This window comes from Streptomyces sp. TAA204, from assembly GCF_000424965.1.
The window spans coordinates 1-187,031 of sequence record NZ_KE384283.1; the positions used below are offsets into that span (position 1 = coordinate 1).

The following is a 187,031-nucleotide window of genomic DNA, read 5'->3' on the forward strand; positions in this document are numbered from 1 at the left end:
GGACCCGGGCGCAGGCATTCTTCACCGTCTGCGGGATCACCGTCGAACGCGTGCTCACCGATAACGGCGCCTGCTACAAGTCCCGTCTGTGGCGCGACACGCTGGCCGCGGCCGGGATCACGCACAAGCGCACTCGCGCCTACCGGCCCCAGACGAACGGCAAGGTCGAACGTCTCAACCGCACCCTGCTGGAGGAGTGGGCCTACGCCCGGCCTTACCGCTCCGAGACCCAACGACGCGACGCCTTCCCCAACTGGCTGCACACCTACAATCACCACCGCGCACACACCGCGCTCGGCGGCCAACCACCCGCCAGCCGCGTCCCCAACCTCACGAGGCAATACATCTAGGCCGCCGCGCCGAAGGAGGAGCGCCGCACCTTCACGCGCCGGTCAGCCGAAGCGGGGCCGGGTCGGCCGCGTGAGGATGCGCTGCGCTTGCGCCTCTGCGTACCTTCTGTCACCGGCGCGGTGATCGTCACGGGGATGCCGGAGGGGGCCTGGGCGCCGGTGATCCGGCTGAGTGCCTCCTCACCGGAGCGGACCTGGGTGGTCTGGGGCGAGATGCCGGCGGCCGCCATGAGGCGGCTCATGGTGCGGCGCTGGTCGGGGGTGACCAGGGTGACGACGCTGCCGGATTCACCGGCTCGTGCGGTGCGTCCGCCGCGGTGGAGGTAGTCCTTGTGGTCGGTCGGCGGGTCGACGTTGACGACAAGGTCGAGGCTGTCGATGTGGATGCCGCGCGCTGCGACGTTGGTCGCCACGAGCACGGTGACGTTCCCGGCCTTGAATTGGTCCAGGGTTCGGGTGCGCTGCGGCTGCGACTTCCCGCCGTGCAGGGCGGCTGCCCGTACCCCGCTGTACAGCAGGTCCTTCGTCAGCCGGTCGACGGCGTGCTTGGTGTCGAGGAACATGATCACCCTGCCTTCGCGCGCCGCGATCTGCGTCGTCGTCCGGTGCTTGTCGGCTCCGTGGACGTGCAGCACGTGATGCTCCATCGTGGTGACCGCACCTGCGGACGGGTCGACGGAGTGCACGACCGGGTCGGTGAGGTAGCGGCGGACCAGGAGATCGACGTTGCGGTCGAGGGTCGCGGAGAACAACATCCGCTGGCCCTCGGGGCGGACCTGATCCAGGAGCGCGGTGACCTGGGGCATGAAACCCATGTCGGCCATCTGGTCCGCCTCGTCCAGGACGGTGACCGCTACCTGGTTCAGCCGGCAGTCGCCGCGGTCGATGAGGTCCTTGAGGCGGCCCGGCGTCGCGACGACGACCTCGGCGCCACCGCGCAGCGCACTGACCTGCCTGCCGATCGACATTCCACCGACGACGGTGGCAAGGCGCAGCTTCACCGAGCGGGCGTAGGGGGTCAGGGCATCGGTCACCTGCTGCGCCAGCTCACGCGTCGGTACGAGGATCAGAGCCAGCGGCTGGCGGGGCTCCGCGCGCTGGCCGGCGGTGCGGGCCAGCAGGGCCAGGCCGAAGGCGAGGGTCTTGCCGGAGCCGGTGCGCCCGCGTCCGAGGACGTCGCGGCCGGCGAGGGTGTTGGGCAGGGTCGCACCCTGGATGGGGAACGGCACGCTCACGCCTTGCGCGGTCAGCGCGGCCAGCAGCCGCTCGGTCATGTCGAGGTCGGCGAATGCCTCCACGGCCGGCAGCGCGGGAGTGGTCATCTTCGGCAGGGCGAACTCGCCCTGCACCGCTGCGGGCCGCCGGCCGTGGCCGCCTGAGCGGCGCCGGCCGGCAGAACGGCTCGGGGCGGGCACACCGAAGCGGCCGCCCCGGCCCGTACCGGCGCTGCCGGAGCCGAAAGCGGGACCGCCGGTGCGCCTGCGGGAAGAGCGGTCGTTCGTACGTGCGGGGTTCATTCAGAACCTTTCCTTGATACGGCACGTATCAAGGAATTCCCGCAGCGGAAGAGCAGCGCGGGGGATCTCAAGAACGGGCCGAATGGAATGTGGACCTGGCCCCGCAGCGAATCCGGTGCGGGTCCAGGGGATGAAATCAGGGACGTCATGTGGACGTGTGATCCAGGACGTCGGCGTGTGCAGATGAGGAGGGGTCCGAAGGCTGCGGTTCGTCCCACAGGCGAAACCACTGCGGAATATTCCCGCAGCTGGCCCCGCCCGGCGAGCCACGCCGGCTACAAGGTGTGCGAAGCGTCAGGCGGGAACGATGTTCTCGGCCGTCGGGCCCTTCTGGCTCTGCGCGATGTCGAAGGTGACCTTCTGACCTTCGAGCAGCTCACGGAAGCCCTGGGCGGCGATGTTCGAGAAGTGGGCGAACACGTCAGGACCGCCACCGTCCTGCTCGATGAAGCCGAACCCTTTGGCGGCGTTGAACCACTTCACGGTGCCAGATGTCATGCGATATCTCCCTTTGGGGCAGTACGCCGGGCCCGCAACGCACGGGTACCGGGTCGTCGCGATGATGCCCCGACCGGGAAATACCCGGAAATACAAAAACGCCTCCGGTGGAGGAAAGACACCACCGGGAGCGTTGGAAGTTTTGGGAACACAAGACTGCAACTGACATCGACAGTAGCACGCGATCGCGGCCTGCAGACGTCAGATAAGTCCACTCTGTTCGTTGCGGCAAAAACACTCCCAGCCCGACGGATCAAACCCTCACCCCGCGGGGATAGATATTGATCCACCCGGAACGCCGAAGTTCTTGGGCCATCCGACTGCCCGGCGAGGGCGACCGGGAGAGCCCCTGATCCGGTGAGCGCTGCCGGTACCTCTGCCCCGGGGCTGCCGGGCGAGGGACGCTTACGGTCGCCCTCGCCGGGCGTCCGGGTGATGGCCGCGGTGGCGCGGGCGGGGAGGGGCGGCCGTGGGCCGGCCGAGTCCTCCGGTGCCACTCCGTTCAGATCGCGAGGCATGCATGCGCTGGGACCTGCGGACTGCGGTCATGCAGGGGCCGGTCATGCAGGGCGTCGGTGACGTGCTCCGAAACCATCAGGACCACCGCCTCAGGGGCCCCGGCTGCGATCGCGGGCCGCTCGAGGCCGATTACCTCACCGTCGGACTTCCAAAAATCTATGTCGGCCGGAGTAGACATGGGGTGCTGGCGTGGTTAAGGTTTCTCCCGTAGCCCAGAGAGACAGCAGGGCCTGGCAGAGACGAACTGCCGGCAAGCAGTACCCGTAGTTCGCAGGACGGTGCGGTTGTGGAGTTCCGAAGCCACAGTTGTTGCAGGACGGCGACGGACTGACGACCGGACCGGGTGGCCGCAGCATCAGGGGCCGCCATGAGCAGGACCGCAGTACCCAGCAGTGAAGTCAGTGAGCAGTACCTCGGTGAAGGCGTCGGCTGCGGACGCGCGCACCGGGAAGTCGGCAGTGGGATTCCAAGCCAGAGCAGACGCAGGACAGGCGACGGGGCCGGCTGCCGAAGGGGCGGCGCTGTTACAGGCCGCCAGCAGTTCGCATCACCAGCAGTAGGTAAGTGATCGATCCCAGAGGAAGAAGCGGAGGAGCCAGGCGCCATCAGGATCGCCCGGGCGGATTTTTGAGCCCGGGTACCGCAGGACATCGATAGTGAGGTGGTCTCCGGTCAAGCAACCGCGATCCCCGCACCCTCGACAGCATCTCGGTCGGGTTTGCGGAAACAGGAAGCCGACGCAGTATCAAGGTCGGCAGATGGTGTAGCAGTTCCTTCGGGGTCCTGGTGCCGTACGGCACCAGGACCCCTCCATGCGTCCACAGAGAGGTGCGATGACAGCAGACGACTCGTTCAGCCGTATCGACGACGACGATTACCCCGCCTACACGATGGGCCGGGCCGCCGAGATGCTCGGCACCACCCAGGGCTTCCTCCGCGCCATCGGAGAAGCCCGCCTCATCACGCCGCTCCGATCAGAGGGCGGCCACCGCCGCTACTCGCGCTACCAGTTGCGCATCGCCGCCCGGGCCCGGGAGCTCGTCGACCAGGGGACCCCCATCGAGGCAGCCTGCCGCATCATCATCCTCGAGGACCAACTCGAAGAAGCCCAGCGCATAAACGCCGAATACCACCGCGCCGCAGAATCAGCGAACCCGACAACCGCGGCCTGAGACGACTGAGACGTGCAACTCTCCCCGCGACTGCCCGCCCACCCATGCTGCGCGGGACGCAAGCGTCCCGCGCACCTTGAGCCACGTCGGTCTGACCCGGCCGCCTGGAGGCCCCACCGGTCACGTCGACGGCCTGCCGGCAGGCCAGCAGCGACCGGCATCAACACCGAGGCCCCGAACTTGGTTTGCTTTGCCGGCCCTCGGGCTCGTGTGGGGGGTTGCAATCCCATTGACGGCGGCACCTGACTGCTCGACAGCCCGTCCGACACCCGGTGCACTTCCGGGCACATGAGGGCGGGAAAGACGATGACCCGCGGAAGGCGCTCGCAGGGGCGCTTCCGCGGGTCATCAATTCCCGTACCGCGAAGACCGGTTCGCCCGGCCCCGGTCTCAGATGCCGAAGTAGAGCACAGAAACCCATGTGACCTGCATATAAGCGGATGTTCCGATGGCCCGGTGCACATCGGGTGCACACAAGTGCACCGGGACAGCCTTCCGCCTGCCGCGGTCCCGTCGAGGTCATGGACGACCTGCTGAGCGTGCCCCGACTATTCCGTTGCTTGTGATCCACGGGAGATTCCGGCACGAGTCCACCACCACGGTCGACAGACACAGATCTCGTCGACCGCCTTGACGACGGAAGCGCCCAGGTAGTCGTTTCTACCGATCGTGAAGTTCGCTACGTGGCTCGCGTTGCCTTCGCCAGGGAAGCATGGCGCCAGCCCATAGCCCGCTGAAGCGACGCCTTGTAGCCGCCGGAGCTGCCGCCGCGTTGATTGCAGACATGGCAAAGAAGAGCTGGGAAAGCATGCGCCCCAGAGCAACTGCCGCGGCGTGGCTACGTCGGTCTCACCTGACACCGGATGTCGGTCTCGTTCGACACCAGCATCGATGGGGCGTGCCCGGTGTCGACGTGCGTCGACACCGGAGGTAACGCGGCAATACCAGCCCTTGCTTATATAAGTGCGAGCTGGCATGCTTCTAATTCGTGCACGCATTCGACATCCTCGGCGACCCGGTGCGTCGGCGCATTCTGGAGCTTCTCGCCGACGGTGAGCAGACCTCCGGCGCGATCACAGACGTGATCCGGGCGGAGTTCACACTGTCCCAGCCGGCTGTTTCGCAGCATCTGCGCGTTCTGCGTGAGAACGGGTTCGCGTCGGTTCGGGCTGAGGGGGCTCGCCGGTTCTACGCCGTCGAACCCACGTCGCTGAGCGAGGTTGATGTGTGGTTGGACCGGTTTCGCGGGTTCTGGGATCAGAGGCTCGATGCCCTGGGCACTGAGCTGGCCCGCGGCAGGCGTGCATCCCGGACCCCAGGTGTTGGCAAGGCCGATCCGCCAGCGAAAGGAACATGACATGAAGGACGTACTGGACGAACTGGCCGCTGCGCGCCGGACGATGGGAACAGCGACCCTGCCCGCCGGCGACGCGTACACGATGGAGTTGCGGCGTCGCTACGACGCGCCGGTCGACGACATGTGGAACGCCATCACCGACCCTGAGCGGCTGGGCCGTTGGTTGAAGTCGGTCACCGGAGACCTGCGGCTCGGCGGGTCGTTCGAGTTGGACGGCGGTGAGCACGGGGAGATCCTCCGGTGCGAGCCGCCGCGTCTGCTGCGGGTGTCCTGGCTCTTCGGGCCGGACGCCGACGAGTGGCCAGGCACGAGCGAGGTCGAGGTGCGCCTGTCCCCGGGCCCTGCCGGGGACACCGAGCTTGAACTGGTCCATGCAGCGGCCGTCGGGGAGCCCATGTTCCCGACCTACGGCCCCGGTGCCGGCGGTGTGGGCTGGGACCTGCATCTCCTCACCCTGGCCCGGTTCCTGGCAGACGGCGAGACCCTCGATCACGAGGAGTTCCAGGCCTCGCCCACGGGGCGCGAGTTCGTGCGGCGCAGCGCTGCGGCATGGGGCGAAGCTCACCTGGCCGCCGGTGGCGATCCGGATCACGTGGCGGCCGCCGTCAAGGCCACCACCGTGTTCTACGCCCCCGGAGGGAACGCTTGATGAAGTACACCACCTCGATCGAGATCGCCCTGCCGCGGGAGAAGGTGCTCCAGATGCTCGCGGACCCGGCGCACATGCCGAAGTGGCTGCGGGGCCTGGTACTGCACGAGCCGGTGGACGGAGCGCACGGCCAGCTCGGCACCACCTCGCGAGTCGTGTTTCAAATGGGGAAGCAGAGGATGGAGGCCACCGAGACCATCACGCGCCTGGAACCTGAAGACCTGCACGCCATCCCCAGTTCTGTCGTCGTGCACTACGACCGCGAGATCGCCGGCGAGGGCATGTGGCAGGCCCAGCGCGACCGGCTGATCGCAGCCGGTCCGGACACCACGCAGTGGGAGAGCGAGAGCGAATTCCGGTTCGACGGATTGCTGGTGCGGCTGGTGGGGCTTGTGATGCCTGGCTCTTTCCGCAAGCAGTCGCAGCAGCACATGGAGGACTTCAAGGCGTTCGCCGAGCACGGGACGGACGTCCGCCAAGGGACAAACTGATCTGCCACTGGGTTGGGTCTGAGCGTCATGGCGCGCGCACCCACCTCACGCGTCGACCTGTACGCCGCGATCCGACGCGACGCCAAGGCGGGGTTGTCCAAGCGCGCTCTGCAGCGCAAGCACGGTATCGGGTACCGCACCGTCGCTGCCGCGTTGGAGTCGGCGTGGCCCAAACAGCCGAAGCCACCACCGAAGAGAGGGTCCCGGCTTGACCGTTACCGGGATGTCATCGACGGCTGGCTGCGAGACGGTTTGGACGCACCGAGGAAGCAGCGGCACACCGCGAAGAGAATCTTCGATCGGCTGCTGGACGAGCACGACGCTGCCGGGGTCGTGTCGTACGGGGTGGTGCGCGACTACGTCGCCACCCGACAGCGTGAGATCCGCATCGGTCGGGAGCCGGCGAACACGTTCATCCCGCAGACCCATCTGCCTGGGCGTGAGGCGGAGGTCGACTTCGGCGAGGTCGTCGTCCGACTTCGCGGCGAGCTGGTGACCTGCGCCCTGTTCAGCCTGCGCCTGTCGTACTCCGGCAAGTCCGTCCACCGGATCAGCGCCTCAGCGGGTCAGGAGGCATTCTTCGAGGGCCACGCCACGCCTTCCGTATCCTCGGTGGCGTCCCCACAGGCAAGGTCAGGTACGACAACCTCAAGGCCGCGGTCGCCAGCGTGATCGGCCTCTCCCGCCAGCGCGTGGAAGCGGACCGGTGGACCGCGTTCCGGTCCCACTACGGCATCGAGGCGTTCTACTGTCAGCCCGGCGTGCAAGGTGCGCATGAGAAGGGCGGTGTCGAGGGCGACATCGGCTGGTTCCGCCGCAACCACCTCGTCCCCATCCCCGAAGCCGACTCCATCGACGACCTCAACGCCATGGTCGACGCTTGGGATCTCGCGGACGACACGCGACCGAGAGGGAGGAGAAGGCCTCGGTCGCGATCGCCTCCAACGAGTCCTTCTCCGGCTGGACCAAGACCTTCACCGACCCACGCTTGTGCGCCGCCATCGTCGACCGACTCACCTTCGGCGGCACCATCATCGAAACGGGCTCCGACTCCTACCGACTCGCCCACATCACTCGACAACTCGCCGAGCGGCCGTAGTAAGGGATCCGAAAGTGGTGTCCGACGAAGCCGACATTCCTGCCTCGTTAGGCGCCCATGTGGTGTCGAACGAGACCGACAAACGGTGTCAGACGAAACTGACATAGCCAGCGGCGGGAGCGGTCAAGGCGATGGTCACCGAGAAGACCGCGACCAGTTGTCCTGCCTGCCCCTCGGGGACTCCGAGGTCACGGGCAAGTTCTGTTAGCAAACCGGCGATCACGTAGTCGTGGGTGTAGACGGCGAATGCGGCCACGAACAACGCCAACAGCCATCGTGGCGGGACGGTTCAGTAACGTCGCAATCGGCCGCCCGGCCAGTAGTCATCGAGCCATGGCCACCGTGGCGGGGTCGGTCGATGCGCGCGTCCGCACGGTGCGGTTGAGTCTGGCCAGTGCGGCGATCGTGCCGACGATCATGGCCGGACCAGCGGTGTACGCGAGGGTGTTCGTCAGCTGGTCGGCGGGATGCAGGATCGTGGCGATCACGATGAACAGGGTGTGCCCGACGAGGCTGCCACCGATGAGCCAGATCCGATGCGTGTCGGTCCATCCAGAACCTGAATTCCAGTGGCGGATCAGGAGCAGTGCTCCGATCGCCAGACCGCCGGCCACGACCATGGCCGGGTAGACCCACCAGCCGTCGCCGGCTGCTGGGCGCTGCTCCTGAGTGTCCAGGGGCATCAAGAGACCGATGAAGGCCAGCGTCGATACGAATGCGCCGATGCCCGCGATCGCTGGGCTCGGCACGCGATTGGCGTGCTGGCCGGCAGCAGTCGGGGAGGTGACCGAGAGTCGACGCGGAATGATTCGCAGTGCGACGACACACAGCACGGCGATGATCACCACCACTGTGGCGACGAACGGCCACGGGGCTTGGTGCCCGGGATCCTGGGTCCCCGCGAACAGGACGCGTACGATCACGACGCCGACGACGGCACTGAGGGCGGTGATGATCACCCCGCGCCGTCTGAGATAGGGCTTCGATCGAAAGTCGGGGAAGATCAGGTCGGTGACCACGATGGGGATCAGCACGCTGAACACGATGTGATAGCCGATCTGGACTTCCCAGTATGCCGTGTTGATGCCGAAGATGCGCGGACCCCAGTGGGCCGCGTTGTACAGGACCTCGCTGGTCAGGGCTTGCAGGCCAAAGACGTCCTCGACCAGTTCGTAGACCACGCCCATGACGATCAGGCTTGGCCAGCCACCGCCGGTGCGGACGACCAGTTCGCGGATCAGCAGCACGCCGGCCCCGTACATCGGGAACAGCAGCGGGAATATGAGCCACATCGCCGGTAACGCCACCGCCAGGAAGGTCAGTTCTGCGCTGATCAGGGTGAGCGCCATGAGCGTCCACGCGGCGCGCTGATTGCTCCTGCGGGGCGGTTCCTTGCGAGTCCTCTGATGTTCCATGGCACTTCCCTCTGCTATGTTTTACTCAGCTAAGTAAGACCCTAGGTGGAGCGACCTATGACAGCAAGCCGGCCACGAGCGTTGAACCGAGCAACGTCGAAGACGGGAGGCCGGTCGCCGTCGGCGCCCCGGCAGAAGCAGATCATCGAAGCCACGATCGAAACGGTCGCGGAACTGGGGTTCGCCCGGACGACGTTCGCTCGGATCGCCCAGCAAGGCAGGTTGAGCAGCACTCGATTGATCTCGTACCACTTCTCCAGCAAGTCGGACCTGATGCAGGCGGTGATCTCAGACATCTATTCCTCGATCAACGAGTTCCTGATCGAGCGGATGGAGGTCGACACGGCCACGCGCCCGATCCTTCCTCCGGCAGATTGGCCGTATCCGCCGCCGGAGGCAGCGGGAGCAGAGTTGAGCGCCTACATCACCGGCGTCGTCTGCTACGTCGATAGCCACCGGTCGCGACTGCGAGCACTGCAATCGATCTTCGCCGCCGTACACGACGAGGCCGAGAATCCCGCTGCGGCTCAGGCCGATCCGCACGGCGGCGTGATGAGCTACCTGCTCGGTGTCCTTGAGCGGGGACAGTCCACTGGGGAGTTTCGCCGGTTCGACCCGCTGGTGATCGCGGCGATGATCCAACGCCCGCTGGAAGCGCTGCCGTTACTACTGCGAAGCCAGCCCGAACTCGACATGGCCCACTACGCCGCCGAACTCGTCACCGCCACCAGGCTTGCCACCCTTCACGACGATCAGCGATGAGGCGGCTGCCGGTCCACGCGCCGGATGTGCCAACGCACAGTCGTGCACCGAATCTTGCGCGGCTCGAATGGCTGAGGCAGCCGCGGTCCCCCGGGCCGGGGCCAATTCGCGCGGCACTGCGGCCCGGCCTCCTCTCTGACGCCAAGGTCCGCGGAAGGTCCGCGGAACGGACAGTCGCGACAGCAGAAACCACGCCGAAAGGACACGACATGACCAGCTCTCTCCAACCGCTGCTCCGGTGGGCCGTCGACGATGCCGGATCCCCAGGCATCGTCACTGAGATCCGCAGCCGAGAACAGGTGTGGTTCGGTGCCGCGGGGATGGCCGACATGGCAACCGGCCGCCGCCGTGAACCGGGTGAGCGCTTCCGCATCGGAAGCCTCGGCAAGGCCTTCACCGCAACGGTGGTGCTCAAGCTCGAAGCCGAGGGGCGGCTGAGCCTGGATGACACCGTCGAGAAGTGGTTGCCCGGTGCCGTCAAAGGCAACGGCCACGACGGCAGCAAGATCACCATCCGGCAACTGCTCAACCAGACCAGCGGAATCGCCAACATCGGCAACTCGGAACAAGAGTTACGACGACTCCACACGCCGGCATTTCGCGACCACCGTTTCGACATCGTCACCGCAGAGGAGATGGTGCGCCGAACGATGGAGATGCCACCGGCTTTCGAACCCGGCAGCGGATTCGGCTACTCGAACACAAACTTCCTTCTCGCCGGGATGATCATCGAGACCGTGACCGGCCGGTCCTACGCCGACGAGTTGGAGCGAGTGGTGATCATGCCGCTTGAGCTATCCGGCACCTATCTTCCGAGAGCCGACGAACGAAGGCTGAGAGGGCCGCATCCACATCCACGGCAGTACTCCCGGTGGATGAACCCGCCGATCGGCGAGGTGTGGGACGCGACCGAGATGACGACCGGTTGGGGTGGCGCGGCCGGCGCTCACGTATCGACCACCGCCGACATATGCAGGTTCACCGGCGCATTGGCTTCCGGCGCGCTGCTGCCAGCTGCGCAGCACCAGGCCATGTGGACAACCGTTTCAACGGAGGGCTCGGGATGGATCCCCGAGTTCGGTCTTCGGTACGGACTCGGCGTCTTCGAGCACGAACTGTCCAATGGTGTCGTTCTGCGCGGCGGTGGCGGTGGCATCCATGGCTCCTTCACCTGGGCGATGGCATCGACCACCGGTGATCAGGTCCTGGTCGCCAACGTCAACAACGACTGGGTGACCCTGGAGATCTTCAACGCCCTGGTCGAAACACAGTTCGGCACGACTGATCAGCCGATGGCAGAAGGCCGGCCATGACACCGAAGCCGGTGGCGTCTCCCACGCGGCGCGCACGCGCCATTCTGTTGCGGGCGATCGTCTTCGTCGGGATTGCCGCACTGCTGGTTGGTGCGGGAACGGTTGGACTGTCGGTAAACACGGCCGGCCGCAGCGGCAGCGGCCCGGCGACCGCCGTGGATATGGTCGAACAGTCCCTTCGAGGGCAGGGCACTCCGGATGCGGTGATCGCCACCTTCGAGAAGGGAGAGATCGCTGAGTCTCGTGCGCTCGGCAATGAGGATTACGGACCCGACACCCCATTCTTCATCGGGTCTGCGAGCAAGTCGTTGACAGCGATGACGGTGGCGCGGTTGGTGCAGCAGGACAGGCTGGACTTCGATGACCGGGTTGTCTCGCACCTACCGTGGTTCCGAGTTCAAGGGGCGTACGCCGATATCACAGTCCGGCACCTACTCAATCAGACCAGCGGACTTCCGCAATGGGCGGGCCAGGTGGATCTCTTCCAACCGGAACTCAAGGTGGAGGAGAGAGTCCGGGAGCTCGCGACCGTGCAGATGACGGCCGAACCGGGAGAGAAGTTTCAGTACTGCAACAAGAACTACGCCGTCCTCGGCATGATCATCGAGGCGGTGACAGGGCGTCCGTATGCCGATGTGCTGAAGTCAGAGGTGCTCGATCCGCTCGGAATGTCGCACACCTACACCTCAACCGATGAGGTGGATGACGGCGAACTTCCCGGCGGGAACCTGGTGATGTTCGGAGCCCACGTGCCTTGGCCAACGCCGGACTTCCCGGCTGCGCTGGCCGATGGATACATGATCTCCACAGCCCGGGATCTGGCGGCCTTCGCCGACACGTTGTCCACGGGCGAGCACGACGGTCGTCAGTTCCTGTCGCCGGCGGTGCTCGGGTCGGTGCAGACCCCGCCAGACGGTGTTGCCTCAGACCCCGCCTACGGGAGCACCTACGGAATGGGCCTGCGGATCTCCGATATTCGAGGCAGACAGGTGTTGTGGCACGAAGGCGAGCTAGCGACGTTTCACGCCAACTTCGGGGTGTTCGCCGATGACCGCTCGGGTGTCTTGGTGCTGATCGCCCAGAATCACCAGGTGATCGACGGTGACAGCCCCTTCATGTCTGGACTGAACGTCACCGCAGGTGGTGACGCACGCAGTGACGACGGCGGCTATCGATCGACGATGCTCTCCCTGATCGTCGTCGCCGCACTGCTCGTCACGGCGATGATCGCCGACATCTCCCGCTTGCCCAGAAAACTGCACCGACGAAGAGCGCGACGACTGGTTCGGCACGTGGTCCCCCGAACGATCGTTGGCGTCCTGCTGACTTCCGTCACCTTTATCGGACTGGGGCTTGGGCAGGGGTTGCCCGGCCCCATGCCATTGGAGATGGCATGGACCGGAGCGCCGGACGTCACGGTACTCGTGCTCGGTACCAGCGCGTACCTGCTCATCTCCGCAGCGGTGCTCGCCTTCTCCAAAGAGGTCGGTCACGATGACGTTATGAGCAGGAAGCGCTCCAGGACGTATTCGAGCATCAGCTGGTCTCTTGGGTACCCGGTGCGGCGGGCGAGGTTGCGCAGGTCGTTGTAGATACGCCCGGCGGCTGTGTCGCGGGTGGGGTTGGGCATCAGGCGAGCACCGCTTCGATGGCTGGGCGGATGGTGGACAGGGCACCGAGTGTCCGAGCGGCTTCCTGAAGGTCGGCGACACCGCCCTGACCGTGCCGGCGCAGGTAGCGGTTGAGGGCGCTGAGCGCGAGGGGTCTACCTGCGGCCCCGCCGAGGCGCATGGCATCCACGACGGAACGTGCGGGGCTGAAGACGGGGATGGTCTCGCCTGAAGCAGCTTCGAACCGGTCGATCGCGTAGCCGAAGGTATCCGCAGCATATTGAGAAGTCCGGGTCGCGGGATAGGCGATCGCCGGGCGGTGTGTGCCCCGTGGTACCGCGATGTGCACCTCGTACGGGATGTCGTCGATCAGTTCGTGCAGCGCCAGTGCGGACTCCCCGGATACGACCGCGTGCGGCGCCCGGGTGCAGACCGCGAGGACGTCGACGTGGGCTGTCGGTGCCGCGTCGGCCCGACGGTAGACACCTCGGGAGATCTGCTCGATTTCATCGGCGGAGGCCAAGGTGGCCAGATCTCGTGGGGGTAGCCCAGCAGCGCGGCCCCGGCGCGAGGTGAAGGTCGGAGGCAAGCCCGCCAGGCGTTGCATGAGGCGGTCGGTAACCTTGGGTATGTATCAAGTCCTACCCAGATCACCTGAGATGGGAAGGATTTGATACATGCGCCGGTGCACACCAGGGCGGATCGAGGGGGACCCCGGCGCTGATACGAAACCGTCGGTGCAGGTCAGCGAGCCGCTGACCTGCACCGACGACAAGAGTCAGAACTGAGCTGTTCTGGGTTTCGTAGCGGCCGGGATTGCTGGTTCTGAGACTCGACAGGGGGTTGTTGGGCTGCATTTGAGTCAACTCCTGTCATCTCGAGGGCGCTTCTGAGACCCTCCTCGCGTGGTCGCATCTCAGAACGGCAGTGATCTCGACGATGAAGCGGGCGCAGGTGCGCTGACGCGAGTGGCTCTGTTCCGTACGGAAGTTGAGAACCTGCGCGTGGAGGCGGTTCGCCAGGTACGCATCGCCCATCGCAGAGCGCAGCTTTGGGCTTACATGGATGTTGCCCTGGGCTTTCCGGCCGCTCTCCTGGCCGGTGTGTCCGGAGCCGCTGGGCTGGCGACAGAGGATGCACGGGTAGCCGCGGCAGTGCTGGCGCTAGTGGCAGCGGGGTTCTCGGCAGGCTCCGGGTTTCTGCGGAGCAATGCGCGGATGGTCGCCAACAAGCGCGCGCGGCAGGCCTGGGCGGCGCTGGAGGCAGAGACCCGCATCATGCTGGCGCGTGATGCGCACGAGAACGAACTCGACCCCCACGTCGCCCAAGAATCACTCCGTTCCCTGTTCACACACCGTCAGACCGCGTTAGCGGCCTACGAAGGGGAAGATGCGGAGGGGTAAGCCTAGGTGGCTCTCTGGAAGAGCGCTCCGGAGCGGCGGTGTCCTAGGTCGACAGTCCTGACGAAGTCAAAACCGTGATCGCGGTAGTAGCGGTGCAGCCCTGCGTTGTTGGACGCCGGTGAGAGCGTCAAGGCTCTGGCCGAGTACCTGGGGCATGGGGACCCGGTTTCACGCTGAGGACGTACACGCACCTCATGCCGAACAGCCAGGCACGCACACGGCGGGCCGTCGACAAGGCGCTCAATGGCGCAGCCGCCGACCGAAACGAGCCGCCGGCCACGTAGCTCAACGCGCCTCGCAGAAACGGCCGTGGGCCGCACCTCCCAGAGCGGGAAGTGCGGCCCACGGCCCGTGTACGGCCCAGGAGAGCGAATGAATGCTCGGACCTGCGCCGTTTCTAGATGTCGAAGTACAGCTCGAACTCGTGCGGGTGCGGCCGCAGCTGCATCGGTGCGATCTCGTTCTCGCGCTTGTACTCGATCCAGGTGTCGATCAGGTCCGCGGTGAAGACGCCGCCCGCCTGCAGGTACTCGTTGTCCGCCTCCAGTGCGTCGAGGACCGCGGGCAGGGACGTGGGGACCTGCGGAACGCCCGCGTGCTCCTCGGGGGCGAGCTCGTAGAGGTCCTTGTCGATCGGTTCGGCCGGCTCGATCTTGTTCTTGACGCCGTCGAGGCCCGCCATCAGCAGCGCCGAGAAGGCCAGGTACGGGTTCGAGGACGGGTCCGGGGCGCGGAACTCGACGCGCTTGGCCTTGGGGTTGGAGCCCGTGATCGGGATGCGCATCGCGGCGGAGCGGTTGCGCTGGGAGTAGACCAGGTTGACCGGGGCCTCGAAGCCGGGCACCAGGCGGTGGTAGGAGTTCACCGTCGGGTTGGTGAAGGCCAGCAGCGACGGGGCGTGCTTGAGGATGCCGCCGATGTAGTAGCGGGCGGTGTCGGAGAGGCCGGCGTAGCCCTGCTCGTCGTAGAAGAGCGGGGAGCCCTCGTTCCACAGCGACTGGTGCACGTGCATGCCGGAGCCGTTGTCGCCGAAGATCGGCTTGGGCATGAACGTGGCGGTCTTGCCGTTGCGCCAGGCGGTGTTCTTCACGATGTACTTGAAGAGCATCAGATCGTCGGCGGCGGCGAGCAGCGTGTTGAACTTGTAGTTGATCTCGGCCTGTCCGGCGGTGCCCACCTCGTGGTGCTGACGCTCGACCTGCAGGCCGGCCTTGCCCAACTCCAGGCTGATCTCGGCGCGCAGGTCGGCGAAGTGGTCGACGGGCGGGGCCGGGAAGTAGCCGCCCTTGTAGCGGACCTTGTAGCCGCGGTTGCCGCCGTTCTCGATGGTGCCGGTGTTCCAGGCGCCGGCCTCGGAGTCGATGTGGTAGTAGCCCGCGTTGGCCTTGGTCTCGAAGCGGACGTCGTCGAAGACGTAGAACTCCGCCTCCGGGCCGAAGAACGCCGTGTCGGCGAAGCCGGAGGAGGCGAGGTATGCCTCGGCCTTCTTCGCCACGTTCCGCGGGTCACGGCTGTACTGCTCACCGGTGATCGGGTCGTGGATGAAGAAGTTGATGTTGAGGTGCTTCTCCGTGCGGAACGCGTCCACACGTGCCGTGCTCAGGTCCGGGACGAGCGCCATGTCGGACTCGTGGATGGCCTGGAAGCCGCGGATCGACGATCCGTCGAACATCAGGTTCTCGTCCGGGTCGAAGGACTCGGCCGGAACCGTGAAGTGCTGCATGATGCCCGGCAGATCGCAGAATCGGACGTCGATGAACTTCACATCGTTGTCCGCGATGTACTTCTTGGCCTCGGCGGCGTTCTGGAACATCCAACTCCTCCTAATCCCGCCGCGGAGGGACGGGAATTGCTCGGGACGCAGGCCAGTGCGGTGGCGCACGCTGGGGCCGACGATAAACAGGGGCGATTTCTCAAGCGTGACCCGGCTGTTTCACCGATGTTAACCAGACATCCGCCCGACCCCGGTGACCTGCGGACAAGGTCATTTCCCCGGCGCGCTACCGTTGTCGCGTGAACAACAGGGATGCAATCGGCTCGTGGCTCTCGGGCCCCCGCGCCGCGGCGGAGGACATGGGCGCGGATTTCGGCTACCGCGGCGAGCGGCTGGGTCTGCCGCCGGACGGCCCCGGTTCCGTCGCGTCTCTCGGACGCCGCGTGGCCGCCCTCTTCATCGACTGGGCGATCGCCGTGCTGATCTCGTACGGGCTGCTCTCGGACGGTGAGCCGGGGACCGCCAACAACTGGGCGCTGGCCGTCTTCCTCACGATGAGCCTGCTGACCGTCGGCACGGTCGGCAGCACGCCCGGCAAGCGGCTGCTGCGGATCCGTGTGGTCGCGGTGGACGGCCTGGGCAGGCTGGTGCTGTGGCGGGTGGCCGTACGGACGCTCCTGCTCGGGGCGGCCGTCCCCGCGCTGGTGTGGGACCGCGACGGGCGCGGTCTGCACGACAGGCTCTCGGGAGCGGTCCAGGTCCGGGTGTAGCCGGCCGGTGCCGCCCTGCGGCGGGTCCGGCCACTGGGCCGGACCGGGTTCCGCGGCGCCGGGCCGGGTTCCGCGGCGGAGTCGGGACAGCCGCCCGGCAGCCCGCTCGAAGCGTCGCCGCCGGGCCGCAGGTGTCCCGTGTGCGTTCCCCGCGCGGGCCGCGCCCTGTGCGAGCGGCGGGCGGAATCACCCGCCGCCCCGCACGTCCGTCCATCTGTCCGTGAGGCGAGCCTCGCGCCGTACGTTCCCACCCGCGGGCGGGCTCGTACGGCGCTCCGCGAACGGTGCTGCATCAGTCCTGCTGCCCGAGCAGTGCTGCTCTCAGCGTCCGCCCTGGCCCCGCGGCATCCGCATGCCCTTGGGCATCGGGCCCTTGGGGACGGGCATGTTGCTCATCAGGTCGCCCATCGCGCGCAGCCGGTCGTTGACCTGCGTGACCTGCCCGCCCGCCAGCACTCGCGGCAGCTTCAGCAGCGTGGTGCGCAGCTTCTTCAGGCTCACCTGGCCGGCGTCGTCGCCCACGATGAAGTCGTGCACCGGCACGTCCGAGACGACGCGCGCCATGCGCTTCTTCTCGGACGCCAGCAGGGAACGCAGCCGGTTCGGATTCCCTTCGCCGACCAGGACGATGCCCGGCCTGCCGACGGCACGGTGAACAACGTCCTGGCTGCGGTTCATCGCGACGGCCGGATTGACCGTCCAGCCGCGGCCGATGTTCTCCAGCACGGCCGCCGCCGCGCCGGGCTGGCCTTCCATCTGACCGAACGCCGCCTTCTCGGCACGCCGTCCGAAGACGATCGCCATCGCCAGCAGGCCCAGGACCGCGCCCAGGATGCCCGCGTAGACGGGGTGCCCGATCAGAAAGCCGATGGCGAGGAGTACACCCAAGGTGACAAGCCCCACGCCGGCCAGAATCCAGCCGATGGCCCGGTCAGCACGCCGGGTCATCTTGTACGTCAGGGCAATCTGCTTGAGCCGCCCCGGGTTCTCGGAGTCTTCCTTCCTCGCCATGCGGGGAAGTTTACGTGGCGGTGGGCCTGCGGGTCGCCGCGGCCTCCAGTACGCGCTGTGCCTCGGTCCGGGCGACCGCACGGCGGCGGTCCTCGAGGACCGCTGTCCAGGCGTTACGGCGCGCGGTCTGCTGGCCCCTGCCGAACAGCAGGCTCTCGAAACTCTCCAACGCGCGCAGCGTAGTCTGCAAGGCTCTTCCCTCCGTCATCTCGCGTGGCATGCATGAACGGTGTGTGCAGCCATCGTCACCGTTAGGTGTTACCAGCGGATGACCAGCGGGTCAAAGGCTGCGAACGCTGGTGCGGCCAACGTCACGTCACGGGCGGCGAAAAGCACGCCGCCGCGTGCCGCGGCGTGTGTCGTGGCTCACGCCGCCCGTGCGTCGCGGGCCTCGACGGCCTGCTTGTAGAGACGCCCGGCGCGGTAGGAGGAGCGCACCAGAGGACCGGACATGACGCCTGTGAATCCGATCTCCTCGGCCTCCTGCTGCAGCTCGACGAACTCGTGCGGCTTCACCCAGCGCTCCACCGGGTGGTGCCGCGGCGTCGGGCGCAAGTACTGGGTGATCGTGATCAGTTCGCAGCCCGCACCGTGCAGGTCGCGCAGCGCCTCGCTGACCTCTTCGCGCGTCTCGCCCATTCCGAGGATCAGGTTGGACTTGGTGACCAGGCCGTCCTCACGTGCACGGGTGATCACCTCCAGCGAGCGCTCGTAGCGGAAGGCGGGGCGGATGCGCTTGAAGATGCGGGGCACCGTCTCGACGTTGTGCGCCAGCACCTGGGGACGGGAGGAGAAGACCTCGGCAAGCTGCTCGGGGACGGCGTTGAAGTCCGGGATCAGCAGTTCGACGCCGGTGTCGGGCATCGCCCGGTGGATCTGGCGGACGGTCTCGGCGTAGAGCCAGGCGCCGCCGTCCTCCAGGTCGTCGCGGGCGACGCCGGTGATCGTGGCGTAGCGCAGCTCCATCTGCTGCACGGACTCCGCCACGCGCCGGGGCTCGTCACGGTCCAGCTCGGCGGGCCTGCCGGTGTCGATCTGGCAGAAGTCGCAGCGGCGGGTGCACTGTTCGCCGCCGATGAGGAAGGTGGCCTCGCGGTCCTCCCAGCATTCGAAGATGTTGGGGCAGCCGGCCTCCTGGCAGACCGTGTGCAGCCCTTCGCGCTTGACCAGGTCCTGAAGAGCGTTGTACTCGGGGCCCATCTTCGCCCGGGTCTTGATCCACTCCGGCTTGCGTTCGATGGGGGTCTGGCTGTTGCGGACTTCAAGGCGGAGCAATCGCCGGCCATCAGGCTTCGGCATTGACTGCCCGTCGGGTGCGACAGCGGACACGTCCGGCTCCCTACGTACTTTCGATTCCTCGGCGAATATCAGGGTACGCCCATCGCTCCATCTGTCATCCACCGCCGGTGGCCTCACAGAGACAGGCAGGGGACGGGTGGCGGCCCTCACACGGCGCGGGGCAGCGGCTCCGTCGACTCCAGGACCTCCCGCAGGTGCTTCTCCACCACGGGCAGCACCTCGGAGACCGCTGCGGGGCGGCCCAGTTCGTTCGAGAGCGAGGTGACGCCCGCGTCGCGGATGCCGCAGGGGACGATCCGGTCGAAGCAGGTGTTGTCCGGGTCGCAGTTCAGCGCGAAGCCGTGCATGGTGACGCCCTTGGCGACGCGGACACCGATGGCACCGATCTTGCGGTCCTCGCCGCGCTGGCCCGCGTTGGAGGGCGCGTACTCCGGGCCCGCCAGCCGCGGGTCGAACTCCTCGTCCGCGGGCCGTGGGTCGAAGTCGAGGGAGAGCCCGCCCAGGGGCGGCCGCTTCTCGACGGGGTCGCCGAGCACCCAGGCGCCGCTGCGGCCCTCGATGCGGGTGGTCTCCAGGCCGAAGTCGGCGCAGGCGCGGATCATGACCTCCTCGAGGCGCCTCACGTGCGCGATGACGTCCACGGGGCGGGGCAGTTTCAGGATGGGGTAGCCGACGAGCTGCCCGGGGCCGTGCCAGGTGATCTTGCCGCCGCGGTCGACGTCCACGACGGGGGTGCCGTCGACCGGGCGCTCCGCCGGCTCGGTGCGGCGGCCGGCGGTGAAGACGGGTGTGTGCTCCAGCAGCAGACACGTGTCGGGGATCTCGTCGGCGAACCGGTCCGCGTGCACCCGGCGCTGTTCCTGCCACGCCTGCTCGTACTCCACGGCTTCGGCGCCGAACCCCAGATGGACAAAGCGCAGCTCGCTCACGACTCCTCCAAAGTCGACTCGGCGCGCTTCCGGTGTCCCGTGCGGTGTCGCTGTGCGGTGTGCTTCCGGCCCGCGCCCTGTGGCAACTGTACGGCTGGCCGGCCCCGCTCCGGCAGCCGGTCACCTCCTCACACGTACGGATGAAAGCGTGGCGAACCGGGCGAGCCTGACATGAGAGATCGCTACATTCGCGCCGTTCCGCAGGGCGCCCCGGCGTCTGCCGCAAGCCGTAGGGCAGGAGACCGTAAAGCTGATGACGATGGAACGAACTGGGGACTCCTCCGCCCAGTCCTCCCCGCAGCGCATCCCCAACCGCCAGCTCGCCGCGCTCATCGCCGAGGCCGGCTTCTCCAACGCCGGGCTGGCCCGGCGCGTCGACCAGTTGGGCCTGGAACACGGACTCGACCTGCGCTACGACAAGACGTCCGTGACGCGCTGGCTGCGGGGCCAGCAGCCGCGCGGCACGACGCCCGCGCTGATCGCCGAGGTCTTCACGCGCCGTCTCGGCAGGAGGCTGACCGCGCAGGATCTGGGCCTGGACGCGTGCGCGCCCGTCTACGCCGGCCTCGAGTTCGCCTCCACGCCGGTTGAGGCGGTGGACATCGTCAGCGGGCTGTGGCGCAAGGACTCCGGCAGCCACGCGGAGCTGCGGAAGATCGCCTTCACCCCGGCGGGCCTGGTGGTGCCCAGCCGCGACTGGCTGATCGGCCGTCCCGACGAGCGGGTGGGGCGGGGCGTCGACGCGGAGCCGGGCCAGTCGGTGCCGGCAGGCGCGGGTACGGGCGGCGGGGCGGGGCTGCGTCCGCCCGGCGGCGGAGGCGCAGCGGCCGGTGCGGGCGGTTCGCCGGTCAGGGCGGTCAGGCAGGGGCCGGGCGGCGGGCCCGGCGGTCTCCGCGTCCCCTCGCAGGTGCGCGGCCAGGGGCACGTACCGGGCGGGCCCGGTCCGCACCCGCCGCCGGCGGCTCCGGGCGCCGGCCCCGCCCTGCGGGCGGCATCCGGTGCGGCACGTGCCGAGCGCGAGCGGCCGGACCGTACGGAGCGCGGCCCCGGCCAGCGGGTCACCGCGGGGGACGTCAACGCGCTGCGCTCCGTCGGCGAACTCTTCCGCGCCCTCGACCACGCCTACGGGGGCGGCCACGCCCGGCAGGCGCTGGTGCGGTACCTGGAGCACGAGGCGGAGCCGATGCTGCGCGGCGTGTACGGGGAGCAGCTCGGGCGGCGCCTGTTCGGCGCGACGGCCGACCTCACACGGCTTGCGGGCTGGACGTCGTTCGACATCGCGGCGCACGGGCTCGCCCAGCGCTACTTCGTGCAGGCGCTGCGTCTGGCGCAGGCGGCCGGCGACCGGGCGTACGGCAGCTACGTGCTGGTGACGATGAGCCGGCAGGCGGTCTACCTGGGGCACGGCCGGGAGGCCGTGCAGCTCGCCCGGGTGGCGCAGCAGGGCGTGGGCGGCGCGGCACCGCCGGTGGTGCAGGCGCTGCTGCACACCGCCGAGGCCCGCGGGCACGGCGTACTGGGCGAGGTCCGGGCGTGCACGTCCTCCCTGGCCCGTGCGGAACGGGCGCTGGAGGCGGCGAAGACGGGAGAGGACGTCCCGCCGTGGGCCCGGTTCTTCGACGAGGCGCAGTTCGCCGACGAGACGGGGCACTGCCACCGTGACCTGCAGCAGTACCGGGCGGCGGCCCTGCACGCGGAGCGCTCGCTGCAACTGCGCGGTGCGGGTTTCGCGCGCAGCCGTCTCTTCTGCCGTGTGGTCCTTGCGACGGCACGGCTGGGGCTGGGTGAGGTCGAGCAGGCGTGCACGCTGGCGGCGGAGGCGGCGCAGCAGGCGGCGGAGATGCGCTCGGTGCGGGCGCACGAGTACGTACGGGACTTCGAGCGGAGGCTGGAGCCGTACCGGGACGCCGCGCCGGTGCGCGGCTACCGGGAGCGGGTGGCGGCGCTGAGCTGAGCGGCGGCGCGGCCCGGGGCGCGGTTCCTGCGCCGCGCCCTCGCCGGCCCCTTCACCGGACTTCCGCGCCGCCCCTCGCCGCGCTCCCGCCCGCCCCGTTGCCGGGCGGAGGTCCCGCGGCTCCGGCTCACTCGCCGGTGCGTCCGTCGATGTGCTCCCGTATCAGGTCGGCGTGGCCGTTGTGCCGGGCGTACTCCTCGGTGAGGTTCAGGAACAGCCAGCGCAGATCGGCGAGTTCCCCGTGGGGGCGCCGGAAGGTCTCGTCCGGGGAGCGTCCCTCGGTCGCGGCCCGGGCGGCGGCGACCTCCCGGTGGTAGATCTCGAAGTCGCCGGGGGCGCTCTCGGGGGTGCCGTCCTCGAAGTCCCCTTCCAGGTTGTCCCTGGTGTAGAAGATCCACGGCAGGTCCTTCTCGCCGCCGAAGTGGGTGCGGAACCACCAGCGTTCGACATCGGCCAGGTGCCGTGCGAGGCCGAGCAGGGAGAGCGTGGAGCGGCCGAGGGGGCGCAGCGCGAGCTGCTCGCCGGTCAGTCCGCCGCACTTGTGCAGGAAGGTGGCCCGCTGGAAGTCGAGGGCGGCCTCCAGCGCCGTCCTCTCGCCGGCGACGGTGTCGCGCTCGGGGCGGCGCACTTCGGGAGTCGTCCATGTCATGCCGCTCACGCTACCCACGACCGCCGACAGCGGGAGAGGCGCGAACCCGCCCCGGCCCCGGGCGTTCAGCCCAGCCACCGCAGCCCGGCCGCCGTGGGCCGGAAGCCGCACCGGGCGTAGAAGGCCGTCAGATGCTGCTCGTGGTCGACGTGCAGCCATCGGGCCCCCGCCCGCCGTGCCTCGTCGGCGGCGCACCGTACGAGCCGCTCCCCCACACCCTGACGCCGCTCGTCGGGACGGACGGTCGTGTCCAGCACGAAGGCGTGGATGCCGCCGTCGCCGACGACGTTGACGTAGCCGACGAGTCCGTCACCGCGGAAGGCGGCGGCCCACACGAGGCTGCGCGCGAGACGGGGAGCGAATTCGGTGCGGCGGTGATCGGGCCAGGACGCGGCGAAGAGGGCGTTGAGGTCGCCGTCGCCCAGCGGCGGACGCACCTCGATGCGCAGCGGTCCGGGGCCGGGTGTCATCGCCGCGAGATCATCTCGCAGGGGACTTCCATGGTCACCATCGTCGGCCCTCCGGGCGGGCTGCTGACGGCGAGGATGCCGTCGAACTGGCCCAGGCGCCGCTCGATGCCGGCCATGCCCGATCCCTTCTCCAGGTCGGCGCCGCCCCGTCCGTCGTCGGTGACCGCGATGCGGAGCATGCCGCCGGCCGATTCGCTGTAGTGGATGTCCAGCCAGACGTGCTCGGCGCGTGCGTGCTTGGCGGCGTTGGTGAGGACCTCGCTGATGGCGAAGTACGCGGCGGACTCGACGGGTTCGGTGAAGCGGCCCGGCAGGTCGACGTCCGCCTCGACGGGCACCTGCACGCGCAGGGCGAGGGCCTTCGCGGCGTCACCGAGGCCGCGTTCGGCGAGGACGGGCGGGTGGATGCCGCGTACGAGGTCCCGCAGTTCGGTCAGCGCCTCGGCGGAGTTCTCCCGCGCCTGTGCGATGAGCTTCTTCGCCTGTGCCGGGTCCTTCTCGATGAGCGCCTCGATGGTGCCCAGGCTCATGCCCATGGAGACCAGCCGGGCCTGCGCGCCGTCGTGGAGGTCGCGTTCGATGCGGCGCAGTTCGGCGGCGGAGGAGTCGACGGCGTCGTGCCGCGTCTCGTAGAGCCGCTCGACCCGCTGTTCGAGCTGCTCGCCGCGGCTGGGCGAGATCATGCTCTTGACGATGTGGAAGTGGCCCTGGATGAAGTGGGGGTTGACCCACAGCGAGAGCGTGAGCAGGGCGGCGCCGAGCACGGCGCACAGCAGTGCCGTTCCGAAGCCCTCGACGGGGATGAAGCCGTACCAGTAGTTGTGCTGCACGGCCCGCCAGAGTCCCGCGAGGATGACGAGGCCCTCGATGCCGTAGGCGATCAGCGCGGGCGGGAAGAGGGCGGAGACGAAGCCGCCGACCGCGTCGGTCAGCAGCCAGAGCAGGTCGCGCCACGTCGCTGGTTCCCTCAGCAGCCGTACGGTCTGCTTGGCCAGGCCGCCCGCGCCTCGGGCCGGCGGGAGGGGACGGTAGGGAACGGGGACGGTGATGCCCGCCCAGTCGCTCGCGAGACCGCGCCGCTGGTTGGCGTGCATGCGGATCAGGTGCGTGACCGCGGGCGTGGTGAAGAGGCCGACGCCGAGCAGGACGAAAGCGATCGACAGGACGCCCGCGATGAACAGGGCGAGCGAGACGCCGAGCGACAGCAGGCACAGCGCGAGCCCGCGCACCGCCGCCAGCAGCGCCCCGCGAGTACGCCCGCGCAGCCGGGGACCGCTCACGGCCCACTCCACTTCCGCTTGCTGGGACACCTCACGCGCTCCTTCTGCCCGTACCCGCACACCGTCCGCCGTTGTCCGCGGGTGCTGCTCCAGTCTGCGCCGTGCGGACAGCCGGCGGGAGGGGGACCGGCACCCGAAGCGGGTGTACCTGGCTACACCCCCGGGGGCCGCCCTTCGTCACCGGGAGAGGGGGCTTCGGCGGCTGGGGAGGCGACGGGAGCGTTCCTAGCGTCGTGGCCACACCCGATCCGGCCCACACGAGGGGGAACTCAGCGATGCGCGACAGGACGGGCCCGAACAGGCCCAGCAGGCGCTACAGGCCGAACAGACCGCACAGTCCCGGCACAGCGGACGCGCCGGACCGGCGGGCCCGTCCCGGCGGCACGCCGGAAGGGCCGGGGCGCGGCGGTCTGGCCGGGCGGCTCGGCGGGTGGAGCACGCGCCACCGCCGGGCGGCGGTCCTCGGCTGGCTGCTGTTCGTGGTGCTGGCCGCCACCGCCGGCGGCGTGACGGGCGTGGCCGAGCCCGGCGACTCCGAGGACGGGGTGGGCGACTCCGCCCGCGCCGCCCGCATCCTGGAGGACGCCGGGATCGAGGAGCCCGCGGGCGAGATGGTGATGGTGACCAGCACCACGCCCGGCGGCTGGCGGGAGGCCGCCGCCGATGTGGCCGCGGCCGTCGAGGACACCGGCCGGACGGGGCAGGCCCAGGAACCGGTGCCCTCCGAGGACGGCACCGCCGCCCTGGTGCACTTCAGCGTCGAGGGCGACCCGGAGACCGCGGGCGACCGTGTGCAGCCGGTCATGGACGCGGTGGAGAAGGTGGCGGCGGCCCACCACGGCCAGGGCGTCACGGTCCACCAGTACGGGCAGGCCAGCGCCGACAAGTGGCTCGGCGAGATGCTCAGCGAGGACTTCGCGAGGGCCGAGTGGACGGCCGTACCACTGGCCCTGGGCATCCTGCTGGTCGCGTTCGGCGCGCTGGTCGCCGCGCTGCTGCCGGTGGGGCTCGCCGTCACGGCGTTCATCGCGGCCAACGGGCTGCTGGCTCTGGTCTCGCACCGGATGCACATCTTCGAGACCACCAACTCCGTGATGCTGCTGATGGGTCTGGCCGTCGGTGTCGACTACTGCCTGTTCTACCTGCGCCGGGAACGTGACGAGCGTGCGGCCGGACGGGACGCCGAGACGGCGCTGCGGGTGGCGGCGGCCACCAGCGGACGCGCGGTCCTGGTCTCGGGGCTGACGGTGATGGTGGCGATGGCGGGCATGTTCCTTTCCGGGCTGCTGCTGTTCAAGGGCTTCGCCGTGGCCACCATCCTGGTCGTCCTGATCGCGATGCTCGGTTCGGTGACGGTCCTGCCCGCGCTGCTGTCCTGGCTGGGCGACCGCGTCGAGCGCGGCAGGCTCCCCCTCGCGGGCCGCCGCAGACGGGAGGGCGGGGCGGGCCGACGCCGGGAGAGCGGCTGGATCTCGGCGACGGTGCTGCGTCCCGTGCTGGCGGCGCCGGGGGTCTTCGCCGTGCTCGCCACGGTGGTGATGCTCGTACTGTCCGCGCCGGCGCTCGGCATGAAGACCGAACAGCTCTCCCTCGACAAGCAGATGCCCGCGGACTCGCCCCTGCGGATCAGCGCGGAAGCGATCCGCGAGACCTTCCCCGGCGATCCCGCACCCGCCCGCGTCGTGGTCAGGACCGAGGACGTGGACGCACCGGAAGTACGCGCGGCGCTGGCCGGCTTCACCGACCGTACGCGCGGCGGCGAGCACTTCGACGGGAAGGCCGTCACGACTGTTCACCGCGCCGCCGGAGTCGTGGAGATCTCCGTCCCCCTGGCCGGGGACGGCACCGGCGCCACATCCAAGGCCGCGCTCGAGGAGCTGCGCGGGACCCTCGTTCCGCGGATGCTGGAGCCGGTGGCGGAGGACGGACAGGCGTATGTGGGCGGCGAGCTGGCCAACTCCGTGGACTTCAACGGTCAGCTCCGCGACGGCATCGTGCCCGTGTTCGTCTTCATCACCGCCGTGACGTTCCTGCTCATGCTGGTCTGTTTCCGCTCGCTGCCCGTCGCGCTCGCCTCGGTCGTGCTCAACCTGCTGTCGGTGTCGGCGGCGTACGGCGTGATGACGGCTGTCTTCCAGCACGGCTGGGGCGCGGAGCTGCTGGGCACCGAGGCGGTCGGGGCGATCGAGGCGTGGATGCCGCTGTTCGTGCTCGTGGTGCTGTTCGGGCTGTCGATGGACTACCACGTCTTCGTGGTCTCCCGTATCCGCGAGGCCCGTCAGCGGGGTGTTCCCACGCGCGAGGCGATCCGCGAGGGCGTACGTGCCACGGCGGGGGCGGTCACCGGCGCCGCCGTGATCATGGTGGCGGTCTTCGCGGTGTTCGGAACGCTGTCCATGCAGGACATGCAGCAGATGGGCGTGGGCCTGGCCGTGGCCGTGCTGCTGGACGCGACGGTCGTACGGATGGTGCTGCTGCCCGCGGTGATGTCGCTGCTCGGCGAGCGCAACTGGTACCTGCCGCGGTGGCTGCGCGGGCTGCCCGGAGCGGGGCATGCCACTCCCTCCGGCACGGGCCCCGCCTCCTTCCCGGAGGGTCACGCCTCCTCCCCGGAGCCGCACGCCGGCACGAGTCCCGCACCACCGCAGCCGTCCGGTCACGCCGAGAGCGGCGGGGACGGGCACTCCGGACGCCAGGACGCTCCGCACGTGCCGGCAGGAGGTCACTGATCCGTCCCCGCGCGCACGGTACGCGGGCGTCGTGCACGTGGTGCGCAAGCGCCGTGCACGTGCGCGGCGCGCGGCGTGACGCACGTGCAGGACACGTCGGCGCTGCCCGTCACCGTGGCCACCGGGCCGCTGGTGACGGGCAGCGCGCGATGCTCGGTTTGCGCAGCTCAGAGCAGTGACCGGTCGCCGCTCCACAGGCGTCCCGCGGGAGGGGAACGGCCCGGCGAGCTTCTCCCGCGGGGCGCCGCGCCACCCCGTACGCTGCCCCCATGCCGCACATCACCGTCGACTATTCCGATGCGCTCGCCGACACCTTCGACCGCCGCGGCTTCGGGCTCGCCCTGCATCCGCTGCTGGCGCGCACCGTCGAGGGTTCCGTGACGGGCTGCAAGACCCGGTTCCGGCAGATCGAGGAGTGCGTGATCGCGGACGGCACGCAGGACGTCGCCATGCTCCACGTCGAGGTCGCGCTGCTGTCCGGCCGCACGCCCGAGGCGAAGGCGGAGCTGTCGCGCGCGGTGCTCGGTCTGGCCCGCGACCATGTCAAGCCGATGCCCGGCGTCACCCTGCATACTTCTGTGGACGTGTGCGAGCTCGCCCGCGGCAGCTACGCAAGCCACACCGAGGAGGAACACCCTTGAAGTTCGGACTGCTGGGCACGGGACCGTGGGCGGCCGGTACGCACGGTCCCGCCCTCGCCGCGCACAAGGACGTGGAGCTGGCCGGTGTGTGGGGCCGCCGTCCCGAGGCGGCCGGAGAGCTCGCGGCCGCTCTGCAGACCCGTACGTACGACGACGTCGACGCGCTGCTGACCGACTGCGACGCGGTGGCGATCGCCCTTCCCCCCGATGTGCAGGCCCCGTTGGCCGTACGGGCGGCAGAGGCGGGCTGCCATCTGCTGCTGGACAAGCCTGTCGCGACCACTCCGGGCGCAGCGCGCCAGGTCAGCGAGGCGGTGAGAGCCGCCGGCGTCGCCTCCGTGGTCTTCTTCACCCTCCGCTTCAGCCCGTCGACGGCCGGCTGGATCGACGAGCAGGCCCGTACGGAGGGCTGGTTGACGGGCCGCGCGGACTGGCTCTCCCCGGTCTTCGCCGGAGGCGACTCCCCTTACGCGGCGTCGCCGTGGAGACGCGAGAGGGGCGCCCTGTGGGACATCGGACCGCACGCGCTTTCCGCCCTGCTGCCGGTGCTGGGCGATGTGACCGACCCGTCGGCGGTGCGCGCGGTGCGCGGCGCGGGCGACACGGTGCACATGATCCTGCGGCATGCGGGGGGCGCATCCAGCACGTGCACGGTCAGCCACTCCGTACCGCCCGCCGCCGCGGGGGTCGCCGCCGAGGTCAGGGGCACGGCGGGAGCGGAATCGATGCCCGAGCGGCACGAGTCACCCGTGGACGCCTTCTCGCATGCCGTGGACGCGCTGTGCGAGGCCGCGCGTACGGGCCGTCCGCACGCCTGCGATGTGCGCTTCGCGGAGCGGGTGACGCAGATCCTCGCGCGGGCGGAATCCGAGCTGGACTGACGACGGGCACGGGCTTCGCGCCGTCAGCAGCCGGGGTCCTCGGTTGTGCCCGCAGGTGACCGCGTCCGGCCGGTAGATTCATGGGGCGTCCCCCGCCCGCCGGCCACCGTGGAGAATCCGTGCGCGTCGTCATCGCCGAAGACCTGTTCCTGCTGAGGGACGGTCTGGTCCGCATGCTGGAGGCGTTCGACTTCGAGATCGCCGCCGCCGTCGACAACGGGCCGGAGCTGAGCCGCGCGCTGGAGCAGCTCGAACCGGACGTCGCCGTCGTGGACGTCCGTCTGCCGCCCTCCTTCAGCGACGAGGGGCTGCAGTGCGCGCTGAACGCCCGCCGCAAGCGCCCCGGGCTGCCCGTGCTCGTCCTCTCCCAGCACGTGGAGCAGCTCTACGCGCGGGAGCTGCTCGCCGACGGCACGGGCGGCGTCGGCTATCTGCTCAAGGACCGGGTCTTCGACGCGGACCAGTTCATCGACGCGGTGCGCCGCGTCGCCGGGGGCGGCACCGCGATGGACCCGCAGGTGATCCAGCAGCTCCTCTCCCGGCGCGCGCAGGACAAGCCCATGGGGAGACTCACAGCCCGCGAGCGGGAGGTGATGGAGCTGATGGCGCAGGGCCGTTCCAACGCGGCAATCGCGACGCAGCTCTTCGTCACCGAGCGGGCCGTCGCCAAGCACACGTCCAACATCTTCGGCAAGCTCGGCCTTCCGCCGTCCGACGACGACAACCGGCGGGTGCTCGCCGTCCTCACATATCTGGACGGGGCCGACCGGGGCTGACCGGCCACAGCCTGCCGCGCCTCTCGTATAAGCACACCGCACTCCATTAGCGTGCGCAGCACACAGCGGTGAAAGCGATTGCTTGAGAAGTGGAGCACGCCTTGGAGGACATCAACAGACGCACACTTCTGGGTACGGCCGGCGCGATCGGTGCGAGTGCGGCGCTCGGCGGCAGCGCGGCCCCGGCAGCAGCCGGTACGGACACCGTCGCGGCCGCCGCCCCCGACATGGCGCACGCACAGGCCGCGGCACGAAGGCTGCTCCCCGACCACAGCGGGCAGATCAAGTTCACCGCCCTGCCGGACGGCGGGGAGAGATTCCGCGTCTCCGGCAGCGAGGGCAGCATCGAGGTCGCCGGCACCTCCCCCGCCGTCACCCTGACCGGTCTGCACTGGTACCTCAAGTACACCTGCCGGGCCCACATCTCCTGGGCGGGCAGCCAGCTGGAGCTTCCCGCTCAGCTGCCCGCACCTCAGAGCCCGCACGAGCGCGAGGCCACCGTCCCCCACCGCTTCATGCTCAACGACACCCACGACGGCTACACCGCCCCGTACGCCGACTGGGAGCACTGGGAGCGCTTCATCGACGTGATGGCGCTGCACGGCTGCAACGAAGTGCTCGTGACGGCCGGTTCGGAAGCCGTCTACCACCGGCTGCTGAAGGACTTCGGCTACTCCGACGCCGAGGCACGCCGCTGGATCCCCGCACCCTCGCACCAGCCGTGGTGGATGCTGCAGAACCTCTCCGAGTACGGCGGTCCCATCACCTCCGGCATGCTCCAGCGCCGTACTGACCTGGCCCGCCGCATCGTGGACCGGCTGCGCGAGCTGGGCATGCACCCCGTGCTGCCGGGCTATTTCGGCACCGTCCCCGGGGACTTCTCCAAGCGGAACCCCGGCGGGACGACCGTCCCCCAGGGCGACTGGAACGGACTGCCACGGCCTGCCTGGCTGGATCCGCGCACCGCCGTCTTCCGCAGGGTCGCCGCCGCCTACTACGCACACCAGAAGGAGCTCTTCGGCCAGATCCGGCACGTCAAGATGGACCTGCTCCACGAAGGCGGCAAGGCCGGGAACGTGCCCGTGCCGGACGCGGCCCGAGCCGTGGAGAAGGCACTGCAGACGGCCCTGCCCGGCGCGACATGGATGATCCTCGGCTGGCAGCACAACCCCCGGCGCGAGCTGCTGGACGCCCTCACCCAGAAGAGCCGCGCACTCGTCGTCGACGGCCTCTCCGACCTGGAGCGGATCACCGACCGCGAGTCGGACTGGGGCGAGATCCCCTATGCCTTCGGCACCATCCCCAACTTCGGCGGGCGCACGACGATCGGCGCCAAGACCCACATGTGGACCGAGCGGTTCACCGCCTGGCGCGACAAGACGGGCAGCAAGCTCGCCGGCACCGCGTACATGCCGGAGTCCAGCCACCGCGACCCGGCGGCCTTCGAGCTGTTCAGCGAGCTGGCCTGGCGTAAGGAGCCGGTGGAGCGCGACCAGTGGTTCGCCGACTACGCGCGGCTGCGCTACGGCGGCGACGACGCCGAGGCGCGCAGCGCCTTCGCGACGCTGCGCGCGACCGCGTACGAAATCAGCAGCACCGACGGACGTCCCCACGACAGCATCTTCGCCGCCCGCCCCAGCCTCACGGCCCGCTCCGGCGCCCACTACGCGACGCACAGCCCGGCCTTCGACCTCGCCGAGTTCGACCCGGCACTCACCGCGCTGCTGAAGGTCGGCGAATCGCTGCGCACCAGCGACGCCTACCGCTACGACCTGGCCGACACGGCTCGCCAGGCGCTCGCCAACCGCTCGTGGCTGCTGATCGGCCAGCTCAAATCCGCCTACGACCGCAAGGACCTGGCCGGTTTCCGCAAGATCAGCACCCTGTGGCTTTCGCTGATGAGCCTGAGCGAGGAAGTGGCCGGAACGCACCGCTCGTTCCTGCTGGGGCCGTGGCTCGCGGACGCGCGCCGCCTCGCCGGCGGCGAGACGGCCGACCAGGACCACTCGGAGCACACCGCCCGCAGGCTGCTCACCACATGGGCGGACCGGCCCGCCGCCGACAAGGGCCGCCTCGCGAACTACGCCAACCGCGACTGGCAGGGCCTCATCGGCGACTTCCACCTCCCGCAGTGGCGTACCTATCTGGAGGCGCTGGAGGACGCCCTGGCGCAGGGCAGGGCACCCAAGGCCTTCGACTGGTACGAGATCGAGGAGAAGTGGACACGCGAGACCAAGGAGTACGCGCAGCGGCCGACCGCTGACGCCCACACCGTCGCCAAGCGTGTGGAGACCGCGCTGGCCAAGGCGCCCTACCAGGGCAGCGTCTCGGTCAAGTCCGAACCGGCCACGCTCAGTCCGGGCGGCCGGGGCGAGTTCAGCGCCGAGTTCCGCAACGAGAGCGGCCTGCGCCCCACCGGCACCGTCGACTTCTCCCTGACCGGTCTGCAGAACGCCGAGCCGCAGGGCTCCACGTCCGTCCTCCAGGTCGAGCAGGGCGAACGGGCCACCGTCCGCTGGCGGGTGCGGGCACCCGAGGACGAGCTGAAGACGCCCCTCGTGCCGATGAGTTACGAACTGGCCGTGGAGTTCGGGCCGGAGGGCGAGCGCCGCGTGCGCATGCCGCAGCAGGGCAGGCTCTTCGTCGCGGGGCCGCTGGACGACGGGCTGTCCACCGTCAGCACCAACGACGCCGTCTTCGGCCAGCTCGGTGACCGCTTCGCCGTCGACGGCGCGGGTGACGACATGTGGCGGGGCACCAGCCACTTCGGTGCCGTCTACCGCGAAGGAGCCCTGCGCGACGGCGGTTCCGTCACCCTGCGCGTCACCTCGCAGGAGACGACCGGTCCTTGGGCACGGGCGGGCATCATCGTCCGCAACGACCTGCCGGGTGCGGCCTCGCCCGGCTTCGTCAACCTGGCGGTGACGCCCGCCAACGGCGTGGTTCTCTCCTACGACTCCGACGGCGACGGCGCTCTGGACACCTACCGGCGTGTCATCGGCGTCAAGGCTCCGGTGCTGCTGCGCCTCCACCGCGAAGGCCACTCCTTCCGCGGCGAACTCTCCACGGACGACGGCGCGAACTGGCGCAAGGTGGGGACGGTCGCGGTCTCCGGCGTCGGCGCCCGGCAGGACGCGGGCCTGTTCATGTCCGCGACCAACGGCGGCAACGGGGCGCGCGGGACTGTGGAGTTCACCGACTGGGACATGAGCTGAGCGCACCGGTCCCCCAGGCGGATGGCGAGGGGCCACGACCGGCCGGTCGTGGCCCCTCGCCATGCCCGGCCCGCACGTCCCCCGGGTCCGGTGCCGCGCCGCACGGGGGTGGCGCGTCAGGTGACCAACGACGCGATCGTTCGTTCTCGTGAACGTGGCCTTTTCGCAGACGACTTCGCAGCAGCAGCCCCGGAGACCGGCACATCCGCCCGTCGTGGGGTCCCTCGATGTCGAGCGCGCCGAGGCCGCGCTCGTGGAGCACTATCCGCGGCTGGTGCGGCTGGCCTATCTGGTGCTGCCGCCGTCGACGCCCAGGCACCGGCGGGTACTGAAGGCGCACTCTCTCGTACAGCGGGCGCTGCCGCGGGGACGCGGTTCCGGCGGGCAGGCGGGGGCGAGGCGGTCGTCGTTCCCCGGGCAGCGGCGCAGTGCCGCCTACCGGCCGCCCGGAGACAGGCGGCGGGGCGGCAGCGACCGCGCGGCCGGAGAGGCGTACGCGCACCTCTCGGCCCGAGTACTGAGGGCGGCACTCGCAGCGGAGCGCCCCCGCCGCATCGGCCCGTGGAAGCTGCGGCCGCTCCCGCCGCGCCCCGGTCTCTTCCCGCGTGTGTTCGGGCTGCGTCTCTTCCCGCGCTCCGGAGGCGCCGACGAACTCGCCCTCGACCAGGCGATGTCGAGAGTCCCGGGTGCCGCGCGGGCGGCGTATGCGCTGCGCGGCCTGGAGGGTATGACGGACGCCGAGGTGCGTCGCATGCTCACCGCGGCCGGAGTGCGGGACCCGCTCGCGGCGCTGTCCGACGCGGACACGGTACGCGGGCCGCAGGGCAACAGGGCCCGTGCCCTGTTGAGTTCGGCGGAGTTCGACCCGTGCTCACTGCAGGCCGGGCCCACCGATCTGATGCGGCGGCGCCAGCACGGGCGGGCGGCTCTCGCGGCAGTGGTGGCGGTCGTGATCTGCGGCGGGCTGCTCGGGCTGCCCGACGGGTCGTGGGGACCGGACGGTGCGGCCGCGCCGTCGTACGCCCGTAACCCGTCGGCCGAGAAAGCCCTGGACCCGCAGGAGTTGGTCCGGGTCTCCCCCAGCGCTTGGAAACGCTCCTCCCGCACGGACTTCTCCTCCTGGCCCGTGCGCGGCGATCTCACCGGCGACAGCGGACTGCTGCGCCGGGCTCTGGCCGTATGGGCGCGGCCCGGCCGGCAGGTGACGGTGTCGGCGACCCGGGGCACCCCCGCCGGGCCTCCCGCGGGCCCGCCGCATCTGCTGTACGCGGGCCGGGTGGACGGCGCGAGTGTCGTCGTGCTCCACGACGGGCTGCGGGTGGCGCGCTACGCGGAGCCCGAGGGCGCCGACGAGGGCGGTGCCGTGCTGGACCTGGCCCGCACGGACGGGGCGGAGGCGTCGTCCGCCGCGGCGCTGGTGATCTCCCGCAGCGACACCAACGTCCGCTATCTCACCGCCCCTTGGGTGGCCCGTGCGGCGGAGGCCGATCTGCTGCGGCCCGAGGACCACGGCCGTGCCCTCAAGCGCGATGAGGACGGGGTGACCGCGTCGGTGACGGGCCCGGACACCCGTTCGCGTGCCTGCACGCGCTGGCCGGGGCTGCTGCTGACGGACCGGTCTGCGGGCGGGGCGGACGACCCGGCTCCCCGTCTCTACACGGATCTGGGCGAGTTGACGGCCGTGCGGCTCACCAGCGGCTCACCGGGCGGACAGCCCTCCGAGGCGACGGGCAGCACGGCGAGGGCCGTTCTCGCCCGAACCGCGTGCGGGCTGCGGACGATGGTGGGCGGCGGCGTACGGTCGGTCAACACCTGGCAGTTCGCACGGCAGTTGCTGCCGGACGGTGGCGGCGTCGCGTCCTGGTCGTGCACCCGCGGTGAGACATGGCGAGGGCAGGGAGCCACCGTGGTCGGGGGATTCCTTCCGCCCTCGGAGGAGCCGGACGAACCGGCGCTGATCTCCGCACGCGCCTCGGACACCATCGCGTGCGGACCGCGCCGGCCTCATGCGGTCAGTGGTGTCCCGTGGAAGTCGTCCACCGGGGACCGGTACGTACTGGCTGCCGGGAGCCGTCACGTCACCGGTATCAGCGCGGCGGGCGGAGACGGGCCGTACGGTTCCTCCTCCGGCCGCACGCTGACGCTGCCCGCCGAGAAGGGGTCGGGGGCGAAGATCAGCGCACGGCTCGCGGACGGACGGACGCTGCGCGAGCCCCGCTGACACCCCTCCCGGGCGGGCGAAGGGCGGGGTGCCTGCTCGGCGAACCGCCGTCCGTTCGGGGTTCCCTCAGCGTGATGACCGGCCCGACCGGCCGGGCGCGTGCGGTCCGCCGTACGGGCGGAACCACCGGCCGGCCGGACCGGAGAGCAACGGCACGGGACGGGGCGTGAAGTGACAGCCGTGCGGATCGGGACGGCGGCCGGGAACCGGGGCGGTCCCGGCCAGTCCCCGTGCCCGGACCGGGCTGTCACGTCACCTTCGTGCCCTGTCCGTGCCCGGGGGAGGGCGCACCTCCCGTGGACCCCCGTACCACCAGCTCGGGCTGGAAGACGAACTCCGTCTGCGGGACAGGGTTCTCACGGATCTCCTCCAGCAGCGTGTGGACGGCCGCGTTGGCCATGGCCCGTACGGGCTGGCGGACCGTCGTCAGCGGCGGATCGGTGAAGGCGTTCAGCTCGGAGTCGTCGTAGCCGACGACCGAGACGTCGCGCGGCACGTCGAGTCCGCGCCTGCGGGCGGCTCTGACCGCGCCCAGCGCCATCAGGTCGCTGCCGCACACGATGCCCGTGCAGCCCTCGTCCAGCAGGTCCTGGGCAGCGGCGTGCCCGCCCTCCACCGTGAAGAGGGTGTGCCGCACGCGGGCCGCCGCGTCCTGCCCGTCCCCGCCGAGTGCGGCGAGGAAGCCCTCCGCCTTGCGTCGGGCGGGCACGAACCTGTCGGGTCCGACGGCCAGTCCGATCCGCTCGTGGCCCAGTTCCCTCAGGTGCCGTACGGCGATCTGGGCCGCCATCCGGTCGTCCGGGGAGACGAACGGCGCGGCGATGTGCTCGTTGTAGCCGTTGACGAGGACGAACGGCACGCCGCGCCCTGCCAGTCGGGCGTAGCGGTCCGTGCCGGCGGTGAGGTCGGCGTGCAGGCCGGAGAGGAAGATGATGCCGGTGACGGCGCGTTCGACGAACTGGTCGACGAGTTCGTCCTCGGTCGCTCCGCCGGGCATCTGGGTGCCGAGCACGGGCGTGTAGCCGTACCCGCTCAGTGCCTGCTCGATGACCTGGGCGAACGCGGGGAAGATGGGGTTGGTCAGCTCCGGGATGACGAGTCCGACCAGTCCGGCGCTGCGCTGCCGTATGCGTACGGGCCGTTCGTATCCGAGCACGTCGAGAGCGGCAAGCACCCGCTGCCTGGTGGAAGCGGCCACTCCCGACTTGCCGTTGAGCACCCGGCTGACGGTCGCCTCGCTGACCTGTGCCTGTCCGGCGATGTCGGCGAGGCGGGTGGCGGGCAGCACCGCGGTCATGCGGCGGGCTCCTTGGTCCACCAGACGGTGGTGTCCGCGGGAAGGAGCGCACCGCCGTCGTACGGCCCGCTGGCGAGCAGCAACTCCCCTGGCAGGGCCGGGAGTTCGACGGGGTCCGAAGTGGTGTTGACCGTGCACACGAAGCTGCCGCGCCGGAAGGCCAGGACGCCGGCGGGCGCGGGCAGCCACTCCACCGACCCGCCCGCGCCGAGGCCGTCCTGCTCGCGGCGCAGACGCAGCGCGGCGCGGTACAGCTCCAGCGTGGAGCCCGCGTCGCCCGTCTGTGCGGCCACGGACAACTCGCCCCATCCTTCCGGCTGCGGCAGCCAGCTTCCGCCCGTCCCGAATCCGCAGGAGGCCCCCTCCCTCTCCCAGGGCAGCGGGACGCGGCAGCCGTCGCGGAGGCCGTCCTGACCGGTCTCGCGGAAGAAGGAGGGGTCCTGGCGGGCCTCGTCGGGCAGGTCGGTGACCTCGGGCAGCCCGAGTTCCTCCCCCTGGTAGATGTAGGCGGAGCCGGGCAGCGCCAGCATCAGCAGCGAGGCGGCACGCGCGCGGGGCAGGCCGCCGCCCAGACGGGTTCGGTGGCGTACGACGTCGTGGTTGGAGAGCACCCACGTCGCGGGGGCGCCGACGGGGCTCATCGCGCCGAGCGATTCGGTGATGACCTCACGCAGCGCTTCGGCGTCCCAGCCGGTCTGCAGGTAGTGGAAGTTGAACGCCTGGTGCAGCTCGTCCGCGCGCACGTAGAGGGAGGTGCGCTGCGCGCTGGGCGCCCATGCCTCGGCCACTCCGATCCGCTCTCCGGGGTACTCCTCGAAGACGTGCCGCCAGTCGCGGTAGATCTCGTGCACGCCGTCCTGGTCGAAGAAGGGCAGCTGATGGTTGCCCAGCAGGCGCAGTTGGCCGGGCCGGCCCATGTCGGGGAGTCCGGGGGCCTTGACCATGCCGTGTGCGACGTCGACCCGGAAGCCGTCGACGCCCATGTCGAGCCAGAAGCGCAGTACGGTGCGGAACTCGTCGCGGACGGCGGGGTGTTCCCAGTTGAAGTCGGGCTGCTCGGGGGCGAAGAGGTGGAGGTACCAGTCGCCCTGGCTCCCGTCGGGGTTCTTCACCCGTGTCCAGGCGGGGCCGCCGAAGACCGACTCCCAGTCGTTGGGGGGCACTTCGCCCCGCTCGCCCTTGCCGGGCCGGAAGTGGTAGCGCTCGCGGGAGGGTGAACCGGGGCCTTCGGCCATGGCGCGCCGGAACCACTCGTGCTGGTCGGAGGAATGGTTGGGCACGATGTCGACGATCACGCGGAGGCCGAGGCCGTGCGCGTCCTCGATGAGGGCCGCGGCGTCGCGGAGGTCGCCGAAGCGGGGGTCGACGGCACGGTAGTCGGTGACGTCGTACCCGCCGTCGGCCTGCGGCGAGGAGTAGAAGGGGCTGAGCCACACCGCGTCCACGCCCAGACCGGCGAGATAGGGCAACCGGGCCCGTACGCCCGCGAGATCGCCCATGCCGTCGCCGTCACCGTCGGCGAACGAACGCGGATAGACCTGGTAGATCACCGCCTCCCGCCACCAGTCCGTACGGTCGCCCGCGGGCGTGCGAAGGGCGCGGTCAGCCGTGGGGGGCGGGCCTGCGGCGTGATGCTCGGTCATGTCATCCCTGGAGTAGAGGTGGGTGCGGCGGTCGGGACGCGCCGGCGGCGCGGGGGTCAGGACTTGGTCGCACCTGCGGTCAGTCCAGCGACCAGATGGCGCTGTGCGAAACCGAAGACGAGCGCGGCGGGGACGGCGATGATGACGGCGGCGGCGGTCATCGAACCCCAGTCGGAGCCGTAGCGGTTGACGAATGTCTGCAGGCCGCCGGCGAGAGTGAGGTTCTCCTCGCCGGTCATGAAGGCCGTGGCGTAGGCGACTTCGGCCCAGGCGGTGACGAAGGTGTAGAAGCCGGTGACGGCCAGTCCGGGCCGTGCCAGGGGCAGGATGAGCCGCCAGAACGTGCCGAAGGGGTTGAGGCCGTCGACACGTCCGGACTCGTCGATGTCGACGGGGATGCTGTCGAAGAAGCCCTTCATCATCCAGGCGCAGAAGGGCACCGCGATGGTGAGGTAGGTGATGATCAGTCCGACGGGCTGGTTCAGCAGCCCGAGATTCGCCATCGTGTTGTAGAGGGGCACGATCAGCACCGCCATCGGGAACATCTGCGTGATCAGCAGCACCCACATCAGCGGACGCATCCCGGGGAACCGGAAGCGGCTGATGGCGTAGCCGGTGGTGGCGGAGATGAAGACGCCGATGAGGGTCGTCCCCAGCACCACCAGCAGCGAGTTGCCGAACCATGTCAGGAAGCGGGTGTCGGCGACCACGTGTGTGTAGTTCTCGACGGTGAAGTTCTTGACCAGGGCGGCCGAGAACGACTCGCTCTCGGGCTTGAAGGAGGTCACCAGCAGCCACAGGGGCGGGAAGAGCGCGACGGCGGTCGCGGCGAGCAGCCCGGCGTGCAGTCCGAGGGAGGCGAGCGGGCCCCGTTCGCCCCTTCTCCTGGGTGCGCCGGCCGCCGTGGCGGAGGTCACCGGGGCGGAGGTTCCCGGCGCGGAGGTCTTGCCCACCGCGGTCCTCTGCGCGGAGTTCTCCGGGGCCGGCGACCCGAGTGCGGAGCCCATGGTCACCACACCTCTCCCTGGCGGCGCAGCGTCCGCCTGTAGACGATCGTGAAGAGCGAGAGCAGGAGCAGGATGAGTACGCCCCATGCGGCCGAAGTGGCGAAGTCCCGGGGGCTGTTGATGAAGGAGAGCCGGAAGGCGTAGGTCACCAGGATCTCCGTGGAGTCCTCCGGGCCTCCCCTGGTGAGCAGGTAGATCACCGGGAACATGTTGAACGTCCAGATGGTGCTGAGCAGGATCACCGTGCTGCTGACCGAACGCACGCCCGGCAGTGTGATGTTGCGGAACCGCTGCCAGGGGCCGGCGCCGTCCATCTCGGCTGCCTCGTACAGCTCCCCGGGGATGCCCTGCAGGGCACCCAGCATCGCGACGATCATGAAGGGGACGCCGAGCCAGACGTTGACGGCGATGACCGCGACCTTGGCCCAGGTGGGATCGCCGAGCCAGGGGACGGCGTCGATGCCGCCGCCGTCGAGCACCTTGTTGAGCAGGCCGTTCTTCTCGTTGTAGAGCATCTTCCAGGCGAAGACGGAGACGAACGCCGGGATGCCCCAGGGCACGATCATCGCGACGCGGTAGAAGGAGCGGCCCGCCACCGCGCGGTTGAGCATGACGGCCAGCGTCAGGCCGAGTGAGAAGGTCAGACCGACGCAGCCGACCGTCCATGCCACCGTCCAGCCGAGCCTGTCCCAGAAGACGCTGTCGCCGAGGATCGCGGCGTAGTTCTCGAGCCCGGTGAACTCGTAGGTGGCCGGTATGTGGTTGACGCCGATGGTCCGTTCGACGTTCGCCTCGTCGGCGTTCGTGAGTGAGAGATACATTCCGCGCACCAGCGGATAGCCGATGATGACGCCGATGACGAGAACGACCGGGGCCACCATGGCCCAGGCGTACCAGTGCCGGGACAGCGCCCTGCGCACCCGTCCGGTGCCGTCGGTCCTCTTCGCCCTTCCGGGCCCGGGGACGCGGGCGGCTTCACTCTCGCCGCCCGCGGTCCCGGACGCCGGGCGGCTGGTGGTGGTCTCCACAGCCATGCCCTCCGGCCCGTCCCCTCTTACTTGTAGTCCTTGAGCAGCTTGCGATATTCGTCGCCCACCTTGTCTGCGGCGTCCTCGGGGCTGCGGCTGCCGGTGAGTACGGCGTCCATCTGGCCCCGGACCGGCTCGAAGAGGGAATTGCCCTCGGCGATCCAGGGACGCTGGACGGCCTTGTCCACGGCGGGCTTGAAGAACTCGACCATGGTGTTCTCACGCACGGACGGCTTGTCGTAGACGGATTCGCGGGTCGGCAGCAGGCTCAGCTCCTCGGTGGTGCGCTGCTGCACCTCGGCGGAGCTCATGTACTTGGCGAACTCCTGCGCCGTGCGCAAGTTCTTGCTGCCCGCGTACACGGAGAGGTTCCAGCCGCCCTGCGGCGACCCGCTGCGCTTGCTGCCGGCCGGTACGGGCGCCACTCCGAGGTTGTCCTTGTCGTCCTTGAACTGCTTGCCCTCCAGGGCGCCCGCGATGTCCCAGGGACCGTCGATGATCATGGCGACGTCGCCGTTCTGGAAGGCCTTGAGGCCGTTCTCCTGGCCGTCGCTGCTGTCGGTGACGGCGGCCCCGGAGTCGACGAGGTCCTTCATGGTGGCGAACGCCTCGGCACCCGGCCCGTCGTCGACGGTGATCTTCTTGTCGGTGGCGTCGACGAGGTCGCCGCCCTCGCCGTAGAGGTAGGGCAGGAACCAGTACGGGTCGTCACCGCGCAGGTACAGCCCCGTCTTTCCGGTCTCGCTCTTGATCTCCTTGCCGGCCTTCTTCAGTTCGGCGAAGGACTCGGGCACCTCGACTCCCGCGTCCTCGAGCATCTTCTTGTTGTAGAAGAGGCCGAGGGTGTCGGTGACCTGCGGCACGGCGTACGTCTCGCCCTTGAAGCGGGTGCTGCCCGCCGCCGCCTTGAGGTAGTCGGAGGGCTTGTCGATCGCCGGGGTGCCGTCGAGCGGCGCGAGGTAGCCGAGGTTGGCGAAGTCGGCGACCCAGGCGACCTCGGTGCGCATCACGTCCGGGGCACCGGAGTTGCCGCCCGCGGCGTTCTTGAACTTCTGGTTCGCGTCGCCGAAGTTGACGTGCACGTACTTCACATCGACCTTCGGGTGCTTCTTCTCGAAGTCCTCGGCGATCTTCTTGTACGTGCCCTTCTCGGCGTCGTTCGAGGTGTCCCAGTAGGTGACGGTGCCGGCTATCTCGCCGTTCGCACCGTTGTCGCCGCTGTCGCTGTCCCCGCCGCACGCCGTCGCCGTCAGTGCCAGCACCGCAGCCGCCGCGGTGACTCCTGTGCCACGCCGCATGTCCATTCCTCCCACGAGTGCGCCCCCTCGGCCTCCGGCCTGGGGAGACCCCGGCGCCTTGGACGGCGCCCGGCTGCGGAGGAACGTAACAGCGGAACGAATATTGCGAAAGAGTTTGCGGCAAGTTGCAGCAAGGTGATTTGCGGATCTTGGGCCAGGGCACGGTGGGCAGCGGGGAGGACGGCCGGTACAGTCCACCCCTGTGACCGCACGGCTAGCTGACATCGCAGCGCAGGCGGGGGTCAGCGAAGCGACGGTCAGCCGCGTGCTCAACGGCAAGCTGGGCGTCGCCGCGGCCACCCGCGAATCCGTCCTCGCCGCTCTCGACGTGCTCGGATACGAGCGTCCCGTCAAGCTGCGCCGGCGCAGTGCCGGCCTGGTGGGCCTGATCATCCCCGAGCTGGAGAACCCGATCTTCCCCGCCTTCGCGCAGGTGATCGCCCAGGGCCTGACCCGGCAGGGATACACACCGGTGCTGGCCACGCAGACACCCGGCGGGTCGACGGAGGACGAGCTGACGGAGATGCTGGTCGACCGCGGCGTCGCCGGCATCATCTTCGTCTCGGGACTGCACGCCGACACCACGGCCGACATGCACCGCTACGAACGCCTGCGCGGGCAGGGCGTGCCCTTCGTGCTCGTGGGCGGCTTCGCCGCCAAGGTGCGCGCACCGTTCGTCTCCCCCGACGACCGCGCGGCGATGCGGCTGGCCGTCACACACCTGGCGTCCCTGGGCCACCGCCGCATCGGACTTGCTCTGGGACCGGAGCGTTTCGTGCCCGTACAGCGCAAGATCGAGGGCTTCGTGCGCACGGTGCACGACCAGCTCGGTCTCACGGCAGAGCAGGCGCGGGAGTTCGTGCAGCACTCCCTGTTCACCCTGGAGGGCGGACAGGCGGCGGCCACCGAGCTGTTGGAGCGCGACTGCACGGCCGTCGTGTGTGCCAGCGACATGATGGCGCTCGGCGCGATCCGCGCGGCCCGGCAGCGGGGGCTGGAAGTGCCCGGCGACATCTCGGTGATCGGCTTCGACGACTCACCGCTCATCGCGTTCACCGATCCGCCGCTCACCACGATCCGTCAGCCGGTCACAGCCATGGGGCAGGCGGCGGTACGCGCGCTGCTGGAGGAGATCGGCGGTACACCCGCACCGCACAGCGAGTTCGTCTTCCTCCCGGAGTTGGTCGTACGCGGTTCAACTGCGTCTTTCCCCTCGGCCGCAGGGAGGACGGAAACGGCCGGATCCCCGACCGCAGGATGATCGCCGCTCTGCCGCCTTCTGGCAGACTGTCCCCCCATGGGGGCACCGACGACGAGGACCACGGACGTACGCCGGACGGCCGGCGCGAGCCCGCAGGCGGGCGAGCACGGGGCCGGCCCGGGCGAAGTCGCTGACGAGGGCGGCAGAACGGCTGCGGCGAGGCGACCGCGGGCCGCGCGGCGGCCCACCATCTGGTTCGAGATCGTCCTCATCGCGGTCAGCTACGCGGTCTACTCCTTCATCCGCAACGCCGTACCCGAACAGCGCTCCCAGGCGCTCGACAACGCCGACTGGGTCTGGCGAGCGGAGCAGATCCTCGGCATCGCCGTGGAGGATTCGGTCAACCACGCGGCCAACGGCGTCACCTGGCTCATCCTGAGCATGAACTACTACTACGCCACGCTGCACTTCGTCGTGACCATCGGCGTCCTGGTGTGGCTCTACCGCCGCCACCCCGGCCGTTACGCCGCGACACGCCTGGTCATCTTCGCCACCACGGGGATCGCCCTCCTCGGCTACTACCTCTTCCCGCTGGCGCCGCCCCGCCTGATGCGCGGCGACAGCTTCATCGACACCGTCCAGGTCCACCAGACTTGGGGATCGATGGCGTCCGGCAACCTCGCGGACATGTCGAACCAGTACGCCGCCATGCCGTCCATGCACATCGGCTGGTCGGTGTGGTGCGGCATCACCGTCGCCGCGCTCGCCGGGCCGCTGTGGGTGCGTGCGCTGGGTGTGCTCTACCCGGCCCTCACCCTGGTCGTGATCGTGTGCACCGCCAACCACTTCTGGCTCGACGCGGTGGGCGGCGTGATCTGCCTGGGCTTCGGATTCGCCCTCTCCTACGGCTGGTACGGACGCCTGTCGTACCGGCTGCCGAGACGGGTCGGTACGGAGGGCGCCGCGTCCGCGGAGCGGGAACGGCCGGCGGAGCGGGAACGGCCGGCGGGCCGGGAACAGCCGGCGGACGAGCCCGGACAGCCCTCGAAGGCGTCCGCGCGGCCGCCCTCGCAGCCGGTCCGTCAGGGCCCGCCGGTCCGTTAGGCCCCGCCGGTCCCGTGGTCGTGGCCGGTCCCGTCCGGACCGTTCCCGGCCGCCGTGCGCGGCCCGGTGTTCGCCGCTCGTGTACGCCGCTCGCACTCGGCCCTCGCCCTCGGCCCTCGCCCTCGGCCCTCGCGGTCAGCCCTCGTAGAAGAGCCGCTCCACGACGCTGCGGGCCCGCCGCGTCACACGGCGGTAGTCGTCCAGCATCTCGCCGCTGCCCGCGGCTTCGGCCGTCCGCGGCCCGGGGCCTGCCGACTCGTAGCCGAGGTAGCGCCCGACGGCCCCCAACTCCCGTGCGTCCGAAGGGAAGGTGTCGCCCGCCCGTCCGCGTACCAGCATCACCGCGTTGCGCACCCGCGTCGCCAGCAGCCACGCCTCGTCCAGGATGCGGGCGTCCTCCTCGTCCAGCAGCCCGGCCTCACGGGCGGCCGCCAGGGCGGGACGGGTACGGGTCGTGCGCAGTCCCGGCTCCCTCGCCCCGTGCCGGAGCTGGAGAAGCTGCACCGTCCACTCCACGTCCGCGAGGCCGCCGCGGCCGAGCTTCGCGTGCGTGGTCGAGTCGGCGCCGCGCGGCATGCGCTCGGCCTCCATCCGTGCCTTCAGCCGCCGGATCTCCAGCAGCGCCTCGTCGCTGAGGCCGTCGGCCGGGTAGCGCAGAGGGTCGACGAGTTCGATGAAGCGGCGGCCCAGTTCCCCGTCGCCGGCGACGGGGTCGGCGCGCAGCAGCGCCTGGCTCTCCCAGGCCGAGGACCAGCGGCGGTAGTAGGAGGCGTAGGAGTCCAGGGAGCGCACCAGCGGCCCGGACTTGCCCTCGGGGCGCAGATCGGCGTCCACGAGCAGCGGCGGGTCGCTGGAGGGGAGCTGGAGCAGACGGCGCATCTCGGTGGCGACGGCCAGGGCGGCCTTGTTCGCCTCCTCCTCGCTCACGCCGTCACGGGCCTCGTGGACGAAGAGGACGTCGGCGTCCGAGCCGTAGCTCAGCTCGTGCCCGCCGAAGCGCCCCATGCCGATCACCGCGAACCTGGTGGGCAGTTCGTCGCCCCACTGGCCGCGCACGGCGGCGCGCAGCGCGCCCGCGACGGTGGCGGAGTTGATGTCGGTGAGGGCCGATCCGATACGGTCCACGGCCTCCGCGGGGTCCTCCGTGGGCAGCTCCTCGGTGCCGTACGCGCCGATGAGGTCGCCCGCGGCCGTACGGAACAGCTCCCGGCGCCGCACCCCGCGCGCCGCCGCGACCGCCGACCCGGCGTCCCCGGCGCGGCCGACGGCGGCAAGCACCTCCTGGGTCAGCGCCGAACGCGAGCGCGGCAGCAGCCCGCCCTCGTGGCCGAGCACCGCCACCGCTTCGGGCGCCCGCAGCAGCAGGTCGGGGGCGAGGCGGCCCGCGGACAGGACGCGGGCGAGGTTCTCCGCGGCGGCTCCCTCGTCCCGCAGCAGCCGCAGGTACCAGGGAGTGGTGCCGAGGGCGTCGGAGACCTTGCGGAAGCCGAGGAGCCCGGCGTCGGGGTCGGCCGAGTCGGCGAACCAGCCCAACAGCACCGGCAGCAGGGTGCGTTGGATGGCGGACTTTCTGCTGACCCCGCTGGCCAGCGCCTCCAGATGGCGCAGCGCCCCTGCCGGGTCGGCGTAGCCCAGTGCCTCCAGACGCTGCCGGGCGGCGCTCGGCGAGAGCCGGGCCTCGCCGACGTCCAGCTGCGCCACGGCGTCCAGCAGCGGCCGGTAGAAGAGTTTCTCGTGCAGGCGGCGTACGGCCGCGGCGTGCCGGCGCCACGACTTGTGGAGTTCGCTGACGGGCTCGCTGCGGTGGCCGAGCGAACGCCCCAGCCGGCGCTGGTCCGCCTCCGACTCGGGCATGAGGTGGGTGCGGCGCATGCGGTGCAGCTGGATGCGGTGCTCCATCGTGCGCAGGAAGCGGTAGGCCGCCTCCAGAGCGGCGGCGTCCTGCCTTCCGACGTAGCCGCCGACGGCGAGCGCCTCCAGCGCGGAGAGCGTGGAGGGGCTGCGCAGCGTCGTGTCGGAGCGTCCGTGCACCAACTGGAGGAGCTGGACGGCGAATTCGACGTCCCGCAGACCGCCGGGGCCCAGCTTCAGCTCCCGTTCGATGTGGGCCTTGGGGATGGCGTCGACGACGCGGCGGCGCATCTGCTGCACGTCGGGGACGAAGTTCTCACGCTCGGCGGCCTGCCACACCAGCGGAGCGACGGCCTCCTGGTACGCCTCGCCGAGCGCCGTGTCGCCGGCGACGGGCCGCGCCTTGAGAAGGGCCTGGAACTCCCAGGTCTTGGCCCACCGGTTGAGGTAGGCGAGGTGGGAGTAGAGGGTGCGCACCAGCGGGCCGTTGCGGCCCTCGGGGCGCAGGTTGGCGTCCACGGGCCAGATCGTGCCCTCGGCCGTGGTGTCGGAGCAGATGCGCATCATGCGCGCCGCGAGACGGCCCGCTGCCTGCAGCGCCGGGGACTCCTCCGCGGACTCGGCGGGCTCCGCGACGAAGATGACGTCCACGTCGGAGACGTAGTTCAGCTCGCGGCCGCCGCACTTGCCCATGCCGATCACGGCGAGCCGGCACGCCCTGGCGTCCTCGGGCGCCTCACTCCGGGCGAGGGCGAGGGCGGCGCGCAGCGTGGCGGTGGCCAGGTCGGCCAGCTCCGCGGCGCTCCGGGCCAGATCGCTCGTGCCGCACACGTCGCGTGCGGCGATGGCCAGCAGGCAGCGCCGGTAGCGGTGCCGCAGGTCGTCGGGGTCGGCGGCGACCCCGACGACGGCCTCGAACTCCTCGACGCCGGGATGCAGGTCGGCCGACTCGTAGCTGACGAGGTCGTGCCAGTCCTGGGGGTGCCCGGCGAGATGGTCGCCGAGCGCCTCCGAGACGCCGAGCACACCCAGCAGCCGGTCACGCAGCGGCTTGCTGGTCAGCAGCGTGTCCAGCAGCGGCTGCGGATCGGGCTGCGCCTCGACGAGCCGTACGAGCCCGATCAGCGCGAGGTCGGGGTCGGCGGTCGCGCCGAAGGCGTCCAGCAGCCCGGTGTCCGTGCGGACGGCGGCCAGCGGCGGGGAGGCCAGCAGCCGCTCCGCCGTGGCCGGCTCGGTGAATCCGCGCCGTACCAGCTGTCCGTACCGGCTGTCCCGCCGACCGCCCTGCACGCTGACTTTCCTCCGTCTCTCGCACTCCGCGTGGTCCGCTCGTCCGCCGCCCGGCGGCCACGGGGGGCCGTGTGCCCGGTGGCCGCGCCGGCGACCCGCGTTTCACACGCGTCTCACCGCGCGCTCACAGCACCGGCAGACTCTTGCGCAGTTCGAAGGCGGTGACCTCGCTGCGGTACTCCTCCCACTCCTGCTTCTTGTTGCGCAGGAAGAAGTCGTAGACGTGCTCGCCCAGCGTCTCGGCGACCAGTTCGCTGCGCTCCATCAGCGTGATGGCCTCGCCCAGGTTCTGCGGGAGCGGCTCGATGCCCATGGCGCGGCGTTCGGCGTCGGACAGGGCCCATACGTCGTCGTCGGCGCCCGGCGGGAGTTCGTACCCCTCGTCGATGCCCTTCAGGCCCGCGGCCAGCAAGGTCGCGTACGCGAGGTAGGGGTTGGCGCCCGAGTCCAGCGAACGTACCTCGATCCGGGTGGAGCCCATCTTGCCGGGCTTGTACATCGGCACGCGGATCAGCGCGCTGCGGTTGTTGTGGCCCCAGCAGATGTAGGAGGGGGACTCGCCGCCCTCGCCCGCGGTGCGGTTGGCGCCGCCCCAGATGCGCTTGTAGGAGTTGACCCACTGGTTGGTGACGGCGGAGATCTCGCCCGCGTGGGTGAGGAGCCCGGCGATGAAGGAGCGGCCGACCTTGGAGAGCTGGTACTCCGAGCCCGACTCGTAGAAGGCGTTGCGGTCGCCCTCGAACAGCGACAGGTGGGTGTGCATGCCGGAGCCCGGGTGCTCGGAGAACGGCTTGGGCATGAACGTCGCCTGTACGCCCTGCTCCAGCGCGACCTGCTTCATCACCAGCCGGAAGGTCATGATGTTGTCGGCCGTGGAGAGGGCGTCCGCGTAGCGCAGGTCGATCTCCTGCTGGCCGGGGGCGCCCTCGTGGTGGGAGAACTCCACCGAGATGCCCATCGACTCCAGCATCGTGATCGCCTGCCGGCGGAAGTCCATGCCGACGTGCTGCGGGGTGTGGTCGAAGTACCCGGAGGTGTCCGCCGGCATCGGCCGGGACCCGTCCACGGGGCGGTCCTTGAGCAGGAAGAACTCGATCTCGGGATGGGTGTAGAAGGTGAAGCCGAGGTCGGATGCCTTGGCGAGGCTGCGCTTGAGGACGTAGCGCGGGTCCGCGTAGGAGGGGGAACCGTCCGGCATGAGGATGTCGCAGAACATCCGTGCCGTGCCGGGCGCCTCGGCGCGCCAGGGCAGGATCTGGAAGGTGCCGGGGTCCGGTTTCGCGATCATGTCCGACTCGTAGACCCGGGCGAAGCCCTCGATCGCCGATCCGTCGAAGCCCATTCCCTCGTCGAAGGCCTGCTCGAGCTCGGCGGGGGCGACGGCGACGGACTTGAGGAAGCCGAGAACATCGGTGAACCACAGCCGGACGAACCGGATGTCGCGCTCCTCGAGCGTGCGGAGCACGAATTCCTGCTGCTTATCCATAGTCACCTATCCTCGCTGGTCAGGATGCGCGGTCGCACCCGGTGGAACACTCCCCGCCGGGCCTGTGCAGCCCGGACGGGAACCTCCAGGGAGCCTGGGTGGCCCCGGGGGACCCCAGGGCGGCTCCGAGCATCCCACCACACGGTTTCCGGAGCGTTGCCTGCGCACATCCGGGCTCGCCGCGCCGTTCCCAGTACACCACGGGAGAGGGCAGGTCCACGCAGGCGAACGGGCGGCTGTGCGCGCCGCGCTGCCCTGCGCCCCGGGCGGTCCCCTGCTCACCCGGACGCACCCCGGAGGCGCCCCCGGACGCACCCCCGTCCCACCGGCGGACCTGCCGGCCGGCCTGCCGCGTCGCGGGCATACGAGGGTGCGGCGGGCCACCGGAGAACACGGGGCGGCGCACGCCCGAGAAGACGGCGGGGGAAGAGAGCCGGCAGCTGCACGGGCGGGCTCCGCGCGGCTGCGGACGGACGAAAGCCGCGGCCCGGTAGTGGGGGATACCGGACCGCGGCTGTTGTTGCATGGCCGGGGCGGTCAGAGGGGCCCGGGCCGTGTGGTCTTCGTCGGTGAGCCGCCTTGTCGCGACGACCTCACGCACCGAAGTTCTCACACTGGCGAGTAACAGAACAAGGATTCCCCTCCGGTGGACGAAGCAACACCTCAGTGAGCATTCTTCGCACCTCGGACACCCTCCTCCGCCCCCGGACCGGCCGCGAGCTCACCCGCGGCTCCGGCGGCGATGCGCACACCCTCTTCCGGGGGCTGCGAGACCCAGCCGAGACTCGCGGCGCGCATGCCCAGCTGGAAGCGGGTGCCGGCGCCGAGGCGCTCCATCAGCCCGCTCAGCCGGCGCTGGAACGTGCGGTAGCTGACGCCGAGTTGGCGCGCCATCACCTGATCCGTCAGCCCGGTCGTCAGCAGGGCCAGCAGCCGCGCCTCGTCCGGGCTCGGGGCGTCACCGGCGCCGTGCGGACGGCCCGCCAGGTACGCGGAGAGCGGCAGGGCACGCGCCCAGAGCACCTCGAAGAACTCGCACAGCGCGTCCAGCAGCCCGGAGGGATGCACCACCACGCTGCTGGCCATCTCGTGCGGCGCGGAGCGCAGCGGTATCAGAGCGACCCGGTCGTCCGCGACCAGCAGCTTCGTCGGCGTATCGGCCATCACCCGCGCCTCCTCGCCCAGTTCGGCACAGGCCTCGATGTCCGTGTCGATGCGGTGGAAGGTCTCCAGGCCGTGGGTGTCGTAGATGACGCGGTAGCCGATGCCCCGCCGCATCGTCTTCGCCTGCACCGGCATCATCCCGGTCTTGGGGTCGAGGCGGTCCGGGTCGCTGTTGGCGTACGGGGGCCGGTCGATGCCGCGAATCTGGTGCCGCGCGCTGTGCTGGAGCTGGTCGACCTGCTGGATCACGGCGGCACGGCCGGTCACGATCTCCACCAGGTCGACGGGGTCGCGGGCGGTGGCGTTGGCGCGGAAGCGGGTGGCCAGCAGCTGGATGTGGCGGCGGGTGCGGTGGATGGCCTCCTCGCGGGCCAGCAGCAGCGACTCGAATGCGACCTCGGGGGCGACCGGCAGGAACCTCTCCTCGCCCCGCCTCTCTCCGGGATAGCGGCCCACCAGGCTCAGCTTCTCCAGCGCGACGAGGGTCTCCCGCACTCTGGCGGCGCTCAGCCCCAGCTCCGTACGGAGCTGGGAGACGGTGACCGCACCGTCCACGAGCGCCTCGTAGGTCTGCTGTTGGACGGGTTCGAGACCGAGGGCCTCCAGCATGCACATCCCCTTGAGCGATGGCGAGTTCACGTCACTGACCGATGCCCGCCAGGGGGGCATCGAATCCAGTACAGCAGGTATCGAAATGCTGCGGATACCCTCGCGTAGGGGTGGCTGGGTACTGGATACGGTTGTGATGGCGATGTGAACACCTCGTGACCGGTTCCCTCGCGCCCATTTCGGAGCCGCACGATCTGCTTTGACAGTTGCCGTCCGGACCTTCTCGGGCACCCGCTCCTCATCGCGTCAGAGAGACGATTACAGTGGGGAACGTGGCTCAACTACGTCTCGCTCTGAATCAGATCGACTCCACCGTGGGCGACCTGGAAGGCAACGCCGAGTCGGTCGTCCACTGGACCCGGCACTCGGTCGAACAGGGAGCCCACCTCGTGGCGTTCCCCGAGATGATGCTGACCGGCTATCCGGTGGAGGACCTGGCGCTGCGCGGCTCGTTCGTGAGCGCGAGCCGCGCGGCCGTGCGCGCTCTCGCGCGGCGGCTGGCGGACGAGGGCTTCGGCGAGGTCCCCGTCGTCGTGGGGTACCTCGACCGCGCCGAGGACGCACGCGCCGTACTGGGCAGCCCGGCGGGCGCGCCGCAGAACGCGGCAGCCGTCCTGCACGGCGGCGAGGTGGCGCTGACGTTCGCCAAGCACCATCTGCCCAACTACGGCGTCTTCGACGAGTTCCGCTACTTCGTCCCCGGCCAGACCCTCCCCGTCATCCGGGTGCACGGGATCGACGTCGCCCTCGCCATCTGCGAGGACCTGTGGCAGGAGGGCGGCCGGGTCCCCGCCGCCCGTGCCGCCGGCGCCGGGCTGCTGCTGTCGGTGAACGCCTCCCCCTACGAGCGCGACAAGGACGACACCCGCCTGGAACTGGTCCGCAAGCGCGCCCAGGAAGCCGGCTGCACCACGGCCTACCTCGCGATGATCGGCGGCCAGGACGAGCTGGTCTTCGACGGCGACTCGATCATCGTCGACCGTGACGGCGAAGTGCTCGCGCGCGCACCGCAGTTCGAACAGGGCTGCGTCGTGGTCGATCTGGACCTGCCCGCCGCTCCGGCGGCCCCGCCCTCCGGAGCCGTCGACGACGGACTGCGGGTGGAGCACGTCGTGCTCTCCGCCGACCCGCTGCCCGCCTACGAGCCGGAGGTCACCGGCAGCGAGGCGCCGCGCATGGAGGACGACGAGGAGATCTACACCGCTCTCGTGGTCGGCCTGCGCGCGTACGCGGCCAAGAACGGCTTCCGCTCGGTGCTGATCGGACTCTCCGGCGGCATCGACTCCGCCCTCGTCGCCGCCATCGCCTGCGACGCGCTCGGCCCCGAGAACGTGCACGGCGTCTCGATGCCCTCCCGCTACTCCTCCCAGCACTCCGAGGACGACGCCGCCGAACTGGCCCACCGCACCGGGCTCAACTACCGCACGGTGCCCATCCATCCGATGTTCGACGCCGTCATGGGCTCGGTCGGCCTCACCGGGGTGGCCGAGGAGAACCTCCAGTCACGGCTGCGCGGGGTGACGCTGATGGGGCTGTCCAACCAGGAGGGCCACATCGTGCTCGCGCCGGGCAACAAGTCCGAGCTGGCATGCGGCTATTCGACGCTCTACGGCGACTCCGTCGGGGCGTACGGGCCGATCAAGGACGTCTACAAGACGAACGTCTTCCGGCTGGCGAGATGGCGCAACCGCGACGCGGCCGAACGCGGCGGGACTCCGCCCGTCCCGGAGAACAGCATCGCCAAGCCGCCCAGCGCCGAACTGCGCCCGGGCCAGGTCGACACGGACTCCCTCCCCGACTACGACGTGCTGGACCGCATCCTCAAGCTGTACGTGGACGGCGACGTGGGCCGCGAGGACATCATCGCCCGCGGCTTCGACGCGGAGGTCGTCACGCGGGTGCTGCGGATGACGGACGCGGCGGAGTACAAGCGCCGCCAGTACCCGCCGGGTACGAAGATCTCCGCCAAGGGCTTCGGCAAGGACCGCCGTCTGCCGATCACGAACCACTGGCGTGAGACGGGTGCCACCGGCGCCGTGTGAACGCGCGGGCGGTACGGGCCCGTTGCCCCGCAGCTGAACGCCCGGGGGCCGCGCCGCGGCGCGGCCCCCGGGCCTGGAAAGACGGCGTCACCCCGAGACGCTCTCCGCGGGCTGTGCGCGCCGCAGGCGGGGCACGCCGCGCGCGACGATCCGCGAACGCGAGACCGTGGCGTCCCGGTCCATCACTCCCGCGAGCACGGCGATGCCGAGACCGCACAGCGACAGCACGACACCCACCAGCATCGGCGAGGTCCAGCCCCAGCCCGCCGCGATGGCGGCGCCGCCCAGCCACGCGCCGCCCGCGTTGGCGAGGTTGAACGCCGACTGGTTGCCGGCGGAGGCCAAGGTGGGGGCGTGGCGCGCGTTCTGCATGATGATCATCTGCAGGGGGGTCGTGGTCATGAACCCGACGCCGCCCAGCACCACGACCATCACCATCGCCGCCCACCTGATGTCGGCGACCGCGTGGAAGACGAGCATCGCCACGGCGAGCGTGGCCAGCCCCCCGTAGAGCGTGGGCCGCGGCGCCCGGTCCGTCAGCGGGCCCGCGACCAGGGCGCCCAGCGTCATGCCGATGCCGAAGAGCGCGAGGACGAGGGTGAGGGAGGACTCGGCGAGACCGGTCACCTCGGTCATGATCGAGGCGAGGTAGCTGTAGACGGCGAAGACACCGCCGAAGCCGAAGACCGCTGTCAGCAGGCCGAGCACCACCTGGCGGTGCCCGAGCGCGCGGACCTCGTGGCCGAGGCCGCGCTGGTGCTCCATCGGCACGGCGGGGACCAGTGCGGACAGCGCCGCCATGGAGATCACGCCGATGAGGCTGACGATGAGGAAGGTCGCCCTCCAGCCCAGCGCCTGGCCGATCGCGGTGCCGGCGGGTACGCCGATGATGTTGGCGACCGTGAGCCCGAGGAACATGGTGGCCACGGCGCGGGCACGGCGGTCCCGTGTCACCAGCCGCGCGGCGACGACGGCGCCGACGCCGAAGAAAGCCCCGTGCGGCAGTCCGGCCAGCACGCGGCTCGCCAGCAGCGTCCCGTATCCGGGCGCGAGGGCGGAGGCAAGGTTGCCGACCGTGAAGACACCCATGAGCAGCACCAGCATCCGCTTGCGCGGTACGCGGGTTCCGAGAGCGGTGAGCAGCGGGGCGCCGACGACGACGCCGATGGCATAGGCCGAGACGAGGTGTCCGGCCGCGGGCACGGACGTTCCCATGTCGTCCGCGACGTTGGGCAGCAGGCCCATCATCACGAACTCGGTCGTGCCTATTCCGAAGGCGCTGATCGCGAGGGCGAGCAAGGCCAGAGGCATGGGGCAAAAACCTTTCAGGGCAGGGTGGAGCAAGGTCGTCGGCAATGGAGGCCGCTGGGGCCGGTAGGTATGAGGAGATGCGTGTCCGGCGTGCGCGACGTCATCGTCGGGGCACGGGCACAGCTGATTATGTTCTCACGCGGAACAAATTCTTGCAGACACCTTTTCGCCGAGGCCGCCCTGCATGTTTCAGGACAGCAACAACTGCTCCGCGGGCACGTGATTCACGACACGGGGGCGCAGGACGCAGGGCGAAGGACGCAGCCGCAGGGCGGCGGGGCCCTGCGGCTGCGTAGGGAGCCGAGGAAGGAGCAGCGAGGGGGAAGGGACGCGCGCTGGTCCCTGTCAGAAGCTGATCGAGGCGGCCACGGGCAGATGGTCGCTGCCGGTCGGGGACAGTGCCCAGGACGAGACGGGCTCCATGCCCTTCACCATGATCTGGTCGATGCGCGTCGTCGGGAACGAGGCGGGCCAGCTGAACCCGGGCCCGTCCCCGGCCGCCCCCTGCGTGGAGCGCATCTGCGAGGTGACGGGCGCGAGGGCGCGGTCGTTCATGGTGCCGTTGAGGTCGCCGAGCAGCACGGCACGCTCGAGCGGGTCGTCCGCTATGGCGTTGCCGAGCGCCGAGGCGCTGTCGTCCCGCTGCCCCGCCGTGAATCCGGACGCGAACTGCAGCCGCACCGACGGCAGATGAGCGGCGTAGACCGCGAGGTCACCCTTCGGCGTGGTGACGGTCGTACGCATCGCACGCGGCCATCCCATCTTGATGTCGACCGTCGAGGTGTCGCGCATCGGGTACTTGCTCCAGATGCCGACCGTGCCCACGCGCTTGTGGTGGCGGTACGCGTCCGCCAGACCCTTCTCGTACTGGGCGGCCTGACCTCCGGCCACCTCCTCCAGCGCCACGATGTCCGCGCCCGAGCCCGCCAGTTCGCGTGCGGTGCGGGCCGGGTCCGGATTGCCGGCGTTGACGTTGTGCGTGACGACGGTGAGATCGCCGCCCGTACCCGCCTTGTCGGTGAACTGGCCCCCGAACAGGTTCACCCAGACCAGCGTCGGCAGCAGCAGCGTGATCGTCGCGGTCGGGGAACGGCGCAGCAGCGCCATCAGCGCCAGTACGGGCACGAGCACCCCGCCCCAGGGCAGGAAGGTCTCCCACAACGAGCCGAGGTTGCCGATGGCGTTGGGCACCTCGGCGTGCAGGAACAGCGCCAGCGCCAGCAGGACGTTGACGGCGGCCAGCACCCAGCCGCGCCGCCAGGCCGCCCCGTTCCACCAGCCGGCCGGTCCCGGGCGCACGGTGCGGCCGTCCTCGCGGGCCCGGGAGAGGAATCCGCGCCTCTCGCCCGAAGTCTGCTCGGCCTCCGCCATGTACGCACGTGCCATCCGCTGTCCTCACTTGCCTTGCCGGTGCTTGTCGAACGATAGGCGATCACTCGGTACGTCCCGCTCAGCGAAGGTCGCGCGGCAGTCCGCCCGTGCGGCCGTCTCGCGCGCCCCTCCCTGTGCCATGCAGGACGAACCCCGCAGCGGATCGGGTTCCGGTTCCTGCGCGCTTCCTCCGCGCTGTGACGGAAGCCGCACACACCGCGCCGCACCGGCCCGCCGCACGGTGCGGCCGCGCCGTCCGGTTCCCCTTCCGCCGGGTGGCGGCGCGTGCCAGCATGGACGTGTATCCGGGGACGCCGTCAGGGCGCCTCGAGACGACATACAGGAGCCTTCAGCCATGCCTGATGCGCAGAAGCAGGACGGGCCCTCGACCAAGCAGCCCGCGACCCTCTACGGCGGCGTACGCAACCGCCGCGTGACCGTCCGCGACCTGGGCGCCGCCAAGGAGCGCGGAGAGCGCTGGCCCATGCTCACCGCCTACGACGCGATGACCGCCTCCGTCTTCGACGAGTCCGGCATCCCCGTCATGCTCGTCGGCGACTCCATGGGCAACTGCCACCTCGGCTACGAGACCACCGTCCCGGTCACCCTGGACGAGATGACGATGCTGACGGCCGCGGTCGTACGCGGCACCGAGCGCGCCCTCGTCGTCGCCGACCTGCCCTTCGGCTCGTACCAGGAAGGCCCCGTACAGGCGCTGCGCAGCGCCACCCGGCTGATCAAGGAGGCCGGGGCGGGAGCCGTGAAGCTGGAGGGCGGCGAGCGCTCCGCGCACCAGATCGAGCTGATGGTGCAGTCCGGCATCCCCGTCATGGCGCACGTGGGCCTCACCCCGCAGTCCGTGCACGCCATGGGCTACCGCGTGCAGGGCCGCGGCGAGGAGGCCGCGCAGCAGCTCCTGCGCGACGCCAAGTCCGTGCAGGACGCGGGTGCCTTCGCGGTGGTGCTGGAGGCGGTGCCGGCGGAGCTGGCCGCCGAGGTGACCCGCTCGCTGCATGTCCCGACCATCGGCATCGGCGCCGGGGCGGAGACCGACGCCCAGGTCCTGGTGTGGACGGACATGGCGGGGCTCACCGCCGGCAGGGTGCCCAGCTTCGTGAAGCAGTACGCGCAGCTTCGGCAGGTGCTCGGCGACGCGGCGAGATCCTTCGCCCAGGACGTGATCTCGGGAGACTTCCCCGAGGCCCGGCACAGCTTCTCCTGACGGCGCCCGGGACGTCCGGGCCACCCCCGGGCGTCCCCGGCTCCGGCGCTTCCCCCGCGCACCGCCCGGCCGGGCGGCGCCGACGGCAGGGTGTCAGGACGGGAGCTCCGCCGGACGCACGCAACTTCCTTGCGTTCGAGGCCAGTTGACCGGCGGCTTCCGGATGCCGGTACGGTCTGACCCCATGACCGGCACCTCTCCCCATCCGGACCACTACCGCATCAGCCCCGTCTTCCTCGGACTCACCGCCGTCATGGGGCTCTCCGGGTGGGCTGTCTGGTCGGGCCTGGCGGTCGTCACGGGCGTGGCGGTCTTCTTCTTCGTCGTCTCGGGCTGGATCGTCTCGCTCTGTCTGCACGAGTACGCACACGCCCGTACGGCACTGCGCGGCGGCGACGTGTCGGTCGCCGCGAAGGGCTATCTCACCCTCAACCCGCTCAAGTACACGCACGCCATGCTGAGCATCGTGCTGCCCGTGATCTTCGTCGTCCTGGGCGGCATCGGCCTGCCGGGCGGCGCCGTCTACATCGAACGCGGGCGCATCCGGGGCCGCTGGAAGCACAGCCTCATCTCGGCCGCGGGCCCGCTCACGAACGCGCTGTTCGCCGCACTGCTGACCGCGCCGTTCTGGCTGGGCGCGATGGGTCAGGTGCCCTTCGCCTTCCGGTACGCGCTGGCGTTCCTGGCGATGCTCCAGGTGACCGCCGCCGTGCTGAACCTGCTGCCCGTCCCCGGACTGGACGGCTACGGCGTGCTGGAGCCGTGGCTGTCCCCCGCGGCTCGGCGGCAGGCCGAACCCTTCGCGCCGTTCGGCCTGCTGGTCGTCTTCGGCTGCCTGTGGATTCCGGCGGTCAACGGGGTCTTCTGGGAGGGGATCGGCGAGGTGATGCGGCTCCTGGACGTGTCGGAACTCGATGTCGCCTACGGCTACGACTACTTCCGCTTCTGGCAGGGCGAGCCGGAGCTCTCCGTCACTCCGCAGCCGTAGAACTCCCCGGACCCGCCCCCTCGCCGCTGTCCGGGCCGCCGCCCATGCCGCCGTCGGCGGCGGCGCGCGCCCGGCGTGCCCTGCGCGCGTAGTACCAGGCCATGTTGGAGGACAGCCCCGCCAGCAGCACCCACACGACGCCGAACCAGCTGCCCTTGACGAACGAGAGGACGGCCGCGACCACGGCGAGCACGCACAGGACGGTGGCGTACCGGGCGATCCCCCGGGGTGTGCGGGAGGAGACTGCGGGGGCGGACATGCTGGAGACTCCACTCGGGACGGTGCGGCCGGGCCGTCGGCCTGTCGGGCGGCCGGGGCGGCCCGGCCTGACGTGCCGCACCGCCCCGTCATTCTCCCCCATCGTGCGCGACGGGCCCCGGCCGCTCCCCTCCCCCGGCACGCACCCGTCACATGTCGGTGAGCCGGATACCCGCGTGCACCTTGTAACGCCTGTTGACCGAGACGATGTTGGCGACCAGCGACTCGACCTGGTGGGCGTTGCGCAGCCGGCCCGCGAAGACTCCGCGCATGCCGGGGACGCGCCCCGCGAGTGCCTGCACGATCGCGCAGTCCTCCCGTACCTCGCCGAGCACCATCACATCGGTGTCGATCTTCTCGACCTCCGCGTCGCAGAGCAGCACGGCGGAGAGGTGGTGGAAGGCCGCGGTGACGCGGGAGTCCGGCAGCAGTGCCGCCGCCTGCTGGGCGGCGCTGCCCTCCTCCGGACGGATGGCGTACGCGCCCTTCTTGTCGAAGCCGAGCGGGTTGACGCAGTCCACGACGAGCTTTCCCCTCAGCTCCTCCCGCAGCGACTCCAGGGTGCGCGCGTGGCCGTCCCAGGGAACCGCGACGATCACCACGTCGGAGCGGCGCGCGCACTCGGCGTTGTCCGCGCCCTGGACGCCCATGCCCAGCTCGTCCGCGGCCTGCTGGGCCCTTTCGGCCGCGCGCGATCCGATGACGACGGACTGGCCCGCCCTGGCCAGCCGGTAGGCCAGGCCGCGTCCCTGGTCTCCCGTACCGCCGAGCACACCGACGGTCAGCCCGGAGACGTCGGGGAGGTCCCAGGGGTCCTTCTTCGGGGCGGGGGCGGAGGATGCAGAGGAAGAGGAAGTCATGTGGAGATCCTGCCACCCGGCCCCGCCGCCGCGCCGCACTCCACGTGGTGAAGGTGATCACGTACGGGAGGGCGGCGCCGGGAAGACGGAGCCGGGGAGACGGCGTGCGCCACTGCCGCCCGCGATCCCGTCCGTACGGGTGACCACAGCCGATTCGCCCCTCGCGCAGGGCAGTTTGAGGCATCATGCCGGGCCATGGATGCCGTACGCGTCGCACATCTGAGGGAAGTGCTCGCCGGAACCGAGTGGGTGCGCTCCGCACGCCGGTTCGCCGGATCGCTCCGCGCCTCTGCCGGCCCGAACAAGGGCGGCCTGCTGCTGGTGGGGACGGAGTCGTACGAGCCGTGGCACCTGGCCGCGCACCTGGACGACGAGGCCGCCTGGTCGGGGCTGCCGGAGCTGTCCCCCACGCTCGTACGGCACCGCGTACCGCCCTCCGCGCCGGCCCATCTGTCGGCCGGGCTGGGCCGGATCGAGGCGGCCGGACGCAGGGAGACCGTGCTGGTGGTCACGCCGGAACAGCCGGGCGCGGGCCTGCTGGAGAGAGTGCAGGACGCGCGCCGGGCGGGCGCGACCGTGCTGTCGCTGGACGACCGTACGGCGGGCGACCTGCGCGAACTGCACGGCATCGCGCACGACGTGCTGACCGCGGACGCGGCCGAGGTCGACCTGGACACCGTCCAGCACCTCGTCAGCGCGGCTGCCGGGGAGAGTTTCCACGGACCGGGCGGTCCGGGCGGCGTACCGGGCCTGCCCGGCGGCCGTACGCGCCGGCGGCCCTTCCGCGACCGCCTCTCACGCCTGGCCGACCAGCTCTCGGCGCCTCCGCCCTCCCGCTGGTGAACCCTCCGCCCTCCCACCGCTGAACCACCCTTCCGCCGCCCGGAGCCCGGCCCGGCGGGACGGGCGGTCGCTATGCTGCTGCCGGAACGGTCGAACGAACACGGCAGAACGAACACGGCAAGGGGCCCGCATGCGGGAGCCGGTGGAGCGCAGGCGCCAGCGCATACTCGACGTCGTGCGCTCACGCGGGACGGCGCGGGTGACCGACCTCGCCGCGGAGCTGGAGGTCTCCGTCGTCACCGTGCGGCGCGACGTCGAAGAGCTGGCGCGCGGCGGGGAGTTGCGGCGTGGCCACGGCGTCGCACGGTCGACGGCTCCCCTCGCAGGTGACGGCTCGCCCGCGTCCGTCACGGCAGGCCCCGGCACGCGGCGGGCGGGCGGCGCGCACGGGACGGGCGGGCCGGAGGGCGGGCCGGTCGGCCTGGTGGTGCCCGAGCGCCACGCGTACCTCTTCGAGGCCGTGCACGGGGCGCGAGCGGTGGTGGAAGCGGCCGGGATGCGCGTGGCCATGCACATCGCACCGCACACGGCGGGTTCCGAACGGGCCATGGCGGCACGCGCCCTGGAGGGAGGTGCGCGAGGGCTGCTGATCGCACCGCGCTGGCGCAGCGCCGCGGCGGAACGCGACGACCACGACTGGCTCACCGCCCTGAACGTGCCCGTCGTACTGATGGAGCGGCGCCCCTGTGACGGCGGCCCGCTGCACTCCACGGACTCCGTGCGCTCGGACCACTGGTACGGCGTGCACCTCGCGGTGGAGCACCTGACGGGGCTGGGCCACCGCAGGATCGTCCTGGCGGCGCGGGACGACAGCCCGACGGCGCGCACCGTACGCGCCGCCTTCGCCTCGATCGCGGGGCGTCACCAGGGGATCGACCGGTGGGCGGTGGTCCTCAGCTCGCCGGACGCCGCAGCGGAGGCGGACCCGGAGGCAGGCCCGGAGGCGGACCCGCCGGTCGCCGCCGCGCCCCCGCCGGATCTGGCGGCGGTGCTCGGCGAGCACGGTGCGACGGCGGCCGTGCTCCACGGGGACGTCGACGCGCTGATGCTGGTGCAGCAGTTGGAGCAGGCGGGCATCGGAGTGCCGCACGACTGCTCGGTGGTCGCCTACGACGACGTGGTGGCCGCGCTGGGCAGCACGCCGCTGACGGCGGTCGCCCCGCCGAAGGAGGAAATCGGCCGTGCCGCAGCCGAGTTGCTGCTGCGGCGGCTGCAGCGTCCGCGGGAGGCACGTCCCGAAGCGGTACGCAGGCTGGAGTTGCTGCCCGAGCTGAAGGTGCGCGGATCGACGGTGACGGCACCCGCCCGCCGCACCACAACGATCGTTTGACCGTTTATGGTCTTTCTCTGGTCGATTTCTGATCGCTCCATTGACCCTTTCCGTCACGGCGCTCAGGATGCCGGTGATCCCCTCGCCCCGCGGGAGGCACCGTGCGCAGTCCCCTGCCCCCTCGACCGTCCCCGCTCCGCAGGCCACGCGCGGCTCTCGCGATGAGCCCCGGGGCCGTCCGAAGCGTCCTGGGCCCCGAGTCCCTGGACGCACTGGCCCGGCACACCGAACCCGCTCCGCTGCCCGCCCTCGACGACCTCGGCACGGACGAAGCCCGGCGCGTACTGGCACAGACCGAACTGCTCATCACCGGCTGGGGCTGCCCGCCCCTGGACGAGTCCGTACTCGCCGCGGCCCCCCGCCTGCGTGCCGTCGCCCACACCGCCGGCAGCGTACGCGGGCACATCACCGAAGCCTGCTGGGACAGGGGCATCGAGGTCTCCTCCGCCGCCGCGGCCAACGCGCTCCCGGTCGCCGAGTACACGCTGGCGATGATCCTCCTCAGCGGCAAACGCGTCCTGGAGTCCGCCCGCGCCTACTCCGCGGAACGTGCACGGACCGACTGGCTGCACCCCGACCCCGGAAGGGGCAACTACCGCCGCACCGTGGGCATCTGCAGCGCCTCCCTGACCGGACGCCGGGTGATCGAACTGCTGCGCCCGCACGACCTGCGGGTGCTGCTGTACGACCCGTACGTCACACCGGAGGAGGCCGGCGCCCTCGGCGTCCTGCCCGTGACACTGCACGAACTCTTCGCCTCCAGCGACGTGGTGAGCATCCACACACCGCTGCTGCCCGCCACCCGCGGTCTGGTCAGCCGTGAACTCCTCGCCGCTCTCCGCCCGGACGCCACCCTCGTCAACACCGCACGGGGCGCCGTCCTCGACCAGGACGCACTCACCGAGGCCGTGCTCGGCGGCCGCATCCGGGCGGTCCTGGACGTCACCGAACCGGAGGTGCTGCCGCGCGAACACCCCCTGTGGGACTGCGAGAACGCGCTCATCACCCCGCACGTCGCAGGCTCCCAGGGCAACGAACTGCGGCGGCTCGCCGACCTCACCGTCGGCGAAGTCGCCCGCTGGGCCCGTGGAGAGGGCTTCGCCCATCCCGTACGGCGCGAAAGGCTGGCGTTCCTGGCATGACGGTCACCTCCTCCGCCCGCAACGGCGGCCTCCCGCCGCTGCCCTTCGAACTCCCCCCTCCCGACTGGGAGTCGTCCCCCCGGACCGGCTGGACCCGGAGCCACTGGGAGGCCACCGCCGACGGCCTGCTCACAGCGACCCGGCGCTTCGCCACCCCGCAGGGCGCGCTGATCGACCTCCCGGGCCGCCCCTCCGGCAGCGGGGTGCGCTCGGACGGGCTGGAGGGGTACGCCCGTACGTTCCTCGCAGCCGCGTTCCGCGTCGCAGGGGCGGGAGGCGCGGACCCGCACGGCCTGCTGGAGCAGTACGCCGCGGGGCTGGACGCCGGCACCCGCACCCCCGGCCGCGACGACGCCGAATCCTGGCCTCCCGTCATCGACCACATCGTCGGGGGGCAGCCGATGGTCGAGTCGGCCTCCGTCGCCCTCGGGCTGCGGCTGACCCGCGAATGGCTGTGGGACCGGCTGGAGCCCCGTGTGCAGGACCGCGCCGAGGCATGGCTGCGGGGTGCCCTGCGCCACGTGCCCGCGCCCAACAACTGGTACCTCTTCCCGCTGACCGTCGCCGGGTTCCTGGAGTCGGTGGGACGCGGCGACCGGGAGACCTGGCTGGCCACCGAGCGCGGGCTGGAGCTGCTGGAGAGCTGGTACGCGGGCGAGGGCTGGTACTCCGACGGCGACGGCCGGGCCTTCGACCACTACAACGGCTGGGCCCTGCACCTGTATCCGCTGCTGCACGCCCATCTCGCGGGGGACGCCGCCCAGTCGGCGCACCTCGGCGCCCGGCTGCGCACACACCTGGAAAGCTTCAGCCTGCTCTTCGACGGCAACGGCGCGCCGCTCCACTTCGGCCGCTCGCTGACCTACCGCTTCGCCGCGAACGCCGCCGTGGCCCTGGGCGCGCTGACGGGGCACACACCGCTGGCTCCCGGCGTCTCCCGCCGTCTGCTGAGCGGTTCCGTGCGCTACTTCCTGCAGCGGGGCGCACTCGGCCAGGACGGGCTGCTGACCCTGGGCTGGCACGGACCGCACGAGGCGACGCTTCAGGGCTACTCCGGTCCCGCCTCCCCGTACTGGGCGTCGAAGGGCCTGCTGCCGCTTCTGATCCCCGAGGACGACCCGCTGTGGACCGCCCGTGAGGAGCCAGCGCCCAGCGAGGGCCCCGACCGCGCCCTCGCGCTGCCCTCGGCCGGGCTGCTGATCCAGACGACGGGCGGCGACGGGCTGGTGCGTCTGCACAACCACGGCAGCGATCACGTACCCGCGCACGAGGGGGAGAGCGCCCATGCCGCCGACCCGCTCTACGAACGCCTCGCCTACTCCACCCGCACCGGCCCGACCGCGAACCGCAACGTCCCCGACAACCACTTCGCCGTCGAGGTGCCCACCCCGGACGGCAGCGCCTTCACCGCCGCCCGGCGTCTGCGCGTCCGCCCCCTGGGCGCCGCCACCGGCCCGGACGGGACGTGGGGCTGGGCGGCGTCCTGGCACACACCGGTCTTCCCCGACGGTGCACCGATGCTGCCGGGGCTGCGGGTGCAGAGCCTGACATTCGTACGGGGCCCCTACGAACTGCGCGCGCACCGCGTGCTCGGTGCTCCCGAGGGCACACGCGTACGGCTGACGGGCTGGGCATGCGGGCCCCGGCCCGGCGATCCGCACGGCCCGGAAGTGGAAGAGGTGCCGGGACAGCCACCGGAAGAGGTGACAGCTGAGCTGCACGGTCTGCACGGCTGGAGGGAGAACGGGGCGGCGGCGCTGCGTGCGCCGCAGGGCACGGCCTTCACCCGCTGGGCGCTGGTGCCCTCACTGGACGGCCGCGCGGGCGGGGACTCGCTCTTCGTCGCTCTCGCCGCGCTCACCGCCGGGGCGGGCGGCACGGCAACCCCGCTCGGGCTGCACGAGGCGGCCGTACTGCTCTCGGCCGACGAGACGTCCGCGGAGGTCCGGTGGGCCTCGGACGGCGCCCGCACCCGCGTCGCGTTCGCAGCGGAAACCGTGGAGGTCGACGTCCGGGCCGGGTCCGGGCGGTGAACGGTCCCATGTGAGCGGTCGCCCGTGAACGCCGCCCTGAACGCCCGCCCTGAACGCCCGCCGTGAACGCCGGCCGCCGTGCGCGCGGCGGGGAGTCAGCCGCCCTTCCGGCCGCCGCCCCCGTCGCCCGTGCCTCCGCCGTCGCCCCGCGAGGCCGGGTCCTGCCAGCGCGGGTCGTTCTCCCACTCGGCGTTGCGCTCCTGGGCCGTCTCCATGGCGCGGGCGGCCTCGGCGGGGGTGCCGTAGGGGCCCATGCGGTTCTTGGCCGGGCACTCCGGTCCCTCCTCGACCTTGCCGTGCTGGAGGCAGTAGTACCACTCACCGGGTTTCCCGGCCGTCCTGCGCTTGAAGAGAGCCATACCGTCATGCTCCCCCCTGAGCCCGCCCGGTGCCACAGTTAGACTCGCGCACATGTCTGGCCAGTCTTTGCTCTCTCCCGGTGAACTCTCCCCGCACCGCGCCGTCCCCGCCTCCGTCCCGCGCCCCGAGTACGTCGGCAAGGACGCGCCCACGCCCTACACCGGGCCGGAGGTGCAGGACGAGGAGACCGTCGAGAGGATGCGGACGGCCGGCCGCGTCGCCGCGCGGGCCATGGAGGAGGCCGCCCGGTACATCGCTCCGGGTGTGACCACCGACAAGCTGGACGAGGTCGCCCACACCTACATGTGCGACCACGGGGCCTACCCCTCCACCCTCGGCTACCGGCGGTTCCCGAAGTCGCTGTGCACCTCGGTCAACGAGGTCATCTGCCACGGCATCCCGGACTCCACCGTTCTGCGCGACGGCGACATCGTGAACCTGGACGTGACCGCCTACCTCGACGGCGTGCACGGCGACAACAACGCCACCTACCTGTGCGGCGACGTCGACGAGGAGTCCCGGCTGCTCGTCGAGCGCACCCGCGAGGCGCTCGCCCGCGCGATCAAGGCCGTACGGCCGGGCCGCCGGCTGAACATCATCGGCCGCGTCATCGAGTCCTACGCCAAGCGCTTCGGCTACGGGGTCGTGCGTGACTTCACCGGTCACGGCATCAACACCTCGTTCCACTCCGGCCTGATCGTCCCGCACTTCGACGACGAGAGGGCGACCACCGTGATGCGGCCGGGCATGACCTTCACCATCGAGCCGATGCTGACGCTGGGCACCCACGAGTGGGACATGTGGGAGGACGGCTGGACGGTCGTCACCAAGGACCGCAAGCGCACCGCCCAGTTCGAGCACACGCTGGTGGTCACGGAGAGCGGCGCCGACATCCTCACACTGCCCTGAGAACGGCCGCCGGGGCCCGGCGCATCGTCCAGGCGGGGAGGCCCGGCGCGCCGGTCCGGGAGGGGCTCGCCCGACAGTCGCGCACACCCGCCCGCACGCCCGTGTTTTCCCGACATGCCGTCGGTAAAGAATGAGGCCATGACCTCACAGCTGCCGGCACACCCCTTCTCCGCCTTCATCCGTGACGCGTCGAAGGCTCAGCACACGGAGGCGGAGAACGCGTCGTTCATGAGCGACCTGCTCGGCGGCCGGCTCGGGAAGGCGGCATACGTCCGCTACACCGAGCAGCTGTGGTTCGTCTACCGGGCCCTGGAGGAAGCCGGGGCGAAGCTCGCCGACGATCCGGTGGCCGGGCCGTTCGTACGGCGGGAGCTGTTCCGCCTCCCCTCCCTGGAGCGCGACCTCGACCATCTGCACGGCGGCGGCGGATGGCGCGGCAGGCTCGCTCCGCTCCCCGCCACGGCCCGGTACGCGGAGCGTATCGCCGAGGTGGCCCTCGAGTGGCCGGGCGGCTACGTCGCCCATCACTACACCCGGTATCTCGGGGATCTCTCGGGCGGCCAGGTCGTGCGGTCGGCCGCGGAGAAGGTCTGGGGCTTCACACACAAGGGCGACGGGGTCCGGTTCTATGTCTTCGAGGACATCCCGAACCCCGCCGCCTTCAAGCGCGGGTACCGCGAACTACTGGACGCCGTACCCGCCGACGACCAGGAGAAGCACAGGATCGTCGGGGAATGCAGACACGCTTTCGCGCTGAACACGGCCGTCTTCGGGGAGCTGGGGGCGCCCGAGCCGGCCGGCCGCTGACACTTCACGGAAGGTCAGCGGCGTGCCCGCGGCGTCAGCCCATCGCGTTCTGCGACCTCTCGGTGTCGGTCATCGTCGAGGGGAAGCGGTCCTTGCACAGCTTCACGTGGCCGACGTTGTGCACGTAGCGGGCGCTCACCCAGTAGTTGCTGTTGCGCAGCTTGTACCAGTACGGGTTGTGGTCGATGACCTGGGCGCGGATCTTGCAGTCCAGGCCGCGCTTGGCCTTGTACGGCAGTACGTACTTCACGGAGGAGTCCGTGCTGGGGTACTGGCGGACATTCAGACCCGACTTGGCGGTCACGACGCCGTAGGGCTTGTGCGGGTCGGCGGTGACGGTGGCCTCTGCGGCGCTCGCCCCGAGAAGCGACCCGCCCAGGAGCACCGCGGACGCCGTGGCGGCGATCCGGAAACGACGAGCAGTAGTGGCAGCCATGCAGCTGCCTCCTTTCCGTAAGCCGTGAGCGGGTGCGGCGCCACGAACGACGTCGGAGGACGTTCGCTTCGTCATAGGCCGCACGCCGGGGTCACGGGTGTCTGGAGGTTCTGCCCGATTTTATGCGGGTGTGCACAGCTACAGGCGCATTCACACGCCCGACGGAGCCTTGTGAATTTTGCCGGATTTTTCTGCTGCGGGAACTACGCGATCTGACAGACAACCGTGGACGGCTTCGCCCGAACTTTCGCAGAAAATATGGATGAACAGCGATGGAAGCTCCACGCTTCGCCTAAAGTCAGCTTGTCTGCACGGTGCACGAGGGGAAGTGCCCGTGCATCACTGGGGGTTCCGCGTAACTGGGGGGTTCATGCGGCGCGATCCCGCGTCTGTCGCAAGCGCGAGCGCATCTGTCCTTAATACATCCGTTCACCCCGTGCCTCCGGCGCGGCAGCACAGGCTCAGGGAGAAGGCCCGCTGGTACGCGCCGGCCGCGGTGGCGGTCGACGTCCTCGGCGCCGGCATACCCGTCTTCCTCGTCTTCACCGCCGGGGGGCAACCGCACCCGCTGGCCGCGGGCATGACCGCCTCGGTGGCCTGGCCGGGCGTCCGGGCCGTGCATCTCCGCTACACCCAGCGTCTGTTGGGCGAGTCCCGGGGGGTGCTCTCCACCCTGCACGACTGGCTGACCCTGGCCGGGCTGCTGGCAGTCGTCCAGGTCGTCAGCGGCGTGAGCCCGGCGCCTGCGTACGCACTGGCCGCGATCGCCTCCGCGCCCGTGCTCACCGCGGTCCACCGGGCCCTGATGCACCGGGATCTGACCGCCCGGCGGCGCGCGGCGCAGGCGGTGCGCCGCGTGCTGGTGATCGGTGAGTCCGGCCCGGCCGACCAGGTGGTCGAGCAGCTGGCCGGCCGTACGGACCACGCGTACGTCGTGATAGGCGCGGTGCCGGTGGGCACGGGGTCACTGAGCAGCGGCGTCCCCGAAGCCGGGCGGCTGGAGGAGGCCCCCCGGGAGCCGTCGGCGGACGGGGCCGCCGTTCTGGAGGCGGCACACCGCTGCCGGGCCGAGCTGGTGCTGATCGTGCCCGGCGCCCTGCTGACCGGGGAACGGCTGCGCCGGCTGTCGTGGGCGACGCAGGACGCGGAGCTGCCGCTGATCGTCGCCTCCGGACTGACCGAGGTGGCCGTGCGCCGGCTGCGGCCGGCGAGCGCCGCCGGACTGAACCTGCTGCACATCGCCTCGCCCGTGCGCCGAGGGCCGCAGCAGGCGGTCAAGGGCGTACTGGACCGGGCGGGGGCGGCGCTGGGGCTGCTGCTGCTGGCACCGCTGATGGCGCTGGTGGCCGCGGCCGTACGGGTCGGGTCGGCAGGACCCGCCCTGTACCGGCAGACACGGATCGGACACCACGGTGCGCCGTTCACGATGTGGAAGTTCCGCTCCATGGTCCAGGAGGCGGACGTGCTGCGGCCTTCGCTGGAGTCCGCCGACGAGCAGGACGGGCCCATGTTCAAGATCCGCCGCGACCCACGGGTGACCCGGGTGGGACGGCTGCTGCGCCGCACCTCACTGGACGAGCTTCCGCAGCTGATGAACGTGCTGCGCGGAGAGATGTCACTGGTCGGTCCCCGCCCGCCGCTGCCCGACGAGGTGGCGTCCTACGACACCACCGCGCTGCGGAGGCTGCGGGTCAAACCGGGGCTCACCGGCCCCTGGCAGGTCGGCGGGCGCTCGGAGCTGTCCTGGGACGAGAGCCTCGCGCTGGATCTCGACTACGCGGACAACTGGTCGCTCACCACCGACCTGGACCTGCTCACCCGGACCGTACGCGCCGTCGTCGACGGCCGCGGCGCGTACTAGGGACATTCAGGGAACCGGGGAGATCTGATGCGAAGACACGGACCCGCCGTGCGAACCGCGCAGCCACCACTCGTATGTCTCCCGGATGCCGTCGGCGAGGGCGATCCGGGGGCGGAAGCCGAGCGCGGCGAGCCGGGAGACGTCCAGCAGCTTGCGCGGCGTGCCGTCGGGCTTGGAGGTGTCGAAGGTGACCCGGCCGCCGAAGCCGACCACCTTCCCCACGGTAGCGGCGAGTTCGGCGATGGTCAGATCCTCGCCGCAGCCGACGTTGACCGGCGATTCGCCGTCGTACTCGCGCAGCAGCAGTGTGCAGGCGCGCGCGAGGTCGTCCACGTGCAGGAACTCCCGCCGCGGGGTGCCGCTTCCCCACAGCACGACCTCCTCCCGCCCGTCGCGCTTCGCCTCGTGGAAGCGGCGGACGAGGGCGGGCAGCACGTGCGAGGTGGCCAGGTCGAAATTGTCGCCGGGGCCGTAGAGGTTGGTGGGCATCGCGGAGATGAACGACGCGCCGAACTGCTGCCGGTAGGCCCGCACCTGCGCGACCCCGGCGATCTTGGCGAGGGCGTAGGGCTCGTTGGTCGGCTCCAGCGGGCCCGTCAGCAGGGCCTCTTCGGTGATCGGCTGGGGCGCGTGCTTCGGGTAGATGCAGGACGAGCCCAGGAAGAGCAGCCGGGCCGTACCGGCGGCGTGCGCACCGGCGACGACGCTCAGCTGGATGCGCAGGTTGTCCTCCAGAAAGGGCACCGGCCGGGTGCTGTTGGCCATGATGCCGCCCACCTTCGCCGCGGCGAGCACGACGGCGTCGGGGCGGGCCTCCCGCAGGAAGGCCGCTGTGCGGTCGGCGTCACGCAGGTCCAGGGCCGTCCGGTCACGGGTGATCACCTCATGCCCCTCGGCGAGGAGGCGGCGGGTGACGGCGGAGCCGACCAGGCCCCGGTGCCCCGCGACGAAGACCCGCGCGGAGCGCGGCAGCAGCGAAGCGGAGCTCTCACGGGCGGGGGTGGTGTCACCGCTGGACTCGCCGGTGGAGCGCCCGCCGTCCTTCCCCTGGATTCCCATCATTTCAGTCATAAGGCTGAACTCTGCCAGATCCGGCACCACTTGAGACCGGAATCCGTCCGGGTTCCGACAGGAGGACACCACGCATGACAAGACCCACGGGCCGGCCCCCGCGCGTCTCCCCCGGGCGGACGGAGGGACGGAGCGCACTGATCACCGGCATCACCGGCCAGGACGGCTCGTACCTGACGGAGCTGCTGCTGTCCAAGAGCTACACGGTGCACGGGCTGGTGCGCCGCTCCTCGTCCTTCAACACCGGCCGCATCGACCATCTCTACCAGGACCCGCACGAGGAGGGCCGCTCCCTCGTGCTGCACCACGCGGACATCAGCGACGGCGTGGCACTGGTGAACCTGCTGCGCGATCTGCGCCCCGACGAGGTCTACAACCTCGGTGCCCAGTCCCATGTGCGGGTCTCCTTCGACTCCCCGCTCTACACGGGCGACGTCACGGGCATGGGAACGCTGCGGCTGCTGGAGGCGATCAGGGCCAGCGGCATCGACACCCGCATCTACCAGGCCTCGTCCTCGGAGATGTTCGGGGCGACACCGCCTCCGCAGAACGAACGCACGCCCTTCCACCCCCGCAGCCCCTACGGGTGCGCCAAGGTCTTCGGCTACTGGGCGACGGTCAACTACCGCGAGGCGTACGACCTGTTCGCGGTGAACGGCATCCTCTTCAACCACGAGTCGCCGCGCCGCGGCGAGACCTTCGTGACGCGCAAGATCAGCCGTGCCGTCGCCCGCATCCACGCCGGGCTCCAGAACAGGCTCTACCTCGGCAACCTGGACGCCGTGCGGGACTGGGGCTACGCACCCGAGTACGTCGAGGCGATGTGGCGGATGCTCCAGCACGACACCCCGGACGACTACGTCGTCGCCACCGGTGAGGCGGGCACGGTCCGTCAGTTCCTGGCGGCGGCCTTCGCGGTGGTGGGGCTGGACTGGTCCGATCACGTGGAGTTCGACGCGAAGTACGAACGTCCCAGCGAGGTGGACGCCCTCATCGGCGACGCCGGCAAGGCGGAGACGGAACTGGGCTGGAAGCCGACCGTGCTCTGGCCCGACCTGGCGCGGCTGATGGTGGAGGCCGACATCAGCGCGCTGGAGGCGGAGCTGGCGGGGACGACCGTACGCATCGACCGGTGAGAGCCGGCCCGACAACTGAAGACCCGGACAAGGGGAGCACATGAACAGACGCAGGAAGTCCTCAAGGCCACGCCGGACAGCGGCGGTCGGCGCGGCGGTCACGCTGATGACCGCGCCGCTGGCACTGCACACGGCCACCGGTGCCCAGGACGCGGCGGCGCTCACACCGCCCGTCGCCGTCACCGCCGACGAACTGCCGACCTGGCAGACGAACGGCATCGTGTGGGCGGCGGCGGAGTCGGACGGGGTCGTCTTCGCCGGCGGCACCTTCTCCGCCGTGCGCCCGCCGGGCTCCCCCGCCGGCAGCGACGAGCAACAGGCCCTGAACTTCGCCGCGTTCGACGCCGCGACCGGGGCCCCCACGGACTGCCGGCTCAACTTCACCATCGGATCGGGTACGGCGAAGGTGGCCGCCCTCGTCGTCTCGCCCGACGGGGAGACCCTCTACGCCGGGGGGTCGTTCGGCGCGGTGAACGGCACAGGCGTCAGTTCGCTCGCCGCCGTCGACATCGGCACCTGCACCGTCAAGGGCGGCTTCCGTCCGTCGGTACCCGCGCCCGTACACGCCCTGGACCTCTCCCCCGACGGCGAAACCCTCTATCTCGGCGGCGACTTCACCAACATCGGCGGCCAGGCGCGCGGGCGCTTCGCGGCGGTGAGGACCGGCAACGGTTCGCTGCTGCCGTGGAACCCGTCCGCCGACAGGCCCGGCCGTGCCGTGGAGGTGCTGCCCTCGTCGGGCGGTGCGGGCCGGGTGGCCGTCGGAGGGGACTTCGACAGGGTCCGCGGCACCGGCTCCCACGCCCTGGCCGTCGTCGACGACACCACGGGCGGACTCGTGCGCGCCTATCCCGGATTCATCGAACGGCGCTCCGTCGTCAAGGACATCACCTCCGACGCCACCGGCTTCTACACCGGCAACGAAGGCACCGGCGGCGGCGTCTTCGACGGGCGCATCGCCCTGGACCTGGACGACCTCGGGCAGCGCTGGCGCGACACCTGCCTGGGCGCCACCCAGACGGTCACCGTCCACCGCTCCGTCCTCTACAGCGGCTCGCACGCCCACGACTGCTCCTCGATGGGCGAGTTCCCGGACGGCAGACGACGCCATCTGCTGGCGCAGCGGGTCGACGACCCCAAGCTGCTCGGCTGGCTCCCGGACACCAACGACGGTCTGGTCGAGGCGATCGGACCGCGCGCGATGACGGTCTCCTCCTCCGGCGGACACGACTACATGTGGGTCGGCGGCACCTTCACCACCGTCAACGGCAAGGCACAGCAAGGGCTCACACGGTTCGCCGACGGCCCCGACACCCGCCTGCCCTGGGTGCCGGACCAGGTCAGCGGCTCGGCCACCTGGTCGGGAGACGTACGGCTGAACTGGCGCTCCAGCCTGGATCTCGACGACAGCGAACTGACGTACCGCGTCTACCGGGACAACTCCTCCACTCCCCTGCACACCACCTCCGGTGAGTCGATGCCGTGGCGCCGTCCGCAACTGACCTTCACCGACACCTCGGTGAACCCGGGGTCGACCCACGGCTACCGCATCACCGCAAGCGACGCGGCCGGCAACACCAGCGGCCTGTCCGCCCGGGTGACCGTCACCGTGCCGGGATCACCGTGAGGGGCGGGCACGCCGTGGGGGGCGTACGGACGCTGCTGCTCGCGGCGTTCGCGGGAGCACTGCTGCTGACGACGGGCTGCGGCGCGTCCTCGTCCGAGGGTGAACGGACCGGCAGGACGGACAGTCAGGCGGCCGGACGGACCACCGGACCCAGCTCCCCGGCGGGTACCGGACAGGGCGCCGACAAGCAGGACAGCAAGGAGTCCCGCAAGGAGGCCGGAGCGTCCGGGGAAGCCGGCCCCTCCGGCAGCCCCGCAAGCACGCCAACCGTGCCGAAGGCCGAACTGACCCCGGCCACGGGCTCGTTCACGAAGAAGCAGAAACGGTATCTGGAGGGCCGGGTGCCCACGGGCATCGATCCGGCAGCAGTGGTGGCGGGTGGGGAGGAGATCTGCGAGCGCATCACCCGCACCGCTCGGGTCGACCGCTCCGCCGTCGTCGACGCCATCAGGTCGAAGGAGATCCGCGGCGCCAGGGGCGCGGTCCTCCATCTGTGCCCGCAGCACAAGGACTTGCTCCCCGCGACGGGGCGCTGAGCGGAGAGCGAGGGCGGAGAGCGAGGGCGGAGAGCGAGGGCGGAGAGCGAACCGCTGAACGGGCCCGGGAGCCGGGCCCGTTCAGCGGCCGGTGCAGTCGGTGAAACGCACCTGGGCGCCGTCGCCGGAGCCGGTGCCCCGGATCTGTGCGAAGTCCTCCTGCGGATGGCTGCGGAACGCGCACATGTCGTAGCGGGCCAGGGGCGGGGCCTTCTCGCCGCGCTTCCCCGTCTCGAACAGGTGGTGACCGACGAGACGGCACAGGTCGTAGCGGATCAACGGGCCCTTGCCGCCGGTGCGGTAGCGGTGCGGCGAGATGCCGGCGGAGAAGCTCTTGAACGCGTTCGAGGTGTCGTCGCAGTCGTTGAAGTGGACGGTGCCCTCGTCCCAGGCGCAGTCGATGATCCGCACCCCCGGGTCGCGTACCTCGAAGCGGATGTCCTCGGCGTGGAAGCGCTGCACCGAGTCCGCGTGCGCGGCGCGCGGGAAGCGGAAGAAGGTGCTGACGCGATCGTCACCACTGCCGCCGGGGCGGCGGCCGGTGATGATGTACGAGCCCCCGCGGCAGGTGATGGAGCCGCCGTAGGGGAACTCCAGGAAGTTGCCCCACTCGTACTCGACCTTCATGTCGTTGAACCAGTAGTTGAGGAACTGGTCCTGCTGGCTCGGCTTCTTGGAGCGGCGCGAGAGCCCCGAGTAAAGGAACGCCTTGCGGTAGGCGCCGCCGACGCGGCACGCGTCCCAGCGCATCTCGGAGTTGGTGTTGGTGCCGTCCAGGGCGAGCCCGTACGTCCACTCGCCGGTCCACTCGCACTCGCTGAACCGGTAGTCCTGCGCCTGCCCTTCGGAGTAGGAGGAGAAGAAGGACGCACCGGGCGTGGCCGAACGGAAGCGCATCTGCTCGAACTTGAGGTTGGCCCACATGTTGTCGTTGCGGCAGAGGAAGGCGTCGGCGGCGTCCTTCTCCTCCGGCTGGAAGACGATCTCCGTGATGCGCTTGCCCGCACCCCGGAAACGCAGCCCGTTGGCCTTGCGCTGGGGATCGCCGCCGTCGAGCAGCGCGTGCGGGCGCCGGATCAGGTAGGCACCGGGCGGTACGTCCACGACCGTGCGGCCGATGCCGCCCCGCACGCGGGAGACCGCGTGCCGGTAAGCCTTCTCGAACGCTTCGCTGTCGTCGCTGCGCCCGTCGCCGCGGGCTCCGAAGTCGGCGACGACGTCCACCACCGCCTTGCCGGGCGGTCTGCCGTCAGCGGCCCCGTGCCGGGGGGTGCCGGGCTTCGCGTCGTCCGGCGTGCCGGAGCCGCCCGTACAGCCGGTCACCCCCAGGGACGCCGCGGCGGCCGCGCCGCCCGAGGTGAGCAGTGTCCTGCGGGTGACGGGCGGCCTGGCTGCCATGCGTGTCCCTGTGCTGTAGGCGGTGCGGATACCGTCGCCGCGCCGGCCGCTGCGGCCGCGGCCGCCATGACGGTGAGGTCACGGCGGTCGCGGCCGGTGCGGCGGCTCAGCGCGCGGTAACGTACACGGGTCCGTTGCGGCCCGAGACGTTGTCCCCGTCGGTGACTTCGAGCGAATACCGGTGGGTGGACCCGGGCTCGACCGTCTCGGTGAAACCGAGCGGAGGACGGTCCCAGTAACGCGAGTCGGCGGTGAGGGACCTGTGGTAGGTGCCGTCGCGGAAGATCCGGTAGGTGAGGGTGCCGTCGTCGCGGTCCCAGGCGGCCTTCCACGTGAGCCGCACCTTGCCCTTCGCCGTACTCTCCCCGCTGAGCACCGGCACCTGCGGCGCGCCGGTGTCCGGGGCGGCGGGGAAGCGGGTCAGCGACTGCTGCGGCTTGCTGTTGACGGTGGTGAACTCGCCGCCGGTCCACAGGATGTCACCGGCCATGACCATGGCGCGCGGGCCGAGCTGCTCCCCGAGACCGCCGTTGGTCTGGGGGAACCAGGTCTGGATCGAGCCGTCGGCGACCGAGTTGGCCAGCAGGTGCTGCCGGATGTTGATGTCCGGGAAACCACCGGGCGTGTCCTCGCAGTTGTGCGCGTGCGAGCCGCTGTAGAGGACGCCGTCGTAGGGCACGACGGCCTGTGTCGCGCCGTAGCAGGTGTCGGTCCACTCGCGCTCGCCGGTGGCGAGCGAGGCGGCGATCCTGCCGTCGAAGACCTTGTGCCCGGTGCCCTCGGCGCCGAGGTAGAAGCTGTCCTCGTCACGGTTGAGCGCCTTGACGACGGACTTCTGCTCGATCCAGCCGGGGAAGGTCTTGTTGGTGGCACCGGTGTCGGGGTCGAGTGAGGCGAGGGCGTGCACCTTCTCACCGTTGAGCGTGTCGAAGTCGCCGCCGATGACGACCTTGCCGTGCTCGGGGGCGGCGGTGACGGCCCGTACGGTCGCGTCCACGGTGGCTTTGAAGGGCAGCAGCTCACCGTCCGGACTGACGGCGGCGACCCGCTGCCGGGTCTCACCGTCGACCTTGCCGAAGTCGCCGCCGAGATGGACCGCTTCGGAGGTGGCGTCCAGAGCCCGGACGGTGGCGGTGACGCCCGGGCGGAAGTCGCCGCGCAGTGCGCACCCGCCGGTGTCGAAGGCGACGGCGTTGCTCACTCCGGTCGCTTTGCCGTTCAGCGTCACCGTTCCGAACGAGCCGCCCACGTAGAGCACTTCTCCGTCCGGTGAGGGCTTCATCGCCCGTACGGAACCCGATCCGCCGGTGAAGGACGGCGCGCAGGGCAGCAGTTCGCCGGTCTCCGCGTCGAAGGCCGCGAAGTTCTTCCGGGGGACCTGCTCCTCACCGGGCCCGGCGCCGGGAGGACGCACGTTGCTGAAGACGCCGCCCGCGTAGACGACGCCCTTGGCGTGGGCGACGCTCCAGACGATGCCGTCGGTCTGCCAGGTCGGCATGGGGTCGGCGGTGAGGGTCTCCCCGGCCGGCTCCTTCTCCGCTCCGGCGGCGGCCGCCGTGACGGTGCCGAACAGCCCCAGGGCCGCGACGAGACAGCCCACGGCTCTCAGTCTCCGCATGTTTCCCCTCTGCGATGAGCGACAACTCCACGCGAGGGAACGGACATCGGCCCGGCCGAACGCCCCTGCCCCCCGTCCCCCTCGGGCACACCATATCCGTACCGAACACTCACGCACAGCGGAATGAGGATCAAAAGGGTGAGCGGTCCCATACTCGCCATCAACGATCCCCGCAGCAGGATGAGCTGGAAGAACGCCAGCCCGGGTACGAGCACCACGGCGAGGCTGCCCCGCCGGCCCCGCAGCCGGTCCCGCACGTCGTCGATCCGCCGTGAGAGCGCCCCGTACAGCCCGAACACGAGGGCCACCGCGGGGAATCCCGCCCACAGGTACGTCTCCGCCCACAGCGGCGCCGAGAGGTTCTCGAAGGTGTAGCCCGCGTACCTGGCGAGCCGGGTGCCGGTGTCCTCCGGCTTGTCCGGCCACACGGCGCGCGGCACGAAGAAAAGCGGCGGCCCGACGGCGGTCTCGGGAGCGTATCCGCCGGCGTCACGCAGACTGATGCCCGTCTGCAGCTGCTGGTAGGCGTCGTAGTCGCCGTTGGTGGTGAACTGCGCGCTCGGCGACAGCAGTCGGACGGACTCGCGCTCGTCGTTGCGGAAGTGGTCGCCGTAGGGGAAGACGATCAGCACGACGGCGACCATCGTGGCTGCGGCCACCCGGAAGCCCCGCGGGCGGCGCAGCACCGGAACACTGAACAGCAGCGTCAGCACCACCGTCCCCGCCCAGAAACGCGGCTGGCTCACAGGGTTGTTGACCACGGCGTTCAGTGCAAGAAGCGGCGGCAGCAACGCCCAGCGCAGCCCGCGCAGCAACTGGTCGGCGCCGCGTCTGCGGTGTACGTGCAGCAGGGCGAGCAGCGCCCAGAAGGCGGGGGCGGAAAGGGCCCACGCGGCCAGCGCGCGACTCGCGGTGTCCCCGCCGCTCGCTGCCGCCGACGTCTCGTTGACCGCCTGCCTGCTGGCGAAGAATGCCCCGATGCCGCCCTGTTGGGGAATGAGGAGGGCCGCCAGCGCCAGGGCGGCCACGCCGAGCAGGAGGACGCGCGGAGGTGAAAGCCGGCGCGAAAGCAGCGGTTCGAGTACGGCCGAGGACGGGGTGCGGCGGTGTGCCGCGGCGGCGGAGCCCGCCGTGTAGGCCAGCAGGCCGGTCTCCACGACGGCGCAGGCAGTGGCTGCCGTGTCCTGGCCGACGACGAAGCCCAGCGGGTACGTGCCGGTGGCGAGCATGGCGAGGGGCGCGAGCCCGAGCCAGATGTAGCCGAAGAGCCAGAAGCCGAAGGCCATCAGCCGTACGGAGCTGCCGGCGAGCACCCAGGCGAGCGCGCAGCCGGTGTGCACCACGACCACGCACTGGATCACCAGCGCCGGGCCGGGCGTGGTGACCGTGTCCCCGGAGAGGAGCACCGCGCCGGGTATCACCAGGACGGCCAGCAGCGCCCAGGCGAGTACGGCGGCGGGACCGACTCCCCTGACAGTCTCACGCACCGCGGTACAGCTCCTCCAGCCGGCCGGCGACCGCCCCGGCGGAGTAGAGCTCGTCCACGGCACGCACTCCCGCACCGGCCAACTCCACCGCCTTCGCCGGGTCTTGAAGGATCTCCAGTACTGCCTCGGCGAGCTCCCGCGGTGTTCCGCCGGTCACGACGCTCGCGCCCCGCGCGGCGAGTTCGTCCGCGATGCCGCACCCCACGGTGCAGACGGTGGGGGTGCCCGCAGCGAGCGCCTCCAGGAGGCTGACGGGGAAGACCTCGCGGCTGCTGGGCAGCACGTACACGGACGCTTCGGCGATGCGGCGCAGGGCTTCCACATGGCTGACGGCGCCTCCGTACCGCACTGTTCGGGCGAGGCCGTACTCCTCGATCAGGCTCTCGACCTGCCCCAGCGAGCCCTCGTCGGCGCCGTGCAGGGTGAAGCAGACGCCGGGACGACGGGCGGCCACGAGCGCGGCGGCCTCCACGAACGCCTCCGGGCGCTTGACGGGGTGCAACCGTGCCAGGAACAGCACCTCCTCGGCGGGCGGTTCACCCGACGTGGTCCGGGAGGGGGACGTGGTCCGGTAGGGGGACGTGGTCCGCCCGGCGTGCACCGGAGGGCGGACCACACCGTTGCGTATCCGGTGCAGTGGCGGCCGTCTGCCGGTGCCCAGCACCCGTTCCAGCCCTGCCTGTTCCTCCCCGGTCAGGACCAGGCATGCGCGCGCCCGCCGCAGCAGCGGCACGTACAGCGCGTCGAAGACGCGGGCCACTGCGCCGTGCCGTGGCTGCACCATGCCGTGCGTCTGCACGACGAGCGGGAGGCGGCGCACAGCGGCCACCGCGAGCGCACAGAGCGAGACCAGGTCGCGTGCGGCGTGCACGTGCACGATGTCCGCGCGGCCGAGGTGCCGCCACAGAGCGGCCACGAGGCGGGGGTTGAGCAGCCCGAGGAAGCCGGTGCCCGGTACCAGGGTGCGGGCGCGCTGCGCTTCGAGCGGCACGCCGTCCCAGTGGCCGGGGGCGCGTGTACGTCCGCGCCACAGGGCGAGCAGCACCGTCTCATGGCCGCGGGAGGCCAGTTCGCCGAGCTGAGCGGTCGCGACGCTCACCGGGCCTCCGTACGCGCCGCCTTCGCTGACGAGCGTGACGACGTGGGCGATCCTCACGGCGCACCGCCGGGAGCTGTACGCCCGGCACGCGCGGCGCCGCCCGTGTCCGTACCGGCCGCCGCGCCCGTGTCCGTACCGGCTCCCGCGCCGGTGGGCGTGCCGCCGCCCGCGCCCGTACCCGCAGTGAGCACCTCGTCCGCCGCCAGGTCCCGGTGCGCCACGGCACCCGCACCGACCACCGCGCCCTCGCCGACGGTCACGCCGCGCAGCACCATCGCGCGGGCGGCCACCCACGACCCCGGGCGCAGACGTATCGGCCCGTTGTCGAACTCGAAGGTGGGCGAGCGGCGTTGGTGACTGCCGGTGCACAGCACCGCGCCCTGTGAGACGCACACGTCGGAATCGACGGTGATGGGTTCGAGGTTGATGAACCAGGCGTCCTCACCGATCCACACGTCGTCACCGACCGTGAGCTTCCAGGGCCACTGCACGCGCACGCCGTGCCGGACGATCACGCGGGAGCCGATGCGCGCGCCGAAGGCCCGCAGGAGCGCCGGCCGCAGACGGGGCGGGAACCACCAGGCGCGGAAGGCCAGATGGAGCACGGCGAACCACAGGACCTGCACGGGCAGCGGGCGTCCCTTGTCGTAGCCCTCGCCGGTGAAGCCCCGCAGATTGCGGTCGGTCATGGACGCTCTCCCCCTGGTCGTCGCGGTCTTCCGGTCTTCTGGTCGTCACGGTCTTCCCGGAAGCCCGGGTCCGGCGGGTCCCTGTGGCCCTGGCGTCTCTCCCCGTACTGCCGGCTCTCCCCGTACCTCCGGGGCCTGTTCTCCACGGCCGCACGCCGTCTCCGTCCCGCTCCCGCCCGAGCCGCCCCCGAGTGAGGCGACACGCAGCCACAGGGCGGCGGCCTTGCACGCCGAACCGAGGCACAGCCCCCAGGCCGCCCCCGGAGCACCCCCCAGGAGGAACCCGCCGGCCAGGAAGAGGACCGAGGCGAGGGAGAAGATAACCTGGACCGGCAGCGTCGCCCTGGGCCGCAGCACACGCAGGGCGAGCAGCGCGCTGGTGGCGAGCGCGATGCCCACGTACTGGCCGCCGGTCGCCGGAAGCAGCCGGGAGGCCACCGCCCAGGTGTCACCGAGGAGTTGGCGCCCGGCACGGTCGGGCAGCGCGGCCAGCAGCAGCGCCCACCCCGCCGCGGTGACGGCGAGCACGGCGGCGAGCACCACGGTCGTGCGGACGGTGCGGCCGGTGTCGTGGGCGCGCCGCAGAAGCGGCGGGCCGAAGGCCGTGGCCGAGTTGCACAGTACGTTCAGGGGGCCGAAGAGGGCGGCGGCTCCGCGCAGGGCGCCGACGGTCAACGGGCCGGTCAGCAGCCCCAGTCCGATGACGGCGAGCTGGCTCGACCCGTTGCCGACCGCGAACTCCACGGCGAAGCGGCGCCCCAGGTGCCCGCGTCCGAGCAGTTCCCGGGCCCGGCCCCGGGCGCCGCGCAGCTTCGGGGCGAGCATGGCGCCCCCGAGAGCGAAGGCGGGCAGCGCTGCCAGTCCCCACACGGCCATCAGACGGGCGGGGCCGCTGCCGGAGGGCTGGAGCGCGAGCGCGGGAATCGTCACGGCGAGCCGCAACAGGTCCGCGGCCAGGGCCCGCCCCGGCAGCCGCAGCGTCGAGAAGCAGTAGCGCAGGCCGTCCTGTCCCGTCACGAGGGGCAGTACCACTCCGAGCACGGCGAGGGCGCGCGCCGTGTCACCGGGCAGCAGGGCCAGCACCAGCGCGGCGGTGAAGCCGACGGCGCTGGAGGCGCAGGCGGTGAAGGTGACAGCGCTGCGGCAGGCATCGCGCGCGGCCTGGCCGTCCCGGAGGACGAGTGCCTGCCCGACGTAGCTCGCGGCCAGCCCCGTCAGCACCGTGGCGACCATGTACACGAGGGAGAAGACCGCGAAGTCGCGGATTCCGGACAGGCGCGCGGCGACGACGAGCACCGCGATGTTGGTGACGGCTGCGACGCCCTGATCGGCGACGGAACACAGGACGGCGGCACGCGTGCGCTCCCCGCGCGGCGCGGACTCCCGCATCACCGCCCGGTGACCCGGCCGGCGGGGCGTTCCGGTCCCGACTCCGGTTCCGGCCCGGCGCACGGTTCGACGACGTACCGGTCGACGTCCCCGTCCCGCTCCCGGCCCGGGGTGAGGCCGCCGGCAGCGCCCGTACCGCCGGGGCGCGCGGTCCTCGGCGCGTCGGCTTCCCACCCGGGCCGCTGATCCGGACCGGCGGGCTGGTGGGGCGGGACGTGCGGCTGAACCGAGCTCCCGCCCTTCCGTCCTCCCCGCCCGCCGCCGGAGCCGTCACGCTGTGCGTGCAGCAGCGCGCCCAGTACGGTGCCGCCCGTACCCGTCACCAGCTCACGAACACGTTCGAGGTCGTCCCGGCGCACCTCGCCGGGGTTGCACACGACGACCACACCGCCGACCCGGTCGGCGAGGGCGATGGCGTCGGCCCACGTCAGTACGGCGGGCGCGTGGACGACCAGCGTCGTGCCCGGTTCCTCGGCCTCGGCGAGCAGCCTGCGGGCGGGCGCTGCGCCGAGGGCGCGGGCCGCGTTGCGTACCCGCGCTCCGGGCACGAGTTCGAAGGCGCCCGACTCCCCGGCGTCCATGGGGATCTGGAGCCCGGTGGGCCAGCCGCCGTCGCCCCGCGCGGGTCTGCGGGCCCAGCCGGGGCGAACGCTCTCGGCGTCGCGCAGGCGCTCCGTGAGGGACGGTGTGCGCAGGTCGGCCTCCACCAGCAGCACGTCGTGGTCCATCTCCACGAAGGAGGCGGCGAGATTGACGGACGCGGCGGCCGCGGTCTCACTGCTTCCGCGGGGCGCCACGACGAGCACCGACCGCGGACGGTCCACGAGACGCGCGTCGCAGGCGAGCCGCAGGGCCACCGAGCGGTACTCCTCCGCCGCCCTGCCGGACGCCAGCAGCGGGGCTGACCTGCGCTGCCGCGGCAGGGTGCCCAGAACGGGCGCGCCCAGGGCCCTCGCGGCGCCCTCCTCGGTACGGACGAGCGGGTCGGTCACAGCCCGCACCCATGCGGCGAGCAGCCCCAGCAGCAGGCCCGTGGCCGCTCCGAGGCCCAGCAGCAGGGGCAGGCCGGGGCCGGCGGGCGAGGTGGGAGGCAGGGCCGTACGCACCACCGTGCCCGGTGTGGTGTCCAGGGCCGCCAGATCGGCGATCTTGCTGTCGACGACGGCGAGTTGGGCGTCGACGGAGTCGCTGCTGCCGCGCTGCGGCAGCAGCGGCCGGCGCTGGTCCCGGTAGCGGTCGAGCATCTTCTCGACCTGTGCCTCGGTTGCCTTCTCCCTGTGGTCGAGGAAGGCACGGGCGAAGGCGTTGGCTCGCTCTGCACTGCCACGGGGCGAGTCCGCGGAGTAGGTGAAGCGGAGTATGAGCGTGTCCGGCGGGTTGGTGACCTGCAGCCCCGACTGCAGCCGGGCGCCCTGCCGGCGCCCGCCGTCACCGCTGTCACCGTCGTCACCGCCGGCGTCCCGGGCCTGACGGCCGAGGCGTTCGGCGGCGAGGCGCGCGACCGCGCTGCCCATGGCCGTCTGGCGCTCCGATTCGATACTGATTCCCGCGTCGGCCGGCTTCCCGCCGGCCGCGAAGGGATCGACGGTGGGCTGGCGCAGCGTCACCTCGCTGGAGGCGGAGTAGTCGTCGCTGCCCTCGACGCCCAGCCATCCGCCGCCGAGCAACCCGAGCAGCAGGCCGAGCACCACCAGTGCGCGGTAGCGCAGAAGCTGTGCCAACTGGTCCCGCAACTGGTCCGCTTCACCGTGCTGTGCTGCGCTCCCGCGTGCCGCCGCCCCTCCGGCGGGCGGCTCCTGTCCCATCTGCACGAAGTCCCCCTACCCCTGTGCGGTGTTCAAGTCGCGTACGGCGTCCGGGAATCGAGACCGGGTCCCGGGGAGGCGCTCTTGCGGGCCCGTTGACGTTCCCGCGTCCGCCTCGCCGCCCGTGCCTGTCACAGAGTCCCCGGACGGGTGCGCGTCCGTGCCACTGTCCCCGCCGGGAGCGGCCCGCGTGCCCGTACGCCGCCCGGTGCGCTCCAGCGCTTCGTCGAGGAGGGACGTCATCCGGGCCAGCCCGGCCTCCCTGCTCAGATGCGCCTCCACGTACCGCGGGCCCCGCGCACCCAGGCGCCCGGCGGCCTCGGGGTCGGCGGCCAGCGCCGTCACGGCCTCCGCCAGCGCCCCGGGGTCCTCGGGCGGGACCAGCACGGCGGCTCCGGACCGCCGCAGTTCCCCGGCGGTGCCGCCGCTCTCCGCGACCGAGCCGACGACGGGCCGCCCGGTGGTGAAGTAGGAGGTCAGCTTGGAGGGCACGCTCATGTCCTGCACGGACGCGCGCTGGGTGACGGCGAGCACGTCGGCGGCGGCCAGTACGTCCGTGAAGTCGGCCTCCTGGGCGGGGGGCAGGAAGCCGACGTTGGGCAGCCCCGCGGCGAGCTCACACAGCCGCTGACGCTGGTTGCCCTCACCCATCAGCACGACCCGGATGCGGGGCTCCCGCCGGGCGGCCTCGATGAGCACCTCCAGCCCCTGCTTGAGGCCCATGTTGCCCGAGTGCACCACCACGGTGCTCTCCGCCGGCCAGCCCAGCCTCGCCCTGGTGCGGGCACGGTCCCCCGAAGGGCGGGCCACATGTGACCAGTTGGGCACCACGCGAATGCGCTCGCGGGGTACGCCCATGGCCGCGACGCGTTCGGCGAAGCTGTCGTGGATGACACCGACGAGGGTCGCCTGCCGCAGCACCCACCGCTCGACGGCCGAGGCGGCCGAGGCGGCCCTGTCACCGCCGCGTATGCCACTCTGCGCGGCGGCCGCCCCCATGAGGTCCTGCACGACGGGCACGAAGGGGACTTCGTACCGCCGCGCCGTGCGCGCCGCCAGCACGCCGCCCGCCAGGCTGGGCAGTTGAGCCAGCACGGCGTCCGGCGGACCGCCGGTGCGCGGCGGTGCGATCAGACCGTGCGCCACGATGGACGCCTCGTACAGCGCCCTTCGCGCGGCGGTCTGCCTCGGCGGAACACTGTGACGCCGGCGGTGCACGTGCACTCCGGAGCGCCGCTCCACCGTCCGCCACACGCCCCGGTAGGCCGGGTCCGTGCGCCAGGCCGGGTAGTGCGGCATGCCGGCGAGCACATGGACCTCCAACTCCGGTCGCTGCGCCCAGTGTTCGGCGATCTGTGCGGCGTAGGGGCCGATCCCGGCCTGCTCCGGCGCGTAGTTGGTCGATATCAGCAGCAGCCGCCTGTGCGGCAGCGCCTCAGCATGTTCCGGCAAGACCCGGCCCCTCCCCCACGCTTCCCTCCCGATCCCCAACCGCACCCTAACGGCAATTACCTGACTCTTCCCTACAACCTCCACATCCCGTCCTCATGTTGTGATTGGATCGGCACAGTCGGCGGGCACTGGGGGGTGCTCCGCCGCATTCGTGACTGGGGGGTTCGGATGAGACATACGGTGGGCTACGCACCGGGCGCGTACGACCTGTTCCACGTGGGACATCTCAATCTGCTGCGGCACGCCCGCAGCCGCTGCGACTATCTCGTCGCCGGTGTCGTCTCCGACGAGATGGCCGAGCTGGCCAAGGGCCGGGCTCCGGTCGTCCCGCTGGTGGAGCGGCTGGAGATCGTGCGCAGCATCCGCTTCGTGGACGCCGCGTTCGTCGAGACCGTCCCCGACAAGCTCGTGACATGGCAACAGGTGCGGTTCGACGTGCTGTTCAAGGGCGACGACTGGCGGGGCACGCCGAAGGGCGAACGTCTGGAGGCCGCGTTCGCCACGGTCGGGGTCGAGGTCGTCTACTTCCCGTACACCATGCACACCTCCAGCACCCAGCTGCGCCGTGCCCTGGACGCCCTCGCCGCGCCCGCCCGGGTCACCTCCGGACCGCGGACAGCTCCCGGAACCACTTGACCAGGAACGCAGCCAGGAGCAGCACATGGGCGGCGAAGAAGAACGCGTAGCCGCCGAGGAAGGCGTCTTCGCTGCCCAGCAGCAGAAAGACCGCGCAGAAGACGCCGTAGTCGACGGGCAGCAGGGCCACCGCGCGCAGCCGCGACGGCGGCACGGGGGCGGCAGGGCCCCTGCCTCCCGAGGGGAGCGGGGGCGGCAGCAGCTTGGCGGTGAGCAGCCCGCCGAAGAAGATGAGCACGGCCGCCAGCTGGAAGGCCAGGGGCACCAGCAGCCAGGCGTCGGAGGGCAGTTCGAAGAACCGGTAGAGCGAGACGAGCACGGCCGCGTGCAGAGCGGTGATCTTGGCGCAGTCGACGACGTGGTCCAGCCACTCCCCCGCCGCGCTGCTCTCCTCGCGCAGCCGGGCGAGCTGCCCGTCGGCGGAGTCGAAGGCGAAACCCACGGCAAGCGCCGCGTAGACGGCGACGGCCAGCGGCCAGGAAGGCTCCAGCAGCGCGAGCGCCGCGATGCCCGCCGCACTGAACGCCGCGCTGACGAGAGTGACTTGATTCGGGCTCAGACCGGCCGCGTGGGCCGCCGCCGCGAGTACTCGCCCGGCCGGCCGGTTCACGTACCGCGAGTAGAGCGAGACCCCCTTCGCCGTCTTCTGCGCCCCCCTCAACTCGCCGATCGCCCTGCCGAACCTGCCACGGTGCTCCACCAGGCCCCCCTGAGATCCACCCCGATTGCCGCGCATGATGTCATACGGGACCCGCACCTCGGACACGAAGGCCGTGGGCAGGGCGATAGTGTGCGTTACCGCATGGCGGGCGGGGAGGACACGAGGATGCAGGCGCGACAGGTGCGAGGAGCGCGACGGGTGCGACGGGCACGGCTGCTGGGGGCAGGGGCTTCCGCGACGGCACTGACGGTGATGCTGTCGGGATGCGTGACGGTGCACGGCGAGACGGCGGTCGTTCCGGCGGTCTCCAAGTCCGAGGCCCGGAAGGTCCTGAAGAAGTTCAACAAGACCAGCAACAAGGCCAACGAGACCTACGACGCCTCACTGAACGCCACGATCGAGACCGGCGCACTCGGCGCCATCGACCAGGCGGGCCTGAGGTCGCGCAAGTCGGTGCAGCCCGGAGGGAATCCGAAGTACCAGCCGCTGCGGCTGTCCGACCCCCGCTTCCTGATCCCCGAACAGGCGGGATGGCCCAAGTTCTTCGTCGCCGACACCCGGAGCAACCGCACGCAGAACGGCCGCTGGCTGTTCGTCTTCCAGCGGGCGAGCGCCAAGTCGAACTGGAAGGCGTCGTATCTGTCGGTGCTGGAGAACTCCGAGATGCCGCAGTTCGCCACCGGCAAGGACGGGCGTGTGAAGGCCGTGCCGAACACGGACGGGGGCGGGCTCCTCCTCTCCCCGGACGAGCTGAGCGACGCCTACGTGAGCTATCTGCGCGAAGGCGGCGGGGAGTTCGAGGCGGGTGAGCACACCAGCAAGCGCCGCGACCAGCGCGAGGGGTCGGAGAACCAGCCCGGCAAGCGCACCGAGTTCGCCGACCAGGCCGCGGAACCGCCGCAGTACGCCCCGTTCGGGCTGCGCACCAAGGACGGGGGCGCGCTGGTCTTCTTCGCCTCGCACCACCACACCAAGGAGACCTACGCCGAGGGCTACAAGCCGCCGGTGAAGGACCCGCTGGTGAAGGCGCTGATGACCGGTGAGCCCCGTCAGGCGGTGACCTACATCCGTGTCTCCGAACAGGCCGTCACCGTGCCCCCGAAGGAGGACGGGGAGAAGGTCACCTTCCTCAACCGGATCGACGGACTGGTCTCGGCCAAGGGGGAGTGAGCCGGTCCGGGTGCCGCTCGTGCCGCTCTCCCAACCGCCGTGCGGCGAAGACGTCCGCTCTCCCGCCGTTCGATCCGCAGGGGCCCCGCCGGCAGCCGGCCAGGTCCCGTCAGAGTTCCGTCGCGCTCACCGGACCGGCCAGGATGCCGTCTCCTCGCCCTGGTACGCCGCACAGGCGTCGGTGAGGGCCTCCAGCAGCGTCAACGGCTCGGGCAGCGCGTCGGTCGCCCCGGCCTCCGCCTGCGGTGCCCGCACCCACCGCAGCCCTTCGCGCGCACCCTCCCCCGGCAGCACGGCCGGAGGCACGAGCACATAGCTGCCGCGGCAGTGCCATCGCAGACCCGGGTGCTCATCCATCGTCTCGGGGTGGCAGTCCAGTTCGCAGGGCCACCACTCGTCCTCGTCGTCCGGGGTGCGGGTGGCGGTGAAGAAGAGCATCCGGTCGCCGCCCGAGAGCGCCACCGGACCCAGCGGCACCTCTTCCCTCTCCAGCCGCTCCAGCGCGGCCCGCCCCGCCTCGGCGGGCACGTCGAGCACGTCGTGGTTCCGTCCGGTGGCGGTGACGAAGTTCGCCTCCGGCTGGCTGTCGGCCCAGCGCCCGACCTGTTCGGTGTCGGTGGTGGCCTGGGTCTGCCACGCGAAGGAGACGGGGTGGCGCCCGGGGGTGGGGCAGCCGATGCGTACGCACGAGCAGCCGTAGCCGGAGGGATGAGCGGCGGGCGCGAGCGGGAAGCCCGCCTCTGCGGCGGTCAGCAGGAGCTCCCTGCGGGCCCTGGCCGCGGCGGCCTGCGCGTCGGCGCCCTTGGCACTCGCCTTGTGACCGGACCGCGTGAGCTGACGCAGCCACCGGTCGAACCTTCTCCCGCTTTCCATCTACCGCCTCACTCCGCGCGCGACGACACCGTCGTTCTCCGAGGGTACGCAGCACGGAGCACCCACCGGCGGCGAATCCGCGGATCGTGGCTGACGCGGCGTCATCCCGGCGGCCTCCGCCGTACACCTGATCAAGCACCGCACGGCTTCGTGCACGGCCCCGCGTGCGCTGCCGGAACAGGTGTTGCCCTGTATGCCACGTATCGCCCTCTCCGAGCGGCATGCCCGCTTGTGCCCGCCTAGCTTGTGACCCATGGCCATGGTCACGCTCGGGCACCCCCAGGCGCCCCGCCTGAGGGCCTCCCTCTTCCCCCTCCTCGCCCTGCTGCCGCTCGTGCTCGTCCCCGGCTGCGCCCCCGCCCGTATCCACGCCGACGACGGGCCCCGGGTGGACGGGCTGCCCGGTACGGTCTACGCCGCGCACCGCGGCGGCGCGCTGGAGGTGCCGGAGAACAGCATGGCCGGGCTGCTGGCGACGCACCGGCAGGGCTCCGCCGACGTGCTCGACGTCGACGTGCGGACCCTCCGCGACGGAACGCCCGTCGCCATGCACGACCGGACCCTGGACCGTACGACGGACCACAGCGGCCCGGTGTCCGCGCTCACCCCCGCGGACTGGCGCCGGGTACGGCTCCTGCCCTCCCGTGCACTGCCCGGCAGCTGGTCCCCGGAGCACCCGCCGACGGTTGCGGCGGTGCTCGACCGGCTCGGCGGGCGCACGGTGCTGAACATCGAGATCAAGGACGAGGGGTGCTTGGAGCGCCTGGCCCGTATGGTGCGGGAGCGCGGGCTGACGGACTCGGTGTTCGTGCAGTCCCACAGCCTCTCCCTGGCGTCACGGGTACACCGCGCGGGCCTGCTGACCTCGGTGTGGCGTTCGGCCCGCCAGGCGCGTACGGACCGCCCGGCCAGGTGGCGCGGGACGGTCGACATGCTCAGCGTCGACCACCGTGCGCGCGCCTCCGACATCCGCCGGGCCGTACGCTCCGGCATCCGGCGGGTGTGGTCGCACACGATCACGACGCCGGCGGCGCGGGACAGGGTGCTGAAGCTGGGCTGCGACGGCGTCCTGACGGACGTGCCGCGGCTGCTGGCACGCACAGCCGGCCGCGTGGCCGGCGGGGAGCCCGGGGAGAGGGCTGCGCCGGACGGTACGCGGTGAGCCCGCGTCCGGGGCTTTGCGCACGGACACGGCACATGCCGTCGCGGCGGTCACGCCCGCCGACCGCCTACGGCCTGCCGCCTGCCCGCCTGCCCGCCAGAAGGCGAACGGCATGAGCGAGGGACGTTCCGGACGGATGCCCGGTGTCGTCGGCCCCCGCTCGCACCCGAACCGCGGACGGCTTCCCGGCGGACGAGGCGCGCAGGGGCGGCCCGGCACGACGGGCCGAACCGGCCCCCGTACCCAGAAGCGCGAACTCCCGCGCAAACTGCGGGAATCCAGGGAGAACGGGCCGGAAAGGCAATGCGGGAGAGCCGATCGGGGGCCTGAAAGCACCCGGTGAGAAGCCATTCCGGGCACATCGCGGCGCGAGGGGCTCCTCACACCGCACCATGGGCGAAGCGCAGTGCGCGTCGACCCGTGAAGGAGACTTCGTTGTACGGACCCGGCTACGCCCCCCGCCGCTTCCTGATGTGCCCACCGGCACACTTCCGCGTCACGTACTCCATCAACCCCTGGATGGATCCGGACAAGCCCGTGGACATCCCGCTGGCCATCACCCAGTGGGAGGTCCTGAGGGACCGTTACCGCTCCCTCGGTCACACCGTCGAGGAGCTGGAACCGGTCCCCGGGCTGCCCGACATGGTCTACGCGGCCAACGGCGCCACCGTCGTCGACGGCCGCGTGCTCGGCGCCCGCTTCGCACACCGCGAGCGGGCCGGCGAGGCGGCGGCCCACCGGGCCTGGTACAGCGCGAACGGCTTCACGGACGTCCACGAGCCGGAGCACATCAACGAGGGCGAGGGCGACTTCGCCGTGACCGACACCTGGCTGCTGGCCGGCCGCGGCTTCCGCAGCAGTCCCCTCTCGCACGGCGAGGTGCAGGAGTTCTTCGGGCGGCCGGTGATCGGCCTCGACCTGATCGACCCGCGCTACTACCACCTGGACACCGCACTGTGCGTGCTGGGCGGCGACGACGTCATGTACCACCCGCCCGCCTTCTCGCCCGGCAGCAGGGCCGTCCTCGCCCGCCTCTTCCCGGACGCTCTCATCGCCACGGACGCGGATGCCGAGGCGTTCGGCCTGAACTCGGTCAGCGACGGACACCACGTGCTGCTGCCGCAGGCCGCCGCCGGACTCCTCGGCCCGCTGCGGGACCGCGGCTACGAACCGGTCCCGGTCGACCTGACGGAGCTGCTCAAGGGCGGCGGCAGCGTCAAGTGCGTGACGGCTGAGCTGCGGCCGGCGGCCTGACGCCCTGCCGCAGCGCCCGCGGGGGCCCGTCGTCGGCGGTCCCCCGCGCCCCGGGCCGCGGGCGGGGAGCGTCATTCCGGCGCGTGCCGTGCGCCCTCCGCGTTCCCCGGTACGTCCTGCGCGCCCCGGGGGGCCGGCCCGTCACGGGCGTCGCGGGCGTCCTCGGCTTCGGTGACGTCCTGGGCGTGTGGCGGCCAGATGCCGCCCCAGGCCGCGTCGCGGGCACGGCGGTAGTCGGTGCCGTGCCTCTTCGTGACCGTCGTACGCCGCAGACCGTCCCCGGCGGTGCACAGGTCCAGCAGCACCTGGCCCTTGCGCTTCTGCGGCCTGCGCACGACACGGCCCCCGGCGGGAGCGCCCGCGAGCTCCGGGCGGACGGCCGCGACATAGCTGAACTTCTCGTCCTCGTAGGGCAGCGAGCCGCCCTTGAGCTGCCGGTGCAGGGAAGAGCGGTTCACGCGGGCGGCGAAGTGGCACCAGTCCTCGCCGGGGACCATCGGGCACGGTGCGCTGTGCGGGCACGGCGCCAGGACGCGCAGCCCGGCCGCGGTCAGCATCTCGCGCGCGGCGACGATCCGGGCGTAGCCGTCGGGCGTCCCCGGCTCGGTCAGCACGACGGCCGGAGCGGCTCGGAGCGCCGCCTCGACCAGCATGCGCCGGTCCTGCTCCGACAGTTCGCCGAGCACGTAGGAGACGGTCACGAGGTCGGCGGCGGGCAGCCTCTCCTGGGCGGGCCCGCCCAGCGAGTGCCGGCGCCACTCGGTTCCGCGCAGTGCCGCGGTGGCGCCGGGCGCGCCCGCCAGCTCATTTCCCAGCGCGAGCGCCGCCTCGGAGCGGTCGAGCACCGTCGTGCGGCGCGGGTCGCCGTCCGGGCCGTCCTCGCCCCATACGGCCGCCGCGGCCCACACGGCGGCACCGGTGCCGCCCCCGATGTCGAGATGGTCGGCGGGCCGCCATCCGCCCGTACGGTCCGCGAAGTCCCCCAGCGCCGCCGAGACGGCCGCGAAGGTGGCGGGCATCCGGTACGCGGCGTAGGCGGCGACGTCCGCGCGGTCCCGCAGTTCGGGGGCGCCCGCGGCACGGCCGCGGTAGCCGTCCATCAGACGCTCGACGGCCCCGGCCGCCTGCCTGGGCGGCAGCCCGTCGAGCAGCCCGGCCAGGGCGCGGCGCAGTACTTCCTCGATCACCACAGCAGTCTAGAGCCGCGACCGGCAAGGTTCGCCCGGCGAGGAGGGACGGCCGGTACGTGTGCCCGCGAGGCGGCCGGACGTCCCTGCCGCGCTGCTGCCGGCGCGTTCGGCCAACGCGCCGCCCGTGCCCCGCTCAGCCGCCCGTACCGGTCAGTTCCGCACCCGCCACGGACGGCACAGAGCCAGGAACGCGAGCCCGGCGAGCACCAGCGCGCTGAGCTGGACCACCGCCATCGGCACGGCGGTCCGCTCGCCCGCCACACCCACCAGCGGGGAGGCGACGGCGCCGATGAGGAACTGCGCGGTGCCCAGCAGCGCGGAGGCCGATCCGGCAGCGTGCGGGGCGCGCATGAGGCCCTGGGAGTTGGCGTTCGGCATGACGAAGCCCATCCCGGACATCAGGACGCACAGCCCGGCCGCCACCGGCACCAGGCCGACGTTCCCGAACACGCCGCTCGTCATCAGCAGCAGCGCGACCGCGGCGGCACCGGTCATGCACAGTCCGAACGCGAGGACGCGGTCCAGGGAGACCCGGCCGACCAGCAGCTTGCCGTTGATCTGGCCGGCGGCGACCAGACCGATCGAGTTGATCATGAACAGCAGGCTGAACGTCTGCGGTGAGGCGCCGTAGATCTCCTGGACGACGAACGGCGAGGCCGCCACGTACGCGAAGAGCGCCGCGAAGGCGAGCGACCCGGCGAGCAGATACCCGGTGAAGGCCCTGTCGGCGAAGAGGCCGCGCATCGTGCGCAGGGCCTGCGGGACACCGCCCTTGTGCCGCCGCTCGGGTGGGAGCGTCTCCGGCAGCCAGCGCGCCGCCACGAGAGTGAGCAGTACGCCGATGCCGGTGAGGATGAGGAAGACCCCCCGCCAGTCGGTGAACCGGAGGATCTGGCCGCCCAGTACGGGCGCGAGGATCGGGGCGAGGCCGGCTATCAGCATCAGCGTGGAGAAGAACCGGGCCATGGCGAGGCCGTCGTACAGGTCACGCACGACGGCCCTGGCTATGACGATGCCCGCGGCCCCCGCCAGGCCCTGCACCAGCCGGAAGACGATCAGCGTCTCGATGCTCGGCGCGAGCGCGCAGGCCGCTCCTGCGAGGACGTAGCCGGACATGCCGATCAGCAGCGGCCGGCGGCGTCCGAACTGGTCGCTCATCGGGCCGACGACCAGCTGCCCCACGGCGAGCCCCAGCAGACACCCGGTGAGCGTGAGCTGCACGGTGGCGGCGGGGGCGTGCAGGGTGCCGCTCACCTCGGGCAGCGCCGGGAGGTACATGTCCATCGACAGCGCGGGCAGCGCCGTCATGCTGCCGAGGATCAGGGTCATCAGCAGCCCCGCGCGCCGGCGGCCGGTCATGCCGGGCAGGCCGCCGGACGGAGGGGAGGGCCGTCCGGACGCCGCGGCTGCGGTGCCGGTTGCGGAACCCGTGCCGGAGTCCGCGTCCGGACCGGTGACGGTCCGGACGTCCGAACCGGTCGCCGGACCGGCGGCGCTGCGGGAGCCGGCGGCGGGTTCGCCGGCGCAGGCGGGGTCGGAGACGGGAACAGTGGCGGGGACGGTGGCGGAGGTTGCGGCCTGTCTGACAGGGCCGGGGTCGGACATGCACCTCTCCAAGGAGATTGTTGACGGCAGACACATTCTCCCAGAGCTCTCCGTCCCCGGCCCACCGGTTTCCCGTGCGGAGGGCGCCGCACGGGAAGGTCCGGACCGTGGCCGGCCGGCTGTCAGGCCGTCGTCAGGCCGGGCTCGCCGGCGCGCGAGACGAACGAGGCAGCCGTCACGAGGGGCGCCCCGGGCTTGGTGACCACCTCCACCGCGCGGTAGTCGGCACGCAGTTCCCGCTGGTCAAGGGTGAGCAGGATGTATCCACGCCGCCCGTCGTAGAACTTCATGTGCGGATTGGCGTCCAGCAGGGTCCGCCAGTTGCCCGGCCTGGCCACGCCGTCGCCGCCGCTGGCCACGGAGGTGGTGACCAGTTCCACACCGACCGTACGGGAGGCGGAGTCGTCGAAGTCCTCCTTGATGTCCATGGCGTAGTGCACGTGCACGTCGCCGGTGAGCACGACGAGGTTGTCCACGCCGGCCGCGCGCAGCGCCTCCAGGAAGCGCCGGCGCGCGGCCGGATAGCCGTCCCAGGCGTCCATCGACAGCGGGTAGGGCCCCGCTGTCCTGTCGCGGCGGCGGGAGAGGACGCACTGCTGCGGCACGAGATTCCACACCGCCCGCGACTCCTTCCAGCCGTCGGCCAGCCAGCGCTCCTGTGCGGCGCCGAGCATCGTGCGGTCGGGACGTTCGGTCTCGGCCGTGGGCACCTGCCAGCCGTCGCCGTTCGACTGATCGTCACGGTGCTGCCGGCCGTCGAGGATGTCGAGCTGCGCCAGCCGTCCGAAGTGCAGCCTCCGGTAGAGCTGGAGGTCGGGGCCGGACGGCTGCTGGGGCGGGCGCAGCGGCAGGTTCTCGTAGTAGGCGCGGTAGGCGGCGGCACGGCGGGCGAGGAAGACCTCGTCCGGTGAGCCGTCGGGGACCTCGTCCGCGTAGTTGTTCTCCACCTCGTGGTCGTCCCAGGTGACGATCCAGGGGTGCGCCGCGTGTGCGGCCTGCAGGTCGGGGTCGGAGTGGTAGAGCGAGTAGCGCAGCCGGTAGTCCTCCAGCGTCGTCGTCTCCTTGTTGAAGCTGTCGGGGAGCCGCAGTTCCGGGTCGGCACGGTCGCCGCCGTGGGTGTCGACGGCGTACTCGTAGAGGTAGTCGCCGAGGTGCAGGACGGCGTCGATGTCCTCCTCCTGCGCCAGATGCCGCAGCGCCGTGAAGTACCCGTCGTGGTAGGCCTGGCAGGAGAGGAGGGCGAAACGCAGCGACTCCGGGTCGTCGTCGGCGGCGGGGGCTGTGCGCGTGCTCCCGGCGGGGCTGGTCCAGGAGCCCACCCGGAAGCGGTAGTAGTAGCGCGTACGGGGCGTGAGGCCCTCCGCCACGACGTGCACGGCGTGGTGGAACTCCGGATGTGCGGTGACCTCCCCGCTGCCGGCGGTACGCGTGAAGTCCTGATCGCTCGCCAGCTCCCAGCGGACGGCGACGGCTTCGGAGGGGAGCCCGCTGTCCGGCTCGAACGGCTCGGGGGCCAGCCGGGTCCACAGCACGACGGAGTCGGGCAGCGGTTCGCCGGAGGCGACGCCCAGTGTGAAGGGGTCTTTGTCGATGCGGTCGGGATCGAGCCTCTGGAGGGCGTGGGCGGGCTGGGGGAGGTTGGTCCCGAGGGCGAGCGCCACGGTCGCCGCCGTCCCGGTCAGCAGTCTGCGCCGGCACAAGTGCCGTGCGGCCGCACGGTATTCGCTCTCTGCGCTCAATGGCTGCGTCATACAAGCGATTGCACAGGCCGCAGGAGGCCGCGAGTCGGCAGACACGCGACGGGTGCATGACGAGCCGGTGGCGCCCCGCCCGCGGGTGCGTCCGTGTGGCGGCACGTACGCTGCGCGCATGACGACACAGGACGGTCCGGCACCCGGCAGTGACGGCAGCGGTGCGGGGCCGGCGGCCCCCACGGCGGTCGTGACCGGCGCGGGCTCCGGCATCGGCCGCGCGGTCGCCCTGGAACTCGCCGCGGCGGGCTGGGCGGTGACGCTGGCCGGGCGGCGCCGGGAGGCACTGGAGGAGACGGCGGCACGGGCGGCCGCGGCCGGCCCCGCGGCCGTGCCCGCGGTCACCCCCACGGATGTCACTGATCCGGACGCGGTGACCGCTCTGTTCACCTCCCTGCGGCAGACGCGGGGCAGGCTGGACCTGCTCTTCAACAACGCGGGCGCCTTCGGACCGCCGGTGCCGCTCGAGGAGCTGTCGCACCAGGAGTGGTGCGGCGTCGTCGACACCAACCTGACCGGTGCGTTCCTGTGCGCGCAGGCCGCGTTCCGGCTGATGAAGGATCAGCGGCCGCAGGGCGGCAGGATCATCAACAACGGTTCCGTCTCCGCGCACACGCCGCGCCCCGGCTCCGTCGCCTACACCGCGACCAAGCACGCGGTGACGGGCCTGACCAAGTCCCTGTCCCTGGACGGCCGTCCCTACGGCATCGCCTGCGGCCAGATCGACATCGGCAACGCCGCCACGGAGATGACGGCCCGTATGCGGCAGGGCGTACCGCAGGCGAACGGCACGACCGCGCCCGAGCCCGTGATGGACGCCGCGGACGTCGCCCGCACCGTGCTGCACATGGCGGGGCTCCCGCTGGAGGCGAACGTGCAGTTCGCGACCGTCATGGCGACGGCGATGCCCTACATCGGACGGGGCTGACCCGGCGGGACGGCGGAACGGAGGCGCGAGGGCCGCCCGGGGCCGGACCGGGGGGTAGCCGCAGGGGCCCCGTCCGGCGCAGACTCGGTGCCCCGCGGTTCCCCCGCGGCCGACCAGCGGTTCGGTTTCCGCACGGCCAGATCCCAGGGAAGGTACGAGCGCGATGAGCGAGGCGTCCGAGACGTCCGGGGCAGACGGAGCACCCGCACCGCCCGCACCGGGCTTCGGCAACTACCAGAACGACATCTATCTCAACGGCCTCGACGACCGGTTGCCGCCCTTCACCACCGATCTCACCCTCCTCGGCGCCTCCGCCCGCGAACACCTCGACCCCGGCGCCTTCGGCTATCTCGCGGGAGCGGCGGGCTCCGGCGCCACGCACCGCGCCAACCGCGAGGCCTTCGAACGGCACCGCCTCGTGCCGCGCATGCTGCGCGGCGCCAACGGGCGCGACCTGAGCACCACCGTGCTCGGCACCCGCATGCCCGCGCCCGTCCTGCTCGCGCCGGTCGGCGTCCAGTCGATCATCCACCCCGACGGGGAACTGGCCACCGCCCGCGCGGCTGCCTCGCTGGGCGTACCGACGGTGCTCTCCACGGCCTCCTCGCACACCGTCGAGGAGGTCGCGGAGGCGGCCGGGCCGGACGCCCCCCGCTGGTTCCAGCTGTACTGGCCGAACGACGACGAGGTCTGCGTCAGCATCCTGGACCGCGCCCGCGCCGCCGGGTTCACCACCCTCGTCGTCACTCTGGACACCTGGACGCTGGCGTGGCGGCCGCAGGACCTCGACCGCTCCTATCTGCCCTTCATCCGCGGCATCGGCACCGCGATCCCCTTCTCCGACCCGGCCTTCCGCGCGGGTCTGGAGAAGCCGCCGGAGGAGGACGTGATCTCGGCGGTGCTGCGCTGGGTGCCGATGTTCACCGGCACGGACCGCACCTGGGACCAGCTCCCCTTCCTGCGCGAGCACTGGGACGGGCCGATCGTGGTCAAGGGAGTCCTGCACCCCGACGACGCCCGCAGGGCCGCCGACGCCGGCATGGACGGCGTCGTCGTCTCCAACCACGGCGGCCGGCAGGTCGACGGAGCCGTCGCGGCGCTGGACGCCCTCCCGGAGATCGTCCAGGCCGTCGGGGACCGCACGGAGATTCTCTTCGACTCCGGCATACGCACCGGCTCGGACGTCCTCAAGGCCCTCGCGCTCGGTGCGCGGGCGGTGCTGGTGGGCCGCCCGTACGCGTACGGGCTGGCCCACGGCGGCGAGGAGGGCGTACTGCACGTGCTGCGCAGCCTCCTCGCCGACCTCGACCTCACGCTCGGCCTCACAGGGCACCGCACACCGGGCGAGCTGTCGGCCGACTCGCTGCACGGCGGACACTGAGCACGGCGGACACTGAGCACGGCGGTCACCGAGCACGGCGGTCACTGATCTCTTCCACCCCGGGCGGGGCCTGGAAGCCTCTCGGCGGGCCGGGGCGGCGGCAGACGAGTCGAGCTGTACGCCGGATTCTGTCACCGGCGGGCCTCGCGGCCCGCCGGGAGACGGCCATCCATCTGGGGCCGGCGTTGCCGCCGGCCTCGTGCGGTCCACCCGCGGACTCGGGCGGGCAGCCCTCGATCATCCGCGCAGAGCCTGCCGGCTCCTTTTGACCTTGCTCCGGGTGGGGTTTACCGAGCCGTCCAGGTCACCCTGGACGCTGGTGGTCTCTTACACCACCGTTTCACCCTTACCGGCGCCTCGCGGCACCGGCGGTCTGCTTTCTGTGGCACTGTCCCGCGGGTCGCCCCGGGTGGGCGTTACCCACCACCCTGCCCTGTGGAGTCCGGACGTTCCTCGGCAGGACCGGAAGTCCTGACGCGGCCGTCCGCTCGGCTCGTCTGCCGCACCGCCATGGTAGTCGACCAGACGTGAGGCCGTGCCCCACGACGGGGCACGACGGGGGCGCACGGCGCTCGGCACGGAAACGCCGACGACGGGGACGGCGAGACGACGGGGACGGCGGGAACGGCGGGAGGGCTCACCCCGACGGGGAGCGGGCCGCCTGCCGACCCGGTGACCGTCCGTCCCCCGCGTGTCACCCGCGCCTCAACCACGCCCGGTTCTCCGGCCGTCGCGGGGGCCGGGCAGCGGCGCGGCGGGCCGGGCCGCCGAGTTGCGGCGCACGTGACGACGTCCGCTCCCAACCGCGCTAACCTCGTGCCGCGTGGCATGTGCCGCGCGTGGCCGGCGACAGGTCCCAGGAGACGGGAGGGCAGCATGAGCAGCGCACCATGGACGATCGAACGCATCCGTGACGCCCTCGGCAACCCCGCTCTCGCCCGGCGCTTCGCCACGGAGCTGGAACGGGCGCCCGCACACCAGTTGCTGCATGTCTTCGCCAAGTGGGAGCGGATCGCCAAGGACACCCTCGCCGCCGTCGAGCGGGGAGGCGAGGTGGCGGCCTACGACGCCCAGGGCGAGGAACCGCCCGGCGAATGGATCGACGCCACCGACCGCGTGCTCGCGGAGGCCGAGCGCATCCGCTCCGACGGCTCGGCGTAATCTTCGCGATCCGGTCGCGTCCCGGTCGGCAGCAACTACCCTGAACGGACAGTCCCCCGAACGGTGCCCGGGTCAGGCGCCGCCCGAACAAGGACCGTTCGTGACCTACCGCCTCAAGTACGATCCCGCGGCCGAAGCAGTTCACGACGCGCTGCCGGTCCCGGTCAGCGAGCCTCTCACTCTGGCGCTGGCGGCTGCGTGCGTGGACCCCGTGCAGGCGACCCAGCCCTACGGCGAAGAGGACACGATCATGCGCATGGCCGTCACAGAAGAGGCGTTCGCCGTGCTGCTGGTGGGTCACACGCTGAAGACCGTCACGGCTCTCCAGATCAACTTCCTGGGCTGACAGGCCGGTTGGCCTGCCTGCGGGCGACGGCCGGCACGACCCTCCCGGTGTGCGGCCCCGGACGGCTATCCCAGCCCCTGCTTCTCGGCGTTGGCCAGCAGCGCCTCGAGCCCGTCGATGTCGAAACCGGTGAGCCTGCCGGGGCGGGACGTGCGGTGACCGCCGTTGGGCGAGCAGGTCACCGGCTTGACGCCACGGGAGGTGGAGACGCACTCGTAGGGCTCGGCCACTCCGTTCCCGTTCAGGTCGCGGTTCGGATGGTCGAGCCCGAGGGTGTGGAGCAACTCGTGCACGAACGTGTTGCGAAGCTTGTACGGCGATATGTACCAACTGCCGTCGAAGTACTCGCTGTCCATGGCCACGATGCCGCCCGCCGCGACGCCCTTCGGCGGGTGGGGGCACGGCATCCCCTTGCTGTAACCGCCCCTGCCCATGGGCCGGTACGTCTCGATGTACTGGATGTGGCCCGTGGGCGGGCACACATCGACCCGGACGGACTCCACCCCGCCGAGTGATATCCGCACCCCGGCCTCCCGTATCTGGGCGACGGCGGTCCGCAGATACGGGGTGTAGCGCTTCTTCAGGTCAGCCGACGCGAACGTCACCGTGTACTGGCGGGCAGGGCTGAGGGAGAACACCCCCAGCTGCGTCGTCAGTCTGAACCCGCGGCCTTCGGTGACGAGCGTGGCCGCGCCGGCCGGGGTGACGGTGAGCGCGCAGGCGACGACCAGTGCGGTGCCGAAGGTGATGCCCGTCCTCAGCATGGAACTCCTTGTGAAGTTGTGGGGGGAAGCGCCACCGTGACGCCCGTGCGGCTCGACGACACGCGAAGCCTTCACAGGTCAGACGCCCGGGAGGGCCCGATGGTTACCTCTTTCACCCGTAATCTTCACAACTGCTTGCTGACTGCCCGCTCACAGCCGTGTCCATGCGGAAGTCGGGGCTCTGCGGGCACACTCGGCCACGCCGCTCCCGGGCGAGTGCGCGCCCGCCCGGCGCGCCCGCCCGGCGGGAAGCGTCCGGGCAGAACGTGCCCCGCCGCCCAGGACCGGCGGCGGGCGGGACCGCTACGGGCGCCGGGCGCCGCCGGTCCCGCCCGGCGTTCAGCCCGGGACGGCGCCGCCGTCGGAGGCCACCGCGTCCAGGACTTCCCGGACCGGTGTCTGCGGTGACGTGGCGACGGCCGCCAGGATGTGCTGGAGGTCCGCCGCGACCGTCTCCGCCCTCGCGCGGTCGATGACGTCCGGGCGGTAGTCGAAGCGCAGCGCGACACCGGCCTCGCCGGCGAAGGCGACCAGCGTCAGCGGATAGTGCGCCGCGTCACGGCCCTCGATGCCTTCGACGGTCAGGCCGGGTGCGGGCCTCTCCAGGCCCGCCTGGTCCAGCGGATAGTTCTCGAAGACCACATGTGTGTCGAACAGGTCCCGGCGCCCTGCGAGGCGTTGGATGTCGCCCATCCCGAGGTGGTGGTGGGGCAGCATGCCGGCCTGCTCCTCCTGGAAGCGCGCCAGCATCCGCCCGACGGTCTCCTCCGGGTCGACCGTCACCCGCACCGGGACGGTGTTGATGAACAGCCCGATCATCGACTCCATGCCGGGCACTTCGGGCCTCCGGCCGGAGACGGTGGTGCCGAACAGCACGTCGCGCGTCCCGCAGGAACGGGCGAGGAGCAGCGCCCAGGCGGCGAGGAGGACGTTGTTGAGTGTCAGGCCGCCGTGCGAGGCGGTGCGGCGCAGCGCGGCGGTCAGTTCGCCGGGGAGCACGATGTGCATCGGCTGCGGCGGCACCGCTCCTGCGCTGATGTCGCCGTCGGTGATCCTGGTCGCTCCGTCGATGCCGTCGAGGGCGTCCCGCCAGGCCGTACGGGCGGCTTCCTCGTCCAGCCCGGCGAGTTGGGCCATGTGTTCGCGGTACGGCGTCACCGGTGGCAGGGCGCCGGGATCGCCGCCGGCCGCGTAGAGGCCGAACAGTTCACGGATGAGCAGCGGCATCGACCAGCCGTCGAGCAGCAGATGGTGGTTGGTGAGCACGAGCCGGTGGTCGTGCTCACCGCAGTGGAAGAGGCTGAAGCGCATCAGCGGCGGCCGGTCCAGGTCGAAGCGCCTGCGCAGGTCCGCGGCCAGGAGGCGCCGGAAGACACGCTCGCGGCGCCCCTCCGCCACCGCCGTGAGGTCGATCTCCCGCCAGGGCGGCTCCAGGCCACTCTGGAGCACCTGGACGGGGCGGAGCAGGTCCTGGTGCACGAACGCGGCACCGAGGTTCGGGTGGCGGGACAGCAGTGCCCGCGTGGCGGCGCGCAGCACGTCGGTGCCGGGCCTTTCGCGCAGGCGCAGCACGACCTGCGCCTGATAGACGTCCGGGCTGTCCGGGGCGAACAACGCGTGGAAGACCAGGCCCTGTTGGAGCGGTGTCAGGGGAAGCACGTCCGTCGTCCGCGGGTGCGCCGCCTCCAGCTGTTCGACCTCCTCCTGCCGCAGGTCGACGAGGGGGAAGTCGGACGGGCTGCGCCCGCCCGCCCCTTCGGTCCCGGCGTGCGCCACCAGGGCGTGCAGGGCACTGAACCACAGGTCGGCGAGCTCCCGTATCTCGGACGGGCGGAACACCCCTGCCTGCCAGGACCATTCGGCGCTCAGTACGGGTCCTTCGGGGCCGTCGAGCGTCAGGGAGTTGACGTCGATGAGGTGCCCGCCGGGCAGGGCCGCCTCCTGGGCCTCCTCAGTCGCCTTCCGCTCCTCCTCCCCCTCGGCGCCCGGGATGCCGCCGGGGTCGGCGGCCACGCCCCAGTCGGCCTCGTCCGCGGCGCTCATACGGCCGAGGTAGTTGAACCCGAGCTGCGGCGTGGCCAGTTCGGCGAACTCGGGTGCCGTGCGGGGGTCGAGGTGGCGCAGTACGCCGTAGCCGACTCCGCGGTCGGGAACGGCCCGCAGCCGCTCCTTGACGCGTTTGAGTGCCGTGCCGAGCGCGGGGCCGGCCGCCCATACGTCGCCCCAGTCGCAGCCCGTGGCGTCCAGCCGGACGGGGAAGACGCTGGTGAACCAGCCGACGGTACGGGAGAGTTCGACGTCGGCGAGGTCCGGACGGCCGTGCGACTCCAGGTCGATGAGGACGTCGCCGCCCTGGAGGCCGCGGCGGCGGCGCCACTCCTCAAGGGCGAGGGTGAAGCCCGTCAGCAGGACCGGTTCCACTCCGCAGTGGAAGGCTGCCCCCACCTCGGTCAGCAGCGCGCGGGTGCGCTCCGGCGGCATCGTCGCCCGCAGACTGCCGACGCCGCGGCGTTCGGCAGCGGTGTTCCCGGCAGCGGTGTTCTCCGCGGTGAGTGACGGGACGTCGCCGGAGAGAGCCTTCGACCACAGTGCTTTCTCGTCCTCGCGTGCGCCCTCCTCGCCCTGTTCGGCGAGGAGGCGGGCCCACTGCCGGAAGGAGGTTCCCGCGGGCGGCAGTTCGGCCGGGCGGCCCGCGGCCACGGCCTCGTAGGCGGCGGCCAGGTCGGGGAGCAGGATGCGCCAGGAGACGCCGTCCACGGCGAAGTGGTGGATGACGAGGACGACCCTGCCGTGCCGGTCCGGTCCGCGGTCGAGGAGCACGGCCCGCAGCATGCCGCCGGCAGCGGGGTCCAGCTTCTCGCGTGCCTCGCGTTCGGCGCCGGCGAGGACGGCGGGCACGGTGTCCTCACCGTCTTCGGTGATGCGGCGCACGTCCACGCACTCCTCCGCCCGTACTGCCCCGGGCGGGAGGATCTCCAGCGTCCAGGGGCTCTTGCCGCCCTGCCGGTCCGCGCTGTCGGGCCCGGACGGGTGATCCGGGACGGAACTGCCTTCGGGACGGTCCGCCGCCGTGAATCGCAGGCGCAGCGCGGGGTGGTGGTCGAGCAGTGTCTGCACGGCCGCTGCCAGTCGCTCCCCGGTGGCCCCGAGCGGTGCGCGCAGCGTCATGGACTGGGTGAACATCCGTGTCTCGCCGCCGTGTTCACGCCACCAGTGCATGACCGGCGTCAGCGGCAGCACTCCGGTGTCCTCGTCCCCGGGCGCCGGCTCCGGTTCCGCGGCCTCGCTCCGGGACGCGGACGCCTCCCCGGACCCCTCGCCCTTCCGTGACCCCTTTCCCGCTCCGGCCCCCTTCGCCCCCGTCTCCTTCGCTCCGGTCCCCTTCGCCCCGGTCTCCTTTGCCACGGTGGCCAGTTCGGCCACGGTCGGGTGCTTGAAGACGTCGCGCACGCTGAAGCGCAGTCCGGCGTCGCGTGCGCGGCTGACGAGCTGGATCGCGGTGATGCTGTCGCCCCCGAGGTCGAAGAAGCCGTCGGTGACGCCCACAGAGGGCTGGCGCAGCAGGCCCGCGACGATGCCGCACAGCACCTCCTCACGGGGGTCTGCGGGTGCCGCCTCCACGTTCGCAACGGCGCGCTCGGGCTCCGGCAGCGCGGCCCTGTCGACCTTCCCGTTGCGGGTGAGCGGCAGGCTCTCCAGGACGACATGGGCGGTGGGCACCATGTAGTCGGGCAGCACACGCGCCGCGTGCGCGCGCAACGCCTCCCAGTCGACACGCCCTTCGTCCCTGCCGTCCTCCTCCGGTACGAGATAGGCGACGAGTCGGCGCTCGCCGGGCTGGTCCTCGCGCACCACGACGGCGGCCTGACCCGCGCCGCAGTGCCCGGCGAGGGCGGCGGCGACCTCGCCGGTCTCGATGCGGAAGCCGCGCAGCTTGACCTGGCCGTCGGCGCGTCCCACGAAGGCCAGCACGCCCCCGGGCAGCCACTTCACCAGGTCGCCGGTGCGGTACATCCGCGCGCCGGGCGGGCCGAAGGGGTCGGCCACGAAGCGTTCGGCCGTCAGGGCGGGCCGGTTGAGGTAACCGCGTGCGACGCCGGCGCCCGCCACGTACAACTCGCCTGTCACGCCGTCCGGCTGGAGCTGCAGGGCCTCGTCGAGCACGTAGGCGCGCATGCCGTCCAGCGGACGTCCGATGGGTACCCCCGGGCGGGTGCCCGTGCCGGTCCCGGTGCCGGCACCGGTGGCCGCTCCGTCGTCCGCGTCGGCGGCGGTGACGGTGTGCCGGGTGGCGAACGTCGTGGTCTCCGTGGGCCCGTAGCCGTTCGTCACGCGTGTGTCCGGACAGTGCCGCCGCACCGCGCGGACAGCGCGGGGCGAGACCACGTCGCCTCCGGTCCACACCTCCTCCAGGGTGCGCAGGGCCGCCGGCCTCTCCTCGGCGACGAGTTGGAAGAGCCCGGCGGTGAGCCAGAGCGTGCTGATGTTCTCCTCGGCGACGATCTGCTCAAGGCGCTGGACGTCCAGCTCCCCCGGGGGTGCGACGACCACTTCGCCGCCGGTCAGCAGCGGGCCCCACAGTTCGAATGTGGAGGCGTCGAAGGAGTGCGGTGAGTGCAGCAGCGTCCGCCGCGGCGAGTCCGCGTCACGCGTCCCGTCCAGCACGAGCGCGAGGATGTCGGCGTGGGTGACGGCGACGCCCTTGGGCACACCGGTCGAGCCGGAGGTGTACATGACGTACGCGAGGGCCGCGGGGTCCTCCACCGGGACCGGGGGCGTCCCGGACTCCTCCGGCGGGGCGCCGGCACCGACGTCGAGGACGCGGGACGCGCCGGGCCGTCCCGCGGCGTCCCGCGTCCCGTCCCCGACGACGAGCACGGGTGCGCCGGACTCCGTGACGATCTGCTCCTGCCTGGCAAGCGGCGCACGCGGGTCGAGCGGGACGTAGGCACCCGAAGCCTTCAGGACGGCCAGCAGCGTCACCACCAGCTCCGCCGACCGCTCCAGCAGCACGGCCACGGGGGTCTCCGGTCCCACTCCGCAGGCGGCGAGCCGCGCGGCGAGCCGGTCCGACCGGGCGTCCAGCTCGGCGTAGGTCAGGGTGTCTCCGGGCGAGCGCAGAGCGACGGCGTCCGGTGCGGCGCGCACCCGGTCCGCGAAGCGCCGCGGGACGGTGCCGTGGGCGTCCGCGGGCAGGGGCAGTCCCTTGCTCCATTCCGTCACGAGCTTCTCCCGTTCCGTGCTGCCGAGTATGTCGAGCCGGCGCGCCGCGGTGTCCGGTTCGGCGCACGCCTGCTCCAGCAGACGTGTGAACCGCTCCCCGAAAGCGTTCGCGGTCGCCCGGTCGAACAGAGCGCTTCTGTATTCGAGTTGGCCGTCCAGTCCGAGGCATCCGCCGTCCCGGCCGCGGTGTTCGCCGATGCTCAGGCACAGGTCGAACTTCGCGGCGTTCGGACGGACGGCGCTGACCTCGGTCGTCAGCCCCGGCATGGGGACGGAGTCCGGCGGCGCCTGGGTGAGCGTCAGCATGACCTGGAACAACGGCTGTCCCGGTGCGCTGCGTTCGGGGTTGAGCGCCTCCACGACCATGTCGAAGGGGATGTCCTGGTGTGCGAAGGCGGCGAGGTCGTCCTCCCGCACACGGCCCAGCAGCTCCCGGAACGTGGGGTCTTCGGAGGTGTCGGTGCGCAGCACGACCGTGTTGACGAAGAAGCCGACGAGCCGGTCCAGGCTCGCCTCGCCGCGGCCCTCCACGGCGGTGCCCACGGGGATGTCGGTGCCTGCGCCCAGACGCGTCAGCAGCGCCGCCAGTCCGGCGTGCACCACCATGAACAGACTCGCCTGTTCGCGGGCCGCGAGTTCGGCCAGCCGCGCGTGCACCTGCGCGGGTACGCGGAAGGCCACGCTGTCGCCGGCACTGTCGCCGTCCTCCGGCTCCTCCGCGCCGGGTGCGCGGTCCGCGGGGAGCGGGATGCGGTGCGGCAGATCCGCCAGGGCCCGGGTCCAGTGCCCCAGCCCACGCCGCGTGGACTCGGTGGGTTCGCTGCCGGAGCCGAGGAGGGCGCGCTGCCACAGCGCGTGGTCGGCGTACTGGACGGGCAGCGGCTCCCATGCGGGCGTACGGCCCTCACGGCGCGCGGTGTAGGCGGTGGCGAGGTCTTCGAGCAGGGGCGAGAGCGACGCGGCGTCGCAGGCGATGTGGTGCAGCAGCAGGAGGAGTACGTGTTCCTGCTGCCCGCAGGTGAACAGCTGCGCCCGCAGCGGGGGTTCGGTCTCCAGCCGGAAGGCGTGCCGGGCCGCCGCCCCGAGGGCGTCCTCCAGGCGTGCCGCGTCGGTCTCCACCTCGGAGAGGCGGACGCGGGCCGATCCGGGCGGCAGCACCGTCTGTTCGGGGTGTCCCGCTCGCTCCCGCAGGACGGTACGCAGAGGTTCGTGGCGTCCGGCGACGTCCTCGACGGCGGCGCGCAGGGCGTCCTTGTCGAGGTCTCCGGTCATCCGCAGCACCAGCGGCACGTTGTAGGAGGCGTCCGGTCCCGTCAGCGACTGCTGGAACCACAGGCGGCGCTGCGCGTGGGAGAGCGGGACGCTCTCCGGCCGCTCGTGCCCGGCGGGCAGCGGCAGCGCGGCGGGGGCCGGCTCTCCCCGGCCGGCGCCGCGCGGCACCAGGCGTGCGGCGAGATCGGCGACGCCGGGATGCGCGAAGACGTCCCGTACGTCGATGTCGGCACCCAGTTCGCTGCGCACCCTGCTCACCAGCCGGGTCGCGCGGAGGCTGTCGCCGCCGAGGTCGAAGAAGCCGTCCGCCGCGCCGACTTCGTCGACGCCGAGCAACTCGGCGTACAGGAGGGCGAGCCGGCGCTCCCGCTCCGTCATCGGCTGTTGCGCGGGACCGGTCCGGGGTGCCTTCCGTAGTGCCCCGGGTGCGGGCAGCGCGTCCCGGTCGAGCTTGCCGTTGGCGGTCAGCGGCAGCCGCTCCAGGGGGACGAAGACCGCCGGAAGAAGATGGGCGGGCAGCCGTCCGTGCAGGTGTCCGCGCAGGGCGTCCGTGTCGAACGGGTCTGCTGTGCCGTGCTGTTGCCCGTCCCCGTGGGTCTCTTCGTGGTGGCCGCCGTCCGGCACGACGTAGGCGACGAGCTGTGCCTCTTCCGTGCCGCCGCCGTCCTTCCTGGCGGCCACCACGGCGTGCGCGACACCGGGCGCCGTCGCCAGTGCGGCTTCGATCTCGCCGGGTTCGATGCGGAAACCGCGGAGCTTGATCTGGTCGTCGGCTCTTCCGGCGTACTCCAGTCCGCCGTCGGCTCGGCGTGACGCAAGATCGCCGGAGCGGTAGAGCCTGGACCCGGGCGGGCCGAACGGGTCGGCCACGAAACGTGTCGCCGTCAGCCCGGCACGTCCGAGGTAGCCGCGGGCCACGCCCGCGCCCCCGACGTACAACTCGCCGGTCACACCCGGCGGCACCTCCCGCAGCCGGCGGTCGAGCACATGGAACCGCGCCCCGGGTATCGGCACGCCGACGGGGCTGCCGTCCTCGGCGGGATGGTCCCCGGTCAGGTCGAGTCTGCTCGCGTGCACGGTGGTCTCGGTGATGCCGTACATGTTGACCAGCACGGGAGAGCCGCCGGTTCCGGGGAGCCCACGCCGCCGCAGCCAGGAGCTCAGCCGGTGGGGGCGCAGTGCCTCGCCTCCGAAGACGACGTGGCGCAGGGCCAGTTCACGGCCGCCCCGCACCCCTCGAGCGGCGGCGTCCTCCGCGTCGGCCAGGTCCAGGGAGTGGAACGCGGACGGCGTCTGGTTCAGTACGGTGACGCGCTCGCGGTCCAGCAGGTCGAGGAACTCATGCGGTGAACGGCTCACTTCGTGGTCCACCACGACGAGCCGTCCGCCGTGTGCGAGCGCGCCCCACATCTCCCAGACGGAGAAGTCGAAGGCGCAGGAGTGGAACATCGTCCACACGTCGTCCGGTCGGAAGCCGAAGGGCGCGGCGGCCTCCTCCAGGAGCGCGACGATGCTGCGGTGCTCGACCACCACTCCCTTGGGGCGGCCGGTGGAGCCGGAGGTGTAGATGACGTAGGCCGCGTGCGAGGGTGTCACGGGTACGGGCCGGTCGGCGTCCGTCACATCGCACGCGCTCAACTGCTCGTGCGGCTCGGCGAGATCGTCCGGCCCGAGGGTGAGGACGGGCTCGGCGTCCGCGAGGATCATCCGCACCCGCTCATCGGGCCAGAGCGGGTCGACGGGCAGGTAGGCGGCGCCCGTCTTGGCCACGGCGAGGATCGCCGTGACGAGGTCCGCGGTGCGCGGAAGCAGCACGCCGACGGTCTTCCCGGGCCCGGCGCCGCGCCGCAGGAGGGCCCTGGCGAGCCGGTTCGCGCGCGCGTTGAGCTCTCCGTAGGAAAGCTCCGTGCTTCCCGATGTGACCGCGCGGGCCCGGGGATCGCGTGCGGCCCAGCGTTCGGCCAGCTCCGCGAGGGTCGGGGCCGTCCCGCTGACGCTCACCGGCTCTCCGGCGCGGCGGGCAGCGGCACCGGGGGCCGGGCCGCGGGCCGGACCGGAGACCGTGCCACTGGCCGGCGGACGGGGTGTCAGCACACGCCGCTCCCCCGGTGTGAGCGCGTCGAGACGTCCCACGGGACGGTCCGGGTCCGCGGCGAGCCGGCTCAGCAGATGCGCGAACCTGCGTGCTTCGGCGCCGGTTTCGGCCCCGGTGAAGCGCTCGGGGTCGGCGTCGACGTCTACGCGCAGTCCGGCCCCGTCCGCTTCCCGGTAGACGGTGACGGACAGATCCTCCACGGGCCCGATCGCGACGTTGCGCATCACCATCGGCCGTCCCGCGAAGAGACGGCCGTAGTCGAAGGGCAACACGTTGAGCGAGAGCCCGTACAGGCGCCCTCCGTTGCCGGTCAGGCCCAGGTCGTGGCGCAGGTCCTCGTAGCGGTAGCGCTGGTGGCCGAGTGCCGCCCGCACCTCGCCTGCGGCGGCGCGCACCAGTTCGGTGCCCGGCCGGTCCTGGTCGACGGGGAGCCTCAGCGGCAGGACGTTGGAGGCCGTGCCGGACGCCGTGAGGACGTCGCGGCTCACGCGGGCGGCCACGGGCAGCCCCAGCATGACCTCCCCGCCCTCCGCGCCCGTGCGGGCGTGTACGTGCAGCGCGGCTGCGGCGGTGGCCAACGCGGGCCAGCGGACGTCCAGTCGGTGTGCCTGCGTACGCACCGCCTGCCAGGCCCGCCGGGGCACCGCCGCGCTGCGGCGCACCGCTAGTCCGTCCGCGCCGGGATGAGCGGGCTCCCCTCCGCCCGCGCGCCCCCTTTCGGACATGCGTCCTCTTCCGGACGCCCACGCCAGGTCACCGGGGTCCGGGCGGCCCGCCATCCTCCCCAGCCAGAAGTCGCGGTCCTCGGCACGCTCCTGCGACGTGCGGTACCGCTCCTCCTCCTCCAGCAGCGCACCCGGCGGTCCGAACTCCGCCTCCGCGGGCGGCTTTCCCTCCTCCAGCGCCGCGTGGACGTCCCCGAGCCGCCGCGCCAGGAGAGCGGAGGAGGTGCCGTCCAGGACGAGGTGGTGCGCCCCCAGGTACCAGCACACGGTGTCCTCGGCGAGCCGGCTCAACGCCCCCCGGAAGAGAGGGCCCTCACCGAGGTCGAAGGGCCGCGCGAGGTCCGCGCGCATCCACTCCCGGGCGGCACGCCGGGGGTGCCGTTCGTCGCGCAGGTCGACGAACGGCACGCTCCATGACGGCAGCGGCCCGGTGTGCTGCCGTACCCGCCCGTCGTCCCCCGTGGTGAACCGGGCCCGCAGTGCCGGGAATTCGCCGACGACGTGCCGGAGCGCCGCCTCGAACGTCCCCGGGTCGAGCCACCCGGAGACCTCGACGCTGAATCCGACGTGGTAGCGCGACGAGTGCGGCGCGAGCGCCTGGCCCAGCCAGATGCCGGACTGGGCCGTGGTGAGCGGTACGGGACCGTGCTCCCCGTCCTCGCCGCCCGGCGTCGGGCGCACCGTCATGCCCCTGCCCTCTCTTCCGCCGCCTCGGTCCCGCCGCCCGCGCGGGCCACCCGTCGGGGCCGTGTGCGGGCCCGACGGGTGGTGGCCGCGGGGGCGTCGCTCATGAACCGCCCCCGGGAACCGTGGGGTCCTGCTCCAGGCGGGGCAGCAGCGCTCTTCCGATCTCACCCAGCGCGTCCGGGCGCCCCATCTCGCCGTGCGAGTACTCCACGGACCTGACGTCGGGCTTGCCTCCGTCCAGATACGGCAGCCACAGCTCCGACGCGAGCTGGGGGTCGGTCTCACGCGCGGCGAAGACGAGCGCGTCGCCGGCGAAGCGGCGCGGCGTGTGCGCGCGGGAGATCGTGCCGTTGTTGAGGAAGATCCGGCAGATGGCCGCGACGCGCGACTCGTCGAACGTGGCCAGCAGACCCGTGCGTTCACGGGCGATCTCCAGGAAGCGGGCGTAGGTCAGCGTCTCGCCCTCCCAGGCCGCCGGGTCGTATCCGAAGAACTCCAGGACCATGCCGAGGACGGCCCCGACGCCGCCGTCCGCGGGCGCCTCCTCCGCGCGACGGGACGCGTCACCTGCCCCGTCGTCGGACTCGCCACCCGACGCCGCCGACTCCCCCGGGCCGGAGGCATCGGAGGGGAACGCGTCCAGCATCGAGACCAGTCCGACCCGCTCGCCGCTCTCCTGCAGCTGCACGGCCATCTCGTGCGCCACGAGGCCGCCGAAGGACCAGCCCAGCAGGTGGTACGGGCCTTCGGGCTGCACCCGGCGCACCTGCCGCAGATAGTCCGCGGCCATCTCCGCCACCGAGGCCGGCAGCACTTCCGTGCCGTCCAGACCGCGGGCCTGGAGGCCGTAGACCGGCTGGTCCGCGCCGAGCGGAGTGGTCAGTCCGGCGTAGGACCAGGCGATGCCGGCCGCCGGGTGCACGCAGAACAGGGGCGGCCTGCCGCCCTCCTCCCGCAGCGGCAGCAGTACGCCGATGCCGCTGACCTCGTGCTCCTGCTCTTCTCCGGACGGACCGGCCGGGGCCGCGTCTGCGTCCGCGCTGCCGGAGCCACTGCCACTGCCGCCGGACTGCTCTGCCCGCACCGGCTGCGCGGAACGCGCGGTCTCCTCGTCCTGCCCGCTCTCCCCCGTCCGCTCGGCTCCCTCTGTCTCGACACCGCCCACGCTCCTGGCGGGGTCGGTGGCCACCGTCGTCAGCAGCTTCTGCAAGCGGGAGGCGAGGGACTGCACGTACTCGCGCTCGAGGAGGTGCGGGCGGTAGTCCAGGCGCAGGAAGAGACGCTCGCCCCGTGCGGAGACGATCAGTCCGAGCGGGTAGTGCGGGGCGTCGTCACCGCCGGCGCCCTTCAGGGCGAGACCGGGTGCGGGTTCGTCCATCACGCCGTCGATCGGGTAGTTCTCGAATGCCATCACGGTGTCGAACATGTCGCCCATGTCCGTGATCTGGCGGATCTCACCGAGACTGATGTGCTGGTACGGCATCAGCCGCGTCTGCTCCTGCTGGAGCCGTACGAGGAGGGTGCCCAGCGACTCGTCCGGGTTCATCCGTACCCGGGCCGGCACGGTGTTGATGAAGAGGCCCACCATCGTCTCCACGCCCGGCAGTTCGGCGGGGCGGCCGGAGACGACGGACCCGAAGACCACGTCCTCGTTGCCCGTGGCCAGGCCCAGCAGCACCCCCCATCCCGCCTGGAGGACGGTGTTCAGCGTCACCCCGTGCCGGCGCGCCATCTCCACCAGAGCCGTCGTGGTCTCCTCCGTCAGCTCGACGGCCACATGGGACGGCGGTTTCGGCTCACGGTCGCCCTCGTCCGGCGCGAGCCGCGTGGTGGTCGTCAGGTCGGCGAGCGCCTCGCGCCACGCGGCCTCCGCCTCGCCGCTGTCGACGCTGTCCAGCCACGCGAGGTAGTCGCGGAACGGTGTGATGGCCGGCAGGTCCTGCACGCCGCCCGCCGCGCCGACGGAGTCCCGGTAGAGCGCGAACAGCTCCCGCACGATCACGGGCAACGACCAGCCGTCCAGCAGGATGTGATGTGTCGTCAGGACGAGCCGGTAGCGCTGCTCGCCCGTCGTCATGAGCATCATCCGCACCATCGGCGGCCGGGACGGGTCGAAGGGACGGCCCCGTTCGGCCCGCATCAGCCGGTGCGTCTCCCGCTCCAGGCCCTCCTCGCTCAGGCCGCTCAGGTCCTCCTGCCGCCACGGGAGTTGGGCGTCCGAACAGACCACCTGGACGGGCTGGCGCAGCCCCTCGTGCACGAACGCCGCGCGCAGGTTGCCGTGGCGCTGCAGCAGCGCCTGGCCCGCCTCGCGCATCTTCTCCGCGTGCAGCGTGCCCTCCAGGTCGAGGGAGAGCTGCACCGTGTAGAGGTTGCTCCTTGCCTCGTCCGCCTCGGCGCTCCCGCTCTCGTCGGCGTCGCCGGCCAGCGCGCCGAGCAGGACGTGGTAGAGCATGCCCTGCTGGAGCGGGGAGAGGGGGAGGATCTCCTCCAGGTCGGGGTGTGTCTCCTCCAGTTCGTCGATCTCGTCCTGGTCGAGGTCCACCAGCGGGAAGTCGGACGGCGTACGGCCGCCGGCCCCCGGCTGCGTGGCGTACTCGGCGAGGGAGTCGAGGATCTCGAACCAGGCGTCGGCCACGTCCCGCACGGTCTGCTCGTCGACGACGCCCTCCGGCCACACGAAGGAGACGGCCAGTTCGGTGCCGTCCTCGGCGTCCTGGGTGAGGGCGTTGATGGACAGCGGGTGCGTCAGCGGCATCTCCGCGTCCGCGCCGGCGCTCATCGTGGTCTCCGGCGCCGGGGCCCAGTCCCTCTCACCGGCCGCGGCGGGAAGCAGGAACCGGCCGAAGTAGTTGAAGCCGATGTGCCGGGCCGGAGCGGCTGCGAGCGAGAGCGACGTCTCCGGGTTCAGATAGCGCAGCAGGCCGAATCCGATGCCCTTGTCGGGAATCGCGCGGAGCTGCTCCTTCACACGGCCCAGCGCACGTCCCAGCTCCCGTCCCGAGCCTGCCCCGTTCGCTGTCCCCGTCGCGCCGGGCGCGAGGCGCACCGGGTACATGCTGGTGAACCAGCCGACGGTACGGGAGAGATCGGCCCCGGGGACGACCGGTTCGCGGCCGTGACCCTCCACGTCGATCAGCACGTCGCCCTCGGTGCCCACGCAGCGCCGTACGGCCATGGCCAGTGCGGTGAGCAGGACGTCGTTGATCTCGCAGTGGAACGCGGCGGGGATCGTGGTGAACAGGTGCCGGGCACGCTCCGCGCCGTACGTCATCAGGTGTGCGCGCGCCGCTCCGGTGGTGTCGCGTGCCGGGTCCAGCGGGCGGTTCGCGAGCTGCGGACCGGGGGTGTCGAGCATCTCGGTCCACAGCGGCAGTTCGGCCAGCCGCTGCTCCTGGCGGGCCTGGGCGTTCAGCTCGCGGCTCCAGTGCCGCAACGACGTCTCGACGGGCTGGAGTTGCGGCGTCCGGCCGGCCTCCAGCGCCTCGTAGGCGGCGGCGAGGTCCGGGACGATGATGCGCCAGGAGACGCCGTCGACCGAGAGGTGGTGGCCCATGAACATCAGCCGGCCCGGCTCGTCCTGACCGGCGTCGAACCACAGGACTCGCACCATCGTGCCCGACCGGACGTCCAGTTCCTCCTTGGCCCTGGCGGCCTCGCGTCCGATGGTCTCCGCCAGGCCGTCGCCCGCGCCCGAGACGTCGATCCGCCTGATGCAGGACGACGCGGGCACCGCACCACGCGGACGCACCGTCATCTTCCAGTCCCTGGAACCCGTCGAGGACATCTCCAGGCGCAGCCGCAGCGCGTCGTGATGGTCGAAGAGGGTCTGAACGGCCTTCGTCAGCACGTCCTGGCGCAGACCGCCCGGCACCTGGAGCAGGACGGCCTGGTGGAACCCGTCGACAGGACCGTCCAGTTCACGCAGCCAGTGCACGATCGGCGTGAGGGGCACCTCGCCGACGCCGGACTCGGTCTTTCCGCCGGATGTGCGCGTGGTCTCCCGCGCCACGGCGGCAAGCGCCCTGACGGTCTTGTGCTCGAAGACGTCCTGCGGCGTGAGCACGAGTCCGGCCTTGCGGAGCTGGCTCACGAGCTGGATGGAGACGATGCTGTCGCCGCCGAGGTCGAAGAAGCTGTCCTCCGGGGCTACTTCGGACAGCCGCAGCACCGACGCGAAGACGGCGGCGACCGCTTCCTCCCGCGACCTGCCGGGCTCCTGCCCGGGGCCCGTCCCGGAGGACACGGGGGCCGGCTCCGCGGGGGCGGGCTCCGCGGGGGCCACCGGGGCTTCCGGCGTTCCCGGGACCGCAGGGGTCTCGACGGTCGGAGCGGCGGGGGTCTCGGCGGTCGGAGCGGCGGGGGTCTCGGCGGTCGGCTCCGGCTCGGGCACAGGCTCGGGCACAGGCTCGGGCTCGGAGGCTGCGGGACGGGCTTCCGCGGGACGGGCTTCCGCGGACGCTGCCCTCGCGGACGCGGCGCCGGTCACCGGCCCGGGACCGGGCAGCGCCTCCCGGTCGAGCTTCCCGCTGGGCGTACGCGGCAGGTCCTCGACCACCATGACGGCCCCCGGTACGAGGTACGCCGGAAGCCGCTCGGCCAGCCACTCCCGCAACGCCTCGGGCTCGGTGCGCTCCCCCGCCGCCGGCACCACGTGCGCGACGAGCCTGGCTTCGCCCTGCGCGTCCCGCCGGACGGCGCAGACCGCCTCGGCCACTGTGCCGTGGCGGCCGAGTACGGACTCCACCTCGCCCAACTCGATACGGAAACCACGGAATTTGACCTGGTCGTCGATGCGGCCGAGGAAGTCGAGCTGTCCGTCGGGCAGCCAGCGCACCAGGTCCCCGGTGCGGTACATGCGCTCACCGGGCGCGCCGTAGGGGTCGGCCACGAAGCGGTCGGCGCTCAGTCCGGGGCGCCGCAGATACCCGCGGGCCAGCCCGTCGCCCGCCAGGTAGAGCTCGCCCGGCCTGCCGGGCTCGACCGGCTGGAGCGCTCCGTCGAGGACGTAGGTGCGTACGTGCCCGAGGGGACGGCCGATGGGCGGCCCGGACACGGACTCGTGCCGGGAGGTCCCGTCCGCCCACGCCGTCGCGTAGACGGTGGCCTCGGTGGGCCCGTAGACGTTGAGCAGGCGGGTGCCCGGCATCGTCTCGCGCACCCGCTCGGTGAGGGACGCGGGCAGAGCCTCCCCCGCCATCGACAGCGTCGCCGCCGACAGCTCCAGGCCGCCGTGTTCGGTGAGTTTGGCCAGCACCGACGGAATCGCGCACACCAGCCCGCCGGTCCAGCGCGGCGGGTCACCGTCCATCAGCGACAGCAGGTCCCTGACCACCTCGACACGGCCGCCGGCGGCGAGCGCGGGGAAGATCTCGGCGACGGACACGTCGAAGCTGAACGAGGTGGCGGCGAGGGTGTGGGCGAGCGTGGCGGACCCGAACTCCTCGCTCGCCCAGGCGATCAGGGAGAGCACGTTGCGGTGCGGGACGACGACACCCTTCGGGGTGCCGCTGGAGCCGGAGGTGTAGATGACGTACGCGGGGTGCGAGGGCTCCAGCGGGGCCGCGCGGTCGGCGTCCGTGAGCGGTGCCGGGGAGCGGCGGTCCAGTTCACCGGCGGTGCCGGCGCTGTCGAGGACGAGCAGCGGGGCGGCGCCGATACCGCGGTCGGCTCCCGCGGAGTCCGTCAGCACGCACGACGGGCGCGCGTCACGGACCATGAAGCGCAGCCGCTCAGCCGGGTAGCCCGGGTCCAGCGGCAGGTACGCCGCACCTGCCTTGAGCACCGCGAGCATCGCGACGATCGTCTCGGACGACCTGGGCAGCAGCAGACCGACGACGCGTTCGGGACCGGCGCCCCTCTCGATGAGCAGCCGGGCCAGCCGGTTGGACCGCTCGTCCATCTCGCGGTAGGTCAGGCTTCCCGAACGCCCGGTGAGCGCGGTCGCGTCCGCGTGGCGTGCCGCCGAGCGCTCCAGCAGTTCGGGGAGCGTACGGGCGGGAAGCGGGCGGGCGCCCGAGCCGCGGGACCAGGACAGCACGCTCCGCCGCTCGTCGGCGCCCAGCAGGTCGAACGCACCCACGGGGCGGTGCGGCTGGGCCGCCGCCTCCGCCAGCAGCCGCTCGAACCGGTCGCGGTGCGCGTCGAGTTCGGCGGAGGTGTACCGGCCGGCGGCGCCGGTGAAGGTGATTCGCAGCGTGCGGTCGGCGGGGTCCTCCTCGACGCCGACGCACAGGTCGCCGGGCACGGGAGTGCCCAGGCGGCGGACCGAGGCGCTGTGGTCGCCGAAGCGCACTTCGAGGCCGGGGGTGCGGACGTCCACGACCGCCCCGTACAGGCTCGGGGGCACCTGGCCGGTGTCCGCGCCGCCGGTGCCGCCAGTGCCGCCGGCGGCCAGCTCACGGCACAACTCCGCGTGCCGGAACCGCTGATGGCGCCGGACCCGGCGGCTCTCGTGCGCCACCTGGCGTACGAGGCGGGTGAAGCCGGTGCCGGACCGTACGGTCACGCGCAGCGCCGCCGTGTCCTGCGCGGCCCCCGCAACGCGCCGTGAGGCGCGGCTCGTACGGCCGTCGACCGGCAGGCCCAGCACCACGTCCGTGCCGCCGGTCAGCCGGTGGGTGTACGCCGCGACGGCGGCGAGCAGCACCGCGCCGGGGTCGGTGCCGGTGTGCCGGGTGGCCTCCCGCACGCGATGGCTTGCGGCGGCACTCAGCACGGACTCCCGGGAACTCACGGTGCCGGACGTCCCGGCCGGGGCGCCGGGCGCCGCACCTGAGGCGAGCGAGAGAGGCTCGGGGCGGTCGGCGTACCGCTTCAGCCAGAACTCGCGGTCCTCCGCGGCCTGTTCGGAAGCCCGGTACTCCGACTCCTCGGCCTCCAGCTGGGACAGCGGCGCCAGTGCCTCGTCCGCGTACGTCCAGCCCTCGGCCAGTGCGGTGTAGACCTCGGCGACTCGGCGTGTGACCAGCGAGCAGCCGAAGCCGTCGAGCACCGAGCGGTGGTGGCGGTGGTACCAGCGGAAGCGGTCCGCGGACAGGCGGATCAGCGCCTGGGACGAGGTCTCGCGCTCCGGCGGGCGTGCCGTCTCCGCTCGTTCCCACTCCTCGGCGGCCGCCAGGGGGTCGGCCTCCGTGCGGAAGTCCAGCAGCGGCAGCGGGAACTCCCCCGCCGCCTCCAGCTGCGGCGGCTCCTCCCCCGGCCCGGCGTCCGGGGCGAAGGAGAGCCGGAGCGCCTCGCTCTCCGCCGTGACCGCCCGCACCGCCTCCTCGAAGAGGGAGGTGTTCAACCGCCCGCGTATCTCGACGACTTCGGCTGCGTACGGGCCGGGTGCCCCCTCGCCGGACTGCGTCTCGCGCCAGATCTCCCGTCCGGCGGCGGACATCGGGAAGCGCGCGGAGTGGTGGTCAGCCATGACTTGTTTCTCCCCGTGGGACGAGCGGGCTCTTCGGATACTGATGGAAGCCGCTGCCCGCCTTGCGGCCGACGCTGCCGTCGGTGACGAGCTTGAGCAGCAGCGGGCACGGCCGGAAGCGTTCGTCGCCGGTGTGCTCCCGCAGGACGTCGAGGGTGTCGACGATGGTGTCGAGTCCGATGAGGTCGCCGGTGCGCAGCGGCCCCATGGGGTGCCCGAAGCACTCCTGGAAGACGCGGTCGACCGTCTCGGCGTCGGCGGTGCCCTGTTCCAGGACGGCCGCGGCCTCGTTGACCGTCAGCATCAGCACGCGGTTGGTCACGAAGCCGGGCCCGTCCCCCACGACGAGCGGTTTCTTCCCCAGACGCTCCAGGAAACCCAGCGTCAGCGCCAGGGTCGCCTCGCTCGTGTGCGGCGAACGGACCACCTCCACCGCGTCCTTGAGCGGCGCGGGGTTCATGAAGTGGGTGCCGATGACCCGGTCGGGGCGGCGGGTGAAGGAGCCGAGGCGGGCGATGGGGATGGCCGAGGTGCAGGAGGCGAAGACCGTCTCCTGCCCGCACTCGGCGTCCAGTCCGCGCAGGATCTCCTCCTTCACGGACTCCCGCTCACGCGCGCATTCGACGACGAACGACGCCTGCGCCAGAGCGGCCAGGTCCGCGGAGAACTCCACGAGCCCGGAGGGGTCTGCCGGGCCGGCGGCGCCCGGCGCGGAGGTCTGCGCGCCCTGCTCCCTGCGGCCCTCCCGCTCCGCGTCGCCGTCCTTCGCGGCCGCACCGGCGCCCGCGGCGCCTCTGCCGCGCAGCAGGCTCCGCAGCCGCAGCCCGGAACGGAGCCTGGTGGCCCCGTCGCGGCGGGCATCCGGGTCGGGGTCGACGACCACCACCGGATGGCCGGCCTGTGCGAAGCACTGGGCCACGCCTGCGCCCATGGTGCCGGCGCCGACGACGCCCACCGGCGCGGCCGGCTCGATGTCCTTGCGTTCGCCCACGGTCGCGGGGTCCCTTCCTCTTCCGTTTCTGCCCGTCGGAATGTCAGTCGTCGTACAGGGAGCTGCCGGAGAGCCAGAGATCGCTCAGCGGCACCTCCGGCTCGCGGCAGCCCAGACGCAGGAGCGAGACCAGGTCGGCGGACATGGCGGCGACACCGGCGGCGTCGAACATCTCCGTGCGGTAGTCCACGCAGACGTGCACTTCGCCGGCTCCGGGGCCCTCGACGACCGACCAGGCCAGATCGGGGCCCGGGGCACCGGGACCGCCGCTGCCGGACGTGCCGTCGCCGGGAGGGCCGTCGCCGGCGGAGCCGCCTGCGGAGCCCGCTTCGCCACCCGCGGGCAAGGTCAGCCGCGCGGCACCCGATCCCGGCCAGCGGACGGGGCCCACGTCGAGCCCGGCCTCGCCGCCCAGCGTCCGGGGCAGCCGGTGATGGGCGTACGCCACGTCGAACAGCGGCGCCCTCCCCGGCTGCCGGGGAAGCGCGAGCGCCCGTACCACGTCGTGGAAGGGCACATCGCTGTGGCCCTCCGCGTCGGCGAGCACGTCGCGGACACGGCCGGTCAGGGTGCCCAGACCCGGGTCGTCGAAGGTCCCGATGCGCAACGCCAGCGGGTTCGCGAACGGACCGATGAGCTCGCCCAGCCGGGGCCGTGAACGGGCGTCGGGGGCGGCGTCCGGATCGGGAGCCGCCTCGGTCAGCCCGATCACCACCTCGTCCGTACCGGAGCGCAGGCACAGCAGCGTCGCGATGCCCGCCAGCAGCGCCTCGCGCGAACCGTGGCGGGCGAGACCGGCCGCCAGCCGCTCCGGGAGGCGGAATCCGTGCGAGGCACGGGTGTGCGGCCCGTGCGCGGGGCGGGGGCGGTCGGCGGGCGTCTCGAACGCCTTCAGCCCCCTCAACGTCTGCTGCCAGTGGGCGAGCTGGCCGTCCAGCAGGCCGTCCGCGCGCAGGTCGCGCTGCCACTGCGCGTAGTCGTTGTAGGTGACCGGGAGAGTGGCCGGGCCCGCCGTGGCGCCGCCCGAGCGAGCGGCGTAGAGCGCGAACAGGTCGCCGAAGAAGACCCCGGGCTGGGCCCCGTCGTAGACCTCGCGGTGCGTGGTGACGACCAGGACGTGGTCGGCGGGGGCCGTCGTGATCAGCAATGCCCGCAACGGCGATCCCGTCGCCGGGTCGATGGCCACTCGCCCGTGAGCCAGCGTCAGGTCCCGGGCGGCGGTCGCGGGGTCGGCACGGCCCGAGACGTCGACCGTGCTGAAGAATCCGGCGGCGGGGCTCCGGGGAGGCCGGGCGAACGGCGAGAGGGTCTGCTCGGCCGTGGGCACGGGGAAGCGGGTCCGCAGCACGTCGTGCCGGTCGGTCAGGTCGTCGAAGGCTTCCCGCAGCACCTCGGCGTCGACGTCACCGCGCAGCCGGAGGCAGGCGGTGACGCCTTCGCCGTCGGAGTGCCCGGCCTCGCCGCCCTGACCGGTCCGCGGAGTGTGCCCGGCCTGCGGAGTGCGCGTGGTCTGCGGAGTGCGTGTGGACGGGGCGGACTGCGCGGCCTCGGCGGCCCGCGGGGGCTGCGGCTCCTGTGGTTCGCGGCCGGCCCCCGGGTCCGGCGCCTCCGTCCCTTCCGTGGCCTCCGTGGCTTCGGTGGCCTCCGCCGGCGGCAGCACGGCCCCGGCGGAGGTGCCCCCGCCGGGCCGGGTCACCTTCGGCGGACCGGCGGGCAACTCCCGGTAGCGGGTGCCCTCGTCCTCGGCCGCGGCCCACAGCAGGGCCAGCAGTGAGTCCATCATCGCGGCCACCGTGCCGGCGTCGAAGAGCTGCGTGCTGTACTCGACGGCGACCTCGAGCTCTTCGACGTCGGGCCGCTCCGCGACGACGACGGTGATGTCGAACTTGGCAGTGCCCGGCGGGAGTCCGGGGAAGAGCGGAGTCTCCTCCTCCTCGCCGCCGGGACGTCCGGGATTGAACGTGCTCTCGCCGAAGGAGAAGTTGGGCGGGAGCGTCTGGTGGACGTACATGATGTCGAAGATGGGGTTGCGGCTGGGGTCGCGGTCCGGTGCGACGTCCCGCACCACCCTGTCGAACGGGATCTCCTGGTGCTCCATCGCTCCCAGCACGACCGCACGCACGCGGCGGAGCAGTTCGCGGAAGCTCACATCCCCCGACAGGTCGGAGCGCAGGGCGATGGTGTTGTTGAAGAAGCCGAGCAGGCCCCACAGTTCGGGCCGGCTGCGGCCGATGGTCGGCGTGCCGACGACGATGTCGCGCTGACCCGACCAGCGGGAGAGCAGGACGTTGAGACCGGTGAGGATCACCATGAACAAAGTCGCCGTCTCCCGGCTGCCCAGCGCGCGCAGCTTGCCGACCAGTTCGGCGGGGACGGTGAAACCGGACGTCGCACCGGCGTAGTCCATACGCGCCGGGCGGGGCCGGTCGGTGGGCAGCTCCAGTGCGGGCGGATCGTGCAACTGCTCGCGCCAGTAGTCGAGTTCACCGTCGAGCAGTGAGCCTTCGAGCAACTCGCGCTGCCACTTGGCGTAGTCGCTGTACTGCACGGGCAGCGGCTCCGGCCGGTGCACGCGTCCCTCACAGCGGGCCTCGTAGAACTGGAGGAGCTCACCCATGAGGATCTGCGGTGCCCAGCCGTCGTTCACGCCGTGGTGCATCGTCCAGCAGAAGAGGTGGTCGCCCGGCCCGATGCGTACGACCGTCACCCGGACCAGCGGGTCACGGGCCACGTCGAAGACCCAGTGCGTCTCGGCCTGCACTGCCCTGCGGGCCGCCTGCTCCGGGTCCGGTTCGCCGGAGACGTCCAGCACGCGGAAGAAGTCGCCGAGTTCGTCACGGATGACCAGCCGCGGGCTGCCGTCGGCCTCGGCGAAGTTCGAACGCAGCACCTGATGGCGCTGGGCCAGGTCCTCCCAGGCCAGCCGCAGTGCCTCCAGGTCGGGTTCGCCGCTCAGCCGGGACGCGCCGGGCAGGTTGTAGAGCGTGGTGGCGGGGTCGAGCTGGTGATGGAACCACATCCGCTCCTGCCCGTAGGAGAGCGTCGGCTCCTGACCCGGACGGATCGCCGGCAGGCGGTGCACGCCGCCCGGCGCCTCCGGCGCGTCCGCGTCCTCCGCCCGGGGCTGCCGCGCGCCGGGCGACGTGTGCGGCTGGGGCGCGGACCCCGCCGTGCCGGCCGGGCTCTGCGGCAGGCGCTCGGCGACGGCCCCGGCCAGGTCGGAGACGAGCGGGTGGGCGTAGATGTCGATGAGCTTGAGCGAGGCGCCGTACCGGGTGAGTACGCGCTCGATGAGCTGGAGGGCGATGACGGAGTTGCCGCCGATGGAGAAGTAGTCGGCGTCGGCGGCGACCCGGTCCGCGTAGAGCAGCTCGGCCAGGGTCTCGCGCAGCCAGGCCAGCACCTCCTCCGCCCCGGAGGCGGGGGCCGCGGCCGGTTCCGGTGTGCCGGGGGAAGTCTCCGGGCCGGGAGCGGGAGACGCCTGACCGCCCGGGGAACGGTCGGACTCCGCCGTGTCCGGGGACACCTGCGGAGGCGGCGTCGGCGGCTGGGTCTGCGACGGCGGCTGCGCCTGTGACGGCGTCCGGGGCCGGGTCCGGGGCTGAGCCGTCGCCTCCCGTGGAGGCTGCGGCCCGTCGCCGGGGACGGCCTTGCGGTGCCGTCCGACCGTCGCGTGCTGCTCAGCGGAGAGCGGCGGCTCCGTGGCGGCGGGCGGAGCCGCCGGGCCGGCGGGCCCGGCGGCCGTGGTGGTCCCGGCGGTCCCGGCGTCCGTGACGGCCCCGGTGGCCGTGCCCGTCCCCGCGGCGGGCGGAGCGGCCCCGGAGCCGTCGAAGCGGATGACCTCTCCCAGCGGACGCGCCCAGCAGCGGACGCCGCGGAAGGGGTGTCCGGGAAGCGGGACACGCCGCGGCGGGCGGCCCTCGCCCGTACCGGCTCCCCCACGGCGCTCGCCGGAGAGCCGCAACGCGCCCCAGTCGGGGTCGAACCCGGCCTCGTAGAGCCGGGCAAGGGCGTCGAGCACGCCGTCGGGACCGTCCCCGAGCGTGACCACCTCGGCACCGGGACGCCCGCCGGGACTCGGCGAGAGCAGGTCGCTGATCTCGCCGCGTGCCGCGAGTTCGACGAAGACCACCGGTCCGGCGGCGAGTTGTTCCTCCACGGCAGCCTGGAGCCGGTCCGCGCGCGGCGGGCCGCCGAAGACCTCACCGGCGGCGTCACCGTCCGCCTTCGCCCGCTCCAGCGCACGGGTGTCCGCGGCGGAGAGCCTGCCCTGGAGCCAGCGGACGGCATAGCGGGAGGCACCGGAGCTCATCAGCCCCTCGACCCGTACCCCGGCCTCCGTGAGCCGGGCGTGCGCGGCCAGTTGGCCCCGTACCCGTTCGGCGAGGACGGACGGCAGCGGCAACTCCTGCGGCAGCGGGGCGTCTTCGCCGGCCACTGCGCCTTCGGCGTCACCGGACAGCAGCAGGACGACACGCGGTGCCGCCGCGGGGGCGCTGTCCGCGCCACCGGGTCCGTCCGCGTCCCGCGGGGACTGCGGGGCGTGGGGCCGCTCGCTCTCCAGCCGCCTCCAGGTGACCTGGGCGGCCAGCTTCAGCGCCAGCTCCGGGGTGCTGCGGGCGACCATGCCCATCCGGTGCGGGTGGTGGTCCCGGCCTTCGTTGAGCGTCATCGCGACATCGGCCAACGGTGCGGCGCTCTCCCGCAGTTCGAGCGAGAGACGCTCGCACAGGGCGATGAGGTCGCCGGCGCTGCGGGCGGAGACGCCGACCAGTTGCGCCTGCTCCTCGGCGGACGCGGGGCGCCGCGCGGTGTCGCCTCCCGCCGTCCTGGCCGGCGGCTGCTCCACGACGCAGTGTGCGTTGATGCCGCCGAGGCTGAAGGAGCTGACGCCCGCCCGGCGTACGGGCGCCTCCCAGCTGCGAGGGGAGGTCACCACGTCGAGCCGCGCCGCTGCCAGGTCGACGTCCTGGGCGGGGCGCGTGAAGTGCAGCGTGGGGTAGAGCTCGGCGTGCCGGACGCTGAGGACCGTCTTGACCAGGCCCGCGATTCCGGCAGCGTGATCGAGGTGCCCGAGGTTCGTCTTCACCGAGCCGATGGGAAGGTCGCCACCCCCGCCGCCGTCCGTGCCCGCTCCGGTGCGGGCCAGCGTCAGGCCCTCCACCTCGACGGCGTCGCCCAGCCGCGTACCCGACCCGTGCGCCTCGATGTAGCCCGCCGTGGCGATGTCCTCCCCGGCGGTGCTCCACGCCTTGCGGATGACCTCGGCCTGGGAGTTGGCGCTGGGCGTGGCGATGGTGGCCGAGTGACGGCCGTTGTGCACGACGGCGCTGCCGCGGATGACGGCGTGGACGAACGCGCCTTCCTCCAGGGCCCGCTCGAGCGTGGTCAGCAGCAGCACCGCTCCGCCCTCGCCGCCGGCGGCGCCGTCCGCGCCCTCGTCGAAGGCACGGCACTTCGCGGTCGGGGAGGCGATCCCGGGGAAGGCTCCCACGGTCTCGGCGGGCGGTACGACATGCTTCAGGCTGACGCCGCCGACCACCGCGAAGTCCGCGTCGCCGTCGCGCAGTTCACGGGAGGCCTGGTGCACCGCGACGAGTGATCCGTTGCAGCCGGTGTCGACCCCGTAGCAGGGGCCGGTGAGTCCGAACAGGTGCGAGACGCGGGCGGGAAGGCCGCAGGGGATGTTCCCGATCATGCTGAGAGTGCCGTACTCGCGCACCAGCGGCAGATAGCCGTTGCTGGGGGAGCTGAAGATGACGGCCGTACGGGAGTCCCGCATCGCCGAGGCCGCGTAGCCGGCGTTCTCCAGGGCCTCGCGGGTGAGCTGGAGCGCGAGCCGGTGCTGGGGGTCGGTCACCTCCGCCTCACGCCGCGAGAGGCCGAAGTACTCGTGGTCGAAGAGGTCGATGCGGTCCAGATACCCCTGATGGGGGTAGTCCGCGTCGGGGTCGAGACAGGTCGCCTCCACCCGGTCCGCCGGCATCGCACGCACCGAGTCTCGGCCGGCACGCAGGTTCTCCCGGAACTCGGCGAGGCTGTCGGCCTGCGGGAACCGGGTGGATATCCCGATCACCGCGATGCCGGGCCGGCCGTGTGCCGCGCTCGTTGCGCTCATATCGCCTTTCCGTTCATGCGCACTCCGCCCTCACAAGCACTCCGCGTCACAACTCGTAGGCTGCGGGGATGTCTTCGTCCGGCCGGGAGGCCCCGACCGGTACGCCGAGCCGGGCCGTGACCGCCTCCGCCTGTGAGGAGATCGTGGTGAGGTCGAACAGCTCACCCACCCGCAGCACCCCGGGCCACTCCTCCTCCAGCCGTTTGTGCAGATCGATCACCTTGAGCGAACTGCCGCCCACGGCGAAGAAGTTGTCGCTCGGCCCCGACTCGTCGTGCCCCAGCACCCGGGACCAGATCCGAGCGACGCGGTGTACCCGGCCACCGGGACCGTCGTCGTCCTCCCCGCGGCCGGCATCCGAGGACGCGGGTGCGGGGATCATCTTCGCCAGCGCCGGACGGTCCGCCTTGCCGCTGGTGTTGAGCGGCATCCGCTCCAGCGTGCTGAAGAAGACCGGTACGGCCTGCTCGACGAGGAACTCCCAGCAGTGGGAGCGCAGTTCGGACCAGGAGGGGGTACTGCCGCCGGGCGAGGCGGCGGTGAGGAAGGCGACCAGCCGCGGCTGCCCGCCGTCGGCGGCGTCCAGCACGACCACGGCCTGCCCGATGGCCGGGTGACGTTCGAGGGCCGCCTCGACCTCGCCGAGTTCCACCCGGGCACCGCGGATCTTCACCTGCTGGTCGCCTCTGCCGTGGTAGTGCAGCGAGCCGGACCCGTCCACATGCGCGATGTCCCCGGTGCGGTAGAGGCGGCTGCCCGGCGGGCCGTACGGGTCTGCCACGAACCGCTCAGCGGTCCTGCCCGGTTGCCCGGCGTACCCCATGGCCACGAACGTGCCGCCGATGTACAGCTCGCCGCGCTCCCCGCGAGGCACCTCGCGCAGCCGGTCGTCCAGCACCCGCGCCTCGGCACCCGGCCAGGGCTTCCCGATGGGTATACGGGCCCACGACGGATCGAGGCCGGGTTCGACCGTGCAGGAGATGGTCGTCTCCGTGGGCCCGTACTCGTTGACCAGTTCCGCGCCGGGCAGCTGCTCCCGGTGTGCGCGCACCAGTTCGGGAGTGCACGCCTCACCGGCGACGACGACCAGTCCCAGCGTGCGCGGCAGCAGCCGGCCCTCGTCCAGCAGCGCGCGGTAGTAGGAGGGGACGACGATGAGATGGGTCGCGCTGTACTCCCCTGCCAGGCGGGCCAGTTCGTGCACCTGCTTGAGCTGCTTGTCGTCGGGGAGCACGAGGGTGTGGCCGCGGGTGAAGGACCAGAACATGCCGCCCAGCATCCCGTCGAAGGACAGCCGCATCGCCATCACGAAGGTCGAGTGCCCGCTGCCGTAGACGCCTTCGCGTGGTCCGACGGACGCGGCGAGCTGCCCCCTGCTGACCATCACTCCCTTGGGCGTTCCGGTCGAACCCGAGGTGCAGACGATGTAGGCGGGGGCCTCCTCCGGCACGGCCGCGATCTCCCCGTCCGCGAACGCGGCCCCCGCCTCGATGAGTTCGCGTATGTGCACCCCGGCAACGTCGAGCGTGCCGGGTGCCCCGGGCAGGCCCTCCAGCACCGGGTCCGGCCCGGAGGTCAGCACGACGGCGCAGTCCGTGTCGGCGAGCAGGGCCCTGAGCCTGCTGGGCGGCTGGTCGGGTTCGACGACCGCCCAGGCGGCACCCGCCCGCAGGGCGGCGAGCATCGCGGTGACGGCGACGGCGTCCTGTTCGAGCCGGATGCACACGACGCGGCCGGGGCCGGCACCGCGGCGGCGCAGCCGGTCCGCCAACGCCGCCGAGGCCAGGTCGAGTTCGCGGTAGGTCAGCTCGGTGCCCCCGACGGCGAGCGCCGTCGTCCCCGGCGTGCGGGCGGCCTGCCGCCGGAAGGCTTCCAGGAGCGGGGGCCACCGCAGGGAGGTGTCCGCCGCCGGTCCCGAGGCGGCCGTGCCGGTGTGCTCACCCGCGGATTCGTACGTCACTGCGGCCCCACTCCCTCAGTCCTCGTCCGCGACGACGCGCACATGGCCCTGTTCCGCAGGTGCCAGGCGCTCGGGGTCGAAGGCGAGGACGAGCGGGTCCTCCTCGCCCGGGACCGGGACGTACCCGGCGAACCGCAGCGTGACCAGCATCTGGCGGTTGGCCTCGGTGGGCACGAAGTGTGCGACGGGCCTGCGCCCTTCGGCGACGGCCTGCCGCACCAGATGGTCCAGCAGCACGGTGCCCACTCCGCGGGAGGCGACCCGGCACGACATGAGCATCAGCCGCAGCACGGAATCGGCGGAGGTGAGTTCGCTGACGGCCAGCCCGATGATCCCGTAGTCGCCGAAGCGGTCCCGCAGCTTCGCCACCAGCACCCGGTGGCGCGGTGAGGCCATCAACTCCCGCAGCTGCTCCGCGTCGTAGGTCAGCCCGGTGCTGTTGAGCTGGTGCGTGCGCACCGTCAGCTCACTCGCCCGCGACAGGTCCTCCTCGGTCGCCTCACGGACCGTCATGACGAGGCCGAGCGAGGAGAGGAAGCCCCTGCGGTCCGCGCCGTACTCCTCCTCGACGGCCTGGCGCCGCCTCTCGGTGCGGTAGAGGTGCCGCCGCCTGCCCGCCTCCTCGGTGACGAACTCGGGCTGGAACTCTGCGAGATCGGGAAGAGTGCCGACCTGGTCGGCCCGGTAGCAGCGGACCACCGGCAGCGCGGAGGCGACCTCGGCTCGTTCCACGGGGTCGTTGTCGACGAAAGCGACGGTCTCCAGACCGATGTTGAGGCCCTCGGCGATGCGGCGCACCGCGGCGGACTTCGCTCCCCAGCCCACCTGGACGTCACAGAACCACTCCTCAACGCCCTGTCCGTCCAGATGGCGCGAGGTGACGGCGGGCTCGCCGCGGCTGGCGGCGGCGTGCAGGATGCCACGCTCGTCCAGGACCCTGAGCGTCTTGAGCGCCGCGGGGAAGGGCACGGGCTCGTCCCCCTCCAGCACGACGCCGTCCCACAGCGTGTCGTCCAGGTCCCACACGAGGCACTTGACCACCGGCGCGGCGCCCTCGGTCCCGCGCTGCCCGTCCTGGCGGACCTCGCGCTGCCCGTCGTCCTGCTGCCCGTCACGGGGAACGTCCTGCGGGGCGGTCATGCGGGCACCCCCTCGCCGCGGGCTGCGGCGGGCTGCGGCGCGTGCCGCCGCAACAGCTGCTCGGCGATGTGTTCTTCGGCCACCTGCTGCGCTCCTTCGATGATCTCCATGACCTTCGCGTCGCGGAAGTGGCGTCCGGAGCGGCTGTCCGGACCGCATCCGGCCGAGCCGAGGACCTGTACGGCGTCCCGGCTCGCTGAGGCGGCAGCGGCGGCGGCCGCGTACTTGGCGACGATTGTCTCGTTCACACCCCGCTGGGCCCCCTTGGCACGGAACTCGGCGGCGCGGCGGGCGAGTTCACGCGCTCCGGCGGTCTCCACCGCCGCCCGTGCGAGCAGCGCCCGTACCGACTGATGCCCGAAGAGCGCCGATCCGCCCTGCGTACGGGCGGCGGCGTGTGCCGTGGCGTCCTCCACGCACGCCTCGGCCATGCCGACGCACCCCCAGGCGACGGTGAAGCGTCCGTGGTCGAGCGCCGTGGCGGCGACATGGGAGAGCCCGAGCCCCGCCGGGGCGAGGAGGTTGCGCCGGGGCACCCGTACGGCGTCGAAGGTGACGTGCGCGATCTGCGCGGCCCGCATGCCGAGTTGGCCGCCGACGGGCTCCCTGCCGACCCCGTCGCGGTCTCCCTCGACGAGTACGGCCGCCGGCCTGCCCCGGTCCTGACCGAGCACGAGGAAGACCTGAGCGTCCTGCCCGAAGGTGAGCCACCTCTTGCGGCCCGTGACGACCACCCCGTCACCCTCGCCGCCCCCGCCGGTCTCCGCTGCCCCTTCGATGCGCGTCTCCACCGCCGGAAGCGCGCTGCCGGCTCCCTCCTCGGTGGCGGCGAAGGCGGCGGTCAGCCCGCCGTCGGCCAGGCGGGGCAGCCACTGCTCCCGCTGCTCGCGCGTGCCCCAGCGGTTCACGGCGGCCGCGACCATTCCCTGTACGGTCACAAGGCCGCGCAGCGCGCTGCAGACGCCGCCCAAGTGGGCGCACATCTCGCCGAGTTGCGCCGGTGTGACCTCCGATCCGCCGTAGCGCCGGGGCAGGTCGGGCGCCAGCAGTCCTGCGGCGGCCACCTCCTTGCGTACCGCGGCGGGCAGTCCGCCCTCCCGGTCCCAACCGGCCGCGTGCGGGCGCAGGTCGGCGGCCAGCCGCTCGGCGGCCGTGACCGGCGACGGCTGCTCCTGCGCTGCGGCGGCCCTCTCCTCGTCGCCGCCGTTCACTGTGTCTCGGTGAACTCGGGCGCGCCGGTCTTGCGTTGTACGAACCGGGCGATGCGGTCGGCCGTGCGGAAGCTGTCGAGGTCGAGGTCCTCGACCTCGACCGTCAGGGAGAAGCGCTCCTCGACGAAGGTCACCAGTTCCAGCGCGAACAGCGAGTCCGCGAGGCCCAGCGCGAAGTAGTCGTCCTCGGGGCCGACCGGCCGCCGCAGGGCGGCCGTGAGGAACTCGGTGATCTCCTGCGTGGTCTCGTTCACGTTCTCGGCTCCCCGTGTCCGATCTCGGCCAGCAGCACGCTCCACGCCGCCACTGGGCTCACGTTGATGAGTACGGCGCGGTCCCCCGCTGCGAGTTCCCCCCGGTCGATCGCCGTGCGCAGGTTGAGGAAGACGTCGTTGGGGCCCAGGTGTCCCAGGTCCCGCAGGTTCTCCCTGCACGCGGGCATGATCTCGATGCCGAGGGACTCCTCGGTGAAGGTGAACCCGGCCATCGACAGGTTCTGGCTGAGGTATCCGCGTACGTCGCCCGGTTTCAGCCCGTTGCGCTCCAGCAGCCCGTTCAGCAGGGCCGATATCCGGCCCCGCGTCTCCATCGCGAGACGGAAGGAGTACGTGGAGGGGTCCCGGCACTCCTCGCGCCACTGATCGGCGGTCCGGTCGCGGTACTTGACGTGGAAGAGGTCCCAGTGGGCGCCGTTGGTCTCCTGGACGATGTCGAGCAGCCGTACCGGGCCTTCGCGGGAGAGCAGGAGGGCCTGGCCGCCGTCGCCGTTGACCGTCACGGGGTGCCGGTAGCGGCCCGCGGCGGCCGGCTTGCTGCCGTGGACGACGAGAACGTCGCCCAGCTCCGGGTCGGCGCACATCAGTCCACGGGCCGCGAGCAGCGCGGGGGTGATCGAGACGCACCCCAGACCGCCGACGGTGAAGGTGACCGCCCGGTCGGCTCCGAGGCGGTGCTGGAGCCGTGTCGCCTCGGAGCTGAGCAGCGTCTCCGGCGCACGGGGCTCCACCACGACGAGCGCGCCCAGTTCACGGGCGGCGACGCCCGCCTCCTCCAGAGCCTTCTTCGCGGCGCGTTCGGAGAGGTCGGCCGAGCTCATGCCGTCGTCGGCCCGTACGGACTCCACCCCCAGCGCCAGACACGTACGGCGCTCGCTCTCCGGCAGCGCCGCCAGTTCGGGCAGCTCGGGCACGGGCACAACCCGTTCGGGCAAGTGCCAGGCGGCACTGCGCACAGCGACAGGAAATGCCCCGTTCTCCGCGACTTGAGGCGTCACACAACCTCCCCCGGTCCTGGTCAGAATCCGGATGCTACAGCTCCGACTTGACGAGGAGAAGGGACCGCAAATGGAAATCCCGCGCTCCGTGAAAGGTGGCCCGATCAACCAGTCGGCGATTTAGCCGGGTATAGGCACCGACGCGGATGTGCATCGTTCTGAACGTTTTGCCGGAGAGGTCACGACGGCGTCCGATCCGTACCCCGGAGCGTCATCCGGAATGAGTCGCTCCAACTTACCGGGCGGTTTTCTGGAACATGATATTCCGCAACGCCGGTAACCCTTGCCTCCCCCTGAACAGCGACAGCGGCGCACCCTCACCCGGAGCAATGTACGCACAACAGCGAGTGACCCCGGAACGTTCCTGGTGAACGTTCCGGGGTCACTCGCCGCTGGGTGCCAGGGCCGGCCTTGCCCGCCGGTGGGGAAGGTGCTCCGCCTGTCAGCCCGCGCCGTTCACAAGACTGGCGGGCCGCATGTCGCGCCAGTTCTCCTCGACGTAATCGAGACACGCCTGGCGGCTGTCCTCGCCGAAGGCTATCGTCCAGCCCTCGGGAACGTCGGCGAACGCGGGCCACAGCGAATTCTGCTTCTCCTCGTTGACGAGTACATAAAAGGTGCCCTGCTCGTCGTCGAACGGATTGGTCATCAGATCCCTTTCGCTCCTGCGCGAGTGGAAAGCCGCACCCCCGCCCTCGGCGGCATACTCCCCCAGCCCGAACAGGCCCCGCAAGTATTCCGCGGACGAATTGCCCGCACCCGGCGAAAGAGGCTCCGGCTCCACGGGAACGGTCACCGGGAGGCCGCGGATCACCGCTCCGCAGCCCGGATCGGGGCCCCCTCCCGGCGTCGTCAACGCGGCGTCGTCAGCGTGTCGTCAGCGCGAGACCCCGTACAGGCGGCGCGGACTGTTGATGCCGGGGAGCCCGACCAGCGCCTCGGCCTGACCCGGTTCGTAGGGGGCCGGCCCGTGCCACTCCACGAGCATCATCGTGGCGTCGTCGACGAGGCGTCCCCGGTGGTACTCCAGGTGGTGCCGGATCAGCCGGCGCATGGTCTCGGGGACGGGCAGCCCGTCCGCGTGATGCCGGATGAGGAAGTCGGTGAAACGCTCCAGGCCGAATTCGTCCCCCTGCGGATTCCGCGCCTCGGTGATGCCGTCCGTGTAGAGCAGGACCCGGTCGCCGGGTTCGAGCTGGTGCCGGCAGACCGTGGGAGAGATTCCCAGCCCCGTACCCATCGGCGGAGCGGGTGCGCAGTCCAGGGCGATGGCGAACCGGCCTCCCCGGATGACGACCGGGGGGTAGTGGCCGCGGCTGATCCAGGTGAGTTCACCGGTGGAGATGTCGATCTGGGCCAGGATGCCCGTGGCGAAGCGCGTGTCCTCGAACTGCTCGACGAGCGCCTTCTCCACGCCGTTCGCCGTCTCCACCAGATCGCTGCCCTGCCGGCGGAGGTTGCGGGTGGCCGCCACCGCCAGGTTCGCCGTCAGACCGGCTGCGGTGTCGTGGCCCATGGCGTCGATGACGCACAGATGAGCGACACCGTCGGCGAAGGCGTAGTCGAAGGCGTCACCGCTGACCTCGTACGCGGGCTCCATCAGGGCGCTGATCACCAGCCGGTCGGTGGCGAACGTGCGGGGCGGCATCAGGCGCCACTCCATCTCGGCGGACACGTTCATCCGCCGGCGCCGCACCAGCCGGGCGTAGGCGTCGCTGGTCCCGCGCTTGGTCACCACCAGCAGGGCCACCAGTCCGGCCAGCTCCCGCATGTCGCGCATGGAGTCCTCACCGGCGTCCGCGGTGGTGACGCGCATCAGGCCGACCCGTTCGGTGCCGTTCAGGACGGGCACCCACCACTGGTCGCGCTGCGCCGAGGTGGGGAGGATCTCGCCGAGCTGGAAGGCACGGCCCGGTGCCGTCCCGTCGATCCGGATCTCGGTGCGCGCGCCCTCGCCCGCATCTCCGCCGTCCAGGCTCTCGCCCGTGAGCAGGGAGAGCACGCTCTGCTGGATGTCGGACAGATACAGCAGCACTTCCGGCCAGCCGTAGGCGGTGGCGTAGTCGCTGACCAGGCCGGGGACCTGGGTCAGAGTGGTGAAGTGGCTGGCGGAGATGAGTCCGCCCAGCATCTGGGCCCGGCCGGACGCCCTGGCCATCACACACCCTCCTTCGGCGCGGACGCGTCCTGGACCGGCCGGCGCCCGCGACGAACCGGACGGGCGGACGGACGGCACGGACGAGCCTCACGCCCGCCACCCGGACCGTCAGGACGTACAGCCGTTGCCTTCATGGGTCCACGCTCCGCTTCCAGGCTGCACCTCACTCCCCCGGGCCGCCACCCGGCGCCGTGCCCGCGCCGGGTTCCCCGCCGCCTCCGCGCCCACGGCCCGCGCGAACCCCGGCGCCCCGCCGGGATTCCCTCCCGCCTTCCCGTCCGGATTCCCCTCCTCCCCGCCTGTCCCCGTACGCTGCTCAGCGGCCCGCTGACGTACCCGCGAAGGAGACCCGCCGTGCTCGTGCTGCTGCCGCCGTCCGAGGGGAAGGCCGCGGGAGGGAGGGGACGTCCCGTCGAACCGGGCGCGCTGTCGCTGCCGGAACTGGCCCCGGCACGGGAGACAGTCCTTCAGGAGCTGGTGGCGCTGTGCGCCTCCGACGAGGACAAGGCCCGGGAGGTGCTGGGCCTGAGCGAGGGGCTGCGCGGCGAGGTCGCCAGGAACGCCGGGCTGCGCGACGCGCCCGCCCGTCCGGCCGGGGAGGTCTACACCGGCGTTCTCTACGACGCGCTCGGGCTGGCCACCCTCGGCCCGGCGGCAAAGCGGCGTGCCGCACGGTCCTTGCTGGTCTTCTCGGGGCTGTGGGGAGCGGTGGGGATCAAGGACCGAATTCCCGCGTACCGATGTGCGGGCGGTGTCCGGCTCCCGGGACTGGGCGCGCTGAGCGCGTACTGGCGTGAGCCAATGGCGTCCGCGCTGCCGCGCGCGGCCGGTTCCGGGCCGGTGCTGGACCTGCGCTCGACGCCCTACGCACAGATGTGGAAGCCGAAGGGCGAGCTGGCCGAACGGACGGTCACCGTACGGGTGCTGCAGTCCACGCTGGTGGACGGCGTGGAGAAGCGCTCCGTGGTCAGCCACTTCAACAAGGCGACGAAGGGCCGGATCGTACGGGCGCTGCTGGAGGGGGACGCCTGGCCCGGCACACCGGACGCGCTGGTCGAGACGCTGAGCGGACTCGGCCACGTGGTGGAGGAGACGGCCGGGGCGAAGCCGGGGAAGCCGCGGTCCGTCGACGTGGTGGTCAGGGAGCTGTAGAGCGGGGCGCGACGGACACGCCGTACGGGCGGGCAGGCGGACGGCACCGGTCCGGTCCGGTTCGGTTCGGTCCGGTTCGGGGAGGTGTCGACGGGCGTTGCGCCGTGCACAACGCCCGTTGCGCAGGCCGTGACGCCGGGGGCAGGATGCCCCCATGGTCCCCTCCCCCACCGCTCCTCCGTCCGCCTCGCTGCTCGACCTCGCCCCCGTCATCCCCGTGGTCGTCCTGGACGACGCCGCGGACGCGGTGCCGCTGGCCCGGGCCCTGGTGACCGGCGGACTGCCGGTGATCGAGGTGACGCTGCGCACGGCGGCGGCACCGGACGCCATCCGGGCCATCGCGGACGAGGTGCCCGAGGCGGTCGTCGGCGCGGGAACCGTCGTCACACCCGAGCAGGCGAGCGGCGCGGTGGAGGCCGGGGCACGCTTCCTGGTCAGTCCGGGGTGCACCGACCGGCTGCTGGAGGCGATGCGCGAGCAGGGAGTACCGGCCCTGCCGGGGGCCACGACTCCCTCAGAGGTGATCGCGCTGCTGGAGCGGGGGGTGACGGAGATGAAGTTCTTCCCGGCGGAGGCGGCGGGCGGCACCGCGTATCTGAGGTCGCTGGCCGCGCCCCTCCCTCAGGTCCGCTTCTGCCCGACGGGCGGCATCCAGGAGGCCGCTGCCGCCGAGTATCTCGCGCTGCCCAACGTCGGCTGTGTGGGCGGCTCCTGGATGCTGCCCGGCGAGGCGCTGGCCGCGGGGGACTGGCCCCGCATCCGGCGCCTCGCCGAGAGCGCCGCAGCACTGCGGCCCTGAGGGCGGGCCGTAGGGACGGTCTTCCCTTACGGCTGTACGGCGGTACGGCCGGCCGGGTAGGACGGAGCACCGGACGGGATGCCGCGGTGCGCCGTTCAGGCCCGCTCAGGCGGGCTCCGCCTGAGCGTCCGGCCGGTCCTTCTCCGCCGCCTGTTCCCTCTGACGGGCCCGCCTGGCGAGTACGCGGATCGACGCGAGCGCGATCACCGCCAGCCCCATGATGTAGGCCGAGACGGCCATCGACGTGCCGCTGACCTCCAGCAGCAGCACCATCATGAACGGGGCCAGGCCACCGCCGACGACCGCGGCGATCTGATACCCGAGCGAGGCACCGGTGTAGCGCATCTCGGCCGTGAACAGCTCGGCGAACAGGGCGGCCTGGGGCCCGTACATGATGCTCAGGAAGCAGCTCGTGACGAACGTGCCCAGCCCCAGCAGCCACAGGGACCTGGTGTCGATGAGCAGGAACATCGGCACCGCCCACAGCAGAAGCCCCACCGCGCCCGCCGTGTAGACGGGCAGCCGCCCCAGCCGGTCGGACAGTGCGGCCGCGGCGGGTATCAGTACGAGTTGGGTCACGCTGACCAGCAGCGAGACCATCAGCACCGAGCTGCGCTCCATGTGCAGGTCGCGCGTCGTGTAGTCCAGGACGCCCGTGATGATGATGTAGAAGGTGGCCGTGTTGACGGCGAAGGAGCCGCCGGCGAGCAGAACGGTGCCCATGTGGTGCCGCAGGATGGTGCGCAGCGGCGAACGCTCGCGCTCCCCCTCCTGCCCGGGTGCGCCTCCGGCGCGCTCCGCCCGCTCCCGCTCGGCGAGTTCGCGCTCGGCGGCGCGGAACTCCGGAGTCTCCTCCACCCGGGCGTGGATGTACCAGGCGAGCAGCAGCACCAGGACGCCGACACCGAACGGCACGCGCCAGCCCCACGAGGAGAAGGCGGCGTCCCCGGTCAGGCTCCCCGTGACCAGGAAGGCCACATTGGCGGTCACGACACCGATGGGGACTCCGAGTTGGACGAGGCTGCCGTACAGTCCACGCTTGCCCTCCGGCGCGTACTCGGTCGCCATCAGCATCGCTCCGCCCCACTGGGCGCCCACGGCGAGCCCCTGCAGGATGCGCAGCGAGACCAGGGCGATCGGTGCCGCGATGCCTATCCGGTCGTAGCCGGGCAGGAACGCGATGGCGGTGGTGGCGAGCCCCATGGTGGTGAGTGCCAGTACGAGCATGGGCTTACGGCCGCGCTTGTCACCGAGCTGCCCGGCGATGATGCCGCCGACGGGACGGGCGAGGAAGCCGACGGCGAACGTCGCGAAGGCGGAGAGCACTTCGGCGACGGGACTGCTGGAGGGGAAGAACTTGCCGCCCAGTACGAGCGCGGCGGCGATGCCGAAGATGAAGTAGTCGTACCACTCCACCGCGGAGGCGGCCGCCGCGGCGGCGGCGACCTTGCGCCGGTTCTGCCTCCCCGGCGGTCCTGCCTGGCCGTTCGGGGGCTGGGATGCTGCGGAGTCGGATGAAGCCGTATCCATTGCTGCACGCTCCGGTTTCGGGACGCGGGGAGGGACGGAGTGCTTGCGGCGCCGCGATTCCGGGTGAACGTACCGACCAGACGGTAGGTGGTCAACAGAAGTGACACCGCTCTCTGCGCGGAGAGTTGTAGAGGGCGGCTCCGGGGCCCCACGGGGCGGCTCCGGGCGGGGCCGGTCACCCGCGTTTGCGAACAGGCCGCGTGGGGGTGCGGGCACACAGAAGCCGGGTGCGGCGGCGCGGCGCAAGGCACCGCACCGCCGCACCCGGCGACGTGGAGGAGGCGGAGACCGGGCCGGGCCGTGAGACCGGACCGGCGGGCCGGGGCCGGGTGGGCCCGGTGTCCGCCCGGGTCAGCTCAACCCAGCAGATGTCCCGTGTCGTTGAGCAGACGCAGCGAGGCGCTGCCGTCCGCGTAGTAGTCGACCGTCGAGACGGATGCGGCGGAGAGCTCCATCCGGAACAGCGACATGGGAGGTGCGCCCAGCGCCAGCCGTACGAGTGTCTTGACCGGGGTGACGTGCGTGACCACGAGCAGCCGCTTGCCGGGGTACCGGGCCAGCAGCTTGTCGCGGGAGAGCGCGAGGCGGCGTGCCACCGTCGCGAAACTCTCACCGCCGCCCGTCGGCCGGACGTCCGTCGACTGCAGCCACGCGTCCAGATCCTCGGGGAAGCGCTCGCGCGCCTCGGCGAAGGTCAGGCCCTCCCACGCCCCGAAGTCGGTCTCGCGCAGGCCTTCGTCGACGCGGACGTCGAGGCCGGTGCGTTCCGCGACGGCGGCGGCCGTCTCGCGGCAACGGAGCAGCGGGGAGGTGACGATGGCCTGGATTCCGCCGCGTGCAGCCATCGCCTCCGCGACGGCCCGCGCCTGGCTCCGTCCGGCGGCCGAGAGTCCGGGGTCACTGCCGCCGCTGCCGGAGAAGCGCTTCTCGGGAGTGAGCGGCGTCTCGCCGTGCCGCAGCAGCACGAAGGTCGTGGGCGGGCCGAGATCCGGGCCCCAGCCGCTGTGCCGCGCGTCCTCCTCCGAGGCCGCGGTGCCGCCCGGCCGTATGCTCTGCGCCCCCTCACCGGTCACCCGGCCTGCCCGGCCGGCGTCGCCCGTACGGGCGGCCTCGTCCGCGGTGTCCAACTCGGCCGTCGAGACCTCGGGCGACCACTGTTCGCCCCGTCTGCCCGCGTCCATCGCTTCGTTGGCGAGCCGGTCCGCGTGCTTGTTGCGGGCACGGGGAATCCACTCGTAGCTGATGGCGGCGCCCGGCGGGAAGACGGAACCGGCCTCCACCGCGAGCGGCCGCATGTCCGGGTGCTTGATCTTCCAGCGGCCGGACATCTGCTCGACGACGAGCTTGGAGTCCATCCGCACCCGCACGGACGCCTCCGGGTCCAGCTCGTGCGCGGCTCGCAGCCCGGCGATCAGACCGCGGTACTCCGCGACGTTGTTGGTCGCGACTCCGATGAACTCGGCGACCTCGCGCAGCACTTCACCGCTCGCCGCGTCCCGTACGACCGCGCCGTACCCGGCCGGCCCCGGATTGCCGCGCGACCCGCCGTCCGCCTCGACGACGAAACCGCGCCCCGCGCCGCCCCCTGCCGCCGTCACAGGCCGGACTCGGGCGTACGGACGAGGATGCGGCGGCAGTTCTCGCACCGCACGACCGCGTCCTCGGCGGCCGACCGCACGTCGTTGAGCTCGGTGATGTTCAACTCCAGCCGGCAGCCCTCGCACCGGCGCTGGTAGAGCTTTGCCGCTCCCACGCCGCCCTGCTGCTCACGGATCTTCTCGTACAGCTTCAGCAGGTCCTCGGACACCGACCCCGCCACCGTCCCGCGCTCCTCGCGTACGGTCCCCGCCTCGCCCTCGATGCCCTCCAGCGCGGCGTCGCGCCGGGACTTGGCCTCCGCCGCCCTGGCCTGCACGGACTCGACGCGCTGCGCCAGCTCGGCCGCCCGCTCCTGCGCGGCCTCGTGGCGCTCCATGACCTCCAGGACGATGTCCTCCAGGTCCCCCTGCCGCTTCGCCAGCGAGGCGATCTCGCTCTGCAGGCTCTCCAGGTCCTTGGGGTTGGTGACCGCTCCGGAGTCCAGCCGCTTCTGGTCGCGGGCGGCACGCTGGCGCACCTGGTCGACGTCCGACTCGGCCTTGGTCTGCTCGCGGGCCGTGTCGCTCTCCTCCGTACGGGAGGCGACGAGCAGGTCGCGGAGCTGGGCGAGGTCGGCCTCCAGGGTCTGGATCTCCTCGTGCTCCGGCAGGTTCTTGCGCTTGTGCGCGAGCTGCGTCAGTCGCGTGTCCAGGGCCTGGACGTCGAGCAGTCGGATCTGGTCGGCGGGCGCGGCGTTCAGTTGGGGGCTCCCGGGGTGAGTTCGTCGGAGTCGCTGCGGTCGGTTTCGGGGTGCGGGACGGACGACGCGGCGTGCGCGGTCCAGGGATCGGTGACCGTACGCGAGACGTGCGTGCGCAGGCCCCATCCGTTCCGGTCGGAGATCTCGTCCAGTTGAGCGGCGGCCTGCTCGCACCAGGGCCACTCGGTGGCGAAGTGCGCGGCGTCCAGCAGCGCGAGCGGAGAGTGCTCACGGGCCTCGGAGGCGGGATGGTGCCGCAGGTCCGATGTCAGATAGGCGTCCACACCCGCGGCCCGTACCTGAGCGAAGAGGCCGTCCCCCGAACCGCCGCAGACGGCGAGCGTGCGGACCGTGCGGTCGGGATCGCCGGCGGCACGCACGCCCTGCGCCGTGACGGGCAGCCGCTTCGCCGCCCACTCCGCCAGCTCCGACAGCCGCATCTCACGGGGCAGTTCACAGACGCGGCCCAGGCCCCGCCTGCCGTCGCCGTCGGTCGCGTCCGGCACCAGGGGGCCGGTCACCCGCAGGTCGAGGGCGCCGGCGAGCGCGTCGGAGACACCCGGGTCGGCGGTGTCGGCGTTGGTGTGCGCGACGTGCAGGGCGATGCCGTGGCGGATCAGCGTGTGCACGACGCGGCCCTTGAAGGTGTCGGCCGCGACCGTCGTGGTGCCGCGCAGATACAGCGGGTGGTGGGTGACGAGCAGTTGGACGCCCAGCTCGACGGCCTCGTCGGCGATCTCCTGCACGGGATCGACGGCGAAGAGGACCCGGCTCACCCGGGCGTCCGGGCTGCCGACGTCCCCGCAGACGGTGCCGACGGCGTCCCACTGCTCGGCACGTCCCGGCGGCCAGAGGGCGTCGAGCGCGGCGATGACTTCGGAGAGTTCGGGCACGGGTGAAAGGCTACCTCCCAGCCCGGCCCGGCCCTCCGGCCGCCGTACTCCCCTCCCCGCGCCGCCACATGCACGGCCCCATGGTCTCGCGCAGGCAAATCGCACATCCGCCACCCTTCCGCGTGAAGCGTCCGAACTCGCATTGTTCGGACGCCCTGTCGGCACCTACTTTCCTCACTGGAGGTGACAGACCAATGACCGCCTGTGTCACCGAGGCCATCGCGAACGACAGCCGTACGGCACGGCACTCCACGTTCACCATCGCGGCCGACGGCTCCTACGCGGCCCGGCTCAACTCGTCGGGAGACGGCTGGTACCCGGAGCGCTGGACCCTCGACGGACCGGAGCCGTACGCGGTGCCCCTGCCCGGCTCACGGCCCGAGCAGGCGGACAGCCAGGTCCTGCCCCTGGCCGACGGAAGGGTCCTGATCGCCCGCCGCGACGCGGAACGCCACCAGTTCGCCCTGCTGTATCCGACCGGCCCCGGGACGGGCGAACTCAGCCTGGGCGCCGTCGAGTCGGAACGGCTCACGCTGCTGCCGCCCGCGCCGTGCGGGCGGCGCGCCTACGCACTGGCGCACGGCGAACGCTCCACCGGCGTATGGCTGGTCTCCGGCAGCGGCGACGGATACCCGCAGCACGTGGCGGAGGTGCCGGGGCGCTGCTCGGGCGGCGCCTGGCTCGACCACGAGGGCAGACTGCTCGCGGTGGACCGCACCGACACCGGAGGCACCGGCCGCACGAAGACGGTCGTGGTCGACCTGGCACGGCGGGGAGAGGTAAGCCCGCTCCTCCAGATCACCGAGGACAGCGACGACCGACTGCTGCTGGCCGACGCCGACAGCGGCCTGCTGATCGTACGGTCGGACGCCCCCGGGGAGTCCAGGCTGGGCTGGGGAGTCCTCGGCAGCCACCGCCCCGTCCGCTTCCCGGAGTCCCTGCATCCGAAGGATGCGCTGCTCACGCCCTTCGCCGTACAGCCCGGGCAGATGCTCCTGCCGGAGAGCTGCGCCGTCGCGATGCACGGACAGACGACGGGGGCGCGCGCGGGCGGCGCCTGGCTGGGCGTGTGGCGGCCCATGCAGAAGGAGTTGAGGCGCTTCCGGGCTCCCGCCGGGTGGCTGCCGGGCAGGGGTGTGTGGACGCGGGAGGGCGAGCTGCGCCTGCCGTGCGCGACGGCGCACGCACCGTGCGGGCTGGCCCGGCTGCGGATGCGCGGGAGGGGGCCGGGCGGCGAGGCACGCGCCACGGCCGCGGGGAGCGACGCGGACTCGGACTCGGACTCAGGGACAGGCACGGGCGCGGACGCCGGTTCCGGTGCCGGTACGGGCGTGACAGCGGACGCCGGTACGGACGCCGGCATCGGCACCGAAGCCTTCGCCGAGGGCGCCACAGGACCGGGGGCCGGAGCCACGCCCGTCACCCCGGCGGCACTGTCCGCGGTGGCCGCGATGGCCGCCATGGCCAGGACGAACGGTCCCGGCGCACCGGCCGTCCAGGTCGCACACGGAGAAGGCGAACCCGCCCACGGGCGTGAGCCGTTGGGCACCGACAGCGTCGCCGAACCGGCGTCGGCCGAAAGTTCCGCCTCCCCCGGCGCGCCGGCCGCCCCGGCCGCCCCGTCCGGCAGCCCCTCTCATGGGGCGGGGTTCGCGGTGGTGGCGCGGCCCGTCGGCGCTCCCCCCTCACTGGAGGCGGCGTTGTCCGGCCTGCCCGGCAGCAGGCCCGTGCAGCGCCGGCCCCTCCAGCGGCCGCAGCGTCCGCCCGCGGCCGGCCGGACGGGAGAACAGGCCCGCGCACAGGCCGCCGACGGGGCAGCGGACACGGCGGGCCCCGGCGGCACGGCATCCGTGGTGCCGGGCGCCGGTGCGGACGGGCCGGGCACCGGCGCACCTCGCAAACCGGTGCCTCTCCAGGACGCACCGCTGCCGACAGGACTGCACGAACAGGTGGTTCACCCCCGCCCGGCATAGGCGGGCGCGGCGCCGGGTCGTGTGCGCCGCGCTGCCGGGCACGGTCCGGGCCCGCCCGCGGGAGCGGGGTGTCCCGTCAGGAGTGCCGGACCACCGCATCGCTCAGTACGGGTGCGTCGTCCCGCTCGACCGCTGTGACGGCCAGCCGGACGCGGGGGGCGCCGCCCTCGTCCCCGGTCCACATGCGTACGCGCAGCGTCTCGCCCGGGAAGACGACCCCGGCGAAGCGTGTGCCGTATCCGCGCACCCGGGTCACATCCCCGCCGAGCACCGTGTCCACGACGGCCTTGAGCACCATCCCGTACGAGCACAGGCCGTGCAGGATCGGCCGGTCGAACCCGGCAAGCCGGGCGAAGCCCGGGTCCGCGTGCAGGGGGTTCCAGTCCCCCGAGAGGCGGTAGAGCAGCGCCTGGTCCTCGCGGACGCCGCGGCGCACCTCGCGGTCGGGGCTGCGTTCCGGGACCTTCGAGCGGGAGGAGGGGCCGCGGTCACCGCCGAAGCCGCCCTCGCCCCGCACGAACAGTTCTGCTTCGGAGGTCCACAACGGGCCGTCCTCGTCGGCCGCCCGGGCGCGCAGCACGATGACGGCGGCCTTGCCCTTGTCGTGCACGGCCACGACCGAGGAGGTCAGGGTGGCGCTCCCCCCGGCAGGAACGGGCCGGTGCGTCTCGAGGCTCTGGCTGCCGTGCAGCACGGCAGCCAGATCGACGTCGATGCCGGGCGCGGAGAGCGCGCCGAGTACTCCCGGTCCGCCGCCCGCGACGGTGGCGAAGCTGGGCAGCACGTGCAGCCGGCTCTCCAGGGTGTAGCGAAGCTCGTCCGGGTCGGTCGTGGGAACGCCCGCACCGATGCCGAGGTGGTAGAGCTGAACGTCCTTGTGGCCCCAGGTGATCCGGATGCTGCGGGGCTCCGCGGACACAGCCCGCTCGGCGTCGATGGGCATCTGGTCCCGGCTCCTTCGCATCGGTCGTGAACACCTGCACCCGCCGAGGGCCGCGAGGCCGGTCACCGGTACCGCGACGCGTTCCGTTCCCCGGGATCGACGAACTCGCCCGCGCCTCCCGGTACTTCCTTTTCGGCAGCTTACGCCTCCTCGCGGCGGAGGCCGGCATCCGCCAGTTCCTCGACATCGGCACCGGCCTGCGCCCGTCGCCGGCTTCCACGACGGCCACTCCACGGACGCCTCCGCGAGGGCGGTGACCGGCGGATGCGCCGGTGCGAGGTGAGCGTTCTCAGCGCCTCCGACGGACGGCTCCGCGCGCTCGGCACGGTCGTCTACGGCTTCGTCTGAGCGGACGCGCGTCGCCCGCCGGGCTTCTCCTCCCGGGTCTCCCCCGGGTTCCCGTCCGGGGACTCGACCGGGTTCTCCCCCGGGCCGTCCTCGCGTTCCGAGCGCGGCAGCGCGAACAGCACGATCGCCGCACACAGCACGAGGACCCCGGCGGCTGTACGGAAGGCCAGCCCGTATCCGGACGCCAGCATCTCCGGGCTGCCTCCGCCGCCGATACGGGCCGTCGCCACCGTCGAGAGCACGGCCAGGCCGAGCGAACCCCCCATCGTCCGCGAGGTGTTGACCAGGCCGGAGACCAGCCCCGCCTCACCGTGGGGCGCCTTCGCCACAGCCACGGAGGCGAGTGGCGTCCCCGCCATTCCGGCTCCGAGGGCCATCAGGATGCCGGGGCCGGTGACGGTCTGGAGGAAGCCGCCGTCCGCGTGCATGCCGCTCTGCCACAGACAGCCCAGCGCGGCGGTCACCACACCGGCCAGGGTGACCGCGCGGGCGGAGGTCCGTGCCATCAGGTACGGGGCCGCCTTGGAGCCGACGACGATGCTCAGGGACTGCGGCACGAAGCCGAGGCCCGCCTGCAGCGGGGTGTAGTGCAGCACGTTCTGCATGTAGAGCGAGACGAAGTACCACATGCAGAACATCGCCCCGCCCAGCACGAAGATCGCGGCGTTCGCCGCCGAGACGGCTCTGCTCCTGAAGAGTCTCAGCGGCACCAGGGCGGCCGCCGTGCGCGCCTCGACCGCCACGAACACCGCCAGCAGGAACAGTCCGGCCGCGAGCGGCACCAGCGAGACGGCAGCCGTCCAGCCCGCGGACTCGGTCTGCACGACGCCCCAGGCCAGCGTTCCCAGCCCCGCAGTGACCAGCAGCGCTCCCGGCAGGTCGAGGCGGCGCGGCGCGGAGGGGGCCCGGACCTCCCGCACCCACAGCGCCGCCGCGAGCAGCACCACCGCGCCGACCGGCACGTTGATCAGCAGCACCCAGCGCCACGACAGCGCGTCGGTGAGCACACCTCCGACGAGACCGCCCGCCGCTCCGCCTCCCGCGCCGACGGCGCTCCAGGTGGCCACGGCACGGGTGCGGGCGCTGCCCTGCGGAAAGGAGGTGGACAGGATGGTTAACGTCGCCGGTGCGAGCACCGCGGCGCCCGTCCCCTGCAGAACACGGGCGGCGAGCAGTTGCCAGGGCTGCTGCGCCAGGCCGCCCAGCAGGCTGGCCGCCGTGAACAGCGCGAGCCCCAGCAGGAACATTCTCTTCCGGCCGAAGATGTCGGCGGCCCGTCCGCCCAGCAGCATGAAGCCGGCGAAGGTGACCGTGTAGGCGTTGACGACCCACTGGAGTCCGGCCGCGTCCAGGCCCAGGGCGGTCCGCATGGACGGCAGGGCGACGTTGACGACGGAGATGTCGAGGACGACGAGGAACTGCCCGGCGCACGCCGCCAGTACGACGATCCAGGGGCGGGCGGGCACGGAGTGGTCACCGTTCGCTGTTCCGGCGGGTGCGGGGGCGGCGGAGGACATGACGGGCATGTTTGCACCTGTCTGCCGGTGACGCCCACCGGGATTCGCCCTGCGGGCACCTGAGGGGCGGCACGCACAGGGCGCGGCCGCGGTTCGCCGTACGGACGGAACGGTTCGCCGTACGAGCGGCCGGGGCCGGTGATCCGGCCGGTACGGAGGCCGTTGGCCCGTTGCCCGGTTCGGGAACGACGCGGACGGCGGGTGCGGTCGCCGCGCCCGTGCCGTGCCGTGCCGTGCGGTTGCCGTTGCCGTTGCCGTTGCGGTTGCCGTTGCCGTTGCCGTTGCGTACGGATCTGCGGTCCGCCGGCTCGTCAGTCGCTCTCCCGCTGCCCGTCCGTGGCTTCCCACAGAGGGTGCTCGGCGCGGGCCCACGCACGGTCGGCCGTACCTGTACGCATCGCCTTGCGGGCCTCGGGATGCGCCACGGCCATCGCGATGTGCCCGGCGAGTACGGCGCCGACGGCGAGCGCCAGCCAGTCGTGCACGAAGGTGGCGCTCGTGCGCCAGGCGAGCGGCGCCAGACCGGTGAACCACATCAGCACTCCCGTGCCGGTCATGACCAGCACGGCGCCCGCGATCCACGCGGCGAAGACTTTCTGGCCCGCGTTGAACTTCCCCGCCGCCGCGAACGCCGCCTCCCCCGGGCGCGGGTGCGCACGGCGGGCACGCACGGCCGCGCGAAGCCAGCGCCGGTCGTGCGGACCGAAGCGGTTGAGCAGGCGCAGATCGGCACGCAGGGCGCGCGAGGCCAGCCCGAGCAGGAGCGGCACGGGCAGCAGCAGCCCGGACCACTCGTGCAGGAGCACCAGCAGACGGCGCCGTCCGACCAGTTCGGCCAGTCCCGGCAGGTACAGGCACAGGGCGGTGCCCACGCACAGCGTGATGAGCGCGGCGGTGCCGTGATGGCACCAGCGGACGGCCCGGGTGAAGCGCAGCACGCGCCGTCCGTCCGCACGTCCGTCCGCGCCGCCGTCCCCCGTCGGCTCATGGCGGGCCCCGGGGACACGGCCCCCGGGGACGGAACCGGAACCGGGGGCGGCCCCGGGAGGTTCAGGCGGCTGTCGGAGCATCATCACGTCCGTTCGACCGTCCGACCCAGGCGTCGACCGCGTAGCCCCTCTTCTCCCAGTAACCGGGCTGCACCTCACGGGTGAGGGTGATGCCGGAGAGCCACTTCGCCGACTTGTAGAAGTACATCGGCGCGACGTACAGGCGTACCGGCCCGCCGTGCGCGTGACTCAGCGGCTCGTCCCTCATGCGCAGGGCGACCAGCACGTCGTCCCGCATCGCCTGCTCCAGGGTCAGGCTCTCGCTGTAGACGCCGTCGAAGCAGGTGAAACGGACGGCCTTCGCCTCGGGCTTCACGCCGGCGGCTTCGAGGAGAAGGGAGAGGCGTACGCCCTCGAAGGGCGTGGCGGGCACCCGCCATCCGGTCACGCACTGCACGTCACGCACCATCCGCTGCTGCGGCAGCTCGCGCAGTTCGCCGAGCCGGTAGCGGGCCGGACGGTCGACCAGGCCGCCGACCGTCAGCCCGTAGTCCCGGGCGCCGCGCCGGGGCACGGAGGAGGCAACCGAGTAGTAGCGGAAGCCGCCCCCGTTCGGCAGGAGTCCGGTGACGCCGGTGGGGTCCTTGCCGGAGACCGCGCCCAGCACGCTCTCCGTACCGCGCTGCAGATACGGCGCTGTCACCAGTCCCGCCGCGCCCAGCCCGAGCATGCCGAGCATCAGGCGGCGGCCGACCGGGGAGCCCTCGCCGTCGGCCGGGGCCGGTTCCTCTGGTGTGTCCACGTGGACGATTCGAGCACCGTCCGCTCCCGCGGCGCCAGAGCGCGGACGGACGCGTCAGGATTCCGTCACCTCCGCGCGCCGCCGTTCCGCACCCGCCCGGCGTGCCCGACGTCCGGACAGCCGCCCGGACAGCCGCCCGGACCGCCGCCGCGCCCGTCCCCCCGTGGAGGCATGCTCGGGCAACTCGGTGCGGGTGTCCCCGTGGGCCCGCCTGCGCGCCGGTGCCTCGCTCCGTACGGCATCCTGCCGGGCCGCGCGGCCCGGCGGACCCCCTGGCGGGCGCACCCTCACAGTGGGGCAGCATGGTCGGCGACGTCGCGCCGCCGGAGGAGCAGATGAACCAGTCCAGCGAGGCGGCCGGGCTGCCCGCACCGCACGGCGCGGCGGTGCCGGACGCCCGTACATTCGCCGCGTTCGAGGCCGCGAAGGGCTTCATGCCGGCGGACGAGGGACTCGCGCTGTACGCCGCCGCCGTCCAGGCGGCCCGGCTGGGGCTGCCTCTGCTCGAAGTGGGCACCTACTGCGGGCGTTCCACGCTGCTGCTCGCCGACGCCGCACGCCGGGGCGGGGTCACGGCCGTCACCGTCGACCACCACCGGGGAAGCGAGGAGCAGCAGCCGGGCTGGGAGTACCACGACCCGGACGTGGTCGACCCGCGCACCGGGCTGATGGACACGCTTCCCGACTTCCGGCACACCCTGCACGCGGCCGGTCTCGAGGAGCACGTCGTCGCCGTCGTCGGCCGCTCACCACGCGTGGCGGCGTTGTGGGGCGGCGCGTTGGGACTGGTGTTCGTCGACGGCGGGCACACCGACGAGCACGCCGCCGCAGACTACGAGGGATGGGTGCCGCACCTCGCGCGGAACGGCCTGCTGGTGGTGCACGACGTCTTCGAGGACCCTGCCGACGGTGGCCAGGCTCCTTACAGGATCTACCGGCGGGCGCTCGATTCCGGTGCGTTCGGGGAGATTTCGGCGACCGGGTCGCTGCGCGTTCTGCGACGCACGGGCACGGCGGGACGGACGGGCCAGTAGCATCCCTGTCGTGTCCAACGGAAGCCCGCCGCCCAGCAGAACGCCCGACACCCGGTGGGCTCCCGGCACGAAGGGGTCCGGCCGCGCGGGGAGGCGTGCGCTGGTCGCTCTCGCTGTGCTGTTCCCGCTGTGCTTCGCGGCATGGCTGGTGTGGCAGTCCTCGGGCGGGAAGGCCGAGGCGGGAAGGCCCGCACCGACACTGGTGCCGCCGCCCGCCGGGCCGAAGTCCCCCTCGTCCGGCACTGATGCCGCCCCCGGGGAGGACCCGTCCGGCTCGCAGCGGGACGAGCAGGAGGGACGTCCGGGCGAAGGGCCGCTGGCGGGCAGGACCGTCGTCCTCGACCCCGGTCACAACCCGAACAACCGTGACCACGCCGCCGAGATCAACCGCAGCGTGAACATCGGCACCGGCCGCAAGGAGTGCGACACGACCGGTACAGCCACGGAATCCGGTTACACCGAGGCGGAGTTCAACCTCGACCTGGCCCGCCGCGTACGGGCCGACCTCGAGAAGCGGGGCGCGACGGTGAGGATGACGCACGACGGGAAACGGAAGTGGGGCCCGTGCGTCGACCAGCGCGCCGAGGCGGGCAACCGGGCCGGGGCCGACGCCGCGGTCTCCCTCCACGCCGACGGCGCCCCGCGGGGTGCGCGCGGTTTCCACGTGATCCTTCCCGCGTCCCTGCACGAGGGCGCCGCCGACACCCGCGCCATTTCCGGCCCCTCGCGCAGCCTCGGGCGTGAACTGGCCACCGCCTTCCGGGACTCCACCGGCGAACAGCCGGCCGAGTACATCAACGGCGGCACGGGCCTCGACACGCGTGGCGATCTGGGCGGGCTCAACCTCAGCCGCGTCCCGAAGGTCTTCCTGGAGTGCGGGAACATGCGCGACGAGCGCGACGCGGACCTGCTGACCGACCGCAAGTGGCGCGACCGCGCCGCGCGCGGGGTCGCGGAGGGAATCGCCGGGTTCCTGGAGGGGAAGCGCTGAGGGCGGGCGGAGGCTGCCGGCAGGACGACCCGCGGCAAGGGAACGTACGGCCATCCGTACGATAGGGGCCACCCCGCGCCACGTTCCCCGAAGCGGCGACGACGACACCGACTGACGACATCAACAGAGGACATTACGTGAACATCCGCTCCCTCACCCGAGGCGACGGCGTGGTGATCGGCGCAGCGGTGCTGCTGCTGGTCTTCTCCTTCCTGCCGTTCTTCAGTTTCGACGACTGCAACGGCGACGACTGCAGCGTCAACGCGTGGAACCCGGCTGTCTTCCCGGTGCTTCCGAGCGTTCATCTGGCCGCGTTCGTCGCCGCGGGGCTCATCGCCGTGGCGCGCATGAAGCCGGCGGGCCGCAAGCTCGCCGGTCTCGGCCTCGACCAGTGGGGTGTCGCACTGACGGTCTTCGCGGCCTGGTCCGCGGTCTGGTCGGTCTTCTCCTCCCTGTGGTACGTGCCGGAGGGCGCCGAGGCCGCCGGTCAGGTCGGCGACATCTTCGACGAGCTCGACCGCAACACCAGCATCGGCTACGGCGGCCTGGTCTCGCTGCTGCTCACCCTGGTGATCGCCGCCGCGGCGATCGCGTCCACGGCGGTCGCGGCCCTCAAGGCCCCGCTGCTGCCGGCACCCAAGCCCTCCTCCCCGTACGGCGGCCAGCCGCAGGGCGGTTACGGCTACCCGGGCGGACCGCAGATGGGCCAGCCCGGACAGCCCGGTCCGTACGGCGGCCAGCCGCAGGGCGGCTACGGCTACCCGGGCGGACCCCAGATGGGACAGCCCGGACAGCCGGGCCCCGGACAACCCGGTCAGCCCGGCCAGCCCGGACAGCCCGGTCAGCAGCAGGCTCAGCAGCCCGGTGGTCCGGCGGCAGGCGGGGGCGCCCCGGACCCGAACTTCCAGCCGTTCTGGTTCGCCGTGCCCGTCACGCGTCCCCTCTTCGGTGAGGACGGCTCGCAGCAGCCGGTGGCCGAACTGGCCCCCGGCACGTGGTATCTGGCTGTCGAGCAGCGCGGTCAGGCACTCGTCGCGCAGACGCAGGACGGCCGCCGCGGCGTGCTCCAGGACACCTCGGGCATCCAGCGCGGCTGATCCGCACAGGGCGAAGACGGACGGCCCCTCTCCCCCCGGCAGTTCCGGGGGAGAGGGGCCGTCCGCGTCGTGCCCGTGTCTCAGCAGCAGCCCGTGGGGAGGCCGTCGGGGAGCCGCCAGCCGCCGAAGACCTCCGTCGTCGCCTCGTCCCCGCCGAGTGCGGCGACCGCGAGGAGCAGCGACCCGGCCGTCCATGCGGTCAGTTCCTCCGGCCAGATCGCCTCGTCCTCGTAGACGTAGCCGGTCCAGTAGAGGCCGTCCTCCGCGCGGAGGTGCTGCACCCACTGGAGGATCTGCAGCGCCCTGTCGGACTCGCCCATCGCCCACAGTGCCAGGGCCAGCTCCGCGCTCTCGCCGCCGGTGACCCACGGGTTGGGCAGTACGCACCGCACGCCGAGGCCCGGCACCACGAAGCGGTCCCAGCCCTCGTCGATGCGTGACCTGGCCGCCTCCCCGCGCAGGGCGCCTCCCAGGACGGGGTAGTACCAGTCCATCGAGTAGCGGCTCTTGTCCAGGAAGCGCTCGGGGTGTCCGCGCAGGGCGTGCCCGAGCTGTCCGAGGGCCAACTCCCAGTCCGGCTGCGGCTCTTCACGGTGCTCGGCGAGGGCGAGGGCGCACCGCAGGGCTTGGTGGACCGAGGCGGAGCCGGTGAGCAGGGCGTCCGTGACGGGTGTGCCGTCGGCCTCCCGCTTCCAGCCGATCTGGCCGCCGGGCTGCTGCAGCCGCAGGACGAACTCCACGGCGGCGGCGACCACGGGCCACAGCCGTTCGAGGAAGGCGTCGTCACCGGTGGCGAGGTAGTGGTGCCAGACGCCGACCGCGATGTAGGCGCAGAAGTTGCTCTCCCGGGCCCGGTCGGTGGGCCGCCGGGCGTCGCCGTCGGCGTAGGCGGAGTACCAGGAGCCGTCGGGGAGCTGGTGCTCCGCGAGCCAGCGGTAGGCGGCCTCGGCTCTGCCGTGCTCACCGGCCGTGTCGAGGGCCATGGCGGACTCGACGTGGTCCCAGGGGTCGAGATGGCCGCCCCGGAACCAGGGAATGGCACCGTCGCCGCGCTGCACGGCGAGGATTCCGGTGACGGTCTGGCCGGCCTGCGCGGCGGTCAGCACGCCGTCGAGGACGAGCCGTTCCGTACGCTCGGGGCTCGTCACGCCTGCTCCTGCACGGCAGCACCGGCCGCGGCCGTGTCCGGTTCGCCGGCGGGCAGGTGGGGTTTCGTCGCGTACGCGACGAAGCTCTTGCCGATGAGCGGGTCGAGTGCCCGCTCCGCGAGTCTCGTGGCCAGCGGCTTCTTCATGATGTCCCACACCAGCAGCCGGTGGTAGGCGCGGACGGGCAACGCGGCGTCGTCTCCGTCACGTTCGACTCCGAACGCGCACTTGAGCCACCAGTACGGGGAGTGCAGTCCGTGCGCGTGGTGCGTGCCGTACGGGCGCAGGCCGGCCTCGCGCATCCTGTGCAGCAGTTCGCCGGCACGGTAGATACGGATGTGGCCGCCCTCGACCTCGTGGTAGGCGTCGCTCAGCGCCCAGCAGACCTTCTCCGGGCCGTAGCGCGGCACGGTCACGGCGATCCGGCCCCCGGGCCGCAGCACCCGGACCATCTCCGCGAGAACTCCCTTGTCGTCGGGGATGTGTTCCATGACCTCGGAGATGATCACGACGTCGAAGCTGTCGTCCGGGAACGGCAGCGCGAGGGCGTCGCCTTCCACCGCCGTGGCACTCGCGCCCGTGGGTGCCTCGCCCGCCTCGGCCATCGCCGCGAACCAGCCCGCGACTTCGCGGATCTCCTCGGCGTCGCGGTCAAGTGCGACCACGCGTGCCCCGCGCCGGTAGCACTCGAAGGCGTGCCGGCCGGCGCCGCAGCCCAGGTCGAGTACGCGGTCGCCCGGCGCGAGCGGGAATCGGGAGAAGTCGACGGTCAGCACAGGTGGCCTCTGCTTTCGGACGGCGGAGCGGGAGCAGGCGGACAGCGGGAGCGGAAGAGGGGAGGGGCGTGACGGCGGCGGGACGCGGAAGGAGGCCGCTTCAGCTCCGCGCGGGCACGGCCGGTTCCCGTTCGGTGTCGCGGGCCGTGCGCGCGCGTGCGGCGATGGCTGCGCGGTAGTGCGCGACGGTTCCGCGCGCCGCCTGTTCCCAGGTGAACCGCCGCAGGACGCGGTCGCGTCCTGCGGCGCCCAGGCGTGCGCGGAGCGCGGCGTCGCCCAGCAGACGGCCCAGTGCCGCGGCGAGGGCGCCCGCGTCGCCGGGCGGCACGGCCAGGCACGTCTCTCCGTCGCGTCCGGCGACCTCCGGGATGGCGCCGCCTGTTGTGGCGACGAGCGGCGTGCCGGTCGCCATGGCTTCCGCGGCGGGCAGGGAGAAGCCCTCGTAGAGCGAGGGCACGCAGGCGACCTGTGCCCCGCGCACGAGGTCCGCCAGTTCGGCGTCGCTGACGCCCTTGACGAACTCCACGGCGTCCCGCAGTCCGTAGCGCTCCACGGCCGCGGCCACCGGACCGCCGGCGGGCTGCTTCCCGACCACGACGAGGTGGGCGTCGGCGGCTTCCGTACGTACCTTGGCCAGCGCCTCGATCAGATGGACGAGTCCCTTCAGGGGTACGTCCGCGCTCGACGTCGTCACGATGCGCCCGGGCACCTCGGGCACGGAGGCGTCCGGTGAGAACAGCGCGGTGTCGGCGCCGATGTGCACGACGTGCACGCGCTCCCGGCGTACGCCGAGCTGGTCGGTGATCTCCTGCGCGGAGGAGCCCGAGACGGTGAGCACGGACGGCAGTCTGCGTGCGACGCGCCGCTGCATCCGCGTGAAGCCGTACCAGCGGCGGACCGAGAGCCGTGCCCTGAGGCTGCCGGCGGCTTCCAGCTCCAGCTGACGGTCGACGGTGACGGGGTGGTGGACGGTCGTCACCAGCGGCGCCCCGAGGTCGCCGAGCAGCCCGTAGCCGAGCGTCTGGTTGTCGTGCACGATGTCGAACTCGCCGCGACGCGCGGCCAGATGCCGCCGCGCCCGCAGGGAGAAGGTGAACGGCTCGGGGAAGCCGCCGGTCCACATCGTGCCGACCTCCAGCAGGTCCACCCAGTCGCGGTACTCGCCGGGCGCGGGAGTGCGGAAGGGGTCGGGCTGGCGGTAGAGGTCGAGGCTGGGCAGCTCGGTCAGCGTGACGCCCTCGTCGAGCACGGGATAGGGCTGCGCCCCGATCACCTCGACGGTGTGGCCGAGCCGGGCCAGTTCACGGGAGAGATGCCGCACGTAGACGCCCTGGCCGCCGCAGAACGGATTGCCCTTGTAGCTCAACAGAGCTATGCGCAGCGGTCTCTCACCGCCTGCGCCGCCACGCGTGGCCGTGCGGTCCGGCGCCCCGGGGGCGAGTGGCAGGGGTCCGGCGGGCGGACTGTCCGCCGTGAACGCCCCGGCGGGGACGACCCCGGCAGAGGCTCCGGCCCGGGTGTCCCGTACGGCCTCTGAGGTCACTCACGGCCCCCTTCTCACTTCACTTCGCCGGAGCGTAGCCGTCGGCGCTGATCCGGACCAAGTTTCACAAGACCGGACCGGCCGGGCCGCTCCGACCCTCGGGGCAAGAATTTACCGGCCAGTCACTTTCTCCGACGGGCCGGAGCGGGTGATTCGCGCCACCCCCGGCCGACCTGCGAACACCCGCGCACGACAGGGCGGTGGGGCGCCGGGGAAAAGGGCACCTCCGGCGAAAGCGGCCCAATCCTCCCCATTGACCGGCGCCTTCACCGCCCCGTCACCGCCCCCGCCCCGCAGCCGGATCCAATCCTTCCCGGGCCGTGGACCGAAGACAAAGAGTAACGATCGAAACACACAGGGCGCATACCGTGCTGCCGCACGCCCGGCGTGCGCTTCCAATGAGCCGGTCTCGTGACCTGATCGGCTGCTCACGAGACCGTCCCAACCGGTATGTGTTTACCAGTCCTTCGCATAAGCAGCGAAGTATTCGCCAGGGGGGTGGGACTTGTTACGGGTACTGCTGGTGCATGACGCGTACCTCCTCAGATCGGGGCTGGAGGCACTCGTGAGCCGTGCGTCCGACATGGCGGTCAGGACCGCCGACTGGAGCAGCGCGCTGAAGACGATGCGTACCGCGCCCGCGGACGTGTGCCTGGTGGACATGGAGTCCGCCGGAGACCCCGCGCTGCAGGACATGGCCCGCGTCCTGCGCAGGGACGGAACACAGGGCGGGCTGCTCGTACTTGTCGACGCCGACCGTCCCGGCGTCCTGCGCAGTGCGCTCGACGCCGGCGCCGTGGGCTTCCTGGACCACCAGGCCACGCCCGATCGGCTGCTGGCGGGCATCAGGGAGGTCGCCCGGGGGAAACGGTTCGTCGACGACTCGCTCGCCCTCGCCTTTCTCCGCGCCTCTCAGATGCCGCTGACGCCAAGGGAGTTAGCTGTGCTGTCCGTGGCCGCCGAAGGCGCGTCGATAGCCGAGATCGCCGATCGCCTCAGCCTGTCCGGCGGCACGGTACGCAACTACATGTCCGCGATCACCCGTAAGACGGGTGCCCGCAACCGGGTCGACGCCATCCGCATCTCACAGGGAGCGGGCTGGCTGTGACGGGGCCGACGACGGGTTCCAGCCCGCCGCCAGATCACGGTAGAGCGCGGAGCGCTCCAGCAGCTCGCCGTGCGTACCGAAGTCGGCCCGCGCACCGTCCAGGACGAGGACACGGTCCGCCCGCAGTGCCGAACTGACGCGGTGCGCGATCACGATGAGCGCGCCGGGGGACGGCACGCCTCCGCCGGGGGGCCCTGCGCCCTTCTCACCGGACGCACCGCCCTCCCCCGGCGCCGCCAGGGCCACGGCCCGGGCGGCGAAGGCCCGTTCGGCACATGACTCGGCGGCCGGGTCGAGATGGCAGGTCGCCTCGTCCAGTACGGCCAGCGGAGCGGGCGAGAGATACGCCCGCACCAGCGCGATCAGTTGCCGCTCCCCCGCCGAGAGCGCCCCCGGCTCCACCGCGCCGTCCAGGCCGCCCAGCCGGGCGACGGGCGCCTGGGCACCGAGAGCCCTCACGGCAGCGGCGACAGCCGCGTCCGGCGGCGGGCAGGGGCACAGATGGGCGAGATTGTCGCGGAGGGTGCCGGAGAAGACGTATGCCTCCTGGGGGATCAGCACCCGCGCGCCCGCCGCCTCGCGCCCGCTCGCGGGGCGCCCGCCGATGTTCACGCGGCCCTCGTCGGGCTCCGCGAGCCCGGCGATGAGCGACGCCAGCGTGGACTTGCCGATTCCGCTGGGTCCGACGACAGCGAGGTGCCCTCCCGGCGGCACCACGAGGCCGAGCCGGTCGATGACGGGCGCGGCGTGGGCTCCGTAGGCGAAAGTCACCCCGCTCAACTCGACCGCCGGGGGTGGGAGGGCCGTCGCCCCGCGCGGGGGCGGCACACTCGCCGCGTGCTCCGGCGCGGTGGTGTCGCGGTGCAGGGGAGCGCCGCCCGGGCCGGACGGAGGAGCGTCGGCCGCCTCCGCCCCGGGTGCGGGGGCGCGCAGGCGCCCGATGACGACCGCCAGACGCGCCGACGCGCTGCCCAGACCGTGGACGAGGCTCTGCAGAGCCGGAAGCAGAGCCTGCGTCAGATATGTCAGCGCGCCGGCGAGCGCACCCGCCGTCACCCCCCGGGAGAGCAGCCAGGGGGCCAGCGCCAGCAGCAGCACGACCGGCAGCCGCCCGCCGACGCCCAGTGCCACCGCGCGGGTCACACCCCACCGGGCGAGGCTCTCCGCCGCACGGCGCTCGGCTTCGATTCGGCGCCGTCCCCCGTGCAGCACACGCTCCTCCTCTCCGCAGGCCACCACGTCGCGCAGCCCCGAGAAGGCCGTGCCCAGCTCGTGGGCGACGTCCTCGTCCGCGGTCAGGAAGGTGAGCTGACGCCGGGCCATCGGCCGCAGCGAGGCGGCGAACAGGCCGAGTCCGAGCACGAGGGGCGGCACGACGACGAGCAGCAGCAGCGGCGCCAGGGCCAGCAGCCCGGCCAGCGCGCCCGCCACCGTGAAGAGGAACGACCGCGAGACCATGACGACTCCGGCGAAGCTGTCACGGGCGATCTCCACCTGATGGGTCAGCCGTGAGACGACGGCACTCCCCTCGCCGCCGCTGCCCGCCGGTGCCCCGGTGCCGACGGCGCGCTCCACGGCCCCGTCCAGCGCGTTGCGCACGACGGTACGCACCAGCTCGTCCCGCAGCGGCTCGGCCAGCGCCGCCACGGCGCCGTGGACCCGGCCCGCGCCCAGGGCTCCCAGGGGCACGGCGAGGGCCGTGACCGCGAGCCAGGCCAGCCCGGCGGCCGTACGGCCGGCGAGGAACCCGTCGTCGAGAGCACGGGCCAGACCGAAACCGAGCGCGAAGGTGTGCGCCGCCTCCAGCACCGACCAGCCCGCCAGGGCCGCCAGGGCCCGGGGGCGGCGGCGCAGGAAACGCAGCCCGGCCCGGACGAGGCCGCTGCCGCGTCCGCGGGCGGGACGGTGGGGACCGCCGGGACGCGGGCGGGGACGTGTGCCGCCTGTGTGCCGTTCCGTCATCCCGGACGCCCCTCGGTGCGGGCCGGTCCGGCGGCTGCTTCCTGCCCTTCGGGCCGGTCGCGTACAACGGGCCCGTCGCGCGGGCCGCTCGCGTGGGGCTCCTCCGGCTCCTCCGGCTCCTCCGGCCCGTCCTGCCCGTCGGGCACGTCCGGCTCGGTGAAGACCGCCCGGTAGTCCGGGAGTCGCCACAGCTCCTCGTGGGCTCCCACGGCTCTGACCCGGCCTCCGTCGAGCCAGGCCGTCAGATCGGCACGGGCAGCGGTCGAGGCACGGTGGGCGACGACGAGGCGGGTACGTGCACCGGATGCCTCGCCGAACAGCGCCTCGGTGACGCGCAGTTCGGTCACCGTGTCGAGGCTGGAGGTCGCGTCGTCCAGGATGAGCAGCCGACCGCCGTGGCCGAATGCCCGTGCCAGACCGATCCGTTGACGCTCACCGCCCGAGAGCGGTGCCTGCGCGCACGGGGTGTCGTACCCGGCGGGGAGCGTACGGATGAAACCGTCGGCGCACGCCGCACGCGCGGCCTCGGCCACCCGTGCTGCCCCCGGGCCCGCGCCCGCAGGTCCCCTTCCGGCCTTCCGCGCGCTCTCCGTTCCGCCGTGAGCGTGTGCGCGGCTGCCGAAGGCGATGGCCTCGCCGATCGTCGCGCCGAGGAGCGCCGGGCGGGCGAAGGCGCAACTGACCGCGCTGCGCAGCGACTCCCGGTCCAGACAGGCCAGTTCGACGCCGTCCAGCAGCACGCGCCCCGCGTCCGGCTCGGCGAGCCGACCGGCGAGAGCCGCGAGAAGCGACTTGCCCGACCCGGAACGTCCCACGAGAGCGACGGTGGCACCACCGGGCACCACCAGATCCACGCCGTCCAGGACGGTCCTCCCGCCCGCCACGGCCCGCACACCGCGCAGCTCCAGCCGTCCGGGACCTCGGCGGGGAAGCCGGGACCGCCCGTACCGGGGCGCGGGCACCCGGTGCACCTCCGCGAGACGGCGGGCGGCGACCCGGCTGCGTACGAGGGAGTTGAGCCGGCCCACGAGCACGCCCACCCCCGCGGCCAGCGCCGCGTACCGGGCGGCAGCGATCAGTCCGCCGACGCTCAGCTCGCCCGCGGCCAGCAGGCTTCCGCCCACGGCGACGACCGCGACCTGGAGCAGCGGCACCAGCACCGCGGCCTGTGCCGTGGCCCGCCCCTGCACCCGCCACACGCCGTGGCCCGCGCGGCTGAGTTCGTCCAGCGGCTCCAGGACGCGCTCGCGTTCGCGCCGCACGGTGCCCGCGGCGGCGATCGTACGGGCGCCGCCCAGTGCCTCCACGAGACGTCCCGCGAGCCGCGCCTGCGCCTCCTGGTAGCGGGTGCTCCAGTCGGCGGAGGTCCGGGTGAAGGCCCGCAGGAGCAGCACCAGCAGGGGAGTTCCGGCCAGGAAGACGGCTGCGAGCCTCGGGTCGATCAGGGCGAGGGCCGCCAGGCCGCCGACAGGAACGGCGAACGCGGCGAAGACGGTGGCCGCGGCCGAGGGTGCGCTCCCCGCGAGCGCGGCGTTGCCGGTCGCGCGCGTGACGAGGTCGCCGTCGCCGAACCGGGCGCCGCGGCCCGGGCCCAGGGCGAGGACGTGGCCGAGCAGCCGTGTGCGCAGCCACGCCGTGCTGCGGGCGTTGAGCGTGCCGGTGAGCAGTGCGTCGAGGACGTCCAGCAGCACCAGCGCCAGGCTGAGCCCCGCGCAGACCGCGATCCAGCGGCCCGCGTCGGTGCCGGTGACCGTACCGGTGGTGCCTGCCGTCAGAAGCTGGTCGAGTGCGCGGCCGAGCGCGGCCGGAAGCAGCAGGGTGACCGCGGCGGTGAGTGTGGCTGTGCCGCAGAGCGCCGCAGTTCGCGCGGCGCTGTGGCGCACCGCCGCGACGAGGAGCCGGGTACCGGTGACGGCGGTCTGTGAGGTTTCCGTGTCCGTACCCGTGTCCGTGCACCTGCCCGCGTCCGTGTACGTGCCCGGCGCGCGCACGTCCGGGCCGGGCGCCGTGCGGTCGCTCGCCATGGCGCCTCTCCTCCCGGGGTGAAGTGGCCCCGGACAGGAGTGGGTTCGCCACATCCTGTCCGGGGCCACGGACCGTCAGCTCACTTCAGCGAAGTGCCGGTGACGCTCAGAGGCACAGCAGCGCGCTGTGGGAGCTGAACTTGTCGCACAGCAGCAGGCTGGCGCTGCTGTCGTCGCCGCCTCCGCCGGTGAGGTCCTCCTGCGGCTCCAGCGACTGCAGATCGAGAAGTGCCATGTCGGTGTTCCTTTCGGTTGTCTTACGGGGACGGTGGTGCATCGGTACGGCCCGTTTCCGGACCGGTCTTGGGGCCGCCGCGGGGCAGCGGCGGGAGGAAGGGCAGGCCGGTGGGCGGCTCGCCCCTCAGTGCTGCGGCCGCGGCACTCGTGGCGAGCAGGCAGCCCGCCGTGCCGGTGGCCAGGTCCATCGACAGCCGCATCATCTGGTTGCCGGGGAAGGCGAGTCCGCCCCGGTAGTTCATGCCGTACCAGGCCATCGCGCCTAGTTGGGCGTCGATGCCGGACGTGTCGGCGCCGGGAGCCGTGGTGCGGCTGAGGTACAGCAGCATCCCCGCCCGCCCCTGGAAGAGCCCCGGCTGCGCGTAGTACCGCATGCGGGCAGCGGGTAGGACCGCGGCCCGCGCCCTCTCGAACTCCTCGGCACCGGGCCGGTGTTCGAGCAGGTCGTCGAGGACCATGCCGATGCCGGCGCTGCCGCCGCCGAGGTAGGGCATGATGCGGTTGCCCTCGTCGACCTGCAGCGTGCCCGCGCGGTCGGCCACGCAGCGCGCCAGGTCGCGGCGCAGTGCGAGGGCCGCCAGGTCCAGCAGCCCCGCGTCGCCGGTGCGTTCGTGGAGGCGCAGGAAGAGCAGAGCCGCTCCGGTGGCGCCGTGCAGCAGGCCGGCGCGGCCCCGCCACGGGTCCTGACCGCCTCTTCCTCCGTCGCCGGCCTTCCCCGCCTCCGCGGCCCCGGACTCCAGGCTCTCGGCGAGCAGTCGGGCGGCCGTGGCGGCGTGGTCGTGCAGTACGGACTCGCCCGTCGTGGTGCCGAGACGGTCCAGTGCGAGCCCGATGCCCGCCAGTCCGCCGTTCAGGGTGGGCCCGAGGCGCTGCCACTTCTCGTCGAGCACCCGGTCGGCCAGCTTCAGCGCCTCCTCGCTGTGCCCGAGCCGGTCGAGGACGTGGGCGACGCCCGTCAGCCCGTCGTAGAGCCCGAGCGGTGTGCCGGGCGGCGGTGCCCCGCTGTGCCGCAGCAGCCACTCCTCGCCCTCGGGGCAGGAGGGGGCACCGATCTCGGCGAGCGCGTAGAGCACACCCGCGGCACCGTGGGCGAGGCCGAGGCCGCCGCCGTCCGCGAACTGCGCGATGTCGCCGGGGAAGAGCCGGTCCTCACGCTCGGGTGTGGCAGAGGCCAGAACGGCCTTCGCCATCGCGTCGCGGCCGTGCGGCTGGGCGGACGGACGGACGGCGGCGGACGGCGGCGGCGGCGTGTGGGCCGCCGCGTCGGCGGACCGCAGCCGGCCGCCCCAGCGGCCCTCGATGGTGGCCACCGCGTCCCGCAGGAACCGGGGCGGCAGCTCGGGGAACTGCTCCGCCGCCACCTCCGCGAGGTGCGCCGCCTTGGCACGGTCGACGGCGAGCAGCATCGTCATCGGAACGAACAGCGCGATCCGCAGACAGGCGAGGGCGTAGTGGTCGATCTCGTAGCCGACGCGGTCCGCCGGCGCGATGAAGCCCGGGTGGGCGACGATCTGGCGCGGGTCGTCCTCGGCCGGTGCGGCGGCCTCGAAGTCCAGCAGGGACACGGACTGTTCGTCGGGCGCGACCATGATGTTGAACATGTGGAGGTCGTTGAAGACCAGTCCGCGCGAGTGGACCGCCTCGACGGCCTCCTCGACCATGCGGTGGATGCGCAGCGCCCACCGGGTGTACTCGGCGACGTCAGCCGGGTCCGGGGTCTCGGTCAGCAGCGGATGCCGTCGCGCGAAGAACGAGTTGAGGGTCTGACCGGGCAGATGGTCCATGACGAGGAAGCGGTGCCCGTCGAGCGTGAACCAGTCGCGCACACCCGGTGCGACGGACAGCCCCTCGAGCCGGTCCAGCGCCGCCTTCTCCCGCTCCAGCCGGGCCACCGCGTCCGCGCCGTCGGCGGCGAGTCCGGCGTGCGGCCGCGCCTCCTTGAGGACGACCTCCTCGCCGGTGCGCACGTCCGTACCGCCGTAGACACCGCCGCCGTTGGAGAAGTGCAGGGCGCTGTGGACGCGGTACGGGAGGCCGCCGAGGGAGGACCCCTGCCGTGCCTCGAGGTGCGGCCGGAGGAAGCCGGGCAGTGTCACCCAGTCGGGGACGTGGAAGACGGGGTCCCGGCGGTCGGGCACGAGCCGGCCGTCGGCGTCCTCGATCGCGGGCACCAGCGTGCCCTGCGGCGAGAGGCAGAAGCGCCGGGCGAAGCCTCCGTAGCGCACGTAGAGCGGTCCCTCGCCCCAGCGCAGGTCGGTGAGGATGTACGGACCCGGCTCGCCCGCGAGCGTTCCGCCCAGTTCGGTGAGGAGGGTGCGCAGCTGCTCCTCGTTCTCCGGATAGACGGTGGCGAATTTGCCGCTGGTGTCGCGGCCCGCGTACTTGGCATTCCGCAGATAAAGCAGAGTGCGGGCCGGCACGAATTTGAACGGGATGTTCCGCGGAACGCAGTAGTCCCACACAGCGGCAGCCACCGTGTCGGCGTTCCGCAGAGTGGCCGAGGCATGGACCTTCCAGCCCTGGGCCCGCAGTTCACCCCGTACGGGGCTCAACTGGAGCCAGTCGCCGGAGCGGTCGGCACGCCACCCTTCGGGCACGGGACGCAGCGCCGTGGGAAAGGCACCGGATGTCCCGGCCGACGCCTCGGTCCCAGCCTCGGACGGGCCCTCGGACAAACGGTCCGGAGTTTCGTAGAAATATCTGTCGGCGAGACAGAAGACCTCGTAACGCTTGTCCATTTCAATCCCCCCTCGGCGGCACGAAAAGAGAATTTCACGCGGCCCGGAGGGGGAACAGTCACGGCTGTCATGAGACGAGCGTTAAGAACGCACGAGTAACCAGGCTTTTCGGACGCGGCAGTCGGCGTCTGACCGGAAACTGCCGCCGCTTCCCGCAGGGTGTGGCGTTGCGTGCGCCGGGCGTAGGTGCGTGCGTACGGGGCGCGGGCGCTGAGCGCTGGGCGCGCGCGGAGGGTGCACCGGGTGGTGCGCGTGCGGGTCAGCCGGCGGGCGTGAAGCGGACGGGCGTACCGGGCGCGGCCTGTGCCACGGCTGCCAGTGCCTCCAGCGGCACGACCCCGATCACCGGATAGCCGCCCGTGACGGGGTGGTCGGCGAGGAAGACCACCGGACGTCCCTCCGGCGGCACCTGCAGCGCGCCCGACGCGATGCCCTCGCTGGGCAGTTCACCGTCCCGCGCACGCTCCAGCACCGGGCCCTCCAGGCGCAGGCCGATGCGGTTGCTGGCCGAGGAGACGCGGTACTCACCGGTGACGAGGGTGCGGCGTGCCCCTTGCGTGAACCAGTCCGCCCGAGGCCCGTACACCACCGGCAGCAGCAGTCGCCGGGGCGGGGCGCCCCAGGGCGCCGCATCGACCGGCGCCTCCGCGGCAGGACGCACGGCGCGGCCGCCGAGCCGCAACCGGTCGCCGTCCCGCAGGGGTTCGGGGCCGAGCCCGGAGAGCAGGTCGGTGGCGCGGCTGCCGAGTACGGGCTCCGCGTCGACGCCGCCGGCGAAGCCGAGATAGCTGCGTACGCCCGTCTGAGCCGGACCCGCCTCCAGCACCGCTCCCGCAGGCAGCCGGAACGGGATGCCCCAGGGCGCGGGACGACCGTCGACGGTGACGGGGCAGGGCGCGCCGGTCACCACCGCCTCGAGCGCCGCGCCGCACCCGGCTTCGGCACGCAGGGCGCAGCCGTTCAGCGTGGTCTCCAGAGTGGCGGCTGCCTCGGGGTTGCCGAGCAGGCGGTTGGCCAGCCGGTGGGCGGGCTCGTCCAGCGCGCCGGAGCGGGGCACGCCCAGGTGGGCGTGGCCGGGCCGCCCCAGGTCCTGGACGGTGGTCAGCGCGCCGGCCCGTACGACGTGGAGTGCGGCGGGGCTCACCGGCTCTCCCCCCGCTCCCGCTGGCGCGCCTGGTCCCGGTCCTCTTCCCCGCCCTGGCCCCGGTCCTGGTCTCCGCCCTGGTCCTGGTCCTCGGCCACGAAGCGGACCTGGGTGCCCGGCGCGAAGAGCGCCGCCGGCTCCCGGTTCTCGTCCCACAGCACGGTGCGGAGGGCGGTGCCGATCAGCTGCCAGCCGCCGGGCGAGGAGCGCGGGTAGACGCCGGTGTAGGGCCCGGCGAGTGCCACCGCGCCCGCGGGGACCTTGGTGCGCGGGTCGGAGCGGCGCGGCACGTGGTACTCCTCCGGGAGCCCCGTCAGATATCCGAACCCCGGTGCGAAGCCGCAGAAGGCCACCCGGAACGCGGTCGCCGCGTGCACCCGGCCGACCTCCTCGGGCGGGACGCCCCACATCCGGGCGACGTCCGCCAGGTCGGGGCCGTCGTAGCGGACGGGGATGGCCACGGCGGACTCGCTGCTCCGCGTGAGCGGCGGGATCTCCCAGTGGGGCAGCTCCCGGGCCAGCGGCCGCGGCTCGGTGATCCCGTCCAGCAGGACGGTGCGGGCACCCGGCACGATCTCGGTGATCCGCGGCAGCAGCCCGGCAGCGCGCCGGCGCAGCACCTCGGCGTGGAACGCCTCGGCCTCCTGGGCACCGGGCAGTTCGACGAGCAGTCCGTGCCGTCCCACGGGGAGGACGACGGGGGCGTCCCGGCGGCTCATGTGAAGGCCCGTACGGTCATTCCCGCACCGGTCAGCTCGTCGCGGATGCGGCGTGCCAGCCGGGCGGCGTCCGGTGTGTCGCCGTGCAGGCACAGCGAGCGGGCGCGCAGGCGCAGCGGCCGGCCGTCGGCGGCCGCGATCTCCTCGCCGCGGGCGATGGCCAGCGACCGCTCGATGATGCGTGCGGTGTCGCTCAGCACGGCGTCGGGCTCGCTGCGGGGCACCAGGGTGCCGTCGGCGCGGTAGCCGCGGTCGGCGAACGCCTCCTCGACGACGGGGAGGCCCGCCGCCGAGGCGGCCTCGTGCAGCTTCGAGCCGTGCAGTCCGAGTACGGGCAGGGTCGTGCCCGCTGCCCGTACGCCCTCGACGACGGCCGCGGCCTGGGCGGCGTCGTGCACGCAGCGGTTGTAGAGCGCACCGTGCGGCTTGACGTAGCTGACGGCGGTGCCGGCGGCACGGGCGAAGATCTCCAGGGCGCCGATCTGGTACGTGACCTCCGCGGCGAGTTCCGCGGCGGGTACGTCCATGCTGCGCCGGCCGAACCCGGCCAGGTCGCGGTAGGAGACCTGGGCCCCGATCCGTACTCCGCCCGCCGCGGCGCTCTCGCAGACGCGGCGCATGGTGAGGGGGTCGCCGGCGTGGAAGCCGCAGGCGACGTTGGCGCTGGTGACCGAGGTCAGCAGGGCGTCGTCGTCGGTGAGCCGCCACCGTCCGAAGCCCTCGCCAAGGTCCGCGTTGAGGTCGATCATCACCGTCAATCTAAGGGATTGTTGAACAATACGGCAAGGGGTATGTTGTCTCGTACTGCTTTCTGGGTTTCACTTGGCGGACCACATCCCGAGGGAAGAGCACCATGGCCGCCGACACCGACTCCGGCTCGGAGTTGTCCGAACTCACCGCCGACCGTGCCCTGTTGGGCCGCACCAGTACGGCCGAGCGGGTCGCGGGCATCCTGCGCGAACGTATCGCACAGGGGTTCTTCCTGCCCGGCGTGCGGCTCTCCGAGGAGCGCATCGGCAACGCCCTCGGTGTCTCGCGCAACACACTCCGTGAGGCGTTCCGGCTGCTGACGCACGAACGGCTGCTGGTGCACCGGCTCAACAAGGGCGCGTTCGTCCGCGTCCTGTCCGCCGCGGACATCGCCGACATCTACCGCGTGCGCAATCTCGTCGAGTGCGCCGCCATCCGGGGCCTGGAGGAACCTCCGTACCCCCTGGAGAGCGTCGCGAGCGCCGTCACGGACGGCGAGCGGGCGGCACGCGAGAACGAGTGGAACGACTGCGGCACCGCCAACATCCACTTCCACCAGGCCGTCGCCGGTCTCGCCGGCAGCGAGCGCACGGACGACCTGATGCGCGGCGTCCTGGCCGAGCTGCGGCTGGCCTTCCACGTCATGGACGACCCCCGCCGCTTCTACGAGCCCTACCTCTCCCGCAACCGCGAGATCCTCACCGCGCTGGAGGCGGGGGACGCGGCGGGGGCGGAACGCAAGCTGGGCTTCTACCTGGAGGACTCCCGGCGGCAGGTGATCGAGGCGTATCCGGAGCAGCCGGACTGAACCGGGCGGCCGGACCCCTGCGGATCAGAGGCGGTCCCGCCCGCCACCGTGACGCGCCCGGCCGGGCCGGGGCGATCGTTGAACGATTTCCGGGTCGCGCGAGGCGGCACACTTCACACGTGAACCGCCGCGGACGTGAGCCGCTGCGGACGAGAGCGGACGAGAGCCGCCGCAGACCGTGTGAGCGGCGGGAAGTCGGGTAGGGCGTGTTGCCCGGGGGCCACCCCGGCCCTCCCCCGTCGCTCAGCTTTGCCGATGCGCAGGAAGGTGGCCGCGCAGCAGTGGATCAGCACCTCGAACACCACTACTCGCACCTCGCGGAGACCTACGACTCCACCTGGGCCCACCGGCCCGAGTACCTCGACTGGATGGAAGAACAGATCAACTCCCGGCTGGACCTGCGGCACGGGGAGTGGATCGCCGACATCGGCGCGGGCACCGGGCTCTTCCTCAGGCGCCTCCTCCAGTACGCCACGCCGGAGACCCCCCTGACATGCGTCGACCCCTCCCAGCCCATGCTCGACCAGCTGCCGGACGACCCCCGCCTGCTGCCCGTACGCGCCACGGCCGAGGAGCTGGCCCGCGGGGTTCTGAAGGAGGGCGCCCTGCCACGTACGGACTTCGACGCGATCGTCATCAAGGAGGCCGTGCACCACTTCTCGGACCTGCCCGGCACACTCACGGGGCTCGCGCAGCGGCTGCTGCCCGGCGGACGCATTCTCATCGTCACGCTGCCGCCGGAGCTGGAGTACCCGCTCTTCCCGGAGGCGCTGCACAGATTCGCCGCGAACCAGCCCGAACCGGGCGATATAGAGGCGGCGTTGCGTGCGGGCGGCCTCGAAGCCCGTACCGGTTACGACGAGTTCCCCGTGAACGTCGACCCCGGCCACTGGCGGCGGCTCGTCGAGGGCCGCTGGATGTCCGTGCTCTCCACCTTCTCCGACGCCGAACTCGCCGACGGACTCGGGCAGATCGCCCGCACTGCCCGTACCGGGGCGGACGGCCGCCTGACCTTCCCGGACCGCTTCGCGTTCGTCGAAGGAAGGGCCCCCGAGGCGGCCAGCTAGAGTGGCGGTTCAGCCGTCGTCCGAGGGAAGCCGGTGAGATTCCGGCGCTGACCCGCAACCGTGAGCGGCGTCCGTGCATGCGAAGCAGGCGCGCGGGCCCGTGAGCCGGAGCACCCGGCCGGAGGCATGGCTCGTGGAGCCGGGGCCCCGCCAGGCGGCGGGGACCACGGCTCCCACCGTCGAGGTTTACGGAGCTGAGCCGGGTGTGCCGCAGAGTGGCAGCGTCTTCGGACGCGCACGCGGGCGGGACGGCCGTGCACGGCTGCGGACCGCTCACCGAAAGGGCACCCCCATGATCCTGCGCCGGAGAACCGCGGCCCTGGCCGCGTTCACCGCCCTCTGCGCCGTCACAGCACCGGCGGCGTCCGCTGCGGCCTCTGCCTCCGGTCACGACTCCGGTCCCGGCTCCGCTCACGGCTCCGGCGGGCAGATACGGGCCGCCCTCGCCGCGGGCACGGACGACGCGAAGGGCGCCAAGGATGACAAGGGCGCGAAGCTGCCGGCCGGGCTGTACGGCACGGCCGACCCCAAGTTCGACGGGGTCTGGCGGCAGTCCGTCGCACTCCTCGCACAGAAGGCCGCCGGTGCCACGCCCGCGGCGAAGGCCGTGAAGTGGCTCGCCGGACAGCAGTGCGCCGACGGCTCCTTCACCGCATACCGCGCCTCGCCCAGCACCCCGTGCGACCCGGAGAAGACCCCTGGCGACACCAACGCCACCGCGGCGGCCGTACAGGCGCTGTCCGCCACCGGCGGACGCGACGGGACGGTGGACGAGTCCCTCGCGTGGCTGCGTTCCGTGCAGAACGAGGACGGCGGCTGGGGATACAACCCCGGCAGCCCCTCGGACGCCAACTCCGTGTCCGTCGTCATCGGCGCCTTCGCGGCGGCCGGCAAGCAGCCCGGGAAGACGCTCAAGGACGGGAAGTCCCCCTACGACGCGCTCGCCGCGCTCCAGCTCGGCTGCGACGCGGAGAAGAAGGAGCGCGGCGCCTTCGCCTACCAGCCCGGCGAGAAGGACGGACTCGCCGCGAACGACGACGCCACGGCAGCAGCCGCGCTCGCCGGGCACGGCAGGGGTCTGCTGGCCCGGCAGGACGGTGGGGACGGTGGGGACAGCGAGAAGAGCGGGAACGACGACAACGGTGAGAGCGGCGGTTCTTCGAAGCCGCTGAAGCCGCTGGAGTGCGGCGCGGGCGGCGAGAGCGACAAGGGCGGCGACGAGGCCGGGGAGAGCCGCAGCCCGCAGCGTGCCGCGCAGGCGGGTGCCGCCTACCTCGCGTCCGTGCTCGACGAGAACGGCGGGCACCTGAAGTCCGCGACACCGGGCGCCGAGAGCGGCCCCGACTACGCGAACACCGCCGACGCGGTCATCGCGCTCGCCGCAGGCGGCCACCGCACCGAGGCGAAGGAGTCCCTGAACTGGCTGGGCGAGGAGCTGGACTCCTGGGACAAGTCCGGGGACGACCCCGCCGCCATCGGCGGCGTCATGCTCGCCGTGCACGCCACGGGAGGCGACGCGGCCACGCTGAAGGGCACCGGGCTGCTGAAGCGCCTCAACGCCACGGGCCCCGAACCGGCCCGTATGCCGGGCGGTTCGGGAGACTCCGCCGGGTCCTCCGGCGAGAAGGAGGACAGCTCCGTGCTGACCTGGTCCCTGGTCGGCGCGGGTCTCACCGCCGGTGCCGGAGTCGGCTTCCTGCTCAGCGGCCGCCGGAAGCGGCAGGGTCTGTGAGGGCGCCGCTGACGGTGCGCCGCGTCCTCGGGGCCGGCCTGCTCGCGCTGCTGGCGGCGGCGGTGCCGGGCAGCGCCACGGCGCGGGAGGCCGCCCCGGCGCAGGCGGCGGGGCGGGAGGCGCAGGCTCAAGCGGCTCAGGCACGGGACGCGGACAGCTACCGGTACTGGTCCTTCTGGGAGGGAGACGGAAGCGGCGGGTCCTGGTCGTACGCGACCGAGGGACCGTCCGTGCTGCGCCCCGGGGACGGCGACGTGCTCGGCTTCCGCTTCTCCCTCAGCGAGGACTCCGGGGACGCGGCGAAACCGCGCGCGGACGTGGAGTTCGAGAAGGCGTGCGCGCGTACGGAGACGGAGAAGGACCGCAAACGCGTCGCGATCGGCATCGACTTCGGCACCCCGGCCGACGCACCCGGCGAGGAGCGGCCCCCTGAGGCACGCGCCGCCTGCGCATCCGTCGCCGAGGACGCCACCGCCGCCGAGGCGCTGGCCTCGGTCGCCGAGCCGCTGCGCTACGACTCCTCCGCGCTGCTCTGCGCCATCGACGGCTATCCGAGGCGTGGTTGCGGCGAGATGGTCAAGGGCGCGGACAAGGACGCGGGCAAGGGCGCCGACCAGGACGGCGGCAGCGGAACCGGTGCGGACGACTCCAGCGACGGCGGCGGCGCGTCCGCGGACGACGGCGGTGAGGGGGACGGCGCTCTCGGCCCCGTCGCGGGCGTCGCGGCGGGCGGTGCGGCCGTCGCGCTGCTCGCCGCCGCGGCCGTTCGGCAGTCACGCCGCCGCCGCGGGTGAACCTCATGACCGGCCGCCGCTCCGCCCGTTCCGCTCCCGGCCCGGACAGGCACGTGCCGGTCCGGACCGCCGGGCGGGCACACCACCGCACCCTGGACCGGAACCGTGCCTCGTCTCGCCTCCGTGCACCCGAGGCGAGACGAGGCACGGCCCTGCACCCCGGTGCGTGGTGGCTGTGGGCGCTCGGCCTGGCCACAGCCGCGTCGCGCACGACGAACCCGCTGCTGCTCATGCTGCTGTGCGCGGTCGCCGGCTACGTCGTCGCCGCGCGCCGTACGGACGCGCCCTGGGCCCGCTCCTACGGGGCGTTCCTCAAGCTCGGACTCGCCGTCCTCGTCATCCGGCTGTTCTTCGCCTTCTTCCTCGGCTCCCCCGTCCCCGGCAGCCAAGTGCTGCTGACCCTGCCGGAGTTGCCGCTGCCCGAGTGGGCACGGGGCGTACGGATCGGCGGTCGGGTGACCGCCGAGGGCATGCTGTTCGCGCTCTACGACGGTCTGCGGCTGGCCACGCTGCTCGTGTGCGTGGGCGCGGCGAACGCCCTGGCCAATCCCGCCCGGCTGCTGAAAGCACTGCCCGGCGCGCTCTATGAGGCCGGAGTCGCAGCGGTCGTCGCGATGACCTTCGCGCCGAACCTCGTCGCCGACGTCCAGCGGCTCCGCGCCGCGCGCCGCCTGCGGGGACGTCCCGACAAGGGCGTACGGGCGCTGCTCCAGGTCGGACTGCCGGTGCTGGAGGGCGCGTTGGAGCGCTCGGTCGCCCTGGCCGCCGCGATGGACGCACGGGGCTACGGGCGCAGCGCCTCCGTTCCCGCCGCCGTACGCCGTACCACCACCCTCCTCACGCTCGGCGGGCTGCTGGGCGTGTGCGCGGGTTCGTACACGCTGCTCGCCGCACAGGGAGCCGCCTACGGACTGCCGGTGCTGCTGGGCGGCGTGGTGCTGGCGCTGGTGGGGCTGCGACTGGGCGGGCGGCGCAGCGTCCGTACCCGCTACCGTCCCGAACGCTGGGGCGGGCGCGCCTGGTCGGTGGCCGCCTCGGGGGTCGCGGTCGGTGCCGTGCTGGTGGCGGCGGGCGGAGCCTTCCCGGAGGCGCTGAATCCGCCCGCTGTGCCGCTGACGGCGCCGGACCTTCCACTGTGGCCCGCGGCGGGCCTGCTCATCGGTCTGGTGCCGGCGTTCGTGGCGCCGCTCCCCGCACCCGCAGCCCGTGCCGCTCCGGCGCCTCCGGCGCCGCGCCGGTCGCCGTCCTCGTCACCGTCCCCGTCCCCGTCCTCGTCACAGGCCGCGCCCGCAGCTCCGGCGGCATCCCCGCCCGCGTCTCGGTGCGCGCCCACGCCTCCGCGTGCGTCCCCGTCCGAATCCCCCTCCGAATCCCCGTCCAATTTCCCGTCCGATTCCGAGGAGAGCGCACAGTGATCCGCTTCGAGCAGGTGTCGGTCCACTACGAGGCCACGGCAACCGCTGCCGGCGTGCCCGCGGTGCGCGGCCTGGATGTGGAGATACCCGAGGGCGAACTGTGTCTGCTCGTCGGCCCCTCCGGTGTCGGCAAGTCGACTCTTCTGGGAACCGTGTGCGGTCTCGTGCCGCACTTCACCGGCGGCACCCTGCGCGGCCGCGTCACCGTCGCCGGACGCGACACCCGTGCGCACAAGCCGCGCGAACTGGCAGACGTCGTCGGCACCGTCGGCCAGGACCCGCTCGCGCATTTCGTCACCGACACCGTCGAGGACGAACTCGCCTACGGCATGGAGTCGTTGGGCCTGCCTCCCGGCACGATGCGCCGACGCGTCGAGGAGACGCTCGACCTGCTCGGCCTCAACGAACTGCGCGAGCGTCCCCTGGCGACCCTCTCGGGAGGCCAGCAACAGCGCGTGGCGATCGGCTCGGTGCTCACACCCCACCCCCGGGTGCTGGTCCTGGACGAGCCGACGTCCGCACTCGATCCGGCCGCCGCCGAGGAGGTGCTCGCCGTGCTCCAACGGCTCGTGCACGACCTCGGCACGACAGTTCTGATGGCCGAGCACAGGCTGGAGAGGGTCGTGCAGTACGCCGACCAGGTGCTGCTGCTTCCGGAGCCCGGCGCCGCGGCCCGGCTGGGCGCTCCCGCCGAACTGATGGCCCTCTCGCCCGTCCGTCCGCCCGTGGTCGCGCTCGGCCGGCTGGCCGGCTGGTCGCCGCTGCCGCTGTCGGTGCGGGACGCCCGGCGCAGGGCCGGGCCGCTGCGCGCCGAACTGGCGGCCGCCACCGCCGCTCCGGCCGCCGCCACGGCCACCCCTACAGCGGCCGCCGCGAGTTCGGCCACCACGGACGCGGTCGCGGACACGGACGCGGACACGGACGCGGCAGGAGCACCGCCCCGGACAGCCGCTCCCGGCGGGCAGCCTCCGCCGGCCGCTTCGCGGCCCCGGCTCCTGGACCGCATCCGTGCCGCCACCCGCCCCCGGACACCGCGCAGTTCCCCTCCCCCTCGCCCCCCGGACGGGGACGGGCCTGCGGCCGCACCCGAGCCCGCACCCCGCACGGGTCCGCTCGCCGAGGTCGCCGGACTCTCCCTGCGGCGAGGCACCGTCACCGCCCTGCACGAGGTGGATCTCACGCTGCGCGCCGGAGAGACGGTGGCCCTGATGGGCAGGAACGGCGCGGGCAAGTCGTCGCTGCTGGGCGCCCTGGTGGGCTTGCACGAACCCGCCTCCGGGACCGTCACTGTCGGCGGCGCCGACGCCCTGGCACCCTCCCGCACCCGGCCCGGACGCCTCCTGCGGCACGTCGGCCTCGTACCGCAGGAACCCCGTGACCTGCTGTACGCGGACACCGTCGCCGCCGAGTGCTCCACCGCCGACGAGGACGCCGGCGCCGAACCGGGCACGTGCCGCGCCCTCGTCGCCGCGCTGCTCCCCGACGTGGCCGACGGCACCCACCCCCGTGACCTGTCGGAGGGGCAGCGACTGGCGCTGGCACTGGCCGTCGTCCTCACCGCCCGTCCGCCGCTGGTCCTGCTCGACGAACCGACCCGCGGCCTCGACTACGCGGCCAAGTCCGCCCTCGTCGGCATCCTGCGCACCCTCACGGACGAGGGTCACGCGGTCGTCCTGGCCACCCATGACGTCGAGTTGGCCGCCGAGTCGGCACACCGGGTCGTCATCCTCGCCCAGGGCGAGATCGTCGCCGACGGCCCCACCGCCCAAGTCGTCACCTCCTCCCCCGCCTTCGCACCGCAGGTGTCCAAAGTGCTGGCGCCCGCACGCTGGTTGACCGTCCCGCAGGTGGCCTCCGCCCTGCACGAGGCGCGGCACGCCGCACCGGCCGCGCGGGACACGCAGGACGCGCAGGACGCGCCTGACGACCAGGGCGGCCCGGACGGTTCGGCCTCGCCTGGCGGACCGGACGAGAGGAGACGGCAGTGAACGCCGAAGTGAAGACGCCGCCGCGGCCCGCCCGTACGCGACGCGGCACCCCCCGGGCCCTGCGCCTCGGCCCCCGCTCCGTGGCGGCACTCACGCTCACCAGCGCCAGCGGCGTCGTCGCCTTCGGCTGGCCGCTGCTGGCCGACTCGGCCTCCGGCCTGGCCCACTCCCGCGACGCGCCCTGGCTGTTCGCCGCACTGCTGCCGCTGCTGCTGGCCGTCGTCGTGGCGACGATCGCCGACGCCGGGATGGACGCGAAGGCCGTCGCGATGCTGGGCGTACTGGCGGCGGCCGGCGCGGCCCTCAGACCTCTCGGCGCTGGAACCGCCGGTCTGGAGCCGATGTTCTTCCTGATCGTGCTGTCCGGCCGCGTGCTGGGCCCGGGCTTCGGCTTCGTACTGGGCGCACTGTCGATGTTCGCCAGTGCGCTGCTCACGGGCGGCGCCGGGCCGTGGATGCCCTTCCAGATGCTCAGCATGGGCTGGGTCGCGATGGGCGCCGGGCTGCTCCCGGGGGCCGAACGGCTGCGGGGGCGGCGGGAGTTGCTGATGCTGGCGGCCTACGGCGCCCTCGCGGCGCTGATGTACGGACTGGTGATGAACCTCCAGGGCTGGCCGTACATCGCGGGGCTGACCTCCGGCGTCTCCTTCGTGCCGGGCGACCCCCTGGCCGACAACCTCACGCGCTACGCGGCGTACGTCCTGGCCACCTCCCTCGGCTGGGACGTACCGCGTGCCGTGCTGACGGTCGTGCTCGTCCTCACACTCGGCGGCACGGTGCTGCGTGCGCTCCGCCGCGCGACGCGCCGGGCCGCGTTCGAGGCACCGGTCGGCTTCGTCCCCTGACGAGCGGTACGGCACGATGGGCGGCATGAGCATCGTCAAAATCAACGTGTGTGCCGAGCCACGCACATGAAGTGATCAGGAGCGGGCGGGCACGGAGTGGTCACCGTTCGCTGTTCCGGCGGGTGCGGGGGCGGCGGAGGACATGACGGGCATGCTTGCACCTGTCTGCCGGTGACGCCCACCGGGATTCGCCCTGCGGGCACCGGAGGGGGCGGCACGCACCCTGTTCACACCGCTTCTGAGCGTGTGTGCGTACGTCGACCGTGCCACCAACTCCAGATCGTGTGGCCCACCAGAGCCAACGCAACAGCGCCGGCGGCGAATCGGATGACGTCCCACGTCATTCCGACAACCTGACCCTGCCCGTCACTCTCCACGGACAGCCGCATCGAGGTCTCGTAAAAGGCTACGAACGGAACGACCAGTCGGAAGCCGAGGCCGGAGGCACCGGGGATCCGTGCCAAATTGCCCAGGAACCCTGCCGGAGCTCCGAGAATGAAAGCCGCCGTTCCCCACACGAACATCTGAGAGGAAACCACTCCACCGGAGGCGCCGGAACCCATTCCGGCCGGAGTGGAGACGGACTTCACGCCGTCCGGAAGGGCGGGGCTCATGTCTTTGAATATGTAGTATGCGACTACACCTATGGCCAACCCCAGAGATGCCAGCAAGGCGGATTCAATTTTGGATCGACGGAAATAGCCCACCAAGAATGCGTAGCAGACCCACGACCAGCCACCGGAGAAAGCGGTACTCACGGCGACGCCGACTGGATTTTCCCATTTTCCGGCGAAGGGACCCCGCCAGACCAAGCAGCAACCCCGTCCCGAGAGACACAGCGACCGGCGCAGCGCGAGTGCGCAGAAGGCGCATGATTCCCATTCCTTTTCGTGGTTTCGCCGATGCTGAAGGTGACGCCGCCCGAGGGCTGCGCGGTGTCTGCGCACTGCCTGCCGGGCAGGGCTGATCGTCCATTAACAGGATTTTGGGAACAGCCTGGGTGCCCAACATCGGGTTCGTGAGAACAATCCTGGCTCGGCGTGCCGCTGGATTATCCGCGCTACCGTTTCCGATAGATGAGCCAAATGAGGACGAGGGCGACGCCGGTACAGATGAACCCCCAGGTGGTGACCGTCGAGCTTCGATCAGCCCACTTGTCGGCAAGAGCAAAGTAAGACTCAGTCATCGCTACCTTCGGGATTGAAAGAGAAGGAAAGGCCCTGCCGCAAGAAACAGAATCGCGAACGGAGTCACCACGGTGAAACCCCTGCCTTTGACTACATCAGAAATAACGAAGACGGCCAACAGCAACCCGAGAAAAACCTCGACCATGCCGACGGCGCGAAATATACGCTTCTTCCTGTCCATATTCACCTCCGTCCACATTCGGGGCGGTCGGCGAAGCCGCCCCGAATGTGCCATGACCAGTTGTAATTCTCTGATACGTAGGTCCCAGCAGCTGCGCCGATCATGGAGCAGAACGGCAGCGCAGGACCAGCGAGGCTGCCACCCGCAGGGGCGGACACTGCGGCAGCGCCAGCTTCACACAGACCCGGGACGCCAATCCCCGTGAGAAGGCCGGCGAAGTTGGCTTCGGCTAGATCCATGTCCCCCCGTCAAAGCACCCCCAACAATGTTGACCACATTCGCACCATTGAATATCCCGTGCGCGCTCTCCAGCCGGGCGCGGGGGAACCGGCGCAAGGGCACGCGGCGGCGGTGCGGCAGGATGGGGTGCATGAGCATCGTCAAAATCAACGCCCTGACCGTCCCCGCGGATCAGCGCGAGGTTCTGGAGAAGCGGTTCGGCGCCCGTGCGGGCACCGTCGAGAGCTCGGACGGCTTCGAGTGGTTCGAGCTGCTGCGTCCCCTGGAGGGCACCGACCAGTACCTCGTCTACACGCGCTGGCGCAGCGAGGAGGACTTCCAGGCGTGGATGGAGGGCTCCGGCAGGCGCGCTCACGGCGGCGACGCCAAGCCGGACGCCGGCAAGCCCGGTGAGGACGCCGCCGATGCCGGTACCGGTGGCGGTACCGAGGGCGCAACCGCACAGCGGCCCGCGCCCGCGGCGACGGACTCCACCCTGTGGACCTTCGAAGTGGTCCAGCAGGAGGGCCCGAAGCCCGGCTGACCCACGAAGGCGACCTCTCTCACCGGCGCGGTGCTGTGCGTACCCGGTGTGCGGACGCTGGAGCGCCGCGGCCGCCCGGCCACGTCACCGGTGGCGGGCGCACTGGAGAACGAGCCTTCCGGAGGCTCCGGTTCGGGCACCGTCTCCGCCAGGCAGGCGGACCGAGGCGTGAGGACCTTCAGTCCGGGCCTGCTCACGCCTTCATCCCGGGCTCTGGGCCCGGTCCCCGAAGCTCAGGCGCACTTCGCCGCCGGCGAGGGGCTCGACGACGAGCGCGGTCAGGTCCTCGACGTGCACCGTGGGCCCGTACGCCGCCGCACGTGCGCCGACCCCCACGACCCGCATGCCCGCCGCGCGGGCCGCGGCGATGCCCGCGCCGGAGTCCTCGAAGGCCACGCACTCGTCCGGGGTGAGGCCGAGTTCGGCCGCGCCCTTGAGGAAGCCCTCCGGGTCGGGCTTGCTGGCGCTCACGGATTCCGCGGTGACACGGAGGTCCGGCACGCGCAGTCCGGCGGCGTTCATACGCGCGGTGGCGAGGCCGGTGTCGGCGGAAGTCACCAGGGCGTGCGGCACCCGCTCAACGGCCGCCAGGAAACGGCGGCTCCCCCGACGGGGACGATGCCGTCGACCTCGCGTGTCTCCCGCGCCAGAAGTTCGCGGTTCTCCGCGTGGTTGACTTCCGTGGGGCGGTCCGGGAAGACGTCGGCCATGGTCAGGTGTCCCTGACGGCCGTGCGCGATCCGCAGCACCTCGGCCGGGTCCACGCCCTTGGACTCGGCCCAGTCCGTCCAGACACGTTCGACGACCGCGTCGGAGTCGAGCAGTGTGCCGTCCATGTCGAGCAGCAGGCCCCGGGCGGTGAGACCGGGTCGCGGTCCGGGCATGACGTGCGTGCTCCCTGTTCGTACGAGAAGGAACAAGGTGGTCCCGCCCGCCGGTCAGGGATGCCCATCCGTCAGGTCGGGCTCCCCCTGGGCCACACGGCTCAGGGGGAACGGGCGGGACCACTTTGTTTCTCCACGATACAAAGAACCCGGCGAACGCGCCAGTGCCCGCGAGCACTCGCAGTCACACGACCGGCTTGCACACGACGGGATTGCACGACCGCCGGCACGCGACTGGCCGCGGACGACAGGCAACACACGACCTGCGGCGGACGACCGGCGGCGGACGACCGCCCCGGCCGGCGCACATGCGACCGCACACACGCGGACGGCACAGACGCGGTCCATAGGCGCGGTCCACAGGCGCGTCCCACGGCCCCCGACACCCGCACCTGCTCCCGCCTCACCCCGCCGTGTGCGACTCCAGCGCCCAGCGGGTGTTCGGCCCGTACTCGCCGAAGTCGTCCCCGCGCACCTGGCGCGCGGCCTGGTACCGGGCGACGCCCCGCTGGACGTCCCGTGAGTAGACACCGTCCTCCGGCGCGTCCTGCGGGAGTGCTCCGGCCTGCTTGAGGCGGCGCTGCAGCTCGACGACCTCCGTGCCGGTGTCACCCACGCGCAGCGTCGGACCGCCCGGCTGCTCCGGCCGCTGGGGCGGGCGCGGCCTGTCGCGGTCACGGTCCCTGCTTCCGTCCCGGCCTCCGTCACGTCCGCGCTCACCCTCCCGGCCGCGCTCTCCCGAGTCGCCGGAGCGGCTCGGGGCGGAGGAGGAGCCGGCCGGCGGGACGGCGTCCCGCGACGTGTGCTCGTCGCCGTCACGGGCGGCGCGCGGCGTTCCGGTGGCGGTACGGGAGGGGGCCGGGGCGGGCTTGTCGCCGCGCTCGCCCGTCTCCGGGCGGGAGGGTTCCTCGGTCGGTCCGCCGCTGGGGACGTCGGTGAACGTCCGGTCGTCGGCGCTGAGGTTCCGATCGTCGCCGGTGCCCTTGTCGCCCGTCAGCGACTGGGTCGTCAGCAGACCGGCGCCGAGGGCCGCCGCGACGCCGGCTGCCGCGAGCGCGGCCGTGCCCCCTCGGCGCCTGCCGCCTGCGGCTGCCTTCTCCCGCGGGACGGGCCGGGCCGTCGCGCCGGGCACCTCGGAGGCAGGCGGCAGGCCTGGCGCGCGGGATGCCCTCCGGGAGCCCGCACGGGACTTCTTGCTCCTGCGGCCCCCGTCGCGCGGGGCGGGTGACTGCCGCGCCTCGCCGCCTTCTTGAGCGGGCGGCTGCTCGGGCGGGAGAACGGCGTGCAGTTCAGCGGTCTCCTCCGTGCCGCAGCGCGCGAAGGGTTCGAGGTCCGGGGAGTGAACCCCCGCCAACTCGGCCTCCGGCAGGTCCACGTACGGACGTATGTGCATGGGGTCGACGTGATCGGCCGTGAACGGACCCACGCAGCCGCACGACGTCCCCCCGTGAGCGGGCTGTTCCGCGCCGCATCCCGGGCAGCACCTGTGCGTCGTCATACCGGCCCCTCCCCTGGGCTTCGCCGCCGCACCCCGTGCGCGACCGCACCACCCGAATCGCCAGTGACTGTCCAGCCGTGCACCTTACGCGGTCGATGTTCGACTCGGTCGGCCGAGGTCCGAAAAGCCGTACGAGCAGGGCGGATTGCCGCTGTGCCCGCTGTCGTTGCGCTACGGCGCGACCGCCTCGTACAGGCTGAACCCCGCGAGGGCGAGCATCAGCAGCGCCGCCACACGCGTGATCCACTTCAACGGCACGAACCGCATGAGGGTGCGCCCCCCGAGGATGCCGAGAGCCGCCACCGCCCACAGCGCGAGGACGGCGCCGAGGCCGACCGAGAGCGGATCGTCGTACCGCGCCGCGAGGTTGGCGGTCATGATCTGGGTGAGGTCGCCGAACTCCGCGACCAGGATGAGCATGAAGCCGCTGGAGGCGACCTTCCAGAAGGACTGGTCGGCCGGTGCCTTCGCGGGCCCCTCCTCCTCCGCGTCCTTCTTCAGCAGCAGCGTGACGGCGCCCGCGAGGAAGAGCAGACCGACGACGGCCTGGAGGAGGCGGTGCGGAAGCAGCGTCAGAACACTGCCCGCGGCGACGGCCAGTACGACGTGCAGCACGAACGCCGCGGCGACACCCGCGAAGACGTACGAGGCGCGGTAGCGGGTGCCCAGCATCAGCCCGGCGAGGGCTGTCTTGTCGGGCAGTTCGGCGAGGAAGACGACGCCGAAGACGACGGCGGCGACGGAGAAGCTGATCACGGAGTTTTCCTCTGGGACAGGGCTGCCGTACCGACGCAGCGCACACCCCGGCACGGCAGCGTCGTACAGGACGGACGCTGCTTGCCGAAGGTCTCGCTGGCGCGACGGTGACGACAGGGCGGGGGTGCCGCCTGTCCGAGGTGCCGCGCTCCGGGCGCCGGGGCCCGGTCACCTGCGGCGGCACCGCACGAGGCGGTGACGGCGCGACAGGCACGAGCCCAGTGTGTCGACGGTCCGGCGAAGAGCTACTCCCCTTCTGCTGCGCGCAAGGCTACCGGGCGCGGCGGCGGGACCGCTCGGCGGCCCGCGCGACCGAGGAGACCGGGACGAGTGACAAGTCCCACACTCCGCGGCTTCTTCGCGGCCGGAATGCGCGGGGGCGGGAGCGCGGGCGCGTGCGCGGCGCCCGCCGCTCGCACCGGGCAGGGGCAGCCGGCAACCCGAGGCCGGTCACATCTGCCGGTCTTCGGGTGTACGGCGGCGAGTTGGTCCGCAGCCGTACGGCGGGAGGAAGCGTGGCACGGCACCGGACGGCGAGGAGGCGGAGCGGCGCAGAAGGTGCGGATCGCGGCGAGTGAGGCGCAGCGAGGAGAAAGGGACGGAAGGTGCGATGCAGCTCGCCCGGAGCCGCGGGAACAACGGCCGGTCACAGCCAGGGTCTTGATGTGACGTGAACACGTCGTCACGCTGTTACCCGGCGCCCGCCTTCCGGCAACCCGGCGCCGGCAACGTAAGACCGTACGAGGTGCAAACCTCGCAATATCCCCCCACAACGAGGGAGTTCGTATGCAGGAGCGCATACGCACAAGTCTCTACGCGCGTCGACGCAAGTCGGTCATCACCGCCGCTCTCGCCGCGCCGCTGGCAGGGCTGCTGCTGTTCGTCAACGGCACCGGCACCGCCCAGGCCGAACCGCCGGCGCCCCCCAGCGCCGCCGAGGCCCAGACCATGCTCGAAGGGCTGACCGAGGAGGCCGAAGGCTCCTCGGACGGCTACGACCGCGACAAGTTCCCGCACTGGATCGACCAGGGCGACAGCTGCGACACCCGCGAGGCCGTACTCAAGCGTGACGGCACCGGCGTCGAGACGGGCAGCGACTGCTACCCCACGAGCGGCACCTGGGAGAGCCCCTACGACGGGGAGTCCTGGACCGACCCCTCGGACGTCGACATCGACCACATGGTGCCGCTCGCCGAGGCGTGGAAGTCCGGCGCCAGCAGCTGGACCGAGAGCGAACGGGAGGCGTTCGCCAACAACATGGACGTGGCGCAGCTCCTCGCGGTCACGGACAACGTGAACCAGTCGAAGAGCGACCGGGACCCGGCCGAGTGGATGCCTCCGGCCACCGGTTACCACTGCACCTATGCGCGGATGTGGATCTGGGTGAAGGACACCTACGACATGACCGCGGACTCGGCCGAGAAGAGCGCTCTCTCGGAGGCCCTGGGCACCTGCTGACGGACAGACCCCTGTTCACGGCGTAGAGCACTGCTCCGGAACCCGTCTCTCCCCCTCGCGCGGCGGAGCGGTTCCGGAGCGGTGCTCTCTTTGCGGAGCAGCACGTGCGGGCGCGAGCACCGCCCACGACGGGACCGCTGCCGCCGCGCCGGCGCCCGCGGCCGTCACCCCGCAGAGACATGCGGAATGAGGGTGCCCGGACACCGCTGACCGTGAGCGCGCACAGAGCGGTGCTCACATCACGGATTGATGCTCCAGGAACACGAATCGGGCACAGAGCGCCACTCCGGGCCCCGGGCACTCGCCGATCACCCCGGTCGTTCCGTAGCGTGCGGGACGACGGAGGGAGAACTTCCATGGTCAGGCTGCGCCTGGGACCGCTGCTGCGCTACGTCGACGAGGACACCGCCACGGTCTGGATCGAGACCGACGCCCCCTGCGAGGCGGAGGTCCGCTGCGACACCGGAAGCGCCGGCGGCAGCGCCCGTACCTGGCAGGTCTCGGGCCACCACTACGCGCTGATCACCGTCGTGGGCCTGGAGCCCGGCACGGAGACCCCCTACCGTCTCCTCCTCGACGGCGAGGAGGTCTGGCCCGAACCGGGCTCCCCTCTCCCCCTGAGTACGATCCGCACCCCCGCGCCCGACTCCGGCGACGTCAGCGTCGCTTTCGGTTCCTGCCGCTGGGCCGCCCGCCCCGCCGCCAGTTCGCACGACGCGATCGGGCCCGACGCGCTCGACTCCCTCGCCCAGCGCGCCATCGCCGGAGGTGAACGCCCCGACGTCCTGCTGCTCCTCGGCGATCAGGTGTACGCGGACGAGACCTCCGAACCGGTGCGCGGGAAACTCGCCGAGAAGCGCGACCTGTCCGAGCCGCCCTGGCAGCAGGTCGCCGACTTCGAGGAGTACACCGTCCTCTACGACGAGTCCTGGCTCGACCCCGAAGTGCGCTGGCTCCTCTCGACCGTGCCCAGTTTCATGATCTTCGACGACCACGACGTGATAGACGACTGGAACACCAGCGACTCCTGGCGCAGCGAGATGCGGGCGAGCGGATGGTGGCGTGAGCGCATACTGAGCGGCCTGGCGTCGTACTGGGTCTACCAGCACCTGGGCAACCTCTCCCCGGGCGAGCTCGCCGAGGATCCGACGTTCGCCGCGGTGCGCGCCGCCGGGGACGGCACGGCGGTGCTGCGCGAGTTCGCCCACCGCGCGGACACGGACCCGGAGACCGTGCGCTGGAGCTACCGCCGGGACTTCGGCAGGGTGCGCCTGCTGATGATCGACACCCGTGCCGGACGCGTGCTGGACGAGCAGCAGCGCGCGATGCTCGACGAGAAGGAACTGGCGTGGCTGCGCGAGCAGATGCTCTCCGGCCTCGGTGGCGAACAGGGCAGGCGCGGCGAACAGGGCGAGCGCGGCGAGCGGGGCCTGTCCTTCGACGCCGCCGCGCACGCCCCCGCGCCGGTCCCCGGGCCCTCCGGCCCGGACCGCGCCGGAGGGGACGGCGGTTACGACCATCTGCTCGTCGGCACCTCGCTGCCCTGGCTGCTGCCGCCCGCGATCCACGACGCCGAGGCGTGGAACGCGGCACTGTGCCGGGGCGCCCGCGGCCCGCGCTGGGCGCGGCTGGGCGAACGGCTGCGCCGCGCCGCCGACTTGGAGCACTGGGCGGCCTTCCCCCGTTCGTTCGACGCGCTGACGGAAGCCATCGGCGAGGTCGCCGGCTCGCCCGACGCGCCCGCGAGCGTGTGCGTGCTCTCCGGGGACGTCCACCACGCCTACATCAGTGAGCCCCGCTTCCCGCAGCCGGTCAACTCGCGGGTTCTGCAGTTGACATGCTCGCCCATGCACAACAGCATCCCGGCGGTGATACGGGCCGGTTTCCGTTTCGGCTGGAGCCCCGCCGGTCGCTGGCTGGGCAGGGCTCTGGCCCGCCACGGACGTACGGCGAAGCCGCCGGTGAAGTGGGCGCGCGCGGGCGGCCCCTGGTTCGGCAACCAGATCATGACGCTCCGGCTGCGCGGCCGTTCGGCCGAACTGTCGCTGGAGCAGGCGCGGGCGGTGCCGGAGGGCGCCGACAGCCCCGGAGGGGTTCCCGGTCAGGGCCGCGGCACAGGTTCGCGGCTGGACCGGGTCCTGCGACGCCTGCTGGTGCCGCCCCCGTCGGGGCCGTCCGGGCCGTCCTGAGCGTCGGGGTCGTCCTGAGCGTCGGGGTCGTCGGGGGCATCCGGCCGTCGGGGCCATCCGGGTCGTCAACCGGCGGGCCGGCCTCGTCACTTCCCCCCACGCCGGACGGGCGGCCACCGGCACGGGGCTGGCCTGCCGCTTCCGCCCCGACACAACGGCCGTGACGCAGCCGAGACAGACCTGAGATCGATCCCGCACACCTCGAACGCCCCTCCCGCAACGCCCAGGCGTACGCTGTCGGTGGGCAGTTGAGTACGTGGATGAGCTGCCTGTTCAGGGGACGAACGGGGGAGCGAGTGCTGGACATCCTGGGGTCGGTGACCGGATCCCCATGGATATACGGGGTGATCGCGGTCTCCGTCCTGCTGGACGTCTTCGTTCCCCTGCTGCCGAGCGGCGTCCTCGTCGTCGCCGCGGCCACCGCCGTCGCGGGCACCACCGCCGCGGACGCCGCCGACCTGCCCAGCCACGCACGGCGGGCCGCCGAATCGCCCCATCTCCCCGAGATGATCGCCCTGGTGCTGTGCGCGGCCACCGCCTCCGTCGTGGGTGACCTCTTCGCCTACCGGCTCGCCAAGCGCGGCGGAACGCGCTTCGACCGCGCCCTCGCCCGCTCCCGCCGTCTCACCGCGGCACAGGAGAAGGCCGGGCAGGCGCTCGCGGCGGGCGGAGGCGCGCTGGTGGTGCTGGCACGCTTCGCACCCGCGGGCCGCTCCGTCGTCAGCCTCACGGCGGGGGCGGCGCACCGGCGTGCCAAGGACTTCCTCCCCTGGTCGGCGCTGGCCGGACTGACCTGGGCGGTCTACGCCGTGGGGCTCGGATACTTCGGCGGCCGCTGGCTGGGCGCCTCCTGGCTCGGTACGGCGGTCTCCGTGCTGGCGCTCTTCGCGGCGGGCACGCTGGCGGCGTACGTCATGCGGCGCAGGCCGCGTTCGGGGAGCGAACCACCGGAGGACGGCGCGGAGGCGGCCGGCAGCACGGGGCGCTCCGACGACGCACGCGGCGTACGCCGTGCGCGCGGTCCGGCGGGCGCGGACCTCGACGCACCCCAGCCCGTCTGACACACCGGTGAGCCCCGGAGGCCACCGGGCAGCACCCGGGGCCATCGGGTATCGCCGGGAGCGACCGGGGATCCGGCACCCGCAATACGGGTGACGTGCCCGGTGCCCGAGGTGCAGCATGAACCGCATGAGCGCACCCGCCGGACCCTGGCCGACACGCACCGAACGTGCCGGACGCGCCGAGGACGTCGCCGCCGTACGCCGCATCAACCTCGCCGCGTTCGAGTCCGCCGCGGAGGCGGATCTTGTCGACGCGCTGCGCCAGGACCCGCGGGCCTGGCTTCCCCGGTTCTCCTGCCTCGCCCTCGCCGGGAGGGAACCCGTGGGGTTCGCCCTGCTGAGCCGCTGCCACGTGGGCGTCACGCCTGCCCTCGCCCTCGCGCCCTGCGCCGTACCGCCCCGGCACCAGGGCAGGGGCGCGGGCAGCGCCGCCGTCCTGCGGGCTCTGGAGGAGGCGCGGGCGGCGGACGAGCGTACGGTCGTCGTGCTGGGCCACTCCGCCTACTATCCGCGCTTCGGCTTCACGCCCTGCGCGGACTTCGGCATCACACCGCCGCCGGGGCAGCGGTGGCCACGGGAATCCTTCCTCGCGCTCTCCCTGGACGGCGGTGAACTGCCGGCCGGCGCGGTCCGCTACGCGCCGGCCTTCGGCCTCTGAAGCCGATCCGGTGCCCCGCATCCGCCGTGCCGCATTCAGCGCACTGCTCAGCGCCCGTGCTGGGCCAGCACTCGTGTGTACTGCCACGGCTCCTGCGGCACCCCGGAGCAGGAGTCCTCAGCGGGGTAGGGCCGGCTGCCGCACGGCCGGTCGCGGTTGACCGACCAGAAGGTGAGCCTGCCCAGCCGGTTGGCCCTCGCGTGCGCGGCGATGGTGCGGAAGTCGTCCACGGTGACGGTCTCCCCCTCCCCGGTGATCCCGTTCATCGAGGAGACGCCGCTGTGCGCGTACGCCTCCTGCTCGCTGTAGCCGTACGCGCTGCGCAACCGGTCCTTCAGCCCGTCCACGGCGCGTGTGCTGATGCGGCCCATGTCCTCGCCCTTCGCGGACGGCACGAAGGAGAACGGCATGACGCTCCACGCGTCCGGCTCGACGCCCATCTCCGCGGCCCGGTCGATCAGGGAGGAGTCGGGTCCCGAGCGATAGCTGGGCAGCGTGACGTAGACGACCAGGTCCGGATCGGCCTTCTTGACGAGGCTGAGCGCACCGAGGGTCTTCCGCTGCGCGGCCTCGCTCCGGTACGCGCCCGTCTCGATGTCGATGTCGACGGCCTTGAGCCCGTACGCGTCGATGACCTTCTGGTACGCCGCCGCCAGCGACTCCTTGTCCGGGCAGCTCTGCTCCAGTTTGTGGCCCAGCCCGCCGCCGAAGGACGGGATGACGTCGCCGCCCGCCTTGCGTACGGCGCGCACCGTACGTTCGTCGACGCCGCCGGTCAGCGGGCGGCGTCCGTCCCAGTACGGCTCGCAGGTGCCCTTGCTGAGCACGAAGGCGAGCGAGAACCAGCGCACGCCCGTCGCCTCCATGACCTTCTCGGGGCTGGGCGGGCTGCCCCAGCCCAGCGAGAGGTAGGGCGCCACGGCCATCGGGGAGGGCGGCTGCGGTGCCGCCGGTCCGGGTGCGGAACGGGAGGTCGCCGCGGTGGCCGCCATGCCGAGCGTGGCCATGGCCAGTGCGAGCACGGCACCCGTTCGGGCGGCGCTGCCTGCGGCACGGCGGGTACGGCGGGCGGGGGCGGTCCGACAGGTGACGCGAAGGTGGCTCAGTGGTCTCATCCGTCCCTCATCTCTCGGCTTGGGCTCTCCCCCCGGCCTTCACCGAGATGGTGATCACACCGCACGGCTGGGCACGGCATCCGTGCCTTCGGCGTGTCCCCGCCCCTCGCGGGCGGACGGGAGGGCGGAGCCGTCGACGTGCTGCCCGCCCTCACCCCGACATTGCTTGAATGCCGCACAACCTTTGGGTGTGCCCGACGGTCACATCAGCGCCACCTCGCACCCACGTTCCATCCACTTTCCAACACACGTCAGGAAGCGCGATGATGAGCGGACAGCAGCCCCGCCGGGACGCACGCTCGCGGCCGTACCCGCCGCCCCCGCGACTCCGTCCGCGCGGACGCTCCACGGGCGGAAGACCCGCCGCGAACGTCATCGGTCTCGTCTGTGTCGCGATCCTCGCCGCCCTCGCCTGGAGCGTGGGGCCCGACGCGGGAAGCTCCGGCGGCGACACGGACAAGACGCCCGTCGCCCGGCAGGCGGACGCAGGAGAGGCGAGGGACCAGGGCACACGGGTGCCGGAGAAGAAGCAACCGCCGAAGGCCGTCTTCAGGGTGTGGGGCTCCGCCCCCGCCGGGGTGGAGACCACCTTCGGCAGCGACTCCCACGACGTCCGGAGCGAGGGCCTGCCGATGACCGGAACCCTCGAACTCAGGGACGACGCCCTGTACTACGCCGTCCGGGCACGGCTGCGCGGCCACGGTGACATCCGCTGCTCGGTCACGGTCGGCGACAGGACGGAGCGGGGTCGCGCCTCGGAGGGTCGTGCCTCGGACGGACACGCCTCGGACGGGCGCTCCTCGGACGGGCACGCGGTCTGCGAGGCCCGGCTCCCCGGCGATCAGCCCGGCGGACGGGGCTGACGTACCGCTGCACCTCAGCGGGAACGAGGCGCGCACGGGCCCGCCGCCGGGCTCCGGCGCAACTCCCCCGCCCCGGACGTCACATCGCCCCGTCAGTCGGCCAGCACCTTCAGCAGCTCCTCGGTGTCGTCGAGTCCGGGGAGGACCACCTCGGCGCCCGCGGCGCGCAGTTCGTCCTCGCCGCTGCCGCCGGACGCGACGGCGACGACCCGCACGCCGCACGCCTGCCCCGCCTCCACATCAGCGGGCGTGTCCCCTATGAACACCACTTCTTCCGTGGGCACTTCACGCCCCGGCGCCTGAGCGGCCCTCCCCAGCGCGACCCGGATCAGCTCCGCGGGCTCGTCACCGTCCTCGCCGAACGCGCCTATGGAGCACTCGATCTGCGACTCCAGGCCCAGCACACGCAGTTTGACCTCGGCCGCGCCACGGACGTTGCCGGTGACGACCGTCTGCCTCACTCCGGACAGGGAGGCGACGCCGCTCAGCGCGGCCGCGGCGCCTCCGAGGACGTGACCGCGCTCCCGAATGGCCGGAGCACACCGCAGGTGCTGCTCGGCCAGTGCGGCGGCGAAGCGTTCGAAGTCCTCGCGGGGAGCCTGGAGTTCGAGCGACCTCGCGGCCTCGCGGAAGGCGACGGCGTCGGTCTGCGCCCCTTCCGGCCGCTTCGCCTCCCGGCCCGTCACCTCACGGAACGCTCTGCCGAAGAGCTCGCCGCTGACTCCGGGTGTCGAGACCAGCGTGTGGTCGATGTCCCACAGCACGAGTTGCACCATCCTGCGCTCCGTAACTCGACGGCATGTCCCGGTCTGCGGGGTGCCCGGGCGGGCCCCCTCCACCCTCGTCCGTGAAGGTCACCGGTTCCGCCCCCGTCCGTGAAAGTCACCGGCCCTCGCACCTTCGTACGCCTTCCCGCCGGAGCCCGGATCACTCGGAAGGACGCCCGCCGTCATCCTCAGTCGCCGCCGCGGACGCGCGCACGGTACGGGACCGCCGTCAACTCAGCACGGACCACGCCTCGTCGAGCGCCAGATGCCACGGATACACCGCCGGGTCGGCCTCCCCCGGCGGCTCCGGCCTGAACCCGCCCTCCCCGTACAGCATCCGCACCCCGGCCGCCCGCAGCGTCTCGACGCTCCGGCCGAACTGCGGGTGCGTGGCGTACGCCGAGTTCAGGGAGGGCATCATCACCAGCGGCCACCTCTTGCCGATCGCCTCCACGGCGAACGCCGCCACGAAGTGCGGAGTGAGCCCCAGCGCACATGTGTTGACGGTGTTCAGCGTCGCGGGTGCCACGAGCGTGACGTCCGCACGGGGCCACAGGTCACGCTCGTCCGGACGGCGGGGCGCGCTGCGCACCGGACGTCCGGTCGCCTCCTCCACCGCGCCGGCGCCCTCCCCCAGCCAGTCACGTGCCGTCGGTGTCAGACCCACACACACCTCCCACCCCCGCTCACGCGCGTCACGGACGACAGAACCGATGTCGAGTACGGGCGGCGCGGCGGTACCGAGGAGGTAGAGCACTGGTGCGGTCATGGCCGCATCCCACCACACACGGCGACCCCGCTCACGGAGCCGCCGCACCCCCGCTGTTCACCACCCCGACTGCCCTGCGGGCCGGCCCGCTCGGGGCTCGCGGCACCCGGCGCGCTCGACGGCGCGCACTGGACGTCGCCCCGGGCGGACACGAGTCACCACGTTTCCCGGACAGGCACTCCGCAGCGCTGGTAGGAACGCCCGTGGCAGATCCTTGGTCCGCACCAAGTGCAAGGAGGATGCAAGTGAGCAGCAACCGGCCCTCCGGGCCTGTGACTTCACGCCGCTTCCGACGGTCGCTCGGCACCGTCGCCGGCGCGGTCGCACTCGTCTTCGCCTTCCCGGCCGCCGCCTACGCCGCTCCGCCTCCCGCGCTGCCCGGCCAGGCCGGGGAGGCGGAGCGGAAGTTCCAGCCCGCCTACGACTACGACAAGGACGGCTGCTACGCCACTCCGGCCATCGGCCCGGACGGGACGCTCAACGAAGGCCTCGAACTGGGCGGCGACGTCAACGGCAACTGCCGCGACGAGTCCGACCTGGAGAACACCAACACCTACTCGCGCGAGAAGTGCAACAACGGCTGGTGCGGGATCGTGTACGCCTCGTACTTCGAGAAGGACCAGGTCTCACTCGGCGGAGGCAGCGCCGGCCACCGGCACGACTGGGAACACATCGTGGTGTGGGTGAAGGACGACCGGGTCGAGTACGTGGCGACCTCGGCCCACGGCGGGTTCACCGTCCACAACCGCGCCGACATCCCCTTCGAAGGCGACCACCCGAAGGTCGTCTACCACAAGGACGGAGCGAGCACGCACTGCTTCCGCGCCGCGAGCGACGGGGACGAACCCCCTGAGAACCACAAGGGGACCTGGCAGTACCCGTCGCTGGTGGGCTGGGACGGCTACCCCGAAGGCATCCGCGACCGGCTCACCGGGGGCGACTTCGGCTCCGCCACCCTCGGCATCAAGGACGACACGTTCAACTCGCACCTCGAGGGCGCCAAGCCGGACGACATACCCTTCGACCCCAACGCCTGACCGCAGCCCGCCGGCCCCTTCATCCGGGACCGACACACTCGAAGGGGCATCCGCGAACGTTCGCGGATGCCCCTTCGAGCACTGATCACAGTGGGTGTCTGCAGAACCTGCTGGGTGGGCACAACTGGGATCGAACCAGTGACATCTTGCTTGTAAGCCAAGTGGGCCCCCTCGTCGCCCTGGACCAGCATCCGGGTTGAGCTGGGACGACGCCGACAGTCGATCCGTGACCGTCCATGCCGTGCTGCCGACCGTTGGGGCGTCTGGCTCCCCAAGTGGCTCCCTCCCCCAACGCGATCGGCTGCCCCAGCATCATCAGCACCAACGACTGGGGGAATGACCCGGCGGAGCGGAGGTAAAACCCGGGTTGTTTTCATTGGAACCGCCGACTCGCAGCGGTTAGGTTCCGACTATTGGCGAAGTCCGAATTAGCCGCAGCAGATGTGACGGGTAGTCGACTGCTGCTGGGAAAGGAGCGGGGCATGTCGCGGGGTGGGAAGATCACGGTCATCGCGGTCGCTGCGGTATTAGCCGTGTCGACACCCTTTTTTTGGCTGCTGGACAACCCGGATACGGGTCAGCTAGTGGGCGCTTCCATCCAGGGCGCCACCGGCGTCGCCGCGCTAGTATGGGCACTGCTCCAGCCGGCCACAACAGTTCCTGAGCCGGCGGATACCGCTGTGGCTACCGGGACGGCGCAGGCCACTGGTGGGGGTACGGCGTCCACGGGGGTGCGGCGCCCGCAGGGCGCGGGGAGAGGTTCCGCGAGCGTGGAGCGGACCGGGGATGCGACCGCAGACGGCCCGGGCAGTAGCGCCACCACAGGCATCGACTACAGCTGACCTAGCAAAGCACTGCCACAGCACACGGGGAATGGGGGCATGTCCGCGATGACATGGCGTAAGGACCGGCCAGTTCCTGCTCCTGGCTCCGTTGCCGCCGGGCCCGAACCGGCTGACAGCAGTGCTGTGGAGGAGCCGGTTGTGGATGCCGTGGATACTGGCAACGCTACGGCTGCCGATGGCGGGGCGGCGGTTACTGGCTATCGCGGGGGGAAACCCGGGCACAACACCCGGGTGGAGGTGGCCGGCACCGGTGACGCCACCGCGGGGGAAGGCGGCATCGCCAACAGCGGACACCTGGCAGTCGACTCTCTCACGGTGGTGCAGCCCGCGCGGACGCCTGCGGCATGGCCGCACCAGGTCGGGGTGATCCCTCCCAAGGCCTCCTTCTTCCAGCCCCGGGCCGAAGTCGGTCAGCTACGGACAGTGGTGGCGGGAGGAGGCACTGCGGTGCTGTGCCAGGTTCTGACCGGGACAGGCGGAGTGGGCAAGACCCAGCTGGCCGCCGACTACGCCCGCACCGCCTGGGAGAACGGGGAAGTGGACGTGCTGGTGTGGATCAGCGCCAGCACCCGTGCCGCAGTCGTGGCCGGATACGCGCAGGCCAGTACCGAGGTGCTGGGGGCCGACAATGGCGACCCGGAGGCGGCCGCCAAGAGGTTCCTGGCCTGGCTGGAGCCCAAGACCGGCAAGGAGCCGTGCCGGTGGCTGATTGTCTTGGACGACGTTAGCGACCCAGCCACCTTGCGCGGACTGTGGCCGCCCAACGACCCGCGCGGCCGCACCCTGGTCACCACCCGGCGCCGCGATGCCGCGCTCACCGGACAGGGCCGCCGCCTAGTCAACGTGGGTCTGTTCAGTCCCTCTGAGGCCTCTGACTACCTCTCCACAGCGCTTACCTCGCATAGCCACCCCGAGCCAGCCGACCAGCTCAACGGCCTCGCCGCCGATCTGGGATACCTGCCTCTCGCCCTCGCCCAAGCAGCCGCGTACCTCGTTGACGCTGGCATGAACTGCGCCACCTACCGTCACCGGCTGTCCGACCGGGTCAGATCCCTGGCAAACCTGCTCCCCGAACCCGACGCATTGCCCGACGACCAGACAACCACCGCGGCCGCCGCCTGGTCCCTGTCCATCGAGCGCGCCGACCAGATCCGCCCGGCGGGCCTGGCCCGCCCCATGCTCCAACTCACCGCGATGCTCGACCCCAACGGCATCCCCCACGCCGTCCTCACCGGTGAACCCGCCCGCGCCCACCTCGCCAGACACCACACTGTCACCGACCGAGAACCCGCCGCGGTGACAAGCCAGGACACAGCCGACGCACTTCGGGCGCTGCACCGCCTCAGCCTCGTCGACCACGCCCCCGACACCCCTCACCAGACCGTCCGCGTCCACCAGCTCATTCAACGCACCACCCGCGACAGTTTCAGGCCCGATCAGCTCGCGAGCTTCGCTCACGCTGCCGCCGACGCCCTGACCGCTGCATGGCCCGTCATCGAACGTGACACCACCCTCGCCCAGGCCTTGCGTGCCAACACCGACGCCCTCACCCATTCCGCCGAAGACGCTCTATACCAGCCCCAGGGCCACGCCGTGCTATACCGCACCGGCCAAAGCCTCGGCGAATCCGGCCAAGCCGCCGCCGCACGCGACCACTTCCTCCACCTGACCGCGGAAACGCAACGCCGCCTCGGCCCGGACCACCCCGACACCCTCACCACGCGGTCCTACCTGGCCCGCTGGCTGGGCGAGGCAGGCGATGCGGCCGGCGCCGCAACCGCGTTCGAACAGCTGCTGACCGACCAGCTACGCATCCTCGGCCCCGACCACCCCGACACCCTCACCACCCGGTCCAACCTGGCGCACTGGCTGGGCGAGGCAGGCGACATAGCCGG

The 187,031-nt window shown here is 72.1% G+C and carries 139 protein-coding genes, 1 other RNA gene, 4 pseudogenes and 1 riboswitch; of the genes and pseudogenes, 66 read left to right on the top strand and 78 right to left on the bottom strand.

The window, feature by feature from the left end:
• Positions 1 to 350 (top strand): integrase core domain-containing protein (locus H343_RS0127300; protein ID WP_028433711.1); only part of this gene is annotated, 350 nt, incomplete at its 5' end.
• Here H343_RS0127300 and H343_RS0127305 read toward each other — a convergent pair.
• Together H343_RS0127305 and H343_RS0127310 are read right to left on the bottom strand one after the other, a co-directional pair.
• A complete protein-coding gene (locus H343_RS0127305) occupies positions 347 to 1,867 on the bottom strand; it encodes a DEAD/DEAH box helicase (protein ID WP_028433712.1) in 1,521 nt (506 codons plus the stop codon). The two genes, H343_RS0127300 and H343_RS0127305, sit on opposite strands and share 4 nt — an antisense overlap.
• Before the next feature lie 294 nt (positions 1,868 to 2,161).
• On the bottom strand, positions 2,162 to 2,365 hold the full coding sequence (locus H343_RS0127310; RefSeq protein ID WP_028433713.1) for a cold-shock protein: 204 nt from the start codon (positions 2,363 to 2,365) through the stop codon (positions 2,162 to 2,164).
• A gap of 1,352 nt (positions 2,366 to 3,717) precedes the next feature.
• Here H343_RS0127310 and H343_RS0127320 point away from each other — a divergent pair.
• The 6 genes and pseudogenes from H343_RS0127320 to H343_RS34615 form a co-directional block, all read left to right on the top strand.
• Positions 3,718 to 4,056 carry a MerR family transcriptional regulator gene (locus H343_RS0127320; protein WP_028433715.1) on the top strand — a complete coding sequence of 113 codons (339 nt, stop codon included), beginning with the start codon at positions 3,718 to 3,720 and terminating at the stop codon, positions 4,054 to 4,056.
• A gap of 988 nt (positions 4,057 to 5,044) precedes the next feature.
• On the top strand, positions 5,045 to 5,413 hold the full coding sequence (locus H343_RS0127325; RefSeq protein WP_028433716.1) for a metalloregulator ArsR/SmtB family transcription factor: 369 nt from the start codon (positions 5,045 to 5,047) through the stop codon (positions 5,411 to 5,413).
• A gap of 1 nt (position 5,414) precedes the next feature.
• Positions 5,415 to 6,062 carry an SRPBCC family protein gene (locus H343_RS0127330; protein WP_037905489.1) on the top strand — a complete coding sequence of 216 codons (648 nt, stop codon included), beginning with the start codon at positions 5,415 to 5,417 and terminating at the stop codon, positions 6,060 to 6,062.
• Positions 6,062 to 6,553 (top strand): SRPBCC family protein, encoded by a 492-nt coding sequence (locus tag H343_RS0127335; protein ID WP_028433718.1) that lies wholly within the window; start codon positions 6,062 to 6,064, stop codon positions 6,551 to 6,553. The genes H343_RS0127330 and H343_RS0127335 overlap by 1 nt, the downstream gene beginning before the upstream one ends.
• Positions 6,554 to 6,580: 27 nt before the next feature.
• On the top strand, positions 6,581 to 7,225 hold the full coding sequence (locus H343_RS33185; protein ID WP_028433719.1) for a hypothetical protein: 645 nt from the start codon (positions 6,581 to 6,583) through the stop codon (positions 7,223 to 7,225).
• Positions 7,226 to 7,457: 232 nt separating this feature from the next.
• Positions 7,458 to 7,652: pseudogene (locus tag H343_RS34615) on the top strand (ATP-binding protein); the annotation flags it as partial.
• An 88-nt stretch (positions 7,653 to 7,740) separates the two neighbouring features.
• Here H343_RS34615 and H343_RS34620 read toward each other — a convergent pair.
• Together H343_RS34620 and H343_RS33190 are read right to left on the bottom strand one after the other, a co-directional pair.
• A complete protein-coding gene (locus tag H343_RS34620) occupies positions 7,741 to 7,908 on the bottom strand; it encodes a hypothetical protein (protein ID WP_486587077.1) in 168 nt (55 codons plus the stop codon).
• Positions 7,909 to 7,975: 67 nt separating this feature from the next.
• Positions 7,976 to 9,001 (bottom strand): hypothetical protein, encoded by a 1,026-nt coding sequence (locus H343_RS33190; RefSeq protein ID WP_051266204.1) that lies wholly within the window; start codon positions 8,999 to 9,001, stop codon positions 7,976 to 7,978.
• Between the two features lie 123 nt (positions 9,002 to 9,124).
• On the opposite strand from H343_RS33190, the gene H343_RS0127360 reads away from it, so the two are divergent.
• The 3 genes from H343_RS0127360 to H343_RS33700 all read left to right on the top strand — a co-directional run bounded on the left by H343_RS0127360 (position 9,125) and on the right by H343_RS33700 (position 12,734).
• Complete coding sequence (locus H343_RS0127360; protein WP_078506152.1) at positions 9,125 to 9,829, top strand: TetR family transcriptional regulator; 705 nt, start codon at positions 9,125 to 9,127, stop codon at positions 9,827 to 9,829.
• Positions 9,830 to 10,038: 209 nt separating this feature from the next.
• Positions 10,039 to 11,142: a serine hydrolase domain-containing protein gene (locus H343_RS33195; RefSeq protein WP_051266207.1), complete on the top strand. Its 1,104-nt coding sequence runs from the start codon at positions 10,039 to 10,041 to the stop codon at positions 11,140 to 11,142.
• The gene (locus H343_RS33700) at positions 11,139 to 12,734 is read left to right on the top strand and encodes a serine hydrolase domain-containing protein (protein ID WP_078506153.1); all 1,596 of its coding nucleotides are present in this window, start codon (positions 11,139 to 11,141) and stop codon (positions 12,732 to 12,734) included. Before H343_RS33195 ends, H343_RS33700 begins: the two co-directional genes overlap by 4 nt.
• A gap of 37 nt (positions 12,735 to 12,771) precedes the next feature.
• Here H343_RS33700 and H343_RS0127380 read toward each other — a convergent pair whose 3' ends face one another.
• Entirely contained in the window at positions 12,772 to 13,359 is a 588-nt protein-coding gene (locus H343_RS0127380; protein ID WP_028433724.1) for a type IV toxin-antitoxin system AbiEi family antitoxin domain-containing protein, read from the bottom strand.
• 298 nt (positions 13,360 to 13,657) lie between these two features.
• Here H343_RS0127380 and H343_RS0127385 point away from each other — a divergent pair, with 298 nt between their 5' ends.
• Positions 13,658 to 14,155: a hypothetical protein gene (locus tag H343_RS0127385; RefSeq protein ID WP_486587078.1), complete on the top strand. Its 498-nt coding sequence runs from the start codon at positions 13,658 to 13,660 to the stop codon at positions 14,153 to 14,155.
• A 105-nt stretch (positions 14,156 to 14,260) separates the two neighbouring features.
• A pseudogene (locus H343_RS36185) lies at positions 14,261 to 14,439 on the top strand (site-specific integrase); the annotation flags it as partial.
• A gap of 113 nt (positions 14,440 to 14,552) precedes the next feature.
• Here the strand turns inward: H343_RS36185 and glnA are convergent.
• A complete protein-coding gene (glnA, locus tag H343_RS0127390) occupies positions 14,553 to 15,968 on the bottom strand; it encodes a type I glutamate--ammonia ligase (protein ID WP_028433726.1) in 1,416 nt (471 codons plus the stop codon).
• 200 nt (positions 15,969 to 16,168) lie between these two features.
• Here glnA and H343_RS0127395 point away from each other — a divergent pair, with 200 nt between their 5' ends.
• The gene (locus tag H343_RS0127395) at positions 16,169 to 16,639 is read left to right on the top strand and encodes an RDD family protein (RefSeq protein ID WP_028433727.1); all 471 of its coding nucleotides are present in this window, start codon (positions 16,169 to 16,171) and stop codon (positions 16,637 to 16,639) included.
• 321 nt (positions 16,640 to 16,960) lie between these two features.
• Here the strand turns inward: H343_RS0127395 and H343_RS0127400 are convergent, their stop codons facing one another.
• The 4 genes from H343_RS0127400 to lipB form a co-directional block, all read right to left on the bottom strand.
• Complete coding sequence (locus tag H343_RS0127400) at positions 16,961 to 17,650, bottom strand: DUF4191 domain-containing protein (protein WP_028433728.1); 690 nt, start codon at positions 17,648 to 17,650, stop codon at positions 16,961 to 16,963.
• Between the two features lie 10 nt (positions 17,651 to 17,660).
• The gene (locus H343_RS0127405) at positions 17,661 to 17,870 is read right to left on the bottom strand and encodes an SCO2195 family GlnR-regulated protein (protein ID WP_028433729.1); all 210 of its coding nucleotides are present in this window, start codon (positions 17,868 to 17,870) and stop codon (positions 17,661 to 17,663) included.
• A 146-nt stretch (positions 17,871 to 18,016) separates the two neighbouring features.
• A complete protein-coding gene (gene lipA / locus H343_RS0127410; RefSeq protein WP_037905539.1) occupies positions 18,017 to 18,949 on the bottom strand; it encodes a lipoyl synthase in 933 nt (310 codons plus the stop codon).
• 146 nt (positions 18,950 to 19,095) lie between these two features.
• Positions 19,096 to 19,878: a lipoyl(octanoyl) transferase LipB gene (gene lipB, locus H343_RS0127415; RefSeq protein ID WP_028433731.1), complete on the bottom strand. Its 783-nt coding sequence runs from the start codon at positions 19,876 to 19,878 to the stop codon at positions 19,096 to 19,098.
• Between the two features lie 253 nt (positions 19,879 to 20,131).
• Between lipB and H343_RS0127420 the strand changes: the two genes are divergently transcribed.
• Positions 20,132 to 21,832, top strand: coding sequence for an NsdA family TPR-like regulatory protein (locus H343_RS0127420; RefSeq protein WP_037905494.1), 1,701 nt, complete (start codon positions 20,132 to 20,134; stop codon positions 21,830 to 21,832).
• 127 nt (positions 21,833 to 21,959) lie between these two features.
• On the opposite strand, the gene H343_RS0127425 is transcribed toward H343_RS0127420, so the two are convergent.
• The 3 genes from H343_RS0127425 to H343_RS0127435 all read right to left on the bottom strand — a co-directional run bounded on the left by H343_RS0127425 (position 21,960) and on the right by H343_RS0127435 (position 24,261).
• A complete protein-coding gene (locus H343_RS0127425) occupies positions 21,960 to 22,481 on the bottom strand; it encodes a DinB family protein (protein ID WP_028433733.1) in 522 nt (173 codons plus the stop codon).
• 65 nt (positions 22,482 to 22,546) lie between these two features.
• Complete coding sequence (locus tag H343_RS0127430) at positions 22,547 to 22,951, bottom strand: GNAT family N-acetyltransferase (RefSeq protein WP_028433734.1); 405 nt, start codon at positions 22,949 to 22,951, stop codon at positions 22,547 to 22,549.
• Positions 22,948 to 24,261 (bottom strand): sensor histidine kinase, encoded by a 1,314-nt coding sequence (locus tag H343_RS0127435; RefSeq protein ID WP_486587079.1) that lies wholly within the window; start codon positions 24,259 to 24,261, stop codon positions 22,948 to 22,950. Before H343_RS0127435 ends, H343_RS0127430 begins: the two co-directional genes overlap by 4 nt.
• A gap of 245 nt (positions 24,262 to 24,506) precedes the next feature.
• Between H343_RS0127435 and H343_RS33205 the strand changes: the two genes are divergently transcribed.
• From H343_RS33205 to H343_RS0127465, 6 genes are all read left to right on the top strand, one after another.
• Positions 24,507 to 26,960 (top strand): MMPL family transporter, encoded by a 2,454-nt coding sequence (locus H343_RS33205; protein ID WP_078506154.1) that lies wholly within the window; start codon positions 24,507 to 24,509, stop codon positions 26,958 to 26,960.
• A gap of 269 nt (positions 26,961 to 27,229) precedes the next feature.
• Positions 27,230 to 27,601, top strand: coding sequence for an isomerase (locus H343_RS0127445; RefSeq protein WP_028433736.1), 372 nt, complete (start codon positions 27,230 to 27,232; stop codon positions 27,599 to 27,601).
• Positions 27,598 to 28,482 carry a Gfo/Idh/MocA family protein gene (locus H343_RS0127450; RefSeq protein ID WP_028433737.1) on the top strand — a complete coding sequence of 295 codons (885 nt, stop codon included), beginning with the start codon at positions 27,598 to 27,600 and terminating at the stop codon, positions 28,480 to 28,482. Before H343_RS0127445 ends, H343_RS0127450 begins: the two co-directional genes overlap by 4 nt.
• Positions 28,483 to 28,601: 119 nt before the next feature.
• Positions 28,602 to 29,258, top strand: a complete 657-nt coding sequence (locus tag H343_RS0127455; protein ID WP_028433738.1) for a response regulator transcription factor — start codon at positions 28,602 to 28,604, stop codon at positions 29,256 to 29,258.
• Between the two features lie 101 nt (positions 29,259 to 29,359).
• Positions 29,360 to 32,473, top strand: a complete 3,114-nt coding sequence (locus H343_RS0127460; RefSeq protein WP_028433739.1) for an alpha-N-acetylglucosaminidase — start codon at positions 29,360 to 29,362, stop codon at positions 32,471 to 32,473.
• Between the two features lie 148 nt (positions 32,474 to 32,621).
• Positions 32,622 to 34,694, top strand: coding sequence for a hypothetical protein (locus H343_RS0127465; RefSeq protein WP_028433740.1), 2,073 nt, complete (start codon positions 32,622 to 32,624; stop codon positions 34,692 to 34,694).
• 247 nt (positions 34,695 to 34,941) lie between these two features.
• Here the strand turns inward: H343_RS0127465 and H343_RS0127470 are convergent, their stop codons facing one another.
• From H343_RS0127470 to H343_RS0127490, 5 genes are read right to left on the bottom strand one after another with little or no spacing between them, the layout of a single operon-like run.
• Complete coding sequence (locus tag H343_RS0127470; RefSeq protein ID WP_028433741.1) at positions 34,942 to 35,991, bottom strand: LacI family DNA-binding transcriptional regulator; 1,050 nt, start codon at positions 35,989 to 35,991, stop codon at positions 34,942 to 34,944.
• Entirely contained in the window at positions 35,988 to 37,634 is a 1,647-nt protein-coding gene (locus H343_RS0127475; protein WP_028433742.1) for a glycoside hydrolase family 13 protein, read from the bottom strand. The genes H343_RS0127470 and H343_RS0127475 overlap by 4 nt, the downstream gene beginning before the upstream one ends.
• A gap of 56 nt (positions 37,635 to 37,690) precedes the next feature.
• Positions 37,691 to 38,641, bottom strand: a complete 951-nt coding sequence (locus tag H343_RS0127480) for a carbohydrate ABC transporter permease (protein WP_078506155.1) — start codon at positions 38,639 to 38,641, stop codon at positions 37,691 to 37,693.
• Between the two features lie 2 nt (positions 38,642 to 38,643).
• Positions 38,644 to 39,675, bottom strand: a complete 1,032-nt coding sequence (locus H343_RS0127485) for a carbohydrate ABC transporter permease (protein WP_028433744.1) — start codon at positions 39,673 to 39,675, stop codon at positions 38,644 to 38,646.
• 20 nt (positions 39,676 to 39,695) lie between these two features.
• Complete coding sequence (locus H343_RS0127490; protein ID WP_028433745.1) at positions 39,696 to 40,967, bottom strand: extracellular solute-binding protein; 1,272 nt, start codon at positions 40,965 to 40,967, stop codon at positions 39,696 to 39,698.
• Positions 40,968 to 41,169: 202 nt separating this feature from the next.
• Between H343_RS0127490 and H343_RS0127495 the strand changes: the two genes are divergently transcribed.
• Together H343_RS0127495 and H343_RS33210 are read left to right on the top strand one after the other, a co-directional pair.
• Complete coding sequence (locus H343_RS0127495) at positions 41,170 to 42,228, top strand: LacI family DNA-binding transcriptional regulator (RefSeq protein WP_028433746.1); 1,059 nt, start codon at positions 41,170 to 41,172, stop codon at positions 42,226 to 42,228.
• Positions 42,229 to 42,264: 36 nt separating this feature from the next.
• Positions 42,265 to 43,272: a phosphatase PAP2 family protein gene (locus H343_RS33210; RefSeq protein WP_051266216.1), complete on the top strand. Its 1,008-nt coding sequence runs from the start codon at positions 42,265 to 42,267 to the stop codon at positions 43,270 to 43,272.
• 135 nt (positions 43,273 to 43,407) lie between these two features.
• Here H343_RS33210 and H343_RS0127505 read toward each other — a convergent pair whose 3' ends face one another.
• The 3 genes from H343_RS0127505 to H343_RS33215 form a co-directional block, all read right to left on the bottom strand.
• On the bottom strand, positions 43,408 to 46,413 hold the full coding sequence (locus H343_RS0127505; RefSeq protein ID WP_028433747.1) for a bifunctional [glutamine synthetase] adenylyltransferase/[glutamine synthetase]-adenylyl-L-tyrosine phosphorylase: 3,006 nt from the start codon (positions 46,411 to 46,413) through the stop codon (positions 43,408 to 43,410).
• Between the two features lie 124 nt (positions 46,414 to 46,537).
• Positions 46,538 to 47,899, bottom strand: coding sequence for a glutamine synthetase family protein (locus H343_RS0127510; RefSeq protein WP_028433748.1), 1,362 nt, complete (start codon positions 47,897 to 47,899; stop codon positions 46,538 to 46,540).
• Positions 47,900 to 48,562: 663 nt separating this feature from the next.
• Positions 48,563 to 49,672 carry a helix-turn-helix domain-containing protein gene (locus tag H343_RS33215; protein WP_051266285.1) on the bottom strand — a complete coding sequence of 370 codons (1,110 nt, stop codon included), beginning with the start codon at positions 49,670 to 49,672 and terminating at the stop codon, positions 48,563 to 48,565.
• Between the two features lie 272 nt (positions 49,673 to 49,944).
• Here H343_RS33215 and H343_RS0127520 point away from each other — a divergent pair, with 272 nt between their 5' ends.
• Positions 49,945 to 51,714: an NAD+ synthase gene (locus tag H343_RS0127520; protein ID WP_037905562.1), complete on the top strand. Its 1,770-nt coding sequence runs from the start codon at positions 49,945 to 49,947 to the stop codon at positions 51,712 to 51,714.
• 87 nt (positions 51,715 to 51,801) lie between these two features.
• Here the strand turns inward: H343_RS0127520 and H343_RS33220 are convergent, their stop codons facing one another.
• Both H343_RS33220 and H343_RS0127530 read right to left on the bottom strand, forming a co-directional pair.
• Positions 51,802 to 53,025, bottom strand: a complete 1,224-nt coding sequence (locus H343_RS33220; RefSeq protein ID WP_051266218.1) for an MFS transporter — start codon at positions 53,023 to 53,025, stop codon at positions 51,802 to 51,804.
• Positions 53,026 to 53,370: 345 nt separating this feature from the next.
• A complete protein-coding gene (locus tag H343_RS0127530; protein WP_028433750.1) occupies positions 53,371 to 54,411 on the bottom strand; it encodes an endonuclease/exonuclease/phosphatase family protein in 1,041 nt (346 codons plus the stop codon).
• A gap of 340 nt (positions 54,412 to 54,751) precedes the next feature.
• Between H343_RS0127530 and panB the strand changes: the two genes are divergently transcribed.
• Together panB and H343_RS0127540 are read left to right on the top strand one after the other, a co-directional pair.
• Entirely contained in the window at positions 54,752 to 55,618 is an 867-nt protein-coding gene (gene panB / locus H343_RS0127535) for a 3-methyl-2-oxobutanoate hydroxymethyltransferase (protein WP_051266221.1), read from the top strand.
• 184 nt (positions 55,619 to 55,802) lie between these two features.
• Positions 55,803 to 56,606, top strand: coding sequence for a site-2 protease family protein (locus tag H343_RS0127540; protein ID WP_028433752.1), 804 nt, complete (start codon positions 55,803 to 55,805; stop codon positions 56,604 to 56,606).
• On the opposite strand, the gene H343_RS33225 is transcribed toward H343_RS0127540, so the two are convergent.
• Both H343_RS33225 and npdG read right to left on the bottom strand, forming a co-directional pair.
• Positions 56,590 to 56,865, bottom strand: coding sequence for a hypothetical protein (locus tag H343_RS33225; RefSeq protein ID WP_051266223.1), 276 nt, complete (start codon positions 56,863 to 56,865; stop codon positions 56,590 to 56,592). The genes H343_RS0127540 and H343_RS33225 overlap by 17 nt on opposite strands.
• Before the next feature lie 148 nt (positions 56,866 to 57,013).
• Positions 57,014 to 57,724 carry an NADPH-dependent F420 reductase gene (gene npdG, locus H343_RS0127550; RefSeq protein WP_028433753.1) on the bottom strand — a complete coding sequence of 237 codons (711 nt, stop codon included), beginning with the start codon at positions 57,722 to 57,724 and terminating at the stop codon, positions 57,014 to 57,016.
• A 195-nt stretch (positions 57,725 to 57,919) separates the two neighbouring features.
• Here npdG and H343_RS0127555 point away from each other — a divergent pair, with 195 nt between their 5' ends.
• The 4 genes from H343_RS0127555 (at position 57,920) to H343_RS0127570 (ending at position 63,072) form a co-directional block, all read left to right on the top strand.
• Entirely contained in the window at positions 57,920 to 58,567 is a 648-nt protein-coding gene (locus H343_RS0127555) for a hypothetical protein (protein WP_028433754.1), read from the top strand.
• 130 nt (positions 58,568 to 58,697) lie between these two features.
• The gene (locus tag H343_RS0127560) at positions 58,698 to 59,897 is read left to right on the top strand and encodes a substrate-binding domain-containing protein (protein ID WP_028433755.1); all 1,200 of its coding nucleotides are present in this window, start codon (positions 58,698 to 58,700) and stop codon (positions 59,895 to 59,897) included.
• 161 nt (positions 59,898 to 60,058) lie between these two features.
• A complete protein-coding gene (locus H343_RS0127565) occupies positions 60,059 to 61,039 on the top strand; it encodes a hydroxyacid dehydrogenase (protein WP_051266226.1) in 981 nt (326 codons plus the stop codon).
• Positions 61,036 to 63,072 (top strand): DUF2264 domain-containing protein, encoded by a 2,037-nt coding sequence (locus H343_RS0127570; protein WP_037905501.1) that lies wholly within the window; start codon positions 61,036 to 61,038, stop codon positions 63,070 to 63,072. The genes H343_RS0127565 and H343_RS0127570 overlap by 4 nt, the downstream gene beginning before the upstream one ends.
• A gap of 95 nt (positions 63,073 to 63,167) precedes the next feature.
• On the opposite strand, the gene H343_RS0127575 is transcribed toward H343_RS0127570, so the two are convergent.
• On the bottom strand, positions 63,168 to 63,431 hold the full coding sequence (locus tag H343_RS0127575) for a hypothetical protein (protein WP_028433758.1): 264 nt from the start codon (positions 63,429 to 63,431) through the stop codon (positions 63,168 to 63,170).
• A 52-nt stretch (positions 63,432 to 63,483) separates the two neighbouring features.
• Between H343_RS0127575 and map the strand changes: the two genes are divergently transcribed.
• A complete protein-coding gene (gene map, locus H343_RS0127580; protein WP_028433759.1) occupies positions 63,484 to 64,341 on the top strand; it encodes a type I methionyl aminopeptidase in 858 nt (285 codons plus the stop codon).
• A gap of 138 nt (positions 64,342 to 64,479) precedes the next feature.
• The gene (locus H343_RS0127585; protein ID WP_028433760.1) at positions 64,480 to 65,148 is read left to right on the top strand and encodes a biliverdin-producing heme oxygenase; all 669 of its coding nucleotides are present in this window, start codon (positions 64,480 to 64,482) and stop codon (positions 65,146 to 65,148) included.
• A gap of 34 nt (positions 65,149 to 65,182) precedes the next feature.
• Here H343_RS0127585 and H343_RS0127590 read toward each other — a convergent pair whose 3' ends face one another.
• On the bottom strand, positions 65,183 to 65,584 hold the full coding sequence (locus H343_RS0127590; RefSeq protein ID WP_028433761.1) for an SH3 domain-containing protein: 402 nt from the start codon (positions 65,582 to 65,584) through the stop codon (positions 65,183 to 65,185).
• Between the two features lie 370 nt (positions 65,585 to 65,954).
• On the opposite strand from H343_RS0127590, the gene H343_RS0127595 reads away from it, so the two are divergent.
• Positions 65,955 to 67,445 (top strand): exopolysaccharide biosynthesis polyprenyl glycosylphosphotransferase, encoded by a 1,491-nt coding sequence (locus H343_RS0127595; RefSeq protein ID WP_051266229.1) that lies wholly within the window; start codon positions 65,955 to 65,957, stop codon positions 67,443 to 67,445.
• A gap of 6 nt (positions 67,446 to 67,451) precedes the next feature.
• On the opposite strand, the gene H343_RS33230 is transcribed toward H343_RS0127595, so the two are convergent.
• Positions 67,452 to 68,504, bottom strand: coding sequence for a GDP-L-fucose synthase family protein (locus H343_RS33230; RefSeq protein ID WP_078506156.1), 1,053 nt, complete (start codon positions 68,502 to 68,504; stop codon positions 67,452 to 67,454).
• 86 nt (positions 68,505 to 68,590) lie between these two features.
• Between H343_RS33230 and gmd the strand changes: the two genes are divergently transcribed.
• From gmd to H343_RS33240, 3 genes and pseudogenes are all read left to right on the top strand, one after another.
• The gene (gene gmd / locus H343_RS0127605; RefSeq protein ID WP_051266232.1) at positions 68,591 to 69,652 is read left to right on the top strand and encodes a GDP-mannose 4,6-dehydratase; all 1,062 of its coding nucleotides are present in this window, start codon (positions 68,591 to 68,593) and stop codon (positions 69,650 to 69,652) included.
• A 40-nt stretch (positions 69,653 to 69,692) separates the two neighbouring features.
• Positions 69,693 to 71,264 (top strand): annotated as a pseudogene (locus H343_RS33235) (hypothetical protein); the annotation flags it as partial.
• Between the two features lie 29 nt (positions 71,265 to 71,293).
• Positions 71,294 to 71,815, top strand: a complete 522-nt coding sequence (locus tag H343_RS33240) for a hypothetical protein (RefSeq protein ID WP_051266238.1) — start codon at positions 71,294 to 71,296, stop codon at positions 71,813 to 71,815.
• 81 nt (positions 71,816 to 71,896) lie between these two features.
• Here the strand turns inward: H343_RS33240 and H343_RS33245 are convergent, their stop codons facing one another.
• From H343_RS33245 to H343_RS33275, 8 genes are all read right to left on the bottom strand, one after another.
• Positions 71,897 to 73,213 (bottom strand): glycosyl hydrolase family 28-related protein, encoded by a 1,317-nt coding sequence (locus tag H343_RS33245; protein ID WP_051266241.1) that lies wholly within the window; start codon positions 73,211 to 73,213, stop codon positions 71,897 to 71,899.
• Positions 73,214 to 73,319: 106 nt separating this feature from the next.
• Positions 73,320 to 74,831 carry a hypothetical protein gene (locus H343_RS0127625; RefSeq protein ID WP_037905503.1) on the bottom strand — a complete coding sequence of 504 codons (1,512 nt, stop codon included), beginning with the start codon at positions 74,829 to 74,831 and terminating at the stop codon, positions 73,320 to 73,322.
• Positions 74,819 to 76,318 (bottom strand): hypothetical protein, encoded by a 1,500-nt coding sequence (locus H343_RS33250; RefSeq protein WP_051266243.1) that lies wholly within the window; start codon positions 76,316 to 76,318, stop codon positions 74,819 to 74,821. Before H343_RS33250 ends, H343_RS0127625 begins: the two co-directional genes overlap by 13 nt.
• Entirely contained in the window at positions 76,311 to 77,474 is a 1,164-nt protein-coding gene (locus H343_RS33255) for a glycosyltransferase (RefSeq protein WP_037905505.1), read from the bottom strand. The genes H343_RS33250 and H343_RS33255 overlap by 8 nt, the downstream gene beginning before the upstream one ends.
• A complete protein-coding gene (locus H343_RS33260) occupies positions 77,471 to 78,106 on the bottom strand; it encodes a putative colanic acid biosynthesis acetyltransferase (protein ID WP_078506158.1) in 636 nt (211 codons plus the stop codon). Before H343_RS33260 ends, H343_RS33255 begins: the two co-directional genes overlap by 4 nt.
• Before the next feature lie 45 nt (positions 78,107 to 78,151).
• The gene (locus H343_RS33265; protein WP_486587080.1) at positions 78,152 to 79,495 is read right to left on the bottom strand and encodes an MATE family efflux transporter; all 1,344 of its coding nucleotides are present in this window, start codon (positions 79,493 to 79,495) and stop codon (positions 78,152 to 78,154) included.
• Positions 79,495 to 81,300: a hypothetical protein gene (locus tag H343_RS33270; RefSeq protein ID WP_051266246.1), complete on the bottom strand. Its 1,806-nt coding sequence runs from the start codon at positions 81,298 to 81,300 to the stop codon at positions 79,495 to 79,497. The genes H343_RS33265 and H343_RS33270 overlap by 1 nt, the downstream gene beginning before the upstream one ends.
• A 15-nt stretch (positions 81,301 to 81,315) precedes the next feature.
• On the bottom strand, positions 81,316 to 82,752 hold the full coding sequence (locus H343_RS33275) for a glycosyltransferase (RefSeq protein ID WP_486587081.1): 1,437 nt from the start codon (positions 82,750 to 82,752) through the stop codon (positions 81,316 to 81,318).
• Between the two features lie 168 nt (positions 82,753 to 82,920).
• On the opposite strand from H343_RS33275, the gene H343_RS0127660 reads away from it, so the two are divergent.
• Positions 82,921 to 83,388 carry an adenylyltransferase/cytidyltransferase family protein gene (locus H343_RS0127660; RefSeq protein ID WP_028433765.1) on the top strand — a complete coding sequence of 156 codons (468 nt, stop codon included), beginning with the start codon at positions 82,921 to 82,923 and terminating at the stop codon, positions 83,386 to 83,388.
• On the opposite strand, the gene H343_RS0127665 is transcribed toward H343_RS0127660, so the two are convergent.
• Positions 83,351 to 84,088: a CDP-alcohol phosphatidyltransferase family protein gene (locus tag H343_RS0127665; protein WP_486587082.1), complete on the bottom strand. Its 738-nt coding sequence runs from the start codon at positions 84,086 to 84,088 to the stop codon at positions 83,351 to 83,353. The two genes, H343_RS0127660 and H343_RS0127665, sit on opposite strands and share 38 nt — an antisense overlap.
• A 126-nt stretch (positions 84,089 to 84,214) precedes the next feature.
• On the opposite strand from H343_RS0127665, the gene H343_RS0127670 reads away from it, so the two are divergent.
• The gene (locus tag H343_RS0127670) at positions 84,215 to 85,219 is read left to right on the top strand and encodes an SCO2278 family lipoprotein (RefSeq protein ID WP_486587083.1); all 1,005 of its coding nucleotides are present in this window, start codon (positions 84,215 to 84,217) and stop codon (positions 85,217 to 85,219) included.
• Positions 85,220 to 85,345: 126 nt separating this feature from the next.
• On the opposite strand, the gene H343_RS0127675 is transcribed toward H343_RS0127670, so the two are convergent.
• Positions 85,346 to 86,092 carry a bifunctional DNA primase/polymerase gene (locus tag H343_RS0127675; RefSeq protein ID WP_028433768.1) on the bottom strand — a complete coding sequence of 249 codons (747 nt, stop codon included), beginning with the start codon at positions 86,090 to 86,092 and terminating at the stop codon, positions 85,346 to 85,348.
• A gap of 259 nt (positions 86,093 to 86,351) precedes the next feature.
• Between H343_RS0127675 and H343_RS0127680 the strand changes: the two genes are divergently transcribed.
• Complete coding sequence (locus tag H343_RS0127680; RefSeq protein ID WP_028433769.1) at positions 86,352 to 87,254, top strand: glycerophosphodiester phosphodiesterase family protein; 903 nt, start codon at positions 86,352 to 86,354, stop codon at positions 87,252 to 87,254.
• Positions 87,255 to 87,689: 435 nt separating this feature from the next.
• Entirely contained in the window at positions 87,690 to 88,508 is an 819-nt protein-coding gene (ddaH, locus tag H343_RS0127685) for a dimethylargininase (RefSeq protein ID WP_486587084.1), read from the top strand.
• A gap of 71 nt (positions 88,509 to 88,579) precedes the next feature.
• Here ddaH and H343_RS33280 read toward each other — a convergent pair whose 3' ends face one another.
• The 3 genes from H343_RS33280 to H343_RS0127700 all read right to left on the bottom strand — a co-directional run bounded on the left by H343_RS33280 (position 88,580) and on the right by H343_RS0127700 (position 93,054).
• Positions 88,580 to 89,695, bottom strand: coding sequence for a small ribosomal subunit Rsm22 family protein (locus tag H343_RS33280; protein WP_078506174.1), 1,116 nt, complete (start codon positions 89,693 to 89,695; stop codon positions 88,580 to 88,582).
• A gap of 153 nt (positions 89,696 to 89,848) precedes the next feature.
• Positions 89,849 to 91,303, bottom strand: a complete 1,455-nt coding sequence (locus H343_RS0127695; RefSeq protein WP_028433771.1) for a multidrug effflux MFS transporter — start codon at positions 91,301 to 91,303, stop codon at positions 89,849 to 89,851.
• 122 nt (positions 91,304 to 91,425) lie between these two features.
• Positions 91,426 to 93,054: an alkaline phosphatase D family protein gene (locus tag H343_RS0127700; protein WP_028433772.1), complete on the bottom strand. Its 1,629-nt coding sequence runs from the start codon at positions 93,052 to 93,054 to the stop codon at positions 91,426 to 91,428.
• A gap of 118 nt (positions 93,055 to 93,172) precedes the next feature.
• Here H343_RS0127700 and H343_RS0127705 point away from each other — a divergent pair, with 118 nt between their 5' ends.
• Positions 93,173 to 93,982 carry an SDR family oxidoreductase gene (locus H343_RS0127705; protein WP_078506160.1) on the top strand — a complete coding sequence of 270 codons (810 nt, stop codon included), beginning with the start codon at positions 93,173 to 93,175 and terminating at the stop codon, positions 93,980 to 93,982.
• Between the two features lie 163 nt (positions 93,983 to 94,145).
• Positions 94,146 to 95,363, top strand: coding sequence for a lactate 2-monooxygenase (locus tag H343_RS0127710; protein ID WP_051266249.1), 1,218 nt, complete (start codon positions 94,146 to 94,148; stop codon positions 95,361 to 95,363).
• Between the two features lie 101 nt (positions 95,364 to 95,464).
• Here H343_RS0127710 and rnpB read toward each other — a convergent pair.
• Positions 95,465 to 95,859, bottom strand: an RNA gene (gene rnpB / locus H343_RS33720) — RNase P RNA component class A.
• Positions 95,860 to 96,239: 380 nt separating this feature from the next.
• Between rnpB and H343_RS0127715 the strand changes: the two genes are divergently transcribed.
• Both H343_RS0127715 and H343_RS0127720 read left to right on the top strand, forming a co-directional pair.
• The gene (locus H343_RS0127715; protein WP_028433775.1) at positions 96,240 to 96,524 is read left to right on the top strand and encodes a hypothetical protein; all 285 of its coding nucleotides are present in this window, start codon (positions 96,240 to 96,242) and stop codon (positions 96,522 to 96,524) included.
• A 100-nt stretch (positions 96,525 to 96,624) separates the two neighbouring features.
• Positions 96,625 to 96,870: a hypothetical protein gene (locus tag H343_RS0127720; protein WP_028433776.1), complete on the top strand. Its 246-nt coding sequence runs from the start codon at positions 96,625 to 96,627 to the stop codon at positions 96,868 to 96,870.
• 65 nt (positions 96,871 to 96,935) lie between these two features.
• Here the strand turns inward: H343_RS0127720 and H343_RS0127725 are convergent, their stop codons facing one another.
• The 12 genes from H343_RS0127725 to H343_RS0127780 form a co-directional block, all read right to left on the bottom strand.
• Positions 96,936 to 97,634, bottom strand: coding sequence for a hypothetical protein (locus H343_RS0127725; RefSeq protein WP_028433777.1), 699 nt, complete (start codon positions 97,632 to 97,634; stop codon positions 96,936 to 96,938).
• A gap of 339 nt (positions 97,635 to 97,973) precedes the next feature.
• Positions 97,974 to 107,636 (bottom strand): non-ribosomal peptide synthetase, encoded by a 9,663-nt coding sequence (locus H343_RS33285; RefSeq protein ID WP_051266252.1) that lies wholly within the window; start codon positions 107,634 to 107,636, stop codon positions 97,974 to 97,976.
• 100 nt (positions 107,637 to 107,736) lie between these two features.
• Positions 107,737 to 115,050: a non-ribosomal peptide synthetase gene (locus H343_RS33290; RefSeq protein ID WP_028433778.1), complete on the bottom strand. Its 7,314-nt coding sequence runs from the start codon at positions 115,048 to 115,050 to the stop codon at positions 107,737 to 107,739.
• Positions 115,043 to 116,041 carry a 3-hydroxyacyl-CoA dehydrogenase family protein gene (locus tag H343_RS0127740; RefSeq protein ID WP_486587085.1) on the bottom strand — a complete coding sequence of 333 codons (999 nt, stop codon included), beginning with the start codon at positions 116,039 to 116,041 and terminating at the stop codon, positions 115,043 to 115,045. The genes H343_RS33290 and H343_RS0127740 overlap by 8 nt, the downstream gene beginning before the upstream one ends.
• Before the next feature lie 43 nt (positions 116,042 to 116,084).
• On the bottom strand, positions 116,085 to 122,159 hold the full coding sequence (locus H343_RS33705; protein ID WP_051266254.1) for a condensation domain-containing protein: 6,075 nt from the start codon (positions 122,157 to 122,159) through the stop codon (positions 116,085 to 116,087).
• A 46-nt stretch (positions 122,160 to 122,205) separates the two neighbouring features.
• Positions 122,206 to 124,119, bottom strand: coding sequence for an amino acid adenylation domain-containing protein (locus H343_RS33300; RefSeq protein WP_051266258.1), 1,914 nt, complete (start codon positions 124,117 to 124,119; stop codon positions 122,206 to 122,208).
• A 15-nt stretch (positions 124,120 to 124,134) separates the two neighbouring features.
• Positions 124,135 to 125,259 carry an HAD-IIIC family phosphatase gene (locus H343_RS0127755; RefSeq protein WP_078506161.1) on the bottom strand — a complete coding sequence of 375 codons (1,125 nt, stop codon included), beginning with the start codon at positions 125,257 to 125,259 and terminating at the stop codon, positions 124,135 to 124,137.
• Positions 125,256 to 126,470, bottom strand: coding sequence for an acyl-CoA dehydrogenase family protein (locus H343_RS0127760; RefSeq protein ID WP_486587086.1), 1,215 nt, complete (start codon positions 126,468 to 126,470; stop codon positions 125,256 to 125,258). Before H343_RS0127760 ends, H343_RS0127755 begins: the two co-directional genes overlap by 4 nt.
• Complete coding sequence (locus H343_RS0127765) at positions 126,467 to 126,724, bottom strand: acyl carrier protein (protein ID WP_028433782.1); 258 nt, start codon at positions 126,722 to 126,724, stop codon at positions 126,467 to 126,469. Before H343_RS0127765 ends, H343_RS0127760 begins: the two co-directional genes overlap by 4 nt.
• On the bottom strand, positions 126,721 to 127,659 hold the full coding sequence (locus tag H343_RS0127770) for a 3-oxoacyl-ACP synthase (RefSeq protein WP_106958972.1): 939 nt from the start codon (positions 127,657 to 127,659) through the stop codon (positions 126,721 to 126,723). Before H343_RS0127770 ends, H343_RS0127765 begins: the two co-directional genes overlap by 4 nt.
• Before the next feature lie 526 nt (positions 127,660 to 128,185).
• On the bottom strand, positions 128,186 to 128,392 hold the full coding sequence (locus H343_RS0127775; protein ID WP_028433784.1) for an MbtH family protein: 207 nt from the start codon (positions 128,390 to 128,392) through the stop codon (positions 128,186 to 128,188).
• 228 nt (positions 128,393 to 128,620) lie between these two features.
• Complete coding sequence (locus H343_RS0127780; RefSeq protein ID WP_037905508.1) at positions 128,621 to 129,901, bottom strand: SpoIIE family protein phosphatase; 1,281 nt, start codon at positions 129,899 to 129,901, stop codon at positions 128,621 to 128,623.
• Between the two features lie 354 nt (positions 129,902 to 130,255).
• Between H343_RS0127780 and yaaA the strand changes: the two genes are divergently transcribed.
• Positions 130,256 to 131,053 (top strand): peroxide stress protein YaaA, encoded by a 798-nt coding sequence (gene yaaA, locus H343_RS0127785; protein ID WP_028433786.1) that lies wholly within the window; start codon positions 130,256 to 130,258, stop codon positions 131,051 to 131,053.
• Positions 131,054 to 131,207: 154 nt separating this feature from the next.
• Positions 131,208 to 131,852 (top strand): bifunctional 4-hydroxy-2-oxoglutarate aldolase/2-dehydro-3-deoxy-phosphogluconate aldolase, encoded by a 645-nt coding sequence (gene eda / locus H343_RS0127790; protein WP_028433787.1) that lies wholly within the window; start codon positions 131,208 to 131,210, stop codon positions 131,850 to 131,852.
• Between the two features lie 105 nt (positions 131,853 to 131,957).
• Here the strand turns inward: eda and H343_RS0127795 are convergent, their stop codons facing one another.
• From H343_RS0127795 to H343_RS0127810, 4 genes are all read right to left on the bottom strand, one after another.
• Positions 131,958 to 133,382, bottom strand: a complete 1,425-nt coding sequence (locus tag H343_RS0127795; RefSeq protein WP_028433788.1) for an MFS transporter — start codon at positions 133,380 to 133,382, stop codon at positions 131,958 to 131,960.
• A gap of 356 nt (positions 133,383 to 133,738) precedes the next feature.
• Positions 133,739 to 134,980, bottom strand: a complete 1,242-nt coding sequence (locus tag H343_RS0127800) for a bifunctional RNase H/acid phosphatase (protein WP_028433789.1) — start codon at positions 134,978 to 134,980, stop codon at positions 133,739 to 133,741.
• Positions 134,977 to 135,720 carry a CT398-like coiled coil hairpin domain-containing protein gene (locus H343_RS35710; RefSeq protein WP_199779011.1) on the bottom strand — a complete coding sequence of 248 codons (744 nt, stop codon included), beginning with the start codon at positions 135,718 to 135,720 and terminating at the stop codon, positions 134,977 to 134,979. Before H343_RS35710 ends, H343_RS0127800 begins: the two co-directional genes overlap by 4 nt.
• Positions 135,717 to 136,613, bottom strand: a complete 897-nt coding sequence (locus tag H343_RS0127810; protein ID WP_028433791.1) for a Nif3-like dinuclear metal center hexameric protein — start codon at positions 136,611 to 136,613, stop codon at positions 135,717 to 135,719. The genes H343_RS35710 and H343_RS0127810 overlap by 4 nt, the downstream gene beginning before the upstream one ends.
• Before the next feature lie 194 nt (positions 136,614 to 136,807).
• Between H343_RS0127810 and H343_RS35715 the strand changes: the two genes are divergently transcribed.
• Complete coding sequence (locus H343_RS35715; RefSeq protein WP_051266263.1) at positions 136,808 to 138,586, top strand: hypothetical protein; 1,779 nt, start codon at positions 136,808 to 136,810, stop codon at positions 138,584 to 138,586.
• 76 nt (positions 138,587 to 138,662) lie between these two features.
• On the opposite strand, the gene H343_RS0127820 is transcribed toward H343_RS35715, so the two are convergent.
• Complete coding sequence (locus tag H343_RS0127820) at positions 138,663 to 139,529, bottom strand: MaoC/PaaZ C-terminal domain-containing protein (protein ID WP_028433792.1); 867 nt, start codon at positions 139,527 to 139,529, stop codon at positions 138,663 to 138,665.
• A 26-nt stretch (positions 139,530 to 139,555) separates the two neighbouring features.
• Between H343_RS0127820 and H343_RS34635 the strand changes: the two genes are divergently transcribed.
• A complete protein-coding gene (locus tag H343_RS34635) occupies positions 139,556 to 139,786 on the top strand; it encodes an SAM-dependent methyltransferase (protein WP_199779008.1) in 231 nt (76 codons plus the stop codon).
• 75 nt (positions 139,787 to 139,861) lie between these two features.
• Here the strand turns inward: H343_RS34635 and H343_RS33310 are convergent, their stop codons facing one another.
• From H343_RS33310 to H343_RS0127840, 3 genes are all read right to left on the bottom strand, one after another.
• Complete coding sequence (locus tag H343_RS33310) at positions 139,862 to 141,394, bottom strand: MFS transporter (RefSeq protein WP_486587093.1); 1,533 nt, start codon at positions 141,392 to 141,394, stop codon at positions 139,862 to 139,864.
• A 311-nt stretch (positions 141,395 to 141,705) separates the two neighbouring features.
• On the bottom strand, positions 141,706 to 142,332 hold the full coding sequence (locus H343_RS0127835; RefSeq protein ID WP_028433793.1) for a cytochrome b/b6 domain-containing protein: 627 nt from the start codon (positions 142,330 to 142,332) through the stop codon (positions 141,706 to 141,708).
• A 112-nt stretch (positions 142,333 to 142,444) separates the two neighbouring features.
• A complete protein-coding gene (locus H343_RS0127840) occupies positions 142,445 to 143,122 on the bottom strand; it encodes a molybdopterin-dependent oxidoreductase (protein ID WP_078506175.1) in 678 nt (225 codons plus the stop codon).
• Between the two features lie 497 nt (positions 143,123 to 143,619).
• Between H343_RS0127840 and H343_RS0127845 the strand changes: the two genes are divergently transcribed.
• From H343_RS0127845 to H343_RS0127855, 3 genes are all read left to right on the top strand, one after another.
• Entirely contained in the window at positions 143,620 to 144,219 is a 600-nt protein-coding gene (locus H343_RS0127845) for a class I SAM-dependent methyltransferase (RefSeq protein WP_486587094.1), read from the top strand.
• A gap of 10 nt (positions 144,220 to 144,229) precedes the next feature.
• Positions 144,230 to 145,210: an N-acetylmuramoyl-L-alanine amidase gene (locus H343_RS0127850; RefSeq protein WP_486587087.1), complete on the top strand. Its 981-nt coding sequence runs from the start codon at positions 144,230 to 144,232 to the stop codon at positions 145,208 to 145,210.
• A 137-nt stretch (positions 145,211 to 145,347) separates the two neighbouring features.
• Entirely contained in the window at positions 145,348 to 146,307 is a 960-nt protein-coding gene (locus H343_RS0127855; protein WP_028433797.1) for a DUF5336 domain-containing protein, read from the top strand.
• Between the two features lie 80 nt (positions 146,308 to 146,387).
• On the opposite strand, the gene H343_RS0127860 is transcribed toward H343_RS0127855, so the two are convergent.
• From H343_RS0127860 to H343_RS33315, 3 genes are all read right to left on the bottom strand, one after another.
• Complete coding sequence (locus tag H343_RS0127860; protein ID WP_028433798.1) at positions 146,388 to 147,455, bottom strand: prenyltransferase; 1,068 nt, start codon at positions 147,453 to 147,455, stop codon at positions 146,388 to 146,390.
• Positions 147,452 to 148,231, bottom strand: a complete 780-nt coding sequence (locus tag H343_RS0127865) for a methyltransferase domain-containing protein (RefSeq protein WP_028433799.1) — start codon at positions 148,229 to 148,231, stop codon at positions 147,452 to 147,454. Before H343_RS0127865 ends, H343_RS0127860 begins: the two co-directional genes overlap by 4 nt.
• A 100-nt stretch (positions 148,232 to 148,331) precedes the next feature.
• Positions 148,332 to 149,678, bottom strand: a complete 1,347-nt coding sequence (locus H343_RS33315) for a glycosyltransferase family 4 protein (RefSeq protein WP_051266299.1) — start codon at positions 149,676 to 149,678, stop codon at positions 148,332 to 148,334.
• A 661-nt stretch (positions 149,679 to 150,339) separates the two neighbouring features.
• Between H343_RS33315 and H343_RS0127875 the strand changes: the two genes are divergently transcribed.
• On the top strand, positions 150,340 to 150,882 hold the full coding sequence (locus H343_RS0127875; protein ID WP_486587088.1) for a response regulator transcription factor: 543 nt from the start codon (positions 150,340 to 150,342) through the stop codon (positions 150,880 to 150,882).
• On the opposite strand, the gene H343_RS0127880 is transcribed toward H343_RS0127875, so the two are convergent.
• The 7 genes from H343_RS0127880 to H343_RS0127910 all read right to left on the bottom strand — a co-directional run bounded on the left by H343_RS0127880 (position 150,859) and on the right by H343_RS0127910 (position 160,455).
• Complete coding sequence (locus tag H343_RS0127880; RefSeq protein WP_051266306.1) at positions 150,859 to 152,844, bottom strand: ABC transporter ATP-binding protein; 1,986 nt, start codon at positions 152,842 to 152,844, stop codon at positions 150,859 to 150,861. The genes H343_RS0127875 and H343_RS0127880 overlap by 24 nt on opposite strands.
• Positions 152,841 to 154,868 (bottom strand): ABC transporter ATP-binding protein, encoded by a 2,028-nt coding sequence (locus tag H343_RS33320; protein WP_078506166.1) that lies wholly within the window; start codon positions 154,866 to 154,868, stop codon positions 152,841 to 152,843. The genes H343_RS0127880 and H343_RS33320 overlap by 4 nt, the downstream gene beginning before the upstream one ends.
• Positions 154,869 to 154,974: 106 nt before the next feature.
• The gene (locus H343_RS35150) at positions 154,975 to 155,103 is read right to left on the bottom strand and encodes a SapB/AmfS family lanthipeptide (RefSeq protein WP_106958971.1); all 129 of its coding nucleotides are present in this window, start codon (positions 155,101 to 155,103) and stop codon (positions 154,975 to 154,977) included.
• 22 nt (positions 155,104 to 155,125) lie between these two features.
• Positions 155,126 to 157,843: a class III lanthionine synthetase LanKC gene (lanKC, locus tag H343_RS0127895; RefSeq protein WP_028433802.1), complete on the bottom strand. Its 2,718-nt coding sequence runs from the start codon at positions 157,841 to 157,843 to the stop codon at positions 155,126 to 155,128.
• A gap of 259 nt (positions 157,844 to 158,102) precedes the next feature.
• Positions 158,103 to 158,987: a 5-oxoprolinase subunit C family protein gene (locus H343_RS0127900; protein ID WP_028433803.1), complete on the bottom strand. Its 885-nt coding sequence runs from the start codon at positions 158,985 to 158,987 to the stop codon at positions 158,103 to 158,105.
• Positions 158,984 to 159,706: a 5-oxoprolinase subunit B family protein gene (locus H343_RS33325; protein ID WP_078506167.1), complete on the bottom strand. Its 723-nt coding sequence runs from the start codon at positions 159,704 to 159,706 to the stop codon at positions 158,984 to 158,986. The genes H343_RS0127900 and H343_RS33325 overlap by 4 nt, the downstream gene beginning before the upstream one ends.
• Positions 159,703 to 160,455, bottom strand: a complete 753-nt coding sequence (locus H343_RS0127910; RefSeq protein ID WP_037905515.1) for a 5-oxoprolinase subunit PxpA — start codon at positions 160,453 to 160,455, stop codon at positions 159,703 to 159,705. Before H343_RS0127910 ends, H343_RS33325 begins: the two co-directional genes overlap by 4 nt.
• Before the next feature lie 104 nt (positions 160,456 to 160,559).
• Here H343_RS0127910 and H343_RS0127915 point away from each other — a divergent pair, with 104 nt between their 5' ends.
• From H343_RS0127915 to H343_RS0127955, 8 genes are all read left to right on the top strand, one after another.
• On the top strand, positions 160,560 to 161,264 hold the full coding sequence (locus H343_RS0127915; RefSeq protein WP_028433805.1) for a GntR family transcriptional regulator: 705 nt from the start codon (positions 160,560 to 160,562) through the stop codon (positions 161,262 to 161,264).
• 281 nt (positions 161,265 to 161,545) lie between these two features.
• Positions 161,546 to 162,331 (top strand): class I SAM-dependent methyltransferase, encoded by a 786-nt coding sequence (locus tag H343_RS0127920; protein WP_028433806.1) that lies wholly within the window; start codon positions 161,546 to 161,548, stop codon positions 162,329 to 162,331.
• Between the two features lie 24 nt (positions 162,332 to 162,355).
• Positions 162,356 to 162,446, top strand: a riboswitch (cobalamin riboswitch).
• A 177-nt stretch (positions 162,447 to 162,623) separates the two neighbouring features.
• Positions 162,624 to 164,063, top strand: coding sequence for an SCO2321 family membrane protein (locus tag H343_RS0127925; protein ID WP_028433807.1), 1,440 nt, complete (start codon positions 162,624 to 162,626; stop codon positions 164,061 to 164,063).
• A complete protein-coding gene (locus H343_RS0127930; RefSeq protein WP_051266269.1) occupies positions 164,060 to 164,857 on the top strand; it encodes an SCO2322 family protein in 798 nt (265 codons plus the stop codon). The genes H343_RS0127925 and H343_RS0127930 overlap by 4 nt, the downstream gene beginning before the upstream one ends.
• A gap of 5 nt (positions 164,858 to 164,862) precedes the next feature.
• Positions 164,863 to 166,272, top strand: a complete 1,410-nt coding sequence (locus H343_RS33330; protein ID WP_078506168.1) for a CbiQ family ECF transporter T component — start codon at positions 164,863 to 164,865, stop codon at positions 166,270 to 166,272.
• Positions 166,269 to 168,260, top strand: coding sequence for an ABC transporter ATP-binding protein (locus tag H343_RS33335; protein ID WP_078506169.1), 1,992 nt, complete (start codon positions 166,269 to 166,271; stop codon positions 168,258 to 168,260). The genes H343_RS33330 and H343_RS33335 overlap by 4 nt, the downstream gene beginning before the upstream one ends.
• Positions 168,257 to 169,105 (top strand): ECF transporter S component, encoded by an 849-nt coding sequence (locus tag H343_RS0127945; RefSeq protein ID WP_486587089.1) that lies wholly within the window; start codon positions 168,257 to 168,259, stop codon positions 169,103 to 169,105. The genes H343_RS33335 and H343_RS0127945 overlap by 4 nt, the downstream gene beginning before the upstream one ends.
• Before the next feature lie 1,738 nt (positions 169,106 to 170,843).
• Positions 170,844 to 171,236, top strand: coding sequence for an antibiotic biosynthesis monooxygenase family protein (locus tag H343_RS0127955; RefSeq protein WP_028433810.1), 393 nt, complete (start codon positions 170,844 to 170,846; stop codon positions 171,234 to 171,236).
• Between the two features lie 201 nt (positions 171,237 to 171,437).
• Here H343_RS0127955 and H343_RS33340 read toward each other — a convergent pair.
• From H343_RS33340 to H343_RS0127970, 3 genes and pseudogenes are all read right to left on the bottom strand, one after another.
• Positions 171,438 to 172,120, bottom strand: a pseudogene (locus H343_RS33340) (HAD-IA family hydrolase).
• Between the two features lie 403 nt (positions 172,121 to 172,523).
• Entirely contained in the window at positions 172,524 to 173,513 is a 990-nt protein-coding gene (locus tag H343_RS33345) for a peptidoglycan-binding domain-containing protein (protein WP_158679636.1), read from the bottom strand.
• Between the two features lie 276 nt (positions 173,514 to 173,789).
• Positions 173,790 to 174,374, bottom strand: a complete 585-nt coding sequence (locus H343_RS0127970; RefSeq protein ID WP_028433811.1) for a TMEM165/GDT1 family protein — start codon at positions 174,372 to 174,374, stop codon at positions 173,790 to 173,792.
• A 786-nt stretch (positions 174,375 to 175,160) separates the two neighbouring features.
• On the opposite strand from H343_RS0127970, the gene H343_RS0127975 reads away from it, so the two are divergent.
• The 4 genes from H343_RS0127975 to H343_RS0127990 all read left to right on the top strand — a co-directional run bounded on the left by H343_RS0127975 (position 175,161) and on the right by H343_RS0127990 (position 179,740).
• Positions 175,161 to 175,832: an HNH endonuclease family protein gene (locus H343_RS0127975; RefSeq protein ID WP_028433812.1), complete on the top strand. Its 672-nt coding sequence runs from the start codon at positions 175,161 to 175,163 to the stop codon at positions 175,830 to 175,832.
• Between the two features lie 356 nt (positions 175,833 to 176,188).
• A complete protein-coding gene (locus H343_RS33350; RefSeq protein ID WP_078506170.1) occupies positions 176,189 to 178,021 on the top strand; it encodes an alkaline phosphatase D family protein in 1,833 nt (610 codons plus the stop codon).
• A gap of 296 nt (positions 178,022 to 178,317) precedes the next feature.
• A complete protein-coding gene (locus H343_RS33355; protein WP_078506171.1) occupies positions 178,318 to 179,082 on the top strand; it encodes a VTT domain-containing protein in 765 nt (254 codons plus the stop codon).
• A 127-nt stretch (positions 179,083 to 179,209) separates the two neighbouring features.
• Positions 179,210 to 179,740, top strand: coding sequence for a GNAT family N-acetyltransferase (locus H343_RS0127990; RefSeq protein WP_037905519.1), 531 nt, complete (start codon positions 179,210 to 179,212; stop codon positions 179,738 to 179,740).
• Positions 179,741 to 179,787: 47 nt separating this feature from the next.
• Here the strand turns inward: H343_RS0127990 and H343_RS33360 are convergent, their stop codons facing one another.
• Positions 179,788 to 180,855, bottom strand: a complete 1,068-nt coding sequence (locus tag H343_RS33360) for a chitinase (RefSeq protein WP_486587090.1) — start codon at positions 180,853 to 180,855, stop codon at positions 179,788 to 179,790.
• A gap of 263 nt (positions 180,856 to 181,118) precedes the next feature.
• Here H343_RS33360 and H343_RS36190 point away from each other — a divergent pair, with 263 nt between their 5' ends.
• Positions 181,119 to 181,718 (top strand): hypothetical protein, encoded by a 600-nt coding sequence (locus H343_RS36190; protein ID WP_051266279.1) that lies wholly within the window; start codon positions 181,119 to 181,121, stop codon positions 181,716 to 181,718.
• Positions 181,719 to 181,810: 92 nt separating this feature from the next.
• Here H343_RS36190 and H343_RS0128005 read toward each other — a convergent pair whose 3' ends face one another.
• Entirely contained in the window at positions 181,811 to 182,494 is a 684-nt protein-coding gene (locus tag H343_RS0128005) for a haloacid dehalogenase-like hydrolase (RefSeq protein ID WP_028433814.1), read from the bottom strand.
• 220 nt (positions 182,495 to 182,714) lie between these two features.
• Positions 182,715 to 183,254 (bottom strand): flavoprotein, encoded by a 540-nt coding sequence (locus tag H343_RS0128010; RefSeq protein ID WP_028433815.1) that lies wholly within the window; start codon positions 183,252 to 183,254, stop codon positions 182,715 to 182,717.
• A gap of 239 nt (positions 183,255 to 183,493) precedes the next feature.
• Between H343_RS0128010 and H343_RS0128015 the strand changes: the two genes are divergently transcribed.
• Positions 183,494 to 184,291: an NPP1 family protein gene (locus H343_RS0128015; RefSeq protein ID WP_078506172.1), complete on the top strand. Its 798-nt coding sequence runs from the start codon at positions 183,494 to 183,496 to the stop codon at positions 184,289 to 184,291.
• A 983-nt stretch (positions 184,292 to 185,274) separates the two neighbouring features.
• Positions 185,275 to 187,031 (top strand): tetratricopeptide repeat protein (locus tag H343_RS34650; protein WP_486587091.1); only part of this gene is annotated, 1,757 nt, incomplete at its 3' end.

Bases quoted from the DNA above. Each gene is read 5' to 3' on its own strand.
- H343_RS33205 (WP_078506154.1), top strand. From the start codon at position 24,507: ATGCGCGACAGGACGGGCCCGAACAGGCCCAGCAGGCGCTACAGGCCG.
- H343_RS0127755 (WP_078506161.1), bottom strand. From the start codon at position 125,259: ATGACCGCCCCGCAGGACGTTCCCCGTGACGGGCAGCAGGACGACGGG.
- H343_RS33285 (WP_051266252.1), bottom strand. From the start codon at position 107,636: ATGACGGTGCGCCCGACGCCGGGCGGCGAGGACGGGGAGCACGGTCCC.
- H343_RS0127695 (WP_028433771.1), bottom strand. From the start codon at position 91,303: ATGTCCGACCCCGGCCCTGTCAGACAGGCCGCAACCTCCGCCACCGTC.
- H343_RS0127530 (WP_028433750.1), bottom strand. From the start codon at position 54,411: ATGGCACGTGCGTACATGGCGGAGGCCGAGCAGACTTCGGGCGAGAGG.
- H343_RS0128005 (WP_028433814.1), bottom strand. From the start codon at position 182,494: ATGGTGCAACTCGTGCTGTGGGACATCGACCACACGCTGGTCTCGACA.
- H343_RS0127715 (WP_028433775.1), top strand. From the start codon at position 96,240: ATGAGCAGCGCACCATGGACGATCGAACGCATCCGTGACGCCCTCGGC.
- H343_RS33345 (WP_158679636.1), bottom strand. From the start codon at position 173,513: ATGCACATACGTCCGTACGTGGACCTGCCGGAGGCCGAGTTGGCGGGG.
- H343_RS0127780 (WP_037905508.1), bottom strand. From the start codon at position 129,901: ATGGCCAGGGCGTCCGGCCGGGCCCAGATGCTGGGCGGACTCATCTCC.
- H343_RS33185 (WP_028433719.1), top strand. From the start codon at position 6,581: ATGGCGCGCGCACCCACCTCACGCGTCGACCTGTACGCCGCGATCCGA.
- H343_RS33290 (WP_028433778.1), bottom strand. From the start codon at position 115,050: ATGGCTGACCACCACTCCGCGCGCTTCCCGATGTCCGCCGCCGGACGG.
- H343_RS33260 (WP_078506158.1), bottom strand. From the start codon at position 78,106: ATGACCGACCGCAATCTGCGGGGCTTCACCGGCGAGGGCTACGACAAG.
- H343_RS35715 (WP_051266263.1), top strand. From the start codon at position 136,808: ATGACCGCCTGTGTCACCGAGGCCATCGCGAACGACAGCCGTACGGCA.
- H343_RS33310 (WP_486587093.1), bottom strand. From the start codon at position 141,394: ATGTCCTCCGCCGCCCCCGCACCCGCCGGAACAGCGAACGGTGACCAC.
- H343_RS33210 (WP_051266216.1), top strand. From the start codon at position 42,265: ATGGGGGCACCGACGACGAGGACCACGGACGTACGCCGGACGGCCGGC.
- H343_RS0127320 (WP_028433715.1), top strand. From the start codon at position 3,718: ATGACAGCAGACGACTCGTTCAGCCGTATCGACGACGACGATTACCCC.
- H343_RS33265 (WP_486587080.1), bottom strand. From the start codon at position 79,495: ATGCGGGAGTCCGCGCCGCGCGGGGAGCGCACGCGTGCCGCCGTCCTG.
- H343_RS0127705 (WP_078506160.1), top strand. From the start codon at position 93,173: ATGACGACACAGGACGGTCCGGCACCCGGCAGTGACGGCAGCGGTGCG.
- H343_RS0127675 (WP_028433768.1), bottom strand. From the start codon at position 86,092: ATGGAAAGCGGGAGAAGGTTCGACCGGTGGCTGCGTCAGCTCACGCGG.
- H343_RS33195 (WP_051266207.1), top strand. From the start codon at position 10,039: ATGACCAGCTCTCTCCAACCGCTGCTCCGGTGGGCCGTCGACGATGCC.
- H343_RS0127335 (WP_028433718.1), top strand. From the start codon at position 6,062: ATGAAGTACACCACCTCGATCGAGATCGCCCTGCCGCGGGAGAAGGTG.
- H343_RS0127795 (WP_028433788.1), bottom strand. From the start codon at position 133,382: ATGGATACGGCTTCATCCGACTCCGCAGCATCCCAGCCCCCGAACGGC.
- H343_RS0127575 (WP_028433758.1), bottom strand. From the start codon at position 63,431: ATGGCTCTCTTCAAGCGCAGGACGGCCGGGAAACCCGGTGAGTGGTAC.
- H343_RS0127585 (WP_028433760.1), top strand. From the start codon at position 64,480: ATGACCTCACAGCTGCCGGCACACCCCTTCTCCGCCTTCATCCGTGAC.
- npdG (WP_028433753.1), bottom strand. From the start codon at position 57,724: ATGACTTCCTCTTCCTCTGCATCCTCCGCCCCCGCCCCGAAGAAGGAC.
- H343_RS0127910 (WP_037905515.1), bottom strand. From the start codon at position 160,455: ATGATCGACCTCAACGCGGACCTTGGCGAGGGCTTCGGACGGTGGCGG.
- H343_RS0127430 (WP_028433734.1), bottom strand. From the start codon at position 22,951: ATGACACCCGGCCCCGGACCGCTGCGCATCGAGGTGCGTCCGCCGCTG.
- H343_RS0127570 (WP_037905501.1), top strand. From the start codon at position 61,036: ATGACGGTCACCTCCTCCGCCCGCAACGGCGGCCTCCCGCCGCTGCCC.
- H343_RS0127710 (WP_051266249.1), top strand. From the start codon at position 94,146: ATGAGCGAGGCGTCCGAGACGTCCGGGGCAGACGGAGCACCCGCACCG.
- H343_RS0127405 (WP_028433729.1), bottom strand. From the start codon at position 17,870: ATGCCACGCGAGATGACGGAGGGAAGAGCCTTGCAGACTACGCTGCGC.
- H343_RS33220 (WP_051266218.1), bottom strand. From the start codon at position 53,025: ATGCCTCTGGCCTTGCTCGCCCTCGCGATCAGCGCCTTCGGAATAGGC.
- H343_RS0127595 (WP_051266229.1), top strand. From the start codon at position 65,955: ATGCGGCGCGATCCCGCGTCTGTCGCAAGCGCGAGCGCATCTGTCCTT.
- H343_RS0127590 (WP_028433761.1), bottom strand. From the start codon at position 65,584: ATGGCTGCCACTACTGCTCGTCGTTTCCGGATCGCCGCCACGGCGTCC.
- lanKC (WP_028433802.1), bottom strand. From the start codon at position 157,843: ATGGACAAGCGTTACGAGGTCTTCTGTCTCGCCGACAGATATTTCTAC.
- H343_RS0127470 (WP_028433741.1), bottom strand. From the start codon at position 35,991: ATGACCGCGGTGCTGCCCGCCACCCGCCTCGCCGACATCGCCGGACAG.
- H343_RS0127880 (WP_051266306.1), bottom strand. From the start codon at position 152,844: ATGACGGAACGGCACACAGGCGGCACACGTCCCCGCCCGCGTCCCGGC.
- H343_RS0127625 (WP_037905503.1), bottom strand. From the start codon at position 74,831: ATGCGGAGACTGAGAGCCGTGGGCTGTCTCGTCGCGGCCCTGGGGCTG.
- panB (WP_051266221.1), top strand. From the start codon at position 54,752: ATGCCTGATGCGCAGAAGCAGGACGGGCCCTCGACCAAGCAGCCCGCG.
- eda (WP_028433787.1), top strand. From the start codon at position 131,208: ATGGTCCCCTCCCCCACCGCTCCTCCGTCCGCCTCGCTGCTCGACCTC.
- H343_RS0127475 (WP_028433742.1), bottom strand. From the start codon at position 37,634: ATGACCGAGCATCACGCCGCAGGCCCGCCCCCCACGGCTGACCGCGCC.
- H343_RS35150 (WP_106958971.1), bottom strand. From the start codon at position 155,103: ATGGCACTTCTCGATCTGCAGTCGCTGGAGCCGCAGGAGGACCTCACC.
- H343_RS0127670 (WP_486587083.1), top strand. From the start codon at position 84,215: ATGCAGGCGCGACAGGTGCGAGGAGCGCGACGGGTGCGACGGGCACGG.
- H343_RS33230 (WP_078506156.1), bottom strand. From the start codon at position 68,504: ATGGGAATCCAGGGGAAGGACGGCGGGCGCTCCACCGGCGAGTCCAGC.
- H343_RS33215 (WP_051266285.1), bottom strand. From the start codon at position 49,672: ATGCTGGAGGCCCTCGGTCTCGAACCCGTCCAACAGCAGACCTACGAG.
- H343_RS0127400 (WP_028433728.1), bottom strand. From the start codon at position 17,650: ATGGCGAGGAAGGAAGACTCCGAGAACCCGGGGCGGCTCAAGCAGATT.
- H343_RS0127915 (WP_028433805.1), top strand. From the start codon at position 160,560: ATGGCCGCCGACACCGACTCCGGCTCGGAGTTGTCCGAACTCACCGCC.
- H343_RS0127490 (WP_028433745.1), bottom strand. From the start codon at position 40,967: ATGCGGCGTGGCACAGGAGTCACCGCGGCGGCTGCGGTGCTGGCACTG.
- H343_RS0127310 (WP_028433713.1), bottom strand. From the start codon at position 2,365: ATGACATCTGGCACCGTGAAGTGGTTCAACGCCGCCAAAGGGTTCGGC.
- H343_RS33700 (WP_078506153.1), top strand. From the start codon at position 11,139: ATGACACCGAAGCCGGTGGCGTCTCCCACGCGGCGCGCACGCGCCATT.
- H343_RS0127330 (WP_037905489.1), top strand. From the start codon at position 5,415: ATGAAGGACGTACTGGACGAACTGGCCGCTGCGCGCCGGACGATGGGA.
- H343_RS0127560 (WP_028433755.1), top strand. From the start codon at position 58,698: ATGCGGGAGCCGGTGGAGCGCAGGCGCCAGCGCATACTCGACGTCGTG.
- H343_RS0127845 (WP_486587094.1), top strand. From the start codon at position 143,620: ATGCCGGCGGACGAGGGACTCGCGCTGTACGCCGCCGCCGTCCAGGCG.
- H343_RS0127975 (WP_028433812.1), top strand. From the start codon at position 175,161: ATGCAGGAGCGCATACGCACAAGTCTCTACGCGCGTCGACGCAAGTCG.
- H343_RS0127485 (WP_028433744.1), bottom strand. From the start codon at position 39,675: ATGGCTGTGGAGACCACCACCAGCCGCCCGGCGTCCGGGACCGCGGGC.
- H343_RS0127700 (WP_028433772.1), bottom strand. From the start codon at position 93,054: ATGACGCAGCCATTGAGCGCAGAGAGCGAATACCGTGCGGCCGCACGG.
- glnA (WP_028433726.1), bottom strand. From the start codon at position 15,968: ATGTTCCAGAACGCCGCCGAGGCCAAGAAGTACATCGCGGACAACGAT.
- H343_RS33360 (WP_486587090.1), bottom strand. From the start codon at position 180,855: ATGAGACCACTGAGCCACCTTCGCGTCACCTGTCGGACCGCCCCCGCC.
- H343_RS0127725 (WP_028433777.1), bottom strand. From the start codon at position 97,634: ATGCTGAGGACGGGCATCACCTTCGGCACCGCACTGGTCGTCGCCTGC.
- lipA (WP_037905539.1), bottom strand. From the start codon at position 18,949: ATGCCGAAGCCTGATGGCCGGCGATTGCTCCGCCTTGAAGTCCGCAAC.
- H343_RS0127510 (WP_028433748.1), bottom strand. From the start codon at position 47,899: ATGGATAAGCAGCAGGAATTCGTGCTCCGCACGCTCGAGGAGCGCGAC.
- H343_RS0127480 (WP_078506155.1), bottom strand. From the start codon at position 38,641: ATGGGCTCCGCACTCGGGTCGCCGGCCCCGGAGAACTCCGCGCAGAGG.
- H343_RS33225 (WP_051266223.1), bottom strand. From the start codon at position 56,865: ATGTCCGCCCCCGCAGTCTCCTCCCGCACACCCCGGGGGATCGCCCGG.
- H343_RS0127425 (WP_028433733.1), bottom strand. From the start codon at position 22,481: ATGACATGGACGACTCCCGAAGTGCGCCGCCCCGAGCGCGACACCGTC.
- H343_RS0127955 (WP_028433810.1), top strand. From the start codon at position 170,844: ATGAGCATCGTCAAAATCAACGCCCTGACCGTCCCCGCGGATCAGCGC.
- H343_RS0127840 (WP_078506175.1), bottom strand. From the start codon at position 143,122: ATGCTCGGCATGCTCGGGCTGGGCGCGGCGGGACTGGTGACAGCGCCG.
- H343_RS0128015 (WP_078506172.1), top strand. From the start codon at position 183,494: ATGCAAGTGAGCAGCAACCGGCCCTCCGGGCCTGTGACTTCACGCCGC.
- H343_RS0127380 (WP_028433724.1), bottom strand. From the start codon at position 13,359: ATGCAACGCCTGGCGGGCTTGCCTCCGACCTTCACCTCGCGCCGGGGC.
- H343_RS0127660 (WP_028433765.1), top strand. From the start codon at position 82,921: ATGAGACATACGGTGGGCTACGCACCGGGCGCGTACGACCTGTTCCAC.
- H343_RS33245 (WP_051266241.1), bottom strand. From the start codon at position 73,213: ATGGCAGCCAGGCCGCCCGTCACCCGCAGGACACTGCTCACCTCGGGC.
- H343_RS0127420 (WP_037905494.1), top strand. From the start codon at position 20,132: ATGACGATGGAACGAACTGGGGACTCCTCCGCCCAGTCCTCCCCGCAG.
- H343_RS0127540 (WP_028433752.1), top strand. From the start codon at position 55,803: ATGACCGGCACCTCTCCCCATCCGGACCACTACCGCATCAGCCCCGTC.
- H343_RS0127555 (WP_028433754.1), top strand. From the start codon at position 57,920: ATGGATGCCGTACGCGTCGCACATCTGAGGGAAGTGCTCGCCGGAACC.
- H343_RS0127305 (WP_028433712.1), bottom strand. From the start codon at position 1,867: ATGAACCCCGCACGTACGAACGACCGCTCTTCCCGCAGGCGCACCGGC.
- H343_RS0127445 (WP_028433736.1), top strand. From the start codon at position 27,230: ATGCCGCACATCACCGTCGACTATTCCGATGCGCTCGCCGACACCTTC.
- H343_RS0127360 (WP_078506152.1), top strand. From the start codon at position 9,125: ATGACAGCAAGCCGGCCACGAGCGTTGAACCGAGCAACGTCGAAGACG.
- H343_RS0127565 (WP_051266226.1), top strand. From the start codon at position 60,059: ATGAGCCCCGGGGCCGTCCGAAGCGTCCTGGGCCCCGAGTCCCTGGAC.
- H343_RS0127990 (WP_037905519.1), top strand. From the start codon at position 179,210: ATGAGCGCACCCGCCGGACCCTGGCCGACACGCACCGAACGTGCCGGA.
- H343_RS36190 (WP_051266279.1), top strand. From the start codon at position 181,119: ATGATGAGCGGACAGCAGCCCCGCCGGGACGCACGCTCGCGGCCGTAC.
- H343_RS33325 (WP_078506167.1), bottom strand. From the start codon at position 159,706: ATGAGCCGCCGGGACGCCCCCGTCGTCCTCCCCGTGGGACGGCACGGA.
- H343_RS33330 (WP_078506168.1), top strand. From the start codon at position 164,863: ATGACCGGCCGCCGCTCCGCCCGTTCCGCTCCCGGCCCGGACAGGCAC.
- H343_RS33190 (WP_051266204.1), bottom strand. From the start codon at position 9,001: ATGGCGCTCACCCTGATCAGCGCAGAACTGACCTTCCTGGCGGTGGCG.
- H343_RS33705 (WP_051266254.1), bottom strand. From the start codon at position 122,159: ATGAGCGCAACGAGCGCGGCACACGGCCGGCCCGGCATCGCGGTGATC.
- H343_RS0127925 (WP_028433807.1), top strand. From the start codon at position 162,624: ATGATCCTGCGCCGGAGAACCGCGGCCCTGGCCGCGTTCACCGCCCTC.
- H343_RS0127820 (WP_028433792.1), bottom strand. From the start codon at position 139,529: ATGCCCATCGACGCCGAGCGGGCTGTGTCCGCGGAGCCCCGCAGCATC.
- H343_RS33350 (WP_078506170.1), top strand. From the start codon at position 176,189: ATGGTCAGGCTGCGCCTGGGACCGCTGCTGCGCTACGTCGACGAGGAC.
- gmd (WP_051266232.1), top strand. From the start codon at position 68,591: ATGACAAGACCCACGGGCCGGCCCCCGCGCGTCTCCCCCGGGCGGACG.
- map (WP_028433759.1), top strand. From the start codon at position 63,484: ATGTCTGGCCAGTCTTTGCTCTCTCCCGGTGAACTCTCCCCGCACCGC.
- H343_RS33320 (WP_078506166.1), bottom strand. From the start codon at position 154,868: ATGGCGAGCGACCGCACGGCGCCCGGCCCGGACGTGCGCGCGCCGGGC.
- H343_RS0127680 (WP_028433769.1), top strand. From the start codon at position 86,352: ATGGTCACGCTCGGGCACCCCCAGGCGCCCCGCCTGAGGGCCTCCCTC.
- H343_RS33270 (WP_051266246.1), bottom strand. From the start codon at position 81,300: ATGGGACAGGAGCCGCCCGCCGGAGGGGCGGCGGCACGCGGGAGCGCA.
- H343_RS0128010 (WP_028433815.1), bottom strand. From the start codon at position 183,254: ATGACCGCACCAGTGCTCTACCTCCTCGGTACCGCCGCGCCGCCCGTA.
- H343_RS0127775 (WP_028433784.1), bottom strand. From the start codon at position 128,392: ATGACCAATCCGTTCGACGACGAGCAGGGCACCTTTTATGTACTCGTC.